We start from the raw sequence: 230686 nt of genomic DNA on the forward strand, positions 1-230686 counted from the left end.
GGAAATCGCCTGATCAAAGTCTAAGTCCACTTCAGTTTTTTCTAAGGCTTCCTTTTTTTCAGGAACAAACTTGCATGCTCGATAGACTAAAAAGCCTATAAAGACTAGAATAAGTATTAATAAAAATTTCCAAAACATAAAATCACCTTAAATTAATCCTTTCTTGTACAAAATTCGAGAAACAACTATAGTAAAGCAGGCGCCTACAGGTACCATTAAGCTTACAGCAGAAGATAGAGAAGGAATAAAAACAAAAAGTAAAATCATTAGCAGGCAGGGAGCGATGGCGATTTTGTAGTTTTTAGAAAAGAAAACTACAGCCAGACCACCAAACAAAGCTGGAAGAATATTATCAAAGGCAGGCTTTAGACTTGGAGATTCTAAAAATGGTCTAATATTAGCAAGCAAAAGCATACCTAAAAAAATTATAAGAATAGTGACAATAGAAGATAGGGCAATGGCCATAGTAGAAACAACTTCGCCTTCTTCAGATTGAGCGTCTACCTTCATAGCTTCCATAGCATTAATAGCAGCAGGCACCTTTAAGCTAGTTACATTTCCAGTAACAAAACCAAGATAGCTGCCAGCAGTTCCAAGCATTGGCGCAAAAGTAAAAACTTCAATAACAGCAACTGTCCAGAAAATAGGGATAACTCCCAAGAGTCCTTTAATAAAAGGTCCAAAACTTGGCCAGGCCTTATAAAAACACGAAAATAAAAGAGGATAGGAAATAAACAAAAGCATGGCTATAGAATTAGTAACTCTGCCATAAAAATGCACCTTGTCCTTGTAGCTTTTCATTTTAAACACCTCCCATAAGATGAGTAATTGGAATTGATAAAAGCATAGAAGATATCATACTAATAGGCAGGGCATAATTTTCAAGCCAAGCCTGGTTTTTAAATTTAATAAAATATCCACAAACTAGCATAATAAGAGAACTAACTACCATAACTACAACAGGAATAAATCCTACCATTCCCAAATGAACATCAGAAAAAATCATGCCCAAGAAGGCAGAGATCATACCTAAAAAGAGAGAATCCATAAAAATATCTCCCCATTTTTGGTCAGTTCCCTTAATTTTAATTAACCCTGACTCAATTTTCCTTAGCCAAAAAGTAATAATAAAGATTCCTGCCATAATTCCCAGGGTCATAACCCAGGCGATAGTAGAATAAACCACCGGATCAGTAATAGTTTCATTAAGACTAACTCCCATAGCATTGGCAGCAGTTGTAGCAGCAGGCAGCTCGTAGGTAAGAGCTCCAACTACAGAAAGTCTCAGCCAAGGCAAAGGCAGACCTAAAAACTTAGAAAGAGAAATTAGGCCGATGAGAATTGAAATCGCAGGAGCAATAGTAAAAATTCCCGTTCCAATAAGAACAGACCTTAGCTTTTTCATATCCATATTAAGCTCTTTGGCCCTTTTAAAAGCAATAAGAAAAAATAGAACAGATTGTCCTAGCACAAATAGGATGACAAGACCTGCTAGGGCAAATAAGATTTTATCATTGACATCAAACATAAAAACAACCCCTTTCTTAATAATATTTTACCATAAAACAAAAAACAAGAGGAATTTTATTATAAGTAAAATAAGAAAAGATTTTATCGGGCAAAAATATTTTTAAATTGAATATTCAAATAAGAAAAGAAAAATTTAGCATAAGTAAAAAATATAGCTTACAATAAAAATAGAAAAATAAAAAATACTTTGTAGGGATTTTGCCTTCTCGTACGATATATATATGAAGGACAAAATCCCAGGGAGATATAATGTTATTTCTATACCTATCAAGTCTTGAAAGAGAAGAAGAAAAAATAAAGATAGAGGCAGTTTATGAAGAGTACATAGATTACTTTATTAGCTATTCGATGACATTTGTTAAAGAACTTACAAAAGCCGAAGAAGCAGTTCACGAGGATTTTCTTTATGTGCTTGAAAAAAGAGGGCCTATCTAAAAGTTGAAGAGGAAGAATTTATAAAGATAATGCTTACAATAATAAGAGGAAAATCTATAGACCAGCTAAGAAGAGAAAGTAAGTTTGTAGATGCAAGTATAGAAGAAGTAGAAAAACATACAGTTCACAAAAATCCAGTAGAAGACCAGTACGAAGAAAAGGAGACCATAGATCTTCTAAAAAAATATGTAAAGACCCTGGACCAAATATCATACCAAACCCTAATCTTTAGATACAAGGACAAGATGACCTATAGAAAAATTGGAGACCTATTAAATATGCAAACAAAAACAGTAGAAATGAGACTCTACAGGGCCAAAGAAAAAATTAGAAATAAAATGAAGGAGGAGGGAATAATTTATGAATAAAATAAGAGAAGAAGACTTAGATAGCTTACTTGCAAAAGCCTTAGAAGAAAACTTTAGAGAAGAAATTAAAAGTGTAAAAATAGAAAAATTCCCCCTATCAAAATCTTTTCAAAAAAAGATGGAAGCCTTAATAAAAAAAGAAGAAAAGAGAAAAATAAATCTCCTAAAAAAGTTGCCATCTACCTATTAATATTTGCAGAAGCCACCAGCCTTTTAGTTAACACCAAACAAGGAGCCCAGGCAGCCTTCCAAAGCCTTTGGGACTGGGCCAATGAATATAGAAAGATAACTTGGATAGACGACCATATTGCCATAGATGTAAAGAGAAAAGATGAGGATCATATTAGAGTAGAATTTAAAGAAGAATTTATACCTGATGAATATAAGGTTGAAAAATTTGAAGCAGTTTTACTATAAATGGAATTACGTAGTAATATGGAAATTGAAGAAGATGGAAAGTCTCGAAGAAAGAGTAAAAAGTATAGTTCGAAAACGAGTAGAAAGGAGAAATTAAATGAATTGTAGAGGACATGAAACAAGACAAAGAATTGTTACTGATTATGAAGTTCAGCCGGAAGTACATATTAAGCTGTTAGCAAATCAACAAAAACATAGTGATGCAGGAGCAACTATTGAAGATGAATATTATGTATTTAGTGCTAAACGTAAAACTGATGGCAAGAAAGAAGTTATTCAGTGTGGCATGGGTGCGGCAAGGGATTTTTTAGAACTAATTAATCACAAAGGGTTACCTCTTTTTAATCCTCTTGTAGGTGATGCTCATGTAAATAATAGAAAAGAATATGACAATACAGGGAGTGGAAATTTACTAACTGAAAAGTGGAATGATACTGCAAAGCAGATTTATAATGCGATAATGTGGTTGATTATTTTGTGGGATGCAAAGCCGGATACACCTTTATTTGAATTTAAAGATGAAGTATGTAGATACAAAAAATTTGAGCCATATGATAATAGAATTAAAAGAGTAAATACTACAATAAAAAATGGTGGGAAAGGAAAAACATTGACTGAGATGATTAATGGATATAGAGTGTATAATGATATTAGAGATGGAATTTGCAACTTTGATATTCTGAAAAATAAAATCCGTGATATGAAAGACCAACAAGGAAATACAATAGAATCTTACTTTTAGTTATTGTTGAATTTGGGAGGTTCTATAAAATAGTTTAATTGAGATTTACATAGTAGACTATGCAATATTATTAAACACCAGTAAAAATAACATTTTTTGATGTGTTGGATATGTTTTGCTAATAATCTCACGTTTAGACGATAGTATTGATGTCAAAAGTAAATGAGTAGAAATAATCTTAAAATCAATAGGTCATGATTATTAGACTTGGTAATGTGATGATGAAACTATTGAAATTTATGTTCAAAAATATTTCAAAAAGGTATAGGCAACACTTTAGATATTTTAGCTGGTCGTGTAAAAGGTATAGATAGAGTTAAAAATAATATAAATTTGAATTTTAGGAAGTGATGAATGTGAGACATCCGGAAAAATGGAGAGATACAATAGACCCTTTTTCCCTACCCTTTAAAAATTTTTATTTGTTAGAGGTAATCGGATATCCTCATGCAGGCAACGATGTTTTTCAAGTTAAAGGAATATATAAAAAAGAGGAGATTGAAGCATATATAAAAGTAGCTCGACAGCCTGGTGCAGATATAGAAAATGAAATAAATACAATAGATTCTATTAAGTGTGAACTTGCTCCTACCATAATCGATTACGACGATGAAAAGAAATATTTTTGTGTTTCTATTGCAAAGAAAGGGGAGCGATTATCTAATATTGTGGGAGATAACTCTAACAGATCCTCAATAGACTATCTTTATGAATACGGTAATACTCTTGCAAAGTTACATGCACAACAAGGAAATTTTCCTGATGTAAAGAGTCGCAAATTCTTTCACATACCAGATAAACAGTATTTTTCAGAATTAGATATAGAATTTGTCTATGATTATTTAATTTCAAATCAGCCTCAAAGAATTAATAGATGCTTTTGTCATGGAGATTTTCATTATGCTAACATTCTTTGGTTAGAAAAGCATTTATCTGCCATATTGGATTTTGAATTATCTGGATGGGGGAATAAAGAATTTGATATTGCTTGGGCATTGATACTTCGTCCCGGTCAAAAATTTATGAACACAGATGAAGAAATTTCTTTGTTTATGGATGGCTACCGGTCAGAAGGCACTTGCAATTGGGATTACGTGAAGTATTATATGATACTTATATATTCATATTTTTACAAAATTGGAAGAACAAATGCAGAGTACCTCTCTTACGTTAAAAAAGTATTCCTTGATTATTGTAAAAAACAATAAGTTTATGTATCACGTTTTTTAGATATGTTAATTTGAAGACGGAACCACCTGACATACTTAGCGAGCACTTATTTATCTTATAAAGCCTCGTGAGACTTAAAAATATACAAGGAGAAAACTATGGAGCATAATTGTGCTATTATTGACGATAAAAAAGCATTTAGATATAGAGCGGCGGCCATCATAATCGAAGATGGATGCGTGCTCTTTGCGAGAAATGAAGTCGACGACTATTATTACTCGGTCGGCGGAGCAGTTCACATGGGCGAGACTTCAGAAGATGCCGTGAAAAGAGAAGTGTTTGAAGAGACAGGAGTGCAATACGAAGTCGATCACCTTGCCGTGATACACGAGAACTTCTTCATCGGCAGCTCCGACTTAAATGGAGTGGACTTCCATGAAGTTACATTCTACTACATGATGAAGCCTATGGGCAAAAGAGATTTTAAGAGCCAAAGTACTACAATGGCAGGCGTTAAAGAGGCAATGCATTGGGTGCCGATTGATGAGCTCGATAAATGCAAGTCGTATCCGACATTTATGAAAGGATTTCTTATGTCGGAGCATAACGGCGTGGAACATATAATTACAGATGAACGGGTAAATGAAACCGGTTAAACTATACGAAAGTTGTTTCCGGAAGCGTAGGAGGTTTTATGAAGACAATATATTTTATTTCAGGTTTAGGAAGTACTGAAGATTCTGTGCAAATACTCAACACTGAGTTAAACAAATATGGATATAAGATAAAATTTTTGGATATTCCGGGGCAATATTCTAATGTTAACGTTAAAATAGTTGATGAGAAAGATTTTGTAAAGTGGTTGAAAAATAGTATTCCTAAAGATTCTGTTGTTATGGCTTTCTCAATTGGTGCTGATTTGGCACTTAAATTTAATAAGGAGATAAATCCCGGCAAATTAATTATTTTGGATGGCGGTATCATCGGTTATGATTTTGAAAACCGAGATTTAAATGAAGAGATACTGGAAACAAGAGAGATTATCATCAAAAATAAGTTTAATATGAATCCGGATACTATCTCAAATTTAATGTCAATTATCGCTGACGATTATAAAGATATTTTTGAAGTTGATTTACATTCCCTTGTGTTGTTTTTCGTTGCGGACAGTCCAAATTATGCTTTTGAATATAAAAAAGTAAAAATTGATAAATACTACAAAACTAATCGTGATGATATTACTATAAAAATTGTTAAAAATACGACCCATGAGATTTATACTCAAAAACCAAGATATGTGGCAGAACAAATTGCCGAATGGCTAAGTAGGAATAAAAACGAAAAAGATTAAGAAAACTTGAGTTTTCGTACTTATGGGACGAGTGGAAGTCTTGCCAAATATATGTAAAGTATTTGGGTGAGTAAAAACATATGAAGAATTAATAATGAAGGATGACACTCTATAAAGCACTGCTAATTCAGTGATTTAGCTAATGTAAAAAGCTTTTTACACAGAAAAATATAAAAATGTAAAGAATCTTTGATAGAAATAATACAAGATCTAAATTATAATTATCATGAAAGGAGGTATGGATTTTATGAAACTTGGCAATCAAATTAAATATTACAGAAGTGAAAAAGAACTATCTCAGGAAGAACTTGCAGAAAGAGTTTATGTTACAAGACAAAGTATTTCGAATTGGGAAAATAATAAAAATTATCCTGATATAAATAGCATTGTATTACTAAGTGAAGTTTTTGAAATATCAATTGATAATTTAATTAAAGGAGATCTTGAAAAAATGAAAAAGGAAATTAATTCTGAAGAAGTTAAAAAATTGAACTTCTATGCATCAATGATGGGAATTTTAATGATAGCAGCATTTATTTCGCTGATGCCACTAATTAAATTCATTGGCTTGTATGGATTTATTCCATACTTTGTATTAGTAGCTTGTGCTATGTTTTTTGCGATTAAAGTTGAGAAGATCAAGAAAGATAATGATATTCAAACATATAAGGAGATTTTAGCATTCACCGAAGGCAAAAGATTAGACGAGATTCAGAAAATTGAAGAAAGAGCAAAAAGGCCATATCAAAAAATTATAGACGGATTTTTATGGGCAGCAATTGCTCTATTGATTTGTGGAATTATGATTTTTTTACTTAGACTATAAGGCTTTTAGTTATTAATAACATGCATTTTAACTTTTTGAGCTAAATGGTTAATAATATGTTATAGTAGGAGAAAAAATAAATTAGATTTAATAGTAATTTTTTAGTGGGAATAAATGAGAGTAATTAGAATCAATACATACGATGACAATCGATTCAGTCAAGAAGCACTATATCAGCACGGTTGCTATATTGCAGATGGAGATGTGCCTGTAGAAATAAAAATCATATCACAGACCGAGGCAATTATAAAAGGCGGAAAAGCATATTTTGACGAGGTAATTGAAGAGTTTCGATTTAATGCAGAGCACATTACAAATTTTTATGATGAAAGTGGTAAGCTTATTAAGAAATTCAAAGACGTGGAGGTCTTTAAGCTTGATATAGATAAAATCCAGCCAATACAGTTCTTTATCGATAGGGATAAATTAGAGGCAGTTAAGAGTTTTGTCAATAGAGAAGAAGATGTGATTGTCCCAGTTGCTATGTGTGAAGGCACATATGCATCCATAGATGGGCACACACGCCTCTACCTTGCATATAACCTTGGATTCAAGCACGTATACGCATATCATAGTGAAGCCTTCGATGGCTTTGACTATTTCTTGGCTGGAGCTAAGAAAAGAAATATACATGTCGCAAAAGATTTGACCTTGCTCACACATGATGAATACACCGTTAAGTGGAATAAGTTTTGCGATGAGTATTACATGGAGAGGGAATGAATAGGTTGGGTGTGTTGTTTAGGTAAATGATATATCGTTCCGATAGCATTGAAATTATTTTGATAAAATGAGAATAATAGAACGTTACTCCTATTAGATAATAATTTCAACTCGCCAAGGGTGATATAAATTATTAATTCAAACAGAAATCTCCTTAATATAAAAAAGCCCTCTCCGTGGTCCGCAAGTAGAAAATCTACATTAAGTGTGGAGAGGGTCTGTTAAATTGATTATAGTGGAAGATGATTGCGTATTGTTTGCAGGAAATGATGTCGATAAATATTACTACTCCATAGGCGGAGGAGTCCATTTAGGGGAAACATCGGAAGAAGCCGTTAGAAAAGAGAAGTATTTGAAGAGACAGGACTTAATTACGGAGTCGACCATCTTGTCGTGATACATGAAAATTTCTTCATCGGCAGCTCTGGATTAAAAGGCGTAGTCTTCCAGGAGCTTACGCTCTATTACATGATGAAACCGAAGGGAAATAAGAATATTAACAGCCAGAGTGTTACTATGGGTGGCGTAAAAGAGACTATGCACTGGATACCGATTGATGAGCTTGATAAATGCAAGGCATATCCGACATTTATGAAAGAATTTCTTAAGTCGTAGCATAGCGGCGTAGAGCATATAATTACAGATGAAAGGGATTAACGAAGCTTACCATTATGTTAAGGGCTTGTTCCATAAATAGTATTTCAAAAAAATTGACAAATACTTTAATGACGTTAAAAATTAATTTTAATGATGTAAAACTAACTTAAAAATATGTCCAATATGGAATTATTTCTAAATAAATTTGAATTTTATGAGTTCACACTTTACAATATACTTAGATTAAGTTCCGAAACGGAAATAATTCTAAATAGATAGAGGTGTAGCTCATGGAAATAAAGCGTGATTATTATTTAGATAAACTAATACGAAAAAAAGGCAATGGGTTCATTAAGATTATTACAGGAATAAGAAGAAGTTGAAAATCTTATTTGCTTAATAATCTATTTTATAATCATTTGACCCAAAGTGGCGTTGATGAAAACCATATTATAAAATTTGCCTTTGATTCAGGTAGGGATTTATTAAAAATCGGCGAAGATTTAATGGATTTAGATGTTTTAAGCGGCGAAAGATTAGTAGATCCTAAAAAGTTTTTAGATTATATAATCAGTAAAACTAATGATAAGGATAAATTTTATATCCTCTTAGATGAAGTTCAATTGCTTAAATCCTTTGAACAAGTATTAAATGGATTTTTGCGTCAAGATAATTTTGATGTTTATGTTACTGGAAGCAACTCTAAATTTTTATCAAAAGATGTCATCACTGAATTTGCAGGTAGGGGTGATGAGATTCATATTATGGCACTTGTATTTTCTGAATTTCTTCAGACCTTTGATGGCGACAAAGAAGACGCTTTTGCTGAGTATCAAGTTTACGGTGGTTTACCAGCTGGAGCTTTATTGAAAAAAGATGAAGATAAGATGAATTATCTAAATGGGCAACTCGAAAATGTATATTTGCGAGATATTGTTCATAGGTATGACATACGCTTAACTTCTGAGATAGAAGACTTACTCAATATTTTAGCATCAGGCATTTCAAGTCTTACAAATCCAAGTAAAATAGCTTCAACCCTTAAGTCAATAAAAAAATCTAAAATTTCTGCTAATACAATCGATAAGTTTATAGGCTACTTTGAAGACTCTTTTATGTTAAAAAGAGTATATAGATATGATGTGAAAGGAAGAAAACATATAGGAACGCCTTATAAAATATACTTTGAAGATGTAGGTCTTAGAAATGCAAGATTAAATTTTAGGCAGATAGAACCAACTCACCTAATGGAAAATATTATTTATAACGAATTAAGGTATCGTGGCTATATGGTTGATGTAGGAATGGTCATAAAAAGGGAAAATGTTAATAATAAAGATATAAAGAAACAGTTAGAGGTTGATTTTATAGCTAACCTTGGAAGTAAAAGATATTATATTCAATCTGCATATAGCCTTCCATCTATAGAAAAAATAAATCAAGAAAAAACTTCCTTGTTAAATATTGATGACTCATTTAAGAAAATTATTATTGTGAAAGATCGAATAAAACCATTTTTAGATGAAAATGGAATACTCACTATTAATTTATTTGACTTCTTATTAGATAAAGATAGTTTAAATTTATAATGAATTACATATAAGCTATGAACATATTCTCGCAGACGAAGCTTTTGAAAAATATCAAATTTTATCCATATTGACCATTTAAACCACGCTGATGCATAGCCCTGCTTTCGTGGGAGTTGTTAGAAATTTAGGGTAAATAAAAATTATGATGCTAAATTCATCTCATAATAAAGGAGTGAAATAATGACTAAATTATATATTGCTTACGGATCAAATTTAAACTTAGAGCAGATGGCAAATAGATGTCCAGGTGCAAAGGTAGTAGGGGCAAGTAAAATTAAGGATTACAAACTCACTTTTAGAGGACCAGACAATGGGTGTTACGCAACGGTTGAACCATGTAAGGGAAGAAGCGTTCCGATACTTGTGTGTAAGATTACAGAAATTGACGAAAAAGAACTTGATATTTATGAAGATTGGCCAAATCTGTATAGAAAAGAAATTATTGAAGTTATAGTTGATAACGAGACTGTAACAGGGATGGTTTACGTTATGAATGAAGGTAGACCTCTAAATAAGCCGAGTGATAAATATTATTTAACTATTTTGGAAGGATACAAGAGCGCCGGGTTTGATGTTGAATACTTACGTAGAGCTGTTGAGAACTCCTTTGAGAATGATGACGTTAATTGAATTAGAGATTTTTACGAATTAATATAATAATCTACTTGGGCACTATTTATAAGTTCAACTTGTATAATGCCCATTTTAATAAAATATATTTATCAGATTTTTATTTAAAAATAGGGAGATAATATGAAATTTGACAAAATAATAAGAAAAATTTATCTTTTTTTAATTTTTTGTGTTTTATCTAACTTACTAAGAATAGAAGAACAATTTTTATATAGGCTTTTATATTCTGTATTGTTAGTATGTACTGCATTTTATTTTTTTGAGAAATCTAAAGAGTGACTTTATAGAATAAGTGTAAGAATAGGTAATATTAAAATAGAAATAGAAAATAATAATTAAGCCTTGGAGATTTAATCTTCGGGGCTTTTTTTATATCTGATCAGAGAAAAATAGAGTTTCTTGGAAGTAAATTAAAATAAAATAAGTTTACTAATAGTTTCTTGATAGTTGATTTAATAAAATGATAAGATATAGAAAAACAAAGGAGAGGTCAAACATGTCAGATATTATTAGAGAATATTTGCCGATACTTATACCTATTATTATTTTGGAAATTGGACTTATGATTTACTCTTTAAGTCATGTTTTAAAACACGATAGATACAAATTTGGCAGTAGAACTATGTGGATCTTAATTGTTATTTTTATTCAAATTATTGGACCTATCTTATACTTAACAATAGGTAGGGTGGAAGAATAATGGAAGCACTAAAAATTAAAAATCTTCATAAATCTTTTGGTAAAAATACGATTATTAATGGGTTATCCATGTCCATTCCTGAAAATACAATCTTTGGGTTTTTAGGGAAAAATGGTGCTGGAAAAACTACGACAATGAAAATGATTCTAGGATTTTTGAAAATTGATGAAGGTTCCATTGAAGTGTTTGGAGAAGAAGTAAGCTTTGGCCAGTCAAAAACCAATCGATTTATCGGGTATCTTCCAGATGTCCCTGAATTTTATGGTTATATGACTGCAAAAGAATATCTCAATTTATGTGGGTCTATAACTGGTCTTAGCAAAAATGAAATTAAAAACAAGAGTGTGGAACTTTTAGAGTTGGTGGGATTAAAAGATGTCAATAAAAGAATTAGTGGCTATTCTAGAGGTATGAAACAGCGCTTGGGTATTGCCCAAGCCTTGTTAAATAGTCCCAAATTATTAATATGTGATGAACCCACTTCCGCCCTTGATCCACTTGGAAGAAAAGAGATACTAGACATCATATTAAAAATAAAAGACTTTACTACTGTCATTTTTTCCACACATATCTTATCGGATGTTGAAGCGATTTGTGATCATGTTGTGGTGCTTGATAAAGGAAAAAATGTACTAGAAGGTTCGATAGATGAACTAAAAAATATAAAGAGGAAAAACACAATTAAAATCAGATTTAAGTCTGACAAAGAACTAAAGGCATTTAAGTCACCAGATAAATTTTCAAATCTGATAACAAATGAAAAAGGAGATACTTTATACTTAACAGACGAAGAGAATCAACTAAAAGATATTGATATTTTATATGAGCTATATAAGTTAAACATATTTCCTGTAGAGTTAAAAATAGAAGAACCTACATTAGAAAATATTTTTATGGAGGTGACGAAAGCATGAGGATATTTTTATCTCTTTTAAAGAAAGAAGCTATTGAAGGTACAAGGACTAAAAAAATGACTTCTACCTTTATCCTGTTCTTGTTTATTGGGTTAATAAGTCCTTTGACAGCTAAATTAACTCCCATGATACTTCAATCAATAGCTACAGGAAATATAGATATTAACGTAGCACCACCATCAGAAATTGATTCTTGGACACAATTCTTTAAAAACATTAGTCAAATAGGCATGTTTGGATTAGCCATTATATTAAGCACTCAAATGGCAAATGAATTTCAAAAGGGAACTTTGATTAATTTGTTATCTAAGGGACTGCCAAGGTATCAAGTCGTGCTATCGAAGATTTTTTATAATTTTATTTTGTGGTTTATTGCTTACTTTTGCTCATTTATACTAACTTATTTCTACACAAAGTACTTTTTCGGGATTTCATTTCCTGTTAGAAATATACTTATGGCAGCCTTGCTTCCTTTTATATTTGGATTATTTTTAATATCGTTAGAGATATTGGCTGGAGTGATTTCAGGAAATGTTATAGGTACATTAATATTAACGACTGCTGGGATTGTGATTCAACTTATATTATCTATTCGAGATGAAATTGTTAAATACATGCCTATTGCATTGATAGGAAAGCCTGTGAACCTTATAAAAGGAATAGGATATGATGACTATTATGTACCGATTATTACGGGCAGTATTTTGCTAATAATCTGTATCGTAATTTCGATTGCTATAATAAACAAAAAACAAATCAGTTAGGAGGTAAAATATCATGCTAAAAATTGGAGAAAATATTCTTCAGAAGCGAAAAGAAAGAGGCATAACTCAGGAAGAATTAGCAGAATTCATGATGGTAACAAAAGCGTCCGTATCAAAATGGGAGACAGGTCAAAGCCATCCAGATATTTTACTTCTCCCAAAACTTGCCACTTTCTTTAATATAAGTGTGGATGAACTAATAGGATATGATCCAGATTTATCTTCAGCTCAAATACAAAAATTTTATATAGACTTAGAGAATAGTGTCCCTGATGCAGGTATGGATAGTATCCTAGAAGATATAAAAATTAAAATTAAACAATACTATTCTTGCTTTGAACTCCTATACTATATGGCTTTGTTTATTTTGAACCATTGTGATTTAGCAACTGACATTACCAAGAAAGAGGAATATCTCGAATACGCAAATAATATATTAAAGAGAGTGTGTGAGGATTCGAAAGATTCTATACTTAAAGATAAATCACTGAGTTTGAGGGCAGCTTGTTTAATTAGTTTAGGAAAATCAGAAGAAGCGTTAAATATTTTACCATCTTCGGACATGCTATCTATATCAAAAGATTGTTTGGTGGCTTCAGCTTATCTAAAAACTAAGAAGGAAAACGAAGTAGATCAGAAGCTACAAGTAATGATTTACAAGAATATAACTGATTTAATTACCCTTCTTATGATGAAGAGTAGTTTGCAAAATGACGATTGGATCGAAACATTGGGGAGAGTAGAGGATTTATTAGAAACTTTTAATCTTACCCAGATAAATGTTTCCATAGTTTTAAATTTCTATTTATCCTTGGCAACTCATTATATTGAAGATAATAACCTGAAACTCGCTAGTCAATATGTAGAAAAATTACTCAACCTACTAATAGAGAGTAAGGAAAAATCGTTTAAGATAAGAGGCGATGAGTATTTTAATCAAATAGATGATTGGCTTGATGAAAATTTATTGTTATCAACAAATCCAAACAGAAGTGACGATATGATTGTTAGCTTTTATATAGATACAATAGCGAATAATGAAAACTTTAGAGGCATTACTTCTGAAGGAAAGTTAATGTTTTTAGTTGATAAGGTTAAAGAAATATATTCTCTATAATTAAATGCTACCATTAAATAAAAGGTTGTAATTTTTTAAAATTACAACCTTTTATGTTTATGTGTACTTTTTTTCATTCTATATTTCTTTTTACATATGTTAGAGATTATAAATTATACTCAAAAACACTGCATTTTTCTAATGTACATAGAAGAAAGAAAACATATAAAACAAAGAGCAATACTTTAGGATTACTTTTTTAAAACTTGATAAATAAAACTTTGTACGGGAAAATAGCTCTAACAAAAAGAGAGTTGAATGTATGAAAAAGATAACAAAAGAAATAGAAAAATATAATAAAATTTTTCTTGTAGAATTTATATTGAAGATAGTCATTCATAGTTAAAAGTTTAAATAATGTTTAAAGTCGAAATCTGAATTTGAGATTAAATAATAGACTACTCTTATCTACATGGCGGTTTTTGTATATAATATTAATTAAGAAATTATTATAGTAGGTATGTTCATGTACATGAGGGTTTTGAAAAAAATGTTATCTTTACTGACCACTCAAGCTATGTGAAAGCTGTTGTATTTATGTCCACAGAAGAAAACAAAAATTCGCCTAAATAATGAAGTAGGGCATAGACAAATGTCACATGTATAGGAGATGATTAAATGAGAAAAATTCACAAAGAAATATCAACGAAACAAAAAATAATAAACACAATGCAAGTAATCCTCTTGGGGATAATATTAGGTGTTTTTTCAAAGTACATTGAAGTTTGGCCAATAAATAAATTTTCGAAATTTTTTGAAACTTTAGATATTCCTAATTTCTTATCTGATTTTCCGATATGGCTTTGCATTGTCATTTTTATTTCGGTTTTTAGTGCCTCACCGAAGAGGGCTGCAGTAAATGTATTTTTATTTTTTGCCGCAATGCTTACAAGCTATTATTTGTATTATGCTTATTATGAATACAATCTTCCAAGATCATACATATTAATATGGGCTGTGTTTACATTTCTTTCACCACTTCTTGCTTATATAACATGGCATTCAAATGGAGAAGGAAAAATGTCTTTTGCAATTTCAACTTTGATAATTTCAGCGATGTTTATTACGTGTTTTGCAATTGGTGCATTTTATATAGACACAAAATCAATCTTACACACAATCACATTTATATTAACTGTAATAGTTTTATGGAGAAAAAAATTATCGGAAAATATTAAAATGATAGGACTTGGCGTTGTCATAGGATTTATTATAGTGCTATTAAAAAACTATATTTAAAAGAGCTCAAGTAACGAAAAAACAAATATTATTTTAGAAATTCTCAACTTGGAGGATTTCTTTTTTTATACAATAATGTTTGGATTTATAGATGAAGGGTAAAATTTATTTAGGAGTTAAAATGTAGTTACTAAGAAATTGAATTTTAATCTTGAAGCTACGAGTGAGATAAAATATTTTATGTAAAGAAGATGAATAATTTATTTTATGAAATGATATAATTATTGATAGGATATTAATTCAAAAACTGCAAAAAACTAAAAAAAATGTTGCTAAAGTAAAATGAATTAAGTAGAATAATGATTTTGTGTTTAGACTTTTGTTTTTTGGATATATATAGATTAAGAATATTTATTACAAACTTGGAGGTGTTGAATGAGAAAGTGGAAGAAATGGTTTAATGCAATATTATCGATTATATTACTTTTAACCTTATTCACGACCTACTTTATGATTTTTGATTATGGGGAAGTTACTAATTATTTAGTAAATTTAAGTTCAAAAACTTGGTTTTTCTACTTTTTAACAACCATAACTATCATAAGTGGATTGATAGGACTTTATATTTTAATAAGGGCTATCGTCAGTCCTACATTAAAAAATTATATTGTAGATAAGGATGAGGCAGGACGAATTCTAATAAGCCAAAATGCTTTGGAATCAAATGTAAAAACTACTTTAGGGAAGTATGGAAAAGTAAGAAATTCACAAGTGGATGTAGTTGTGAATGAATCAAATTCAAATGAAATAACGGCAAATATCCAATGTGGAGTTTATGCTGGAGAAGAGTTGGCACTACTTGGATCTCAGATAAAAAGAGATGTGAAAGATGAACTTGAAAAGTTTTCTGGGTATCCAGTAAAAGAAGTGAAAGTAGAGTTTTATGATATAAAATCAGATAGTGATAAAAGAGTTGTATAGGAGGAAAATATGGATAATAGGTTTAACAATTACCCTGAAAATTTCAATAATCCTCCAAGAAATTTGGAATCTGATAGAAAAGAAACTGTATTTTCCGAACCAGCAAAGAGGATTAAAAATTTTTTTAAATTTCATTGGAATGAATTTAAATATGGTCTTACAGGGTTAATTATAGCGATACTATTTTTAACTTTGGGATTTTGGAGAACAATATTAATAATATTACTTGTACTATTAGGTAAAATGATTGGACAAGTAAAAGATAATAATCCAAGGATATTGTTCTTTTTAAGAAGGATGTTTAATAAATATTAATAAACATATATCAATTTTGAAATTAAATAATTAAAAGGAGATGTAATTATGGCAAGTGAAGAAAAATACAACGAAATAGCAGGAGTAAACAAAAAGGCAGAAGAAAAGAGAGAAGCAAAAGAAAATAGAGAAGAATTTGTTGAAAATCTAAAAGGTGATGTTAAAGATTTTAATAAAAAAGAAGAACCAAGACATGAATCAAAATTAACTTTTGATGATTCTGTAGTTGAAAAGATAGCAGCAATAGCATGTAATGAAGTTCCAGGAGTACTTGATATGAAAGGTGGATTCTTCTCAGGAATTTCTGAACAATTTGGTGGATATAATCTAACAAAAGGTATTAGCGCAGAAGTTGGCGAAAAAGAAGCAGCAATTGATGCAGCTATCATATTAGAATATGGTCATTCAGCACCAAAGGTATTTGAAGAATTAAAGAGAAACATTAGCCAATCAGTTGGTCAAATGACTGGTCTTAAAGTTGTTGAAGTTAATGTAAGAGTTGACGATGTAATGACAAGAAAAGAATATGCTCTTAAAAATAAAAAAGAACAACAAGGAAATGATTATAATCAAGGATCAAATTTAAGATAATAAATTGAAACAAATATAACCTCTATCCAAAACGGGTAGAGGTTTTTACTTTTAAGAGACGGTCGGGTTTGTGGGTATATAAATAATTTTGTGTATTAACCTATCCTGATATAAGGAAAGGGGTGATACATTTATCCTTGACCCAAACTCTTTATAATTAGATTATCGATGAATACTTTAGAATCGTGTTATAAATTTTGCAGTAAATTTTATATTAATTTTTCACTTTTTTTCCTACGCTTTTTAGAGCAGTCCTTGCTAAATTTTTTATATTTTCTATCTCTTTTTTTTCTGCCTCAATTGGATAGAGGTTTTTATTAAGTTTGGGAAAGTTTTCGTCTTTTAAATTCAAATCCGTAATAACGCATTTTCCTATGGTTTTTTCATCTAAGTAACCTCTAATTGTTTTAAATCGAAGAATATAGTTGTAGTCTTTACTAAAGAGACTAAATGTATTAAATTCCAGGTTCATATTTATGAATTCTCCCATATTTAAAAGCAATATATCAAAGTAGTCGCCCTCTTCTTTAAAGCTATATGGTAGTAGTTTTATGTTTTTGTTATAGATTTCAAGTTCTATTTTTTCTTTATTTATTTGACTTTCAACTTCTTTGAAGAGTTTTAATAAATTTTTTATATGGCGTTCACCTTGGGATAAAATTTTTTTGAAATTATTTTCATCATTGGTCTTTTCATAATCTTTTATTAGCTTTACTATCTCTTTTGCTTCAAGCTCACCAGTGTCTTTTGATGTGAAATGTCTATAAACTTCTTTAAATTTATAGCTTTGAAGACCAAGGAGTTTATATGATTTTAAAAATGAATATAGGTCAAAGTTTTCTTCTATACTAATATCATTTGCTTTTAGGAATGGGATGTCAAAGCTATTTCCATTGTAAGTTATTACATTTAAATCCTTGACATCATTTTCAAATTCTTCTTTATTTTCTGGAAATTTATATTGTTTTAACTTTTCTCCGTCGTATAGGTTTAAAAGAAAGATTCTGTTTTTATTTCTATCTATTCCCGTTGTGATTATGCTTAGGAAAGTCTTTTTATCATCACTCCAAATGCGCGCTTTCATTTAATATCACCTCTCTTAGTGTTATAATTATTTTAGCACAGTATGAAGGGATGGTTTAATGATTTATTTTGATAATGCTTCTACTACAAGAGTTAGACAGGAGGCTGTTGATATAATGGTGAAGGCCATGAGGGAAGATTTTGCAAATCCCTCTGCACTTCATAGCTTCGGTCACAGGGTTGAAAAAGAGGTTGAAACAGCAAGGCAAAAGGTCGCGAATGCTCTTGGTGTATCTTCAAATGAAATTTATTTCACATCTTGTGGGACTGAAGGAAATAATATTGCAATTGCAACTTTCCATGGAAGCAAGGGAGAGTTTATTACGACGGAACTTGAACACTCTTCTGTTAAAAGGGCATATGAAAATCATAATATAAAAAACTTAAAGATACTTTCCGTTGATAAACATGGTATGATTAGCCTTGATGAACTTAGGGACTCTATTAATGAAAATACTAAGTTAGTTTCTATTATGCATGTTAACAACGAAATTGGTATTATAAATGATATCGAGTCAATCGGAAAGATTATTAAGGAAAAAAATCCAAACACTCTATTTCATGTGGACGGAATTCAAGGCTTTGGCAAGGTGCCCATTGATTTAAAAAGGTCCATGGTGGATATGTACACAATTTCTGGGCATAAATTCCACGCACCAAAGGGTATTGGAGCCATTTATATTAAGGACGGTGTGAATTTAAAACCGGTATTATATGGTGGTGGACAGGAGAAGGGAATGTCTTCTGGAACGGAAAATGTTCCGGGTATTCTTGCCCTTGGAGAGATGGCAGAAATTATGAGTGAAAACTTGGAAAAAAATAATGAAAATGTTAGTGAGGTTAAAAACTATTTAATTGAAAAGTTAGAAACCTTGGGAGATATAATTATAAACTCAAAGGGAGAGAATCACAGTCCGTATATTTTAAATGTGTCTTTGAAGGACGTTAGGGGAGAAGTTTTACTTCACTACTTGGAGTCAAAGGAAATGTATGTGTCAACTGGCTCTGCATGTAATAAAAATAATGTAAGTCCAATTATTCAAGCCATAAAGGTACCAAAAGAGTATGGCCTTGGCACTGTTAGAATTTCTTTTAGCGATGAGTCTACTGTTGAAGAGGCAAAGGAGTTCTTTGTGGAGTTTGAAAATGCAGTTAATGATATTAGATCAATTGTAGGGAGAAGGTAATGAATTGGTATTTATCTGTAAGCTTTGGAGAGCTTGCACTTAAGGGAAAAAATAGAAAGTCTTTTGAAGACAGAGCCGTTAAAAAAATTATGGATTCTGTTAAGGATTTTGACATTGAAGAATATTATAAGGATCAGGGAAAGCTTTATATAAAGGCAAATGAAGAAGATTTTAATTCCATGATTGACCATATTAAGAAAGTTTTTGGCATTGTATATATTAGCCCAGTAATTAGGGTTGGAAGATCCGTTGAAGAAATTGAAAAAGGTGCACTTCAATTAATTGAAAGTAAAAATATTACAGAAAAAACCTCTTTTAAGGTTGAAGCAAAGAGATCTGACAAGAGCTTTCCTGTTAAGTCACCAGAATTAAATCCAAAAATTGGTGGCGCTATTTTAAAAAAGTTCGGTTCCAAGATGTATGTTGATGTGCATAACCCAGACATTATGGTATATATTGATGTGAAAAATCATATTTATATTTATTCAGACAAGATTAAGGGATATGGTGGACTTCCAATTGGTTCTTCAGGAAGGGGACTACTACTTTTATCTGGTGGTATCGACAGCCCAGTTGCAGGTTTTTTACTTGCAAGGCGTGGTGTTGAAATATCTGCATTACATTTTCACTCATATCCTTTTACAAGCGACCGTGCCTTTGAAAAGGTTCAAAAACTTGCAAAAGAACTTTCATATTACACAGGAAAGATTACGATGTACTCAATAAATCTTCTTCCGATCCAAAGAGAGATTAATGAAAAGTGTAGAGCAAGGGAGATGACGATTCTCTCAAGGCGATTTATGATGAGAATTGGCGAAGAGATTTCTAAAAAGCATGAGTACAATGCCCTTATTACTGGCGAGAGCCTTGGACAAGTTGCAAGTCAAACAATTGAATCTGTTGGTGTTATAAATCAAGTTGTATCCATGCCGATTTTAAGACCGTTAATAGGTATGGACAAGACTGAGATTATAGAAATTGCACGTGATATTGGAACTTATGAAACTTCAATCCTTCCTTTTGAAGATTGTTGTACGGTATTCTTGCCAGACAGACCTGTAACTAAACCGAGACTTTCAGATATTTTAAGAAGTGAAGAGAATCTTGAAGTTGACAAACTTGTAAATGATGCAATAGATAACATGGAAATTTATGAAATTGACTTTGAATAGACGGTGGGTTAGTAAATTAAATTTGGGTAAATATAGTATAGGTATTATACCTATAATATAAATAAAATTATCTTATTAATAAGGAGTGATTAAATGAAAAAAGCTGGAGGAGGAGTAATGGCGATAATAGCAATTGTAGTTATATTAGCTATTGGCGCATTTAGCTCATACAATGGACTTGTAGGACTTGATGAAGAAGTAAATAACTCATATGCAGATTTACAAACAGCTGTTCAAAGAAGGGCAGACCTTATACCAAATCTTGTAAATACTGTTAAGGGTTATGCAACTCATGAACAAGAAACACTAACAAAGATAACTGAAGCAAGATCAAAGGTAAATGATGCAAAGGGACCTAAGGAACTTTCTGAAGCAAACGCAGAACTTACTAAGGCAATTGGTGATATCAATGTGGTTGTTGAAGCTTATCCAGATTTAAAAGCAAATCAAAACTTTATACAACTTCAAGACGAACTTGCAGGAACTGAAAATAGAATTGCTGTAGCAAGAAAAGACTACAATGGCGTTGTTAAAACTTTTAATAGCAAAGTTAGAAGATTTCCTACTAATATTTTTGCGAAGATGTTAGGATTTTCACCAAGGGAATACTTTGAAGCAGACCCTGGTGCTGAAAGTGCACCATCAGTTGACTTTGGTTTTAAAGCTTTAAACGTGATTGGATAATAATATGAAGGATAGAAAGCTTAAAATAATTTTACCTATCCTTATCGTCCTTACATTAATTTTTTCAAGCACATCAAGCTTTGCAAAACTTAATTTACCAAGCCCCACAAAGGAGTTCTACTACTACGATGAAATGGGAGTTATTTCTGATGAACTAAAGAGTGAAATACTAAAGACCAATGTGGAACTTCAAGGCAAGACCAAGGCACAAGTTGTCGTTGCTACTGTAAATGACTTACAGGAGTATCCAATTGAAGAATATGCCCTTGAGATGTTTAGGAAGTGGGGTATAGGAGATAAGACTCTTAATAATGGAGTGCTTATCCTACTGGGAAAAGAACCTACAACTGACAAGTACTCTATCTATATTGCAACGGGGTATGGTCTTGAAGGAAGACTTAACGACGGTAAGGTTGGAAGGATTATAGATGAATTTTTTATTCCCCTCATAAACAGGGATGATCCTACAAGTTTTGACGAAGCTATTAGAGAAACCTTTAGAGCGGTAGTATCTCAAGTCATCTTAGAATATAATGTAGAGCTTGATGGAGACTATGAAAAGTATATGAATAGACTTGACAGTTCTGAAGAAGTGAACGGTTGGGTAATTCTTCTTATAATCATAATACTTATTCTTCTTTCAAGACGAAGAAGGTTTAGAGGACCTGGAGGTAGAGGAGGATATAGAAGAGGATACTCCCCATGGAGCTTTGGAGGATACTCAGGCTCAAGTAGAAGCTCCGGCGGCTTTGGTGGATTTTCCGGTGGAGGAGGCTCCAGCGGCGGCGGAGGAGCAGGAAGAAGTTTTTAAAAATTAACAAAATGATTAAGGAAGCTGAGGCTTCCTTTTTTAATAATTGTTTATTTTAATACTTTCTAAAAAAATTTTTCCCAATTTTGATATACGCAAAATACTTTTAGTTTATCCTGCGAGATACTTTCCTCTTGCCATGCTAAGTATAAAATTATTAAAGCAATTTGGGAGTTTAAAAATTTCCTTTGTTAGACATAAAAAAAGAAAGAACATCTTGATATGATTTTCTTTCTTTTTTATTGATTAAATTTTCAATTCTTTCTTTTAATTTTATTATACAACTCTTCCGTTTCGCTATCTGTTTTTTGATTAAATATATAATTTTTATCAGCTTTTATAAAGATAACTTTTTTACCACTATTGTAGTAATAGAGTTTTACATTTCCGATTCCTTTTACCGAGAAAGAGCCATAACTCTGGCTATCTAAAGAAGTTCCATTTGTTCTTATAACATTTCCTTTAGGAAATTCATCTAACAATTCTATTTCTTTAATGTCCTTGTATTTTATTTCGTCATTATACATCCTTGCAGAGATTAATATTTTATCTTTTCCCACATTGTAATTATAGTTTGATGGAGATAGAAAGTAAGGTAGTGATGCTAATAAAACTATTCCCAGGACAATACTTCCATAAAAAATTGCCTTACCTACTGGTCTACCTCTATTGATGTCCATATTGCCCGGGGATAGTTTTGATGGAACTAAAATTCTTGCGTCATCTTTATTTTTATATCCAAATATATCGTAGTAATCAACTTCATCCACATTTAAATTAACTTCGCCCTTAGAGACTTTGTATTGACCTATTACAATTAAAACTATTCCAAAAGTCATAACCACTGTGTAGACTATAAATGGCCAATATGCATATGGATTTTTGTAAGAAACTATTGTACTAAAAAGGGTCAATACAGATAAAAAAATTGCAAACATAAGTATCATTCTACTGAATTTTCCTTTATTTTTTATATTTAGCCTTACATTTTCTTCTGTGTCCTCTGAGTAAATTATGTTTGGCGATTTTTCTATAGTCATAGCAAAGTAAATTAGACTTAGGTTAGTAATTGCTCCTGTAATTAGCATCATAGTGGAAGTTTTCACATCGAAGTCCAAAAAGAAAAGTCCTGGCAAAAGTATTATTACTGGCATTAGATGCATAAACTTACTTGGCATGTTCTTTTTTATTTCCACATTTGCCTTTAAGTCGGCGTACTTAACTCTTGACTTTACCTTTACAAGCTTTTTGTACTCCCTAAGCTCCTTCATTGACTTGTAGATAAAGATGTTTATTAAAACACAATAAATAATAATCTCAAAGACAAATAAAAGCATTTTAATCAGCTCTGTTTCTGCAAAAAATATCAATAGAGGAATTGGAAGAAAGATTTTTAATATTAGAGAACACTCCTTTTTTAAATCCTCTGTAATTTCTTTTACTCTCTCGTCATCTATTAGGTCATAGGGAAGGGAAGTAGCCAATATATATCCGTTTTTATAATTTGTGATGTAGTTTATTTGAAACTTCATTAAAAAAAGTATTAAAACTAAACAGCCTACTAAGATTAAATTAAATATCATTTTTGCACCTTCTTTATAAGTTCTTCTATATTGTATCCACGAGCTTTGGCTTCAAGTATATTTTTTTTAAAACTTTCTTCAAAACTCTCCTCTTTTAAATTATTTAAAGTTGAAACCCTTGCACCAACTCGCCTGTGAATTTCGATAAAGCCTTCATTTTTTAAAATGTTGTAGGACTTTTGTATGGTCATTGGATTTATTCCAAGGTCTTCAGCGAGGGACCTTACCGTTGGAAGTTCATCTCCTGGCGAAAGGTCGCCTATGCCTATAAGAGATATAATTTCATCTCGCACCTGTTGGTAGATTGGAACTTCACTTGCCATATCAATTTTTAAAATCATATCTTTTCCTTTCTTTCTGTCTTATCTGTATTAATGATTATAATACAAGACAAACAAAAAAACAACTCCAAAATAATTTGGAGCTTATTTTTACTTAAAATAAATTTTTATTTCGTAATCTTTGAAAAGGTCATCAAGTTTAAGCAGTTCCTTAATTGTCTTTTCTGCCTTTTCGTTGGCTTCTGTTAACAAACCATTTTTTATTGCTTTTTCTTCTACAACTTTTTTTTGGTCTTTTGCAAAGTCGTTGTAATCTTCAATCTTTATAGGATTAAAAATTGTATCTTTTTCTAAAAATACCTTTAAAGATTCTTCGTCTATTTCATGTGACAGTATGGTAGAGTTTGGTATTTGAATATCAATTCTATTATTGCCAAAGCCAACCACTGCCTTTTCTAAGTTCACGCCGGCATGAATTGTTCCGTCATATGAAACTATAAAGCTCTTTGTAGTGAAGGGAACCTTCCATCCGTAAAAGTCGTTTTGGTTTTCAAACTGTCCCATATTGGTGTAGTGATATTTCAATGTAGTTAACTCTTTTGCTTCTTCAAGTCGATTATTAATTAAATCAGTAGTCATCTTGGGAGTCATATCTTTTTTCATTTTAAGCATTCCACCAAAGAATAGAGCGCATCCAAGAACTAAAAGAAAAATTATTTTTACAAAAGTAAATTTCTTATTTTTCGTCTTCATAATACCTCCTTATATCATTTATTATAATGTATGATAAAGATAAAAAAAAATCAAGCACTAAGGGAATTGATTAGACAGTTATTTTAATGTTTTGTATAATTGAATAATCGAGGTGAATTATGATAGAAATTTTAAAAGCGATTATATTAGGAATTGTTGAAGGGATTACCGAGTGGCTTCCCATATCTTCAACAGGTCACATTATTTTAGTTGACGAATTAATAAAACTTAATGTTAGTAGTGAATTTATGTCCATGTTTAAAATTGTAATCCAGCTTGGAGCAATTTTAGCGGTAGTGGTTTTATTTTGGAATGATATTTTTCCCTTTGAAAAAAGAGATGGCAAGGTTGTTGCAAATAGAGAAAAGTTTAGTCTATGGGGAAAAATTATTATTGCCTGCATCCCTGCGGCGTTAATCATTCCCTTTGATGATGTATTTGAGGAGAAGTTTCATAAACCAATACCAATTGCACTTGCGCTTATAATCGTTGGTATATTATTTATTATTGTAGAAAACAAAAATAAAGACAAAGTTCCAAAGGTCAAAGACGTAAAGAGCATAAGCTACAGAATTGCATTTTATATAGGTGTTTTTCAACTATTTGCAGGAATATTTCCAGGAGTTTCAAGGTCTGGTTCAACAATACTTGGAGGTATTTTACTTGGACTATCGAGAACGGTTGCTGCTGAGTTTACTTTTTATTTAGCAATCCCTGTAATGTTTGGTGCAAGCTTTTTAAAATTATTAAAATTTGGCTTTTCATTTACATCCTTTGAGCTGATGATACTTTTAATTTCATCAGTAGTTTCATTTGTTGTATCAATACTTACAATTAAATTTTTGCTTTCTTATGTAAAAAGGCACGACTTCAAAGTGTTTGGTTGGTATAGAATAGCGCTTGGAATAATTGTGATTTTATATTTTACATTTTTGAAATAGAAGGGGCTTTGGCTCCTTTTTTTGCATCAAGCTTAAAAAAAATAGTTTAATAATTTAAATTTATAAATTGACATGAAAAAAAATCCATTTTATAATATAGTTATTCAAAAAAAGAGAGTGAAGGTAAATTTTTATGATAATAGGAATACCAAAAGAGATTAAAGATCAAGAGTCAAGGGTAGCAGCTGTTCCAGCGGCAGTTAGTGACCTTGTGAAACATGGAATAGAAGTTTTGATAGAAAAAGGAGCTGGTCTTGGCTCTGGGATTAGCGACAAGGATTATGAAGATGTTGGAGCAAAAATTATAGATTCTGCTAAAGAGGTTTGGGAAAGGGCAGATATGATTTACAAGGTCAAGGAGCCTCTTGAAGAAGAGTATAAATATTTGAGAGAGGGACTTATCATATACGCATATCTTCACTTGGCAGGTAATGAAAAACTTGTTGATGAGTTGATTAAACGCAAGGTGACAGCAATAGGGTTTGAAACTGTGCAAAAGGGAAATAAACTTCCACTTCTTCAACCTATGTCTGAGATTGCTGGCAGAATGGCAGTTCAAGAAGGTGCAAGATATTTAACAAAGCCTGAAGGTGGAAGGGGAATTCTTTTACAGGGTGTGCCTGGAGTTAGACCTGCCAATGTAGTTATAGTTGGAGCAGGTACTGTAGGAACGGCTGCAACGAGAATAGCTGTTGGTATGGGTGCAAGGGTTACTGTTTTAGATATAAATGTGGATGCTCTTACAAAGCTTCACAACATATTCCCAGACAAAATTGAAACACTTTATTCAAATCCAATAAATATAGACGAAGCTGTGAGTGGAGCAGACTTGGTTATATCAACAGTATTGATACCTGGAGCACGTGCTCCACAACTTGTTAGGGAAGACACTGTAAAAAATATGAAAGAAGGTTCGGTGGTCGTTGACGTTGCCATTGACCAAGGTGGTTCAACTGATATAACACAGGGACGTCCAACAAGCCATAGTCATCCAGTTTTCAAAGAGTATGGCGTAACTTTTTATGCAGTTGCAAATATTCCAGGGGCTGTTGCCATGACATCAACCTATGCATTGTCAAATGCAACTACAGTCTATGCAAAAGCCATAGGTGAGGAAGGACTAAAGGGTGCTATTGAAAAATTCCCTGAATTAAAATCTGGAATAAACACATATGATGGCAAGGTTGTTATAAAATCCGTAGCAAAAGACACCAAGCATGAACTTTGCGAATTAAATTTATAGATAAAGAGAGCCTGTGGGCTCTTTTTTATTTTGCTATGTTATAATGAATAAGGGAATGGAATAAATTTTGAAATAGCTAACAGGTCTTTAATATTTATATTTAGACCTTTTTTGATAGGAGAAATAAATGAAGGAATTACTAAAAGGACTTAATGACAGACAGAGGGAAGCGGTGCTTGCAACTCAGGGACCACTTTTGATTCTTGCCGGCGCAGGCAGTGGAAAGACAAGGGTTTTAACTACAAGGATTGCTCACATATTAAATGAAGGACTTGCAAGAAGATGGGAAGTGCTTGCCTTTACCTTTACTAACAAGGCTGCAGGAGAAATGAAGGACAGAGTTGAAAATCTACTGGGTGAAGATGTTTCAAGTATGTGGATTGGAACATTTCACTCCATCTGCGTAAGGATTCTTAGAGCAGAAATAGAAGCTATTGGATATACAAACAACTTTACAATATATGATAGGACGGACCAACAGTCATTAATAAAAGAGATACTTAGGGATAAGAGTATAAGCACAAAAGATTTTCCTGTTTCAGCATGCTTAAATGCAATTTCATCAGCAAAAAACATTGGGGAAGGCGTAAATTATATCAACGATCTCTATGGGTATCATCCAACCTATAAAGTATTTGGAGAAATTTTTGAAGAGTATGAGAGAAAGAAAAAACTTTACAACTCTTTGGACTTTGACGACTTGATACTAAAGACTTTGGAACTTTTCGGAGAACATGACTCTATAAGACAAAAGTACGAAAACAAATTTAAATATGTCTTTGTGGATGAATATCAAGACACCAATAAGCCCCAATATGAGCTTATAAAATACTTTTCAAAGGGATATGGAAATATTTGTGCCGTTGGTGATGGAGACCAGTCCATTTATGGATGGAGAGGTGCAGACATAAGTAATATTTTAAATTTTGAGAAGGACTTTGATAAGGCTAAAGTAATTCTACTTGAACAAAATTATAGATCCACAAAAAATATTTTGGATACTGCCAATAGGGTTATACGAAATAACTTTGAAAGAAAGGAAAAAAATCTTTGGACCGATAATAAAACAGGGGACAAGGTTATTTATAAAGAAGTTGACTCTGACATGGAAGAAGCTATGATTGTAACAAATTACATTGAACAGCTTCGAAACGACGGTTACAAGTTTGAAGATATGGCAATACTTTACAGAACCAATGCCCAGTCTCGAGCTTTTGAAGAGATGCTAATGCGCGAAGGCATCAACTACAGAGTTGTTGGAGGACTGAAGTTCTACGACCGTAAGGAGATTAAGGAATTAGTGGCATATTTGAAGATTTTTGTGAATCCCGATGACGATGTGGCGCTAAAGAGAATTATCAATATACCTAAGAGGGGCATTGGAGATACTACTTTAAACAAACTATCAGACATTGCCCTTGAAAAGAATTCTTCTATATATAGAATACTTTCTGAAACTGCTATTGAAGGAATAACTGGACGTACCAAAGCAAAACTTCAAGAATTTATTTATATGATGGAAAATATAAAAAAAGAGAAGGAAAGTCTATCTGTAACGGATTTTGTAAACCATGTTTTAGAAAAGACTGGATACTTAAAGATGTTAGAGGATTCAAATTTAAGAGAGGACAAAACGAGAATAGAAAATATTTCTTCATTTGTATCGGCGATTTCAGATTATGAAAAAACTACAGAGGAGCCTTCTCTGGAAGACTACCTTGCAACGGTGACTCTACTTTCAGATGTGGACAAGACCGACCAGACAAAAACAGGAGTTAGCCTTATGACCATACATGCAGCAAAGGGCTTGGAATATAAAATTGTATTTCTAACTGGAATGGAAGAGGGGCTTTTTCCTTCTGAAAGGACAATTGTGGAAGACGACGGACTGGAAGAGGAGAGAAGACTTTGTTATGTGGCACTGACAAGAGCGGAAGAAAAATTATATTTAACTTCATGCAGCAGTAGAAGGGTCTTCGGGAAGTTTATGATGCATAAGCCTTCAAGATTTATTGAAGAGATGGGAGATTCTTTGGAAGTTGAAAAGCCAAGGTCATATCAATACACTGACAACTTTAGAGAGACCTTTGCAACTTCAGCACAGACCATGGCAAAGGATTTAAGGGACAGTTTTTTAAAAAAACCTGATCCAAACAAGAAAACCTTGGAAGACGTGGAATTAAAACTTGGCTACAAGGTTAAACATAAGAGTTTTGGTTTTGGAACGATTGTATCGATAACAGAAAAAAGTGGAGGAGATGAGCTTGTAATCGCCTTTGATAAGAAAGGTATAAAGAAGCTCAACAAAAACATGGCACCTTTGGAGTTAATAAATGAATAACGAGAGAATTGAAGAATTAGTAAAACAATTAAACGACTATAACTATCACTACTACACTCTTGACGAGCCAATAGTATCTGATGGTGAATATGATAAATTATATGATGAGCTTGTAAAGCTTGAACATGAAACTGGAATTGTGCTTCCTGAGTCACCGACACAAAGAGTTGGTGGAGAGCTATTAGAGGGATTTGTAAAACATACCCACTTGGCACCCCTCTACAGTTTAGACAAGGCGCAAAGCATTGAAAAAATTCGTGAGTGGGAGAAGAGGGCTGAAAGACTTGTAAAGGCATCCAATGAAAAAGTTTTAGAGCTATTATTTTTAGTTGAACTTAAATTTGACGGCCTTACAATAAACTTAACCTATGATGAAGGAAGACTTGTTATGGCTTCCACCAGAGGAAATGGTGTTGTTGGAGAAGATATTTTAGCCCAAGTAAAAACTATTCCGTCAATACCATTCACAATTCCTTACAAAGGAAGGATTGAAGTGCAGGGAGAGGGGCTAATGCCACTGACAGTACTTAAAGAATATAATAAAAAGTATAGTCCAGCTTTAAAAAATGCAAGAAATGCAGCGGCGGGAGCCTTAAGAAATCTCGACCCAAAGGAGACAAAAAAGAGAAATCTCACTGCATATTTTTATAATGTAGGCTATATTGAAGGAAAAGAGTTTACAAGCCAGGAAGAGATGATGCAGTTTTTAAAAGACAATCACTTTAAAGTGCATCCATTTATAAAAAAAGCCAAGACATTAAAGGAACTTGAAGAGATTCTTTCATATATAGAAGAGTACAGAAAAGAAATAGATATTTTAACTGATGGTGCAGTAATAAAAATAAATGATATGAAGACCAGAGAAGTTCTCGGATACACAAATAAATTTCCGAGATGGGCAATTGCATATAAATTTGAACCAGAAGAGTACAGCACCATTGTGAGAGAAGTTGAATGGAATGTTGGAAGGTCTGGAAAAGTTACACCAACGGCCCTACTTGATCCAGTTGAAATAGGAGATGTATTAGTTAGTCGTGCAACTTTAAACAACATGGACGACATCGAAAGAAAGCAAGTGAAGATAAACTCAAGGGTCTTAATCAGAAGGTCAAATGATGTAATTCCAGAAATTTTAGGAAAGATTGAAGATTATGAAGATTCAAAAGAAATAGTTATGCCACAGGATTGTCCATTTTGTCACACACCACTAATTCGAGACGGAGTACACTATTTTTGTCCAAACTCAATGAACTGTGAACCACAACTGGTTTCAAGACTTGCTCACTTTGCGTCAAGAGACGCTATGAATATAGATGGACTTAGTGAAAAGACTATTGAAAAGATGTTAGAGATATTAAAAGTGCATGAGATATCCCAAATATATTCACTAACAGAAGAAGAGCTATATCAACTTCCAGGATTTAAAGAAAAAAAAGTAAACAATCTTTTAAATGCAATTGAAAATAGCAAAGAAGTGAGGCTTAAAAACTTCATCTACGCAATTGGTATTCCGAATGTGGGAATAAAAACTGCAGAGGACTTGGCGAATAGATTTAAAACCTTTGAAAATCTTAGGGCTGCAACTGCCCAAGAGCTTGTGGAAGTTCCAGATATTGGAGATATAACAGCAAGAGCTATAGAAGAGTTCTTTAATGATGAGAGGGTTGTGGAAGGACTTGACAGACTGCTTGGTGAAGGCGTTGAGATTGTAAATGAAGAGAATAAAGAAGATATTGAGCAAAAGTTTAGCGACATGCGTGTCGTTATTACAGGATCATTTGAAAACTATTCAAGAAAAGAATTGGAAGATATATTTAAATCCATGGGAGCAAAGACATCTTCGTCAGTATCCAAAAACACAGACATGGTTGTAGTTGGAGAAAAACCAGGGTCCAAGTTCGATAAAGCAAGGGAACTTGGCATAAGAATTGTGGAAAAAGATGAGCTTGAAAAAATTATAAAATAAATTTACAGAAGGTGCAAAATGAGTAAAAAAGAGAAAAAGGAACTGGACTCAAGAAAAATATTTTATATAGTCACTGCAGTTTCCATGTTAATCTTTGCAGTGGGAGTTATAATTACTGCTAAAAGTGGAAGATTAGATGGCAGTGTGTTTAATAAAAGATTAGACTTCCTTGCAGATATGACTTTCTTTATACCATTTTGCCTTTGGGCTTGGATAGTTGTGTTTGGACTATTATTCGTTAGAAAAAACTTTTTAGTTATAACCATATGCATACTCTTAGCCATACCACATATAATTTTTATTGCAGTGATGATTGGTTACTCAAACTCTGCGGTAGAAATTCTAAAAAGATATGTTATGATCTTTAGCTTTGGAAGCCTGATGCTATAATTAAATAAAAAAATTACTCATATGAAGGGCGTGCGATAGTGGCATGGCCCTTTTTTGAAAAAATAAATTGTAAAGTTGCAATAGGAAAAGCCTTTCTTTTTTATAGAGGACAGTATAGAATAGAAAAGTAAAGAATAAAATTTCCTTGCAATATTTTAGTAAATGTATTATCATAAGAATGTAGTTATTAGCACTCTAATCCATAGAGTGATAAAAAATATATAGGAGGACAATATGAATCTTAAACCAATAGGAGAAAGAATTGTAGTAAAGATGTTGGAAGTAGAAGAAAAAACTGCTTCAGGCATTGTATTGCCAAGTTCTGCACAAGAAAAACCACAAGTTGCAGAAGTAGTTGCTATATCTAAAGAATTAGCAGGAAAAGATAATTTCAATATAGAAGTTGGAACAAAAGTTATTTATTCAAAGTACGCAGGAACAGAAGTTAAGTTAGAACAAGATGAATATATTATTGTAAAACTTGAAGATGTACTTGCAATTGTTGAAGAATAAAAGGAGGAAATATGGCTAAGGAAATTAAATTTGCAATTGATGCAAGAGAAGGTTTAATAAACGGAGTTAACAAACTTTCCGATACTGTTAAGGTAACTTTGGGACCTAAGGGAAGAAATGTTGTATTAGATAAGAAATTTGGATCACCTCTTATAACTAATGACGGTGTAACTATAGCAAGAGAAATAGAATTAGAAGATAGATTTGAAAACATGGGTGCACAACTTGTAAGAGAAGTTGCAACTAAGACAAACGATATCGCAGGAGATGGAACAACAACTGCAACATTACTCGCTCAAGCGATCGTTAGAGAAGGTGTTAAGAACCTTGCTGCAGGTGCAAACCCTATGATTATGCAAAAGGGAATAAAAAAAGCTGTTGATGTAGCAGTGGAAGAAATAAAGAATATTGCAATTCCTGTAGAAACTTCTGAAGCAATCGCACAAGTTGGTTCAATTTCTGCATCAGATGAACATGTTGGACAAATGATTGCTGAAGCTATGGAAAAAGTTGGTAAGGACGGGGTTATAACTGTTGAAGAGTCAAATTCAATGGGAACAACTTTAGAAGTCGTTGAAGGAATGCAATTCGACAGAGGATATCTATCTCCTTATATGATGACAGATACTGAAAAGATGGAAGCACATCTTGAAGATCCATATGTACTTGTTACAGACAAGAAGATTTCAAATATTCAAGATATATTACCTGTACTTGAACAAGTTGTTAAGTCAGGAAAACCTCTATTTATAATCGCAGAAGATGTAGAAGGAGAAGCTCTTTCAACACTTGTAATCAATAAACTTAGAGGAACTTTCAATGTGGTAGCTGTTAAGGCTCCTGGATTTGGTGACAGAAGAAAAGAAATGTTAAAAGATATTGCAATTCTTACTGGAACTGAAATGATTTCTGAAGATATTGGTAGAGAATTATCATCTGTAACAATTAATGACCTTGGAACTGCAAGAAAAGTTAATGTTTCTAAAGACAATACTGTTATTGTTGACGGTGCAGGAACAAAAGAAGCTATTGAAGAAAGAGTTTCAATGATTAAAAAGAGATTAGAAAATGCAGAATCAGAATTTGATAGAGATAAACTTCAAGAAAGACTTGCAAGACTTTCAGGTGGAGTTGCTGTAATCCAAGTTGGTGCTGCAACTGAAACTGAATTAAAAGAAAGAAAGTTAAGACTTGAAGATGCCTTAGCTGCAACAAGAGCTGCAGTAGAAGAAGGTATCGTATCAGGTGGTGGAACTGCTTATATCAATACTCTTGAAAAAATTTCCGCACTTCTTGAAGAATCTGAAGGTGACGAAAGAACTGGAGTAAATATTATTCTAAAGGCACTTGAAGAACCTATCAAACAAATTGCTAAAAACGCAGGACTTGAAGGATCTGTAATAGTAGAAAAAGTAAAAGCTGAAGAAAAGGGAATCGGTTTTGATGCTTACAACGAAGAGTATGTAAACATGATAAAAGCTGGTATAGTTGACCCTGCAAAGGTTACAAGATCAGCACTTCAAAACGCTGCATCAGTAGCTGCGATGTTATTGACAACAGAAGCTGCAGTAGCAGATGTAGAAGAAGATGAACCAGCACCAATGCCTCCAGCAATGCCAGGTGGAATGGGATTTTAAAAAAATAAAATAGCATGTTGAGATTTTGTTTTCAACATGCTATTTTATTTTTTCTAAAAGTTCTTTCAAATTGGAAAAAAGATTTGACAATGTTTTCTTGTTTTAGTATAATCTAATTTGTTATGTAGGGGCATAGTTCAGCTGGTAGAGCGTTGGTCTCCAAAACCAAATGTCGGGGGTTCAAATCCTCCTGTCCCTGCCAAGACGACCTTTGGGTCGTTTTTTTTATGCCCATTTTGCTGGTATAATATTCCTAAGGAAACTCTTATGGGAGGAAATTATGTTTAAAATAAATAAAGATTTTATAGACGTAGCAATGAAGAGAAAAAAAGCGGATTTAGTTTTAAAGAATGGAAAGATAGTAGATGTGTTTTCAAGAAGTATTATAGAAGAAGACTTGGCAGTGCACCAGGGAGTAATTGTTGGACTTGGTGATTACGAAGGAGTAGAAGAAATTGATTTGAAGGGAAAGTACGTTAGCCCAGGGTTAATTGACGGGCATATTCACATTGAGTCTTCCTACTTAACACCAGAGGAACTTGGATCTCTCCTTGTGAACTTTGGGACTACAACCATAGTTGCAGATCCACACGAAATTGTAAATGTAAAGGGCCTTGAAGGACTTGATTATATGATTGAAGCTTCAAAAAACACTGAGCTTGACATAAAATATGTGTTACCGTCATGCGTTCCAGCTACGCCTTTTGAAAATGCAGGGGCGATTGTAAACTCTGATGATATGCATGAACATATGAACATGGACGAAATTATTGGACTTGGAGAGTTTATGAACTTCCCTGGAGTCATTTATGGTGACGAAGAGTGTTTAAAAAAGATAAATCTTACAAAAGAAAAAAATAAAATAATTGATGGTCACTGTCCTGGACTTAGAGGAATGGAACTAAACGCATATATTGGCGCGGGAATTTCCACAGACCATGAATGTATGACAGAAGAAGAGATGAAAGAAAAAATATCTAAGGGAATGTATATCCAACTTCGTCATGGTTCAGCTTGCCACGACTTGGAGAGGTTGATAAAAGTTGTCGATGAAAAGAATTATCATAGATGTATGTTCTGCTCAGATGACAGACAACCTGAAACTATTTTAAGACAGGGACATATCGATAATCACTTAAGAATAGCTGTAAAAAATGGAATTAATCCTATAATGGCAATACAAATTGCAACAATAAATGCAGCAAACTGCTATAGATTTGATGATAGAGGAGCAATTGCACCAGGAAGAAGAGCGGACTTGTGTGTGTTCGAAGATTTAGAGGACTTTAAAAATATAATGACATTTATAAAAGGTAAAAAAGTTTCGGAGGACGGAAAATATTTATCTGAAGTAGAAAAAGCCAATATGCAAAAAGTTTTAAATTCATTTAATGTGAAAGACTTTAACATAGATAGATTGAAACTAAATTTAAAATCTAAAAAAGTAAATGCAATAGAAATAATTCCAGGAGGGGTTGTAACTAAAAGCGCTGTTGAAGAAGTTGAATTAGATGAAAACGGAGACTTCTTATACAATCCTAATAGAGATATAGTAAAGATAGCAGTTGTAGAAAGACATAATGGGACTGGTAACGTTGCAGTAGGTCTACTGAAGGGATATGGAATTAAAAGTGGTGCCGTTGCAATATCAATAGCCCATGACTCACATAATATAATTGTATCTGGTACTAACAATGAAGACATGGCAAAAGCAGTTAAAGAACTTACCTCCCAAGGTGGCGGAGTAGTGCTTGTTGAAAATGGAAAAGTTATAGGCAGAATGGAACTTGTAATCGGCGGAATCATGAGTGACAAATCCATAGAAGAAGTTAATGGAAAATTAAAAGAAATTCACAACTTAGCAATAGACGAACTTAAAGTTAATACAAATATTGATCCAATAATGACACTTTGCTTCATGTCACTTCCAGTAATTCCAGAGCTAAAAATAACAGATAAAGGATTATTTGATGTAAATAAATTTGAATTTACAAAATTAGAATTTGAATAAATAGAGGTTCTGGAGTGAAAAGGCAAAATTTTTTTAAAAGTTTTGCCTTTTTTTAAAAAAATGCTTGAAAAAAAATTAAAATTATATTACAATGTTATTCGACGTCAAAAAAGACTATTTCTTTTAGACGAAGCGATTGTAAAAAACTTTTAAAAAATATTTGACATTAGTTTTTACATGAGCTATAATATACCAGTAACGTTGAGATGGCGAAAGAAAATAATAATTTTATAATTTATTTATGGCTCTATGGTCAAGCGGTTAAGACATCGCCCTTTCACGGCGGTATCCCGGGTTCGAATCCCGGTAGAGTCACCATTATGGGCGGTTAGCTCAGCTGGGAGAGCATCTGCCTTACAAGCAGGGGGTCACAGGTTCGAGCCCTGTACCGCCCACCATAATGATTTAAAAAATTTAATAAAGTATAAAATTATATGGCCTTGTAGTTCAGTTGGTTAGAATGCCAGCCTGTCACGCTGGAGGTCGTCGGTTCGAACCCGATCAAGGTCGCCAAAATTACTTTATTAAAATGTGACAGATAGGGCAAGCGTGCCAGGCGAGCCTTTACAGACTGTTTCAACCAATCGGCTGACGCCTTTTGGGAAACAGGTTGTATGTGACCTACTAAAGCTCACTAAGTTCGCTAAGTTAGGTCAAGAACGCTGGAGGTCGTCGGTTCGAGCCCGATCAAGGTCGCCATATGCTGATGTAGCTCAATTGGTAGAGCAACTGACTTGTAATCAGTAGGTTGGGGGTTCAAGTCCTCTCATCAGCTCCATTAAAATTAAATATGGAGGAGTTCCCGAGTTGGCCAAAGGGGACGGACTGTAAATCCGTTAGCTGTGCTTTCAGTGGTTCGAATCCACTCTCCTCCACCAATTTTTAAATGGATTTTGAATATAGAGTTAGAATGTGCGGGTGTAGCTCAGTGGTAGAGCCCCAGCCTTCCAAGCTGGTTGCGAGGGTTCGATTCCCTTCACCCGCTCCATATGCACCTATAGCTCAGTTGGATAGAGCAACGGACTTCTAATCCGTGTGTCAGAGGTTCGACTCCTCTTAGGTGCGCCATAATGGGGTGTCGCCAAGTCGGTAAGGCACTAGACTTTGACTCTAGCATTCCACAGGTTCGAGTCCTGTCACCCCAGCCAATATTTACTTTTGAAAATTGGCAACATAAAAAACTAAATTATATGACCCATTAGCTCAGTCGGCATAAGTAAGTGGCCCATTTCCCAAAGGAAATGGAGGCAATGACTTAGTCTTTGCGAAGCAAAAAAGAATGAGCGAGTGGAAGTAAACAAATTTAATGCTTAAAAAATTGGCAAAACGATAAAATATAATACATGACCCATTAGCTCAGTCGGCAGAGCACCTGACTTTTAATCAGGGTGTCCCGCGTTCGAGTCGCGGATGGGTCACCATCAAGGAGAGGTACCGAAGTGGTCATAACGGGGCGGTCTTGAAAACCGTTAGGGTGCAAGCCCACGTGGGTTCGAATCCCACCCTCTCCGCCAATTTTTTTAGATTGGTTTAGGAGAAGTACTCAAGTGGCTGAAGAGGCTCCCCTGCTAAGGGAGTAGATCCTGATAAGGGATGCGAGGGTTCAAATCCCTCCTTCTCCGCCAACTATAGGGGCCTTTAGCTCAGTCGGTTAGAGCGCCCGGCTCATAACCGGTAGGTCCGGGGTTCGAGTCCCTGAAGGCCCACCAACTACGTATTCTGTTTTCGGGATATGTAGATTACATACCCTATAGTTGAGATAATTATGAAATTGGTCGCTTTAGCGGCCAATTATTTTCAAAAAAATATTTAGAATATAGTGCGCCCAAATAGCTCAGTCGGTATAAGTGAGCGGCCCATTTCCCACAGGAAATGGAGGCGATAACTTAGTCTTTGCGAAGCAAAAAAAGAATGAGCAGTTTGGAAATATATAAAATAATTATTTCAAAAAGCTTGTTAACATGAGAAAGTTAATACATATGCCCAGATAGCTCAGTCGGTATAAGTGAGTGGCCCATTTCCCACAGGAAATGGAGGCAATAACTTAGTCTTTGCGAAGCAAAAAAAGAATGAGTGGTTGGGAAATAAATGAAATAATTATTTTAAAAACTTGTTAATACAAAAAAGTATAGTGTGAGCCCAGATAGCTCAGTCGGTAGAGCAGAGGACTGAAAATCCTCGTGTCGCTGGTTCGATTCCGGCTCTGGGCACCAGAGTTTACAAATTGAATAAGAAGTGATATAATTTCACTGTTAGTTAAAATTAAATAGTGTGATATGACTCATTAGCTCAGCTGGTATAAGTAAGTGGCCCATTTCCCACAGGAAATGGAGGCAATGACTTAGTCTTTGCGAAGCAAAAAAAAGATGAGCGATATTGAATAAACAAGTTCAATAATAAAATAATTCTTATACAACAATTAAATATAATAACATGACTCATTAGCTCAGCTGGTAGAGCACCTGACTCTTAATCAGGTTGTCCAGGGTTCGAACCCCTGATGGGTCACCAACTGAAACCTTGGAATTTAAATATTTCAGGGTTCTTTTTATTTTTGTAATATTTTTGTAAAACACCATAAAACATCAATAATTTCTCTTAACTGGTAACAATATGATATCAGTATAGAAGATCTATTAATTCAAATTCTTTTGCTAAATTTAAAAGTGAAACGAAAAAGCTTTTTTATTTGAATTAATAAGCTATTTTTTGTAAAATTTAATAGTGGAAATTATGTTATAATGTTTAATGTAAGAATAAATAAAAGCAAAATCAAAAATTATGCGATTATTTTCAAATAAATGAAAGGTAGGGGTGTTATGAGTAAGATTGAGTTGACCTTTAAAGGTGGAACTCATATGCATGATTTTAAGGAATTGACCAATCAATGTGAAATAGAGAATGGACCAACTCCAAAAAAGGTTTATATCGCTCTTCACCAACACACAGGGGTACCTTGTAGTCCTCTTGTAAAAGTTGGAGATGAAGTTAAGGTGGGACAAAAGATTGGAGAGGCTCCAGGAACTATTACGGCACCAGTTCATGCCAGTGTCTCAGGTACAGTTGTGGAAATAAAAGATTTAACCACAGTTACTGGTGTACATACTAAGGCCGTTGTTATTGAAAACGATGGTTTAGACACTATTGGTTATACTCCTTTTGATGATGACTATGAAAGTTTAGATTCTGCTACTATAGTGGAAAGGGTAAAAGAAGCAGGAATTGTAGGTTTAGGTGGAGCAGGTTTTCCTACTCATGTTAAAATCAGAACAAAACCTGATGATAAAATAGATTACGTTCTTATTAATGGTGCAGAATGTGAACCTTATTTGACCAGCGATCAAAAGACTATGGAAAAATATCCTGAAAAGGTTGTAAATGGTCTAAGAATTGTAATGAAGGCTATGGGTGCTAAAAAGGGATTTATAGGTATTGAGTCTAACAAGCCTAAAGCCATAGAACTTATTGATCAAGCTTGTAAGAAATTTAACGATGTAGAGGTTTCAGTTTTAAAGACTAAATATCCTCAGGGGGATCAAAGAAGGTTAATTGACTCTATATTAAAGATGAAGATGCCTTCTTCTGTAAGAAGTACTACTCAAGGGGTACAAGTTATAAATTCAAGCACAGCTGCTTCTGTATATGAAGCTGTAGTTGAAGGAAAACCTCTTTATGAAAAGGTAGTTACTGTAACAGGTTCTTCTATAAATAAACCATCTAATCTACTTGTTAGAGTTGGTACTCCAATCAACGAGATCTTAGATTTTTGTGGTGGAGTAAAAGAAGATGTAGGTAAAGTTATAATTGGTGGACCTATGATGGGTGAAAGTCAATTTAGAACAGACCTTCCAACTATAAAAGCTGTTGGTGGTATTCTTGTACTAAATAAGGAAGAAGCAAAGCCTCCTGTGGTAACACCATGTATCAAATGCGGTAAATGTGTGGATGTTTGCCCAATAGGATTAATGCCTTTATATATCCAGTTAAATGTTTTAAACAATAGATTTGAAGAAGCCAGAGATCTTTATATCATGGACTGTATTGAATGTGGATCATGCTCATATGTATGTCCTTCAAAGAGACCATTAATTGAGTCTATCAGACATGGTAAGAGAGAACTTAGAGCTCAGTCAAGTAAGAGATAGGAGAGTTATAGTGGAGAAAAAAATAAAAGATCAAGAAGTTATTGATAATCTTGAAGGAAAGCTTGAAGTATCTGCTATTCCTCATTTAAGAGATTCAATAACCAGTTCCAAGGTTATGCTTGATGTAATAATAGCCTTAATGCCAGCTCTTATTGCAGGTGTTTACTTCTTTAGAATGAGAGCTTTGTTATTATGTCTTGTATCCGTTGGTTCATGTGTGCTTTCAGAGTACGCTTTTCAAAAACTTACTAAAAGACCTGTAACCATTGGAGATTTATCAGCGGTTGTAACAGGATTATTACTTGCATTTAACGTACCTGTAACCATGCCTTTTTACATGGTAATATTTGGTGGAATTTTTGCAATAATTATTACAAAACAATTATTTGGTGGAATAGGTGCTAACTTTATGAACCCTGCACTTGCAGCAAGGGCGGCACTAATGGCTTCATGGCCAAAGGAAATGGCAAACTATGTTGCACCAGGTCCAGATGCTGTTTCAATAGCTACACCTCTTGCAGGTGGGGAAGTCAATCTTATGGATGCTTTCCTTGGAAATATGGGAGGATGTATTGGTGAAGTGTCAGCCGTTGCACTTTTAATCGGTGGAATTTATCTGCTTGTGAAAAAAGTAATACACATTAGAATACCTTTGACATATATTTTGACAACAGTAGTTTTTCTATTCATATTCGGAGTGCCTGCAGAAGAATTATTAAATCATGTACTTATTGGTGGACTTTTACTTGGAGCAATCTTTATGGCAACAGATTATGTTACAGCTCCTGTAAGTAAAAAGGGACAAATTATATTTGCCATTGGATGTGGTCTTATAACAGCGGCAATAAGAGTCTTCGGTTCACTTCCTGAAGGGGTATCATACTCAATTTTAGTAATGAACTGTGCTACACCTCTTATTGAAAAGTTAACAACTCCAAAACCTTTTGGAAGGGGAGGTAAGAGATAATGAAAAAGATTTTAACTTTAGCATTAAAACTATTTGTAATCACAGCTGTGGCTACAACTTGCCTAACCATAATAAACGGCTTCACATCTCCAATTGTTGAAAAGAGAGCGAAGGAAGAATATGAAGCATCCATGAAAATGGTTTTTGAAGAAGCAGATAGCTTTAAATCACTTGAAGAAGCGGATAAAGCTCAGTTCGATAAAATCGTTGGAGAAAATGAAAATGTTCAAGATATCGTTATTGCATCAAAGGGCGATGAAGAAATAGGATATGTTATAAAAACCGTTGGTAAAGGTGGTTATGGTGGACCTATTACATTTGTAGTAGGAGTTGATAAAGAAGATAAGATAGTAGGATATCAAGTTCTTGAATCCTCTGAAACAAAGGGATTCGGTTCCCAAGTATCAGAAGAGCCATTCATTTCATCAGTAGTAGGAAAGAGCATGGCAGGGGAAATGACTAAGGCTGACAATCCTTCAGCAGATAACGAAATCCAAGCTATTTCAGGAACTACAATTTCAGTTAAAGCAATATTAAATGGGCTTAACGGTGCAGTTAAAGCTTTGGCGGAACTAAGAGGATAGGGGGAAGATGATGAAGAAAATATTAAAAAATGGAATCATAGATAATAACCCAGTTCTTATTCAACTTGTAGGACTTTGTTCAGTTCTTGGTGTAAGTACAACAGTAATGAATGCCCTTGGAATGGGAGTTGCGGTAATAGTCGTAGCTACATTGTCAAACCTTGTAGTTTCCCTACTTAGAAACTTTATACCAGACGAAGTTAGAATTCCATGCTATATAGTAGTTATAGCATCATTCGTAACAATGGTAGACATGGTTATGAAAGCTTATACTCCAGGACTTTATGGGCAATTAGGTATATTTATACCTCTTATAGTAGTAAACTGTTTAATACTTGCAAGAGCTGAAGGTTTTGCAAACAAAAATAAAATACTACCTTCAATCGTTGATGGTTTTGCAAATGGTGTTGGATATACAATGACAATAGTTATACTTGCTTTTGTAAGAGAGTTATTAGGATCAGGAGCAATCTTTGGACACGAATTACTTTCAGGGGAAGGAATTAAACCAATAGGTATTATTGCACAAGCTCCCGGATCATTTATTGTACTTGGAATAATACTTGCAGTATTTAACCATATAGCAAGCAAAAAAGAAGAAGGCAAGTAGGGGGTAGACTATGTTAAGTAATATTTTTAAAATACTTATTTTATATATTTTTGTAAACAACTACGTACTTGGACAATTTCTTGGAATATGTCCACTTATTGGGGTTTCAAAAAAGACAGAAACAGCGGCAGGTATGGGTATTGCGGTTACCTTCGTAATTACAATTGCATCAGTAGTTACCTATGCAATTCAATACTTAATTTTAGAGCCTTTAAATTTGCAATTTTTACAAACAATAGTTTTCATTTTAGTAATAGCATCACTGGTACAATTTGTTGAAATGGTATTAAAGAAGACTATGCCAGGACTATACAGCGCCTTGGGAGTTTTCCTACCACTAATCACAACAAACTGTGTTGTACTTGGAGTTGCAATTGCAAATATACAACAAGGATATTCACTTATTGAAACTTTAGCTTCAGCAATAGGCTCATCAGTTGGATTCTTAATAGCTATAGTTTTCCTTGCTGCAATTAGAGAAAAAATGGAACTTGCCAATGTACCAAAACCTTTTAGAGGTGTTCCAATTGCGATGATAGCAATTGGTCTTATGGCGATGTCATTCCTTGGTTTTTCAGGATTAGTATAGGGGGAGCAAATGGATATTAATCAAATTCTTATAGCAGTTGGAAGTTTAGGAGCGGTAGCTATAATCTTTGCAGTACTTTTAGGATTTGCATCGAAGGTTTTTCATGTGCCAGTTGACCCTAAAGTACAAGAAGTTAGAGCTGCACTTCCAGGAGCAAACTGCGGTGCCTGTGGATTTCCAGGATGTGATGGACTTGCAGATGCCATAGCAAAGGGCGATGCAAGCATAAACGCATGCCCTGTAGGAGGAGCGGAAGTTGCAGGACATCTTGCAGAGATAATGGGGCAAGTTGCAAACGAAACATCAAAGCAAGTTGCAGTAGTTAGATGCGCAGGAGACAAGACACTTGCAGAAGATAAATTTAAATATGTTGGAATTAGAGATTGTAGAGCAGACCAAGCACTACAAAATGGTCACAAAAAATGTCCTTTTGGATGTTTAGGATGTGGTACATGTGTTGATGTTTGTCAATTCGGTGCAATTCATATAGTTAATGGAGTTGCAAAAGTTGATAAAGAAAAATGTACTGCATGTGAAATGTGTATTAAAATCTGTCCAAGAGATTTAATTACACTTATGCCTTATGACAACCAAACAGAAGTGTTATGTAGCTCTACAGACAAAGGTAAAGATGTAAGAGGATATTGTAAAGTTGGATGTATCGGATGTAAGATCTGTGAAAAGAACTGTCCAGAAGAAGCTATCACAGTAGATAAATTCCTTGCACATATAGATCATGACAAGTGTGTAGATTGTGGAATATGTATAGAAAAATGTCCACAAAATTCAATAAGAGATTACGAAGAAAAAATATTTAAATTACCAAGTTAGAGAAACCGACCGTGTGGTCGGTTTTTTTAGTAATTTAAACTAAAAACACCCAATTAAGAAATTAAAAATTCCACTTAGGTGTTTTTTAGAAGTGCTTGTAAAAAAATTGCCTTTAAAAATCTAAATTATTACCACTATTTTACAAAGACAAATTTTCTTTCTTCAGACATTTTATTTTCATATTTAAATCCATCCATATCAAATTTTTTTATTTCTTCTAAATTGGTTATTTTATTCTTACAAATGTAATTTAGCATTTTTCCTCTTGCTTTTTTTGAAATAGTTGAATGGGATTTTAGTTTACCATTTTTTTTCTCGAAGAACTCAAAGTCATAAATTGTAAATTTTTTTCTATCTAATAGGCTTGAAAATTCATTTGAAGCAAGGTTTAAAATCACTTCCCCTTCATCAAAAGAATTATTGTATTCTTCTTTCCAAAAGTTTTTTAAAGTTTTGCCATCAATTTTTAATTTTGTATTAAAGTCAAGCCTGTAGGGTCTTACTAATTCTTCTGGACATAGTGGACCATAAAATGCAGATAGAATTTTTAAATGATCATCCATATATTTTCGTTCATCTTCTTTTAAACTTGCCACATCAAAAGAACGAAAGGCAATGCCAGTATACATCTCTATTGCCCTATAGCTTTCAATTTTGTCAAAGTTATTAATATAGTTTAAAACTTCTTCTAAGACTTTATCTGAAATTTTGTAGATTTCTTTTATCTCTATAGGTTTTAGTTTTTTTAATTCTTCAATTATGATTTTAATTTTATCATTGAACTCAACTTTTTCTTCTATTGGGTTATCAAAAGTCATCTCTTTGCTCGGAGAAAATATTATTTTCATTGTCCACCTCCGACTATATTATAGCAAAATGATATTATTATTTAGATGTAAATTGAAAAAAATTTTTAATGAAGTGTAGAAAAATAAAATTGGTTGTGGTAGAATAATGATAGTGATTAAGGTTATCAATATCATAAAAGAATTAAATTTTAAGAGGGAGTGTAAATGAACTTATTAATGGCGCCTTTGGAAACTGAGCTTGAAATAATAAAGGTAAGGGAAAAATTTACTGAACGTGAAAATAATGATCGCCATTTGAGCAATCTTGGTTTTGTTGAAGGAGCCAAGTTAATGATTGTATCGGAACATGGAGGCAATTTAATCGTAAAGGTAAAGGGTTCAAGAGTTGCCATCGGAAAAGATATAGCAAAAAAAATTATCGTAGCTTAGGAGGTACATATGACTTTAAGAGAGGCAAAGGTTGGTTCTTATTATGTGGTCAAAAAAATTGAAGGCAAGGGACCACTAAAGAGAAGAATCATGGACATGGGAATTACAAAGGGAACTAAACTTTATGTTAGAAAGGTTGCACCTTTGGGAGATCCTGTTCAAATAAACATAAGAAATTATGAGTTAAGCATCAGACGTGACGATGCAAACATGATTATTGTTGAAGAAACTGTTGAAAATGATTAAGGAGAATTAAAATGAATATAACAATAGCATTAGCCGGTAATCCCAATAGTGGGAAATCAACTCTATTTAATGCTCTAACTGGTTCTCATCAATATGTGGGTAACTGGCCAGGGGTAACTGTAGAGAAGAAAACCGGTATCTACAAAAAGGATAAGGAAGTAAGTATAACTGACCTTCCAGGAATTTATTCTTTATCACCATACACTTTGGAAGAGGTTGTATCTAGAAATTACTTAATGAATGAAAAGGTAGATGTAATCATAGACGTTGTTGATGCAACTAATATTGAGCGTAACTTATACCTTGCAACACAACTTTCTGAACTGGGTATTCCACTTGTTATAGCTTTGAACATGATGGACGTGGTTAGAAGAAATGGCGAAGTGATAGACTCAAAGGAAATCGAAAAGAAATTAAATTGCAAAGTTGTTGAGATATCAGCACTAAGAGAAGAAAACATAGATAACCTGATTTCTACTGCAAAGTCTTATGCAGGCACAAAGCATTCTGAAATTAAGACATTCGATGAAGATGTAGAAAAGTACTTAACTGAAATTGAAGACAATATTGCTTCAATCAAAGATCACCCTTCAAAGAGATGGATAGCAATAAAGTTATTTGAAGAGGATGAAAAAATAACCGAAGAAATTGCAATAACTCTTGATGAAAAAACAAAAGTTGATGAAGTTATTAAGAGAGCCTGTGAAGAGTTTGATGATGATGGTGAAGGTATTATCACCGATGCAAGATATGAATATGTATCTGGCGTTACAAAGCATACTGTAAAGAAGAAAAAGAAAGGCCTTTCAAGGACCGACAAGATAGACAAAATTGTTACTAATAGATTTTTAGCAATACCAATTTTCATAGTTATAATGACATTTATTTATTATATAGCAGTTGAACTTGTAGGTGGTCCCGTAAACGACTGGTGGGCCGATGAACTCCTTGGAGAAACAATTCCAAATGCAGTTAATGGCTTTTTAGAAAACCATGGGGCATCACCAATGGTTTCATCCCTTGTAGGTAATGGTATAATCGGTGGTGTTGGTGCAGTACTAGGTTTCTTACCTGTAATTGCAACAATATTCTTCCTTGTATCCATCTTGGAAGATGTGGGATATATGGCAAGAATTGCATTTATCCTAGACAGAGTATTTAGAAAGTTTGGACTTTCAGGAAAATCTTTCATTCCAATCCTTATAGGAACTGGATGTTCAATTCCAGGAATCATGGGAACAAGGACAATTGAAAATGACAACGACAGAAGAATGACCATAACCGTTGCTTCATTTATGCCATGTGGCGCAAAGACTGAAATCATAGCAATGTTTGGTGCGGTTTTAGGTGGAGTTTGGTGGTATGCACCTCTATGGTACTTTGCGGGAATACTTGCAGTAATAATTTCCGGAGTTATCTTAAAGAAGACAAGCAGATTCCAAGGAGACCCGGCACCATTTGTAATGGAACTTCCAGAATACCATATGCCAAGTATGAAAAATGTATTTAAAGCAACTGGACATAGATGTAAGGCCTTTATTATTAAGGCGGGAACCCTTATCTTACTATCAGCGCTTGTAATTTGGTTATTTACCAACATCTCAATTCATGGAGAGTTTATAAGCTTTGAAGATAATGGAACAGAATCAATCCTTGCATTTATAGGAAGAAAACTTTCATTTATGTTTGCACCTCTTGGATTTGGAGACTGGATGGCGACAGTTGCAACCTTCTTCGGCCTTGCTGCTAAGGAAGTTGTTGTAAGTACCTATGGAGTAGTTTCTGGAATAGGCGCTGAAGCCGGTGGAGATGCTATGAGAAGAGTAATCCTTGAAAACTTCAACACCGTTTCAATGTTCTCATTCATCCTATTTAACCAACTTACCCTACCATGTTTTGGGGCGCTTGGAGCAATAAAAGAAGAGATGGGTTCATCAAAATGGTTTAGATTTGCAATATTTTATCAACTATTTTTCTCCTACTCAATAGCCTTTATAATTTATCAAATTGGATCATATGTATTTTTAAATACAGGATTTAATGTTCAAACGGCGATTGCCTTTGTAATATTAGCTGTATATCTATTCCTAATATTTAGACCAAATAAATATAAGAATGGAGAAGGCGTTATGAATTACTCAGTAAATGAGTATTAAAAGAAAGAAGTGTTAAGATGACAGATTATATTATCATAGCAATAGTAATAGTATTGGTGATACTGGCAGTTAAAAGAGTTATCAAAAATAAAGGCACATGCGACTGTGGATGTGAGTGTAGCAAAAACTGTCCAGGTTGCCATGTGAATCGTGAAAAATAAAATGTATTATAAGAGCGTCTACTTAAGAGTGGACGCTTCTTTATTAAAAAATATTGACTGTATAAAATAAAAAGCTATCGGAAAACCAATAGCTAAAACTTATTTATGAAGTTTTTCTCCTGGTATGATAGCATCAACAGCACCAAATATAATACCACCGATTAGTGCGCCGAGTATGGATACTGTAAATCCAGAAATGAGCTTACCAGTAATAAAAAGAATAAGAGCAGTTACTAAAAATCCAGAACAGCCCTTCGCACTTCTTGAAAGTCCAAAGGCAGAGTCTAAAATTTGTTGAACAATCGCAATTACAATGGCAATAAGTGCAAGGGTTTTAAATCCGCCACTATATTTCATGCCAGGGACAAAAAATGTTGTAATTGCAACCACTGCCATAGATACTACAAGGCGTAACAATAAATCAATAATTAAATTTCTCTCTTTCATATCTTTCTCCTTTAAAATATTTATAATTATATATACCCAGATAACAATTAACAAAAACAATTAAAAAGGCAATTTAAATGATATAATATTAAAAAAAGGAGGCAATATGAAAATAAATTTCAAAAGAGTACTATCACTTGGCTTAATAATTGGAATCATTCTTTTAATTTTACAAATAGTTTTTAAAATTGATTCATCAAAACTTATGTCATATTACTGGAAAATTGGAGTAGCTATAATTTTACTTATAGCAATAACAAATACAATATACTTTGTAGCGTTTTCCGTAATACTAAAGAAGAAACTACAACTCTTTTATGAGGGTAAATATGAACAATATAACAGGGAGATGGAAAAAATTCTTCAAAGAGCAAAGGGAGAAAACCTAAAAAACATTATAAGGATTAACCTTTCAGCAGGATATATAGGAAATAATGAATATGAAAGTGCAAAAGAAGTTTTAGACAAGGTAGAACTTTCAAGACTTAGAGACGAAAGACTAAGACTTGTATACTCTATAAACAGATGTGTGTGCGACTTCAAACTTGAGAATTATGAAAAATTTGAAGAAGACTACAGGGCAAATCAAGAATTATTTAAAAAATATGAAACAGAACAAGGCTATGCCGAGTCCATAGCTCAACTTGAAATAACAAAATGTATAGTAGAAAAAGATTTCTCAAATGCAAGGGAACTACTTTATAAAACAAGAGATAAATACAAAGACTCAAAGATTAAGGAAGATTATAGTGAACTGGAAAAAATAATAAATGAAAGTGAAAAGCATGAGTAGAAGTGAGGGAAGAAAAGTCAGAGAAATAAAAGATTTTTCTTTCCTTTTTTAATTCTATGACTATAACAAATACAAACAGTCTTGAAAAACAAGAAAATCTATTTTGAGAAAAATTTTTGAAAAATTGTAGTGTAATTTGCTTTTTATGATTGTAAAATGAATCTATTTAAATTGAAATATTTTTTTATAATTGTATTGATAATTGCTTTTGATTATGATATACTAATGATAGTCAAAGAAAGTCAAAGTCCAAGGAGGCATTATGGAATATAAAGATTATTATAAAATATTGGGAGTGGACAAGTCTGCTTCTGATAGTGAAATAAAACAAGCATATAGAAAACTTGCAAAGAAGTATCATCCTGACTTGAATCAAGGTGATGAAAAGGCATCTGAAAAGCTAAAGGAAATTAATGAAGCTTATGAGGTGCTTGGGGATAAGGAAAAGAGAAAAAAATATGATACTTTTGGCTCTGGTTATAACTTTACCGGTGGACAAAACTTCGATCCATCTGCCTATGGATTTGATTTTTCAAATTTTGGTAATGGATCATATACCTACACAACAGGTGGCACAGAAGGTTTCTCTGACTTTTTCAATATGATTTTTGGAGGTTTTGGAGGCGGCTCTAAAAGTTCGGGAAAGAGCAAGAGAGATATATTTTCTGGATTCACAGGTCGCTCAAGAAAACAAAGGGAAAGATATGACACGGAAATTTCCATAAGCTTAAAGGAAGCCTATGAAGGAGTTGAAAAGACTCTTGCTTTGAATGTTAATGGTGAAAATAAATCCTTAAATGTAAAAGTTCCTAAAGGTATTCTTCCGGGCAAGAAAATTAGAACCAAGGGCGAAAAGATTGGACTTGATGGGGACATATACATCAAGGTAAATGTCATAGATTCTGAAAATTTAATTGACGGTCTTGACATAACTAAAAAAATAAATGTGTATCCATGGGATGCATATTTTGGCCACAAAGTTGTTGTAGATACTTTGGAAAAGAAAATCAAAGTAAACGTGCCTAAGGGAATTAAGTCAGGACAAAGGATAAAGTTGTCTGGTAAAGGCTTTAGGGATATGAAGGGAAATAAAGGGGATTTATATTTGGAAGTTCAAATTGTAAATCCTGAAAAGTTAAATGAAGAACAAGAAGAATTATATAGAAAATTAAGAGAAATGTAGTAAGGGGGAGTAATATGGATTTAAACAAACTTACTAAAAAATCTATGGAAGCAGTGCAAGATGCTCAAAATATTGCACTAAAGAATAAAAATCCAGAGATTTCTGATTTACATCTTCACTATGCACTGGCTGCAGATGTTGAAGGTATAGTTAATAAGACTTTGGAGAAGATGGGAGTTGACATGGAAAGCTACCTTAAGGACCTAAGCTTCGAGCTTGATAAACTTCCTAAGGTTGACAGTCCGTCAAATATTTATCCTTCACAATTGTTCCAAAGAATTATTTTAATTGCGGAAGATGAAGCAAAGAGAATGAAGGACAGTTTTATTTCTGTTGAACACATCTATCTTGCATTAATAAAAGAAAAGAATATGACTTTTCCTGAAATTTTGAAAAAGTATAACATAACTGCCAAGGGTTTTGAAAAAGCTCTTGCTGAAATTAGAAAGGGTAACAGAGTTGAAACCGATGACCCAGAAAGCTCTATGAATGCTTTGGAAAAATATGGAAGAGACTTAACTGAAGAAGTGAGAAAGGGAAAGATTGACCCTGTTATTGGTAGAGACGAAGAGATTAGAAACTGTGTTCGAATTCTTTCAAGAAGAACCAAGAACAATCCAGTTTTAATTGGTGAACCTGGTGTTGGTAAGACAGCTATCGTTGAAGGACTGGCACAAAGAATTGTGAAGAATGACGTTCCTGAAACACTTAGGGATAAGACCATCTTTGCACTGGATTTGGCGTCTTTAGTTGCTGGAGCTAAATATAGAGGTCAATTTGAAGAAAGACTTAAATCCGTTTTAAAGGAGATTGAAGAGTCTGAAGGCGAAATAATTCTATTCATTGACGAACTTCACACATTAGTTGGTGCAGGAGCGTCTGAAGGGGCAATGGATGCATCAAATATGTTAAAGCCAATGCTTGCAAGGGGAGAAATCCATACAATTGGTGCAACAACCCTTGACGAATATAGAAAGTATATTGAAAAGGACGGTGCTTTAGAAAGAAGATTCCAAAAGGTACTTGTAACTGAGCCAAGCGTTGAAGATACAATTTCAATCTTGAGGGGAATTAAAGAGAAATACGAAATACATCATGGTATTAGAATTTCTGACAATGCAGTTATTGCATGTGCCACACTTTCCAATAGATATATAACTGATAGATTCTTACCGGATAAGGCAATTGACTTAATGGATGAGGCCTCTGCCATGGTTAGAACTGAAATCGACTCAATGCCATCATCCCTTGATGAAAAGAAGAGAAAAGTATTGCAACTTGAAATTGAAAGGGCTGCATTAAAGAGAGAAGACGATTCATTGAGCAAGAAGAGACTTGAAGACTTGGAAAAAGAACTTCAAGATTTAAAGAATGAATATGACTTAGAATATGAGGACTGGAGAAATAAAAAATCTGAAATAGATGAAGTAAAAGAACTTAAGGCTGAAATTGACAGAGTTCGTATTCAAATGGAAGAAGCAGAAAGAAACTACGATTTCGAAAAGCTTTCAAAACTAAGATACTCCACATTGGCAGAACTTGAAACAAAACTTGCACAAGCAACTGAAAATGTAAAAAATAGCGACTCTTCACTAAAAGAAGAAGTAACTGAAGAAGAAATTGCAGAAGTTGTATCAAATTGGACTCATATTCCAGTAAATAAATTGGTAGAGTCCGAAAGAGATAGAATTCTCAATATGGATGAAGTTCTTCACAAGAGAGTTATTGGACAAGATGAAGCTGTTGAAGCTGTAACAGAAGCCATAATCCGTTCAAGATCTGGTATAGGTTCATTTGAAAAGCCAATTGGTTCATTTATATTCCTTGGACCTACAGGAGTTGGTAAGACCGAACTTGCAAAGGCACTTACTGAAGCCATGTTCGATGACGAAAAGAATTTGATTAGAATAGATATGTCTGAGTATATGGAAAAACATTCTGTATCAAGACTTGTAGGTTCACCTCCAGGATACGTTGGTTATGAAGAAGGCGGGCAATTAACAGAAGCTGTAAGAAGAAAACCATATTCAGTGGTGCTATTCGATGAAATTGAAAAGGCACATCCAGATGTATTTAACATCCTACTTCAAGTTTTAGATGACGGAAGATTAACAGATAATCAAGGTAGAACCGTAGACTTTAAAAACACAATTATAATTATGACTTCAAATATTGGTTCAGAAAATCTTCTTGATGGTATCAACCAAGAAGGAGAAATATCTGAATCAGCAAGGAAAGAAGTAATGGATAAGATGAAGTTTACATTTAGACCAGAGTTTTTAAATAGAGTGGACAATATTGTATTGTTTAAACCGTTAACAGAAAATGAAATCTATGATATTTTAGACAAAGATGTTAAAGAAATTGAAGAAAGACTTTCAGAAAGACAAATCACTGTTGAACTTGACAAGGTTGCAAAGGAACTTATCATGGCAAGGGCATATGATGTTCATTATGGTGCAAGACCAATTAAGAGATTCTTACAAAAGTATGTGGAAACAGAACTTGGAAGAAAACTTCTTAAAGGAGAAGTTTCCGATGAAGATAGAGTTGTAATAACAGTTAAAGATGGAGAACTTTTTATAGAAAAGAAATAGATATAGAGACTGCTCTCAGTGAGGGCAGTTTTTTATTATTTTCACTTTATTTTTCCAAACTAAACTTCTCATCAATAGCTATTCACATCTCACTTCTCATTTTCCACTTCAACGTGATATAATATACTAAAGAGGTGATATTATGAAAAAACATAGTATTTTAATTATACTGATTGCCATGTTACTTTTTGTGTCATGTCAAAATAAAAATCATGACTTAAAGGAAATGACGATTAAGCCTTATGAATTTAGTGAAATTGATGGTGGAATTTTTAAATCATTAAATCCTGATTCTGCGGTGGTAAGTTATAAGATAGATGACAAAATCGGAAATATTAAAATAGAGTTTTGGTCTGTGAAAGACTCAAAGTTAACAAAGGAAGATGTGCTTGAAATGGGTGAACTTATGAGTAAGGAAGGAATCATTGCAGTAAGTATGCGTAAGTCAAACCTTGATGTTTCTGTAACAGACATGAAGGGAGGATATACAAGCACATATAAAATGGAAAATCCTTATACAGAGCTTGAAGGTGGTTTTATAACTGAAGGCGCAGAGGAAGATGAAATAAAACCATCTAAGCCCATTGCGATTTTTAAACAATATGAAAGTAATTCCGCAATAGCTTTTCAAGAATTTAATGAAGAAAGTATTGTTGAGAAAGTAAAAAACGGAAATTTTGTAGTTGTTACATTTGAAAACAAATAAAGGCAGCCATGGGGCTGTCTTTTGCTTTATAAAGAACTTCTTTTAGTTTATACTTTAATGTAGGAGGAGTTATGGCTAAAATTGGAATTATTGGAGGGGGAGCCTCCGGAGTTTTTGCATCAATTCAACTTGCTCGACTTGGACATGAGGTTCATATATTTGAACGAAATGACAAGCTTTTAAAAAAGATTTATGCAACGGGCAATGGTAGATGCAACTTCACAAATTCAAACATAAGCATAGAAAACTATCATGGACAAAATGAAAAATTTCCCATGTCAATTATAAATAATTTTACTTATGATGACTGCATAATGTTTTTTAATGGTCTTGGGGTAAAGGAACTTGAACTGGAAGATGGGAAGGTTTATCCAATGAGTCTTCAGGCTAAAACCATCGCTCAGTGTCTAATACAAGAAGCAGAAAATCAAAATGTAGTTGTGCATTTAAACTCTTATATAAAGAAAATAGATTTTAAGAGAAATGTAAGAATTTTAAAGTATGATAACAGTGGATATACTTTTGATTATTTAATCGTTGCAGCTGGGGGCAGGGCTATGGCAAAGTCTGGCTCCGATGGAAATGGATACAGACTTTTAGAAGACCTGGGACATAGCATAACAGAAACTTATCCAGGTATTGTACAGCTTAACACCAAGAAAAAACTTTACAAGACTATTCAGGGAACAAAAGTGCCTGGTGATGTTTACCTTGTTAAGGATGGGAAGAAGATTTTAAAACAGTCTTCAGATATACTCTTTACAGACTATGGAATTTCTGGTCCTGGAATTTTACAGATATCAGGTAGAGCAATTGCTGAAATTAAAAAGGGCGAAAGGGTATTTGTATCTCTTGATTTGTTGTCACATATGGAGAAAGAAGATCTTTTTAACTTCTTAGTTTCATCCATAAGCCAAAATGGATACAAGAGTCCAAAAGATTTATTAAGCTCTATCCTTCATGATAATATTTCTGATTTAATCATCAAAGATTTAGAAATTTATAAAAATCATGTAAGTGAGCTAACAAATGAGGAAATAAAATCTATTTGCGAAAAATGTAAAGATTTACGTTTGGAGGTTACAAGTTATAAGTCGGAGAAGGACGGACAGATAACTTGTGGTGGTGTTGACACAAGAGAAATTGATCCAAAGACGCTAAAATCAAAAATATATGATAAACTTTACTTAATAGGTGAAATACTTGATGTGGATGGTGACTGTGGAGGCTACAATCTACACTGGGCTTGGGCATCTGCATTTGCATGTGCCCAGGGAATAGACGAGGTGGAAAATGTTTAAAATGACAAGAAAGCTACAGGAGCTTACCAATAGAGGAGAAGAATTAAAGATTGCTCTTGTAGGAAGTGGAAAGATGGGTACGGGACTGGTTAATCAAATCAGTAGAATAAAGGGAATGAAGACTTCAATTATAGTTGAAGAAAAACCTGATAAAGCAAAGCACGCCTACCTTTCTTCCGGAGTAAAAGAAGAAGACATTATATTTACAAATAAAAAATCACAGGCAGAACTTGCAATGAAGAAGGGTCAGTTTGTAATTACTGAAAATTATGAACTCTCCTATGGGCTGGACAAGATTCAAGGAGTAGTTGATGCAACTGGCAATCCTCCCTTTGGTGCAAAGCTTGCTTTAGAGTCTATTGATAATTATAAAAATATAATTATGCTCAACGTGGAATGTGATGCAGTGGTTGGGCCGATTATTAATGAAAGGGCAAAGAAGAATAAAGTTGTGTACACTGGCTCTGCTGGCGACGAGCCAGGAGCTATAATGGAACTTGCAAACTTTGCAGTTGGAGCGGGCTTTAAGCTACTTGCAGTTGGAAAGGGAAAGAACAATCCCCTTAACTACTATGCAACGGAAGATGACCTTAGGGAAGAGGCTTTGAAAAAAGGACTTTATCCAAAGATGTTAACCGCTTTTGTAGATGGAACAAATACGATGATTGAACTTACTTCAGTTGCAAACGCCCTTGGATTTACTCCAGACATCCCTGGATGCCATGGACTTACAACTGACATAAAGACAATGGCAAGTCAGTTTACACTAAAGGAACAAGGTGGTATTTTAAATAGCTACCGCATTGTGGACTTTTGCTTCGGAATTGCGCCAGGAGTGTTTGCAGTGGTAACCCATGATGCAGATGAAGTGCATGACCTAATGGGATACTTGTCAATGGGGGACGGGCCAAACTATGTGCTCTATAGGCCATACCACTTAACAAGCCTTGAAACACCAATAACAATTTACAATGCAATTGTAGAAAAAGATCCTACGATAGTTCCTGAAAAAGGTCAAGTGTCAGATACTATTACACTTGCAAAGAGAGACTTGAAGAAGGGACAAACCCTTGAAGGAATTGGTGGAAAAGACGTATATGGACAGATTATAAGCCACATTGACCAGAGAAAGAAAAATCTTCTGCCTATTGGATTAATAACAAAGAAGACAAAGTTAAAGGTAGATGTTAAAAAGGATGAGCCGATAACCTACGACATGGTGGAACTTGAAGAAGACCAAGTGATTATAAAGCTTAGAAAAAAACAGGACGAACTGGGACTATAGGAGATGGAAATGGGAAAATATGATGAAATTTTAGAAACTTTTTTAGATAACTTGCAAAAGCGAAAAACTATAGATGAAAAATTAAAGTGGGTTTCAGAAATACTTTTTAGCAGTATTGAAAATGTTATTTGGGCAGGCTTTTATTTAATGAACAGAGAAGGTGACTTAATACTTGCACCATATGTGGGAGAGCCAGCCTGCATAAAGATACCTGTTGGGGAGGGAGTTTGTGGAACATGTGCACTACTTATGGAAACAAAAAAAGTTTATGACGTGTCAAAGTTTCCAGGCCATATTGTATGTGACGAGTCTGCAAATTCAGAGCTTGTTGTTCCCCTTATAAAGAACGATGTGTGTTATGGTGTTATTGATATTGACTCAGATATTATAAATAATTTTACTGTTGAGGACCAAGACTTTGTAGAGCAAATCAGAACACTTCTTGTAAATTCTATAGACTTTACAGAAAAATAACTTGACAATTACAAATACTAATTATAAAATATAATGCATTAATGACTGAAGAGTACGTTCTTTCATAAAGGCTATAGAGAGATTCGGTTTGGTGGAACGAATTGCTGGAGTGTAAGATAGATCAACTTGGAGTTGGATATTCGATATGTAGAGTGTCCCGTTAAACGCGTTAAGTTTATGAGTGGTGAAGACAATTCACAATTTGGGTGGTACCGCGGAAAATTCGTCCCTAGTTTAGACTAGGGATTTTTTTATACCCAAAATGAACCTAAATTGTAATATAGAATGAAAGGAATAAAGAATGGCAAAATTTAGAGATCTTTCCAATAAGCCTGTAAGAGAAAGAGAAATTGAAACAGCAGAGTATTGGAAAGAAATTGACTTATTACATGAAACTGTAAATCAAAGACCAAAGGATAAGAACTATGTATTTTTTGACGGTCCTCCTACTGCAAATGGTAAACCAGGAATACATCATGTTATATCCAGAACTCTAAAGGATATGAACTGTAGATATAAGACCATGAGAGGCTACAGGGTTAAGAAAAAAGCAGGTTGGGATACACATGGACTTCCTGTAGAGATTGAAGTTGAAAAGAAGTTAAACCTACAAAGTAAAAAAGAAATAGAAGAGTATGGAGTTGAAGCCTTCAACAAAGAATGTAAAAACTCTGTTTTCACTTATGAAAAGGCATGGAGAGAGATGTCTCATAGAATGGCATTTATGGCGGACATGGACAACCCATACATTACATTGGATAATAACTATATCGAAACTGTATGGTGGTTACTTGACAATATGTTCAAAAAAGGACTTGTATATGAAGGTGCAAAAATACTTCCATATTGTCCAAGATGTGGAACTGGTCTTGCATCCCACGAGGTTGCTCAAGGATATAAAAATATTAAAACTGATACAATAATCGTGGCATTCAAAAGAGTTGATCATGATGAATACTTTTTAGCATGGACAACTACACCATGGACACTTCCATCAAATGTTTCACTTACAGTGGGACCAGATGTAGATTATATATTAGCTGAGTCTAATGGAAATAAGTTCTATGTTGCAAAGGCACTTGCAGATAAAGTACTTGGAGAGGACTATGAAGTTATAAAGGAACTTAAGGGCAAGGACATGGAATATATGGAGTATGAACAACTTCTTCCATTTATAAAACCTGACAAGAAAGCTTTCTTTGTAACAGTGGCAGATTATGTATCCACAACTGATGGTACCGGTATTGTACACACAGCTCCGTCTTTTGGAGAAGATGACTATCAAACAGGAAGAAGATATGACCTTCCACTTATAAACCCTGTTAACGAAGAAGGTAAGTTTGATGAAACTCCTTGGAAGGGTATGTTCGTTATGGATGCAGACCCTGAGGTTATAAAATATCTTAAAGAACAGGGCAAAGTGTTTAAAAAGCAAAAGGTTGAACACAACTATCCACATTGCTGGAGATGTAGCACACCACTTATATATTATTCAAAGCCGTCATGGTACATTGAAGTTACAAAACTTAAAGATAAATTTATAGATGAAAATAATAAAGTAAATTGGTTCCCGGAATTTGTTGGAGAAAAGAGATTTGGAAACTGGCTTGAAAATCTAAATGACTGGGCAATTTCAAGATCACGTTACTGGGGAACACCATTCCCTGTATGGAAGTGTCCAAATGGGCACACCACATCTGTAGGTTCAAGAAAGGAACTTAAGGAAAGAGCAATCGAAGACATCTCAGAAGATATAGAACTACACAGACCATATGTTGATGATGTTCACTTGAGATGTGAAGAGTGTGGAGAGATAATGACGAGAGAAAAGGATGTTATCGACGTTTGGTTTGACTCTGGTGCAATGCCTTTTGCACAACATCACTATCCATTTGAAAACAAAGAAAAATTCTTTGAAGAACTCTTCCCTGCAGACTTTATAAATGAAGGTATTGACCAAACCAGAGGATGGTTTTACTCACTACTTGCAATTTCAGTATTAACTACAGGAAAGGCACCTTATAAAAATGTGCTTGTAAATGATCTTATCTTAGATAAAGACGGCAAGAAGATGTCTAAGTCAAGAGGAAATACATTAAATCCAATAGAATTATTTGATGAATATGGTGCAGACGTTGTAAGATTTTATTCACTATACGTATCTCCACCTTGGGTACCAACAAGATTTGACGTGGACGGACTTAGAGAAGTTGAAAGTAAGTTCTTTAGATCTTTTAAAAATACCTACAACTTTTTCAAGCTATATGCAAACACAGATGACATCGACCCAAGAGAGTTCTATATAGAACCAAAGGATAGACCAGAGATAGATAGATGGATACTTTCAAGATATAATAATTTAATTAAAGAATACAAAGAAGATATGGATATCTTTGAAGTTACAAAGGTTGTAAGAAATATATCTGACTTCGTTATAGAAGACCTTTCAAACTGGTATATCAGAAGAAATAGAAGAAGATTCTGGAAGACAGAAGTGGATGACGACAAAAAGGCGGTATATAATACCACATATGAAATCTTACTTGGACTTACAAAACTTATAGCTCCAATAACACCCTTTATGGCTGAAGAGATGTATAGAAATCTTACAGATAAAGTTTCAGTACACCTTGACTTCTTACCAGAAGAAGACGAGTCACTTATTGATATGAAGCTTGAAAAGAAGATGGATATCGTAAGAGAGCTTGTAACCCTGGGAAGAGCTTCAAGAGAAGAAGTGAATATAAAAGTAAGACAACCATTAAAAGAAATTGTAGTTGATGCAAAATATAAAGAGATTATTGAAGATTTAGTTCCACTTATAAAAGAAGAACTTAATATAAAAGAAGTGGAATTTAGAAAAGATCTTTCCGAGTTTATGAACTACGAACTTAAGCCAGACTTCAAAGTGGCAGGAAGAATTCTTGGAGGAAAGATTAAAGACTTCCAAAAATTCCTACAAGAAGTAGACGCTAAGGAATTTGTATCAAAACTAAACGAAACTGTCCAAAAGATTAAGCTTAAAGATGAAGATACAGAAATTAAGAGAGAATACGTTGAAGTTAGAGTTTCAGCAAAAGAAGGCTTTGACGTAACAATGGCAAATAATCTATTCGTAATCTTAGACACTACAATCACACCTGAACTTAAATCAGAAGGATACGCAAGAGAATTTATCTCAAAAGTTCAACAGATGAGAAAGTCAAATGATTATGACATTTTAGACAACATCGTCATAGAGTATACACCAACAGAAGAAGTTGAAGATGCAATTAAAAAATTTGAAGATTTTATCAAAGATGAAACTTTGGCAGTTGAAATAAAAATAAATAAATCTCTTGAAGGAGAAATTGTTGATTTAAATGGTGAAGAGATAAAGATAAAATTGGAAAAGAAATAAAAAATATCCCTTACTGTGAATGCAGTAGGGGATTTTTTTGCGATTAACGCTAATGAATGGTTAATCTTGAAATAGTAATTGTGTGTTGATATAATACAATAGGAAATAAATTATTTAAATCTCAAATATATGGGAGGTGGAAATTGCTGGTAAGATAATTATACATATCTAATCGTTAAAAATAAAAAGGTATTTTTTTAAAGTATAGGGAATTATGGATTAACTCAAGAGTTAGTTTTCGATTAATAATTAGTATTCTTTCAAAAGTAGAAAATAATATAGACATAAAGAGGAATGATAAAAATGAAAAATAATGCTAAAAAAATTTGTAATATTTTAGCAATAGTAGCATCAATAGTTCTTATTATTGGGCTTAAAACTTTTGCTACACCATGTGAAGGGATGATTGAAACTGCAAAGGGAATGGAAGTTCCTATGAAGTGCCATTGGACTGATGTGGCACTATTATACTTAGCGGTTGCAACTATTGTAGTTGGAATTGCAAATATAATTAAGAACTCAAAGTCTATACTTGAACTAATTGGTATTGGTGTTTTATCAATTGCAATAACTATGAACAACGTTGGAATTGGAGTGTGTAAAATGGAAGGCATGGCATGTCACACAATGAAGACATTTGCTATTGTGATTGGTGTAGTATTTATTGTACTTGGAATTTTACAGATGTTTATTAAAAATGAGGTAGAATTATAGTGTTTAAACTGGCATTAAAAAATGTCTTCAGAAGAAAAAATCAAGTTCTTATTGCAATTTTTGTAACTCTTATTTCAACTTTGGTATTTATTGTTGTCTACAACATATATAAAGAAATAGATGATGGAATAAAGTTCAATGAGGATAGAATGGGAGCGGATGTTGTTATCTATCCTGCAGAAGCTGAAAGCAATCCACAGGACTTTTTATTCAGCGGAGTTGCTGAAATGAAATATTTTGAAGAAGACAAACTAATGGAAAGAATTCCTAAGGACAAAATAGAAAAAGTAACAAATCAATTTTTTGTAAAGACTCTACAAGGAGGAGTTTGTTGTGGTACAGACAAAACCTATAGAATTGTAGGAGTAGATGGAGAGTCGGACTTTTTAATTAAGCCATGGCTTGAAAATGAAAATATTGAAAAAATAGAAGATGGAATGATGGTTTTAGGACAAAATATAGGTGGGGAATTTGGCAGAAAGGCATTTCTTTTAAACAATGTCTTTGATGTAAAGGGAAGGCTTTATAGGACTGGAAGCGGATTTGACGAGTCAATCTTTATGGATCTTGATACTGTAAGAGATTTAGGTAAAAAAACTTTCTCAACGGATTACTTTGATGAAAAAGATCCTCAAAAGCTTATAACTACATCCTTTATTAAGCTCAAAGACGGCGTTGATGTAAATGAGTTTATAGACAATTTAAATGTTGAAGGTTTTGGAGCAAAGGTTATTCACGTTTCACAAGTTAGAGACATGGTAAAAGAACAGGCAAATTCATTCCTATTATTGTTTTTAATTTTTGCACTCTTAGTATTTTTAATAACTGCAATAGCAATATCAACTCTATACAACATGATTGCAAAGGAGAGAAAAACAGAAATAGGATATCTTCGTTCAATCGGACTAAGTAAGAAAAAAGTTTTACAGGAAAGCTTCTTAGAAGTTTTAATCCAATCGGGAACAGCAGGACTAATAGGAGCAGTTCTTGGAGGACTATCAACTGTGTTTATAACGGAACGAATAAGAAAACTTATGGCATTACCACTTGGTATAGATGTAAATCAAATAATTATTTCCATGGTACTTAGTTTAGTCTTTGCCATAGTAATTTCACTACTTGCAACAATAAGACCTATACTGAAAAACTCATCCATAGAGCCAAGTCAAGCTATTACAGGGGGGATATAATGTTGGAATTACAAAATATAACAAAGACATTTACAACTGGAGAAGCAGTAACCCCAATAAGAAATATAGACCTAAAAATTGAAAAAGGTAAAATCACAACCATTTCGGGAGAGTCAGGAACTGGAAAATCTACACTATTAATGATAATTGGAGGACTTCTAAAACCAACAGAAGGAAAAGTTTTATTACAGGGCAAAGACCTTTGGAGTTTAAACGACCAAGAGATTTCAAAACTTCGTTCAAAGACCTATGGCTATTTATTTCAGTCTTCGGTAATGATAAAGGCTCTTACAATTGCAGAAAATATAGAATTTGCTGCAAAAGTAGCAGGCAAAGACATTTCAAAAAAAGAAATAGAAGAACTTTTAGATAACATTGGAATAAAAGATAAGAAGAATAGCCTTCCCCATACCCTTAGTGGAGGTCAAAGAAGAAGGGCAATGCTTGTAATAAATCATGCAAGAAATCCAGAAATAATTATTGCAGATGAGCCAACAAATGACTTAGATAAGTATTGGAAAGAAAAAACTTTGGACTTTTTTAAAGAGTGGAGAGATATGGGTAAGACAATTATACTTGCAAGCCATGACCCTGAAGTGGAAGCTCTTGGAGAAATAAAATATAAGATTATTGATAGTGAATTGAAATTAAAATAAGAGACAGGAGATGAAATATTCTCTTTTTTTTAATTATAAATTTTAAAAGATGGTAAAGACTGATTTAATTTAACGTATTAATATGATACAATTATATAAGCGCGACTATTATTTAGTTAAGCTATAACTAAACTTAGGAGGTTTTAATGAGAAAGGTAAGAAACTATTTTATTGCTCTATTGTGCTTTGCATTGTTAATCTTTTCACCTGAAAAAAACTTTGCAAAAGAAATCAATAGAATTGCTGGACCTGACAGATACAAAACTGCAGTAGAGATAAGTAAAAGGTATGTTAAAACAACTGATAGAGTTATAGTTCTATCTGGAGAAAATTATCCTGATGCTATATCTGCGTCTGCAATGTCTTGTGAAAATGAATACCCTATCCTATTAACAAGAAAAAATATGGTGTCAAAGGAAGTTATCGAAGAGATTAAGAGAGTAAAAGCAAAAGAAATTATCTTGGTAGGTGGAGAAAGTACAATTTCAAATTCTGTTGAAAAAGAACTTTCAAAGGTAGCAAAAGTAAACAGAATTGCAGGTATAGACAGATACCAAACTTCAGTAAAGGTATTTGAATATAAGAAAAAATTAAACCCTAATTCTACAAAAGTAGTTTTTGCAAGTGGAAAGAACTTTGCTGATGCACTTGTAGCTGCGCCTTATATCTACAGTGAAGGCTCAATAATACTTTATGATGCTGGATGTGGAATAGATTTAAACAAATATAGTCCTGAACTTATATTTGGTGGTGAAAGTAGTTTACCAGGATTTAAAAATGTAAAAAGAATTTATGGCAAAGATAGATATGAAACTTCATTAAAAGTTGCAAAGGAGTTTAACTCTAATAAAATAGTTTTTGCAAGTGGGGAAGATTTTCCCGATGCTCTTGCAGGTGGACTTGTTGCTAAAAAGAATAATGCTCCAATTGTACTTGTAAGAAGAGATAAAATAGAAGGTAATCTTACAGATTATTTGAAAGAAAAAGATATAGAAAAAGTTATTATTCTTGGTGGAAAGAGTTCTATATCAAAAGGTGTAGAAAACAAAGTAGAAGAATTCTTAAAAGTTGGTAATAAAGATGAAGATAAAAAACCAACTGAGTCTACTAAACCAACAGAACCAACTAAACCAACGGAACCAAGCAAACCGACAGAACCAGCACCAGTATTGGATAAGACAAATTTAGAAAAAGAGATAGAAAAGGCTAAAGAAGTTTTAAAACTTGATATGGCTGATTCTGACAAAGATAAACTTCAAAAGGAAATATCTAACGCAAGTGATGTTTTAAAAAATGCAAAGTCACAAGATGAGATAGATATGGCTGTGGAAAAACTAAAAGAAGCAGTTAAAAATGCAAGAAAAAAAGTTTTTGTTGAGATTGAAGATCCGCTTTTTAGGAAAGTTTTAAATAAAAATATCTCAAGAGATAGAGAAGACTCTGCAGCTATAACCAAGGAGGAAATGGAAAGTTTAAAAGAAATTTCCATATTCTTAGATGCGGATGGTAATCCTACTTTTGGAGAAAGCTTTACTTATTCTATCTTAGGAGAACCGAAGAGTTTATCTGGTACAAAGGACTTTAAGTTTGCAGTTACAAGAGGTATGAAGAGCATAAAGGGGATTGAACATTGTGTTAACCTTGAAAAATTAAAGTTAAACGAAAATGAAATTTCCGATATTACTCCTCTAAAAGATTTAAAGAATTTAAAGTACTTAGAAATTCAAAGAAATAGAATAACAGATGTAAGGCCATTAGAAAATTTAAAGAATTTAGAGTTTTTAAAACTTTACAACAATCTAATCGAAGATGTATCTCCCCTTGCAGGGCTAACCAATTTAACAGGACTTGATTTACATTACAACGTAACTGTGGATGGAGATGAAAACAATAAAATAATTTCTAAGGGAATTACAGATATATCTTCACTAAAAAATCTTACAAAGTTAGAATTTCTTGATGTATCTGCAAATAGAATTGATGATGTATCAATAGTTAAGGATTTTACAAAATTAAATGATGTTGATTTTACTGGTAATAGAGTATATGACTATACAGAATTAGCAGATTTAATTTCTAAACTTCTACCAATGCAAGATATAGGAATGGCAAGCATAGGTTTTTGGGGTCAAAAAGTAGGTGTTCCTGAAAAGTTAACTTTTACTTCAAATCCTTTATCTTTTGATAATCCATATAAGGGTTTTGATAAACTTGAAAAGAAATTGGAAGAAGTTTTTGAAGCTGATGAACTTAATATAATGGAAAATATTGAAGCAGATGTTCCTGGTGTAACTGCCCAATACGATAAAGCAACAAATAAAATTAATCTTGAAATAGATAATGATGTGCTTTATGCAAATAGGGGAAAAGAATTAAAAGTAAATTTAAAAATTACTTTTGCAGTTGCATATATTTGGAACATTGGCGAAATAACTGTAGAAATCCCAGATGATATTAAGTTTATGGACAAAGAAACTGAAGATTTTTATAAGGAACTCTTTAATGAGTATAGTAATTTTTATAAAAAGTACACAAATTTAACAGATGAGGCAAATAAAAAATTTTCAAAGGACAAGAAACCTATAGGTGATAGAGAAATAACTCCGGAAGATTTAAATATGTTAAAGACATTTAAAGTGAAGGGCAGAAATGTAACTGATACACTTGTGAGCCCATTAAAATATGCGAAGAACTTAGAACAGTTCCATGTAACTTTAAATGACGCTTCGTTGAAGAGGGAAGTAACAGATTTTTCTTTTCTAAAAGAAATGCCTAAACTCAAAGAGTTTTGGTATATCAATAATGATTACAAAAACCTTCAAAAGGAGACACTAAGCGCAATAGATTTTTCCACAAATAAAGAGATAGAACATATAAATATACAAAATACGACTCTATCAAATTTATTTGGGCTTAGGGGAACTAATCCTAAATTTTTGAGCTTACAAAATAATAATATAAGTAATATTTCTCAAATTTCAAAGATGACAAATCTTACAAGACTTGACTTAGATAGCAATAAAATAACTTCAATTAAAGGACTTGAAAATTTAAAGAACTTAATTACACTTTATCTTCGCGACAATCCTATTGAAGATATTTCAAGCTTGAAAGGACTTGAAAATTTAGAAGCATTACATTTGAGAAATACAAAAGTAAAAGATATCACAGCTCTAAAAGAACTGAAAAAGCTTCACAGACTTTATGTTGATGAAAATGAATTGAACGAGGATTACTTTGAAACTATTAAATCCTTTAAGACATTAAACACCATATTTATAGATAAAATTAATATGGATGATTTTTCGTGGCTAAAGGAAAATAGTGTAAGACCAGAGGACGACCCACTGGCAACTGAAGGTGAAGACCAGGCGAGAATGGCTACATTTAAAGAGCTAAATGTAGAACTGAAAGCTGATAAAAAAGATATAAAAAATGGAAAATTGACTATTTCAAATCCTATAACCGATTTTAAAAACAATCCAGTTGAACAGACTGATATGGATGAAGTGGGAAATCCAATTGAAACAAATTCCAATTTACAGTTTGTTGGAGATAAAATAGAAATTACTGTTTCAGATGAGGCAATAGAAAAGGGTAATATAAGTGAATCTTACTCAATTTATTTTGAACATCCAGAACTTTTATTTGGAGAGTACGGTGGACAAGCTCCAAGTATTTTCGGTAAAGTGGTATTAAATGTGGGACTTACTGAAAGTGAAAAACCTGCTAAAGAGTTTGAAGAAGACGGAGTAACTCCTGTTAAATATGACCTAAGAGAAAAAGGGTTTGTAACTCCAGTAAAAAATCAATATAAAGATGGTTCATGTCGCTCATTTTCTTCCCTTGCAGCCCTGGAATCATTCTATAAAATGAAAACTGGAAAGGACATTGACCTTTCAGAAAATAACTTTGAAACAAGACAGGGATTAGTATTTAATAATAAATCAAAATATGACCAACCAAGAAGTGGAAGGGATAGAAATTCTGACTTTGGTTATTTGATGTCAGGTAATGGACCGATTCTTGAAAAGGAAGATCCTTACAAACCATTTTCACAACCAGATATGGATATACCTAATTCTATAAGTGAAGATGCTTATAGGGCAGGACTAAGTAATAACGGACCTATCGAAACAAACCCTGCACTAAGTGTAATGGGATTTGAATTTTTAAAGGATATAAGTAAAGCTGAAATAAATAGTCCTGAAGATGAAAATTTAAGACAAATCAAACAAGCGATAGTTAAATATGGTGCAGTTTCTTCAAATGTATACATGTCACATGATGGTCAAAAGAGATTTCCATATCAAAATGAGAACTGTTTCAACAAAGACACTTCAGCATATTTTGTGAAGAAAGAGAAGAATATAATTTCAAACCATGCAATAGCTATAGTTGGATGGGATAACAACTTTTCAAAAGATAACTTTGTTAGCACAAATAGACCTACTATTGATGGAGCTTGGATTGTGAAGGACGCACAAGGAACAGAATTTGGTGATGGTGGATATTTTTATGTATCCTATCAAACTGAAGGAATTGGCGGAGACCCATATGTGTTCACAAGAGTTGAAGATCCAGATACTTATGCGGGAATTTACCAACATGATGAAATGCCATTTACAGACTTTATGAGATCTGACTTTTATTCAGATATAGGTGGAAAAACTATTTTATTAAATGCTTTTAAACCTAATGCAGGTGAAGAATTAAAAGAAATAGGATTTTATACTACAAAGAGAAATGCAGAGTTCGAAATATATTTAATAGAGGATTTTGATAAGTTTGAAGAGGATGCCTCAGATTGCTTTGATGAAGAAGAATATATGGAACTTATAGAAAAGTATAAAATTTATGATAACAAGATGGATACAAAAAGTGAACATGCATATGCAGGTTATCATACTATTAAGTTAAAGGATTTGAATAAAGAATTAGAATTTGCAGATAACAAAACATTTGCACTTGGAATTTGGGTTAGAAATAGTGACAAGGAAGATCCTAATCATGAATGGGATATGGTTGTTGAAAGCAAATCCACACCTACAGGGAAATATGCAGAAGTAAATAAAAATGAGACATTTGCATTTGCCTTTGGTGAATTTTGTGATTTAGGTAACCTTGGGAAAATAAACGCATGTATCAAAGGATATTTCACAAATCAACATTAAAATTAATATGTAGACACATTAAAATAATTAATGTAATATAATATTTGTAAAAATTAAGGAGGAATTTATGCAAAATAAATCGTTGAAAAAATTATTGGTTATGCTTTTAGTCTTTTCATTTGTAGTGGCACCACTTTCTGCCTGCAAAAAGAAAGACAATAACGACGAAACTAACCAAAACGCAAACAGCACTGGTGCTGTAGTTGAAAAAACAGAAGAAAAGAACATGGATGAACTGGTATATGGTATTACATCTTCACCTGAAGGAAATTTTAATCCACTTTTCTCAAACACTCAATATGATGGAAATGTTAATTCATTAGTATATGATTCACTATTGCAATTAAACTCAAAGATAGAAATCGAACCAGCTATGGCTGAAAAGTATGAGATGACAGAAGATGGTAAGAAGATTACCTTTACTTTAAGAGATGGACTAAAGTTTCATGACGGAGAACCTGTTACATCAGCAGATGTTAAATTTACTCTTGAAGCCCTTGCAAACAAGGACTATGAGGGAGACCTTCAATCATATGTAGGATCTATTTCTGGCTTTGAAGCTTTTAACAAAGGGGAAGCTGAAGAACTTACAGGAGTTCAAACTCCAGATGAAAAGACTGTTGAAATAACATTTGATGTTCCTTATTCACCAGTTCTAATAAACATAGGAACTTTGGGAATAATTCCTAAACACATTTGGGGAAATATCAATTTTGCAGATTGGTCAAAATCTGAAAAGGAACTTACAAATCCTATAGGATCAGGTCCATATAAGATGGAAGAGTTCAAACAAGGTGAGTTTGTAAAACTTAGCGCTAACGAAGATTATTACGGTGGAGCACCTAAATTAAACAAATTTACTTTTAAGGTTGTTAACGAAGACACTGTAACTGCAGAACTTATAAATGGAACTGTAGATTTAGCAGATGTTTCTGGTATTAAGTCAGATGACGAAGCAAAATTAAAAGAAGAAAATGTAACTGTTAATAGATACCCTAACTCAAAGATTCAGTACATGGGCTTTAACCTTAGAAAAGATGAATTAAAAGATGCGAAGTTAAGACAAGCTTTTGCATATGCAATTGATAGAGCTTCTATTGTTGAAGGACTCCTTGAAGGGAATGGAGAAGTTATAAACACTCCAATGGTACCGACATTGTGGTCTTACCCTAAAGAAGGATTAGAAGAATATAAATATGATGTTGAAAAGGCTAAATCACTTCTTAAAGAAGCAGGCTATGAAGACACTGACAACAGTGGTTTTGTTGACAAAGAGGGCAAGGACTTAGAACTTACTCTTACTGTTCCAACAGGTGACCAAATTAGAGAACAAACTGGTACAATTCTTCAAAACTTCTTAAAGGAAGCTGGTGTTAAGATAAATCTCGAACCTATGGAATTTAAAGCTGTTATGGATAAGGTTGTAGGAAATCACGATTTTGATTTATATTTAATGGGTAACACCCTTGAAGCAGACCCAGATCCAACTCCAAACTGGAGATCAACTCAAGCTTCTGACGAGCCGGGAGTTTACGGTTGGAACATTGCATCTTTCAAAAATGAAGAAGCAGATAAGCTTATGGACTTAAATAGACAACAAACCAACCTTGATGAAAGAGCAGAAACTCTTAAAGAATTTGGTAAATTATTAAATAAAGAACTTCCATGGATTCCGCTATATGCATCAGACATTGTTAAAGCATATAATCATGGACTAAAGAACTACGAACCAAATACATTTGTAGATTTTTATAATGTTCAAAACTGGGAATTAGTAAAATAATTATTGAGGCTGGCCATAGGGTCAGCCTTTTCTTTAAAGGTGGTAATATGAAAAGAGTTTTAAAAAAACTTATTAGTATAATAGTAATGGTTATGGGGATATCTGTACTAATGTTTATTCTTATGCAGATGATACCAGGAAACCCATATTCAAGTTATATAAAACAGGGGATGACACCTTCGCAAATTGAAAACATGTTACAGTCAAAGGGGTACTATGACCCTTTGCCAGTGAAATTTGCAAAATGGTTCACATCCTTTATTAGACTTGATTTTGGCTACTCAATTCAATATAACAAACCTGTTATAAAACTTATATTGGAAAGGCTACCTAACACTTTGAGATTGACAGTTCCCTCCTTAATCATTGCAATAGTTTTATCTATTTTTATCGGAAGATGGGCTTCATTTAAAGAAGGTTTTAGATATAAAGTGGTTGATGTAATCTCAATGATTGGTATATCTATACCAACATTTTTAATTTCAATCATACTTATAAAATGGCTTGCCTTTGATAACAAAATATTTCCTATATCAGGAACGGGAGAGTTGAGTAAATCAAGTGACATTCCACTATGGCTAAACAGAATATACCATGGTGTTCTTCCAATTATTGTGCTCACATTTATCCAGTTTTCTTCTATTGTTAGATATGTAATAGGTTATATGAAAAATGTGAAAAATGAAGATTATATAAAAACTTACAGAGGTTTTGGAATGACAGAGTACGAAGCCTATAAAAAGATTGGATTTAAAAATATTGTTCCAAAGTTAGTTATTTTGATACTTATGGAAGTACCAGGAATAATTTCAGGAATGTTAATTACAGAAACAGTTTTTGTGTGGCCTGGCATAGGTCGTCTTAACTATGATGCAGCAATGGCGAGGGACTATCCTTTAATCCTTGGAATAATAACTATAATATCTTTTCTTGTGCTAATATCTAATAGACTTGCCGATGCACTTAGTCAAAGACTTGATAAAAGATTGGAGGTAAACCAATGAAAAAAGTATACAAGATAATAATTGCATTACTTTTAATATTTATTTGGCTTGGACCAGTTTTTTATAAAGTTGATCCGACTAAGCAAGATTTAAGAAATATTGAAAGTAAGCCGAGTGTAGAACACCTTTTAGGAACTGATGGACTTGGTAGAGATGTTATGATAAGGCTTATGCACGGTGGACAAAAATCTGTGGTTATTTCATTTACTTCCACAGTAATAAAGGTAGCTTTATCTTTGATTTTAGCCTTCATAGCAAGTAGTGGGAAGAGATTTGAAAAACTAATAATGTCCATAGTCGACATTTTTATGTGCTTTCCCTTCTATGTCCTTGCTCTATGTGTGGCTGCATTTATAGGAGCAAATGTGAAAAACTTAATATTTGTAATAGTCATATTTACCTTTGCACCTACCACAAGGATACTTGTAAACGAGATAAAAGTACTAAAGGAAATGGAGTTTATTCAGCTTTTAAAAATAAATGGAGTTAGAAATACTAAAATATTAACAAGACATATTATTCCGAATATATCACAGACACTTCTTGTTGTCTTTACAAGCTCTATGGCAACTGCCATCCTTATGGAAGCGAGTTTATCTTTTTTAGGATTTGGAATAAAAGAGCCTGAAACGAGTCTTGGAACAATACTTGCGGTTGCACTAAATATATTAAATGTTAAAGACAAGTGGTGGTTGTGGCTTCCAGCAGGAGTTTTAGTTGTTCTTTTAGTATTTTCAATTCAAGGACTGGGTGAAGAATATGCTAAGAGTTAATAATCTAAAAATATCTTCCGATAAAAAGATTTTGGTAAATGAAATAGATTTTGAAATTAAAAAAAATCAAATACTTTCTATAATTGGTCAGTCAGGGTCAGGTAAGTCATTAACGGCAACTGCAATAATGGGACTTTTGCCTGAAACTCTTAACAAGAGTGGAGAAATCATTCTAAATGAAAAAAACATAATGCAATTAAAAGACAAAGAAATTGCGAAGATTAGGATGAAGGAAATGGCCATGATATATCAAAATCCATTTAATTGCCTTGTGCCGGTAATGACAATTGAAAAACAGCTGAAATACATTTATAAAATTCAAGAACTTCCATACGACATAAATAGAATTAGGACTTTGATGGATGAAGTTAGTTTGCCATTAGAGTATTTAAAAAAGTATAGCTTTGAACTTTCAGGAGGAGAACTTCAAAGGATAGTGATTTTGATGTCCATGCTCTTTAAGCCAAATCTCTTAATCTGTGACGAGCCTACAACAGCATTAGACAGTGAAACGGGGCTTAGAATTATAAATTTAATTAAAAATCTTAAAGATGAATATGGAATGTCTGTACTTTTTATTAGCCACGATCTTCAATTAGCAGAAATTATTGCAGATAAAGTCATGATAATGCAAAAAGGAAATATTATTGAGCATGGCGATGCTAAAGACATTTATAATAGCCCTAAAGAGGACTACACAAAAGCATTGCTTGAAGCTTCGAAATTTTAGGAGGATTTTATGACAAATAAATTAATCGTAAAAGACCTTTCTGTAAATTACAACGAGAAGAAGGTTTTAAATAATATTTCATATGAGTTTGAGACAAAGTGCTATGGTCTAATGGGAAAGTCTGGTAGTGGTAAATCAACTTTTTTAAAATCCATACTTGGACTAATTCCATACCAGGGAAATATTTTCTTAAACGATAAATTGATAGAAAAAGATAGAAGAGGATTTCAAGTTGTGTTTCAAAATTCATTTAGATCCTTTGACCCCACAAAAACTATTAAAAAATCCATAGAAGAACTTGAAAAGGAAAACAATACTAATTATGATTTAGAAGAACTTTTTGAAAAATTCGGAATGAACAAGGAGCTTTTAAATAAAAAGCCCAAAGCCCTGTCTGGAGGAGAACTTCAGAGATCTTCCATAATTAGAGCAGTGGCACAAGACCCGAAGGTTTTACTTCTTGACGAACCGACAGCTTCGCTTGATGTAATCAATCAAAAGAAAGTTTTAGAAATGATAAACAAAATAGAGAACACAATTATTATCCTTGTTAGTCATGACTTAAAGACAATAAATTATGCAAGTGATGTAAAACTTAAACTTGGTGAAGATGGTAAAATCAAACTAATAGAATAAAAATAGTCCTCTGCAATTACAGGGGATTATTTTCTTTCTGTTAGATACTTCCAATACCTCTTTGGCATATTATTTCTCATTAGATTTGGGTTTTTTCTCTCGTCGATAGATACAGTGTCATAAAAAGTTTTCCAACATTTTTCAAAGAATTCATCACGAGATTCTTCATTTACCATAAGGGTGTTAAAATTTATAATGTCATTAACTTCCTTGTAAATTAACTTTTCTCCATAATATAGAGATGCTTTTTTTCTATTTTTATCGAGAATAATAAATTTTTCATTAGGCATTCTCTTTTTAAAGTGAATTGAAATTTCTTCAAGCACATCGTTTAAAGGTTCAAACTCTGCATAATAAAATTCGTTAATCTCTTTAAATCTAAGCAAACCCTTATAGGCATGACATTCTCTGTGATAATTTTTTAAGAGCTCATTAAATAGGAATGAATCTTTTGAACTACATGATAGATACTCTTTACCATAAATAAAAGATCCCTTTATAACCCTTGCAATGGCATCGTACTTTTCTACATTATAAGACTTCATTACCGACTTTATATCTATAATTAAGCCATATCCAAAGTATTCCACAATAGAGTCCTTAACCCTCTTATATAAATTCATATCTGTTTTAATTGTCTTTTCATCACTTAAGAAAGAGGTCTGTAAAGAGCTTTCACAAAAATTTATATTTTGGATGTCTTTATAACCTTCAAAAATTGAAGTAAAAAGGCCCTCTAAAGTACCGTCAAAAATATATTTCATAATTAAAATAAGGAAAGCTGAGTTACATCAGTTCCATCTTGCCTCCTGATAATATTTTTCAAATTTTCCTTAGAACTAAATCTTACGCCCATGAATTTTCCACCAACAGTAATAAAATTGATTGCCCTCTTTAGAGAAATTTTAAGGGTACGTAGGTCATCAAAGGTGAGGTTAGAAAATTTTCTTGCGTTTATTATTCTCATTGCATAAACTTTTCCAAAGCCAGGAACACGTATCAGTTCTTCATAACTTGCCTTGTTAATTTCTATCGGAAAGATGTCTAAGTTTTCCACAGCCCAACTACATTTAGGATCCATTGTCAAATCGAGGAATGGATTGTCCTCCTTAACAATTTCTCTTGGGCTAAAGCCATAGAACCGCATAAGCCAGTCTGCTTGATAAAGCCTGTGTTCACGAAGCATGGGAACTTTTTTTATTCCTTGAGTGAATACGGAATTTACAACGGGAACATATCCAGAGTAAAAAACTCTTTTCAAACTAAAATCTTTATAAAGTGACGAAGCCTTGTTGATAATTGTGAAGTCATCTTCTCTATTTGCACCAACGATCATCTGAGTCGATTGACCAGCGGGAAGAAAGAGGGGAGTTCTTTTATATTTTTTCTTATTTTCCTTATATTCAAGAATCGAATTTTTTGCAAAGTTCATTGGTCTAATAATACTTTCGTATTTCTTTTGAGGAGCCAATAGATTAAGAGCCTTCTCAGTTGGAAGTTCAATATTTATACTCATCCTGTCAACAAGAGATCCAAGCTTTTGTACAAGTTCATCAGAAGCACCGGGGATTGCCTTCATATGAATATAACCATTAAAATTTTCTTTGTTTCGCAATAGGTCTGCCACTTCAATAAGTTTTAGCATTGTGTCATCGGGGCTTTTTACTACACCGCTGGACAAGAATAGTCCCTCAATATAATTTCTTTTATAAAAATTGATAACCAAGTCGCAAACTTCTTGAGGAGTAAACTCTGCACGAGGGGTATTGTTTTCCTTTCGATTAACACAGTATTCACAGGAGTAGATACACTTATTTGTAAGTAAAATTTTTAAAAGAGAAATACATCTTCCGTCCTCAGACCAACTGTGACATATTCCGGAACTTGCCCCCTCGCCAAGACCTCCTTTGTTTTTTCTATTTGATCCACTTGACGAACAGGACACATCATATTTTGCTGCATCAGTTAATATTTTTAATTTTTCCAAAACATCCATAGTACCACCTAAAGACATTTTAACAAACAAACGTTCGGGTGTAAACTGAAAAAATAAAGATATAGATATTAAAAAATTGATATACTAAAATAGAGTCAAAATAAAAAAGAGTATTTTATATTGTAACAACAATAATAAAATACTCTTTGGTGCCGGAGGCGGGGGTCGAACCCGCACGATGTTGCCACCACGGGATTTTGAGTCCCGCGCGTCTGCCAATTCCGCCACTCCGGCAGGTCAATTACTTAACTATATTATCATATTTTTTAAAAGCCTTCAACAATTTTTTCGTGTTATAATAGATATATTAAGAATTAGTGGGGAATGTATGAAAAGTTTAGAAAATATTTTTATCAGTTCTAAGGACAATTTGGAAGATCCTAAGATTAGAAACAGATATATAAAGAAATCTGGTTATATTGGTGTAATTTTAAACCTAATACTTTTTGGGATAAAACTTACAGTAGGACTATTTGCAAATTCGATTGCCGTTATATCTGATGCCTTTAACAACTTAATAGATTCTCTTTCTTCAATTGTTACGATTGCAGGAGGATACTTGGCGGGAAAGCCTGCTGATGAAGAACATCCTTTTGGACATGGCAGGTATGAATATGTTGCATCTTTTTTGGTCTCCATACTCATACTTATAACTGGAGGAATGTTATTTAAATCCTCTGTGGAAAAAATAATTGAACCACAGGAGCTTAATACTTCTTTTTTATCTGTGCTTTTGTTGTTTGTTTCTCTTTTTATAAAAGTTTTTTTATATATCTACAACAGAGTTGTAGGGAAAAAAATAAATTCTCTTGGAATGATAGGTGTGGCAGAGGACGCTGTGAATGATGTAATATCGTCAATTGGAATACTCCTTTCGATATGTATATTTATTTTATTTGATAAAAATATAGACGGATATGCTGGGCTCTTTGTTTCTATTATCATATTTAAGTCTGGTATTGAAATACTTAAGCACTCGACATTTTATATTTTAGGCAAAGCTATACCTAAAGATGTTCAAGAAAAGATTATGTATATAGTAAAAAGTGGAAAGCATGTAAAGGGAGCTCATGATTTGGAATTACATGATTATGGTGGGGGTAAGATTGTTGGCTCTATTCATGTAGAGTTTCCAAGCGATTTAATTTTTAAGGAAGTTCATGAGATTGCAGATGATTTAGAAAAGGAGATTTTAAAAGAGACAGGAATACAAATTGTAATTCATATGGATCCGGTGAGTGTAGATGAAGACAAAAATAATTAATGAAAATGAAAAAAATGTGGTCGAAGAGGCTGTAAAATGTATAACGCAAAATGAACTTGTTGCCATACCTACAGAAACGGTGTATGGACTTGGTGGAAATGGATTAAGCGATGAAGCGTGTAAAAAAATTTTTGAGGCAAAGAATAGACCCTCAGATAATCCTTTAATTCTTCATATATCAGAAATTTATGAGCTTTATAGGCTTGTGGAAGAGGTTCCTGAGAAAGTTCGAAAAGCTCTGGAATATTACTGGCCAGGACCTCTTACGATTATTTTAAAAAAATCAGATATTATTCCAAAAACTGTTACTTGTGGTGGAGATACTGTTGCCATAAGAATGCCCAAGAAAGAAATTACAAGAAATATTATAAGAGAATCTAAAGTTCCAATTGCAGCACCTTCTGCTAATCTTTCTGGTAGACCTTCTCCAACTACAGCAATAGACGTGTATGAAGATATGAAAGATAAAATTCCATTAATTGTCGATGGGGGAGCTTGTAATGTGGGAATAGAATCTACGGTACTTGATTGTACTTGTGAACCTAATTTAATTTTAAGACCTGGATTTTATTCTAAAGAGGACTTGGAAATTTATTTTGGATCTGTTGAATATGATAAATCTATATTAAAAGAAGGAGAGATTCCAAAATCCCCTGGACAAAAGTATAAACATTATGCTCCAAAAGGTTTTATGGAGGTAATATTGGGTAATAGATATAAGGTGAGAGATTTTTTTACAGAGAAAGCTGTTGAATTAAAAGGTGAGAAGGTAGCTCTCGTTACTTTTGAAGATAATAGTGATTTAGCAGATTCCTTTTATAAATTTTATTCTCTTGGAAATAGAGATAATCTTCTTCAAATGGCATCTTTAATTTTTCGAATATTACGACAATGTGATGATGAAAATATAACTCACATTATTTGTGAAGGGGTTGAAGAGAAAAATTTAGGAATAGGAATCATGAATAGACTCAAGAAGTCCTGTGGCGGAAATGTAAAAATTATTTAACCTTTTACAAAAGACCTTATTTAGTGTTATTATATTATTATAAGTAGGAGGTAAGGATATGGATAATGTAACAATATTTGAACATCCGGTCATAACACATAAGCTATCAATACTTAGAGATGTAAATACCGGATCAAAACAATTTAGAGACTTGGTTTCTGAAATTTCTATGCTAATGGCATATGAAGTAACAAGAGATTTTTCTATGGAAGAAATTGAAGTTGAAACTCCTTTAGTTAAGACAAAGGGGAAAGTGCTTTCAGGGAAAAAAGTCGCCCTTGTTCCTGTGCTTAGAGCAGGTCTTGGTATGGTTGACGGAATGCTTAGTATTATTCCTGCAGCTAAGGTTGGACATATAGGTCTTTATAGAGATCCTGAAACTTTAGAACCTGTAGAATATTACTGTAAGTTACCTACAGATATTTCAGAGAGAACAGTTCTTGTACTTGACCCAATGCTTGCAACAGGTGGCTCAGCATCAGCAGCGATTCAATATTTAAAAAATAAAGGTGCAAAGAGTATCAAACTTGTAAATATAATTGCAGCACCAGAAGGAGTTAAGGCTATTCACGAACTTCATCCAGATGTGCATATTTACATTGCTGGACTTGATGAAAAATTAAATGAACATGGATATATCCTACCTGGATTAGGAGATGCCGGAGATAGATTATTCGGTACTAAATAGACTAATATTTATTGATTAAAATTTTATAATATGCTAATATTAATTTATGGTTTAGTTTAGCACTTTAAAGCCCCAACAATAAAAATGGCTATTGCCTAACTAAACCAAAAAATATGTATATTGTGAAATCGTTATCTAATATATAGGGGAGGTGAATGTATGACTTCAAATATGGTTGAAAAGATTAGCGAAACAGAATCTAAGGCTGATGAAATGGTTAAAGATGCCAAGACAAAAGCAGATGAGATTTTGGAGCAAATCAAAACCGTAGGAAAGGAAAAGTATGACAGTATTATAAGAGAAGGAAAAGAAGCAAGAAGGGAAATGTTAGAAAAGGCTCAAAAAGAGGGCGAAAAGAAAGAAGCTCCCATTTTGGAAGCCTCCCAAGAAAAGATTAAGAAAATACAAAGCATGGAGGACTCAAAAATCCAAAGTGTTGCAAATTCAATTGTAGAGAGGGTTGTATCAGAATATGTCAATGCTTAAGATGAGTAAGTTTAACTTACTTGCCTTTGATTATGATAGAAGTCGACTTCTTAAAGAATTGCAAGAATTTGAGTATGTTCATTTCAACAATCTGAATGACGAAAAAGTTCAGGAGGTTGAAGAGGTAGCAGAAGATAATCTTTTGAAAAGGGTAGTTCCTGATGCTGAACTTCTTAAGGCACAGGAGGAATCACAAAGAGTTAGTTGGGCTATAGAACTTCTTTCAAAATATGAAGAAAAAAAATCTAAGCTTAAAGCAATGAAAGAAGGAGTTCAAAATTATTCCTATGATGAAATAATTAAAAAAGGTAGTGGTTTTGAATTCAAACCTATTTATACCAAATTACAAAATTCTCAAAAGATTATTGATGATGCAAAACAGGAGATTCAAAATTCTAAACAGAAAATTGAAGATTTAAAACATTGGGATGGTTTAAATATTCCTGTGAAAGATCTTTACAATATTAAAAGAAGCTTTATACAAACTGGATTAGTACCCAATAAATCCATAGAGGAACTTAGAACAGAGCTTAGTTCTTTTGAAGATGTTTCTCTTGATGAAATGTCTCAAGAAAAAGATGTTTACTATGTAATCTTTGCAGGTCTTAAAGAAAATAAAAGACGAGATATGGAAGTTTTGAGAAGACATGGATTTACTCCGGTTACAATAGCTACAAATAATATTGTAAAAGAAGAGATTTCTGAGTTATCAAAGGTAGTACAGGAAAAAGAAAATGAAATAAAAAAAGAAGAGGAAGTTCTAAAAGGTGAGATCGATAAACTCGAAGACTTAAAGGTTTATTATGAATACGTTGAAAACCAAAGACTTAGAGAAGAGGTTCCTGAGAACTTCAAGACAAGTAAAAAGATTAATTTAATACAAGGTTATGTGCCTACAAGACTTTTAAATGAGTTTGAGGATAAATTAAGACAAATCTTGGGTGACAGATATTCTTTGGAAGTTGAAGATGCAAAAAAAGACGATCCAAACGTGCCAATTATTCTTGAAAATGGCAAGTTTACAGGAGCATTCCAAGGTCTTACAGAGATGTATTCTCTTCCAAAGTATAATGAAGTCGATCCAACACCTCTATTTGCACCATTCTATGCATTCTTTGCAGGAATGATGGTAGGTGACTTTGGATATGGTCTACTATTATTTATTCTATGTATAGTAGGACTTAAGTTCTTTAACTTAAGAAAAGACTTTAGAAGAAATGTCAAGTTCTTTATGTTGCTAAGCATTCCGACAATGCTTTGGGGACTTATATATGGCTCATTCTTTGGAATAGCTTTGCCATATAAACCTCTACTTGACCAAACTGAAGATTCCATGCTCATAATAGCCATATCACTTATACTTGGAGGAATTCATATATTCTTCGCACTTGGAATAAAGGCATATATGATGATTAGAGATAAGGATTTAAAAGGAGCAATCTTTGATGTAGGATTTTTATATGTAGTGCTTATAAGCATAATTTTATTTGCTGCATCAGGTCCACTAAATCTTTCCCCAACTGTAAAAAATATTTCAAAGTGGGTTATGATAGCTGGAATAATAGGAATATTTTTAACAGCTGGAAGAGCTTCTAAAAACTGGGGAGTACGACTTGCTGTTGGACTAAATGAAGTCTATGGACTTACTGGATATATAGGAGACTTTGTATCATACTTAAGACTTATGGCCCTTGGACTTGCAGGAGGATTTATTGCACTTGCAATTAACATAATTGTAAAGATGCTTTTCGGTGGAGGAATCGTCGGAATAATTGGAGGAGTTATAATATTTGTTGTCTTCCAACTATTTAACTTATTCTTATCATATCTAAGCGCTTATGTGCATTCAGCAAGACTTATATATGTAGAGATGTTTAACAAATTCTATGAAGGCGGAGGAAAAGCCTTTAAAGGTTTAATAAATAAACCAAAATATTTTGATTTAGAAAAAAACGAAAACAAATAGGAGGAATAGAATGAAGGAGTTTTTTATTGAAAACGGAGGACTTATATTTACCGCATTAGGAGCTGCTTTAGCAGTATTCTTATCAGGTGCAGGATCCGCGAAAGGTGTTGGAATAGCAGGGGAAGCCGCTGCAGGAATTGTTATAGAGGAACCAGAAAAATTTGGTAAGTCACTTGTTATCCAACTTTTACCAGGTACACAAGGATTATACGGATTCGTAATTGGACTTTTAATTCTTTTCAAGATTGAAGCAGGTATTCCATTAGAACATGGTTTATACTATGTTGCAGCTTCACTACCTGTAGGAATTGGAGGATTAGTTTCAGCACAAGCACAAGGTAGAGTAGCGGTAGCTGGTATGAATATTCTTGCAAAGAATGAAGAACAACAAGTTAAAGGTATAGTTTATGCGGTAATGGTTGAGTTATACGCAATATTAGGTTTCGCATTCTCATTCTTAATGCTAACAAGAATATAGTTCTTGAGCTAAAGGATGTGATTAGATGTCAAATTTAGATAATATATTAAATCAAATTTTAAAAGATGCAAAGTCTGAGTCTGACCAAATTATTCAAGAAGCTGAAGAAAAGAAAGATAAAGAGATAGAAAAAATTATTGTCGAAGCAAAAAATGAAAAATCAGCTATAATTCAAAAAGCTGAGACAGAATCACAAAATCTTATAGAAAAAATCATAAATTCCGCAACCCTTAGAGCAAGAGACGAAGAGCTTTCTGCTAAACAAAAAGTGGTTGATAGAGTTATAGAAAAAACTAAAGCAGGATTACAAAATATTGATGAAGAAACATATATATCAATTTTAAAGAATGCTTTAAAAGATTCTAACATATCAGATGAAGCTACAATTTCAGTACAAGAAAACATGGTAGATGCCTTTAATAAATTGGGACTTCCATATAAGTTATCTGAAAAATTTGTAGAAAGTGGATTCAAATTTTATGATGGCAAGTCAATTATAAACAATGACTTTTCAAAGATTGTGGATTCTAAAAGACAGGATTTAGAAAGCTTTATTGTTCAAAACTTATTTGAAGGATAGGAGGTATTATGGATAGACAAGATTTTATCCAATCTTCAGTAACTACAAGAGTTTATGAAAAAGACCTTCTTAATGAAAACTTCTTTGACAGGATGGCAGAAGCTGAAAATTTGGAAAGTGCTATAAGACTTTTAAATGACACTTCTTACCATGAGTACTTTGCAAAAATAGACAGACCTGAAGATTACGAAGTTGCTTTAAAAGAAGCCCTTCAAGATATTTATATTAAATATAACAAAATGCTAAACAAATCAAAAGTAATAAAATTTTTAACTATGAAATATGAATATCACAATTTAAAGGTCATGTTGAAAGAAAAGATTAGCGGCATTGACTACACTCGTATGTTTATTGACGTTGGAAGCTTTGATTACGAAGAACTTAGAAAGGACTTCGAATCAGGAGATAGAGCTAAGATAGACACGAGATATTCAAAAGTTGTAAATAGAGTTTATGATGACTATCTTGAGGAAAGTGATCCTCAAAACATAGATATATATGTTGATGTGGCATATTTTGAAAACTTGAAACAACTTGCAAAGGAAATTGATTCTGAGCTTTTAATTCAATATGCTGAAGACTTGATAGACTTTACAAATGTCAGAACGCTTTTAAGAGTTCAAAGACAAAAGGTGGACTTGCAATTTTTAGAAAAGATTATTATTCCTGGTGGTACAATAGGGGTAGAAAAATTCAAAGAAAATCTATTTAATAAAATAGATGAAAGCAGTACATTTATTAAATCTGCAAGAATTTACTACTACCTAAGAGATAGCATCAAAGAATATAACAATACACAGAGCCTGTCCGCTTTTGAAAAGAGTATGGATGATTATATAGTTAGTCTTACTAAAGAAGCGAAGAAGATAAACTATGGACCTGAAGTTCCATTTGCCTATCTTATGGCAAAGGAAAACGAGATTAAAAATCTTAGAATATTACTTGTGTCTAAGCTTAATAATCTGCCAAAGAATTTCATAAAAGAAAGGTTACGTGAGACATATGCATAAAGTAGCCGTAGTAGGAGATAGAGATTCGGTCTTAGGTTTCAGAGCTTTGGGAGTGAATGTTTTTACAACATTTGAAGCTGACGAAACGAGAAGAATCGTGGACAAGCTGGCAAAGGAAAATTATGGAATTATATTTATAACAGAACAACTTGCCAATTTGATACCAGAAACTATTGAAAGATATAATAACGAAGTTGTGCCGGCGGTTATATTGATTCCATCTAACCAAGGATCCTTAGGAATTGGTATGGACAGAATTAATAAAAATGTTGAAAAAGCCGTTGGATCTAATATTTTATAAAGGAGAGCTTATATTGAAAGAAGGAAAAATAATTAAAGTATCCGGACCTTTAGTTGTTGCCGAAGGTATGGATAATGCCAATGTTTATGACGTTGTTGAAGTTTCAGAAGATAAGCTCATCGGAGAAATCATCGAGATGAGAGGCGACAAGGCCTCTATTCAAGTATATGAGGAGACTACAGGAATAGGCCCTGGGGATAAGGTTGTGACAACAGGTTCACCTTTGTCAATAGAATTGGGTCCTGGACTTATTGAACAGATGTTTGATGGTATTCAAAGACCTCTTCAAGCATTACAAGACGCAGCAGGAGACTTCCTTGTTAGAGGGGTGTCTGTTAAGGCGTTGGACAGAGAAAAGAAGTGGGATTTTGTTCCAACTGTGAAAGCTGGAGATAAAGTTTCATCAGGATTTGTAATAGGTACTGTAGACGAAACTCCAATTGTAAAACATAAGATAATGGTTCCGGTGGGTGTTGAAGGAACAGTTAAAGATATAAAATCAGGTTCTTTTACTGTTGCAGATGTAGTTTGTGTAGTTGAAACTGAAAATGGTGACAAAGAACTTACTATGATGCAAAAGTGGCCAGTAAGAACAGGTCGTCCATATGTTAAGAAGCTTGACCCTACAGAACCTCTTGTAACAGGACAAAGGGTTATAGATACTTTCTTCCCAGTTACAAAAGGTGGAGCTGCAGCAATACCAGGACCTTTCGGTTCAGGTAAGACAGTAGTACAACATCAGCTTGCTAAATGGGCAGATGCTGAAATAGTTGTATATGTAGGTTGTGGAGAACGTGGAAACGAGATGACCGACGTACTTGGTGAATTCCCTGAAATCATTGACCCAAAGACTGGCGAATCACTAATGAAGAGAACCGTTCTTATTGCAAACACTTCAAATATGCCGGTAGCAGCAAGAGAAGCGTCAATTTATACAGGTATAACAATTTCTGAATACTTTAGAGATATGGGATATTCTGTAGCGATGATGGCGGACTCAACATCAAGATGGGCGGAAGCACTTCGTGAAATGTCCGGTAGACTTGAAGAAATGCCTGGTGATGAAGGATATCCTGCATACTTGGCATCAAGAATTGCAGACTACTATGAAAGAGCTGGTAAAGTTATTTGTAAAGGTGAAGATGAAAGAGTTGGAGCCCTTACAGTAATCGGTGCCGTATCACCTCCAGGAGGAGATATTTCAGAACCAGTTTCACAAGCGACACTTAGAATTGTAAAGGTGTTCTGGGGACTTGACTATGCACTTTCATACAAGAGACACTTCCCTGCAATTAACTGGTTAAATTCATATTCACTTTATCAACCAAAAGTTGATAAATATTTAGACGAAAACATCGATTCTGAGTTCTCAAAACTTAGAATGAAGGCAATGGCACTACTACAAGAAGAATCTGGACTTTTGGAAATTGTAAGACTTGTTGGTAGAGATTCACTTTCTGAAACAGATCAACTAAAACTTGAAGTAACAAAGTCTATCAGAGAAGACTTTTTACAACAAAATGCCTTTCATGAAATAGACACATATTGTTCATTAAAGAAACAATATAAGATGCTTGATCTTGTTCTTGAATTCTACGACTTAGGACTTGAAGCTCTTGATAAAGGTGCTTATATGTCAGAAGTTGAAACAATGGATGTAAGAGAAAAAATCGCAAGAGCGAAGAACATTCATGAAGATGAATTAAATAAATTTGAAGAAATTAAAAAGGAAATGGAAGAAGAATTTTCTAAACTTGTAGCTGAAGGAGGGACTATAAATGCTTAAAGAATACAAATCGGTTTCTGAAGTTGTAGGACCTCTAATGGCAGTTGAAGGGGTTGAAGGAGCTAAGTTTGAAGAACTTGTAGATATTGAACTTCAAAATGGAGAAAAGAGGAGAGGTCGTGTTATAGAAATAACTGGAGACCAAGCCATGGTTCAAATCTTCGAAGGTTCTGCAGGAATAAACCTAAAGGAAACAACAGTAAGATTTTTAGGGAAACCTCTTGAATTAGGCGTTTCAGAAGATATGATTGGTAGAGTTTTCGATGGGCTTGGAAATCCTATGGACAATGGTCCAAAATTAATTCCAGAAAAGTCTATTGATATAAATGGTACTCCAATCAATCCTGTTGCAAGGGACTATCCATCTGAGTTTATCCAAACAGGTATCTCAACAATAGATGGACTTAACACTCTTGTTAGAGGACAAAAGCTACCTATATTCTCTGCCTCAGGTCTTCCGCATAATAACGTTGCTGCACAAATCGCAAGACAGGCAAAGGTACTTGGTGGAAAGGATAAATTCGCCGTAGTATTTGCTGCCATGGGTATAACATTTGAAGAAGCTCAATTCTTTATTGATGACTTTACAGAAACAGGCGCAATTGATAGAGCAGTTCTATTTATAAACCTTGCAAATGACCCTGCAATTGAAAGACTTGCAACACCAAAGATGGCACTTACTTGTGCAGAGTATTTGGCCTTTGAAAAGGATATGCACGTTTTAGTTATCCTTACAGACATGACTAACTATGCAGAAGCACTTCGTGAAGTATCTGCAGCGAGAAAGGAAGTTCCTGGTAGAAGAGGTTATCCTGGATATCTATATACAGACCTTTCAACAATATATGAAAGAGCTGGAAGAATTAAAGGAAGAAAGGGTTCTATAACTCAAATTCCTATTCTTACAATGCCAGAAGAAGATATCACTCACCCAATCCCTGACCTTACAGGATATATTACTGAGGGACAAATCATCTTATCAAGAGATTTATACAAATCTGGTATTGAACCACCAATATTTGTAATCCCTTCACTATCACGTTTAAAGGACAAGGGTATTGGAAAGGAAAAGACAAGAGAAGACCACGCAGACACAATGAACCAAATTTATGCAGGCTATGCTTCTGGTAGAGAAGCGAGAGACCTTGCAGTTATACTTGGTGAAACTGCCCTATCAAATGCAGATAAGGCTTTTGCTAAATTTGCGGAAGAGTTTGAAAAAGAATATGTAAATCAAGGTTATTACAACAACAGAACCATCACAGAGACACTTGATCTTGGATGGAAGCTATTAAGAATAATACCAAGAACAGAACTTAAGAGAATTAGAGATGAATATTTAGATAAATACTTGGATGCTCAAGGGGATGATTAGATGGCAAGACTAAATGTTAACCCTACAAGAATGAAATTGTCAGAGTTAAAGGCCAGACTTGAAACATCTACAAGGGGACATAAACTTCTAAAGGATAAACAAGATGAACTTATGCGTCAGTTTATCGGCCTCATCAGAAAAAACAAGCAACTTAGGGAAGATGTAGAGAAAGAATTAAACAAATCCTTTGGAGATTTTTTACTTGCTTCAGCTATAATGAGTCCTGAGTTTTTGGAAGAGGCTGTTTCATTTCCAAAACAAAGTATTGGAGTTGAGATAGAAGAAAAAAATATTATGTCCGTAAATATTCCCGTAATGGAATTTAAAAAGAGCGAGTCTGAAAACTCTACTGGCATCTATCCATATGGTTATGCTCAAACTTCTGCAGAACTTGACAGTGCCATTGATGGTCTCAATAGAGTAATGGATAAATTGTTAGAACTTGCAGAAGTTGAAAAAGCGTGTCAACTTATGGCAGATGAACTTGAAAAGACAAGAAGAAGAGTTAACGCCCTTGAATATAGAACAATTCCTGATTTACAGGAAACTATTAAATACATCAGATCAAAGCTTGATGAAAATGAAAGGGCAACCATAACCAGACTTATGAAGGTTAAGGATATAATCCAAGATAGATAAAAGGGGTGTAATACCCCTTTTTTTATGATATTATTTAGTTAGTTACATTTATTAAGTAAAAAGAGGTGTCTAAATGAAAAAATTAGTATTGGTAAGACATGGGCAAAGCGAATGGAATTTACAAAATAGATTTACAGGCTGGGTTGATGTAGATTTATCAGAAAAAGGATATGAAGAAGCTAAAAAATCCGGAGAGCTTTTAAAAGAAGCTGGCTTTGAATTTGATTTAGCATACACTTCAGTATTAAAGAGAGCAATAAAAACATGTAACATAATCCTTGAAGAGATAGATCAACTTTGGGTTCCTGTTGAAAAATCATGGAGACTTAACGAAAGACATTATGGTGCACTACAAGGACTTAACAAAGCAGAAACTGCAGAAAAATATGGAGATGAACAAGTGCATATTTGGAGAAGATCATATGATACACTGCCTCCACTACTTGAAGAAAGTGATGAAGGTTATCAAGGAAAAGATAGAAAATACCATGACCTTCCAAAGGGCACAGTCCCATTTGGAGAAAATTTAAAAGTTACACTTGAGAGAGTTATACCTTATTGGGAAGACGAAATAGCACCAAAGTTACTTGACGACAAGCAAGTACTAATTGCGGCTCACGGAAACTCACTTAGAGCATTAGTAAAACATATTGAAAAAATTTCCGATGATGAGATAATGGGTCTTGAAATTCCTACGGGACACCCAATGGTGTTGGAACTTGATGACGATTTAAATTTAATAAAGAGATATTATTTATAAGCTAAGGGGACGAAAGTCCCTTTTTATTTTACATAAAATTAATAATTAGTAAATAAAAACTTAACATAAGGGGTATATTTTATAAAGAGGTGAGCTATGAAGTACGGAATAATAGATATAGGGTCAAATACCATAAGACTAAATCTATATTTAGTAGATGAAGATAAAAATATAATTTCGTTAGCAAATAAAAAATATGTAGCAGGTATTGCATCATACGTTAACAAAGGTTACTTAACAAAAAAAGGTGCAGATAAAATTGTAGAAATATTACTTAAATTAAAAAAACTTTGCGAAACATTTGGTATAGAAAAGGTATATCCATTTGCAACAGCATCCATAAGAAATATAAAAAACTCCGAAGAGGTTTTGGAATATATAAGTCAGAAAGTGGGAATGGATATTGATCTTGTTTCAGGTGAGAGGGAAGCAAATCTTGGATATCTTGGAGTAAAAGAGGACTATGATATAACAAATGGCTACATCATAGATATTGGTGGTGGATCGACTGAAGTTACACTTATGGAAAATGGAGAAATAAAATATTCAAACTCCCTTCCAATAGGTTCACTATCACTTCAAAAGAATTACTGTAACAAGATAATTCCAAATCATAATGAAGCGAAGAAGATGGAAAAAGAGATTAAGAAATTATTGAAGAAATCCTCTATACCAAAGATAAAAAATCTTGTCGCCTACGGTTTAGGAGGCACAATAAGAGTTTGTGGAAATGTTTGTATGGAAGTTTACGAACTGCCAAGCTCCATGGAACTTGAAATAGAACTTCTTGAATCACTATATAATAAGATAATTGAACAAAAGAAAAGTGTCTTAAGGAAAGTGTTACAAGTTAACCCTGCAAGAATTCACACCATCACTCCAGGGATGATTATTCTAAAAGAGCTGTTGAACTATTTAAATATAAAAACACTTTATATTAGTAAAAAGGGAGCAAGAGAAGGATATTTGGCAACGGTTTTAAAATAAGGAGACTAAAATGACTTTAAATAATGGAGATGACTTCTCAAAAGATAAAAAAGGAATATATGCTTATTCTAAAAATAGGGAAATATCCTGGCTTGGATTTAATCAAAGAGTACTTAGAGAGGCGTTAGATGACAATAATCCTCTTTATGAGAAGTTGAAGTTTATAAGTATCTTCAATAGCAATTTAGATGAGTTCTATAATGTTCGTGTAGGTTCCCTTAATGACCTGACGCTACTTAAAAATCCTCCTAAAGACAACAAGACTGGAATGACTCCACAGGAGCAACTTAATTTAATCTATGAAGATACAAATTATTTATTAAAAGAAAATGATGAGATTTATTACCATGTAATGGCAGAACTTGAAAAATATGGTATAAAGTCCTATAGATTTGACGAGCTAAATGGGGAACAAGAGCTTTATATAAACAATATTTATGAGGAACAGATAAAACCCATATTGGCACCACAGATAATAGACCAATTCCATCCTTTTCCATTTATAGAAAATAAAAGTATTTACATTATTTGTGAACTTAGTTATAAAGACAAATTCAGCTTAGGACTTTTGCCAGTACCATATTCACTACCAGATTATTATTTATTAAGCGACAAGAAATGGATTAGGACAGAGCTTATTATAAAAGAAAAAGTTAGCGAGATATTTTTAAATTACAATGTGAAGAAAGTCTATATTATGAATCTTCATAGGAATATGGATCTTAACTATGAAGACCATTTGGAAGATGAGGTTGAAGACTATAAAATCCAAATGAAAAAACTTTTAAAAAAACGAAAAAGACTTCAAGCAGTCAGAGTCAATACAGATAGCGAATTAGACGAAAAGACTAAAAGTTTTTTAAAAGAACATCTCGATATAAAGGACTATCAATTTTTCACCCATAGTTCTCCATTTAAAATGGGATATGTATTTGAACTTGAATCAAATTTAAAAACAAAATGTGACCCAAGTATCTTTTATAATTCATTCACACCAAAAATTGGAGAAATGATAGATGAGAACAGATCTATGTTTGAGCAAATTGAAGAAAAAGATAGACTGCTAATCTATCCATATGAAGATATAGGAAGTTTTTTAAGACTACTTGAAGAAGCCGCAGAAAATCCAGATGTAATTTCAATAAAAATAACTATATATAGACTTGCGAAACATTCAAAAGTGGTAAAAAATCTTTTAAAAGCAAGAGAAAATGGAAAAGATGTTACTGTTATGATGGAACTTCGTGCAAGATTTGATGAAGAGTCAAATATAAACTACTCACAAATTTTATATGACGAAGGCTGCACAATACTATATGGAACAGAAGATTATAAAGTTCACTCAAAAGTTTGCTTGATAACCTATAAAGATAAAAGTGGAAATATCAAGTACATCAGTCAGATAGGTACAGGAAACTATAACGAGTCCACTTCTAAGCAATATTCAGATATATCTTTGATGACTTCAAATAGAGAAATAGGGGAAGATTGCTATAACTTTTTTAACCATATAAATTTAGAGAATGTAAATAATAATTACACCCACATATTAGCAGCTCCATATTCATTAAAAGTGACACTTTTACAAAAAATAGAAGAACAGATACAAAAGGGAGAAAAGGGTAAATTATTCTTCAAGTTCAATTCACTAACCGATAAAGATATAATAAGAAAACTTGAAGAGGCTTCAAAAAACAATGTTGACGTTAAACTTATAATAAGAGGAATATCATGTCTTAGACCAAGAGTTCCAGGCCATACCGACAACATCGAAATCAGAAGCATCGTAGGACGTTATCTTGAACATCCAAGGGTTTATATCTTTGGTGATAACGAAGAGATTTACATTGGTTCAGCAGACCTTATGACCAGAAACTTAGACAGAAGAGTTGAAGTAATTGTTCCTATATACGATGAAGACATAAAGAAAAAAATAATAGAGTACATGGACATACAGTGGAAGGATAACACAAAGGCAAGAGTTATGAATAGAGATGGAATTTATGAAAAAATTCCTGTAAGTGAGGGAGAAGAGCTTATAAACTCCCAAGAGAAGATGATGGAACTTGCCACACTAAGGGAAAAAAAGAATATAGAAAAACCAAAAAAAGTAAAAGAACAAGAAAAACTGTCATTTAAAGATAGGATATTAAAATTTTTTGGGAGATAACGGCTCGAATGGGTCGTTTTTTTCTTGTTTATTTCATATTCACTCATGTCGTGGAAAAAAACGAGATGTTTAGACTCGCCATGCTCGCTCAACATGACAAGACGGGGTTATGACTTAATCAAGATAAAAACGAGATTCATCGACTCAAAAATTCCTTTCGAAATTTTTTCGCTCAGAATGAAAGTTATAACATCTTTTGTCTTTGTTCTCTTCTTAACTTATAGTTTAAAAATACCCTTCAATATGATACACTTAATGGAGAAAATGGAAGGATTAGGTCATGACAAAGGGAGATAAAATACTCATTTCAGCCATCGTTATTATATCTTTACTGTCCTATGTGATTATATATATGACAGGCAGTAAGGATAGTGATAAATATATTTCGGTACAGGTTAATGGTGCTGAATTTAAAAGACTTACTTTTACATCTAAAAATGATTCTTATAAATACAAACTCGATACTGATGGGGGTTTAAATATTATAGAGGTAAAGGGCGATAAGGTTCGTATGATTGAAGCGGACTGTCCTGATAAATTATGTGTTCACCAAGGATATATTTCCAGAGTGGGCGAGGTTTTAGTCTGCATTCCAAATAAGGTTGTAGTAGAGATAAAGAGTGACGACAGTGAAAAAGAATTGGATGGTATTAACTATTGAGAAAGACTGTAAAATTAGGAATTTTGATATCATTTGCAATAATAATATCCCTTTTTGAAAGTATGATGCCCATACCGATTCCAGTGCCAGGAGTAAAGCTTGGTCTTTCTAATATAGTTCTGTTGGTTACTTTATTACTTTTTGGACTAAAAGAGGGATTTATTGTTGCCGTATCAAAATCTGTATTAATGGTTTTGGTGTCAGGAAGGCTTGGGGCACTTCCATATAGTCTTGCAGGAACTATGTTTGCAATGATATCCATGTACCTATCTTATAAATATTTAAGCAAGTGGCTAAGTTTAATAGGGATTAGTGAAATAGGATCGTTATTTTTCAATTTAGGTCAACTTCTTGTTGCAAGTTTTATTTTGAACAATATGAAGATTTTGTTATATCTTCCGGCAATGGCTTTAATGGGGGTTGTAACTGGATATATAGTTGGAATTACTTCTAAATTTGTTTTGGAAAGACTTAAAAAAGGAGATATAAATGTCAGATGATAGGATTAGGGAAACACCTATTTTAATCATAGAAAAGGATATGGGTAAGACAAATCTTGACTGTGAAAATGAAGGATTAAAAAGGGACAATTCTACTAAGAAGATGAAGACGATGAAGGAGTTTTCCACTTTTGATAGACCAAGAGAAAAGATGAGGGACTACGGTGCAAAAGCTCTTTCTGAACAGGAACTTATGGCGATTTTACTTGGCACTGGGACAAAGAAATTAAATGCTTTGGAACTTGCGTCAAAGGTTCTTGAAGAGATAGAGAGTCAAAATAATTTTAATGATATTACTCTTGATGAACTGATGAAGATTGAAGGGATAAAGCTTTCAAAGGGTTCAACTGTTATAGCTGCGATAGAACTTGTGAAAAGACTCAACATCAGGCAGTCGACAAAAGATCACTATAAAATTGACAGTCCAGAGTCTTTAGCTAAAATTTTTATGCATAAACTATCTGGAGAACTGAGGGAATATTTTTATGTTATTTTACTTAATACTAAAAATGTAATTATTTCAGCTGAAGAGATTTCAATAGGAACTTTAAGTTCTTCATTAGTTCATCCAAGAGAGGTTTTTAAGCCTGCAATTAAAAAGAGTGCTAAGTCGATTATACTTTTACATAATCATCCAAGTGGCGATATTACACCCAGCAATGAAGATATTAAACTAACTCTAAGGCTTGAGGAGGCTGGTAAGCTTCTTGGGATTGAAGTTTTAGACCATCTTATAATTGGCGATGGAAAATATTTAAGTTTTAAAGAAAAATCATATTTTTAAGGAGTAAATTATGGCAACATTTATAAAGTTTTTTCCAAAGGACATAGGAATAGATTTAGGTAGTTCAAATACCATTATCACCGACATTAACGGAAATATTTTGGTTAAGGAACCTTCTGTAGTTGCCATCGACTTAAAGACTTACGAGGTACTTGCAGTAGGTGTTGAAGCTAAAAATATGATTGGAAAGACTCCAGAAAACATCATGGCGGTAAGACCTCTTGAAAATGGAGTGATTTCAGATTTTGAACTAACAAGGGCAATGCTTGAGTTTTTTATTAAAAAAGCAAACTCTGCTTTTTCAGTTTTTCAACCAAAGGCTGTTGTAACAGTTCCTTCTTTTCTAACTGATATTGAAAAGAGGGCTGTTGAAGACGTTGTAATCTATGCTGGTTGTAGAGATGTGAAACTTCTTGATGAAAATATTGCATCTGCCATTGGAATGGGAATTGATATAAACGAACCAAAGGGAAATCTTATTCTAAATATAGGTGCTGGAACAATTCAAGTGTCTGTGGTTTCTCTTGCAGGTGTAGTTTCTTCAAGCGCAAGAAAGTATGGTGGAGACAATGTTGAGAGAAATATTAAAAAGTATATTAAGAAAAAGTATAACTTTGTCATAGGAGATAGTACAGCAGAATATTTAAAAAATAATATAATTAGTATAAAGATACATGAACAGGATAAATCAGCAACAATAAGTGGAAAGGATTTGGTATCTGGCATGCCAAAGGTAGCAAATATTACTTCAAGTGATTTATTGGACTGTGTTTTACCACTTGTAAATGAAGTTCATACCTGTATCAGAGATGTACTTGAAAAAACTCCACCTGAAATATCGGGAGAGGTTATATATGACGGAGTTAAGATATGTGGTGGAATGGCGGAGCTTTCTGGACTTGTGGAATCGATAAAGGACAACTTGGAGATAAACGCATATGTGGTGGAAAATCCAATGAAGGTGACAGGAGTTGGAATAGGCAAAGCCTTAACTCTTTTAAAGGGAAGAAAGAGGTTTATATTTAGAAAAAATGATGTATAGAGATTTTAGAAACAATAATAAAAAAAGAAAATTAACTGTTTTTATTGTAGTATGTCTATTCTTGATTTCTTTAATAGGAACAAGCAATGGAAACAATAAGGTCATAGATTTTGGTGGAAATGTTCTATCTTCAATAACCACTCCTATTTCTAAAGTGTTTTATTTTACTTCATCAAAGGTAATAGATGGAATTGAATTTATTTTTGGCTCAAGGGCAATGAGAGATGAAAATGAAAGGCTGAGTAAAGAGAACTTGACCTTGAAAGATCAAAATGCAAATATGCAAAAGATTATAGATAATCAAAAATATCTAAAGGATGAGTATGATTTATTATCTAAAAAAGATGAACAACTTGTAAAAGCTTCTATCGTGGGAGTAGATTCATCAAATCTATATGACAGATTTACAATTGATAAAGGGAAAAAGGACAAAATTCAAATAAACGATCCTGTAGTGCAAGGGGTTATAGGAGAGGACTCTTCAATTGTTGAAGGGCTTCTTGGAGTTGTTACTGATGTTGGACATAACTATGCAAAAGTTTCTTCAATAGCAAGTTCGAACAAGGGAACCTCTTTTAAGACCTCAAGAAGTGATGCTGTTGGGGTTATAAAGGGCAGTGAAGACGGCTATCTAAAGGGTATTATGTACAAGACCTCTGCGGATATTGCAGTTGGAGACAAAGTGTACACATCAGGTCTTGGTGGAACATATCCTCCAGATATTTATATCGGACAAGTTAAAGAAATATTTAAAGATGATACCAATACGATAAAAGAAGTAAAGATAGAGTCTGCAGTGAATTTTAATAAAATTTACAGAGTATTGGTTTTGAAAAATTTGAGAGAAGAAGAAAATGAATAGATACAAGATATTTTTAGTGATAATATTAAACACATTATTACAGACGGTGCTATTTAATAGAATAAATATTTTTGGAATTAACCCAAATATTACGATTCCCATAGTGGTTGCACTATCATTGGGCTTTGGAGCCTACACAGGGGGTTTTTCTGGCCTTGTTATAGGGCTGTTGGAAGATATATTATTTGGAAATGTACTTGGAGTTAGGGCTTTAATATACTTTGTAATAGGTTTTTTAATAGGATATTCAGAAATGGGAATTAACAGAGATGACATTAGAACAGGTTTTCTGCTTACAGCTGTTTCTACTGTGGCATCTTTTGTATTGACAATTGTTATAGGAAGAATTATTGGTGACACCTTTAGTTTTAAACTTTCAATCTTTCCTATGATAATAGAACTTATCTTAAACTCTCTATGCTATTTTCCAATATTTTTGTTATTTCAAAGGTTTTTTGAATTTCCAAAGTTTAGAATATAGGTGTTAATATGAAAAAAATATTAAAAAATTTTTTGAATGGAACTGACAAAAAAGATAGATTTTTTATTACGAAAGTCATTCTATGGATTTTAATGATAGTTCTTTTTCTAAAGCTATTTTATTTAACCATAGTAAAAGGCGATTACTATAGAGATATGTCTGAAAACACAAGAATAAGAGACGTTGAAATAGCAGCTCCAAGGGGAAACATCTATGATAGAAATGGAGAAATTCTTGCGACCAATAAAACGGTTTTTACAGCCAGTATATTAAAGAATGAATTTTTGGAACATGATATAGAAGAAAGAAATAAAAACTTGAGGGACTTGAGTAGACTTTTGGAACTTGATGGATCTAATGTAAATCCCGATTATGTACTTTCCTTAAATCTAATAAAATATAAAGACAAGAAGTCATATAGTAGTGAAGAACTCAGTCCAATGGAAAAAATGATAGAGATTATAAAGGACAATGATATTCTTAAAACTTTAATCTACAAAGAAGAAGAACATAAGGGATATAAGTACAGAGTTATAGATACTATTTCAAAGTCAATGAGAAATAAAGGCATTGACTTACCTATTATGTCTAAAAATGGAAAGATAGAATTTGTAAATCCTGAAGGCTCAAAGTTCTTAAATGAAAATTCCTATTATGAGGGAGAGCCAGTCTACGAATTTTTAGGTAGGGTACTTAATAAAGATGAAGGTATTATTAGAAATATACTTAATCATCCCGTTGGACGAAAGCTTGCCTTTGAACAATTAGAGGAGTCAAACCTTGAAGAGAATTTGGAACTTGTACCAATGGGATTTCAAGATGAAATGGCACTTTGGGAAACAAAGTCGAAGCTTGCCAAGGAATATCCTGAAATTACGGAGAAATCATCTGCAAAAGATGACTTTGTAGCCATTGTAAAAAAATCTTCCTTAGATGAGTTAATTTCAAATGTAACTATTAATTCAAAAGAGGAGGAACAGATAAAAGTTCCAGCAAAGTACGCCTTGGAACTACTGGATAAAAATAATATAAAACACAATCTGAAAGTTGTTTTAGATGAACAAGATCCTAATCACCCTGTTGCTAATATGGAATATAGGGATGATGATAAACACGAATTAAACGCAAAAGACATGTTGATATCTTTACTCAATGAAAACAAATTGATGTCTGAATTTATAACAAATGAAGATATTAAGTACATTGCGCAAAGTATCAATACAAATAAAAATATTATTCCATCAATTTCTGTCAAGGATTGGACCTATTCATATGAAAAAAATATTGATGATATGTATGAAAGATTTAAGCTTGATAGAAAAAAAGACAATATAAAAAAACTTTACAAAGAGATTATAGAATACTATGAACTTGAAGACTATGAGCTATATGATCAATACAACATATTAAAACTTTATGATCTCATAAATAAGCATGGAGATTTGAGATATGTTCCCCTTGACTTAACATATAATCTATCGGAAGTGACATTTGCTTCAATTGAAGAGAGATTTCCAATGGGTTCAGGAATAATTGTCGACTCTGAACCTATAAGATATTACCCTGAAGGTTCCCTTGCATCTCATACAATTGGATATATCGGAAAAATTTCTACGGAAGTTGAAAAAAACGAATATCTTTCTGATGAAAATTACAACTTGGCATCACTAATTGGTAAAAATGGAATTGAGGAAAGCCAAGAGCGTCAGTTAAAGGGAGTTAATGGAAGTAGAAGAGTGAAGGTTGATAATCGTGGTAATGTTACAGAGGTCTTAGGAGAGACGAAACCAACACCAGGAAATGACGTATATGTATCACTTGACAAAAACATTCAAAAAGTTGCAGAGGACGCACTTAAAGAAACTATAAATTCACTTCAAACAGACAATGTGTTCAACTCCAAATGGGGAGATGTAAATTTTGTAAACTCAAATACCACAGGGCAATATAAAGATGCAAGTTCAGGCTCAGTTGTAGTATTAAATGCAAAGACTGGGCAGCTTGTTGCCCTTGCAAATGCACCAGATATAAACTTAAATATGTTTTCAACGGGAATATCTGCTTCTGATTGGAAAAATCTATTCCCTAAAGACGAAAGAGATTTACTTGCTCCAAGACCACTTTTAAATATGGCACTTCAATCTGCTATACAGCCTGGTTCAACCTTTAAACTCGCCACATCACTTGCAGGTCTTGAAACGGGACTTAACCCAGACTACACAATAAAATGTCAAGGTTTTATTGAAGTTGGAGGAAGAACATTCCAAGATGCAATTTGGGGACTCAACAGAGGAGTCCATGGAAATGAAGGTACAAGAGAAGCCATTAGAGACTCATGTAACTACTACTTCTACAACTTGGCCCTTGGAGTGGATAAGGGTTCTAAAGAAAATGGACCTTATAAACTAAGCGTAGATGATGTAGCAAAATATGCAAAGATACTTGGACTTGGAGAAAAGACAGGAATAGACATAAATATTCCTAAAGAAACTATGGGAACACTACCAGATAGGAATATAAAGAAGGCAACCTATAGAAATTTATATAAAAGTTTCTTAGAGGAAAATTCGAAAAAATATTTAGTTGAATCCAATATAAAAAAAGAAGAATTAGAAGAAAAAATTCAAACTATGCTAAAGTGGATTGACGAAAAAGAAGTTCCATCTGAAACTGAAATTGTAAGAAGACTTAAAGAACTTGGATTTGATACAGTTAAAGTTGTAGGTGACTCAAAACAAAATTTCCCAGCACAGATAAAGTATATCTATATTGACCAATCAAATTGGCTTGTGGGAGATAGTTTGAACGTAGTAATCGGTCAGGGACAAAATGCCTACAGTCCTATTCAAATGGCAAGATACATGGCGACTATTGCAAATGGAGGAACGAAAAACAAGGTTTCAGTTGTAGACGAGGTAAAAGATCCAATTAGTGGTAGGGTTATTTACAAAAACAGTCCTACTGGCAAGAAAATAGAAATCGAAGACTTTTCAGCCCTACAAGTTATAAAAGAAGGTGCCAATATGGCGGCTAATGAAGGTCATACAGGTAGAGTTTTAGGCAAACTTCCATTTGAAATGGGTGTTAAGTCGGGAACTGCAGAAGTTGGATTTACAAATCCAGTTACCCACAAGCCATATAGCGACTATGGATGGATGATAGGATTTGCACCTTACGATAACCCAGAGTATGTTATCGCTGCAGTAGTAACACAATCAGGTACAAGTATGAACATCAGTCCGATGATAAGAGAGATTATGGGAGCTTGTCTTGAAGCCTCTCCAAAGGAAAACAAATGATAAAATACTTTGTAGAAAATCAAAAAGATGGTCTAATAGTTGGCGCCATAAATGAAAACAAATTACAAAATATTTTAAAAATCACAAATAAAGAGGGTATCTTTATTGCAAGAGTGGAAAGAAAGATGCCAAACTACAATGGATATATAATTTCTCTAAACGACAAGAACAAGGGTCTTCTTGATGAAAATAAAACTACTAAAGATGTAAAGTTAGGAGACTTTGTGATAGTAGGCCTTTATAAAAAGACAACAGAAGATAAATTGGATAAATACACTATGAACTACTCTATTCCTGGGCGTTACATTGTGTATTATCCAAACTCAAACAAGATAAATGTGTCGAAAAAAATACCTGATGTTGAAAGAAAAATCCTCATCGAAAAAACAAAAGTTAATAATATTGAAGGTGTAGATTTAAGGACAAATGCCTATAGAGTAAATTTTTCTAAAATTTTAAAAGAGTACGAAAGGCTTATAAAGGTAAATGAAAAAATTTTACAGGAATCAAACTTTTTACCTATACCACGAAAATTATTTACATCCTACAAAAATCTTTTTTCCATATTGGAAGATAAAGAAAATATCCTTGTAAACGATAGAGAGATTTATAAATTTTTAGAAAAGTATTTGGATGAAAGCCACATTAAGTTTGATGAAAATTATTCATATAAATTTGATGGTGAAATAGAAGAGGATTTGGTGAACTTTAAGAGAGGAATCCTGCCCTTACCAAGTGGTGGAAATATCATAGTTGAAAAGACGAAGGCGATGACAGTTGTAGATGTAAATGGAATTGGAGATAAAAATTTCTTAAATACTAACAAAGAGGCGGTTATCGAAACCCTACGAGTTATTGAAGTCTTAAACCTACATGGAATTATTGTGGTTGATGCCATTACAATGAATTGGGAAGATGAAAAATTACTTTTTAATTTTATTGAAGAAAGATTAAAGATGTATCCAAAAATGAAATTTCATGGAATTACAAAATTAGGTCTTTTAGAATTCACAAAATCTGCAATCACTGTTGACATTTCAAGATAATTGAAATATAATAATCAAGTGTGTAACCGCACGATTCAGGTTTTAAAGCGAAGGCACCTGTGTCGGCGAGTCTTAATATGAGGAGGTGCACTATGTACGCAATAATTGAAACAGGTGGAAAACAATTAAATGTTGAGGTTGGCAAAAGCTACAGAGTTGAAAAACTTAATGTATCTGAAGGAGATACTGTAGAATTTGACAAGGTCCTAATGATTTCTGATGGAGACGAACTTAAAGTAGGTAAACCAGTTGTTGAAGGAGCAAAAGTTAAAGCAACAGTTGAAGCTCAAGGTAAAAACAAGAAGGTTATCGTTTATAAGTTCAAAGCAAAAAAGAACTTCAGAAAGAAAAAAGGTCATCGTCAACCTTACACTCAAGTAAAAATAGAAGCAATAGAAGGTTAATATGATTAAGGCTAAGATTATTATAAACAAAGCTAAAGATATTACAAGCGTTTCAGTAATGGGTCATGCGGACTCAAGTGAATATGGCGAAGATATTATCTGTGCTGCTGTTTCTATATATCTTACCAACACAATAAGCACATTAACTGACATAGTTAAAGTAGAAGACTTTATAGAATATGAGATTGGTGAGGGACATTTTTTATTAAATGTATACTATGACAATCTTTGTTTAGAAAAGAAAAAGGAAACTGCTTTAATATTAGAGAGTTTAAAATTAGCCTTGACTTCAGTTGAGGATTCATACGGGAAATACATTAAAATTGTAACTGAGGAGGTGCAATAATGTTAAAGCTTAATTTGCAATTATTCTCCAGTAAAAAGGGAGTAAGTTCATCTAAGAACGGTCGTGACAGTAACGCTAAGATGCTTGGTACAAAGAGAGCAGATGGACAATTCGTTTTAGCGGGAAATATTCTTGTTAGACAAAGAGGAACAAAAATTCATCCAGGAACTAACGTAGGTAAGGGAAGTGACGACACTTTATTTGCAAAAGTTGACGGAGTTGTAAAATTTGAAAGATTAGGAAAGACAAAGAAAAAAGTTTCTGTTTATCCTAAAGAAAATTTAGCTTAATTAATCACCGTTTATCGGTGATTTTTATTTTCTGGTTATTTTCTGTAAATGTATGATATTATAAGAACAGAAAGAAGAGATTGAAAGGAAAATAATATGTTTATAGATATAGCAAAGATAGAATTAAAAGCAGGAAAGGGCGGCGATGGAGCTGTTGCCTTTAGACGAGAGAAATTTGAACCATCAGGTGGGCCCTTTGGTGGCGACGGTGGAAACGGAGGAAGTATATTCTTTGTTGCAGATGATTCTGTAACAACCCTATTAGATTTTAGATATAAAAAACACTACAAGGCAGAGAATGGTCAAAATGGTAGAACGAAGAAGATGTTTGGAAAGGCTGGAGAAGATTTATATCTTAAAGTTCCAGTAGGAACCCTTATCAAAGACTTTGACACCGACACAGTTATGTTTGACCTAAGAGAAAATGGTCAAGAGGCCCTTGTGTGTAAAGGTGGTAGAGGTGGAAGAGGTAATGCAAGATTTGCCACATCCAAAAGACAGGCACCAAGGTTTGCAGAACCTGGGACAAAAGGTGAAGAAAAGACCATAAAACTTGAGATGAAACTAATTGCAGATGTTGGTCTGGTGGGAATGCCAAATGTTGGAAAGTCTTCACTACTATCAATCATGTCAAAGGCAAGACCGAAGATTGCAAACTATCACTTCACAACACTTGAACCAAATCTTGGGGTTGTGGATGTGGGAAACCATAATTCATTTGTAATAGCGGATATACCTGGACTTATAGAAGGTGCCAGCGAAGGTGTGGGACTTGGTTTTGACTTTTTAAAGCACATTGAAAGAACAAAAGTCTTAGTTCATGTACTTGATGTGTCTGGTTCAGAAGGAAGAGATCCAATCGAGGACTATAATATTATAAGAAAGGAAATGCTTTCTTATAATCTAAAAATCGGCGACAAGAGAGAGATAATTGTTGCAAATAAAATGGATATTCCTGGGGCAGAAGATGGCTTAGAGAAATTAAAAAAAGTATTTTCAGATAGACTCGAAGATATAATTGCAATTTCTGCTGCCACAACAGACAATATTGATGGATTAAAATATAAAATTTATGAAGCTGTACAAGAAGCAAATACAAATCCACAGACATTTGATGAAATTTATATTCCAGTGGAAGAAGAAGCGGAACCGGACTACACAATTACAAAGGAAGATGGTGCATACATCGTCACTGGACCACTAATAGACAACTTAGTATATAGAACGAATTTTGAAGACCATGAAGCACTACGCCATTTCCAAAAGGTTTTAACAGACAAGGGAGTCTTTGAAGAGCTAAAGGAAAAAGGAATCGAAGAAAATGATACAGTAATCGTAGGCGAAATGGAATTTGACTATTTGGGATAGGAGGTAATATGATAAATCCTAAACAGAGATCCTACCTTAAAGGACTTGCTCACAACATGGAGCCACTTTTAAGAATAGGTAAAGACGGTGTAACAAAAAACACCATCACAGAATTAGACGATCTTTTAAACAGCAGAGAACTGGTTAAAATAAAAATTTTGGACAACAACTTGGACAATAGACAAGAGATGATTGAAGAGATAACAGAAGAATTACAATGCGAATTTGTTCAATTTATCGGCTCAAAGCTAACAATTTATAGACAATCAGAGGAAAAGAAAATTGAGTTGCCATAACTTTGGAATTTTTGGAGGGACATTTAACCCTGTGCATATAGGACATCTAATCCTTGCCCAGGAAGTAAAGGAGAAGATGAATTTGGGAAAAATTATCTTTGTCCCTTCTGGAAACCCTCCCCACAAGACTGCAGAAGTGGATAAAGAAGATAGGCTCAAAATGTTAAGACTTGCAGTTGAAGATAACAGTGATTTTTTAATTGAGGATTATGAAATCAAAAAGACATCAAAATCCTATTCCCTTGAGACCGTTGAGTACTTAGAAGAAAAATATAATTGTAAAGATATGTACTTTATTATTGGTGAGGACTCCTTTATGGAAATCGAAGAGTGGTATAGATATGAAGAACTTATTTCAAAGGTTAAGCTCATTGTGGTAAATAGAAAGACCGAGTACAAAGATACCATTGAAGAGAAGATTAAAAGATATGCTAAAAAGGGCATAGAAGTGAAATTTGTAAAGATACCAAATCTTGAAATATCTTCTTCATATATAAGAGAAGAATTTAAAGAAAAAAGAGATCCAAAATATTATATACCAAAGGCTTCCTATGAATATATAAGACAAAGAGGTCTATATGATTAATAAAGATGAAATAATTGAAGACTTAAAGGTTATGCTTTCAAAAAGTCGTTATGAACACACCCTTTCCGTAGCAAAAAAAGCTGTTGAAATTGGAAAGCATTTTGGTCTAAAGGAAGAGACCTGTGAACTTGCAGGTCTTCTTCATGACTGTGCAAAGGGAAATGAAAAATTTTACGAAGAGAAATACAAAAAAGAATTTAACGAACTTTTAAGTCAAAGTGAAAATAGACAGTATGAAAATCCATATTTAAAACACTGCTTATTGGGTATGATAGTAGCGAAGGAAAAATATAAAGTTAGTGACAAAGAAATACTTAATGCTATAAAAGAACATACAACGGGAAGTTTAAATATGACAGAACTTGCGAAGGTTCTCTACTTGGCAGACAAGACTGAAGATAACAGAGATTATGACGGTGTAGAAGCGATTAGAAAAGTTTCTATAACCGATATGGACAAGGCAATTGTGCTAAGTCTAAATAACACGATAAAATACTTAATTGAAAAAAATCGAACCATCGCACCAGAGAGTATAGAACTTAGAAATTTTTTATTAGGAGGTATTGGTGAAAGAAATTGATTTAATAGTAAAGGCATGTGAAGACAAGATTGCAAAAGATGTGGTATCAATAAAATTACAAGAGGGAATGGCAATAGCAGATTATTTTGTAATCGCTACAGGTAATACATCCAGTCAGACTCAGGCAATTGCAGATGAAGTTGAAAAAGTGGCAGAAGAAAATGGTATTAATATCGTAGGAGTCGAAGGCTACAGGGAAGGTAGCTGGATACTTGTAGACCTGGGAGATATAATTGTACATGTTTTTACACCAGAAGCAAGAGAGTACTACAATCTTGAAAGATTGTGGAAATAAATATAAAGGAGATGTACCATGGGATTAGAATTTATAAAAACTCATAAGGCACCAGAAGCAATCGGACCTTATTCACAAGGAACAGTTGGAGAAAAAAATTCAAGAGTATTATTAGTATCAGGACAACTTCCAATTAAAGATGGAGAATTAAAGACAGATATTAAAGAAGCAACACTTGCAAGCCTTGAAAACGTACTTGAAATAGTTGTTGCAGGTGGCGGAAAATTAGAAGACATTGCAAGAGTTGGAGTATTTGTTAAAGATATGGACGACTTTGGCGAAGTGAACAAGGTATATGCAGATTTCTTTAAAGATCACAAACCGGCAAGAGCTTGTGTAGAGGTTGCTAAATTACCAAAGGATGCAGTAATAGAAATTGAAGCAACAGCATTAGTTGAAGACAATCTATAAAATACAAAAACCCTTTTACTACTACCTGTAAGAGGGTTTTCTATTTCAAGAAATTTTTTTTCAATAGGTGTCATTACTAATAAAATTTATTTTGTCTTAAATTTACAAAATAAAAAATCCCGGTTTCCCGGGACTTTTACTTCAAGCCTTGAATTACAACAGCAAGTTCTTTTATGCTCTCCGATAGAACTTCCAACTTAGACTCAATCCTGGTGATTAAAAACCAGGAAAGAACTATTGGAAAGCCTATGTTAGATACATATTCTAATAAATCTGTCATCGTAGCTCCTTTCTATAGTTAAAATCCGGCAACTATGCCGGACTATAACTAAAATATATTAAATTCTCGGTAAGTTGTTTCAACTACCTTTGCTTCCACAGCTTGGTCAAGAATTCCCTTCTTTCCCATTAACACTTTGTTTTCTACAATAGCTGTAACAGCGTTTTTAACCAATTCATCAGTTAAATCGTCTCTTATAAAGTCAAGTCTTACACTGCCTTTGTCGTTATTGGCATTTTTAAACTTCATTGAAAGATACTTTGCCATCTATTTCACCTCCTTTATTTACTTCAATCTCCTACTACTCAATTGTTGATTCTACAACCTTTGTAGTTTCAATGCTGTTGCCGTCTACTAATTGATATAGAATGTTAGCAACTTTTTTTAGGTTTTCATCAGTTGCCTCTTGGGAAATATTTGAGATTGTCTTTGATTTCATTTGAGTTTTTCCACCGTTATCAATCTCAAAACCAAGCTTCATCTTAATGCTCTTTATCATCCTTTTCACCTCCCAATTGTATATTCTAAATTTTAGAAATTTTACTACTCAATAAATATTTTTTTAGTTTTTTTAAAGCCATAGTCTTTGTATTAACCACAGTTCTATACTTAATATCATATTTATTTGCAATTTCAGAAATGGAAAATTTACCTATATAGAAGTCCAAAAGTACCCTTCTTTGCCTTTCAGTCAACTCACCAATAGCTTTATATAAAATTTTATATTCTTCATTTATCTCATACTCTTTTTCTATATTCATAGGATCCATTAACATATCCATCAAAGTTAAATCTTCCTCACCAATAGGAGCGTCAAGAGACAAATCCTCCTTAAATTTATTCTTACTTATATAAAAGAAGTAAAGTCTTGACTTCAAATAGCCTCCAAAAGAATCATTTTTATTAAAATCATAATCCATTAGAGCTTCACAAACTTCAAGCACACCTTCATCATAAAGCTCCTCAAACTCATGAGGCTTGTTATAGTATCTGTTTATGGAAGAAACTATAAGAGGATGATACTTTTCAACAATTAAATGAACATTTGCCATGTCCTTACTTTCAACAATATTTTCAATCTGCAATTTATCAGTTTTCAAAATAGAACCTTTCTTGCAGCTGCATTAAATTCCCGGGTACTTAGATAATAAAATTACTTAGACATTTAACAAAAAATGGAATTGAGTAAAAATAAAAGGAACATTGACTACGAACATATGTTCTGATATACTTTCCCTAAGGAGGTTAAAGATGCTTTATAAAGAAAATATCGTAGCAGTCGAACCAATATATGTAAAAGGTTTTGGAGATGCCACAAAAATATACCTTAAAAATGGAGAGACTAAAGTAGACAAAAGAAAGATAAACACCATACTTAAAGAAATGGCGAAAAGAGAATTAGTAGATATGACACAAGTACATCAGCTTATAAAAAAATATCTTTCAATTAGAAAATCAATTCCATTCGTCTTTAACAAAAATTACATTTACATTGGAATAAAGACAAGAAAACCGATTTGCAAAAATGATGCAACACTCGCTTTTATAAACCTAAATGAAATTAAAGAATACAATAATGGAATTTTGTACTTAAAAAACGGAGCAGAAATAAAAGTTTTAGATAGCAAAACCCTTATCAGAAGAAAGATAAATAACGGAATACTCTGTGGAATTTTAATCGAAGACAGAAAGAGATTTACACAACAGTAGTAGAGATTTAAAAAAATTTTTTCTATTCCTCGACATGATAGCATGGTAAGTTTCTCCTTCGCCGTGTCATTCTGAGCGGAAAAATTCCGAAGGAATTTTGGAGTCGAAGAATCTCGTACTTATCTCACTTAGAAATGTAAATAACCCAATAATGTCATCCTGAGCGGAAATTTTGCAAAGCAAAATTGTAGTCGAAGGATCTCGTTTTTTCCTTCGTCATGAATCAAATTGGTGTACTTTTTGTATAAAAGTTCACACTAAAATTTTATAGTTTATTTTGTAGGGTGTAACCCTACTACCTGGTTTTTTCTAATTATTATCAAGGGGGAAAAGGAACCTTTTCGTACGGTTCCTATCCCCCTTGAGACCCCCTTTACCTCCCAACGACTCGGGGTAAACCCCAAGACCTTTTTAGTAGTAAGGTAGAAAATCTTTCGGATTTTCTACTTTTTTATAGTGTTGTAGTGCGTTTCTCCTTCGACATGTCATTCTGAGCGAAAAAATTCCGAAGGAATTTTGGAGTCGAAGAATCTCGTTTTTTCCTTACGTTCTTTTGAGATCCTTCGAGTCGCTCACGCTCCCTCAGGATGACAGGGGGATGAAGTGAGATGTTTCGACTCGCTTTGCTCGCTCAACATGACAGCATGGTAAGTTTTTTCTTCGCCATGTCATTCTGAACGGAAATTTTTGCGAAGCAGAAATTGAAGTCGAAGAATTCTTGACCTAACAGAAGACGAAGTCTTCGTTGTAGGTCAAATGTCGATCTCGTTTCACTTTTCGTAGAAAAGTGTCAGAAGGCGACCTCCTTTCTAACATTTTAGATTGACCTTACTATGTTTTCAATATAAAAAAATATAGCTACAATTAACTATAGTCTTAAAAAATAAAGTTTATTAACTATTTGTAACAGTTGCAAATATACAAACTTATCAAAATAACAAATGGCTAAAAATTAATATTTACAGCCGGGTATAGGAATTTTAAACTACAACAGTTGTATAAAATTATAAAAACATGAATAAAAAACGATTTTACAAACATTTTTATTCATTTAAAAAATCTTCTATCAGCATTTTCCAACAAAGAATAAACAAATATACTAAATAATATGCTATAATAATTAAAAAGATAGCAGTATTCGGCGAATTAATAAATTTTTTTCAAATTTAAAAACATAGACTTATAAGGTTAATTTTTTTAAAATTCAAATCTAAAAAAGTTGATGAATTTAAATTTTTTTGTATGTCGGAAAACTATCTAAAATAAAGAGGGAGGGATAAGGAAGTAGTTTTATTATTTGCGAAATTTTACTCTTATAATAAAACGATAAACAAAGAAAAGTCTACTCAAATCAAAATAAATCTTATAGTCAAATGATGTAAAGATGAATTTTGAAAATTAAATTTTAAAATCCAATTGAGAAAGGAGAAAATTATGCAAAAATCAAAAAGAAATTATCTGCGAAGAACAACTTCGCTATTAATGGCAATGATTATGATAGCATCGTGTTTTTCGCAAATAGTTTTGGCAGAAGAAGAGCCAAAGATGGGCATGACAAGTGTACAATCTGTGGCAGATAAAGCTTTTTTCGAGTACAAAGATACAAGTAAAGAGCTAAATTGGGAAGACCAAATCAGTAACCAAGATTTTTACTGGCCATTAGATACAGGTCAAACATTGAGGAGAGTAACTTATACTGACCCGGTAAATATCTCAAGTTTAGATTTTAATGGTTACTACATCAATGCAGAAGGTAGAACAGTACTAAGACTTGTCTATAACTTCTATGCAGCAGCTGCATCAGGGGTGTGGAGAACTACTCACTTTAGATTTGACAAGAATCTATATAACAAAATAGATTGGAATAAATCAGGTGTAAAAAAATCAACTGGTGATGAAATTTTACCGTTTTCCGATACAAATAGAGATTATGAGAAGAAGGTCTTAAACCCAGAGGGTGCTAATGGAATAATAAACGATACCTATGCGTCAAGATCCAATTATTTGCCAGTAGAGTTAGTATTAAAAGATGGTATTAATATTGAATCTCTTGGTAAAAACACCTATTTCGTACAATCAAGATTGATATCTGAAAATGATAGATTTGTCTATGCTTATGCGCCAAAGGGTTCAAGTGCAGACTATACAACCTATACATTTACAACACCAGTTGTAGTTGGAAATAGAGATTTTAATTTATTCCTACCTGGTGGTTTAAACGACGACGAATATGTTCGTTCTCAAGTAAGAGGTAGATCTTTTACTGCAGAATATGACCCATCTTTTGATGTTAAGAACAATAGAGGAAAACTTAGTCTTCAATATCTTTTTAGACATTCACTATTGTATACAGAAATGCAAACTGACAGCAGGGGAAAAAGACCATATGCCTTTGTTATAAGTTTTGATAAGCGTATAGCAGATTTATTACCTAAAGATAAAGACAATCCTTCCCAAACTATAGTTGGAAGAACGCAAGCAAAGGATAGTAATAAGAGACCAAAGGGAACTACTTTGGCAATCAAAAGAGAAAATATCTTTGTTAAGGGCAATGTTGCATACATCATGGTAGTAAATGATAAACATTCAAGCTATCAAACATATAACATTGCAAATATTGATAGTCCAACAGAAAACCCAAGTGAAGCTGGTTTTATAAAAGCTAATCCTATAGTTGTTTCAAGTCTTAAAAATACGATTTATGCAAACGTAGCTATGGACTTTGCTACCTTTGATTTATATGTTGACAACAAAAAGGCAAGTGATGTTGTTGGAGAAGATGAAAACCCAATGGACATTACAAACTTTGAAAACTATGTAATTTCTTCAGGTTTAGTAGTACCTAACGCTGAAGGCTGGAATGAATATTCCTATGAATTTACAGAAGATCTTACAATTCCAGATGGAGGAAACTTCCAATTCCTAATGTCAAAAGAAGTTCCAGGAAAATTACACACTGTTCACGCAACAATAGAAAAACCAGATATTAATACTAAGACGATTATGATGGATAGGATTGGTTACCGTCATGATGTATCTTGGTATACATGGGGAGCTGCAGGTGGAAAAACAAAGAGTGGTCACGAAGCCATGTCTGATCCTAAAGATAATGGTGAAATCCAACAATTGAACTTCCTTGGTGGACGTCAAATTAAAAAAGGTGACATCCTAAGAGTACTGGTACAAAACCCAGGATATACTGGTATTCCTCTATTTATTACTGGTATCAACTGGAATACAGTTGGACAAGCAGATGGCGACGGTGGATATGATTTGGCAATACAAAACGACTATAACGTAGATGGTCAATTAGCAAATGCTGCAGCCTCTTGGTCACCACAACAAGTAAAAACAGCAACTTTCACCTATACTCCAGCAGAATATGATGAAACAAAACCAGCTGATGAAAATAATCCACAAACTAAAGTGGTTAACATCACAAAAGAAGGTAAATTCAAATCAAGTGATCTTAGTGTATTTAAATTTAGAAATGACAATATTGCATTAGGTGGATCTAAATTTACTATAGACATGAGAAAGGTAAAACCAGGAACCAAGGCTGTATTAAAGACAGAATTAAATAATGGAACAATTAAAGAAGCTGAAATAGGAACAACAGGAACTGTCTTTAAAGACCATGGAAAAGATTACAGACCATTCTATGTAAATTCATCTAATATTCTAAGTATGATGTCCCTTAGAAAGGCACACTATCTTCCAAAACAAGAAATCTTTACCAACGACTACACAGGTATAGACATGAAGACAAATACTTCTGGACTAATAGAAAAAGCTGGTACAGGAAAAGAAGAAGACGATTCAGGATCAGTTGAATCGACATTTGAATATGAAAAATATAAAAAATTAAAAGAAGAACTTGAAAAGTTTAATCCACTAACAGAAAATTTGGATAAGTTTATGACAAATGCAAAACAACTAAGAGGCTACAGCCGTTACAATGGTGGTACAGTTGTAAATGCACTATTCCCACAAGATGTTGTAAATGAAGCAAATCCAAAACCATCACAAGATGGAAAACAAGTAAGCGACTTGGCTTTAGACCATAAACTAAAAGAAAAGGGAGACAAAGACCATTTAGGTGAAATTGAAATTGACATGTCTTCAAAAGTAAAAGCTAAAGACAAAAATGGCGCAGAACATGAATACGAAGCCTTCATGTACGCCTTAGATACACCTACTGGTGTAACTTTAAAGAAAGATATGCAAGTGTTCTTAACAAACTCAGAAGAATCTTCCCTATATTCAAAGTGGAAAGAAGAAAGAGTTAGAGCAAGAGTGTTGTTCGATAAAAACACAGATCAAAACTTTAAAGTAGAAGCTGCCCCTAAGGACAAAGATGGAAATGTAACTCCTAACGCAGATCATATTGTAAAAATCGTTCCAGATAACGAAAAATATATACAAGATAAAGATTACAAAGCAAATGGATTTAGTGAAAAATCAGGAGCAGTTCTTAAAGATGACTACGGAAAAGAATTAGCAGGAGAAGAACTTGAACTAAGAAAATGGCCTGAAAAACCAGAGGCTATAACAGTTGCCGGAGAAACAAAAGAATTCTTAGGCTGGGCAACAAAACAAGTAACAGCAGAAGAATTCGCTGACCTTGACACTTTAACAGATGTTAAAGAGTGGGCAACAGCTTCCACAACAGGTTATAAAGTAACAGAAGATTCTCCATTCGATTCACATCAAGTGCTATATGCGGTTTATGGAGAAGGTATTTCAGCAATCTACAACCCAGAACAAAAATATGATGAAGCTAAGGATAAACAATATATCGAAGCAATTCTAAAACCTGGTGAAACTGCTCCAACAGATCCTAACACTGAATATAAATTGGTTCAAAAGAATTCTGATGGAACTTATAAGGAAATTGATGTACCTGTTACAAAAGATGGCGATAAGATTACATTCGACGTAAAGAATAAGAATATTGTTCACGATGGAGAATATTATATCGCTGTAACTGAACCAGGAAAGGGAACATCATATTCCGACACAGCAGTTAAAGTTGATAAACAAGGTCCAACATTGGGAACTCCTGGAAATGAAATCACTTTAGTTCAAGACGCTTTTGGTTACCAAGTAAAAATTTCTGCAAATGCAAAGGATGACTCTGGTATTTTAAGAGTTTACGCAGAAGAAGACAAAGATAATGGTTACTATGACAAAGAAGCAAATGAAATTAATGCTAACTTAAATGAATCTATTCAAAAACAAGGTGGAACTCAAAAGAAATTTAAAGTAACTGCAGTAGATAAGTTCGGTAATAAGACCGAAGCTACAAAGGAAGTTAGCCCAAAGGCTAAACCTCTTGTAATCAAAGCAGAAAGACCACTTAGTGGTGATGATTTCATTTATGTAAAAGCAGATAAAGACGTAAATCTTAAAATAAAAGTTATTAATAGAGATAAAAGTGAAGCATTATCTATGAATCACACTCAAAAAAGTGCAACAGATAAAATCGACCTTGTTAACTCAGACGGTTCAGCATTTACTTTGAAAAAAGGACAAAAGGTTAAAATAAATGCAACTAAAGATGGTATGTCAACTAATCTAACGATTAGAGTAAGATAGTGATTAAAAAATTATTTTATTAAGGAGGAAAAAGTTGAAAAAGACAAGGAAAAACAGGTTAACGTCATTACTGCTTGCTTTAGTAATGATATTAGGAACCATAAGTCCAGCATTTGCAGCTGGATTTAGAGGTTTACCTGAATCAAACCAAAAATATGAAAGTGAATTGGTTTCAAAAAATGGTAAACTCCAAGGAAGACTTGTAGCTCCAAAAGAAGCACAAGTTAAAAGAAGCATTGCTGGCTTATTTAGAGCGCCAGCAAAAGCACCAGCAAAGTTTGACGAAACAACTGTAAAAGTAAACATTGTAAAGCACGGAATTGGAACAAATGAATTTGATTTCGATGCTGTGTTTGGAAACACTCCAGATACAAAAGTCACTCTTGTAAATTGGGATACAGATGAAACACAAGAAGCTACTTTTAATAAAGATACGCAAAGTGTTACTTTTGACAATCCTGTTTTAATGAAAGACATGACCAATGATGTTTATGGTATTGAATTTGAAGGAACTAATGTAGCTGGAAAGATTACTTTTGACGAATCTTCTCCAGACTATAGTGGGGGATCCAATATAACTACCTTTACCCTTGACCTTTACCAAGTCAGAAACACAGATGTAGTTGTTATAACAAAAACTGCAGACGGAACAGTAGTAGCAAATCCAACCACTATAACAACAAATGGTAAGATTACATTAACTGCAGGAGCAGTAACTGAAACTATAGACATTCCTACAGGAAATGACGCCACTGAAACCGTAACAAGAATTAATACAGGAAACAAAGATGATATCAACAATGGTTTAAACTTTACAATTGAAGGATTAGAAAATGGCGTATTAGTAGACAAAGCTAATAACAAAGTTTATAAACCAGAAATTAAAGTTGATTCAAATGGAATCGACCCAACAGAAATAAAATTCACAGAAAAACCAATCGTAACAGAAACAGAACCAAAGATTGACGATCCAGAAAATCCTGGAACAGAAATCACAGACCCTGACTATGTAAAAGTAACATTTTCAGCAGGCGAAAACGGAACAATTGCAGAAAACAAAACATATTATGTTTTCAAAGGCGTAGAAATGAATTCTGTTTTAACTGCACCTGATGTTACAGCAAATAAAAACTATGAATTTACTGGTTGGGATCCAGCTTTAGCAACTAAATATGATTCAGCTACAGAACATGTTGCTCAATATAAGAAAGGACTTCCAACAGTAACTACAACAGAACCATCAGCAGATGATTCAGATAAGTACGCTACAATTACCTTTATTCCAGAAACAAAAAAAGTAAACGGTGCACAACAATACGGAACAATTAAAACAACAGACGGAACAGAAGTGACACCAAATGTCGAAAATAATTCTCTAAGATATTGGGTATTAAAGACAGCAACTTGGAAAGATGTAAGAGATTTTGAAGACAATGGACAAAAAGTATTTGTAGAAGTCAAAGCAGATAATGGCACTGATAGTACAGACCACCCATTCATAGGCTGGAAACTTTATACAGACATAGTTAATCCATTTGACAATAACTTTTTTGATGAGCAAGAAGCGACTAAAACATTTGCTGATTTAGGAAATTATACTTTTGTGTCAAAGTTCAAAGCAAATGGTTATATTGTTTCTAATTCAAATTCACCTAAAGGTATACCAACTACTGATAGCGATGGTTATGAAGTAAATCTAAATAATGATTATGCAAGAATAAAATTTACAGTAGAAACAAATAACATAAAGAACGCAAAATTAGATCCAGCGCAAAATCTCGAACAGTATAAAACCGAAAAGTATAAAAATAGCACTGCTGATACTACACAAATTTCAGTTTGGATTGCTAATGATCTTATGAAAGATTCTAATCCAGACAAACCAACATTTGGCGCAATCAAACCAACTGTAACTGTAAAAAATCAAGAATATAAATTCTGGTATTGGGACGAAACCAAGAATAAAAATGTCGCAGTACAAGATAATGCCGCATTGGTAAACAATCAATATTACACAGCACATCTTGTTAAAAATGGACAAGAAATTACAGATGCAGATCCAGATTTACCAAAAGATGAAGCGTTTAAAGTCACATTAAATAGAGATGCTGAAACTGTAAAAGATGTAATTGGAACAGACGGTAAGTCCTTATATGGCAGAACATATGCCATCTTTAAAGACTCAAGCTTAACAGATGCAGGCGTAATTCCTCCTACTCCAGAAGCAATTAAAGACGGTCAAAATGCATTTTGGCATGAATCAGTAGAAGGAAAAGATATAGTAGTAAATGATCCAGCTAATGAAACAATAACTAAGGATAGAACATTTACTGCAAAGGGAATAAATGACATTGTTCCACAAAAACCAGGCGAAGACAAACCAAACGTACCAGATAACTTCGTATTAGTAGAATTCAAACAAGGTGAACATGGAACAATAGCAGAAACAGAAACAACAAAATATTGGGTAAACCCAACTGCAGGAAAGACAGTTGCAGACGTTACAAAACCAGAGTAACACNCAAAATATGATAAAGCTACAGAACATGTTGCTCAATATAACTACACTGGAGACGACGTAGTTCCACAAAAACCAGGCGAAGACAAACCAGATGTTCCAAAAAACTTTGTATTAGTAGAATTTAAACAAGGTGAACATGGAACATTAGAAGAAACAGAAACAACAAAATATTGGGTAAACCCAACTGCAGGAAAGACAGTTGCAGACGTTACAAAACCAGCAGTAACACCAGAAGAAGGATACAAACACACAGGCTGGGATAAAACAGATGACACAGCAATTACAGAAGCATTAGAAGTAACTGCACAATACAAGAAGAAAGTTGTAACAGAAGATCCAAAAGACGAAGACTACGTAAAAGTAGACTTTGCAACAGGCAAGGGAACACTTGACGGAACTTCAGAATACTGGGTACTAAAGAATGAAGAAGTAGAACTAACAGCTCCAACAGTTAATATGGGAACAATTACAGACTACACATTCAAAGCATGGGATCCAGCAGTTAAAACAACTTATACAGAAGACACAACACACAATGCAACATTTAACTACGCAGGAGACGACATTGTTCCACAAAAACCAGGCGAAGACAAACCAGAAGTACCAGATAACTTCGTATTAGTAGAATTCAAACAAGGTGAACATGGAACAATAGCAGAAACAGAAACAACAAAATACTGGGTAAACCCAACTGCAGGAAAGACAGTTGCAGACGTTACAAAACCAGCAGTAGTAGCAGAAAATAATTGGGAACACACAGGCTGGGATAAAGCAGATGCAGAAGAAATCAAAGCTGAAATGGAAATAACAGCACAATATAGTCAAAATTCATCTATTATAGCTAATCCAGTTCAAAAATATGATGAACCTACAGACGATCAATATATTGAAGGTGTTTTACCAGAAGGAAAAACTCTTCCAAAGGATGCAACAGTAGAACTTGTTGTAAAGAATGGGGACAATTATGAAAAGGTAGATGTTCCTGTAACAACTGATGGTGGAGTAATCAAAGTTGATGTTAAGAACGATAACATCAAACATGGTGAAACATATTACTTTGCTATTACAGAAGAAGGTAAGGTAACTTCTTACTCTGATACACCAGTTACTATTGATAAGCAAGGTCCTAATATGGGAAAAGCTGGCGAAGAAATTACTTTAGTTCAAGACGCTTATGGTTACCAAGTTAAAGTTTCTGCAAAAGCAAATGATGACGCTGGTATTTTAAGAGTCTATGCTGAAGAAGACAAAGAAAATGGATATTATGATAAAAACGCAGAAAACATTGAAGCTAATTTAGCTGAGTCTATTCAAAATCAACTTGGAGTAGAAAAAGTATTTAAAGTAACAGCAGTGGATAAATTTGGTAATAAGACTGAAGTAACAAAGACTGCTGAAGCTACAGGAACTCCAATTATGGTAAAAGCAGAAAGACCTCTTGATGGGGACGACTTTATCTATGTTACAACAGATGTAGGAGCAAGTCTTGTAATTACAGTTATTAATAGAGATAAAACAGAAGCCTTTACTATGACTTACGAACAAACAGCAGAATCTGAAGAAATTAAACTTGTTAATGCTGACGGTACTCCATTTAAATTAAGTAAGGGACAAAAAGTAAAGGTAAAAGCAAGTATAGACGGAAAAGAAGACAATACCTTAACAATTAGAGTACGATAAGTTCTTGAAATTCAAGGAGGAACTATGAACAAAAAAATATTGTCGCTTTTCTTGGCAATAGTGATGGTTCTTGGAGCGGTAAGTCCAGCTTTTGCAGCTGGATTTACTCCTCTGAACAATCCAGAAAAAGCCTCTGAAAGCGAATTAATTGAAGAAAATGGAAAGCTTAAGGCAAAACTTAGCCTTCCAAAGACAGAAAAAAGAAAAACGAGATCTATTGCAAGAGCAAAGGCTGGAGCAGAACCACAATTTGGTGAAACAAAAGTCACAGTCAATATTGCAAAGCATGGTATTGGAAGCAAAGAGTTTGCATTCGATACAGTTTTTGGAGTAGGAGCAGAAAAAAAGATAACTTTATACAACGACGCGGATAATTCTTCTCAAGATAAAACTTTCACTAAGGACGATGCGTCAATTACATTTGACACTCCTGTGCCTATGGATGACGTCGTAAATGAAGAAGTTTGGATTGAATTTGAAGGAAAAAATGTGGCAGGAAAACTCACTTGGGAAGAATCTGATCCCGACTACGGTGGAGGTTCTAATATAACAAAATTTACATTGGACCTTTACCAAGTGAGAAATTTAGATGTTATTGTTAAAACAGTTAATAGTAATGGAACTGTTGTAGAAAATCCTACTACAGAAGGAACAAATGGAAAAATTAAACTTGAAAGTTTAAATAAAGAGATTGATATTCCGAAAAAAGATGTAAAAGGTGTCTTTGTTGAAGGTTCTATAAGAGTAAGGGATGTGGATAAGCTAAATGCCGCCATTCAAAACTATTCCATTGAAGGATTGAAAGATGGCCTATTAGTAGACAAAGCTAATAACAAAGTTTACAAACCAGGAGAATTTGTTCTTGATGATGAGGGAATTAAACCTGCAGAAGTTACTCTTACAGAAAAGCCAATCGTAACAGAAACAGAACCAAAGATTGACGATCCAGAGAATCCTGGAACAGAAATCACAGACCCTGACTATGTAGCAGTAACATTCGCAAAAGGTGACCATGGAACAATAGCAGGAAACAAAACCTATTATGTTTTCAAAGGCGTAGAAATGGAATCTGCATTAACTCCACCAGCAGTAACACCAAATAATGGTTGGACACATAGTGGTTGGAATCCAGATTTAGCAACAAAATATGATAAAGCTACAGAACATGTTGCTCAATATAACTACACTGGAGACGACGTAGTTCCACAAAAACCAGGCGAAGACAAACCAGATGTTCCAAAAAACTTTGTATTAGTAGAATTTAAACAAGGTGAACATGGAACATTAGAAGGAACAACAAAATATTGGGTAAATCCAGAAAAAGAAGTAACAGTAACAGCTCCAACAGTAAACCCAGCAGAAGGATTTACATTTACTGGTTGGGATAATGATTTAACTCAAAAATTCACTACTGATACTGAAATTACAGCAGAATATACTAAAAAAGTAGAATTTCAGTGTTTATCAGAAGATGCTCTTAAGAATCAATTTGTAAATGCCGCTGACGGTTTATTCTCAAAGATAAACAGTAAAGAGGGAGTTTATATTGGCTCTTATGATAAGGCAACAAAAACAGTTGAAGTTGCAATAATAGATAAGACTAAGGGCATAGGTGAAATTTCAGGAACTGGCTTAATTTCTAATCTATGGGATTTAAAAGATAATAACTATCTATATTCATTTAAAATTGGTAATCAAGTTGAAAAAGTTATTACACCAACTATGACTATGAATGATGTTAAACAACTCGTTCTTTTTGATATGGCCAATGCTCTAAACAAGCAAAGTCTAAAAGGCTTAGAAGATTTTATAGGTGAAAGTATTACTCTACAAGTTAAGGTTAAACAACCTGGATGTGAAAATGCTGTAACTATTGACTATACAATTAAAGGTAAAGAAGCTATATCATCTATACTAAAAGATAAGCTTGATCCAAAGGATATAATTGTATGGAAAGATACTCCAGCAGATGAAATTAACTGGAAAGATGGAGTAAAACTTAATGATGCAAATAAAGATAATGAAGAATACAAAACTTATCTTAATGATGCCATAGTCGAAGAAGCATCAGAACCAGCAAGAAAGACCGATACAGTCGGAAATATTCCTGGTAAAGTAAAAGTTACTTTCAGTGATGGTTCAAGTTTAATTGTTGATAAACAAAATCTAATTGTTAAAGAAAACATCCTTTCTAACGAAGAAGAAGCACCAAAAGATGCAATAGAAGTTAAATTCTATTTAGGCGAAGGTGTAAAAGTTGTTAAAGAAGGTGTTACTACAGAAGGTAATAAGGATAATCCTGTACTTTATAGAACTTACAAAATAAAACCAGGAACAGACTTAGGTAGTTATAAACACTCACAACTAAATGAAACAATATTTGAATTAATAAATGCTGAAGTAACTGATGGATATAAAGAACCAGTTACTTGGAAGGGAAATATAACAAGTAACCCTGATAACTATGTTGTAAGTAAAGATAATAATGAATTTACAGCAAGTGCTAAAAAAACACCTGCAGTATGTAAACCTATTAACGTTTTAAAAGAAGAATTTGAAAAAGCTGCAAATGAAAAGTTTAATGAAATAAAATCAAAAGATGGAGTTTACTCTGCGGTTTATGATGCTGACAAGCACAAGGTAACTGTAACAATCCTTGATAAAACTCAAAAGTTTAAAGAACTAAGAGGAACTGGTCTTGTAGCAGGACTATTTGAACTAAAAGAAAAGAACCATGTTGTAGCAATTCAAATAGGTGCACAAGATAGAATTAATCTTCGAGATGACCTTACTATGGGTGAATTAGCTCAACTTATATCTTTTGGAATTGGAAATGAGCTTAACGCTCAAGGTGTTCCAAACATACAAACACTTGAAGATTTTGCAGGAAAGACAGTAGCTGTTAAGTTATATGTAAAAGAAGCTGGATGTGATAACGAAGTATCCGTAATTTATTATATAACTGGACAACTAAATGACTCAGACAAGGATATAATTCCTTACGAACCAGCTGATCCTCAAAATCCAACTGATGAAAATGATCCAAATATTCCTAAAAAAGATAAAGATGGAAAAGATATTGTACCAAGTGATTTTGTTAGAGTAGCATTTAAAGTAGATCCAAACCCATCAGGAACACTTACATTCGATGATGTTGTAGAAAAATCTGTAATATCAGCACTTGTAAGAATCACAAAACCACAAAAGAAGTGGGCAGACTTTACAATGCCAACTACTAACGATACAGACACTTATAAATTCTTGAAGTGGGAAATGCCAACTAATACAGTTGTTGCCGATGGCGATGTTGCAGTAGCTAAGTTTATTAAAAACGGCGACAAAATTGACCCTAATGACAATGTTCCACAAGGAGTTCACAAAGTAACTCTAAAACAAGGAATGGGTGTTGAAGATAACGAAAAATATGCAATATATGCAGTATTTGATGGCAAGACACTTGAAGAAGCGGGAATAGTATTTGATCCAGTTGCGCAACAAGGATTTAATAATCCGGCATGGTATGATGATCAAACTAAAGTTGAAAATCTTGGTGAAGTTACTGTAACAGAAGATAAAATTTTCGAAGCAAGAGCAAATGCTTTACAATGTTTAACAGAAGACGGCCTTAAAGAACAATTTGAAAAAGCGGCAAATCCAAAGTTTGACAAAGTAGGTTCAAAAGAAGGCGTATATATAGGTCACTTTGATGAAGCAAAGAAAGAAGTAACCGTTTATATTATCGATAAGACCCAAGGTGCTAAAGAAATTTCTGGCACAGGACTTATTTCTGGCCTTACTGACCTTTATAAGAACAATTATCTAACAAAGATTCAAGTTGGAAATGAAGAAGAAAGAGACCTTAAAGCTTTAGCAAAAGCTGCACCAGATGCAGGTATGACTGTTGAGCAAATATTTAAGACTTTTATAGGCACAGATATTCTTAACGCAGTTCAATCTGAAGGAAATAAAACAGGCACTTTAGAAGACTTTATTGATAAGACTGTAGTATTAAAACTTACTATTGAACAACCTGGATGTAATAAACCAGTTACAGTTGAATATACAGTAAATGGCAAAGAAGCTGCAGCATCTCTATTAAAAGACAAGCTTGACCCACAAGATATTTCAGTATGGTTAAAAGATAAAATTAACTGGAAAGACGGAGTTAAGTTAAAAGAAGGTACAGAAGATGCTGATGGCATGTTACAAGGCTTACTTGATAAAGCTACAGTAACAGATGAATCAGGTAGAAATTCTGATACAGTCGGAAAATATCCAGGAACATTAAAAGTAGTATTTGAAGACGGATCTGAACTTACTGTAGAAAATCAAAATCTATATGTAAGAGAAGAAAAAGAAGAAATTACAGATAATAATAAAGATTGGCCTATTCCAAAGGATGGACTTGAAGTTCAATTTAAAGCAGGAGAAGGCGTAAAGAAAGAAGCTGAAGGAACAGACTTAATAAAGACTGTATTAATGAAGGTAGGAACAGTATTAGAAGCTAAAGACTTCCCAGCAGTTGAATTAGAAACTGGATATACTAAGCCAGCTAAATGGACTGGAAATGGAACTAATGAAGGATTTGTAGTTTCTAAAACAAATAATGTATTTACTGCAAATGCAGAAAAAACTGGAGACATCATCGTTGATGACACACCAGACACAGATGATGATAAACCAGAAGGATATGTAACTGTTAAGTTCTTACCTGGAGATAATGGAAGTTTAGAAGGAGCTACTAAGTTCTATGTAAATCCAAATGCTGGAAAGAAGAATTCTGATTTAACAGAACCTACTATTAAACCTAATGTTGGATATAAAGTAGCAGATCCAAAATGGGATCCAGAATTTGTAACAGATGAAGAAATAAAAGCAGATGCAACTTATACTGCTAAGTATACTAAGTTAGATGACATTATTAATGGTCATGATGATAATGGCGATGAAGTTGAAAAACCTGAAGGATATGTAACTGTAAGATTCTTAGTAGATAAAAATGGAACATTAGATGGGGAAACACTTTACTATGTAAATCCAGAAGCTAAGAAGACTATAATGGAGATTACTCCTCCAACAATAAAAGTTAAAGAAGAATATGTTGCAAAAGGCTATAACGTTGGTGACCCAATGTGGGAACCTGATTTAGCGAATGATGAAACACCAATAACTGCAGATAGATACTATGTTGCAAACTTTGACTGTGATCATCCAGTTCCAACTGAATTTGAAATTAGTTATATTTCAGGAAACCCAGAAGGAGGTAGTGTAACACCAGCATCTGAAACAGTAGTAATTGACGGTGGAGAAATAAAAGGCTCAACTGCAACAGCAAATGAAGGATACAAATTTGTTAAGTGGATTGATGCAGAAGGAAACGAAGTATCAAAAGATGAAAAATTTGTACCAACAAAGAGAGAATCTGCAAAATATATAGCAGTATTTGAAAAAGAAGAAACAGTGACACCAGAGCCAACAGAATTTACTATCAAATATAGATCTGTTGATAAGAACATGGGAACAGTTTCTAAAGAATCAGAAACAGTAGCAATTGATGGTGGAGTAATAGAAGGATCAACTGCAACAGCAAAATCTGGATATAAGTTTGTTAAGTGGATTGATACAGACGGAAATGAAGTATCTACTGATAAGAAATTTGTACCATCAAAGAGAGAATCTGCAACTTATATAGCAGTATTTGAAAAGATTCAAAAACCTAATCCAACTGATCCAACTACACCAACAGAACCATCTACACCTTCAGAACCAACTAAACCAGAAGGCGATAGAATTAATGGAAAAGATAGAATAGAAACAGCTATCGAAATATCCAAGAAGTACTTTGGACAATCAAGCACAGTAATAGTAGTAGATAGAAAAGACTTCCCAGACGCTATGACAGCATCAGTGCTATCAAAGCTATTGAAGGCACCAATACTACTAACAGAAACAAACAAGCTTGACCCAAGAGTAGCTGCAGAAATCGAAAGACTTGGAGCAAGAGACGTAATAATCGTAGGAGGAAACTCATCAGTATCAGAAGCAGTTAAAAAAGAATTAGCTAAATTTGATAAAGACACAGTAGAAAGAATCTACGGAAAAGACAGATACGAAACATCAGCCCAAGTAGCAAGAAGAGTAGTAGGAATAACAGGAAAACTTGGACACGCAGTAGTAGCATCAGGAGAAGTATTTGCAGACGCATTAACAGTAGCACCATACGCATCAAGAGAAGGTTACCCAATACTATTAGTAAAAGCAAATAACTTACCAAAAACAGTAAAAGATGTTATGACAGAATTAGCTATAAACAAAGTAACAATAGCAGGCGGATACACAACAGTAGAAAAATCCTTAGAAACTTCACTACCAACAGTAGTAGAAAGACTAAGAGGAAAATCAAGATACGAAACAGCAATTGATATAGCAAACAAGAAGTTTAGTTCAGCAAAAGAAATATTCCTTGCAAACGGAGAAGAGTGGATGGACGCACTTGTAATAGGACCAGTAGGCGGAATCTTAGACATGCCAATCCTATTAACAGAAGCAAACAGTGCACCAAAATCACTAAGAGACTATATCGCAAAAGCAAACATCGAAAAGATAACAGCAATAGGCGGTAGAAGTATGGTAAGTGACAGAGTTCTAAGCGAACTAAGCAAATAGAAAAAAGAAAAAGAACTTGGGAGAAATCCTGAGTTCTTTTTGTTTAATTGTTCTCAAGGGGGAAAATGAACTGCTTTCTATCGGTTCCTATCCCCCTTGAACCCCCTTTACCTCCAAACGACTCGGGGAAACCCCGAGACCCTTTGGGAAAGAGGAAGAAAATCTTGTTGGATTTTCTACTTGTTTTTATAGTTGTGTTTTGGGGGTTTTTGTCTTACGAAGTTTTTATTTCCCAGTATTGTCATTCTGAGCGGAAATTTTTTTGGAACAAAAAAATTGTAGTCGAAGAATTCTTGACCTAACAGAAGACGAAGTCTTCGTTGTAGGTCAAATGTCGATCTCGTTTCACTTTCCGAAAAAAAGTGTCAGAAGGAGATCTCGTATTTTACTCGTCACTCAAATATCTAACTTTCCACTTTTTGACCCTTTTTAATGAAACCTTTTTTATTTTCAAGTATAATACTGTAGAGGGGGAGCTATGAGACAAAGATATGAAAGATTAAAACAAAAAAAATATTTTTTCTTCACATTGGCTTTTTTGATTCCATTTTTGACTTTTATAATTACATATATTGCAAATGGATACTATCCCATTGGGAGGAATCAAATTTTAATAGTGGATGCATATCATCAATATTATCAATTTTTTCAGGTGTTGAGGGACAAGTTAATTAATGGTGGAGGTTTTTTCTATACTTTTTCCATGGGCCTGGGTTCTGACTTTTTAGGACTGATGGCATATTATTTGATGTCTCCATTCAATATATTTTTAATTGCAATTCCAGAAGATTTTGTAATTGTATTTTTTGAATTCCTTATTGCATTAAAAATTGGATTGGCGGGACTTAGTTTTAGCGTCTTTCTTTATTCCATTTACAATAAGAAGGACTATTCATTGGTTGTGTTCTCTCTAATCTACTCACTAAGTGGATTTATATGTGGATACTACTGGAATATAATGTGGCTTGATGTAATAATTTTATTTCCACTTACAATTCTTGGAATTAAGAAAGTAGTTTTTTCAAACTCATATAAATTTTATTTTTTCAGCTTGCTTGGCTGTTTTATTTGTAATTATTACATGTCTATATTTGTAGTTGTAGCGATTATTTTATTTTATTTTGGCTACAGCTTTGTCAACAGATTAAATATTAGAGATTTTTTAAAAAAAGGATTTAAAACTCTTTATTATTCGGTTGCTGCTGCACTTTGTTCTGCATTCATACTTGTGCCCACTGCAATTGGACTAAGCCGAGTTTATAAAACTCCAGCTGCCTTCAATGAAAAAGTTAAACTTATAAATGATTTTAGGGATTTGATGGCAAATGGACTTGCCTTTAACTCATCGACAGTTAGAGATGGTCTTCCAAATATTTACAGTGGTCTTATTATAATATTTTTTATTTTTGTATATATTTTTGTAAAGGGCATCTCCAAGAGGGAAAAGTTAATTAGTATGCTTTTTATTCTCTTTTTATATCTTAGTACCAATGTCAATGTGCTTGACTATATTTGGCATGGATTTAGATATTCAAATATGCTTCCTTCAAGATTTACATTTATACTCTCTTTTATGATAGGTATAATTTGTTATAAAACTTATGAGAACTTAGAGACTACCAGCATAAAAAGGATATTACCTTTTGCAGTGCTATCTTTATTTATAATTTATTTTGTTGGTCAGGAAAGGGACTGGGAGATTACAGTTGCTAACCTATTTTTGATGTTTGCATATGTTATATGTACCTTTTTAATAATCAGAGAGGAAAACTTTGGAAGGAATATATTTTGCATTTTGCTTTCCATAGAACTTGTAGTTAATGGATGCTTTGGACTTTACTCAGGTGGAAGTACGGATTATTATGACTTTATAAAGGGCAAAGATGAGATTAAAATATTGCAGTCAGAAATAGACCACACGGAATTTAAAAGACAGGAGTCTATGGATCGATTTACGTTCAATGACCCAGCACTTTATGGTTACAATGGATTATCATTATTTTCGTCAACACTCGATAAAAGGGTTTCAACATTTTTAGAAAAGATGGGACATAGTACAAGTCCAATTGGAAATAGAATTTACTACAATTACACTACGCCTGTTATAAATGGATTTTTAAATATTGGATATCTATATGAAAGAGATGACAAAGTCGATGTGTTTGGTTTTAAGGAGATTTCAAGTTGGGGTAATGTCAGGCTCTTAGAAAATGAGTACTGTCTTCCACTGGCATTTGAACCTAAAGGGGACATATCTAAAGATAATTTTAAATATGATAATATTGAAAATCAAGAAGAGCTTTTTAAGCTAATTACAGGAGTGGATAAAAACATTTTTAAGGAAGTCAAAAGGGTTTCAGAGTCTGGTAATGGATTAAAGATAAGAGATTCTCTTGAAGATAAAATATTTTTTGATACCACTGAAGATACTGCAACTCTAACCCTTGAATATGAAGTGCCAGATGACGGATACTATTATTTTGACTCCGATAGCGTTGGTGATGACAAGTTTACTGTAGAATATTATGAAGAAAAAACTTCCTTTGATATTCGAAATAAGAATATAGTTGGAGGCCTTTACTTCAACAAGGGAGACATCTTTAAGGTAAAGGTTGATATTGGAAGTGAAGATAAGGACAGTTTTTTATTTAGAGTGTTTAAGCTTGATGAGGGAAATTTTGTTAAAGGCTTTGAAAATGTTATGGCAAATGGTGCAAAGAATGTGAATATTCATAAAGAAAAAGTAAGTTTTGAAATAGAAAGTGACAGCGGAGAAATACTTACATCAATTCCATATAACGAAGGATGGAAGGCATATGTTAATGGCAAGGCTGCTAAAACAGATGATTTCTATGGAAGCTTCTTGAAGATAAAGGGTGTTAGTGGACAAAATCATGTTGAGTTAAAATATACTCCATCAGGATTTTTAATTGGACTTTTAGTTTCTTTGCTAATGGCTACTGTTCTGGCATTTACAAACAAAGAGAAGTTAAAGAATATAAGAAAGGGAAGAAGATGGAAATAAAAAGGATTAAAACTTTAGAAGATTTTAAAAAATATATTCCTGACATTGAAAAGCTTTGGGAAAGTACAAGGGAAAAAATAGTTTTTTTATCCCCAATATTTTTAAGGGAATATGTAAAAGCAAATGAAGGTGAAAATCTTCTCTATTTATTGATGTACGAAAATAACAATCCAATACTTCTTGCCCCTTTTGAAATAAGAAAAAGGAAAGTTGCGCTTTCTAAATGGACAGAATTACAATTTGGTCTTGAAGGAGATTTTAAAAATATACTTTTAGGAGACTCTGTTGTAAATTACGACACGGCAATTAAAAATCTTTTTAAATACATTGAAAAGCTTTCAGTTGACCGAGTTGTCTTGGATAATATTTTGCCCCAAACAAATCTGAGTAAATATATTTTAAAAAATCAAAAGCTAAATGGACACTTCAGTCAACAAAATATGGTTCCAACTTTAAAGTTTGATGAATATGAAAACTTTGATGAATTTAATAAAACTTTTCCTTCCAATACAAGGAAGTATAAAAACAAGATTTTGAGAGAAAAAAATATAGAGTTTGAAGTTGTGGATAATATGAATGAAAAACTTTACAATGAGATTAAAAAAATTCATATTGAAGAAAAGAAGTTTTTAAAATCCCTTGGACGTAGCGAAAGATATTCCCTATATGAGGATGAGAAGAGAGAAGAGTTTATAAAAAATGTTCAGATAGGTTCAAATTTAGTTAAGAATTTTATCATCCGTGATATTGATAAGAACAAAGTTATAGCCTATAGAAATTGCTATGTAAATGGAGATGAGCTTGTGTCATGGAATACAGGATATGACCCAGACTACAGAGAGTATAGACTTAACAATGCACTATTCTATTTTATATTTGAAGATTTATTTAAAGGTAATGGGTTTAAAAAATTTAACTTCGGCGTGGGAGGATATGCTTGGAAGTTTGGATATGCAAATTCATTTACAAATATATACATTTTAGACTTATTTCTTTCGGATAAGGGAAAGAAGATAAAGAAAATGATTGGCTTTAAAAAAGCCTTGGAGGAATTAAAATAAATGTGGAAAGATACTCTTGCAGAAATTTTATACTATCCCATAAAATGGTTTAATATTTTTAATATTAAGAAGATGTACGGAAGAAAAAGTTTTGAAAATCTAAAGGAGATAGAAATACCCTTAGGCGAGACTTTGGTTATATCTCCCCATGTAGATGACGAAACTATTGGATTGGGTGGATTATTATTAAGAAACAGAACTAACAATGATAAAGTTGATCTTATTTACCTTACGGACTCCTCAGGGTCGAAACCGATAAAAGGAGTTGACATAAAGGCAGAGAGAAAAGCCGAGGCAGAGGTTTTGGTAGAGACCCTTGGTATAAGGTCATTAAAAATATTTGACGCTGAAAATAACAACGTAAACAAATATACTTCACAGACAGCAAAGGAACTGGAAGATTATCTAAGGGATAAAAAATATGAAAATGTCTTTATAGTAACTCCATATGACTCCCACTACGAACATAGATGGTGCAATTATGTGTTTAGAAAGGCATTGGAAGATTTACATTTGGACTTTAATATTTATCAATATGAAGTTAGCAGTTTTCTTCCAGACCACCTTGTAAATTCTTATTTTAAAATTAATGAGAAGGAAAAAGAAAAACTTTTTAAGATCTTTAAGAGTCAAAAGGTGGGAATGGACTTTGATATTTTTCTACAGTTAGAAAAGTATAAAGGAAGGGCATTTAAAGAAAAGTCATATGTTGAATTATTTTCCAATATGAGTACAGCTGAATATAAAGCAATGATGGATGAAATTAACGACAAAAAGATTCAAAAACTTTTACCAAGAAGGATTGCAAACCATAGAACTTTTTATAAGGTGCTTAGAGATAACAGGGAAATAAAATAAAAAATAGTCAAGACTCATACTTTGTCGAGTGCTTGACTATTTTAAATTAATTTCTAAGTTGATATGCTTTTCTAATCCAGAAGTCTTGATGTAGATAACTTCTGTCTTTTGTCCCTTGTCATATGACTTTGAGTAATACATATCTTTTTTTAGGTCCATCTTCTCTTCACAAAGAACTGTTCCTATTTTTTCACCAGCTCTAAATAGCTCTACAGAATTTCCGCCATTTGAAGGGATAGGTTTAATTTCCGGGGCCAAGTGGAAGTAGAGTTCGTAGGTTTTTTCTTTGTCGTCCTTTGGAAAGATAGAGGTCTTAACGTCTATTTTTGTTAAGTCATCATTAAAATCTATTTCTCTATATACTTCTGCCTTTTGAGATCTTTTTGAAATAGAAGCCATTTTATTTTCGCCAAGATTTAGCATTTCGCCATTTAATATACTTGGAGAGATGTCTTCTTCACCGTCTATCACAACGCTATTATGAGCGGGATAAGTTCTAACATATTGAGTTTTAGGGTTTTCCCAGTCATAACCATACTTTCCTACTTCTGTAAAAATATTTCCGTTTTTATATAGCCAAAAGGACAGGTCGTGGTCGTGATGATGATAGGACAAATAAGAAGGACCTATAAAAGCGAGATAGTTTTCGCCATTTTTATAAATATCATAGCCAGAGTTTAAAAATCTATTCCTATTGTTGTTACTATTTTTAATATCGGAAATTTGATAAAAATCTTTTAAGTCAATCTTTAAAGACGCAGTGTCACCGATATTTGGCAAATATCCATTTGGCAAAATAATTGCTTTTGAATAGTTAATGCTCTTTTCATAAATATCTAAAATCTCATCATACTTAGTAAAGTCTTTACTCTGCACAGAATTGAAAAAGTCGTTCAATATGTAGAGCATCTCAAAATGATACTCTGGAGAATTTTCCAAATGGACCCCTTCACTTGAAAAAGAATTTAAGAAATACTCTTGTAGCCTTTTAGTGGAAGCTGAAACAAGTGTAGGTTTTGCAAAGGCCTTTCCGTAGAAGTATAGTGAAAGGTCTTGAAACATTCCATGATTATTAAAACCAGAGTACATTTCAGTATTTAATTTACCTGCAGTAAACTCTAAGTTGTCTCGAATGAGTTTTAATTGGTCTTCATCCAAAAAGTTTTTTGCGACCTTATAAAATCTAACAGTATTAATTTGCCTTTGCGCTGTGGCTTCGTCATGCCATGGCATATTATCAACTGGATCAAAGTCATAGGGACATTGTTCATAAAAATCTTTTAAGTAAGCAAACCCTTTTTTCAAATACTCTATATTTTCTGTTTGATTGTAAGAATTTATTAAATCATTTAACATAAAAAATGAATAAAGATATCTTTGGTCTGATCTATTTTTATCCTTAAACTCATTCATGTCGCCATTATATGTCCAATAATTATTTTTCTTTGAAGGTATTGATATTTTATTGTTTAAAAGATTATCTGATTCTTTCAAATAGTTTTTTGAAAAAGTTTCCCGTCTTAAACCCTTTTCTTTTATATAGATAGGCTTACTGATATATTCTTTTTGAAAAAATCTTGGAACGCCAAATGGAGCTGCAAGTGCTATGAAAATAACAGTGATTATTGACAGGACTATGAGAATCAAATTAATATTTTTTCTATTTTTTCGAAGTATCAAGTTATTCTCCTTTGTCAAATCTTATTTTATTATAATATGTAATGTAAAATTAATAAAGTGTTGAAATATGAACAAAAGAGAAAAAAGAACTTTAATTGGGTATAAATTTAAAAAGAAAGCAGAAACAATTAATGATTTTATTTTACATTACTCTTGTTATATAATGTAATAAAGAACGGAGGTAAAAATGACAAAAGCATATGATAGAGTACAAAAATGTTACGAAAGTTTAAAAGACGAGATTCCATTTGAGCCGAAACTTGCTTTAATATTGGGATCGGGGCTTGGAGACTTTGCAAGTGATTTAGAAATAGAAGGAACTATAAACTATGCAGACATCAAAGACTTTCCAAAGTCAACTGTAATGGGACATAAGGGGAGATTTGTGTTTGCTCATGTGAATGGACTTCCAACTGTAATAATGCAGGGAAGAGTTCACTTTTATGAAGGCTACAAGATGGAAGATGTTGTACTTCCTGTTAGGCTTATGAGAGAGATGGGGGCAAAGGTTTTATTTTTAACCAATGCAGCTGGAGGATGCAATAAGGATTTTGTTCCAGCAGATCTTATGATTATCAAGGACCACATAAGCAGTTTGGTTCCATCACCACTCATTGGAGAAAACGACGATAGATGGGGAACAAGATTTCCAGATATGTCCCATGTCTACGACCCTGAACTGATAGATTTAATAAGAGAAGCGTCAAAGGAAGTTGGGCATGAGATGAAGGAAGGAGTTTATCTTCAAACTACAGGACCAAATTTTGAAACTCCAGCAGAGATAAAGCTTGCTCAAGTTGTAGGTGCTGACGCAGTTGGTATGTCCACCACAGTTGAAGCTATGGTTGCAGTTCATATGGGAATGAGAGTTTGTGGAATATCTTTCATAAGTAACTTAGCTGCAGGAATGAGCGACAACCCACTTACCCATGAAGAGGTAAATGAAAATGCAAAACTTGTGGCACCTAAGTTTAAAGAAATTGTAAAAGTTACCCTTGGAAAGATAAACGAGATAATTTAATGAAGGCGCTATACTTTAATGGAAAGTCTTTAGAATATTTAGAAGACTACGAAAAGCCAGTAAGAGGGGAAGACGAAGCCCTAATAAAAATTTTGTACGCTGGTATCTGTAACACTGACAGAGAGATAATGAAAGGATATAGACCAGACTTCAAAGGCGTACTTGGACACGAATTTGTTGGAGAAGTGGTGGAGTCGGATGATAAAACACTTTTAGGAAAGATTGTCGTTGGTGAAATAAACCGTGGTTGTGGTCACTGTAAGTACTGTTTGAGAGGGGAAGAAAATCACTGTATTAACAGAAAGGTCCTTGGAATTAATGGCCATGACGGTGTGTTTACACAGTTTATAACTTGGAGGAATGACTTGCTTCATGTTGTAGAAAATAATCTTGATCCAAAGAAGGCACTTTTCACAGAACCACTGGCTGCAGCAGTTGAAATATGTGAGAGGGAAGATATAAAACCAACTTCAAGGGTCTTACTAATTGGTGACGGAAGATTATCTTTTATGATTGGCCAGGTTATAGCACTAACTGGAGCGGACCTTACTGTACTTGGCAAACATCAAAACAAGTTAGATAACTTTAAAAGTTTTGCTAATGTTATAATGGATACAGATGAAACTTTTGGAATAGTAATTGATGCAACAGGAAGTCCTTCGGGAATAGAAAGTGCATTAAAACTCGTTGAGAACAGAGGACGAATAATTGTTAAGTCCACCTACACAGAAAATGTAGAGCTTGACCTTTCTGAAATTGTAGTTAGGGAGATTGGAATAAAAGGTTCCAGATGTGGTCCTTTTAAACCTGCATTAAATTTATTGAAGAAGGGTTATGTGGAATTTCCCGATGTGGAATTTTTTGAACTAAAGGATTATGAAAAAGCTTTTTCATCTAAAAGCTTTAAAGTTGGATTTAAATTATGGGAGGATTAATGAGACCTAATAATATTTATTTGAATGATGAAGACAAACTTATTATTCTGGATCAAACAAAACTTCCAGGAGAAGAAGTTTATATTGAATTAAACAAGCGTGAAGAGATTTACGATGCGATATTTTATTTAAAAGTTAGAGGAGCTCCAGCCATTGGAATATGTGGTGGATACGCTATGTATATTTTAGCAAAGGGCTATGATGATGACTTAAAAGCATTTAAAGAAGATTTTTTTAAAGACTCTGAGTATTTAAATTCTTCAAGACCAACTGCTGTAAATCTTTCTTGGGCACTAAAGAGAATGAATAAAGTAGTTGAAGAGTTTAATGGAGATTCAGCTGATGAATTAAGAAAAATTCTCAGAGAAGAGGCAATAAAAATTCAAGATGAAGACATAGAAATGTGCAAGGCCATTTCAAGACATGGTCTGTCACTACTTGAAGATGGAATGGGATTACTTACCCATTGTAACGCAGGACCAATGGCAACGTCACTTTACGGAACAGCCTTGGGACCAATGATACTTGGCAAGGAAGAGGGAATGAACTTCCATGTATTTGCAGACGAGACAAGACCGCTTTTGCAAGGTGCAAGACTTACAGCCTACGAATTACAAAAGGCAGGCCTTGACACAACACTTATATGTGACAACATGGCAAGCATCGTCATGAAGTCTGGCAAGGTTCAAGCAGTCCTTGTAGGTTGTGATAGAATTGCAGCAAATGGCGACGTGGCAAATAAGATTGGTACAAGTGGAGTTGCAATTCTTGCAAAACATTACAACATTCCATTTTATGTACTTGGTCCTACCTCCACACTTGATTTAAATTGCAAGACGGGAGAGGACATTGAAATCGAGCTTAGACCTGAAGAAGAAATCAGTACTAAGTGGTATGAAAAGGCAATGGCACCAAAGGGTGTTAAAGCATATAATCCGGCTTTTGACGTAACTGATCACAGTTTAATCACTGCAATCATTACAGAAAAAGGGATATGTAAACCTCCATATGAGGAGAGTTTAAAAAATTTATTATAGGGGGATAAAAATGAAGAAAAGAAATATAGCGTTATTATCGCTATTACTTGTACTTTCCTTTTGCTTAACTGCATGTAAACCTGCTCCTGAAACAGGATCAACTGGTGCATCAAGTGCAGATGGAGCAGCAGGAAATGAAGAAGGACTTAACATTGCAATAGTTTCAAGCCCTTCAGGTGTTGATGACGGAAGTTTCAACGAAGATAACTACAATGGAGTTTTAGCTTTTATAGAAAACCATCCAAATGCTAAAGTTACTCCTATCAAGGAACCTACTGGGGACCCTGCTGCAGGAGTTAAACAGGTTGCAGATATCGTAGCTGATTACGATGTAATAGTTTGCTGTGGTTTCCAATTTGCTGGAATCGGCGATATAGCTGAAGAAAACCCAGACACTAAATTTATCTTAGTTGACTCTTATCCAACAGTTGGTGGAGAAGAAAAAGTTGTAGACAATGTTTACGCTATGCAATTCGCTGAACAAGAATCAGGATTTTTCGCTGGTATCTCTGCAGCTCTTGAAACTAAGACAGGAAAAGTTGCAGTAGTAAATGGTATTGCATTCCCATCAAATGTAAACTATCAATATGGTTTTGAAGCTGGCGTTAACTATGCAGTTAAGAACATGGGAGCTAAGGCTGAACTTGTAGAACTTCCATCCTATGCTGGTGAAGATGTTACAGGCAAAAACGTTGGTGGTAACTACGTTGGAAACTTCAATGATGAAGCTAAAGGTAAAGTTGTTGGAGAAGCTCTTATTAAAGAAGGCGTAGACATAATGTTAGTTGCTGCTGGTGGATCAGGTAATGGTGTATTTACAGCTGCTAAAGAAGCCGAAAATGTAAAAGTAATAGGCTGTGATGTTGACCAATTTGATGACGGTAAGACAGGTTCAGGAAATGTTATATTAACTTCTGTTCTTAAAGTTATGCATATGAACGTTGAAAAACAATTAAATGCTATAGCTGACGGAAGTTTCAAGGGAGAAAATGCACTTCTTCATGCAGATACAGACTCTACAGGATTTGTAAAGGAAGAAGGAAGACATCAACTATCTGAAGAAACTATAAAGAAGTTAGATGAAGCATATGGCGAAGTTAAAAATGGTAATATAGTACCTCCATCAAACTTCAGTGAAGAAACTCCTGAACAATTTAAAGGACTATAAAATTAAGGTTACCTTCGGGTAACCTCTACATATTAAATAGGAGGGTACAATGGCGGAGTATATTGTAGAGATGCAAAATATTACCAAAAGATTTCCAGGTGTTGTAGCAAATGACGATGTTACGATAAAAGTAAAAAAAGGCGAGATATTTGCACTGCTTGGAGAAAATGGTGCGGGCAAATCCACACTAATGAGTATGCTTTTTGGAATGTATGAGCCTGATGAAGGTCGTATTTTAATAGATGGCAAAGAGGTTAGAATTACATCACCAAATGTCGCTACAGATTTAAGCATAGGGATGGTGCATCAACATTTTAAATTGGTGCCAAACTACACTGTGGCAGAAAATATTATTATGGGAATTGAACCACAAAAGAAATTTTTGGGTCTATTTCCCTACGTTAATATGAAAGAAGCAAATAAAAAGGTTGAAGAGTTTTCAACCAGATATGGACTTGAAGTAAATCCAAAGTCTGTAATAGAAGATTTAAATGTGTCTATTCAGCAGAGAGTAGAAATTTTAAAAATGCTTTACAGAGAGTCAGAAATTTTAATATTTGATGAACCAACTGCTGTTTTAACTCCTCAGGAAATTGATTTTCTTCTTGAAATTATTTTGAATTTAAAAGAAGCGGGCAAGACCATACTTCTTATTACACATAAATTGGACGAAATAAAAAAAGTTGCAGATAGATGTGCAATTCTTCGTAGGGGAAAACTTGTCGATGTAGTGGAAACCAAAGATGTTTCTAAAAAAGAACTATCATCTATGATGGTTGGTAAGGACATCGAGCTTACCCTTGATAAAGAGAAGGCAAATTTTGGAAAAAATGTTCTTGAAGTTAAAAACCTAAATGTTATCAACAAAGACAAGATTAAAGTTGTAAAGGATGTCAGCTTCAACATCAGAGAAGGAGAAATAATGGCGATAGCTGGCGTGTCAGGTAATGGACAGGTGGAACTGGCAGATGCAATTGCTGGAATGATGAAGGTGGAGTCTGGTTCAATAAACTTTTTGGGAAAGGACATAACCGACTGGTCAATTCGTGACAGAAATGATGCAGGGATTTCATATATTCCAGAGGACAGACATTCAGTAGGTCTTATAATGGACTTTAATCTGGAGGAAAATATATCTTCTAAAAACTATTATAAGGAAGGCTTTTCAAAGTCTGGAGTATTAAACTTCTCAAAGATAAAATCTTATGGAGATGAAATAATAGACAAATACGATATTAGATCAGGACAGAGAGGAGACACAATCGTTCGTTCCATGAGTGGTGGTAACCAACAAAAGGCGATAATTGGCCGTGAAATTGAACAGGACTCTCCACTTCAAATCTATGTACAGCCGACAAGGGGACTTGACATAGGTGCTGTGACAAATATTCACAGATATATTTTAGAAGAGAGAAAGAAGGGAAAGGCAATACTTTTAATTTCCCTTGAACTTGAAGAGGTAATGAACCTTGCAGATACCATTGGGGTAATCTACAATGGTGAAATCTTAAAAATTGAAGAGGCGTCTAAGCTTACGAGCACAGAAGTTGGAGCTGCTATGATGGGGGTGAGGGAATGAAAAATAAAACAGAAAAGAATTTCATGAAGAGACAAAATATTTTAATCCCAATACTTTCCATAGCACTGTCACTTGTGGTTGCAGCAATAATTTTACTAATACTTGGTAAGAATCCTCTTTCTGCATTTTATAATCTACTACAAGGTGTGGGACTTGCACCAAAGGCAAGATACGCCGGTGGAAAGTCCATGGTAACAGACTTTGCAGACTTCTTAAACGCTCTTACTCCAATGATATTTGCATCCCTTGCGGTAATGGTTGCGTTAAAGGGTGGTCTTTTCAACATTGGTGTTTCTGGACAGATGCTTGTGGCAGGATTTATAACAACTGTGTTAATAGGATACTCAGATTTAAATGCAGTAATTGCAAAGCCACTTGTTATAATACTTGGATTCATAGTTGGAGCAATTGTCGGTGGACTAATTGGATTTTTAAAATACAAATTCAATATAAACGAAGTTGTTTCATCCATAATGCTAAACTACATTGCCCAATATATAATTGCATTTTTTATTAATACGAAATACGTTGACCCTGTTAGTAGACAGTCTAAAAATATTTCTCAAAGCGCAAGGCTTACACTAATGAATATGCGCATCGGTGGATTTAAAATAAATATTCCACTGGCAATAATTTTAGCGATTATAACAGTAATTGTAATTAAATTCATAATGGATAAGACCGTTATGGGATTTGAAATAAAATCCGTTGGAGCAGGTAAAGAGGCTTCAAGGTACATGGGAATTAACGTTGGTAAAAAGACTTTACAGACCATGTTTATCTCCGGTGGTCTTGCGGGAATTGCCGGGGTAACCTACTTCCTTGGATACTACGGTTCAATAAGACCAAATGTACTTCCAGCTGTGGGATTTGACGCCATTGCAGTTTGTCTACTTGGTAACTCAAACCCTGTGGGAATTGTGTTTGCATCATTCATCATCAACTTGATTAGTGAAGGTGGAAACTACATGAGTTCGCAAGCGGGAGTGGACAGAGAAATATCCGCAGTTATAACAGGACTGATATTACTATTCAGTGCCTGTGGAGCATATTTTAAATATAAACTTAACAATAGAGAAAAAGCAGTAATTAAAGAAAGTGCAAACAAGGAGGAAGAAAATGCTTAATACGATAATAATTGACGGAATGTCCTTTGCACTTCCACTTTTAATAATGGCAATTGGAGGAATCTATTCTGAAAAGTCAGGGATTACAAACTTGGCACTGGAAGGTCTACAAGGCTTTGGAGCATTTGGAGGAGCACTGTTTGCAGTTATGGCAGTGAGCTTTTGGGGAATGGAAGGAAAGTCTGTGTACTATCTATCCCTACTTTTGGCAATGATTGTTGGGATGATTTACTCAATGCTTCACGCCCTACTATGTATAAAGTTTAAAGCAGATCAAGTTATTTCTGGTGTGGTTATAAATATTCTTGCACTGGCACTTACAACATTCTTGACAAAGCAAATAAATAAAGTTGTTTTCAACAACCCTTCAGATAAATTTGTGCTGGATGTATCAGATAGAATCACAATTCCATATCTATCACAGATACCAATAATCGGTGGATTTTTCTCAAAGATATATCCATTTGAAATTATCATCATAGTGATTGCCTTCATTGCATGGTATATACTTTACAAGACAAAGTATGGTCTACATCTAAGAGCCTGTGGAGAAAACCCTAACTCTGCAGATGCTGCGGGAATTGACGTGGCAAAGACAAGATTTATTGCAGTAATGTTCTCAGGAGCCCTTTCAGGACTTGCGGGAATAAGTTTTGCATATTCAATTTCCACAAACTTTTCATCGGCACTTTTTGTTGGATATGGATACTTGTCAATAGCAGCTTTAATATTTGGAAACTGGACTATTATACCTACACTTGGCGCATGTTTATTATTTGGATTTGCAAAATCTGCAGGATTCCAATTTATACAATTATTAAAACTTCCAAGCAGTTACTCTAACTTGATTATGGTTCTACCATATCTATTGACATTACTTTTACTTGTATTCTTCAGTAAGAGCAATAGAGCACCGAGAGCACTTGGAGAAATATACGACAAAGGAAAGAGATAATGAATATAAGATTTTACAATGGAAGAATTTTAACCATGGCAAATGGTTATGAAGTAGAAGAAAAAGAAGTATGGGTACAGGATAATAAAATAAGTTATGTTGGAGACAGCAAAGACAGCGACATAAAATGGGATGAAGAGATTGACCTAAAGGGAAATCTTCTTATGCCAGGATTTAAAAATGCCCACACCCACTCTGCAATGACTTTTTTAAGATCCAATGCAGATGACTATCCACTACAGACTTGGCTTACTGAACATATTTTTCCAAGAGAAGCACAGCTTCAAGGTGACGATGTTTACTGGCTTTCAATTCTTGCAATAATGGAGTATTTAAGTTCAGGTATAACTGCAAACTTTGACATGTACTTCCCAGAAGACATGATAGTGAAGGCGTCAGTTGATACTGGATTTAGAACTGTACTATGTGGAGCGTTAAATAACTTCGTATCTTCAATTGAGAACATGGAAAAGTCCTATATCGAATACAACGACAAAAAATATAATGGATTAATTTCATATAAATTAGGATTTCACGCAGAGTATACCTGTTCAAAAGAGTTATTAGAGGAAATTGGAAAACTTGCTGAAAAATATAAAGCTCCAGTTTGGACTCACAACTCTGAAACAAAAAAGGAAGTTGAAGACTGTATCGAAAGATATGGAGTTACACCTACAAAACTCTTCGACGAACTGGGAATATATAACTATGGTGGTGGCGGATACCACTGTGTTTATTTAAATGATGAAGACATGGATATATTTAAAGACAAGGGACTATATGTAATCACAAACCCTTCTTCAAATATAAAACTTGCTTCGGGAATCGCGCCGATAGAAAAATTTGAGGAAAGAGAAATTCCTGTTGGAATAGGTACAGATGGTCCTGCAAGTAATAACGCACTTGATATGTTTAGAGAGATGTTTTTAGTGTCTGGTTTAACAAAGGTAAATAACTTTGACGCCTCACTAATAGATGGAAATGATGTTATAAAAATGGCTACAGTTAACTCAGCCCATGCCATGGGCCTTGTTGACTGCGATGTAATTGCAGAAGGTAAGAAAGCGGACCTAATTGTAATTGACCTTGACAGACCAAACATGAGACCTATCAATAACATTACAAAAAATATCGTGTACAGTGGAAGCAAAGAAAATATTAAGCTAACCATGGTTGACGGAAAGATTTTATATAGGAACGGAAAGTTCAATATAGGATTTAGCGAAGAAGAAATATATAATAAGGCTCAGGAGATTGCCGAAAGAATAAAATAAATTAAAAAAGATTAACAAATTAAAAAAATGTAACAATTTAATAAAAAATACTAAAAAATACCCAGGAAAATGTTTTAAAATATTTTCTTGGGTATAAATATAATAACAAGGAAGACAGCATAGACGAAATTGATGGTAGAGTTCAATAATATAAATGAGGTCACTTGTTAAAGAAATTCTTTTCGAGTCTGATAAAAAATTAAAATAGTTGATTAAAAGACTTTAGAAGGCAAAGAGAACTAAATACCATGTATATTAAAAGATTAATATGTGTGGAAAGTATGGTTTATTAAAACTAAATATGGACAATTGAATATAAGAAAATGATATTCTAAAAAGAATAATTGGGGATATTAAAGATATCTTATCGAAGATAACATGAGTAAAGTTATCTGAGAGCTAACAAAAAGAAAAAATAACCATTATTAGATGAAAGGATTTGATAATAGGTGATAGAACCAAAAAGTTCATTCAGACTCGAAAAAGAATTCATTTAAAAGGATAAGTTCAAAAAAGTAAAAGAACTTATCCTTTTTTATGTATAGATTCTTTATAGATGTCTTTTGTAGAATAGTCAAGACTTAAAACAATAAAAAGGTATAATTAAGGAAAAGTAATCAAGGAGATAAATATGGATAGAAAAAAAGAACTTCAAGAAGCAAGAGATGCTGCCGACATTGTTATAGAAAAAATAGACAGAGCAATGGACTCTTTAGACAGTGCAGAATTTTGGGGAATGTGGGACATCTTTGGAGGAGATTTTTTCTCAAGCTTGAAAAAGAGAAATAAAATAGAAGAAGCTAATGAATATATAAATGACATCACAGATTCAGTAAAAGTATTGGATAAAGAACTAAAAGATGTGGACATGGTCCTACCAGAAGAAATCAGCAATACCATGAGCGATAGAACCTTCGACATTTGGCTTGACAATATCTTTACCGACCTGAGAGTCCAGGATGAAATAAAAGAAGCAATGAGCGAGCTAAGAGAATTTAGAAATGGAATAGAGGATTTGGTAATAAGACTGGATAACGAGATTGAAGAGCTGGAGAAGTAAGAAGAGAGAGAAGAGAGATAGAATTTAGCGTTTAGAGAAGACTGTTATTATTGCAACAAAACTTGCCAGTTGAAATCTTTAAATCGTGAGTTATTGGGAAAAATAAAAAAAAGTTGTTGAAAGGTCTTAATAATTGTACTGAGTTCATCAATTTTTTCTATTTAAGTATTTTAATATGTCCCTGTAGTTAATAAGCACCAGAAGTATGATAAAATAGAATTGTATCAAATTTTTTATGACGCTTCGATTGATTTATAAATTAATACATTACAATATTTAATAATCAGATATATATTTACTAACAATTGGAAAAGTAAAATTTGTTAGGGAGGATTTAGATGGATCAAAATACAAAGACAGCTTTAAGGGCGGCAAGTCCATATAGTGCAGTTATAACAAGAGAACATTTTTTATTTTACGAGGTTCGGACTACTGCAGAGTTACTTAATGAAGGATTGAGTTCTGAAGAAGTGGTAGAACGTATCGTTTCAGAAAACTTATTTCAATATCCAACAGAAAAGTCTTTACGAAGAATGGCTAATGCTTGTTTAAAAAGACTTAGTTCTCTGGAAGATGATTCTTTGATAGAAGCAATTGCAACTGAACCATCTAATGTGGCAAAACAAATTTGTTTGTATGCAATGATGAAACAGTATCGACTAATTTGGGATTTTATGATTACTGTTATTGGTGAAAAGTATAGGTCCTCTGACGATACATATGGAAAGATAGATTTGAATAGCTTTTTTCTACGTTTACAAGAACAAGATGATGGAGTAGCAACTTGGAGTGATTCAACAATTGTAAAATTAAAGCAGGTTATCACAAAAACCCTTGTAGAAAATGAATATTTAGATAATAATAGAGCAACAAAATTAAATCCTGTAACAATTAATTCGTTATTAGAAAATTCAATTAGAGAAAATGGAGACGATGTTGCTCTTGTTGCCTTTAATTGCTTTTCATAAGGAGGACATAATTGGCAGATTTAAAAGAAAGATTAGACAAACTTAGGGCCTTAATGCAAGAATCAGAGTTCCTTGAAAGCAAAGGACTTAGTAACGAAGTAAATATAAGAATATTCTGTTACGACCCTTCCGATGAAATGGTAATAAGGCATTTTATGGAACAAGTTAAGGCTGACCAATCCATGAACTGCAATGTGATTGAGTATAACTTATATGAAGTTTTTTTATCAATATGCGAAGATAAAAGAATTGCAAATGCTATACCATCAATGGAAGAAAAAAAGGGTACAGAATTTATTAGAGTTCAAATGAGCCGAATGGCAAATAATACGGCTTTTGTAAATAAGATGAAGTATGAATCACATGAATTAGGTGATGTAATAGTTATAACAGGAGTTGGAGATGTATTTCCATTTATCAGAGTTCATGATTTATTAAATGCCATGCAGCCAGAATTTCCTGATGTTCCAATTCTGGTATTCTATCCAGGCAATTACGATGGACGAGATGTACAACTTTTTAATCGCCTCAAGAAGAATTCTTATTACAGGGCTTTTAATGTGATTTAGGGAGGATATTCATGATTATTGAACAACTATTTCAAGATGATATTAATCGTAAAATAAATGGCGTTGTTAAAGTAGATCAAGACGCCACTAATGTTCTTGTGCAAGAGCTGGATGAGTATGTTATTACAAAAGATTTAAAGAAACATTTTTTCAACTTTTTCAATAATTACAAAACATCTTTTGATGAGAATACTTCTGATATTGGTGTATGGATTTCTGGTTTTTTTGGAAGTGGTAAATCACATTTCCTTAAGATACTTTCATATATTTTAGCAAATCCAGAAGTTCAGGGAGTTAGCACTGTAGAAAGATTTCGAAAAAAATTTGAAGATGATCCAGAAACCTTTGAACTGATTGAATACGTTACAAAGGGAAATACAGATACTATTCTATTCAACATTGATATTGAAGGACCTATAGAAAAAGACAAAACAGCTGTTCTACGTGTTTTTGCCAAGATGTTCTACAACTACCTTGGATTCTATGGAGAAAATCTTAAAATTGCAAAGCTTGAACAGTTTATTGAAAAAAGTGGAAAGACAGAAGAATTTCATCGTGTCTTTGAAGAAAAGAATGGTGGATCATGGATTGAATCAAGAGATGCATTTGCTTTTTTTGAAGATGATATTGTAGATACATTAAAAGAAGTTCTTGGCATGAGCGAAGATGCCGCAAGAAACTGGTTTAATGGAACTGAAAAAGTTGAGACTAGCATAGCGCAACTTGTATCAGAAATGAAAGAATATGTTGACAATAAACCAGAAGATTTCCGTCTTTTATTTATGGTGGATGAAGTTGGTCAATATGTTGGTGGAGATACAGATCTCCTTATAAATCTACAGTCTCTAATTGAGAAAATTGGTAGTGAGTGTGGAGGTAAGATTTGGGTTGTTTGTACAGGTCAAGAAGCAATAGATGAGATAATTAAGGCCCGTGAAAACGAATTTTCTCGTATTCAAGCCCGTTTTAAAACTAGACTTTCTTTGACTTCTTCTTCAGCAGATGAAGTTATCCAAAAGCGTATTTTGAAGAAAAAGTTAGAAGTAAAACCTTTGTTGGAAGAAGTATATAACAAGAATGAATCCGTTCTAAGAAACCTTTTTAGTTTTACTGATGCATTACTTGATATTAAGGGATATACAGATTCACAAGACTTTAGCCGAAATTTTCCATTTGTCCCTTACCAATTTATCATTATGCAAAAAGTATTTGCTGAGATCCGTAAACATGGAAACTCCGGAAAACATCTTTCTGGAGGAGAACGTTCAATGCTTTCAGGTTTCCAGGAAGCGGCTCAAAAGATAAAAGAAAAAGATGAATACGCATTAGCACCATTTTATCTATTCTACGATACTGTTCACACATTTCTTGACAGCTCCATTCGTAGAGCTATAGAACGTTGTCAAAAAGCAGCAGACAATGGGGATGGTATTGAAGACTTAGATGTCGATGTTTTAAAATTACTTTATCTTATACGATATGTTGATGATATTCCGGCAAACCTTGATAATATAGTAATTCTTATGGCAGATGATATTAGAATAGATAAGATTACAATGAGAGAAACTGTAAGAGAAAGCTTAGATAGATTATTTAACCAGAACTACATTGGAAGAACTGGAGAAACATATAACTTTTTGACTGATGAAGAACAAGACATACAAAGAGAAATTTACAAGAATACTCAAGTTGATACATCTGCAATCGTAGAACGTATTGGTCAGATGATATTTGCAGATATATATACAACAAAAAAATATCGTCATGGGAATTATGATTTTCCATTTGATCAACAGGTAGACAACACCAATATTGGTTCAGTCACCGGTGCAATGAAACTAAGAATAATGACAGTAGCAATGGACCCTATTGAGAAAGGCGACCTTCGTCTTATGACAGAGTCTATTAAACAGGCAATAGTTGTTCTTTCTGAGACTCCTTACTACGAGTCCTTAGAAAAAGCTATGAAAGTTCGTAAATATGTTAAACAGAGAAATGTAGCGCAACTTCCAAAGTCTGTACAAGACATCATACGTCATCATCAAGACGAAGCTACAAAATATGAGTCATCAGCAAAAGAAGAATTAAAGAAGGCCATTATTGACGCTCAGTTTTATGTACATGGAGAGCGTATTGAAATTACAAGTGGAGACGCAAAGAACAAACTTGACCAAGCGCTGGAATACCTTGTTACCAATGTTTACGACAAACTTGGACTTATTACTAAGAACGCCGATACAGACGCTGATATAATAGAAGTTTTACAAGGCGAACATAAAAATGGTGTATTTGAAGGATATGAAGTAAACCATGATGCAGCAGTTGAAATGGAAAACTATTTAGAAATACAGAACCAAAATAAACTTCCTACATCAATGGCAGATGTTCAAAGTCGATATCAAGCTATCCCTTTTGGTTGGAAGGAAATAGACATTGCAGTCGTAGTTGCCATGTTAATCTATGACCAGAAGGTTACTATAAAGCATGGTGGAGAAACCATTCAGCCAGATAATCCTAAGCTTCCAGACATGCTTCGAAAAAAGAGCCTGATAGGAAAGACTTCAATCTCCAAACGTCAAGTTATAAGGGCAAAAACAATAAACGATGTTAAAAATATACTTCGTGATTACTTTGATGTTATGGATGTTCCCGATGATGAAGATGGGCTTGTAAGATTTATTACTGAAAAGTTTGAACAAGAAAAGGTTCACTATGAAGATTTAGATAGGAGATATGATGGTCATAAATATCCTAATCGTAAGCTTGTGAAAGAGTCAATTAAGTTAATAGAAGATATACTTTCACAGCGCAAGGACAATATAGCTCTAATTGAAAAAGTCCTTAAAGAAGAACATAATCTTTTCGACAATAAAGATGATATGCAAAATGTAGAGGGTTTCTTTAAAAATCAAGTACAAGTATTTGATGAAGCCGTTCGCATGGAGAACGAACTTAAAAATGATCAATCCTATCTTATGGCGGAAGAAGAGGCAAATAACGCACTGAATGAGATTCGAAGAATTACCATGTTTGATGTAGGTAAAAATAGTATCTATACAAGCATTCCTAAGTTAAATGGGCTTATGGATATAGTAAATGAAGGTCATGGAAGGCTGCTTAAACAAAAGCAAGATGAAGTCCTTGAAATTATTCGCCAATGTTTAGGAGAGATTCACTCACAATCTCTTGATAAATACCAAGATAAAGTGATTCCTAAAGAAGCTGATAGGTACTATGAAGAACAAAGAACACAAGTAAAAGAACTTCGAAGTATATTATCAATAGATGGGCTTAAATCAAATATTTGGTCATATAAGGATAAAGCAATTCAAAGAATGGCGGAAAAGAAAAAACCTTCGCAACCTTCGAAACCTTCAAAACCAGCTAAAAATCATGAAGATAGCAAAGTAAAACCACCATCTACTAAGAAGTCAATAAACAATGTGTATCGACAAATGCTTTTTGCTTCAACTACCTTAGAAAGTCAAGAAGATATAGATGCTTATGTTGAGAATATAAGAAAAAGACTTACCAGCTATATGGAGGGCTTTGACGGCATCGAATTAATTTAAGGAGACCGTTATGAATAAAAATGCAATAAAAAAATTTGCCACAGAAGCTCGCCGGGAGCTAATCTCCCGCGTGAGCCAGAGGGCACTTAAATATGGGATTTCTAATGAAGAGATAGGAAATCCAAATGACGACACTGTAAATGGATATGTACTCTCCACAATAGAAAAAAAACAGAGAGCCGATTTAATTAAACAGATTAAAGACAAAGGCTATGAACAGGTTATAGAAGAAGTTTCATATACATGGTTCAATCGTTTCTGTGCACTTCGCTTTATGGAAGTTAACGGATATCTTCCTACAAGAGTGCGTGTTTTTACCGATGAGAATAATAACTTCAAGCCACAAATTATGACAGAGGCAATCCACATGGATTTTGATGGTCTAGATAAGGATAAAGTTTTTTTATACAAACAAGCAAACGAAAACGATGAACTCTATAAATATCTTTTGATTACCCAATGTAATGCACTTAATAGTATTTTACCAGGAATGTTTCAAAAGATTTCAGACTATACAGAGCTTCTATTCCCAGACAATCTTCTACGTGACGGAAGTATTATCTCCCAAATGATTGAATTGATTCCGGAAGAGGACTGGGAAGATGAAGTAGAGATTATAGGTTGGCTATATCAGTACTATAACAGTGAAAAAAAAGATGAAGTATTTCTAGATCTTAAGAAAAATATAAAAATTACAAAAGAAAATATTCCTGCTGCAACCCAGTTATTTACACCAGACTGGATTGTTCGCTATATGGTTGAAAACTCACTGGGACGTTTGTGGTTAGAAGATCATCCAAATGAAGAATTAAAATCTAAGTGGAGATACTATCTTGATGAAGCAGAACAGGAAAAAGAAGTTCAAGAACAAATAGACTTAATTCGTGAAGAGTATAAAAAATTAAGCCCTGAAGATATTAAATGTTATGAGCCATGCTCAGGTAGTGGACATATATTGGCATACATGTTTGATGTTCTTGTTGATATTTATATGTCACAGGGCTACAACACGAGAACAGCAGTAAGAAGCATTGTAGAGAATAACCTCTATGGTCTTGATATAGATGATAGAGCAGCTCAACTTGCATATTTTTCTGTAATGATGAAAGGTCGTCAATACGATCGTGGATTTTTCAGACGTGGAATAAGTCCTAATGTATATGCTATAGCAGAAAGTAATCACGTTGACAACTTTACATTAGAATATTTTAGTAAAGGTGACGAAAAATTAAAAGAGGCAATGGATACAATTATTAAAGAGCTATATGATGCAAAAGAATATGGCTCATTAGTAGAAGTAACTACACAGGACTTTGATAAACTTTATTCTCGTTTTGATGAAATCATAGATGATATTGATTTTAATAGAGATGTTGCATTAAAAGAACTGTTGCCATTAGTAAGAACTGCAGAAATACTTTCGAAAAAATATGATGTAGTAGTTACCAACCCACCATATATGGGAAGTTCTAATATGAACTCAAAGCTATCTGATTATGTTAAAAAGAATTTCAAAGATAGTAAGAGTGATTTGTTTGCCGTGTTTATTGAAAAATGTGGACAAATGACAAAATTAAATGGATATCAAGCAATGATAACACAGCATGCTTGGATGTTTTTATCAAGTTTTGAAAAATTGCGTATTAAAATTCTTAATACGAATATTTTAAATATGGCACACCTTGGGGCACGAGCCTTTGAAGAAATTGGTGGCGAAGTCGTACAAACTACGAGTTTTGTAATAAGAAAAAGTCATATTGAAAATTTTAAGGGTAGGTATTGTAGACTTATTGAACCAACGAGTCAGCAAGGAAAAGAAGAGATGTTACTCGCAGGTAAGAATCGCTATTCAGCAGACCAGTCCAACTTCTCCAAAATCCCCGGCTCTCCTCTGGCGTATTGGGTGAGTGATAGTGTTCTTTCGGATTTTCAGCACATGTCATTGGGAACCGTCGCACCTACGAAAAAGGGATTAGATACTGGAGAAAATGATAAATTTTTACGCTATTGGCACGAACCTGCTTTTTATCGCCTTGGTATCGGTTATGATTCGAGCGACTCTTTTACCAAAGAAAAGAAAAAGTGGGCTCCACATGATAAAGGTGGCGATTTCCGTAGATGGTACGGAAATAAAGAATGGATTATTAACTGGGAGAATAATGGGTTCGAGTTACACCATTCAAAAGCAAATTTGCGTAGCGAAAGATTTTATTTTCATAAGGCTATAACATGGGGAAGTCTTTCTTCTGGGAATATTAGCTTTAGGTATAGCGATTATGGTGCTCTTTCAAATACAGCGGGTTCATCTATATATCCAGAAGAAAATGTTTTTTCTATACTTGGATTTCTCAACACGAAGGTTACTCAATACTTATTAGACATTATCAGCCCAACTCTGAACTACAGTGCTGGACCTATATCTCAAATTCCTGTTATTGATGCTTGCAATACTGATGTAGCTACTATATCCAGTCAATGTGTAGACTTAGCTAAAGCCGATTGGGATTCCTTTGAAACATCATGGGACTTTAAACATCATTCTATTGCACGAGAAGTTCCTACCATCACCGAAGCCTTTTACCAGTGGCAGAGTGAATGTGACGATCGTTTCAATCAGCTAAAAGCCAATGAAGAAGAACTGAACCGAATATTTATCGATATCTATGGCCTTCAGGATGAGCTTACACCGGAGGTGGCTGATAAGGATATTACAGTGTACCGGATATTCGACAGCAAGGAGGATGTGCCGGAGAGCATGAAGGGTAGCAGGTATATCCGCATGAAAGAGGACGAGGTTGTTTCCTTTATTTCCTATGCGGTTGGCTGTATGTTTGGCCGTTATTCCCTTGATGTTGATGGCCTTGCCTATGCTGGTGGAGATTGGGATGCTTCCAAGTATTCTTCATTCGCTGCGGATAAGGATAATATTATTCCCATTAGTGACGATGAATATTTTGAGGATGATATAGTCGGTCGCTTCGTAAAATTCGTGGAAGTAGTATATGGAAAAGACACGCTGGAAGAAAATCTGAACTTCATTGCTGATGCTCTTGGTGGTAATGGTCAGCCAAAAGATGTTATCAGAAAGTATTTCTTAAACGGCTTCTATAAAGACCATTGCAAGATGTATCAGAAGCGCCCGATTTACTGGATGTTTGATTCTGGAAAGGAAAATGGATTTAAATGTTTGATTTATATGCATCGTTATGAGCCTGATATTATTGCTCGTATTCGTACTGATTATGTACATGAACAACAGTCCCGTTATCGTACGGCTATTTTAGATTTAGAAAATCGTATTGAAAGTGCAAGTACAAGTGAAAGGGTTAAGCTAAGTAAAAAGCTTAAGACATTAAATGAGCAAGCTGAGGAAATTCTTAATTATGAAGAAAAAATTCATCATCTGGCTGATCAAATGATATCCATAGACCTTGATGATGGAGTTAAGAATAATTATGCTATTTTTAAAGATGTTTTAGCGAAGATTAGATAAGGAGGTTGAAGCATGGCAAGAATGGATTTAGATACAATAATCCAAGATTTAAATAATAGATTTGCTGAGCCTCTACCGGAATTTTATAAGCGTCGTATAATCTTTTGGCATGACGAAGATAGAGAGTTTGAGGATAGCCTTGATGAGATTTCTCTTGATAATGCTAAGTTGTTGGTGCTTAATGGCTCTAATAATTTCATAGCAAAGAAGCTTTTGAATGTGGATGATAAGACTAACAACTATTTAGTCTATAATCCAATTTCTTATGAGTCACAAGAGGATAATTGGCTTTTAAATATTGAACTCTATAGTGAGCAGTTTAGGGCAGATTTAATTTCTATTTGGATAAATGAAATGGATCTTCCTGCAAATCCAACATTTCGTAAGCTTGTAAAGTTCTTTAAGAAGTTTTTTGGCGCTCAAAACAGAAGAAAGGCTTTTAAAAAGCTTTCTGATGGAATAACTACTGCATCACAAATGCATCTTGCAGTTATGGCTACTATTTGTGGTTGCAATGATATCAAACCCAACAGTATTATAAAAAATGTGATTATTGCAGGTATGGATATGGAAACGAACCAGATATACAAAAATCTTGTAAATTATGGTGCTGATGAAGCTTTTTGGGAAATGGTTAAGCAGGGTAGTGGTTACTTTGAAGGAGAAGACTCGACAATTGAGAAATTGGTAACTCATATATTGCTTACAGCTACCTCAAGAACACTTAGAATAGATTATTTATCTGATATTGATAGTTTTATTTCTATTCCTCATCAGGCTTGGTGCTATGAATTTGTATCTGAATGGATTGTAGGGGATAGGAGTGATGAACTTTTTGAAATTCTAAGGATTGTTGAACAAGAGATTGTGCTTAGTAATAGGTTCAAGAAGATACCTCTGAATGACTTGAAGGACACTGAAATATTTCCTTGCATTAATGAATGTATTCTTTTGAAGCTTATGACAGACATCAATAATGACGTTATTGATGTGGATATGATTACTGATATGGTGGAAAAACGTCGTACTTTAGCGTGGTTCGATGAAGTTCGATGCTACTATGAAGGAATTTTTAAGTTAGCAAAGATGCAGAAATTTTTTGTTGATCACTCTTCAGGTTTTCATACTGTGGATCCAAGAAAAATTTGGGAAGAGTATAGGGAAGTGTATTACAAAATGGATACTTATTATCGTGAGTATCATTTAGAGTTTTTAAAGAGCTTGAGTGTAGGAAATGAAAACTTAGATGATCTTTTTAAGCAGGTAACTGAAAAGGTAGAGGGACTTTACACTCACTGGTTCCTTGGTGAGCTTGGGAATAATTGGTCTAATGCTTGCGCAGAGGAGCTCAATGAATATGGGCATATTTTAGAAATACCACAACAGGTGGATTTTTATAGACAAAATGTAGAAAACGAGGATAATCGTGTATTTGTTATTATATCAGACGCACTTCGTTATGAAGTTGCAGCATCTCTTGCTGAACAGCTTCGTAGAGAAACTCAGAGTAAAGTTAATCTAAAATCATGTGAGGGGATTTTTCCTACTGTTACAAAATTTGGGATGGCAGCTTTACTACCCCACAAAGAGTTATCTATTACCGAACGTAACAATGGTATGTTGCAAATATTGGCAGATGGCATGTCTACAGATGCAGGTAATAGAGAAAAAGTGCTGAAGGCTACAAATAACAAAAGTGTAGCATTAAAATATAAAGATATTTTGCCGATGAAACGTGCAGAACGTAGTGAATTGGTTAAGGGAATGGAAGTTGTTTACATTTATCATGATAGGATAGATGAAGCTAGTCATACTTCTGATAGAATGGTGTTCTCTGCATGTGATGATGCAATTGAAGAAATTAAAAATATGGTAAGAATAATCCGTAATGAATTTGGTGGGACTCGTGTTTATATTACTGCAGACCATGGATTTCTTTATACCTACAGCCCTCTATCTGAGGAATCTAAAGTTGATAAGACAACACCAAATGAAAAAGATGTAGAGATTGATCGCCGTTACTTGATTACTCACAAGGGAGAAAACCCTGAATTTTTATTGCCAGTAAAATTTATGGACGATAAATATGATGTATTTGCACCGAGGGAAAGTGTTCGTATTAAGAAAAAAGGTGGGGGATTGAACTTTGTTCATGGTGGCATAAGCCTTCAAGAGAAGGTAGTTCCTGTTATAGAGTATTATTATCTACGTAATGACTCTAAAACCTTTATAAGGAATAAGGGGAAATATGAGACGAAACCAGTTGAGGTTGGGCTTCTTTCATCAAGTCGTAAGATTAGCAATATGATATTTTCTCTAAACTTTTACCAAAAGGAAGCAGTAGGTGATAATCGAAGAGCTTCTAACTATTTATTGTATTTCATCGATTCAAATGGGAAAAAGATAAGTGATATAGTAAAGATTATTGCAGATAAAACCAGTGATGATGGTCAAGAGAGGGTGTTCCGGTGTGGTTTCAATTTAAAATCACAAAATTATGATAATAGAGAAATTTATTATTTAATCATTGCAGATGAAACAGGTGAACAAATACCTCAAAAAGAAGAGTTTCAAATAGATATAGCATCTTCAATAGATGATATTGACTTTTTTAGTTAAAGCAAGGCGCATATTAAGCACAACTTAGTATGCGTTTTTTTATTCAGTATCACAGTAAAGTATGGTAGAATATATTTAATTTATTTTATGACATCAGGAATTGGAGTTTATCTGGTGCTTTAAGAGGCGGTTATGTTTGGAGTTCACTTGTAGAAAAAGAATATGATTTTAAGTATTATATTGGGAACGACTTTGTATATGGTGTTAATACGAGTGATATAAGTGATTAGAAATGAGATGTTGGAAGTGGGAAGTAAGGAACAAAAAAGCTTTGTTTTTTTAAAAAATTTTGTCTAAGTGCCTTAAAATGTTATTAAGGTATAGCCTCGCTTCGCTCGGAGATGTTTCGACTCGCTGTCGCTCGCTCAACATGACAATACTAGGCTTTACATTTCTAGTAAGGAAAAAGACGGGTCGCCTTCTGACACTTTTCTGTCGAAAAGTGAAACGAGATCGACATCTGACTGAAGAGAAGCGTGAAATGAGAAGTTGGAGGAGAGGAGTAAAATTGCTAAAAATAATTATTTTACTAATTTTTATTACAATATCCATAATAAATTATCGTCACAAGAGAAAAAATATCGTAACCGTAAAGAAACAGCCGATTATACTTTTTGGCATAGCTTTGTTTACAGTTATAACAAGCTACATTTGCTATAGATTTGACAATTCAGTTTTAGGATATCTTATTGTTCTGTCGGCTGTGGTTTTAGCTTGGACTGTTGCTTTTTATCCTGGAATCACAAAAGATGGAGTTAATATTTTTATGGGAAGTACACCAATTATTACATTTGCCAAATTTTCAGAGATTAAAAAAATTGATATTGTAGAAAATAAAGATAATGTTAAATTAAAAATAAATGTTTTTGGGAGTATATTTAGTCAGGTTTATAGATTAGAAGATAGAGATAAAGTAATTGAGAAAATAGAAAAGAAGAAATAGAGATTAGATGTTTTTATAAAATCAGAATTTGACAATTTGGAGGAACGAAATGTTAAAAGGAATAGGTTATCTATTATTTGGTATAGGTTTAGGTTTTATGTCTCCTAAATTTATCAAGCAATATAAAAAAGACAAAAACATTGAAAATACACTTGAAGTTATTGGAGTTTTATTATTAGCAGCTTCAAGCATTCTTTTAGGTGTTTTGGAATTTATGTAGAATTATAAATCCCAGTTTGCCAGATTAACAACTAAATAAAAATTAACAGAGTAACAGTAAATCAAAAATGGTTTACTGTTTTTTCTTTGCTCAAAAATAGAAAGAGAGGAACACAGAAAATGAAAAGCATAGAAGAAAAATCCATCAAGAGAAGTTAAGAAAATACAAAGAGTTACTTTTATATGGAGGTGGAATAGATGATTAATGAAGAAGTATCCAGGTCAAGTCTTAATCTTGAAGTAAGACTTGCAAAAGCAACAAGTAAAGCAATTCTTGATGCCTTAAAGAAAGTACACAAGCAAATAGAAGAACAAGGAGGTTTGAAAAATGTAATAAAAAATAACGGAGAAGAGGTAAAACTAAAAGATATGGTTAAAAAGGGACAGTTAGAAGAAATTAATCTAAAAGATCCTGAGTTAAAAGAACTAAAGAAAATTTTAAATAAACACGGAGTGAAGTTTTCTGTTATGAAAGATAAGGAAACTGGTAACCACTCTGTGTTTTTTCAATCTAAGGATATAAAGGTAATGGAACACGCCTTTTAAAAAGCAGTTAAGGCTTCTGAAAGAAAGGCCGATAGGAAAGATTCAATAACGAAGACTATAAATAAATTTAAGGATATGTCTAAGGACACCATCAGTAAAGATAAAGTTAAAAACAAACATAAGGAGCAAAGCTTATGATAAGTAATTTAAAAACATTTGAAAATAAGAATTTTGGAAAACTCACTGTTATAGAAAAAGACGGTGAGTTTTTCTTTATAGCAAATGAAGTAGCAACTATGCTAGGATATGTCAATCCAAGAAAAGCTGTTTATGACCATGTAGATGAGTAAGATAAGGGTGTAACGAAATGGAACACCCCTGGAGGAATACAGAATATTTCAATAATTAACGAATCAGGATTGTATTCACTTATCCTTTCATCAAAACTACCACAAGCAAAAATATTCAAAGCTTGGGTAACTAGAGAAGTCTTACCAAGTATTAGAAAAAATGGAGGATATATAGCTGGTCAAGAAAAGAAAACTAACGAAGAGCTACTTGCAGATGCAATTCTTGTAGCCAATAGAATTATTGCTGAAAGAGAGGAAGAAATTGAGGAATTAAGACCAAAGGCAGATTATTATGACAAATTAGTAGATTATAACCTACTTACAAACTTTAGAAATACTGCTGGTGACACTTTCCTGACGGAAAGAGAGATTCTTCGACTACAATTTTTACTTCGTAAAAATTTCCGCTCAGAATGACATGATGTGGGTAGAATCGCTATATTAGAAGTAAAATATGCTGTCGCTGTCATTGTGAATGGAAAAATCTTGGACACTTCCTTGTAGAAAGAAACTATCCGATATGGACAAAGTAATTCAAAATTTAAAATTATAAAAGCATTGGATATCCTCTGCTTTTTTTATTTAAAAAACAAAAACTTGCCAGCAAGTTAATGCCGGCAAGAAGAAATTTATTTTTTCAAAATCTTTTTAATGTTCTCGTCGTTTAGGTTTTCAATTACCTTTATTGCCAGGTCAACTGCAGCTTCAAAGTCTGAAAGTCTGGCAAAGTTGTAGTGGCTGTGCACAAAGCGAGATGGAACGCCTAAAACTAAAACTGGAACTCCTTCATTTGAAAGGTGGATGGCTCCTGCATTTGTTGATCCTGCTCGTCTAATGGCTGATTGGTAGATAATATTATTTTCTTCCGCTAGGTCCTTGGCAAGTTTTATATATTCTGGATTTCCAATATAGGATTTGTCAAAGTGGCGAATTTGAACGCCCGCTCCCAGAACTCCTTGAGCTTGTTTTTTTGCAAAGTACAAGTCGTCAGCTGGGGAACCTTCAAAGACTATGGCAAGGTCTGGTTTAACTTTTTGACTTGTGACTTTGGCTCCTCTCATGCCAACTTCTTCTTGGGCAGCAAAGGCTCCAACTAAGTTTACATTTAAGTTGTCATTATCTTTAAGTCTATTCATTGTTTCCACTATGCATGCACAGCCCAGTCTATTGTCAAAGGCTTTACCGCGAATTAGGTCGTGGGTCTTGTCGTATCTAAAGTCTACTATGGGAGCTACCGGTGCTCCTGGTTCAATTTTAAAGTCTTCTATAACTTCTTCATAGGACATGGCTCCAATATCTATAAATATTTTTTCTATGTCTAAGGGACGGTCTCTTTCCTCTTTAGTCATAAAGTGGGGAGGGGTTGATCCGGTTATCCCTTCAATTATTTTTCCATCTCTATTTCTAATTCCAACAAGGTGGGCAGGAACATTTGTAAGTACCCAGCCTCCTAAAGGAACGATGGCTAAAGTTCCATTGTCTAAAACACTTTGAACCATAAATCCAACTTCGTCAGTATGGGCGTCAAGTTGCACTGTAAAATTTTTCTTTTCAGGGTTTTTATACTTTGCATAGACATTGTTCATTGAATCATTTTCTACGTCAAGGTTTTTTAAGTACTTTTTTAAAATTTCTAATAGGTCTTCTTCAAAGCCTGAAGGCCCAAAGGCTGTTGTCAATTCTTCTATTAATTTAATTTTGTCCATAAGTCCCTCCAATTTATAAATTCATTATAGCTTATTGGTGGTTTGCTCTCAATAGAGAAGATATTTCATGATGTAGTGGTTGTCACCTTTGGTGACACTTTCCTGACGGAAAGATAGGTCGCCTTCTGACATTTTCTTTCAGAAAGTGAAACGAGATCGACATTTGACCTACAACGAAGACTTCGTCTTCTGTTAGGTCAAGAATTCTTCGACTCCCATTTTTACTTTGTAAAAATTTTCGCTCAGAATGACAGTACGGAGTGTTTTTCTTCGTCTGAGAAGAAGTATAATGAAGCCTTTTGACAAAAGGGAAGAGTTTTGAGTAGAAGTGAGAAATGAGAGATTTGCATGATGTGGTAGTTGTCACCTTTGGTGACACTTTCCTGACGGAAAGAGAGGTCGCCTTCTGACACTTTTCTTTCAGAAAGTGAAACGAGATCGACATTTGACCTACAACGAAGACTTCGTCTTCTGTTAGGTCAAGAATTCTTCGACTCGCTTACGCTCGCTCAGAATGACAGAATGGAGAGTAACGACTTCGAACTGAAAGAATCTCTCGTAACTGTCATCTTGAGCGGAAAAATTCCAGAGGAATTTTGGAGTCGAAAGATCTCGTCTTTTCTTCTATTGCTTTTACTCTTTAATTGACAACTTTGCCAAATGGTTGTATAATCGAAAAAATTACTTTTATTATTTTATATAAAATTATACGATTTTTTTATTTCACAATAGAGGGGAAAGATATGAAAGTTGTAAAGTTTGGTGGAAGTTCACTATCTGATGCTATTCAGCTTAAAAAAGTTAGAGATATTATACTTGAAGATGATGATAGGAAGTACATCGTCGTTTCTGCGCCTGGAAAAGGTGTAAAAAATAATCACAAGGTTACTGACCTTCTTGCAATGTGTCATGAATTAAGTGACCATGATTTAAATTTTAATGAAGTTTACAAGATCATCGAGAATGTTTATAAAAATATTGTTGATGATCTTGTTTTGCATATTGACATTGACAGTATTCTTAAAGAGGTCAAGGAAGAAATTGAAGGTGGCGAAAGCTATGACTTTGTTATTAGTCGTGGAGAGTTTATTAGCGCTCAAGTTCTCGCTTCCTATTTAGGATATGATTTTGTGGATGCAAAGGACTTAATTGTATTTACTGATGGCGTGTTGGACCTTCGCAAGTCCCAGGAAAATATTAAAAGTATTTTATCTAAACATGATAGGGCAGTGGTGCCAGGTTTTTATGGTGTTGATGAAGAGGGAAGGGTAAAAACTTTTACTCGTGGCGGCTCTGACGTGACAGGTTCTGTTATTGCTTCTGCCCTTGATGCTGAAATGTACGAGAACTTCACCGACGTGTCAGGCTTTTTGGTAGTGGATCCAAAGATTGTAAAAAATCCTCATCCCATGGGAACCATCACTTACAATGAGCTTCGCGAGCTTTCCTATATGGGTGCTAAGGTGCTTCATGAAGAGGCGATTTTTCCTCTTAGGGACAAAAACATTCCAATTAACATTAAAAACACAAATGCACCAAATGAAGATGGCACTTTAATTTTATCGAAATGTGATACAAAGAATAAAAATATTTTGACAGGAATATCTGGAAAAAAAGATTTTATTGTTATAAATCTTGAAAAGGTAAATATGAATTCTGAGAAGGACTTTTTTAGAAAACTCACTACGGTCTTTGAGTCAAATGACATTTCCATTGAGCATATGCCTTCAAGTATTGATTCCGTTTCAGTTCTTGTGGCAGATTCATATATTGCGCCAAAGTTAAACAAGGTGATTGAAGAATTAAAAATTTATTTAAATGTGGATAGTATTTCTTGGGAGAGGGACATTTCCCTTATCGCCGTTGTTGGTCGTGGCATGATAAATGAAAAGGGTGTGTCATCGAGAATCTTTACTGCACTTGCAAGGGAAGGTGTAAATATTAAGATGATTAGCCAGGGCTCAAGTGAAATAAATATTATTATTGGCGTTGAAACAAAGGATTTTGAAAAGGCGATTCGTTCCATATACGAAGAATTTTATAAGGAGGACTAACATGAAGGTTAATTTAGCGGTTGTAGGTGCAACTGGTCTTGTTGGTGGCATGATGTTACAGGTTTTAAGTGAAGAAAATTTTCCAATAGATAAACTATATTTATTTGGTTCAAAAAATTCCCATGGTGAAAAGATAAATTACTGTGGCAAGGAATATGAAGTTGGAGAATTAAAAGAAGATTCTTTTGATGGAAGGGATATAAAGATTGCGTTATTTGCTGCAGGAGGAGCGGTAAGTGAAAAGTATGCACCTATTGCGGCGAAGGCGGGAGTAACTGTAATTGACAATAGCTCTTGCTTTAGAATGGACAAGGACGTTCCACTGGTTGTTCCAGAAATAAATGCAGAGGACATTAAAAAGAATAAGGGCATTATTGCAAACCCAAATTGTTCTACAATCCAATCGGTGTTGCCACTTAAGCCAATCCACGACAAATACAAAATTAAAAGAGTTATCTATTCAACCTATCAATCAGTATCTGGATCGGGATTAAATGGAATTTCCGATTTAGAAAAGGGAACTCAATTAGCTTACAAGTATCCGATTAACAACAACTGTATTCCACAAATAGATGTGTTTTTAGACAATGGCTATACAAAGGAAGAGATGAAGATGATTGACGAAACTAAAAAAATTCTTCATGACGACTCTATTCTTGTAACTGCCACAACAGTTCGTGTGCCAGTAAAATCTTCCCACTGTGTCTCCATTAACATCGAAACAGAAAGAGCTTTTGAAGTGGAAGATGTGAAGAAAATTATTTCAGAGTATCCTGGAATGGTTCTTGAAGATGACCTTGCAGAAGAAAAATATCCAATGCCAATTACTTCAACTGGCAAAAATGAAGTCTTTGTTGGTAGAGTTAGACGTGACTTCACAGTGGAAAATGGATTAAATCTTTGGTGCTGTGCAGACAACATAAGGAAGGGAGCTGCCACTAACGCAGTTCAGATTGCGAAAAAAGTCTTGGAGGTTTAATTTGAAAATTGCAATAATGGGCTTTGGCACTGTGGGAACAGGTGTTGAAGAAATATTATATAAGAAGAAGGAGTCCCTATTAAAAAATTGTTTTGATATAGAAATTGACAGGGTTTTAATAAGGGACAAAGATAAAAAGAGGTCGCCACTAAAAAGTGACATAGTGTTTACGGATGATTTTGACGAAATTTTAAATTCCCAGGTGGATACGGTAATTGACGTTACTTCAAGCCTTGAAGAAACTTACGAAAGAATTGTTTTATTAATGAAAGCGGGCAAGAACATCGTTACTGCAAATAAGGCGGTTGTTTCAAAATACTTTGAAGAATTAAATGCCTTGGCAAGGGAAAATAAAGTATATTTTTCCTATGAAGCTTCCGTTGCTGGAGCAATTCCGGTAATCCATCCAATAATGGAAGAGAGTTTCTTCAGCGACATGAATAAAATCCATGGGATTTTAAATGGGACTTCAAACTATATTTTGTCCAAGATGGAAGTGGAAGGCTCGTCTTACGCCGATGTACTGAAGGAGGCTCAAGACCTTGGTTATGCAGAGGCAGATCCAACTGCGGATGTTGGTGGCTTTGACGCAATGAGAAAAATTAGAATTTTATCCTCCCTTATATATAATGCGAAGATTGATGAAGGGGACATTTTCACATTTGGAATTTCAAATATAAAAAAATCCGACTTTGACTATGCAAAGGAGCTTGGTTATTCAATTAGGCTTATTGCAAAGTCAGTACTGTCCCAGGGAAAGATAAATATTTCAGTTATTCCAACTTTTTTAAAGGACAACTTCTTTGCAAAGACCTTTGATGGAACCAATGCAGTAAAGGTTTGGGGAGAAAACTTTTCTTGTTATGAATTTAAAGGACCAGGAGCAGGGCGTCTTGAAACTGCTGATGCAATTATGCGAGACCTTTTAAGAATCCTTTCCCGTAGAGAAATAAATACTTTTTATGATGCATCAAATTCATATGAAGTAGAAAATAATTTGAAGAGCAAGTTCTATGTAAGAACTTCAAAAGTTAATCCTGGATTAAAAGAGCTAATTGAAGAAGAAAGAGTTTTAGGACAGGACCACCATATTATTACGAGAGAAATTAATCTTGATGAATTAAAAACGGTGCTTGATGACGAAATGTTTATTGTAGAAATAGAGGGGACAATATGAAATTTTTATCCACAAGAAATTCCAATTTAAAAATTTCAAGTAGAGAGGCCATTATAAATGGAATCTCTGAAGATGGAGGGCTTTATGTACCTGAAAGCTTTCCATCTTTCGATATAATGGAGAATTTAAATCTTTCTTATAAAGAATTGGCTCATAAAATCCTTTCACTATACTTAATGGATTTTGATAGTGACGACCTGCTTGATATTATAGAAAAATCATATGAAAGCTTTGAAGATGGAATTGCTAAAATTTCCTATAATAAAGATTTTTATTTGGAACTTTATCATGGGAGGACTTCTGCATTTAAGGACTTTGCCCTATGTCTTCTTCCAAACCTATTGTCATATGCAAAAAAATCCCTTGGTATTAATGAAAAGACTTTAATTTTAACAGCCACTTCCGGGGACACTGGCAAGGCTGCCCTTGAAGGCTTTTATAATACTGAAGACATCGACATCTTGGTGCTATATCCAACGGAAGGTGTAAGTTCCATCCAAAAGGCACAAATGGACACAACTGGGTCACTAAACTCCAAAGTTATTTCCATTGACGGAAACTTCGACGATGCACAAAATGGAGTAAAAAGTATTTTTAGTGATGAAGAAGTGAAAGAGAAATTAAAGAAGCAAAATATAAATCTCTCTTCAGCAAACTCCATTAACATTGGTAGACTGATTCCACAAATAGTTTATTATTTTTACGCCTATGCTGACTTGGTGAATAATAAAAAAATATCTGCGGGAGAAAAAATTTCCTTCTGTGTGCCAACGGGAAACTTTGGGGACATCTTGGCAGGGTATTATGCAAAGGAGATGGGACTTCCAGTAGATAAACTGGTAATTGCATCAAATGAAAACAATGTTTTGACTGACTTTTTTAAAACGGGAACCTATGATGCAAATAGAGAACTTGTTAAGACAATCTCTCCATCCATGGACATTTTAGTTTCATCAAACCTTGAGAGACTTCTTTATCACAAGTCTTCCGACAAAGTTGTAAGAGAGAAGATGGAAGATCTAAAAAATGAAGGTGTTTTTCAATTTGATGGCGACTTCCATGAATTTTTATTTGGATACACCACTGAGGAAGACACGAAAAAGACCATTGCAAAAGTCTTTAGGGAAGAGGGATATTTAATTGACCCTCACACTGGCGTTGCAAAAAATATTGTAGATAAGCTCGGTCTTCACAACACTGTGATTTTATCAACTGCAAGTCCATATAAGTTTTCATCTTCCGTTCTTGAAGCCCTTGGAGAAGAAGTTTCACATGAGGAGTTTGAAAATATAAATTTGCTTCATAAAGTAACTGGAGTTAAAATTCCAAGTGAAATTAAAAAGCTAAGGGATAAAAAAATTATTCACAACACAAAGATTTCTAAAGATGAAATTGAACGGGAAGTTTTAAAATTTGCCAACAGGGGAAAGAGGATTTCTGTTCCAGCAACCTCTGCAAATTTAGGTCCTGGATTTGATGCGCTGGGTATTGCTCTTAATTTAGCAAATACCTGCGAATTTAAAATCACAGAGACGGTAGAAAATTTTGAAAAAAATGTAAAAGAAAATCTAATATACAGTTCCTACAAATATTCTTTTGATTTTTACAATGAAGAAGTTGTTCCCATTGAGATAGACCTTGAAACAAATATCCCACTGTCAAGGGGGCTGGGCTCTTCTGCAGCTTGCATAGTTATGGGAGTGTTGGCTGCCTTTTCCGTAATGAAAAGAGATTTTGATAAAAAGGAAATTTTAAAAATCACAACGGAAGTGGAAGGACACCCGGACAATGTATCGCCAGCAATTTATGGTGGAGCAAATGTCTCAATATTAAATGATGATGTTTTTGTAGAGCGATTTGAAATTTCAAACAAGTTTAAATTCCTGGCAATTATTCCAGACTTTGAACTTTCAACAAGGGATGCAAGAGAGGCACTTCCTAAAGAATACTCAAAGGAAGACGCAGTGTTTAATATCTCAAGGGTTTCCATGCTGATTTTATCTTTGATATCAGGAGATGAAGACAATTTAAAAGCTTCCCTTGAAGATAAGATTCATGAGCCTTATAGATATAAACTGATTCCTGAAATAGAGGAGATAGAAAAAATTATTAAAGAGTCCAATGCTATTGGTCACTACCTAAGTGGCGCTGGCTCGACAATAATGGTGATTTTAAATTCTGAAGACGAAACAACAGAAAGTGAAATAAGAAAAAAATTAGAGTGCTTATCAAATTCATATTCGGTCATGCCACTTGAAATTGATAAAAGAGGAGCATTTTTAATTTAAAATGTATAAAGGGTCGCATAGTTGGCTCTTTTTTGCTTTCTAAAATCATTTAGAAAAATATGATATTTATTACATCAAAACCTGAGAGTTAAAAAAGTCAAAACCTGGGAGTTAAAAAAGTCGAAATCCGGGAGTTGGAAAATTTAAAAGTTGGGAGTTATTAAAAAAATAACTAATCAACATTGTCTGTTTGGGGAAAATAAGCATCATAATATTTTTGTGTTTTTTAATATTACCTATAAATTTTTATTGGGGTGGTATAATATTACATATATAACAGCTACTTTTCAGGAAAAGTAGTTTGCTATTTAATAAAAGAAATAAAAAATAGTTAAAAATTTTGAATCATAGATGAATTTCTGATATTTCGCTTTTACTTAAAATTAAAATTGAGAGAGGGGTATGGTCATGGGGAAAATTATAGAGTTTCCTGATGAAAAAAAGTTAAAAGAGAAAGTTAAAGAACTTAAAAGCAATTTGGAAGATCTTATTTTTGAAAATAATAATCTTCAATTTGTGATTTGTGAAAATATAAAAATGGAATATATGATTATTTTTGGTAGCCTTGAATATGAAATTTATGAAGCTTATTGTAAATATCTTCGTTTACGCAGAAAAAAAGAAATGGTTCAGGCGAAAAAGAATCGCCAAGAAAGCATAAAAATAAAAAATATTGAGAAAGAGTTAGATGGGGAGTTTCTTGAATATAAGAAGAAGCTTGATGAAAAGATTGAAGAAATAAATGAAGCTATTAATCGATCAAAGTCCGATTTTTTATCTGATGAAGAAAATATTTTAATTAAAAAACTATACAAAAATATTGTTAAGAAGTTACATCCTGATTTAAATCCAGAAATTACAGATGCACAACAGGAACTATTTTATATTGCTACAGAATCTTATAAAGATGGTGATATCATAACTTTACAGTTAATTTTCGACATAGTTAATAGTGAGGAAATGGAGGATGATGTTTCCTTATTTGGAAAATCATTGCAAGATGAGGTGAAAAGGTTACAAGATTTAGTAAATCAAGTACAGGATGAAGTTAATCTAATCAAATCCACGCCACCTTATACTTGGTGTATTTATGTGGAAGATGAGAATAAAAAAATTGAAAAGTTAAATGAATTAAAGCAAGAGCTTAAAAGTTTTAAAGATGCTATACGAACACAAGAAGAATATATTAACGATTTAATGAGGGACAATATATGAATAATTTAGTAAAAAAAGATCAAAGTGAGCTAATTCAATATCTTTTGAAGAATGAAGTAGGACTTGATTTACCAAAACCCTTTGAGAGGGATATTTATCTTTTCGATACATATGTTGCTGGAACAACACATATTGATGATATTGAAAATATTGGAATAAAAATTAAAGAAGAGGATCGATTAGTTTTTTATCGGGAACCAGAAAATCCACATGATCCACAAGCTATTCGCATAGAAACTTTGGGAAAAGAAAAAATTGGATATGTACCTCGTCAAGATAATATTATTTTTTCAAGACTTATGGATGCTGGCAAAGTTCTTTTTGCTAAAGTTATAGAAAAAGAGATGCGAGGAAGCTGGCTAAAGATAAAAATTAAAATTTACCTTCATGAAAGTTAGGAGTAATCATGTACTATAATGGAGAATTTCTTTGGGACAATATATGTGTAATTGATAGTCATAATATGAATTTTGATCCTCTTTTAGGAGAAAATTGCTTTATTATTGGGCATCATATAAAGAAGAAATACATATTAGAAGAATCTGTCAATAAACTTTTAATGGCTGGCTTTAAATTTTTTAATATTTTTGGAGAACAAGCATATCTATGGGCGGAAACCATCCATAAAAAAACAAACCTTAATAGTCAAATCCAAGTAGAAGCAAGCAAAGTTGATAGACTGAGAATGTCTTATAATCTTGCTATGTTAGCTACCTTGAAACCAAAATCTATAAATTTCGTAATTTCGGATGATGAGTATTTTACAGAATACCTTATTGAAGATTTACATGATATATTTTGTGGGGAATTTCAATTTACTCCTCATGACTGGGGAAAATTTAGGGATGGATTTGAATTCAACTATCATAGTAAGGATGCTATTATAAGTGTTTCCAAGAAGGATGTTTTGATTGGGTTTCTTGGAGAAGAAAGATATTTCTCTACATTTGACGAAGCAATTAGATACAAGCTATTTGATGCTAAGAGCTTTAGCGAAATTTGGTGCGATATATCGAAAAATTATTAGCAAAAATTTGTTTTTAGTAATGCAGATTTTTTAATATCTGTTCTAATTTCATGTGAAATACTTAGTTATAGTATTTTTGGGTTAAAAGAAAATCTAATGGCATATGAAAAGATAATATTTAAAAATAAAAATACGTGGATTAATGATATGTACCCTCTTTACTGGACAAACCAGTAAGGAGGGTATTTTTATGAAATATAGTTATGAATTCAAAAAAGAATGCGTACAATTGTATAGAGAAGGTAAATGGCCTGATACACCTGAAGGAGTTGAAGAAAAAAACTTTCATGATTCAATTAGAAAGTGGTTTAGGTTAGAAGAACTTCATGGACCAGAAATTTTAAAACATGGAAGTAATATTAATTGGACACCTGATGAGAAATTAGAAATTGTATCTAAAGTGATAGCTGGAAAATCAATAAAGTCTACTGCAATAGAAAAAGGAATTAATGAGGGACAACTTTATTCATGGGTTAACAATTACAAAATTTATGGATATAATGGTCTTGTAAATAAGAAGAAAGGTCGTAAATCTAAAAATACAACCATGAAAAAGACAAATATCCATAAACCAAAAGAACTTAATGAATCTGAAAGAGAAGAGTTAATAAGACTTAGAGCAGAAAATGAATATATAAAGGCTGAAAACGAAATAATAAAAAAAGAGATCGCCTTGAGAGAAAAACGTTACGCTGCGCAACTCAAGGCGAAAAAGCAGCGATTGTCAAACAACTCAAAGACAAAGGATACAAACTAAAATATCTTTTAATAGCTATTGATTTGCCAAGGTCAACATACTATTTTGAAATGAAAAAAGTTGATGTTGTTAGTATTAGGAATAAGCATATAGAAAATAAGATATCTGAGATATTCACCTATCATAAAGGAAGATACGGTGTCAGAAGAGTATATAGAGAATTATTGAATCAAGGATATACAATAAATCATAAAAGAGTTCAAAGGATAATGCATGAACTAAAACTATTTGGAAAAAGACCTAAAGAAAAATATCACTCATATAAGGGAAAAACAGGTAAAGTAGCTGATAATATAATAAATAGAGATTTCAATGCAGATAGACCTCTACAAAAATGGACCACTGATGTATCTCAATTTAACTTCTCATGGGGTAAATGCTACATTTCTCCAATACTTGATATGTATACCAACGAGATTATCTCTTACGATTTATCCTTAAGTCCTAATTTAAAACAAATATCTAATATGTTAACAAAAGCATTTAGCAAATTTCCAAAACTAAATGACTTGATACTTCATTCAGATCAAGGTTGGCAATACCAACATAATTATTACGTAAATGAACTAAAAAAACATGGCATAAAACAATCAATGTCAAGGAAAGGCAATTGTTATGATAACTCTATCATGGAAACATTTTTTGGCAGGTTAAAAAATGAAGTTTTTTATGGTTATGAAAAGAGCTATAGTTCTTTTGAAGAATTTTCAAGAACAATTGAGGAATATATATATTATTACAATAACGAAAGAATTCAATCAAAAACAAAATGGATGCCACCTATAAAATATAGGATAGCATCCTCTTGCAAATAATTAATTTAATAATGTGTCCAGTTTTATGGGTACACATCATAAGCATAGGAATTTAACAGTTTTTTAGTGAAAAATTGCACTTAATCTTAAAATCATCTAAAATATATTCAACCAATTAATATTGGTCAACTATAAGATAGCAATGTATTTTTTAAGTATATTGATTAAAGATAGTGATATGAAAAACTAAGAAGATTCAATGAACTATAAAACTATGGAGAACTATACAAGATCTTGGGGTGATTTTTTGAAAGTTTATTCTACTAAACAAGAACTGAAAACTGAAATAAGTAAATCCTATGAGAAATATATTTCAGAATTCGATGATATTCCTGAAACTTTAAAGGATAAAAGGGTTGATGGGGTTGATAGGACTCCAGCTGAAAACTTAGCTTATCAAGTGGGATGGACCACGTTAGTTCTTAAGTGGGAAGAGGATGAAAAAAATGGATTAGATGTGAAGACTCCAACTGAAGAATTTAAGTGGAATCAGCTTGGGGAGTTATATAAATGGTTTACAGATACCTATGCAAATTTATCGATAGAGGAGTTGAGACATAGATTAGGTGATAATATTGATTCCATTTATGATATGATTGATTCTTTAAGTGAGGAAGAATTATTTAAGCCACATATGAGAAAATGGGCTGACGAATCGACTAAAACTGCAGTATGGGAAGTATACAAATTTATTCATGTGAACACTGTTGCTCCATTTAAAACTTTTAGGACGAAAATAAGAAAATGGAAAAAAATTGTGCTATAGAGTGATGCTTGCTTAAAAGATATTTTAGGTTGATTTTTTATAAGGAATGAAAATGACGTTTTTTTGAATTTTAAATTTATTTTAGCATCTGTAATCAGGTGCTTTTTTTATTTTTAAGTGATTAAAGTAGTTTAACATTTTAAAAATATATATTGTGACGGAAAGAGAGTGATATATTTTTTAAAATAATTGTGAAAGTTATTGTTTTTGAGCTATAAAAAAGGTATAATTATGCTAAATAAAATGATTATAAAAATAACTATTAAGTTTACTGTAGAAAGAAAGATTTAATAATTTATAAATAGGAATGTTGCTATATTGATGTGAGACTTTATATAACTGAAAAAGGCAATTTAATTAAATTAAAACAAAGGAGGACAGAAGTAAAATAAATTTATTAAAATACTGTTATTAGTTAGTGTTTAAAATGCTTATGTAAAAGTCACAAAATAACTATCATATTTAAGGAGTAAACTATGAAAAAAGTAAAATTAATTGTGGTGAATTTGATATTTGTTTTAATTTTATTCGCTTTTCCAGTTAGGGCTATAGCAAATTCAGTACCAGATGCACCAAAAGATTTCTATCTTGATAATTTAAATATGTTGGATCAAGCTACAAAGGATAATATTACAAATACCAATAAAGAATTAGAAAAAAAGACAGGATCTCAAGTAGTTGTTGCGACTATTAAAAATAAGGATTCTTTACCTATCGCCGATATTGCTGTTGAAATTTTTAATAAATGGAAGATAGGTGATGAAAAAAAGAATAATGGTGCTTTGATTTTGATTACAGAAGATGATGCTACAGGAAAAAGGGAAGTCTATATCTCAACAGGGTATGGGATTGAAGGACGGTTGAACGACGGAAAAGTTGGGAGAATAATAGATAGTTTTATGCTGGAAAGTTTAAAAGCTGGTGACTACTCAAAGGCTTTAAATGAAGGCTTTAATGCGGTTGTAGCAGAAATTGCTGATGAGTATGAAGTTAAATTAGATGGAAATTATGAAAATTATCTGACTGAAAACACAGGTTCACAAGGAGGAGCAGCTCTTTTAATAATGGCGATTATATTTGTTTTCTTCTTAATTTTCATAAATTCATTTTTGAAAACTGTTTTTGATACAAGTCTTTTAGGTCTTTTTAGTAGGGACAAAAGACATTCAAAAAAATCCTATAGATCTACATATAAAAATTCCTACGACAATGGATTTGATGATGACGATGACGACTATAGTTCTTCATCTTATGATAACGATTCATTTGGAGGTTTTTCAGGCGGTGGAGGAAGTACCGGCGGAGGTGGAGCTGGAAGAAGTTTTTAGAAATAGAAATTTTATTAGTCATATTGCAATTTATTACCTATTGGTATTGAATTTTACTAAAATTTTTAATTTAAAGTTATATCAGATGTAGGAGGTAATTATGAGTAACAAGAAATTTAATGTACTAATTATATTCTGTATTTTGACTGTATTTTGTTTAGTATCCTGTAAATCACCTGAAGTAAAAAATGATACTAAAGATTCAAATCCACATGTGACAACTGAAGAAAAAAAAGAGACCACTAATAAAAAAGCTCAAACATTGAAAATTGTAGAAGGAGCTAAAGAGGGTTCGCTATCAAATCTTGTCGTAGATAGAGAAATTTGGAATGAATTTATAGATGAAAAATATTTTGATGAAGCAAAGGGACCTATAAATGGGGTTCATCTTCCTAAGATTCTTTTAGATTCAGAGGATGCAAAAAAAGCGAATGAAGAAATAGATAAAATTAAAAATGGATTGAAAAGTTCATACGAAAAGTTTCAAGATGATGATTCTACTGAACAACTGGGTATATCTTCTGAGTTTTCAGTATACCAAGATGAAGATATATTGAGCCTTCATATAGGATATAGCAATGTTTTTGAAGAAGAAATAGAACAAAATAAAATATACAATTTTTCAATTTCTGATGGGAAACTACTTAGTGATGATGAAGTTTTAGAAAAATTTGGAGTTAAAAGTGAAGAGAAACTTTCACTAATGGAAGATTGTATTTCAAGGGACTACAAATTATATAGAGAGGCTTTCGACAGGAATGTAGCTGACAGTTCATTCATATATAATATTGGAAACTTGGAAGGCTTAACTTTAAATAATCTTTGGGATACAGTTAAAGATAAAGATAGTAAAATTTTTGTAGATGAAGTTGGAAGACTTATGTTTTTATATCAACAATATACTACTGCAGGACCAGGAATGTACGAAGCTATTTCAGAGCTTAAAGAAAAATCCATAAGAGATAGTATATATCAAAGGCAATACTTAAAAATGGCAAGGAAGATGGGAGTTGATATTAAAGATAAAAATAATAAGGGTTTCTTGATATTTTTAGGATATTCACAAGACGAGTACACTCTAAAAGAGATTTTATCAAAGCTATATGTTTGGCAAGACGTTTATAATGAATGTGAAGATCCATCCCTATTGTTGAATATAAAAGAGAACGAAGAGGATTTCAAACCAGAAATTATAGGTCAGGAGTATTATCTTTTTGTACCTAAATTAAAAAACACTACGATTTCTTTAAAAGAACTTGAGGTGTCAGAAGAAGGAAAACTAAAAGAAGTACCAAATTACTATTTGGAACAAATTTCTTTGACTGGACCGACATTGATATGCCAAAACATTAGTGAGATAGCACCAAATGGAAAAATAATTATGCGATATAGAGATGACAAGTTTGAGTTTTCTCCAAGCATTAGTTTAAAAGATGGAAGCCTTGGTAATATAGATGGCATAATAGATGCTGAAAAAATATTAGATTGGGAAAAGTTAATTCGAGAAGAAACATATTCAGCTATACTTTTTGAAAAGATAGTTTCACTTATGGGACGAGGATAAAACAAAAAATACGGACTGACTTCTTAGAGAAGCTCAGTCCTTTTTTGTTGACAAGACAACCATAACAGTCTTAAATTTTAAAACTTTATCACAGAAATGTATTGATATTGGTTATCAACGGGAGTATAATTAACTCAAAGAGAGAATCATTATCAATGGATATTGCTTGTACTTAGAAATTAAAAAAGGAAGGGAGTTTTATGATTAAGGTTTCAAATTTACATAAGTGTTATGGCTCGGGACAGGGAAGGATTGAAGTTCTAAAGGGAATTGATTTAGAGTTTGATGATAAAAAAATAATTTGTGTTCTTGGGCCATCGGGGTCCGGAAAATCAACTCTTTTAAATATTTTAGGCGGCATAGAAAATATTGATGGTGGAGAGGTTGATGTATTAGGTAATAAATTGAGTAAGATGTCGAAAAGAGAAATAGAAAATTATAGGCGTGAGTACTTGGGCTTTATTTTTCAATTTTACAACTTAATAAGCGACCTAAATGTATTTGAAAACATCGAGGTTGGAAAATTTTTATCTAATAATCCAGTGGATATAGATAATTTAATTGATGAGCTTGGGCTTACTGAGCATAAATATAAATATCCAAATGAAATTTCAGGAGGGCAGGCACAAAGGACATCAATAGCAAGGGCAATTATAAAAAGGCCAAGGCTTTTAATTTGTGACGAACCTACCGGTGCCTTGGACTATGACAGCGCTAAAGATGTTTTAAGGATAATAGAACAACTTAACAGGGATTACGAATCAACTATTATTATTGCCACTCACAACGTTCAAATTGCAAAAATGTGTGATTTGATTTTATCTTTGCATAATGGAAAAATAAAGAGCTTTGAAGTTAATACAAACAAGCTTTCCGCAAAGGAAGTGGTATGGTAAATGAAAAATCCTATTAACAAGAGAGTTTATAGACAGATAAAATCAAAGCCTTTCAAAGTTATTCCAATTTTTATTTCACTGGTATTTATAGTGGTGTTTGCATCTTCATTTTTCATATCTCAAGAGTCTGTTAAGAATCTATATTACAGTCAAATTGAAAAGGGCAAGGTTGAAGACGGAAACTTCACTACTATTTACGAATTGTCAGATGATTTGAAGGAGAAAATAGAAAATCTGTCTTTAAAACTATATGATAATTTTTATTTTGAAGCTGATGTTAAAGGACATAAGAGCTTAAGAGTTTTTAAAAACAGAAAAAAAATAAACGAAGCGCAAATTTATGAAGGTCGACTTGCAGACACTGAAGACGAAATTGCAATTTCTGCAAACTATGCCAGGGCAAACGACTTAACAGTAAATGATAGTTTAAAAATAGGAAGTAAAAAATTTAAAATTACAGGTCTATTTTCATTACCAGACTATTCATCACTGCTAAAAAACAGAGATGATTTAGTTATGGATACTGGATATTTCGGAGTTTGCCTTTTAAGCGATTCTGGATTTAAAAATTTTTCCAATGAAAAGATAACATATAATTACTCTTATCACACTAAAGACGATTTAAACGAAAGAGAAGCAAAGGAAAAGCTAAAGGAGATTTCAAAGGTTGTAAACAAAGAAAACTTGATGATTGATGGCGTTACAAGGTTTGATAACAAATGTATAACCTATATTATTGATGATATGGGTGGGGATGTTCCAACTATGACCTTGACATCGGTATTACTGTTTATTGCAATTGCATTTATAAGTGCGGTGCAAATAAAGAGCTTGATTGAAGAAGAAGCTCCAATAATCGGGACTCTACTTGCATCTGGATATAGAAAAAAAGAGCTTTTACTTAATTACATGGCAATGCCGCTTTTCATTGCCCTTATATCATCCATAGTGGGAAATATAATTTCATATACTTATCTGTATAAAAAATATGCATCCCTTTACTATGCATCCTTTGACCTACCGAAATTTAAAGTGACTTTCACTGCCCGCTCATTCGTCATTACATCTTTATTACCAATGATAATCTATTTGGTAATAAACTATGTTGTGATTAGCAGATGTTTACAATTTAGTCCTGTGAATTTTTTGAGAAAAAATTTAAAAAAGACGAAGAGGAATACAAGACTAAAACTAAAAAACATTTCATTTTTAAGGAAATTTAAAACGAGAATTATATTTTCTAACAAATTAAATTTCATAGCTCTTTTATTCGGGGTATTTTTAGCAAATTTAATTTTAGTATTTTCACTTTCTGCAAAGCCTGTATTTAAAAATTATGCTAAAAATATGCAAACTGAGATGAAGTATAATCACATCTATTTTGTAAAGCAAAAGAAAAACAAAGATGTGAATGCGGATGTTGCAACAGTGGTTAAAGCAGAATTGGTTGATAGTGAAAACAAAGAGATTCAGTTTTATGGTGTGGACAAAAATAGCAAATATAAAAATCTGAAAGTAGAAGATTTGAAAGAAGATGAAGTTATAGTTTCATCTGGGTTTTCAAAAAGATTTAATTTAGAAAAATCAGATACATTTAGAATAAGGGATAGCTACAACAGCAAGATAAAAAAATTAAAAATAAAAGACATAGACAGAAAAAATAGTTTGTTTCAAATTTTTACAAGTAGAGAGGCATTAAATAAAATAATTGAAAAAGACAAAGATTATTTTAATAGTTATATGTCAGATAAAAAGTTGGAAATTTCAAAGGACAATCTAATTACTGAATTAAATAAAAATGAAATGTCAAAATTCATGGACCATTTCTTAGACTCTTTTGGAGTTGTGTTTGCCATGTTGATAGTAGTCTCCTTAACATTTTATTTTATACTAACCTCAATGATTTCATCATTAATAATTGATAAGTCAAAGGTTAATATAACATATCTTAAAATTTTTGGATTTAGGGACAGCGAAATTTCAAAAGTTTATATAAATATCATATTTTTAATCCTAATAGTGTATCAGATAATTTTAATACCTATTTTGGACAGGCTCATAAAATATATGCTATTTATATCCATGGAAAAATTTGATGCCTATTTTGATATGCCAATACCAAAATCAATATTTATTTTGGCCTATGTACTTAGCATAATGACATTTGTTTTGGTTAATATAGTGGAGAAGATTAAAATATCAAGGCTTAACATGGTTAAGGAATTAAAAATAATAAATGGATAAAAAAATGGACTGACTTTGTAAAGAAGCTCAGTCCTTTTGGTTTTATTTAGGATAAAAGACAATTTTAATTTATATCCATGAATTTATTTTTTAAATATTATTTATTGACAAAAGCATATTGGCGTGCTAAAATTTAAAAAATGATTTTATAAGGAGGGATTATGGAACTAAATAAACGATTTGAAAATGAAAAACTTAAAAAAATACAAGTTTTAAATGGAGCACAGCTTAAGTATATAGCATTTTTATCTATGCTTATTGACCATGTTAACAACGCGATAATTGCACCTTTACTTAATGGAAAGGGATTTTTATTACATCTATCTAATCTATTTTCAATTTTGGGTAGAATTGCTTTTCCAATTTTCGTGTTTTTTATAGTAGAAGGCTTTTTTAGAACGAGAAATAGAAAAAAATATCTTTTAACCCTTTTAATCTTCGGTGTTATATCGGAAGTGCCTTTTGATATGTTTACTTCAAAGACCTACTTTGACCCATATTGGAATAATATTATGTTCACATTGGCTTTATGTCTTATCACGATTTGGGTAATCGACGTTATAAAAGAAAAATTTGAAAATAAAATTTTATGGTATGTGATTTCAATTGTCATTGTAGCTGTTTCCAGTGCTCTATCAATGGCTTTGAGTCTTGACTATGACTACCATGCCATAGTTGTTGCATATTTATTCTACATCTTTTATGATAAGCCTTTACTTGGAGCGGGACTTGGATATCTTTCAATCATTAAAGAGCTCTATTCATTTTTAGGATTTGGTATGACCTTGACCTACAATGGAGAAAGAGGTAAACAAAACAAGTGGGTAAATTATCTTTTTTATCCTGTCCACATCTTGATACTTGGACTGTTGCGTTTTTATTTAAATATTTAAAATTAATCACCCTAACTAAGGGTGATTTTTTAGTAGAGTTAATTGTGATAAAATCAAATTTAAAATAATTTTTTTGGGTATATTCTGGATATATAAAGGGTGATAGTATGTTAGAAGAGAGAAATGAAGAGCTTATTTTTAAAGAGGGCTTGGAAGAAACTGTAAATAGTTTTGGCAAGGGAAGTCAAGAGGGAGCAAAGGTTGCGATTAGAAATTGCCAAGGTGACTTTGGATATGTGTCGATTAGTCATCAAAGGCAAATTGCAGATGCCTTTGGGCTTGATGAAAAAATTATTAAAACAATAATCAAGTTTATGCCATCAATTAAGGAATCTAAAGTTGAGTACGAAATAGTTTGTTGTACTGGACCAAGATGTGCAAAGAATGGTTCTATGGAGGTTTTAAAAACTGTTAAAAGCATACTTGGAATGGATTTTAATGAGACTTCAAAGGATGGACGTATTAGACTTAGGGCACAAAATTGTTTTAAAAAATGTAAAGATGGGCCGAATATAATGATAAATGGAAAGTTCTATCATCATATGGATGTAGAAAAGACAAGACAGATACTCGACCAGATTAAATAGAAAATTATTATTTTTCTTATACGATTAAGAGAGAAAGCCGAGACCTTCTCTCTTAATAATCAACTTTTTACTTTTCATTTTTCATTTCAATGTAATTTTTGCTTGCGATTTTAAGTAATTCTGTCACTTTGTCAATGACGATTTTTCTATGATCTGAAGGTAAATCTTTTAAGGAGAGGGTAAGTTTACCTAAGGTTTTTATAAAGTCGCCATTAGTTATAATTAAATTAAATTCCGTTTTACCAATCTGGTTAAATAATTCATAAACTGATTCAAAGAAGAGTTCTCTGTTTTCGTTGGAAATTTTTGAAATCCATTGTTTCAGTGTAAATTCTGCAAATTTACTTTCTTTTGAAAGAACGTCAAGGTATACAAAATCTCTTCCTGAAATCTGCCACTGGAACATATCGTGTTGCTTAATAAATTCTTCTTTTGATGAAACTATCTTAACATTTCCTTCACGTTCAAGCAGTGTACCTACGATTGAACCTTGAGGAATATAGTTTGTCATTTTTTCATTTGCTCTATTTCTTGATTCTTCTGTTAAACTCTCTTCTGTAAGTCCAGGTCCATCAAAATTAAATGCTTTTATAATCTTATTGTAAACTTGTTTATCGCATTTTGTTAGGCTATAGAGGGAGAGGTTTCCTCCCTTTGAGTGGCCATTTAAAATTATTTTGTCAAACACTTTTGAAATTTTTTCTAAGTAATTTAATGCTTGAATTTGTGATGGAACAGAATCTAAAAAGCTCATATTAAAGTCTTCTTTCCATCCGACAAGTTCTCTGCCAGTTCCTCTAAAGGTAACAAGTGCAACTGAGTCTGGAAGAATAAATGTCATTGCTGCAAATTGTTTTTGAATCTCTTTGTCAGTTTCGCTTTCAAAGCTTGTGATTTTAATGTTTCTAAAACGTTCTGTCTTAATAACTTCTTGTAGAAGGATTTTATCTTCTGACATTATTAAATGTTTTTCCAAATCATCTCGCTTAAACAACAACTTTCCCAGTTTTTCTATAGAAAACTCAGTTGACACATCTTTTACAAGCTCTACTGGAAGATATGAAAGTCTTGCAAAGATTGATGCGTCTACTGGACTTAGTCCATCCACGTCAATTGCAAGATCTCCTCTAAAATTTAAATAGTCGTAGACATCATATGTCATTATTCATCCTCCTGAGATTTTATTTTTCTTTTAACTGCAAAGTACACTCCAAATATTACTATGGCAAAACATATCAAAGCATAAATGCTATTATAAAAAATTTGATTTGAAGTCTTTGAATCTATATTTATTTTGATGTCATCATCATCTTTTGATATGTCGTAGGTGATGTGATTCCTGTTGTTATCCTGATGTACTTTATAGTGATTCAATTTTTCAATATTGTAATAGACAGAGTCCCTTGTGTAAAGATTAAAAAGCAGGCTCTTATTATAGGTTACTGCAGTGTAGGTATCCCCAGTTTTAAAAACCAATAGATGTGATGATTTTGTTTTTTTATCTACCATAAGTTTTGTATCAGACTGGTCTTCAGGGACATATTTTAATAGAAAATCAACTGCGTCACTCTCCAAGTTCTTTTTTGAAACTGTATAGAGTTTGCTTCCGTCCAGGATAAAAATAAATAAAAAAATGGAAAGAACTATAAGAAGTACAATTTGTAATCTATCTTTATTCTTCATTAAATCGCTCCTTTAATGATATAATCAAAACAGGTGATTAATATGTTAAAAATTTTAATTGTTTTGTTTATGATTGTTCTTGTTAGAGAAATCATCGAAACTTTAAGAAGTAAAAAGATTCCCTTCCCACTAAATAAAATACTGAAGAATGATAGCCTATATATTTTATACACAGCTACTTTAACTGTCATACTTGCAGTCCTTTTATTAATTTACTTTAAGGGAAATCTTCCTACAGTTTAAGTTTATGATTATCTCGCCACACTTCGTCAATAATGGCACATCCAAGGCAGATGTCTTCTCTATATAGCACTGCCGCTTGTCCTGGGGTTACTGACTTAACATGGTCGTAGGTTATTTCAACATGGCTTTCGTCTAAAAATTTCACATGAACAGGGATATCTTTTTGTCTATACCTAAACTTTGCTGTACAATCAAACTCCTTTGGAAGTTTTTCAACAAGTGCAGTTGAAAACTGTGAAGCCAGTAGTCTATTTGAAAATAGATGTTCATTTTCTTTTCCTTGGCACACGATTAGTTCATTTTTTTCGATGTCTTTTCCACATACAAACCAGGCTTCCCCGTCGCCACCGATTCCAAGACCACGTCTTTGTCCGATAGTGTGAAACATCAGCCCTTCGTGTTCTCCCATAACTTCGCCGTCAACTGAAACCATTTTTCCCCTTTGTGCTGGAAGGTAATTTGATAGGAACTCATTGAAGTTTCTTTCGCCGATAAAACAGATTCCAGTGGAGTCTTTTTTCTCAGCTGTAGCAAGTTTATGTTTCCTTGCAATTTCTCTAACTTCAGATTTTTCCATATCTCCAATGGGAAAGATTACATTTTTTATTTGTTCTTGTGAAAGCATACTTAAGAAGTATGACTGGTCCTTGTTGTTATCAACACCTCTAAGAAGTAGTTTTGATGAGTCTTTCCCTTGCCCAATTCTTGCGTAATGTCCCGTTGCAACTAAGTCAAACCCAAGGTCGTAGGCAAAGTTTAAAAAGGCTTTAAACTTTATTTCCTTATTGCACATAATGTCTGGGTTTGGAGTACGCCCCTTTTTATATTCGTCTAAAAAGTAAGTGAATACTCTGTCGTAGTATTCCTTTTCAAAGTTTATAGAGTAGTAGGGGATTTCAAGTTGATTACATACCTTTATAACATCTTCGTAGTCTCTTTCTGCGGTACAAAATCCGTTCTCGTCAGTATCGTCCCAGTTTTTCATAAAAATTCCTGTAACGTCGAAGCCCTGTTCTTTAAGCACCACCGCTGCAACAGAGGAGTCAACGCCGCCGCTTATTCCTAAAACAACTCTCTTTTTAATTTGAATCACCTTTTCTAATGTATATTTCTTTTATCTTTTCTACTGTATATCTTACGTCTTCAATATTATTAGTAAATCCAAAACTAAATCTAATTGACTTTTTTGCACGTTCCTCTCCATAAATCGCCTTTATAACATGGCTTTCCTCAAGGGACCCTGCAGAACATGCAGACCCTGCAGATGCACAAATGCCATTCATGTCAAGGTAAGTCAAGAGAAGGTCCGACTTTATAAATGGAAAGTATAAATTTAGTATGTGATCACTGGAATTTTCTAAATCGCCATTAATTTCAAATGGAATGTTTTGAGATTTTAATTCGTGAATAAAGTTTAATTTAATATCTCTAATTAAATCCCTTTCCAAAACTATTTTATCATAGGACTGTGCCATGGAGTAGGCGCCAATAGTAAAAGAAGTTCCACCGCGGCGTTTCTTTTCCTGTTCTCCTGCATAGACTAAGTTGTGAAGATTTTTTTTAGAATATAGTATTCCAAATCCATTTATACCACCAAGTTTATGTCCAGAAAGACTTATGGAGTCAGCTCTTTCAAAGTCAAAGTCAATATGACCATAGCCCTGTACGTTGTCGATGTGAAGGTGAACATCTTTATCCGTTAAAATGGTTGAGATTTTATCAAGCTCTTGGTAAACTGCAGTTTCATTATTCACAAGAGTTATTATAAGTACAGTTTTTTCATCAAGCTTTTTCTCCAAATCATCTAAAATAATTCGACCATGTTTATCGAGATTTAGATATTCAAAATCCGAATTCAAGTTCCTAAGTGAATTTAAAACAGAAGGATGATCCGTTTCACAGCATAAAAATTTATATCCACAATCGGTGAAGTGTCTGATAATGGTGTTGTTGCCTTCAGAGGCTCCAGAATTAAATATTATATTATCCTTTTGAACACCAAGAGAATTTGCGATTTTTTCTCTGGAATCTTCAAGAATTTCATGAGACTTTCTCCCCATGCCATGAATAGAGTGAGGATTGGCGTCAAAATTTTCAAAATTATTTAAAACATCTTCAAATATTTCTCTTCTCTTTATTGAAGTTGCTGCGTAGTCAAAGTAAATCATAATACCTCCATAAATATTTATTTTATCACATTTAAGTAAGGAACTTCCATAGGTTAAAAGCTTTTATAAGGGGTATATGATAATAGAGGTGATATTAATGAAATTTAAACCAATACATTCATGTATTAGAGTTGTTAATTTAGAAAAATCTGTAGATTTTTATAAAAACGCATTTGGATTTATTGAAACAAGAAGAAAGGACTATCCAGAGGACAAGTTCACCCTTGTGTATATGGCGCCAGAAAAAGGAGAATTTGAAATAGAATTAACCTATAACTATGGGCATGAAGCATATGACATAGGTAATGGCTACTCCCATATTGCATTAGAAGTAGAAGATCTTGAAAAGCATCATGAAGAACATAAGAATAAGGGCTATAAAGTAACAGACCTTGGAGGACTTTCCGACGCGAAGAGACCAAGCTTTTACTTTATAACAGACCCAGATGGATATGATATAGAAATAATAAGAGCGTAGGGGAAAGTTTTTTTGAAAAAACTTTTATTAAAAATTTTTAGAATACTCGAAGTTTTTTGAAATTTTGAGTATTCTTATTTTATTTATTGTATTTTTTCTAATCTTAGGGGCAGGATGAAGGGGATTGCGATTTCCCCTCATATCCTGCCCCTAAAACCCCATCCTTTTACACCCTTAAAACGCTTGGGGACACCCCAAACCCCTTGGTAGAGAGGAAGAAAATCTTGCTGGATTTTCTTCTATATTTAAAATGGGGTCTCGGGGCTTGCCCCGAGTCGTTGGGAGGTAAAGGGGGTACAAGGGGGATAGGAACCGTACGAAACGGTTCCTTTTCCCACTTTATTGTTTTTATGGAAAGTTTTTAAAACTTTCCTCCCTTAACATTATGGCATGCAACTTTATGTCCAGGACTTATTTCGATAAGTTTAGGACACTCTTTTGAACATATTTCTGTCTTGTAAGGGCAACGTCCTTGGAAGACACATCCTTCTGGAAGGTCTATTGGACTTGGGATTTCTCTATTACTTTGACTTAATATTTTTTCTCCTGTAACTTCTGGTTTTAAAACCGAATTCAAAAGTTCTTTTGTATATGGATGAAGTGGATTTTCATATATGTCATCACCACTTCCAACTTCCACCATATTGCCAAGGTATAGAACTCCGATTCTGTGGGAGATATGTTGTACCATGGCTAAGTCGTGGGCAATAAAAAGATAGGTTAGCCCAAGTTCCTTTTGTAAGTCTTCAAGTAGATTTACAATTTGTGCCTGAATCGAAACGTCAAGGGCTGAGATTGGTTCATCACATAGTATAAACTCTGGGTTTGTTGAGATGGCTCTTGCTATTGAAATCCTCTGTCTTTGTCCACCACTAAACTGTCCTGGTTTTTTGTTCATAATCTCTTCTGATAATCCAACTTTTTCTAAAAGCTTTACAATTTTCTTTTTAGTTTCTTCATCACTAAGTTTAAGTCTTGTTTTGATTGGCTCTGCAATGATTTCATACACTGTTAGTGTTGGGTTTAGTGAAGAGTATGGATCTTGAAAAATTGCCTGAATTTCATTTTGCATAGTCTTCTTTGTAGATTTGTCTTCTATATCTTTGCCTTTGTAATAAATTTTGCCTTCTGTAATATCATGAATTCCAGTAATACATTTCCCTAAGGTTGACTTTCCAGAGCCAGATTCACCAACGAGACCAAATGTTTCGCCTTTGTATATTTCAAGGTCAATTCCATCAAGTGCCTTTAAAAACTTTTGCTCTTCAAATACCTTTTCTTTTTTTACAGGGAAGTATTTTTTTAAATTTTTAATTTCAAAAATCTTTTCCATATCTACACCTCTACCATGTGACAGTAAACCCTATGAGTAGGGGAAACTTGTTTTTTAGGTAATTCTTTATTTTTGCACACATCCTGTCTTAAACTACATCTATCATAAAATGGACATCCTTTTGGATTTTCAGTTATAACAGGTGGATTTCCTGGAATTGGGACAAGTCTTTCTTTTTCCCCAATCTTAGGTAAGGATGCCAATAATCCATTAGTATATGGATGTAGTCCATCTGTGAAAAGCTCCTTAGTTGTAGCTTCTTCCATTACTTTTCCACCATATAACACAATAACTCTGTCGCAGGTATTAGCTACTACTCCAAGATCATGAGTTATAAGTAGGGTTGACTGTGAAGAATTTTCGTTTATATTATTTAAAAGCGTTAATACTTGTGCCTGAATTGTAACGTCAAGGGCAGTTGTAGGTTCGTCTGCAATAACGAGCTTTGGATTTAGACAAAGACTCATTGCAATCATGACCCTCTGTTTCATTCCACCTGAAAACTCATGAGGATATGATTTTATTCTATTTTTTGCATCGGGAATTCCAACCATATCCAAATATTTTATTGACAAATCTTTTATTTCCTTTGAGCTTAGATTTTTTCTGTGTCTCTTTATGAGTCTATACATCTGCTTTTCGATTGTAAAAAGTGGATTTAAAGAGGTCATAGGGTCTTGAAATATCATTGATATTTCAGAACCTCTAATATGTCTTAAAGTCTTATCATCAGCTTTTAGCATATCAATTCCATTATAAATAATCTCACCGCTATAGTTGGACTTGTTCTTCAATAGATTTAGTATGGACTTTGCAGTTACAGATTTTCCTGATCCCGATTCTCCTACAAGTCCAAGAGTCTCATTTTCGTTTATATCAAAACTTACATTATTAACAGCATAAGTTGTGTATTCCTTTCCAGGAAATTCTACATTTAAGTTTTTTATCTCTACTAATTTCATTGTATCTCCTGTCTATAATAGTCTCCGATTACATTAAAACAAAGTACGGTTAAAAGAATTAATAATCCTGGGAATAGTGCTAAATATGGAGATGTGCCAAGGTATTGTTGAGCATCCTTTAGCATTGAACCCCAAGATGAATCAGGTTGTCTTACTCCAAGTCCAAGGAAGGATAGGGAAGACTCTGTAAGTATGGCAGATGCCACATTTACAGTTGCCGCAACCGTTAGTGTCGGAACTATATTTCTAAGAATGTGTTTTGTCATAATTTTCTTATGGCTAACGCCAATTAGCTTTGAATAAGTTACATAATCTCTTTCCTTTACAGTCAAGGTCTCTGCACGAACAAGTCTTGCAACTCCCATCCAGTTAAATAGACCTATTATTATAATGATGTTTTGTATACCTGGTTTTAATGCAGCATTTAGTATCAGTATTAAAAAGAATGAAGGTATACTCATCAAGATATCAACCATTCTCATAAGTATCATGTCAACCTTGCCACCAAAGTATCCAGAGATAATTCCAACGAAAGATCCAAGTATGGTTGATATAACTACAGATAGAACACCCACTGTAAGAGAAGCTCTTGCACCATGCAGAGCTCTTGCAAAATAGTCTCTACCTAAGTCGTCAGTTCCAAATAGATTTTCTCCGTTTGGTGGAACTAATGCATTGGTTATATCTGTATCAATACCATTTTTAGGGTAGAGGTCTGCAAGTATTGCAGCAAGTATAAAGATTAGTAGCACAACAATTGAAAGTTTTACCCTAAGGGGGCTATATTTTATTTTTTTAAAAAGATTTTTCATTAATTCATCTCCTTTATTCTTGGGTCTACAAGTCCATAAAGGATGTCTGAAATTAAGTTTCCAAGGATTAAAAGCACAGAAGCAAACATTGTTGTTGCCATTATTAATGGATAGTCAGCTGTAAATATGGCATTCATGCCAAGCTGTCCAAGTCCAGGCCATCCGAAGATACTTTCAGTTATAAAGGCACCTGAAACAAGTCTTGGTAAACTCATTCCAACTAATGTAATAAGTGGAAGTAAAGAATTTTTTAGAATACTCTTAAAGAAAAGTTCTCCCTTTGAGCTACCTTGAGCAAGCTCTGTCATAACATAATCCTCTCTTAGTTGGTCTGTTACTCTTGCCCTAACATATCTACTTATTACGGCAGTGTCACCAATACTAAGTGTAATAACTGGAAGTATAGAGTGCTTTATAAGGTCTGCTGTGGTTTCGACACCAAGGGTTCTCATTCCTATTGAAGGAAGAAGTCCAAGCTTTAGTGAAAATAAATGCACAAGCATCATAGCAAACCAAAAAGAAGGTATTGATATTCCTATGTAGGAAAGTAGAGTAAAAATCTTATCTACAATACCTCCATGATTCATTCCTGAGATTATACCTATAATTGTTCCTAAGATGATTGAAAGTAGAAATGCACTTCCCATAAGACCAAGTGTTGCTGGAAGTCTTTCAGTGACCTGATCGAGTACAGGTCTATGATTTGAAAAAGAATAACCAAAGTCTCCTCTTAAAATATCTCCAGCCCATCTCTTATATTGAACAAAGTAGCTATCATTAAGCCCCATGTTCTCTCTGATTCTCTCTATGTCTTCAACTGTAGACTCAGGTGTTATCTGAGCTCTTACTGGGTCAGAGGGAGCGATTCTTACAAGCAAGAAGGAAACTATGGATATTGTTATTATCATAGGAATTGTTTGTAAAAGTCGTTTTAATATAAGTCTTGTCATAATATCTCCTAAATAAATGAACAATCCCAAAAAGGGACTGTTCATTAGTTAATTATTTTGATTCAATCTTGTTGAAGTAATCAAACATGTGAATAGGTGCAGGGTTCGCTTCGTCAAAGTTTGTAAAGTCTTTACGAACTGCAAGTATAGATTTTACATTTGCAATAGGATATTCTACTGCATCATCAGCAAGAACTTGTTGGATTTCTTTATATATTTCTCCACGCTTAGCTTCGTCAGTTTCTGTCTTAGCTTGTTCGAATAACTCATCCATCTTTGGATTGTTGTAGTTACTAAAGTTTTCTGATGAAGTACTCTTGAAAATTGATGCATAAGAGTCAGGGTTGTCACCCATAACATAACCATTTAAAGCCATGTCAAAATCATGATTTGAATGGTCTAATAACTTTTCAATAAAAGTTGCCCTTTCCATTGGAAGAAGTTCTACGTTTATACCAACTTCTTTAAGCATTTCTTGCATTAGTAGACATTCTTTTTCTTGTGAAGGACTTCCTGAAGTGTACATTAACTTAAGTTCTAAGTTTTCTTTGCCAGCTTCTTTTAAAAGTTCCTTTGCCTTTTCTACATTGTAATCATACTTTTCAACATCATCACTGAAGAATCCAGTGTTAGTTGAGAAAGCTGAATATGCAGGATCTGCAAAGTCTTCACTTAAATAAGTTCCTTGAATAAGCTTAGTCTTGTCAATTGCATAGGAGATAGCTTGACGAACTTTTACATCTTTTAAGTTTTCAGAGTCAACTCTAAAGAATAGATTATCAACCATTCCTTCAGGGAATGTAACAATTTCAAAGTTGTCATTCTTTTCAAACTTAGCTACATCCTTTGGCTTGATATATGAAACAGATATTTCTCCATTTTCAAGTGCAACCATTGATGCATTTGCATCAGGAATAACCTTGTAAGCTATGCCGTCAAGTTTTGCAACATCCCCATGGTAGTCTTCAAATCTTTCAACTTGGTATAGTTCGCCTGTCTTGTGTTCTTTGAACTTAAAAGGACCACTACCAATTGGTTCAGCGTTCTTTGGACTCTTGGCAATGTCTGATTCTCCATCAAATACATGCTTTGGAACTGGTGCGATACTTGCAATACCATCAACAAAAGTCATGTCAACCTTAGGTAACTTATACTCAACAGTAGTGTCGTCAACTTTTTTGTATTCAACTACACCATCTTCTGACTTTAGAACATTTTGACCCTTAGCATTTTGTTTATCATCTAATATACTGTCATAGGTAAAGATGACATCGTCAGCTGTTATGGCTTCACCATCATGCCATTTGATATTGTCCTTTAACTTAAGTGTATAAGTTAAATGATCATCTGATGGAGTCATAGATTCAGCTAAACCATCATATACAACTTCGCCAGACTTAACATGATATAGGTTGTCATATAACACATTTGAAATAGTTAATGAAACTCTGTCGTTAGCATATAGAGGGTTAACAGATGTAGGATCTGATCCAATACCTAAAACCATCAAGCCACCTTCTTTAGAAGAACCTGTTTCAGTTCCTTCAACAGCCGGTGCGTTAGGAGCATCGGTTCCTTTTTTGTCTGCAGGTTTTCCACATGCAGTTAACATAAAAGTAAATGCAAGTAGAACTGCTAATAATTTTCTCTTTTTCATTTTTGCCTCCTGAAAAAAATTTTTTGCAAATTATAATTTAACATAATTACTTTTATATAGCAAACTTAAAGTTAAATTATATTTTCCAATCTGAAAAATAAAAATTTTTGTAAATTTAAAAATAGTTACTCAAACTTTTTCAAATTTACAATAGCTTTACATTTATACCCCTTTAATAAAAATTAAACTATCTTAGTAAAAAATAAAAAAAGACATCCCAATTGGAATGTCTATGGAGCTCACTGCCGGAATTGAACCGGCGACCTCTTCCTTACCATGGAAGCGCTCTACCGACTGAGCTAAGAGAGCAGGTAATGATTATTATATATTAGCACTTTTCTTTTGTCAACGAGATATGAACATGGGATTGACAAAAATAAAATAGAGTAAAATTATAAGGTTTTCCTTGTACTTAATCCAAATTTAAGGTAATATTAAGGAGAAGAAATTTTAAGAAAGGATGTGCATTTTTTGAAAACTCATTTTAAAAGAGTGACATCTTATATTCTTGCATTTGCAATGATATTTTCAACATTTGCAGGAACAGTAAGTTTCGCTCAAAAGGATGAAAAGGATTTCGGCAGAAGATTTAGTGAAACAAAAAAAGCTGAAGAACCTGCCGAAAGAAAGATTGACTCGGACATTAAGAAAACTAAAGATGAAGAAAAAGTTAGAGTCATTGTTGAACTAAAGTCTGATTCAGTATTAGACAAAGCTATTAAAGAAAAGAAGTCAGTTTCTACCATGTCTACAAAGAGAATTGGTAAGATGGCAAAGGCTTTAAATTCTGAACAGGAAAAGGTTACAGAAAAAGCTAAAGATGACGGCGTTGAAATGAAAAAGCTGGACAGCTTTACAATTGCCCTTAACGGATTTTCTGCAGAACTTAAAGCTAAAGATGTAGAAAAACTTGCTAAACAGGAAGAAGTAGCAAGAGTTTACATCGCAAGAGAATATGAAAAACCTAAAGTACTTATGAACACTTCTAAAGATCTTGTAAACATTGTTCAAGATGTTTGGGGTGGAGAATTGGGATTCAAGGGTGAAGGCTCTGTTATTTCAATCATCGACTCTGGTTTTGATATCAATCATAAAGATTTTAACATAACTGATGAGTCAAAAGTTGCACTTAGTGAAGCAAAGGTTAATGAAATAATACAAGCTTCTCAAAGCAGACCAAGACCTCTTGAAGGTATTTATGGAAATGCTAAGTTCCCATATATCTATGACTATCAAGATCTTGACACAAATGTTAAAGAACATAAAGATGGTGGACAACACGGACAACACGTTGCAGGTACTGTAGCTGCAAATGCAAAAATTGATGATGTTAGTGTTAAAGATGGAGGAATCAAAGGGGTTGCACCTGAAGCTCAAATTCTTGGAATGAAAGTCTTTGGAGACGACCTTAACAACAGCACTGTTTTTTCTGATACTTATATTAAAGCAATTGAAGATTCCATTTTACTTGGAGCAGATGCTATTAACATGTCACTTGGATGGCCTGTAAGACCTTATGATAAGGGATCTTATGCTGTAGAAGAAGAAGCTCTAATAAAAGCGGAAGAAGGAGGAATCCTTGTTTGTCTTGCTGGTGGTAATGACGCTAACTCAGCTGCAGGTACAGGATTTAACAAAACTACAAACCCAGACCTTGGAGTACTTGGTACACCTGCACTTTACGAAAATCCACTTACTGTAGCTTCTTTTGAAAACACTAATAAAATTGGATCAAAAGTAGTTTTTAATGGTGAAGACATGGCTGGGTCCATCTTTGATACAGATGCAAATAAAAAACTTCCTTTAAATGAAGAATATGTATATGTTGGACTTGGAAAAAGTGATACAGATTACGAAGGTAAAGACGCAGAAGGTAAAATTGTTCTTGTACAAAGAGGAGATAACTCTTTTACTGAAAAGAAAAACTTAGCTGTGGCACATGGAGCTAAAGGTATTATCATCTTTAATCATGAAAATGGTGGAGATGAGTTAATGAATATGCTCATCGACCTTCCAGTAGATATTCCAGTTATCTTTATAGGACATACTAATGGTATGAAGTTAGTTGAAGCTTTAGAAAGCGGAAAGCAAACTGTTGAAATAGCTGCAATAGGAAAGGTAGATAATATTAGTGCAAAGAGAATGAGTACTTTCTCAACCTGGGGACCAACTTCTGACCTAAGATTAAAACCAGAAATAACAGCTCCTGGTGGACAAATCTACTCAACTCAAAATGATAACCAGTACACAACAATGAGTGGTACATCAATGGCAACACCTCATGTTGCTGGTGCAGTAGGACTTGTAAAGCAAGCTCTTATGAATCCTGAAAAAGCTGGTTTAAATGCAAGCGCAATGTATAACAGAGCAACATTTGCTCAAATTGCTAAGACAAGACTTATGAACGCTGCAGTTCCTCAAAAGTCTCCAGAAGGAGATTATTACTCTGTAAACAGACAAGGTGCAGGTATGATGAACGTAGGTAATGCCATAAAGACACCTGTAAGAGTATATGCAACAGGAACAAATGACGAATTAGTAGATGCAAAATTAAATCTACAAGAAGTTAATGGTTCATTTAAAGCAAAATTAGAATTAAAGAACGACAGCAATAGAGAAGTAACTTATAATATTTCAGTTGTCGGACTTAAAGAAGGTGTAGTTCAAGATCCTAAGACAGGAATTAACTACCTTAACGAAACCACAGAAGAAATAAATGTAAATGTTAGTGGTGATAAGAGTGTTACAGTACCAGCAAGTGGAAATAAAACTGTAGAACTTAGTGTATCTTATAATCCAGCAGACGTTGGAGAAAACCAATTTGTAACTGGATACATCACTCTTAAAGATGCTAAAGCTGTAGAACCAACATTATCAGTTCCATATATGGGCTTTAATGGAGATTGGACTGCTCTTGACGCACAAGACGGTTTCTTCCAATATGACGAACCATGGGAAATTGGTATGGCTGGATTTGGTTTTAACAACTTTGAAGTAAATGGATGGAATAGTGGACCATATCTTCCATCAGGTGTTGAAAAGATAGACGCTAACGGTATGGTAACTGATGGTGAAGGCGAAGAAACAAAAGTTGTATACTTTGGACCTGAAACAGGAGTTGTTCCAGTGCTTTCTCCAATAAGAAACTTAAATGGTCTTGATATATTTGTAGCAGATCATAATGAAAATGAAATCTTTAAGCTACTAAGTGTAGGACTTTTCTCAAAGATAAGTAGAGTTGACCAAAATAACGATCCTTTAAGAGCCTTCGATCCATGGGATGGAAAGCTTAATGGAGAACTTGTTCCAGAAGGTCAAGTATACAACATGATTATCAAGAGTAAGTTAAATTACAAAGACAAAGTACAAACCAAGTCATATCCTGTAGTGGGAGACTATCATTGGCCAGAAATTACAGATGTTAAAGTAGATGAAAATACTGGAAAGGTAACTGCAAAGATTACTGACAATCTTTCAGGAGTTTATCATATTTGGTTAAGAACTCCAGGACCTGAAAAAGATCAAAATATAGATTATGGTATCTTTAGCTGGGGCGAACTTACAAAAGATGGAATGAAGATTGGTGCACAATATAATCCAGAAACAGGAGAAATTTCATTTACAATTCCTGAAGAATTTAAAGGAAAAGATGTTTCACTATGTGCAGAAGACGGCGTTTGGAACTATGCATGGTATGAAATTCAAAAAGGTGAAACAGAACCGACAGAACCGACAGAACCAACTGACCCAACAGAACCAACTGAACCTGAAGAACCAGGAAGCGAAGGCGAAATGAGAATTGTCTTTACAGAACCAGGAGTTTTAGGTTACACAAGAGGAGATGTTGAACTTAAAGGATTGGTTTTAAATGTACCAAAAGATCAAGATCCTACAGTTATGGTTCAAGAATATGATCCTGAAACTGACAAACCTATTGGAAAGCCTATTAAGGCAGCAGTTTTCTGGGATGAAGTTAATAAGAGATTTGAATTTAAGGCAAACTTTGACATAGTTACACTTGGACATGCTAAGATAAAAGCAACAGTAACAACAAAGGACGGACAAACTCACGGTGCTGTATTAGACCTATTAAATGATACTGAAAAACCTACAATTGAAATCTTAAAGACAGAATGTCTTGAAGGAAACAAGGTTAAATTTACAATTAAGGTAACAGATAATTACTGGTACACAAACACAGTTCTTTTCAGAGATGGAAATAACACTGTAGAAGCTGTAAAGCAAATTGATAACTCTTGGGGAACACTTAAGGGTAGACCAGTTAATGAAACATTTGAAGTTGTTTACAACCTTCATGAAGGAGACAATGTATTTAGATTTGTAGTAAATGATGACCATGGATTTGAAGCAGAAGTAACAAAAACTGTAAATCCATTAAAATGTGAAGTTACTGATCCTACAGATCCTACAAAACCAACTGATCCATCTGTACCAGGAACACCTGATAAGCCATCAGATGAAAAACCAAAAAAAGAATTTGTAAAAACTACAGAAGTATTTGGCAAGGACAGATATCAAACATCAGTTGAAGTAAGCAAGAACACATTTGAAAAAGCTGACACTGTAATACTTGCATCAGGAAAGAACTTCCCAGATGCACTTGCAGCATCAACTTATGCAGGACTTGCTAAGGCACCAATACTATTAACTTCAGACAACGCAATAACTCCAGAAGTTTTAAAAGAAATTGAAAGACTTGGAGCAGAAAATGTAGTTGTAGTTGGTGGTACTTCACTTATTCCTGAAAGCGTACTAAAAGTATTAAAGGATAAGGGATTAAAAGTTGAAAGAATATCAGGTAAGACCAGATATGAAACAGCAATCAAGCTATTCAATGAAAAGATAAAAGATAAGGAAAATATTATCATTGCAAATGGAGAAAACTTTGCAGACGCACTTTCAATAGCACCATATGCAGGAATAAAAGGATATGGTATTATCCTTACAACTGGTAATACTATTGATAAGTCAGTATTAAAAGATGCAAAGAATGTTATTATCGTTGGTGGAACATCATCAGTTTCAGAAAAACTTGAAAAAGAATTAAAGGATATGAAACTTGATGTTACAAGAGTAAAAGGTTCTGACAGATATGACACATCCTTAGAAATTGCAAAGAAATTCTTTAATGATACTAAGTTTGCAGTAGTTTCAAATGGACAAGATTTCCCAGACTCATTAACAGGCGCAGTTATTGGAATCAATAAAAAAGCTCCAATGATACTTGTTAAGAGCAATGAAATCAAGAGAGATGCTGTAAAATTCTTAGAAGAAAAAGAATTAGAAGAAATAACAATAGTTGGTGGTTCAACATCAGTTGGACAAAGTGTAAGAAACACTTTAAAATCAATAGAAAAGTAGAGAAAAAGGAATCTTCGGATTCCTTTTTTGAATTCTATTTTTTAAGTCTAAAGGAGCTGTGGCTAAAGTCCTAAAATCTTGATATGGGAAAGATAAATTCTTTTTGTTTTTTTGATTTCGATTTTTTTATAAATGTTCTTTTTGTTATTTTAGTTTTCATAAAAATAAAAATCCTTTATAATTCGAGAAATTTTAAAGTTACAAATTCTAAATCAATTGTAATGTGAAATATTATCTGTTGATGTAATCTTTGGATGGTAATTTTTGTAATGTAAAAATATAAGTAAAAAGATTTCATTTAATTGTTGATTTAAAATCTTTATGCATAGCTTTTATTGGGTATATTTATTACAAACTATCTTAAGAAATAAAAACTCCTTAGACTTGGTCTATGTAAATGTAATCAGATATAACGATAGACTGTCTACAAGTTAAAGTTTTAAAATATAACGTAGTTAATTATTAAAGGAAGTGCTAAAGATATGGCAAAAGCTTATACCAAGAATTTAATACGTAAAGAATTTATAAATCTCTTAAATAAAAAATCTCTTCATAATGTAACAGTAACTGAACTGGCTAAAAAGTGTAATATAGAAAGAAAGACTTTTTACTATCATTACGAAAACTTGACAGAATTAATTAAAGAAATATTTGACGAAGAACTTACAGTTGTAATTGAAGAATTTAATGAAACTTTGTCATGGGAGGACAGTTTTATTTTGGCGGCTAAATTTATACTTGAAAACAAGAAAGCTATAAAGCATATGTATCAGTCAGATTATAAAGATGATGTGGAAAAATATGTTTTTTCCATGGCAGGAGAGATAATGAATAAATATGTAAATCGTGTAGCTAAAAGTACAGATGCAAAAGAGATTGATATAAAACTAATAGCTTATTTTTACCAGTGTGCGTTAAGTAGCTCCTTAATACAATGGGTAGCTACAGATATGAAGACTGATCCTGTAGAAATGACCAATAGGATTGGTAAGTTGATGGACGGAAATATTTTATTGTCTTTAGAGAGAAGTGAAAAATTAGAAAACGTTACTCAAAATTTAAAAATTGAGTAAAAATAACCCAGATGTCCTCATTTGATAGATGAAATCACCTTTGAACAGTGTTTTAATTAATATTGTAAGGAAGTAATTGAACTATCAAGGAGGAAAAAATGGAATTAAAAACTTATGACAAAAGATTAAAACTTACTAACGGAGATTTTCAAAGACTTGTTAAAGCGAGAAAACCTCAAGGAATTGAAGAAAAATCAGCATACCTTGTTGGAACTGGTATTGCATCTTTAACAGCTGCTTGTTTTTTAATTAGAGATGCTCATATGGAAGGAAAGAAGATTACCTTCTTAGAACAAATGGATATTCCGGGTGGATCCTTAGACGGAGAATATATGGATACAAGAGGATATGTTGCACGTGGAGGAAGAGAAACAGGTGCTCACTTCGAATGTCTATGGGATATTTGGAGTTCAATTCCAAGTCTTGAAGATCCAGAAATGAGTATATTAGACTCATATTTCTATACAAATTATGATGATCCAAACTACAGTAATTGTCGTATTACCCACAAACAAGGAGAACGTTATGATGATGGAAAATTTAATTTAACTCAAAGTCAAGTTAAAGAGATTGCAACTCTTTGTATGACAAGCGACGAAAGTCTTGAAGATAAAGCAATCGAAGATATTTTTTCAGATGGACTTTTAAACTCAGACTTCTGGACTTATTGGAGAACGATGTTTGCATTTGAAAATTGGCATTCAGCTTTGGAAATGAAACTTTATTTAAATCGTTTTATTCACCATGTTGGAGGTCTTACAAATTTATCTGCTTTGAGATTTACAAGATATGATCAATATAATTCAATTGTAAAACCTATGGTTAAATATCTTGAAAATCACGGATGTAAATTCCAATATAATTTTAAGGTAACTGATGTTGACTTTGATATTTCAGAAAATAAGAAAGTTGCAACAAAAATTATTGCTGAAGATAAAAATGGAAATGATAAGTCAATTGATTTAACAGAAAATGACCTATTGTTTATTACAAATGGCTCTATGACTGAAAACTCAAGTTATGGTGATGATAATACTCCGGCTGAACTTAGTGATGAACAAACTGGTTGCTGGGAAATGTGGAAAAACATTGCTAAAAAATCTGATGACTTTGGTAACCCTGAAGTATTCTGCTCAGATGTAGAGAAAAGTAACTGGGAGTCTTGTACAGTAACTTGTCACGATGAATCAGTTCCAAAATATATTGAAAAAATAACAAAGAGAAGTCCTTATGGTGGAAAGACTGTAACAGGTGGTATAGTAACTTGTGTAGATTCAAGCTGGCTTATGTCTTGGACAATAAATAGACAAGGACAATATCCTGAACAACCTGAAAATGATGTTTGTGTTTGGGTTTATGGTCTATTTACAGATATTGAAGGTGACTATATCAAAAAGAAAATGAGAGATTGTACAGGAAAAGAAATCACTAAGGAATGGCTATATCACATAGGTGTACCTGTAAATGAAATTGATTCACTTGCTGAAACATGTACAGCTGTACCAGTTATGATGCCATATATTACTTCTCAATTTATGCCAAGAAAGGCTGGAGACAGACCTTTTGTTGTTCCTAAAGGTGGAGTAAACTTTGCATTCTTAGGTCAATTTGCTGAAACTCTTGATAAACCAGGTAGAGATACAGTATTTACTACTGAATACTCTGGTAGAACAGCCATGGAAGCAGTTTATGTACTTTGTGGTGTAGAAAAAGCAGTTCCAGAGGTTTTTGCATCAAGATATGATTTGAGATATCTTTTAAATGGAATGGTAGCTTTATCAGATGGTAAAAAACCAGATCTTCCTCTTAGCCCACTACAAAAGATGAAATTAGCAAAGGTTATAAAAGGAACAGATGTAGAAGAGATGTTGAAAGAATTTAATATAATTTAACTATTGATATTAGTTATAAAATATTGGGACGGTTGAATTATCGCCCCAATATTTTTTAATCTCGATAAAGGGGGACTGTCATAATGAAAAAGAATTTGAATAATGAAGCCATACCTTCTTTAGAAGAAATTCAAGAGCTATATGAAGATGCTTTGAGAGTTGAAACTTTAGAAAATGAAAATAAAATGGGTCAATCAAGAGAATTTTTTAATACTTTTCGAAAAGACAAAACCAGGGAAAAAATTACAACAAAAGATAAATCCATAATAAAAAAATATGAAAATTATCTAAAAGTAGAACAAAACAAACAAAGAAAGATTATTGAAGAATTAGAAAATCTGATTGATTATGAAAAGTTTTTTTTAGAATTTGAAAGAAATCAAAGTCGAAACAATTATAATAGTAATTCTTATACAAGTAATTATCAAACAAGGTATAGAATAAGTAAAATTGAAGAGTATTATAGAAAATTAAATGAAATAATCAAAAGTTCTCCGGATGCTTGGGAATTTTATTATCACCGACAACTTATTAAAGACATTCAAACTGGTTACAACAATGGTTTGGTAAATGTAAAATATGTTTTAGATTCAAAGAAAAGAATTGTAGAATCTTTAAAAAAAGGAACCCCTGTATATATAATAGGTCATTTAGGCAGTGGCAAAACACAAATAGCAAGAGAGGCTGCAATACAATTTACATTGGGAAATATAATTCAAAGAGAAATAGAAGACGAAATAGAAAAGTGGTTTTTAAAAAACAAAGGTGCAAGTGAAGAGGAAGCTATACAAAAGTTTAAAGAGTTAAATGAAGATAGGAAAAATTATTATAAAAAAGCACTGAAAGATGTGAGTCAAAATGAGGTTGAAAACATCTATCCATATTTTATATCAGGTTCGTATAATTTAACTTATGAAGATATGTTTGTGGAAAAAACATTATCTTTAGAAAAAGCCTCTGTTAATAAAACTGATGTGGAGTTAATAGATAAAGTAGTAGATCAGTATTTAACTTGGATAAAATTTCATGAAAAAGAATTAAAAGTTTTAGATAAGCAAAAACAGGAATTGGTAAAAAGCAAAGTTTGGGACAGTATATCAGAAATATTTATTGCAAGAAATAGTGTATACGGAACTGTTGTGAAAAAAATCGAAAGAGAATTATTACTGGCTGTAAAACGTGGAAGACCAGTAATAATAGATGAGATAAATACAATTGCGATGCAAAATTTAATAGGTCTAAACGATATTTTACAAAGTAAAATTGGGTCTATGGCATATGTTACAGGAGTGGGACCTGTAAAAATCGAAAAAGGATTTGGTCTTATAGGTACTGGCAACTTATCAACGGAATCTGTAAATTATGAAGGAACAAATGAACTTAATCCTGCATTTAAATCTCGTTTTCTAACTATTGAATATAATTATGTAAATCAAAATACAGTAGGATCTTTAAAAAATCAAACAAATCCTGAAGAAAATGAACTCTTTAGAATAATCATAGTTAGATTAGCGGATGATAATGGAAGTTTAAATATACCGACTCCAAGAAGAACTTTAGAAGAACTATTCAGGTTGGCTCAATTATCCAAAGTAACTCAAAATGTATTTATGGAAAAGTTAATTTCTGATAATGATGAAAATTCATCTCAAGATGTTCCAGAACTAAAAGAGTCAGTTCTATCTTTAAGAAATATTTTAAGAATAATAGACAACTGGAATTTGGGTGAAGAAAAAGATCTAAGTATGGCTTTATGGGATGGGTTTATAAGTTCGATTACAAATCCAAAAGATCAAGCATATATTCTGTCACAAGCTGTAAGATTTGGTTTTTTTAAAGAATCTGAAGGATGGGATATAAATAATAAAAATATTAAAAATTCAGTTCAAGAGTATGACGAGTTAAGAATTAGACCATATGTATACAACAGAGCAGAAATTGAAACTTTAAGCTATTTAGATGTCATAAAAATTATATTTGGGCCAATGCCAGATAGAAAGAAATTTCCTGATTTTTTAGAAAAAATTAATAGCAAAGAAGATAAAATTTCAATAGAAGAATATGAAGAATTGGACGAAAGATTGAATCGCCTTGAACATTCAAAATATCTTTTGGACTATTTAACGGATATGGAAAATAATAAGAAATGAAATTCTCAGTAAATATAAAAAAATTCAATGACAATTTAATAAAGTTACGAAAAGATTTAAATAATACTTTAAAAGAAGGATATCTTAAAGACGATTTTAAAGAAAAATTATTAGACTTAGAAGAGGATGAAAAATTAATTCTTAATCAGCTTTTAATATATTATAGGATTTATGCTTATGACATTTATGACACAAAAATAAATTTGAATCCTATAAAGCTAAATGGAACTTACAAAATGGATACGTATCTTAAAGCTTATGCAAGAATTTCTGAAGATACATTTATCATTCCAGATTATAATCAAAATGTTATGTTTTTAAGAATTGCAAAAGAGGATAAGCATGAATTGGAGATTAGTCATCCTGTTAAAAACTTTTATAAATTTATAGTTTTTATGCATCCATTCGATGAAGAAAAAATATTGGCATTTACTGCAACAGGCGATATATTTGTGTTTATGTATAAAGATATTAACGATTTATTTGAAGATATCAATAATCTTAAAATCACTAAAATTGAAACATCTTTTGAAGGGTTTGAAAATGTTATTAATTTAAATGATAATAGATTTTTATGTCAAGTTGGGAAGAGTGAAATTATTTTATTGGAAATTGAAAAAGAAAGTTATAGTTTAGAAATAAAGTCTTATACTAATTTATTAGAAGGATATAGTGAAATAAATTCACTTGAAAAGATTTCTGAATTAGAATTTGTGGCAGGGACAAGTAGTGGAGAACTAATTTTATCAAAGCTTGAAGATGGTAAAATTAATATAGAAGAAAAAGTTAAAGTTTTAAACGTGCCAATTAAGAAAGTATCTTTACTGGAAAATGAAAATCTTGATAAAAATATCTGTGTAGCTTTAGGTAACGAAGGAAGCTTTTCCTTATACAACTTAAAACAAAGAAAGACAGTAAATTTAGAAAACAAAGACTTTAAAGGAAATTTATTTGATATTGAAAGTAAAAATGGTACTTGTGTAGTTTTAAGTGAAGATGGTTTTGTATATCTTCTTGAAGAAAATTTGGGAAATTGGAGTTTAAATAAAAAAGTTACATTATCCGAAAAGTTTTTTGTAAATTTACTGGCAACTAAACACTCAAATTATTTAGCAGTAGATTTATATGGAAATTTTTATGTTGTAGATGTGGATAGATTAGATTCAATTGAAAAACTTCATAATCTAAATCTATATAGATAATGGGGGCGAATCATGTTTAAATTTAACGAGAAATCTTTTGATGAAAATATTTTAAAAGAAGAAGCTCAAAAAAATCTTAAAATGTTTTTAGATAGACAGAAAGAATCCCTTTCAACTTTTACAAGAGATCCAAGCATTAGATATATAGGATCAAAAAGTTTAGAAAAATTTTTGTTTAAGCCAAAAGAAGGTGTTTTATATTTACCTCTGTCAACCTTTCTTGAATCAAATTTAGATTATAATGAAATTTTATGGCATATTTACTATGAAATGGCACTTTATCCTGATTGGAAAGAAAACGCTATAACCTATTTGAATAGAGAAAAAGACTGGGGCTTAGAAATAGATGAAATAACTTTTTATATTTCAAAAAAGATAGATGAAATTTCTAAAGGCAGTAAACCAGATGAGAAATTTATTAGAGGATATGTAAAAAAAGAGATTTTAGATTTTTTATTTCAAATAGACAAGTACACAAGCGTATTAAGGGTATTTGAAACATGTCCCGTATATAGAGATGAGGAAGAGATAAAAAAAATAAAAGACTATATGAAGAAAACAAAATTATTGAACGAAATATTTTTCTCTTTTCCTCATCATGGATTTACTAAGAGTTTTTTTGCTTTAACTCTTTATTCAGATGATGAAAAAATAAGTAATAAGATTAAGCAAAAATTTGATGAAAAAATTCTATCCAAATCAATATATACTTTTTTTAACTCTGAACTTTTAAAGCAAATCAATCAAGATGAGGGAATAAATAAGAGAGATCCCTTTGTAAAAGCATTTATTTATCCATCCTTTAAAAAGTATTGGTTAAGAGAGATAGACGGTATGGATGCAAGTGAAAATAGTGATGAGGAAGGCAAGCTATTTGAAGAAGAAAAAAAGCAAGACACCAAGAACAAATTGGAATCCAATAGAGAAGATGTGGAAAAAACTTTGGGAGAGATTCTAAAACAAGAACTTAATATTGCACCTTCACAAGAAGAGTTTAAAAATAAGATTGTAGATTCTCATGGATTAAGTAAAGAAGAAATAGAACTATTTAAATTTTATGTAGATAAAACAAAAAATCAAAGAGAAGAAATGAAGGAATTTTGGAAAAAACTAATAGGATATTCAAAAAAAGAAATTAATGTAGAAAAGGGAGGGCAGCCAAAGGGCAAACTAAATGTAAGTGATTTGATATATAATTATACTGAATTTAAAGAGGATGAAAAAAAAGGTAATTACAAAACACTTAAAATATTTGATAAAAATATTCTTGAATCACAAAACAAATTATTGCCAGAAAAAATAGAAATTTCTTTTTTATTAGACAATTCTGGTTCTATGGATAAAGAGAAAATTGATGCTACAAGAAGGACGTTGGTAGCGATTCTGTTATCAATAGAGGATTTCAACGAATATTTACAAGTTGAAGCTAATAAAACTAATCAAAATATAGAACTTTTAACTGAAACTTGGTTTTTCGGAAAGTCACATTACAAATTAAAAAGATTTGATGACACTAATGAAAAAGCAAGAAGTGAAATAATATCCTCCATTACAAAATTAGATGCAAGTGATGGAACAACAGACGATGCAGCATGTCTTAGAAATATATACAAAGACATAAGTCCATATCAAAAGCAGAGAATTGTAGATAAGAAAGAATATAAAATAATATTTGAAATTACCGACGGAGCATCTACATTTCCTGGAGCAACTAAAGATATAGTAAAAAAGTTAATAGAAGCTGAAGTTGAAATCTATGCGTTTCAAATTGGTAAAATAAAAACTATAGATACAAAAACATTTAACTATATCTGGAATGACAGCTTTAAATATCCTCATGGTTTAATACTTGGAGAAGATATTCAAAGATTGACTCAGGAGCTACTTAAAACTGTCAAAATGAACTTTGAGTCAATCTTCAGAAGTTGAAGAATACATTTTTATATTTTGATAAAGCTTATACTTAAATCAAAACTTTCGATTTAAGTATAAGTTTTTCTTTTAAATCAAAAGGAATCATACTTTTTAAATACATGTATATTTTTAGATGTTTTAAGCTTTTCAAATAAAAAAGATAATAATGAATTTGGGTATCATTTATATGATATAATTAAAAATACATTAGCAAGGCGGGATAAAAAATGAAAGATATTTTTGAATTAAATCCTGAACCAAATTCAAATTGGGAAGAGATTTATTTTTATATAAAAAACAACTGGCCAAGACCTGGAATGGATTTGTCCTTGGATAGAATTAAAAGTTACTTAGAATTTTTGAAAAATCCACAGGACGACTTAAAAGTAATTCACATTGCAGGGACAAATGGGAAGGGTTCTACGGGAACTTTTATAAAATCTATTTTAGAAGAGGAAAATCTAAATATAGGTTTTTTTTCAAGTCCATCGATAATATCAGATACTGAATCAATAAAAACCTCAAGGGGATATATAAGTTATAGAGAATATGCAGAAAGGCTTTTAAATATTTTAAAAAATTGGAAGAACAAATTTGATAACGAAAATTTTCTTTCATTTTTTGAAGCTTCAACTATTGTCGCTATTGAACATTTCAAATCTATTAAAGTGGACATGGCAATTTTTGAAGTTGGTCTTGGTGGCACTTTAGACAGTACCAATGTCTTTAAGAAGAAAGTCTTAGATGTAATAACTCATATAGGACTTGATCACTTAGGGGTACTTGGTAATTCCATTGAAGAGATTGCAGAGCAAAAGGCGGGGATTATTCAAGTGGGAGACCGAGTACTGGCATATCCTATTCCAATAAATGCAGTTAAAATTATAAATCAAAAAGCAATGGCACTAAAGGCAAAGGTAACTTCTCCTAATTTTAGTGACATCAAAAATTTAAATATCGATAGGGTTTGTTCAAGCTACTCCTATAAGAATTTAGATAATATTTATATTAAGATGGCTGGAGAAAATCAAATTTATAATTCTATTATGGCTATTGAAGCAATAGAGATTTTAAATGAAGAATTTGGGTATAGTATTAAAAGTGCTTCTATTATAAATGGTCTTTCAAAAGCGTTTGTACCTGGTAGACTTGAGTGGATTAAATATAAAGATGTTGATATCTTGTTGGATGGTGCACACAACGAAGACGGAGTAGATGGATTTGTTTCTTTTGTTGAAAAAAACATATCTGAGAAATTCAATTTAGTTGTCGGGGTATTAAAGGACAAGGAATATAAAAAGATTTATAAGAAATTGGCAAAATTAAACTGCGATTTTTATTTGACTGAAGTTCCTTTCGAAGGAAGAAAACTTCCGGTAGATGATGCAGTAGAAACTTTAAAGGACTTTGGGGTTTCAAATGTATTAGGTTTTGAAGATCCTATTGAAGCAATTAAAATGGCAATTGAAGATGGAGAAGGAAATCCGGTTATATTAACAGGTTCTCTTTATTTAATTTCCAAAATTAGGAATTTTTTGGTAAAATAAAAATTATTGTTTGATAATTTCGATTTACACCTTTTTTATTTTTGAGAAATGTAATATAATTGAAATTGAGGTATTTAACGTATAACTTTGACGATATAGCCTACTAAAGTGGTAGGATAAGGAGGTTTTTTATGACAGAACTACTGAAAGTAAAAAATTTAAATGCTAAGGTAGAAGACAATCATATTCTTAAGGGAATTGATTTAACTATAAATAAGGGAGAGATACATGTCTTCATGGGTCCTAATGGTGCAGGTAAGACAACTTTTGCAAACTGCATAATGGGAAATCCTAAATATGAAATAACTGATGGTGAAATTTATTACAATGGAAAGAGAATTAATGACCTTGCAGTAGATGAAAGAGCAAGGGAAGGAATCTTTATGTCTTTCCAAGCGCCTATTGAAGTTCCTGGGATTTCAGTTGAAAACTTTTTAAAGACTGCAAAGACTGAAATAACAGGAGAAAAGCAAAAGATTTTGGCTTTTAATAAAGAACTTAAAAAACAAATGGAAAGTCTTGAAATAGATCCAAGTTATGCACAAAGATATTTAAATGTAGGTTTTTCCGGTGGAGAGAGAAAGAAAAATGAAATTCTTCAACTAAAAGTTCTAAATCCGACCCTTGCATTTTTAGATGAGACTGATTCAGGTCTTGATGTTGATGCAATAAGAATAGTTTCTCAAGGAATTAATGACTTCCACAATGAAGAAAATGCAATTGTAATAATAACACATCAAATCAGACTTTTAGAAAAGATTTCTCCGGATTTTGTTCACGTATTTGTGGATGGAGAAATAGTTAAGTCTGGGGACATGTCGATTGCCCACGACATAGATAAAAATGGATTTGACGCATACAAGAAGGACGTGATTTAATGCCTAAAAGGGAAAGAACTCAGATTGATGATTTCAATAGAGAGTTATTAGACAGAAAGAACGACTTTAATTATAGATATAAGACAAGGGCTGGACTTACAGAAGAAATTATTCGTGAAATCTCTGCTCAAAAGAATGAACCAGAGTGGATGCTCGAGTTTAGATTGAAATCACTTGAAATCTATAAAAAACTTGAAAACCCACCATGGGGTGCGGACATTTCCGATTTAAATGTAGAGGATATTATAACCTATGTAAGACCTGATTCTGACTTGAGTTATTCTTGGGATGATGTTCCTGATGATATAAAAAATACTTTTGATGAACTTGGTCTTGTTGAAGCTGACCAAAAATCACTTGCGGGAGTTGGAGCACAATACGACTCTGAAGTTGTTTTTCACAGTATTCAAAAGAATTTAACTGACCAAGGTGTTATCTATACAGATTTTGATACAGCTGTAAAAGAGTATCCAGAAATTGTAAAAGAATATTTTATGAAGCTTATACCACCAACTGATCACAAATACGCTGCCCTACATGGAGCTGTGTGGTCTGGGGGTTCATTTGTGTACGTTCCTGAAGGAGTTCATGTGGATATTCCAATCCAATCATACTTTAGACAAAACGCTCCTGGAACAGGACAGTTTGAACACACGCTTATAATAGTTGAAAAAGGTGCATGGTGTCACTTTATCGAAGGTTGCTCTGCGCCTAAGTACAATGTAAATAACCTTCATGCAGGAGCTGTAGAGCTTCATGTTAAAGAAGGTGCATATTTAAGATATTCAACAATTGAAAACTGGTCAAAGAACATGTACAACTTAAACACTAAGAGAGCAGTTGTTGACAAAGACGGTACCATCGAATGGGTTAGTGGTTCATTTGGTTCCAGAGTATCCTATCTATACCCAATGAGTATATTGAGAGGAGAACACGCTCATAGTGAATTTACTGGAGTTACATTTGCTTCAGGCAAGCAAGACCTTGACACAGGAACTAAGGTTGTTCATGCAGCACCAAATACAACTTCAAACACTAATACTAAGTCCATTTCTAAAGGTGGAGGTAACGCCATCTACAGAGGGCTTCTTCACATTGCAAAAAATGCACATGGATCAAAGGCAACAACAAACTGTGAGTCACTAATGCTTGACAATGAATCCAGAGCAGATACCATCCCTGCAATCATAATAGAAAATGACGATGTAGACATAGGACATGAGGCAAAGATTGGTAGAATTTCTGACGAAACAATCTTCTACTTAATGAGTAGGGGGATTTCTGAAGAGGAAGCCAATGCCATGGTTGTTAGAGGCTTCGTTGAACCAGTATCAAAGGCATTGCCTCTTGAATACTCTGTTGAAATGAATAATTTAATTAACCTTGAATTAAAAGGAACTATAGGTTAGGAGGGAAATATGACAATTTATAATGAACTTCCAGTCTTAACTTTTAGATGGACAAAGGCAAACTCCGTAACTCTTGAAGACTTAAACAAAGACATAAGAGAATATAAATTAAATCCTATTAAGAAAGGCGAAGAATTTTTAAGAGATTCAACTGAAAATGAAATTAAAATTCCAGAAACCTTTGTAGGCGCAAGCAAAGAGTCTTTAAAGGAGGCTATGGAGAAGGCGAACTTTAAGAAATATATCCTTGCAAAACCAAATGAAGTTGTGGATGTGTATTTAGATTTTGCAATGGACAAAGATAATAAAAATATTATTTCAGACCTTTCTATATATGCAAAAGAGGGAAGTACAATTAACTTAACTCTTGACTTTAGAGGAGAAGAAGACGGATACACAAATTTACTAACAAGGGTTTATGGAGAACGTAACTCTAAAATAAATATTGTTAAAGTTCAAAGACAAAAGGCTAAAAGACATATTGAACATAGATATACAGAACTTTCAGAAGATGCATATTTGAATTACCTTATTGTAAACCTTGAGGGAGAAGAAACTCTTTATCACTATGTTTCAGAACTTAAGGGAGACGAGTCCCATGCAGATATTAACTGTATCTACATCGGCGAAGGAAATTCTTTAACAGATCTTTACAACGACATCAAATTCATTGGTAAGAATACAAATGGAGACTATCAAGTAAAAGGTGCGTTAAAGGACAATGCAAAAAAATACTTTAGAGGAACTTTGGACTTCGTTAAAGGATGCAAGGGCGCTGAAGGTGACGAAGCTGAAAATGTAATCCTTCTAAATGACAAGGTAAAGTCATTTGCTATACCAATTCTTCTTGCAGGAGAAGATGACGTTGCAGGAAACCACGCCGCATCAGCAGGACAGGTTGACGAAGATATTCTATTCTACATTATGAGTAGAGGCTTTACTGAAATAGAAGCTAAGAAGATGATAGTAGAAGGTTCATTCTCAAGTGTTATTGACAGAATAGAAGATGAAGAACTTAGAAACTTTATAATCTCCTCGTTAGATGCAAAGTTGGAGATGATTTAATGAATAGATACAAAAAAGATTTTCCGATTTTAAATAGAGAGGTTAAGGGAAGACCTATTATATACTTTGACAATGGGGCAACTTCTCAAAGACCTTTACAGGTTATGAAAGCTGTTGAAGAGTATGATACAAAATATAACGGCAACCCTCATAGGGCGGCCCATGTGCTTTCAATTGATTCTACGAGAGAATATGAAGAATCAAAAGAGGCAGTAGCAAAGTTTATTGGCGCAAAGTCAAGTGATGAAATTGTGTATACAAAAAATGGTTCGGAAGCACTAAACCTTGTTGCAAGGTCATATGGGGAAAATTTCCTTAAAGAGGGAGACAAAATTGTAATAACAATTGCAGAACATCATTCAAATATCGTTCCATGGCAAAGAGTTTGCCAAAAGACTGGAGCAAAACTTGAATATATCTATATAGATAGAGAAACTGGAGAGTACTTGGAAGAGGACTTTAAAAAGATTGACGAAGACACAAAGATTGTCGCATTCAATCATGTTTCAAATGTGCTTGGTACAGTTTCACCAGTTGAAAAGTTTATGAAACTTGCAAAAGAAGTGGGAGCAGTTACTGTAATAGACGGAGCCCAAGCAGTGCCACATATTCCTGTGGACGTTACTAAGCTTGACTGTGACTTCTATACATTTTCAGGTCACAAGATGCTTTCAGCAATGGGTATTGGCGTTTTATATGCAAAGTCAGAGTTACTTGAAAAGATGGAACCATTCTTATTAGGTGGGGACATGATAGAATATGTTGAAGAACAAACAACCACATTTGCATCAGGGGCAACCAAGTTTGAAGCGGGAACTCAAAATGTTGAAGGAGCTGTTTCACTAAAGGCTGCCGTAGACTATTTAAATGATGTGGGATTTGATTATATAGAAGAACACAATGGTGAAATGATGGAGTACCTGGTGGAAGAGATAAAAAAAGTTCCACATATAAATATAGTTGGAACTAAGGACCCAAGTAAGAGACAGGGGGTTATTACATTTACAGTTGACGATGTACATCCCCATGATGTTGCAACGATTTTAGATTCATATGGCATTGCCATAAGATCAGGACATCACTGTGCTCAACCACTGGGAAAATATTTGGGAATACCCGCATCAAATAGAGTAAGTCCATACTTCTATAACGATTTGGAAGAGGCAAAATACTTTATAGAAAAACTTAAAACCGTAAGGGGGGTAATGGGATTTGGATCTTAATGAACTTTATTCACAAGTAATACTTGAGCATAGCCAAGACAAGAGCAATAAGAGGGTGTTAGATCCCTACACCATGGAAGAGAGGGGACATAACCCAAGCTGTGGTGATGACATAACCCTTAGAGTGGACATAGAAGACGGTGTGGTAAAGGACATTGCATACACTGGAATAGGTTGTGCCATAAGCCAAGCCTCCACATCAATTATGTGTGACCAAATAAGAGGACTTAAAGTTGAAGAAGCCTATGAAAAGCTTGATCTTTTCCTTAAGATGATTAGAGGAGAAGAGACAGACGACGAAAAGTTAGAAGAAGAACTTGAAGAGGGCTATGTATTTAAAAACATTTCAACAATGCCTGCAAGGGTAAAATGTGCAGTGCTTGCATGGCACACACTTAAAAATGCAATAGACGAACAAGGAGAGATATCTTAGAGGTATCTCTTTTTTAATTATTACAAAATCATTACAAAATTATTACAAAATTATTAAGATTGATTTAAGCTATATCATTTTAATTATTAGTGATGTAAAATAAAGATGAGGGTGGTAGAAAGGTTAAAAATGAAAAAAAGTTTAGCTGTTTTGTTAGCAATATGCTTAATAATTCCACTGGGATATATGGCATATGCAAAGCAAAGTGAAGAGATTGACAAATTAACTGAGTCTGAAGTGTTAAGTTTTGCAAAGAAATTTGCAGATGAAACCTATCAATCACTTAGACCAATGGATTACAAAGACATTGAAGAAAATTATTTAAAACCAGGAAACGAGCTTTTTAATACTGAAATGGAAGTTAGAAATGCAGTAGACCATTCCATCGTTAGAGATTTCAAAAATAATGGACTTGAGATAACTATTTTTGAACATGAGTTTAATAATGTGGAGCTAAAGGAAAAATATAAAAACCTTTACAGAGTTCAAGTTGACTTTGATGAGATTTGGGATACAAGTGAACATAAATTTGATTCAGATGATCCTGAAAGAAGTCCACAAGGAACTAAGTACAGCATAATTATTACGGTAGAAAATGATAATGGAAAGCTCTATGTAACAGATTTATATGGTCTTAATGATGGAATATCCTTTAGATTAAATAAAGAAATGGAAATGATAAAGCCACTTAAAGAAAGTCTAAAGCCATCAGAAAAATTAAGCTCAAAGACAACATCTTACTTAAATGGATCTGAGCCTAAGGGCATATCTCCGGTTAAGTCAGATGATGAAACGGAAGAAGAACCAGAAGAAACAATCTATAATTCTTTAGAAGAATTAAGAAAAGCACAACTTCAAAACCTTGCAAATATAAGAGAAGGATTTACAGCTCCACCTGCAATGAGCTTAGATGAAGATTGTGAGACACCTTAAACATAATCCACCCTCTTTAATATTAAGGAGAATAAAATGAAAAAACTTTCAAAAGTATTAGTGTTATTCATGGTCGTAATTATTTTATTTGGATGTAATAAAAATACTGAGATAACAGATGAAGAGGTAGAAGAGTTTGCATATAATTTTGTGAAAAGCTATATCCTAACCGATAAATCTTATGATTATAAAGAAATGTATGATAAGTATTTAGATCCAGACAATGAAATGTTTAATAAGGAAATGTATATAAGGCAAAGTTCAATTGAAAAACACTCAAAATTAGGTTTAGTAGGGGGTAAATCTCATATTGAAATTGTAAATGAAAAAGTTAGTAAAATAAATGGAGAATTTATTTATGATGCAGATTTAAAGATATTTAATAATGAAGAAGATCCCCAAAAAATAAGACTTGTAATGAAAGATGATAAAGATTCATTAAAAGTAATAAATTATTATGGAAGTTCATATGAAAATTTAAGTTTGTTTCTGAGTAAGGTAGCAGGAGACGATGTGAATAACGATGGACCTGAGTACTATGGACAAGCAACTTCTGCAACTGGAGAAGAGCTCAAAGAACTCCAAAGAGCTAATCTGTTAGATTTATTAGAGGATGAAACAAGACAAGAAGTGCATGAATTTCCTGAATATTTAGAGAAGTAAGCCCTAAGTCTAACTTAGGGTCTTTTTATTTCCTATGTTTTCTATATGCTAACATGGGTATTATTAATTTGGGAGGTAAATATGAAGAATAATAAAACAATGAAGATAATACTTCCTATTGTAATAGTGCTTGCACTTGTAGGAATGTACTTTGTTAAGAATAAGGAGAGTTTAAAAACATCTTCTGATGTTGAAACAAATGTTAATTCAACTGAAATGGCGAATGAAGATTCAGAGGGAGACTTTTCACTTGACATAGAAAGTGGACTTCCAAAGCTTGAAGAGTATGCAAATGCAGGTCTTCCTGCGGTAATTGACTATGGATCAGACACCTGTCAACCATGTAGATTGATGGAGCCTGAGTATAAAAAGTTTCATGAGAAGATGGTGGGAAAGGCATTTGTAAAGTATGTTGATATTGACGACAACCCAGATGCGGCAAAGGAAGCGCCAATTCAAGTTATTCCAACTCAAATATTTTACAACGCCGATGGAACTCCTTTTGAACCAAGTAAGGAATTAAGGGAGAAGTATCAACTTCAAATGTACAATCACAAGGTAACAAAAAAACCTATGTTTACAATTCATCAAGGCTTCTTAAATGAAGAACAGCTACTTGAAATTGTAAAGGAAATGGGAGTTGAACAGTAATGATTCAAAATTGGCTTAGTCAAATTGCACAGGTCATAGGGGACAATGTGTGGATAGCGCCAGTACTTGCAATTGTGGCAGGGATTTTGACTTCCCTTACACCATGTAGCCTTTCCATGGTTCCCCTTATAATTTCCTATGTTTCAGGCCTTGAGGAGAGGGACACTAAGAGGGCTTTCAAATATTCGGTGCTATTTGCAATTGGAATGGCACTGACCTTTGTAAGTCTTTCAGTTGTTGCCATGTTGGCGGGAAAATTAATTGGAAACACTTCGAGAACATGGTATATCATCCTTGGAGTACTAATGATTTTAATGGCCCTTCAAACCTGGGGCATCTATAATTTTATCCCGTCAAAAAAACTTATGATGAAGGACAAGAAGAGAGGAAGTATCGGTGCATTCCTTGCGGGAATTGTTGGAGGGTTTTTTTCGTCCCCATGTTCAACTCCAGTACTTGTTGCACTTCTTGGAATCCTTTCGGGCACGGGAAATATTCTTTGGGGAATATTTTTAATGCTTATGTATTCACTGGGACATAGCTTTTTAATAATTCTTTCAGGAACTTCAGTTGGATATGTAAAAAAGATGAAAAATAGTGAAACCTATTCAAAGATAGGAAATGTTTTAAATAATATTTTAGGATTTTTAGTACTACTAATAGGTTTTTATATGTTTTGGAATGCATTTTAAAAGGGACAGCTTCTGCCATCCCTTTTTTTAGTCTATATTGATATAGTCATCTTCACTTTTTGAGTTTGTCTTTGGAACTTTTACTTCAAGTATTCCGTCATTTAACTTTGCTTTTAGCCCTTCTTTTTCAACATTTTCAAAGTAGAGTGTTCTTGTCATTGAACTGTATTTCATCTCTCTGTGAACATAGTTTTTATCCTTAGAAGTCTCTTCAGTTTCTTCTCTCTTTTCAGCGTCAATTGTAAGTTCGCCATTTTTAAATGAAATTTTTACTTCGTCTTTTTTAAATCCAGGCAATTCTGCTTCTACTAAATATGAATCTTCTAACTCTCTTACATCTACTTTAAAATTTGTGTTACCTGATAAATTTATATTTTCAGTGAAAAAATCATCCATCATACCATATAGATCTTTAAATTGACCTTGTAATGCGCTTGTCTTTCTTGGTGAAATTTTTTTAAACATAATATCATCTCCTTTGTAGAAGTCTTATCACCTATGATTATTATAGCAAATAGGTCAAAGAAAGTCAAAATTTTTTGTATTTTCTTAATGCAACTTTTAACGGAGGAATAAGTAATACATATAAAACTGCATTTCCAACTCCATGCATAATATCAAAGTATAGTCCATTTAAGTAGTAAACAAAAAAGTTTGATGTCTTTGAAAACATGGTAGCTGTAAATATTGAAATAACAAATCCGTAAAGAATTCCACAAAAAACTGCAAAGATAGTTTGAAGTAGCATCGAATTTTTAAATTTTTTTATTTTAGAAAGGAAAAAGGAAAGAAATATTATTATGCTGTAGGATAGGATTTGATAAAAGGTCCATGGACCAAATCCAAGATACATATTTGAAATAAAGATTACAAGTGCATTAACTATTAGGGCATCTGTAAGACCCATGTAGATGGATAAAAAAATTAAGATTACAGTTACCGGCTGCACATTTGGCACGGGAGCCATTACAATCCGTCCAAGTACGGTAGCTCCCGTTAAAATTGCCAACAGTGCAATTCTTTTATTACTCATTTTTTAATTCTTCCAATGTAAAAACAACTTCATCTTTGTCCCGAAGTTCAAACTGATTTGCTCCAACTTCTGCCATTTCACCGTTAACGGTGTATAACCAATACTTGTTTGAGTCTTCGTCTTGGGTGTGACCGTCAATTGATGTAATAAATCCGTCTTTTTCTTCCAGTTCTAAATTTCTTTTCATAACATCAAGGAGTTTTTCGCCTTCGTTAAAGCTCAAAGTTTCTTTTTTGAAACTCTCTCCATCTTCAATGAGTTCAATGGTAGCTTGGAGTTTGTACTCATTTGAAGTTGAATCGGTGTTAGAGTTGTTTTTACATCCTACAAATGTAAGCACCACAGTTAATAGTAAAGCTATGCTTAATAATCTTTTTTTCATTTTATCTTCCTTTCTTTTAGTTAAAATAATTTTATCATATTCAAAGGGATATCGAAATAATCCTCATTCATGTGATAAAATAAAATGTAGAAATGTAACGAAAAAATTTGTTTAAAGTAAATGAAATTATAATTGTTTTCCTATTGGAAAAATAAAAAAACTATAGTATAATAAGAAAAATTTACTTAGAGGAGAAAAAATGAAAAAATCTTTTAAAAACTACTTGGCAATAGGCTCCATGCTATTTGGACTTTTCTTTGGAGCTGGAAATTTAATATTTCCTGTTTTGATGGGGCAACTATCAGGAAAAAATTATGTTCCTGCACTTATTGGATTTTTGATAACTGCAGTAGGAATGCCCTTTTTAGGAGTTCTTGCAGTTGGATATAGCAAGTCTGAAGACTTACTTGATATGACGAAGAAGATAGGTAGGGGCTATGGATACTTTTTTACAATTTGTCTATATCTTACTATTGGACCTTTCTTTGCACTGCCAAGACTTAGCACAACATCTTTTGAAGTAGGACTTAGCAGCAATATTTCAGCTGATAAGATGCGAATTGCATTGCTTTTATTTACATTTATTTTTTATTTAGTCGCACTTATTTTAGCTTTGAAACCAAATAAAATTATGACTTATGTCGGTAAGGTTTTAAATCCAATTTTCTTGGTAGTTTTATCAATACTTTTGATTTTTGCATTTATAAAGCCAATGGGAGTTGCAAGTTTACAATCGGTTACAGAAAGCTATACAGCTTCTCCTTTTTCAAAGGGATTTGTTGAAGGTTATAACACCATGGACGTGTTGGCAGCCCTTGCCTTTTCAGTAATAGTTATAAATTCAATAAGGAATATTGGAGTTGATGAACCTAAGGAGATTGTAAAATATACTATAAAGTCTGGTGTGGTTACAGTTATACTTATGTCTGTTATCTATGGATCACTTGTATATATGGGAGCTACAAGCTTAGGAGTGTTAAAACCTGCAGAAAACGGTGGAATTGCCCTATATGATATCTCAAGACATTTTCTTGGAAATATGGGACAGATATTACTTGCAACTATAGTTACTGTTGCCTGTTTAAAGACGGCAGTAGGACTTATAACTGCTTGTTCTGAAGTGTTCAATAAAATATTTCCAAAGGTTAGTTATAAAAAATTTGCAGTTGCTATAGCTTTAGTATCATTTGTGATTTCAAATTTTGGGCTTAGTCAAATAATAAAACTTTCATTGCCTGTACTAATTTTTTTGTATCCTCTTTCAATAGTGATGATATTTTTGGAGCTTTCCTCAAAAGTATTTAAAAATGACATGACGGTGTTTAGAATAACTTTGGTATTTACTGCCATTGCGTCAATGTTTGATGTGTTTGGCGTGTTACCAGATGGATTAAAAAATACAAAATTTGTCCAAGGTGGGTTGGAGTTTGCAAGTAAGAACATCCCTCTATATGAAGTATCATTTGGTTGGGTTGTTATAACACTTATAGGATTTATATTTGCATTAATTGTAAGACAACTTAAAAATAAAAATTTACATCTTCTTAGAAATTTAAGTTTGGTTCTTCAAGTTATTGCAACTATAATACTGTTCCAGGGAATTTATGATTACTTTGTAAATAGGAAAGATTTATTTATTCCGATATTTGGACTGTTCATATTAATTATATCCATCGGTTTTAGATATATTATTTTAAAGAACAACTTCTATGTTCAAAAATTGCAAAAATCGAAGGCTGCAATGACCATAATTCGATTTGGAACATTACTTGGTTTTTTAGCCCTATACTTTTTGCCAAACATTTATTTTATAAATTCAATTATCGGAGGGATTTTATTTAATTTAGGTGTTTTATTAAACGATAGATATTTGAATTACTACACCGAAGTGGAATATAATGAGTATATGAAGAATAAATAAGAATTAAAAGGATGGTATATGCCATCTTTTTTTGGTGGTGAATTATGGAAATAGTAATACTTAATATGTGTATGATTTATAATCCCAAGACAAAAGAGGTTTTGGTTTTAGACAAACCGATTAAAGAGGGGTGGGAAGGTTTAACTTTTCCTGGAGGTCATGTTGAACCAGTTGAGTCAATTCATGACTCAGTTATAAGGGAGATTAAGGAAGAGACCAATCTTGACATAAAAAATATTGAACTAAAAGGTATTGTTCAGTGGTATGATAAGAGCATAGACCAAAGGCTTTTGTCCCATCTCTATTACACCGAGTGCTTTGAAGGAGAACTTATAGAAGACTCTCCAGAGGGAAAACTTTTTTGGATGGATTTACAAGAATTTATAGAAATGGAAAACAAATCTGCCTCAATGGATGAAATGTTAACGCTATATATGGGTAAATGTAAAGAGATAGTTTTTTATTTTAATGGAAAAGAGCTGGAGGAAGTAAAGTACTATTAGGAGGTATTTATGACTTCAAATAATATTGATGAATTAAAAGAAAAAATAAAAAAGTCTAATAACATAGTATTTTTTGGTGGTGCTGGAGTTTCAACAGCATCTGGTATACCAGATTTTCGTTCTGCTACAGGCCTTTACAATGAAAAGAACAACAAGGGATATAGCCCTGAGTATATGTTAAGCCATGAGTTTTTTCATGAACACCCAAGGGAGTTTATGGACTATGTTAGAAATAATTTAATTTATGAAAAGGCAAAGCCAAACAATTGCCATTTGGCATTAAAAAAACTTGAAGACATGGGTAAGCTAAAGGGAATTGTAACACAAAATATTGACTCACTTCACCAACTTGCGGGAAGTAAAAATGTAATCGAAATTCATGGAAACCTTCGTGACTACCACTGTGTTAATTGTGGAAAGTATTTGAATTTTGGGGATATGAAGGAGAGAGATTTTTCAATTAAATGTCCAAACTGTGGAGGGGTTTTAAGACCAGATGTAGTTTTATATGGAGAGGCACTTGATTTAGAAAATATAAATAATGCCATAAATTTAATTGAAAACGCAGAAATTTTAATTGTAGGTGGATCATCATTAATGGTTTATCCTGCAGCAGGTTTTATAGATATTTCAGAGGAGATACTTTGGTTTTAATCAATAAAACAAAAACAAACTACGACAGCAGAGCCGACTTCGTGTTTTACGAAGACATTGGAAACACTATGTCACAGCTTGTTAATATCCAGCTATAAATAATAGGTATAACCAAAACACGGGTATTTCATTGACAATACTCGTGTTTTTTTCTATACTCAAATCATTAATTTCATAGACCTTTAGGGAGGACGAAATGATAGAGGTAAAAAATCTTACTAAGGAGTTTTCTTTAGAAGACAAAAAATTTAAAGCGGTAGATGATGTTTCATTTAAAGTAGCTGGTGGTGAGATTTATGGAATCATCGGTTTGAGTGGAGCAGGGAAATCTACTCTTGTAAGATGTTTAAATAGACTTGAAGAACCAACATCGGGAACTATATTGATAGATGACAAGGACATCACTTCTATGGCAAAAGAGGAGTTGTTGAAAGAACGTAAAGATATTTCAATGATATTTCAGTCATTTAATCTATTCAACCAAAAGACTGTTTTTGAAAACATAGCATATCCCCTTGAGATATCTAATGTATCTAAGTCCGAAATAGAAAGCAGAGTAAATAAACTTTTAGAATTTGTAGATTTAACAGAAAAGAGAAATTCATATCCTTCAGAAATATCTGGTGGACAAAAGCAAAGAGTTGCCATAGCAAGGGCAATTGCAACAAGACCAAAAGTACTACTTAGTGATGAAGGAACATCAGCTCTTGACCCGGCAAACACAAAACAAATTCTTGAGCTATTTAGAAAAATTGTAAAAGAACTTAATACCACAATAATAATGATTACCCATCAAATGGAAGTGGCAAAGGACATTTGTGACAGAATTGCAGTAATGGAAAATGGAAAGATAATTGAAGAAAATACTGTAAAGGGTATTTTTGCTAAGCCAAAGAACAAGAGGACATTGTCCTTTATAGAGAACTTAATTGAACCGGATGAGTCCTTTTCATGGAAGAACCTTGAAACGAAAGGTAAACTACTTAGACTATCTTATGACGAAGAAAATTCTAAACAGCCAGTACTTTCAAATTTAATAAAAAACTTTGATGTACCAATTAATCTAATTCAAGGGAAGATAAATTCAGTTATTGGGGACTCTCTCGGATACATGATTGTAGAAGTCTTAGGTGACAACGAAGAAGTTGGAAAGGTACTTGACTACCTTGAAGAAAATAATGTGAAAGTGGAGGTGTTGTAATGAGTTTTAAAGAGATATTAGATTTAGTAGTACCAGAGACCTTCACTACATTATACATGGTTTTTGCAACAGCACTTATATCCATAGCAATAGGACTACCACTTGGAATAGTACTTATGATAAGTAGGCCAGGAGGAATTAAAGAGATGCCAAAGCTCTACAAAGTGCTTGATGTAATTATAAATATTTTTAGATCAATTCCATTTGTAATACTAATACTTCTTGTAATACCACTTGCAAGACTACTAATTGGTAGATCAACAGGAACACAAGCATCAATCCTATCACTTTCAATAGCTACTATTCCATTTGTAGCAAGGCTAATGGAAGGATACTTCTTATCCATAGACAAAGGTTTAATAGAAGCAGCACAGGCAATGGGATCAACAAATGGACAGATTGTGAAGAAGGTAATCATACCAGAGTCAATGCCCTTGGTTATTTCTGGAATCACAATGACAATCATAAATATAGTTGGTTATTCAGCAATGGTTGGTATCCTTGGTGGAGGAGGCCTTGGACAACTTGCATATAGATATGGCTACCAAAGAAGAATGTACAATGTATTATTAGCATCAGTCTTTGTAATTATAGTTATTGTTCAAATCGTACAGCTTTTAGGTAGTTTCATAAGTAAAAAAATAGATAAAAAATAAAGGAGAGAAATATGAAAAAGAAAATTTTATTAGGGGCATTAGTGCTTTCACTATTTGCCTTCACAGGATGTAAAGATGGAAGTGGAAATACTACATCAACAGGAGCAGATGCAGACTCAGGAGCAGAAAAAGAAGTAGTAAAAGTTGGTGCGTCAGCTGTACCACATGCAGAAATACTTGAAGGATTAAATGAAGAGTTTGAAAAAGAGGGAATAACAGTGGAAATTGTTCCATTTGATGACTATATTATGCCAAATACTGCCCTTGAAGAAAAGACAATTGATGCAAACTTCTTCCAACACAAACAATATTTGGAACAACAAAAGGACGAGTTTGGATATGACTTTGTAGTGGCTGGAGAAATTCACTCAGAGCCAATGGGAATATACTCAACAAAATACGAATCTTTAGATGAAATTCCAGATGGAGCAGAAGTAATCATTCCAGATGATGTTTCAAACGGAGCAAGAGCACTACAACTTTTAGAAAAACAAGGTCTTATTAAATTAAAAGACAGCAACGACATTAAAGCAACTGAAAAAGATATTGTAGAAAATCCTAAGAACTTAAAGTTCACAATCGTAGAAGCTGCAAACATTGCAAACACATACCAAGACGTGGACCTTGGAGTTATAAATTCAAATTACGCTCTACAAGTAAAACTAAATCCAGTAGAAGATTCACTTGCAATTGAAGGAAATGACACTCCTTTCGTAAACTGTATCGTTGTTAGAAATGGTGATGAAAACTCTGAAAAGATTAAGAAACTTGTAAAGGTATTAACTTCAAAAGAATGTGCTGACTTTATAAAAGAAAAGTATAATGGAGCTGTTGTTCCTGCATTTGAAACAAAATAAAAATTCATTCTCCTCAATGAATTAAAAATAAGTAAGATGATAAAGAAAAAAATTGTGTATCAACCTAAATCCTGATATAGGGTAAGGGTTGATACATTTTTTTGTTGGGAAATAAATAACATAAAAACATTGACAACTATCGATATGAGGTGTATAATAAATATGAAATCGAAATTAATCGATATCATTGAAGTATATCGATATATCAAATAAAGAAAGGAGAGAATTATGAAAAGATCATACGCAGAGTTCACGCCTATATTCAAGGTTTTGTCCGATGAAACCAGGCTAAAAATAATTGATATGCTCTCATGTGGAGAGATTTGTGCCTGTGATATTTTGGATGGTTTGAGTATTTCTCAATCAACCCTAAGCTATCACATGAAAAACTTAACAGACTCAGGCCTTGTTAACGGAAGAAGGGATGGGGCTTGGATGAGATATACTCTAAACCTTGAAAGAATAGGAGAGGTTAAAGACTTCATAGATTATATTACTGAAGATAAAGAAGACTGTATTTGTAAAAAATGTAAGAAAAAGTAAATGATAAAGGAGTGTTAGAATGAAACAAATGGTAATTTATGACCCAGCAATGTGCTGTCCAACAGGTTTATGTGGACCATCAATAGACAAGAACTTATTAAGGGTATCCACAGTGATTAGTAGGTTAAGCAAAAAGAATATAGAAGTAATAAGACATAACCTAAATGACGAACCACAGCTTTACGCTGAAAATGATAAAATAAGCAAGCTGTTAAATGAAGAAGGGGTAGAAGTACTTCCTATAACAATGGTTGACGATGAAGTAGTCAAAACAAGAGAATACCCTACAAATGATGAATTTGTTGAATTTTTAGATATACCTAAAGAATATATAATGTCTGGTTTAGAAATTCGAAGAATGAAAAAGAATAAAGAAAACAAATAGATAGGATAGGAGGTCAATGTGTATACAAGATTCAACCCAGAAAATATTAAGCTAAATAAGTATCTTTTCTTTACAGGCAAGGGTGGTGTAGGTAAAACTTCTATAGCCTCAAGTCTTGCTATAAATCTAGCAGACCAAGGTAAAAAAGTTATCCTTGTAAGTACAGACCCAGCCTCAAACTTACAGGATATTTTTCATACAGACTTAGATAATAAAGTAAGAGATATAGATAAGGTAAAGAATTTAAAACTAGCTAACTTTGAACCAGAGAAAGCCCTAGAAGACTATAAAGAAAGCGTAGTTGGGCCCCAAAGAGGCAAGTTGCCGGATGAGGTTATAAAAGCCATGGAAGAGCAGCTTTCGGGAACATGTACAACTGAAGTGGCAGCTTTTAAGGAATTCACAAGCTTTATAGCTGATGAAGAGCTTGCAGAAGAGTATGACCATATAATATTTGATACTGCTCCAACAGGTCATACACTAAGAATGCTAGAATTACCTTCAGCGTGGACAAACTTTTTAGATAACAACAAGTATGGAGCATCTTGCTTAGGTCAGCTATCAGGGTTAGATGAAGAAAGAGGTATTTATAAAAAAGCTGTTGAAAACCTAGCTGACAGTGACCTAACTAGCCTTATACTAGTTTCTAGACCTATAGAAACAGCACTAAAGGAAGCGGCAAGGACCTCAAATGAACTTCACGAAATTGGTATAGACAACCAAGTTCACATAATTAATGGTATGTTAGATTCCTATGATGATGATCTTTCAACAGCTATACACAATATGCAAAAAAAAGACGTGGAAGCAATGCCAGAAGGGCTAAAAGAGCTTGAAACTTATTATATTCCACTTAAACCATACAATACATCAAGTATTGAAAATCTTAGAAAATTTTTCTCAGATGATATAGAAGAAAAAATGGAGTCTTCAGTTACCATAGATACTAGCAAGATATCTAGGCTACAAGATGTTGTTGACGACCTATATAACAACGATAAAAAAGTTATCCTTACCATGGGTAAGGGTGGGGTAGGAAAAACAACTATAGCAGCTGCTATTGCCTTAGGCCTTAATGATAAGGGGAAAAAGGTTCATCTTGCAACAACAGACCCAGCCGACCATCTAAAATATATAATAACTGAAAGAGAAAATTTGAGTATTTCCTATATAGATGAAGATAAGGAGCTTGAATCTTATAGAGAGGAAGTCATAGGGAAAGCAAAAGAAGAAGGGGCAAGTGAGGAAGACATTGACTATATCGAAGAAGATTTAAGAAGTCCATGTACTCAAGAAATTGCAGTCTTTCGTGCCTTTGCTGAAATAGTAGACAAGTCAGAAGATGAAATAGTAGTAATAGACACAGCACCAACTGGTCATACTATCCTTCTTTTAGAATCAACCGAAAGCTATAATAAGGAAATTTCAAGAAGCCAGGGAGATGTACCTGAATCAGCAAAGAAGCTACTACCAAGGCTTAAGGACAAAGGTTATACAGAGGTTCTAATTATAGCCTTAGCAGAAGCAACTCCTTACTATGAAGCGAAAAGACTTAAGGAAGACCTAGATAGGGCAGGAATCTTTAATAAATGGTGGATCATCAACTCAAGTTACTTTGCAAGCGGCAGCCAAAACGAGATTTTAAAAGCTAGAGCCGAGCAAGAAAAAGAGTGGATCAAGACAATAGATGAAACATCTCAATCTAACACAGCCATTGTTGAGTGGATTCCAAAGGATTTAAAAGAAGATAATTTAAAAGATCTGTTATAAGAATAGGCAGATAAAGAAAGAGGTGAAATTGTTGAAAGAAACAAAGGATAAAATTAGTTTTTTTGAAAGATATTTAAGTATATGGGTTTTACTCTGTATGGCTGCAGGTATTTTGATTGCTAAATTTATGCCATCTGTCCAATCTTTCTTACAGTCATTGGAATTTAAGGGTCAAAACATAATCTTAACAGTTTTAATGTGGCTTATGATATACCCTATGATGGTTAGAATAGACTTTAAATCACTAAAAAATGTAGGAAAACATCCCCAAGGTATAATTATTTCTACAATAGCAAGCTGGGCAATCAAACCATTTTTAATGTTTGGTCTGGCTACACTTTTCTTCCATTATGTATTTAGCCTGTTAATACCCACTAATCTTGCCAATGATTTTGTCATAGGTGCAGTACTCTTAGGTACAGCCCCATGTACAGCCATGGTCTTTGTGTGGAGCAGTCTTACTAATGGAGACCCAGCGCAAACCCTTGTACAGATATCGATAAATGACATCTTGATACTCTTCCTATTTGTACCACTTGTACAGCTCCTTTTAGGTTTAAAGGGAATAACTCTACCCATGGATGTTCTCATTATGTCATTAGTACTTTTTGTTGTAATTCCTTTAGTGGGTGGGTTTTTATCAAGGTGCTTTATAATAAAAAATAAGGGAAAAGATTACCTGGAAAATAACTTTATAAAAAAGTTTGACGGAGTAACTACCATAGGACTTCTTCTTACCCTCATTATTATATTTACTTTCCAAGGAGATATGATAGTAGAACACCCTCTTTATGTAGTTTTAATAGCAGTTCCACTAATACTGCAAAATGTGATTTCATTCTCTCTAACATATTTTGTAAGTAAAGTAAGCAAGCTACCTCATGAGATAGCAGCGCCAGCTTCTTTAATAGCAGCATCTGACTTTTTTGAACTTTCAGTTGCTGTAGGCATAGCCCTATTTGGTGTAGATTCTCCTGTTGTGCTTGCATCAACTGTAGGGGTTCTTACAGAAGTTCCCGTAATGCTACTCTTAGTAAGGATAGTTAATAATACAAAAAGCTCCTTCCCAAGCCTTGAAAGAGCTCAATAAAGTTAAGAAATTAGAAAAGGTACTGTTGCAAAATAGAACAAATAAAAAACGGCTCGAATATGTGATATTTACCCTCTTTACTGGACAATCCAATAAGGAGGGTATTTTTATGAAATATAGTTATGAATTCAAAAAAAGAGTGAATAGAGTCGTACAGAGAAGGTAAATGGCCTGATACAACTGAAGGAGTTGACGAAAGATTAAATAAATCGATTTAGGATGAAGGAATCTTTTCAAAAATGAAAGAGGGTCTTGAGCACGATAGATTTAGATATTGAGGACTAAAAGGAGAGCTTTGCGATATTAATTTGTTAGTTCTTGGAATTAATTTAAACAAGTTACATAAAAAACTATTGAATAATCAATACGAAATAATCAAGTATAAAAAAAGCCGCTTAAGAATCAATCTTCATCAAAATTATAAGGAATTACGAAAAAAAAAGAGAGTGTATCAGAATTTAATCATTCTGACACAACCTCTTTTTTTGCAGACTTTATTGAATTTAAAAGTGCACTCATTGCCATTTTAATTTCATCTATTGGTATAACTGAAAAACCAAGAAGCATTGTGGGGTTTTTCAATTTTTTATTATAGTAGTAGTTGTCAAGCATTTCTATCTTAATTTTATTTTCATTCAAATTCTCTTTAAGTTTAACTGTGTCAACGTCTTCATTAATTTCTAAAATCATATGAAGCCCCGAGTTCATACCATACACCTTTAGATTCATATCACTATTTTCGATGCATTTTATAATAAGTTCCATCTTCTGTTTGTAATGGGTTCTTGTTTTATTTAAATGCTTATAAAACTCTCCCTTTGCCATCCACTTTGCAAAGGCTTCTTGAGTGAAGTTTGAAACGGGACATGGATATATATTTTTTATCTTTTCGTATTTTGAAATTAAATCTTCAGGAAGTATCATATAGGATATTCTAAGCCCTGGAGAAAATGACTTTGAAAAAGATCCCATATAGATAACCCTTTGGTTAATGTCCACAGACTTTAGTGCAGGGATTGGCTTACCACGATATCTAAATTCTGAGTCGTAGTCGTCTTCAATAATAAAACCGTTATAATCTTTAGCCCACTTCAATAACTCGAGACGTTTTTTCATTGGGTAGATTATACCACTTGGAAATTGATGTGAGGGTGTTATGGTTACAAGATCTACTTTTTTATTAATAAGTTCATCTATATTTATTCCGTCTTCATCCAATGAAATGGGAATGTATTTGAAGTCCGTTTGTCCAATGTACTTTGCAATTCTTTGGTAGCCTGGGTCTTCAAGTCCAAATACGGAAGAACTTTTTACAAGATTAAAGAGCAGTTGATATAAGTATTCTGTTCCAGAAGAGATTATCATTTGGTTAATTGAACAGGAAAAGCCCCTTGAAGAGAAAAGATAGTCTCTAATTGATTGTCTAAGATTTAGTGAACCTTCAGGTAAACTTCTCTCAGTGAATACTGAAATATTTTTTGAAACCTCTTTGAAGGTCTGTTCAAAACTTGCTGTATCAAACATTTCTCTGTCCACACCCGCATATGAAAAATCATATTTATATTCTTTCTTTGTGACTTTTTCTTCGGATTTATATAAGGTTTTAACAGGTCTAATGGGAAGTTGTAATTTTTCTACAAAGTGTCCACTTCTCTCCACAGAATAGATGTACCCTTCCACTAAGAGCTGTGCATATGCCTTGTCCACAGTGTTTTCGGAAATATTTAAATGTTTTGCAAGTTTCTTTTTTGACGGCAATCTGCTTCCAGGTTTTAGCGTCTTGTCATAAATTTTTTCAACAATGTATTCATAGAGTTGTTCATATAGAAAGCTGTCGTTGTTAAAATGTATTGTAAATAATTTCATTGTAACCTCCAAGAGTTAATATAACTGACCCCATTGAAAAAGTCAATTCTGCTACTACAAAAGGGTACAAATTGCTGGTAAGATTTTATTTGGCGAGGAAAATAAATAATAAAGGGTGATAATGATGAAAAGTACAAAAAGTACAAAAAAATTAGTTTACACAGCACTTATGATAGCACTTGTAACAGTTGGGACAATGTTTATTAGAGTTCCGTCGCCAAGGTCTGGTGGCTATTTAAATTTAGGAGATGCCTTTATACATCTAAGTTCATTTTTCTTTGGACCATATGTTGGGATGCTTGCAGGAGGACTTGGTTCTGCACTGGCAGATGTAATAGGAGGCTATTCTCACTATGCAATCTTCACGTTGATTATAAAGGGTATGATGGGATATTGTGTTGGTTATGCACAAAGCAAGAGAAAAGGAATAAATAAAACTACAATTTTAGCGCTTATCATAGCGGAACTTATTATGGTAATTGGATATTACTTTACAAATATGTTCTTTTCAAAAACTATCTTTGTAGGAATTGCATCTATTCCTTCTGATATGCTTCAAGGTGCCTTTGGAATAATTTTATTTTTAATTATGGCAAAGAGTTTGTCCTTTGCAGGAATTGACAAGATAATAGAAAAAGAAAAATAAACTCTCCTTTTGCAAATTGCTTGAAAAAACTAATACCATATAGTAAAATTAAAGCAATTGAATAAAACGTTGAACAGAAGAAACCTTTGATTCGAGATTAGAGAGCCGTCGCTTGGTGAAAGACGGAGGAGATAGAAGGGGAAATGGCCTGGGAGTTTAAAAAAATGAGGACTGGAAACAGTTGAATTAGAGTGGTACCACGAATAACTTCGTCTCTATGCAGATGAAGTTTTTTTATTGTTTAAATGGAGGAGAAAATGAGCAAAAAATCATATTATTTAACTACACCAATATATTATCCAAGTGATAATCTTCATGTTGGTCATACTTACACAACAATTATTGCAGATACTTTGAAGAAGATTAAGAAGATGCAAGGTTATGATGTATTCTTTACGACAGGAACAGATGAACACGGTCAAAAATTACTTGAAAAGGCAACTGAGTCTGGAGTTACTCCACTTGAGTACATTGACCCAATTGTTGAGTCTGCAAAAAAACTTTGGGAAAAACTTGGAATAGATTATGATGCATTCGTTAGATCAAGCTCAAAGGAACATGAAAAAAATGTTCAAGAGATTTTCCAAAAGCTTTATGATAAGGGCGAGATTTATAAATCGGTTTATAAAGGAAATTACTGTGTTCCATGCGAGGCATTTTGGACAGAGTCTCAACTTGTTGATGGAAAATGTCCTGACTGTGGAAGGCCTGTTGAATATCATGAAGAAGAAACTTATTTCTTTAGACTTTCAAAGTACACAGACAGAATTATAAAATTATATGAAGACAATCCTGAGTTTTTACAACCGGACTCAAGAAGAAAAGAGATGATAAATAATTTCTTGAAAGATGGCTTAGAAGATTTATCCGTTACAAGAACTTCTTTTGACTGGGGAGTTCCAGTTCCATTTGACGACAAGCATGTCATATATGTGTGGATAGATGCGCTTTCATGTTACCTAACAGGGATTGGCTATGGACAAGATGAAGAAAAGTTTAAAAAGTATTGGCCGGCAAATGTTCATCTTGTAGGTAAGGAGATAGTTAGATTTCATGCTATCATATGGCCAGCACTTCTTATGGCTCTTGACTTGGAACTTCCGAAGTCAATTATGGCACATGGATGGATTTTATTCGATGAAGACAAGATGTCTAAGTCAAAGGGAAATATTGTTTATCCTGAACCTATAATCGACCTATATGGCAAAGATGCATTAAAGTACTTTATACTCAGAGAATTTGTTTTCGGAAATGATGGTAACTATACAAATGAAAAATTCTTACAAAGAATAAATTCAGACTTAACCAACGACCTTGGAAATCTTGTTTCAAGAACTGTAACCATGGTTGAAAAGTATTTTGGTGGAGAGATTCCAGCTCCTTCAAAGACAGAAGCAATTGACGAAGAGCTTATTGATGTGGCAAAGAGTACAATAGGTGAAGTTGAAAAATATATTGACGAAATGGCATTTAGCTCTGCCCTTGAATCTATTTGGAAGCTAATAAGAAGAACAAACAAATATATTGATGAAACAGAACCATGGGTTCTTGGAAAAAATGATGATAAGGAAAGACTTTCAACTGTACTTTATAATTTGATGGAATCACTAAGAATTGTAAATATTTTAATCTATCCATTTATTACAGACACAGCCCTAAAGATTAAAGAACAAATCGGTCAAGATGAAATAAACTGGGAAGATGCAAGAAAATTTGGTTTAACAAAGTCAGGAACAAAAGTTAAAAAGACTGAAAATCTATTTCCAAGACTTGACGTAAAAAAGGAAGTTCTGAGACTTACTGAAGAAAATAAAAAGCTGATTGAAAAGAGAAAACAAGAAAAGATGGCAAAAGAAGTTGTAAAGGGAAAACCTGAAATAACTATTGATGACTTCGACAAGGTGGAATTAAAGGTAGCGAAGATAATAGAAGCAAAAAAACATCCTGATGCAGATAAATTGCTTGTATTAAAAGTGAAAATTGGTGAAGAGGAAAGACAAATCGTGTCAGGAATAAAAAAATGGTATGAGCCAAGTGACTTAATTGGTAAAAAAGTTGTGGTATGTACAAACTTAAAACCAGTTAAGCTAAGAGGTGTTGAGTCAAAAGGCATGATACTTGCTGCAGCAAATGATGACGAATTTACAATAGTTTCAACACTACAAGATATAGATGACGGAGCTGTGATATCATAATGAAGCAGATGATTGATAGCCATGCTCACTTGGACGAAGAGAGATTTGATGAAGACAGAGACGAGCTTATAAAGTCTCTAAAGGAAAATGGAGTAAGTTATGTTATTAATCCAAGTTCAGATATGGCGACAAGTAGAAGAGTTGTAGAACTTTCAAATAAATATGAAAATATATTTGCAGCCATAGGAATTCATCCCCATGATGCAGAAATCTTTAAAGAAGAAGACTTAGATGAACTAAGAGAGCTTTCAAATAATGAAAAAGTTGTAGCCATAGGTGAGATTGGACTGGACTACTACTATGACAACAGCCCAAGGGAAATTCAAAAGGAAGTCTTTAGAAAGCAGTTGGAGTTAAGCCATGAGTTAGACCTACCTGTGATTATTCACACGAGAGATGCCATGGGTGACACCTATGATATATTAAAGGAATTTGAGGGCAAGGTTAGAGGCGTTATGCACTGTTACACAGGGTCAATTGAAATGGCAGAAAATTTTATGAAAATGGGATTTTATATTTCAATTGCAGGGCCGGTAACTTTTAAAAATGCTGTAAATGTTAGGGAAATGGCAAAACAGATTCCCCTTGAAAGGCTTTTAATTGAAACCGACTCGCCATACCTTGCGCCTGTGCCAAATAGGGGAAAGAGAAACGACCCTACTAATGTAAGATATGTTGCAGATATGCTTTCGAATTTAAAAGAAATTCAAATTGATAAGATAATAGAAAATTCAAGAGAAAATACGGTAAAACTATTTTCACTAAAAGGTGTAGTATTTGATGATTAAAGAAGTAATTGTGGTTGAGGGAAAGGATGACGTAGCTGCTGTTAAAAGAGCAGTGGACTGTGAAATTATAACTACAGACGGACATCACTTTCCCAAAGATCTTTTTAAGAGAATAAAAAAAGCCCAAGAGGAAAAGGGAGTTATAGTCTTAACAGACCCAGACTATGCTGGAGAAAAAATTCGAAAGACCATAAATAAAGCTGTACCTGGTGTTAAAAATGCTTTTCTTCCCAGGGATCTTTCAATAAAAAATGACGACATTGGAATTGAAAATGCAAAGCCAGAAGATATAATAGAAGCACTTAAAAACGCAAAGGCAGTTTATGAAAGTCCACGAAGCGAGTTTACATTTCAAGACTTGGTTGAATATGGAATTGTAGGCCCAGGTTCAAAGGACCTAAGAATATTTTTAGGCAAGGAACTATCCATAGGATACGCAAATGGAAAGCAGTTTTTGAAAAGATTAAATAATTACAATATTGAGAGAGAACAATTGGAGGAGAAAATTTTAAAGTATCATGGAAAATAGACTATATCAAAGTTCATACTTAGCCGAAATTCTAAAAAAATTTAACTTCAGCTTCTCCAAGAGTCTTGGTCAAAACTTTTTGATTGATGGAAATATTGTAAAAAATATTGTGGAGAAGTCTGGAATAACAGATGAGGACATCGTTCTTGAAATCGGTCCGGGATTTGGAACTCTTACGGAGGAACTTGCACTGAATGCAAAAAAAGTTATTGCCATAGAAAAGGACAACAGACTTATGGAGGTATTGGACTATACACTTCAAAACTATGACAATGTAAAGATAATCAACGAAGACTTTTTAAAAATTGACTTAGAAAAAATATTTATCGAAGAAGCACAAGGGCAAAAACTAAAAGTGGTAGCAAACTTACCATATTACATTACGACTCCCATTCTTGAAAGGATAATAGAAAATAAAAATTATTTTTCAACAGTTTCTGTAATGGTGCAAGAAGAGGTTGCAAGAAGGGTTGTAGCTTCGCCAAACAACAAGGACTATGGTTCACTGACTCTGTATTTAGAATACAATTGTGAAAAGGAAATACTTATGAAAGTTCCAAGAACTGTATTTATGCCTAGTCCAAAGGTTGATTCTGCCATCCTCTATCTTAAACTTGTTCACAGGGATTTGGATGTGGATGAAGATTATCTATTCAAATTTATTAGATCTGGATTTACCAAAAGAAGAAAAAATATTATGAACTCTTTGAGTAAAGGTTTTGTAAATATATCAAAGGAGGAATTAAAAGAGATATTTTCAAGTTTAGAGTTGTCAGGCAACCTTCGAGCAGAAAATCTTTCGCTACAAGATTATATAAACATTACAAAAAAATACACTGAAATGATTAAATAAAAATCCTATGGGTATAATTGTTTTGAAAGGAGTGTATTAAAATGAAAAATGTAGTAGTATATTCAAGTAACACTTGCCCTTATTGTGTTGCTGCAAAAGATTTTTTAAAGAGTAATAATATAGAGTTTGAAGAAAAAAATATTTCTACTGATACAGACGCAAGAATGGAACTTATGAAAATGGGGCATATGGGAGTTCCTGTAATCATAGTTGACGAAGAAGAAATAGTTGGATTTGACGAACCAAAATTAAAGCAATTATTGGAAATAGAATAGAGATGAGGAGATAGTTCTCCCTTCTCTTTATTATGTATAGGGAATTTAAGCATTTAATTCCCTAATTAATTTGTCAATATCCAAGCCGTGAACAAGTGCCGCTTCTTCTAAGGTCTCTTTGATACTTGAAGGGCATTCTATACAAGGCATACCATTATCAACAAGAATTTTAACGGCATCAGGATAGGACTTAATCAAATCTGTGATTAGAATATCCTTTGTTATCATAATTACGACCTCCTAATCATATGATAATACAATTAAAACATAAATTCAAACATACATAGGAGGAGATAAAATGAAAGTTAATGTAACAGATTCTGCCGTATCATATTTAAATAAAATACTTGAGAATACAGGAAAGGAATATTTAAGATTTGACATTGGTACAAGTACCTGCTGTGACTATGTATTTACAATTTCACCAAGTGAAAAAACCGATAAAGATGTTGTAATCGAAAGTCAAGGTTTTAAATTTTTGATTCGAGATGAAATAAAAAATGTTTATGAAAATGCAAAAGTAGATTATGTTTCAGAAGGTTTTTCAATGGGGCTCAAAGTGGTTTTAAGTTAGTACCAAACTTTCTTATTGTTTGACTTTCCTTGGTAAATATAATATAATAATGGAGTATAGTTGACTTTATTTACAGAAACTTAACGCATTATTTTTAGATATGCCGTAGGAGGGATATTATTGTCTAAGTACATGAGTTTGGAAGTCTTGAGGAATCAAGTTGAAGAAAATATCGGTAAGAAGGTTGTAATCAAAGCCGATAAGGGACGTAATAAGATTATTACAAAAACCGGAGTTATTGAGAATGTGTTTCCAAGTTTATTCACAATAAAAATAACTAATGAATTTGAGCAAGAAAGGACAATTTCATTTACTTATTCAGATTTGCTCACATCAACAGTAGAATTACAACTATGCTAATACAAAAACGACTTAAAGGTCGTTTTTTTTTACCATAAGTTAATATGGAGATAACAATGAAAATAAAATCATATGGAAAAATCAATCTCTCTTTAGAAGTTTTAAGTAAGAGGGATGACGGATTTCATAATATAGATACGATAATGCAATTTGTAGATGTATATGATGAAGTAGAAATAGAGTCTACAAATTCAAATACAATTGAAATAGTATGTGACGAGGAAGGCTTTCCGAAGGATGAAACCAATCTCATATATAAGGGATGGGATGCATTAAAAGTTTTTTATGATGGTAATCCAGGTGTAAGGGTTAAAGTTTTAAAAAATATGCCTATTGCTGCGGGAATGGGAGGAGGAAGCTCCAACTGTGCCTGCGTTATGGAAGCTTTAAATAAAATTTGGAAACTTAGTTTCAGTAAAGAAAAACTTCAAGAAATTTCTAAGAACATCGGTTCAGATGTTCCATATTTTTTTGAAAATAAAACTTTGAGGGCAAAGGGAAGAGGATTTGACTTCTATGATATGATAGAAATAGAAGACATACCAATACTCATTATCAATAATGGATGTAAAGTTTCCACTCCCTATGTCTATTCGAAAGTTGAATTATCAAAAGAGGAGAAGATGGACAAGTTGATAGATTCTTTAAATAGAGGAGAAATCAAAAAAGAATTTTTCTTTAACAGCATGACCAAGGTTTCTTCAGAAGTCTGCCCAGAAATTTTAGATATCATAAAAGATATGTATGATTTGAATGCAAAAGTTTCATTGATGTCAGGGTCAGGTTCTACGGTTTTTGGAATATTTGGTTCATACAGTGATTGTAATAACGCATACAATCTACTAAAAGATAAGTATAGATATGTTTTTAATACGAAAGCGATTAGGAGAGAATATGAAGGGTAGAGCTATTGGAATATATGATTCTGGTTATGGGGGACTTACTGTACTAAAGGAAATGCTAAAGCTTGCTCCAAATGGAAATTATATTTATTTTGGTGACAATAAACGAGTTCCCTATGGAGATAAAACTAAACAGGAGCTTGTTGATATTTCTAAAAATGTTATAAAATTCTTTGAGGAAAAAAGTGTAAAGGCTGTAGTCATAGCTTGTAACACCATATGTGCGCAATCTCTTGAAGAGCTTAAAAAAATTACTGATATTCCACTTATTGGCATTGGAGATATGGGTGCAAAGGGAATTTTACGAGAAACTGAAAATAAAAAAGTTTTAGTCCTTGCTACTAAGAGCACTGTTCAAGCTGGACTCTATAATAAATGTGTTAGTAAACTGGATTCTGAAGTAGAAGTTAGAGGGGTGGGTTGTTCACAGCTTGTTCCAATTATTGAATCAGAAGAAGATTTTGATGGGAAGAGAGAAAAGATTTTAGATGCTTTAAATAAATATAAATTGGAAGTGGAAGATTTTCCATTTGACACAGTAGTTTTAGGATGCACCCACTACCCATATATTAAAGACGAGATTAGAGAAGTTTTTGGAATGGATAAAAAAATTGTCAATCCATCCTTTGAACAGGCAAAGGAAGTGGTTCGAATATTTTCAGAAGAGTTAAATCGAGCTGATGGCGAACTTGAGTTTTTTACTACAGGAGATGTAAATTCTTTTAAAGGTTTTGCTACAGAATATCTTGATGAATCAGATATAGAAGTACATAAATTTGATTTTTAGGAGGAAATATGAAGAAGATATTAGCAATATTTTTAAGTATACTAATGCTTACTTCCTGTGCCACTAAGCCAGAAAATAAAGAAAACAAAGAAGGCACATCAACAAAAGAAGAAGGCAAAAAGGTAGTTTATACATCTTTTTATCCAATAGAATTTGCAACAAAGGAAATTGTAAAGGACAAGATGGAAGTTAAATCCATAATTCCTGGAGGGGTTGAAGTTCACGACTGGGAACCATCTCTTAAGGACATGGAAAATCTAAAGGAATCAAAACTTGTGCTTATTAATGGACTTGAGCTTGAATCTTGGATAGAAGATGCAAAAAAGGTTGTTGACAACGATAAGATTGTAGACCTTAGTGATGGAATTGATTTAATAAAAGCGGATGAAGATGACCATGATCATGCCCATGATGACGACCATGATCATGATAATGAAGATGGACATCACCATCATCATGGAGAATTTGATCCCCATGTATGGCTTTCACTTAGAAATTTCCAAATCGTTTCAAAAAACATCTGTGAAGCTGTTTCAAATGCGGACCCAGAAAACAAAGAATTCTATGAAAAAAACTACGAAGAATTTAAAAATAAACTGGATGAACTTGATAAGAAATACGCAGGTGAATTTGAAAAGAATAAGGGAAAACATATAATTGTTCCCCACGAAGCCTTTGGATACATGGCAAGAGACTATGGTCTTGTTCAAATTCCGATTGAAAACTTAACTTCAGACTCTGAACCAGATTTAAAGACAATTGCAAGTATCGTTGACACTGCAAAGAGCGAAGGTATAAAAACGGTGTTTTACGAAGGGGAAGGCTCTGGTAAAGTTCCTCAAACCATAGCAAAAGAAATTGGTGGCAAGGCAATGCCGATTCACACCTTAGAGTTTATTACCGATGAGCAAGAAAAAAATGGAGAAAATTATTTAACTATGATGGAAGAAAACTTTAATAACATTTTGGAGTCCTTTAAATAATGAATAAGATTATAGAATTAAAAGATCTCTCTTTTGGATATAAGAGCGATCTTTTATCAAATGTAAACCTTAGTATAAACGAAGGGGAATTTGTAGGAATAACTGGAGATAATGGAGAGGGAAAGACTACTCTACTAAAACTTATTCTTGGACAACTTAAACCAAACCAGGGAGATATTGTACTTGCTAAAGATAGTGACGGTAAAAAAATTACCGTTGGATATTTAGAGCAGAGGCTTTCAGAAAAAAATCTTTCTTTTTCAATTACGCCAATGGAAATAATCTCTTTAAATATATATGATGAAATGGGATTTTTTAAGATTCCGAATAAGAAAATAAAAAGCAAAGTTGAAAATGCCCTTTCAATGGTTAAGATGACAGATAAAAAAGAGTATGATTTTAACAAAATGTCCGGTGGAGAAAAGCAGAGGATTTTAATAGCGAAAGAACTTGTTTCAAATCCCAAAATTTTAATTTTTGACGAGCCAACTGCGGGCATTGATGTAGACAGCAAAAAAATACTTTTTTCCATATTGGAACATTTAAACAAAATGCATAAGATAACTATAATTGTGGTGACCCACGAAATGGATTTTTGCAGGCCCTACTTTTCAAGGGTTCTAAGAGTTAAAGATAAAAAGGTGGTGGAGGAATAGTGAGTATATTTAAATACGATTTTATAATGAAGTCCTTCGCCGCAGGGATTTTGATTGCACTTTCAATACCACTAATAGGAACGATTATGGTTTGTAGAAAGTCTTCAAACCTTGGAGATGCTCTGTCCCATAGTGCATTGGCGGGAGTTGCCTTTGGACTGATTATAAGTATAAACCCAGTTGTAGGGTCTATAATATCATGCTTAATAGCATCGCTCTTTATAGATTTTTTAAGAAAGAAATTTCCTAAAAATGCCGACATGGCAATTGCAATTGTGACAAGTCTTGGCGTTGGACTTGCTGCGGTGCTTTCAGATTTCACACCAGGGTCAAAAAACTTAAACTCATTTCTATTCGGTTCCATTGCTGCAATTAGCAATATGGAACTTGCAATAGTGGGAGTAATAACATTTTTTGTAATATTTTTATACTTAAAGTATTACACAGGCATTGTTTATATAATCTTTGATGAAAAAATTGCAGAGCTTACAGATCTTCCAGTGAGAAGACTGGACTTTATGATAACAATATTAACTGCACTTTCAATTGGGATGGGATCAAGAATAGTTGGGGTATTAACAATTTCGTCACTTATGATACTTCCAGTTGCAGGAGCTATAAAGCTTTCCAATTCATTCAAAAAAACAGTAATACTTTCCGTAGTACTGGGAGTGTTATATGTAGTGCTTGGACTTTTAACTTCATTTTACTTGAGCTTAAAGCCTGGAGGAAGCATTGCTATAATTGGTGTTATAGCGCTGCTTTTAATATTGATAATAAAAAAAGATAATAATTAAGAATACTCATGGAGTATTCTTTTTTATGCAAACAATTATTTTAAATCATAATAATTGGGTAAAGTTTAAATAGAAGAAGGTGTTACCATTGAATTTAAGATATGAATTTTTAAGACAGACTGATCAAGCCTCTGGTGGTATATTGGCAATGAGATAATTAGAAAAACAGGAGTAAACATGAACTTAATAATAATTCAAATAGTAGTATTAATTATTGGTGTATATGTAGTTTTTAGAAAGGGCAGAGGAATAAAGAAAACAAAAGATATTGACAAAAAGTTAGACGAAGTTGTTACTTTAGTAAATATCTCATTAGTTTTTGTTATATTGTCTATTATAATATCACAGATAGTAGTTCCTTATATACATTACTTTATTCATAAAGCATAATGTTGAAAGTTTATTTCTACTAAAGAACAGATTTGAAAAATCATACACAGTAAAATATTGAAAAGGTAGTATGTTAAGAATATTAACATACTACCTTCTTTTATTAATTAGAAGCTAAGTTGTCGAAGTAGCCTTGTATTAAAACTACAGGAGTACCTTTATCTCCGGAACCTGAAACAAGGTCTGATAGTGAACCTAAAAGGTCAGTCAACTGTCTTGGAGTAGTACCAAGAGATGCGTTGGAGCCTACAAGGTTAGACTTCTTATGGGATATTTTATCTTTTAGTGCATCAAGAGCTTCTTCCCCTTGCATGTCTTTTAAATCGGTATCCGCAATATATTTTATTTTTAATTCATTTGGAGTTCCTTCAAGATCCTTTGTGTACCCTGGAGATACTACTGGGTCTGCAAGCTCCCAAATCTTTCCTATAGGATCTTTAAATGCGCCGTCACCGTAAATCATCACTTGCATGTTGACTCCGTATTTTTCGTTAATTTCCTTTTGTAATTTTTCAACAAATTCTTGAGAATTTCTTGGGAATAATTTAATTGAATTTTCAGTTGAAAGGTTTGAACCGTAAACTCCATAAAGTTCGTTGTATCCACTTCCATCAACGGATTCGTTTAAAATATTATCCATACTTAAAACATTTTTAACTCCAAGTTTCTTGAAAGTCTCTTTGTAATAAACTCTGTCATGGATATTGCAGATTAACAATTCGTCTGAAAGCTTTGCGATTTCTTCGGGATTATTAGTGAAGTAAACTTCAATGTCACCATCTTTTCTGTAACTCTTATAAAGTTTTACATAGTCAATTCCTGTAAAGATGTGACGGTTATCTTCTCCTACTAAATCCCTATATTCTTTTTCGTTAAGGATGTCTGTGTAAGTATTTATATCCTTGCCGATTAAAAGAGATTTATCAAATAATGCATTACCTACTTCATCAGAAGGGAAATTGAAAAATATTTTAATCTTCTTATCGGTTTGAGCAATAGCATTCATTATTGTAGAAAATCTATTCCTGCTGGTAATAGGGAACACTACTCCAATTTCGTTTTCAAATTTATTATCAAGATCTTTTTTTATTTGCTCAATAGTAGCATAATTTCCTTGAGAACGAGCTAAAATTGATTCGGTTATTGCCAGTACATCCATATCCTTGAACTCAATATTATCTTCTTTATGAACCTTTTCCAGAGTTTCTACTATAATCTCATGTAGATTATCTCCGCTTTTAATGATTGGAGTTCTTAAACCTCTCGCTACAACACCTAAATTTCTCATGTTTCCTCCTGTTATTTTATGATTTTCTTTTCTGTAATAATCATATCCACTGGGACATCAAAACTTTCTGTTGGCAAGCTCTCTAAAATTTGAAAGTCATATGCCAATGCAACTATAAAAGGTCTTTGTTTTAGACTTGAATAAAAGCGATCATAATATCCGCCACCATATCCTGTCCTGTCCTTTTTAGTTGTGAAAGCAACTCCTGGTGAAATGACACAATCTATAATATCACTATTTACTGGTTTTCGTAAATTTTTTTTTGGTTCCAATATTCCATAGTGGCCTTTCTCAAGATCAGTAGACAAATCTGTAATCTGACAAAGGTACATTTGTTTTGATTTTACATCAACATAGGGAACAAATAAATTTTTACCTTTTTCAAGAATTGTTGAAAGAATTTTTCCAACATCAATTTCAGAACCAAAATTTACGTAAGAAAAAATATTATCATATTTATCTATAAAACCAAGTTCTAAAAATTTATTTACAATCAATTCATCTTTTGCCTGTTTGACATCAAAATCCATTTCGTCTCTTTCGGCAATGATTTTTTTTCTTATGGTTTTTTTATCCATTTTACCACCTCATGATAATTATACCATTAACTAAAGGAACATAAACAAGGAACATAGACAAATTATTAAAAAAATGTAAGAATTTAGAAAGAAATTTGCTGATTTTTGTAACCATTTTGTAACTAATAGCAATTACTGTGGTATAATAGATAGGAGATAAGAGGTGATGCTTTGATAAAATTAAAAGATATTAGTAAAGTTTACAAGAAAAATATTGTTGCACTTGACAATATAAATCTTCAAATAGATCAAGGCGAATTTGTTTTTATAATCGGTGAAAGTGGAGCGGGAAAATCAACTCTTTTAAAATTGATGTTAAAAGAAGAAAATCCTACTAAGGGACACATCTTTATGTTTGATGAAGATGTTACAAAGATTAGAGCAAGACGAATTCCGATTCTTAGAAAACAAATTGGAGTTG

At 33.1% G+C, this 230686-nt stretch carries 206 protein-coding genes, 17 tRNA genes, 3 pseudogenes and 2 other annotated features (2 of these 228 cut by a window edge); of the genes and pseudogenes, 191 read left to right on the forward strand and 35 right to left on the reverse strand.

The window, feature by feature from the left end; all coding sequences use genetic code 11:
- The 3 genes in view from BN2746_RS01995 to BN2746_RS02005 are tightly spaced (at most 9 nt apart) and all read right to left on the reverse strand, a layout consistent with a single transcriptional unit that may run on beyond the window.
- Nucleotides 1-138, reverse strand: the start of a protein-coding gene (locus BN2746_RS01995) for a M20/M25/M40 family metallo-hydrolase (protein WP_055078192.1). Its footprint begins 1296 nt before the window's first position; 138 of the gene's 1434 nt are visible here — the first part of the coding sequence; its start codon is at nucleotides 136-138; its stop codon lies off the left edge, out of view.
- A 9-nt stretch (nucleotides 139-147) separates the two neighbouring features.
- The gene (locus BN2746_RS02000) at nucleotides 148-801 is read right to left on the reverse strand and encodes a hypothetical protein (RefSeq protein WP_055078193.1); all 654 of its coding nucleotides are present in this window, start codon (nucleotides 799-801) and stop codon (nucleotides 148-150) included.
- Between the two features lies 1 nt (nucleotide 802).
- Complete coding sequence (locus BN2746_RS02005; RefSeq protein WP_055078194.1) at nucleotides 803-1528, reverse strand: DUF5058 family protein; 726 nt, start codon at nucleotides 1526-1528, stop codon at nucleotides 803-805.
- 251 nt (nucleotides 1529-1779) lie between these two features.
- Here BN2746_RS02005 and BN2746_RS02010 point away from each other — a divergent pair, with 251 nt between their 5' ends.
- From BN2746_RS02010 to BN2746_RS02105, 20 genes are all read left to right on the forward strand, one after another.
- A complete protein-coding gene (locus tag BN2746_RS02010; RefSeq protein ID WP_055078195.1) occupies nucleotides 1780-1965 on the forward strand; it encodes a hypothetical protein in 186 nt (61 codons plus the stop codon).
- A gap of 20 nt (nucleotides 1966-1985) precedes the next feature.
- The gene (locus BN2746_RS02015) at nucleotides 1986-2333 is read left to right on the forward strand and encodes an RNA polymerase sigma factor (RefSeq protein WP_268909008.1); all 348 of its coding nucleotides are present in this window, start codon (nucleotides 1986-1988) and stop codon (nucleotides 2331-2333) included.
- Nucleotides 2326-2523 (forward strand): hypothetical protein, encoded by a 198-nt coding sequence (locus tag BN2746_RS02020; protein ID WP_055078197.1) that lies wholly within the window; start codon nucleotides 2326-2328, stop codon nucleotides 2521-2523. The genes BN2746_RS02015 and BN2746_RS02020 overlap by 8 nt, the downstream gene beginning before the upstream one ends.
- 324 nt (nucleotides 2524-2847) lie before the next feature.
- Entirely contained in the window at nucleotides 2848-3492 is a 645-nt protein-coding gene (locus BN2746_RS02025; protein ID WP_148445318.1) for a hypothetical protein, read from the forward strand.
- Nucleotides 3493-3848: 356 nt separating this feature from the next.
- Nucleotides 3849-4700 (forward strand): aminoglycoside phosphotransferase family protein, encoded by an 852-nt coding sequence (locus BN2746_RS02030; protein ID WP_055078198.1) that lies wholly within the window; start codon nucleotides 3849-3851, stop codon nucleotides 4698-4700.
- 120 nt (nucleotides 4701-4820) lie between these two features.
- Entirely contained in the window at nucleotides 4821-5318 is a 498-nt protein-coding gene (locus BN2746_RS02035) for an NUDIX hydrolase (protein ID WP_055078199.1), read from the forward strand.
- Between the two features lie 38 nt (nucleotides 5319-5356).
- Nucleotides 5357-6013 carry a hypothetical protein gene (locus tag BN2746_RS02040; RefSeq protein WP_055078200.1) on the forward strand — a complete coding sequence of 219 codons (657 nt, stop codon included), beginning with the start codon at nucleotides 5357-5359 and terminating at the stop codon, nucleotides 6011-6013.
- 238 nt (nucleotides 6014-6251) lie between these two features.
- Nucleotides 6252-6839 carry a helix-turn-helix domain-containing protein gene (locus BN2746_RS02045; protein WP_197273079.1) on the forward strand — a complete coding sequence of 196 codons (588 nt, stop codon included), beginning with the start codon at nucleotides 6252-6254 and terminating at the stop codon, nucleotides 6837-6839.
- Nucleotides 6840-6953: 114 nt separating this feature from the next.
- Nucleotides 6954-7562, forward strand: a complete 609-nt coding sequence (locus tag BN2746_RS02050; RefSeq protein ID WP_055078202.1) for a hypothetical protein — start codon at nucleotides 6954-6956, stop codon at nucleotides 7560-7562.
- Nucleotides 7563-8030: 468 nt separating this feature from the next.
- Nucleotides 8031-8177 carry an NUDIX hydrolase gene (locus tag BN2746_RS09115; protein ID WP_231718305.1) on the forward strand — a complete coding sequence of 49 codons (147 nt, stop codon included), beginning with the start codon at nucleotides 8031-8033 and terminating at the stop codon, nucleotides 8175-8177.
- 374 nt (nucleotides 8178-8551) lie between these two features.
- Nucleotides 8552-9748 carry an ATP-binding protein gene (locus BN2746_RS02060; RefSeq protein WP_231718306.1) on the forward strand — a complete coding sequence of 399 codons (1197 nt, stop codon included), beginning with the start codon at nucleotides 8552-8554 and terminating at the stop codon, nucleotides 9746-9748.
- Between the two features lie 183 nt (nucleotides 9749-9931).
- The gene (locus BN2746_RS02065) at nucleotides 9932-10381 is read left to right on the forward strand and encodes a gamma-glutamylcyclotransferase family protein (RefSeq protein ID WP_055078203.1); all 450 of its coding nucleotides are present in this window, start codon (nucleotides 9932-9934) and stop codon (nucleotides 10379-10381) included.
- Nucleotides 10382-10880: 499 nt separating this feature from the next.
- The gene (locus BN2746_RS02070; protein ID WP_055078204.1) at nucleotides 10881-11084 is read left to right on the forward strand and encodes a PLDc N-terminal domain-containing protein; all 204 of its coding nucleotides are present in this window, start codon (nucleotides 10881-10883) and stop codon (nucleotides 11082-11084) included.
- Entirely contained in the window at nucleotides 11084-11998 is a 915-nt protein-coding gene (locus BN2746_RS02075; RefSeq protein ID WP_055078205.1) for an ABC transporter ATP-binding protein, read from the forward strand. The genes BN2746_RS02070 and BN2746_RS02075 overlap by 1 nt, the downstream gene beginning before the upstream one ends.
- The gene (locus BN2746_RS02080; protein ID WP_055078206.1) at nucleotides 11995-12762 is read left to right on the forward strand and encodes an ABC transporter permease; all 768 of its coding nucleotides are present in this window, start codon (nucleotides 11995-11997) and stop codon (nucleotides 12760-12762) included. The genes BN2746_RS02075 and BN2746_RS02080 overlap by 4 nt, the downstream gene beginning before the upstream one ends.
- A gap of 13 nt (nucleotides 12763-12775) precedes the next feature.
- Nucleotides 12776-13879 (forward strand): helix-turn-helix domain-containing protein, encoded by a 1104-nt coding sequence (locus BN2746_RS02085; RefSeq protein ID WP_055078207.1) that lies wholly within the window; start codon nucleotides 12776-12778, stop codon nucleotides 13877-13879.
- Nucleotides 13880-14497: 618 nt separating this feature from the next.
- Nucleotides 14498-15118, forward strand: coding sequence for a hypothetical protein (locus BN2746_RS02090; RefSeq protein WP_055078208.1), 621 nt, complete (start codon nucleotides 14498-14500; stop codon nucleotides 15116-15118).
- A 375-nt stretch (nucleotides 15119-15493) separates the two neighbouring features.
- Nucleotides 15494-16039, forward strand: a complete 546-nt coding sequence (amaP, locus tag BN2746_RS02095; protein WP_055078209.1) for an alkaline shock response membrane anchor protein AmaP — start codon at nucleotides 15494-15496, stop codon at nucleotides 16037-16039.
- A gap of 9 nt (nucleotides 16040-16048) precedes the next feature.
- On the forward strand, nucleotides 16049-16354 hold the full coding sequence (locus BN2746_RS09220; RefSeq protein ID WP_082420173.1) for a DUF2273 domain-containing protein: 306 nt from the start codon (nucleotides 16049-16051) through the stop codon (nucleotides 16352-16354).
- A gap of 48 nt (nucleotides 16355-16402) precedes the next feature.
- Entirely contained in the window at nucleotides 16403-16945 is a 543-nt protein-coding gene (locus BN2746_RS02105; protein ID WP_055078210.1) for an Asp23/Gls24 family envelope stress response protein, read from the forward strand.
- 214 nt (nucleotides 16946-17159) lie between these two features.
- On the opposite strand, the gene BN2746_RS02110 is transcribed toward BN2746_RS02105, so the two are convergent.
- Nucleotides 17160-18029, reverse strand: coding sequence for a ribonuclease H-like domain-containing protein (locus BN2746_RS02110; protein WP_055078211.1), 870 nt, complete (start codon nucleotides 18027-18029; stop codon nucleotides 17160-17162).
- Nucleotides 18030-18087: 58 nt separating this feature from the next.
- On the opposite strand from BN2746_RS02110, the gene BN2746_RS02115 reads away from it, so the two are divergent.
- From BN2746_RS02115 to BN2746_RS02130, 4 genes are all read left to right on the forward strand, one after another.
- Nucleotides 18088-19215 (forward strand): cysteine desulfurase family protein, encoded by a 1128-nt coding sequence (locus tag BN2746_RS02115; RefSeq protein ID WP_055078212.1) that lies wholly within the window; start codon nucleotides 18088-18090, stop codon nucleotides 19213-19215.
- A complete protein-coding gene (gene thiI / locus BN2746_RS02120; protein WP_055078213.1) occupies nucleotides 19215-20387 on the forward strand; it encodes a tRNA uracil 4-sulfurtransferase ThiI in 1173 nt (390 codons plus the stop codon). Before BN2746_RS02115 ends, thiI begins: the two co-directional genes overlap by 1 nt.
- A 93-nt stretch (nucleotides 20388-20480) precedes the next feature.
- On the forward strand, nucleotides 20481-21071 hold the full coding sequence (locus BN2746_RS02125; protein WP_055078214.1) for a LemA family protein: 591 nt from the start codon (nucleotides 20481-20483) through the stop codon (nucleotides 21069-21071).
- Nucleotides 21072-21075: 4 nt separating this feature from the next.
- Nucleotides 21076-21882, forward strand: coding sequence for a TPM domain-containing protein (locus BN2746_RS02130; protein WP_055078215.1), 807 nt, complete (start codon nucleotides 21076-21078; stop codon nucleotides 21880-21882).
- Nucleotides 21883-22136: 254 nt separating this feature from the next.
- On the opposite strand, the gene BN2746_RS02135 is transcribed toward BN2746_RS02130, so the two are convergent.
- The 3 genes from BN2746_RS02135 to BN2746_RS02145 form a co-directional block, all read right to left on the reverse strand.
- Complete coding sequence (locus tag BN2746_RS02135) at nucleotides 22137-23465, reverse strand: PH domain-containing protein (protein WP_055078216.1); 1329 nt, start codon at nucleotides 23463-23465, stop codon at nucleotides 22137-22139.
- Nucleotides 23462-23806, reverse strand: coding sequence for a GntR family transcriptional regulator (locus BN2746_RS02140; RefSeq protein WP_077064901.1), 345 nt, complete (start codon nucleotides 23804-23806; stop codon nucleotides 23462-23464). Before BN2746_RS02140 ends, BN2746_RS02135 begins: the two co-directional genes overlap by 4 nt.
- Nucleotides 23807-23896: 90 nt before the next feature.
- Nucleotides 23897-24499, reverse strand: coding sequence for a DUF4230 domain-containing protein (locus tag BN2746_RS02145; RefSeq protein ID WP_055078217.1), 603 nt, complete (start codon nucleotides 24497-24499; stop codon nucleotides 23897-23899).
- Between the two features lie 116 nt (nucleotides 24500-24615).
- Here BN2746_RS02145 and BN2746_RS02150 point away from each other — a divergent pair, with 116 nt between their 5' ends.
- From BN2746_RS02150 to BN2746_RS02290, 29 genes are all read left to right on the forward strand, one after another.
- Complete coding sequence (locus BN2746_RS02150) at nucleotides 24616-25440, forward strand: undecaprenyl-diphosphate phosphatase (RefSeq protein ID WP_455428443.1); 825 nt, start codon at nucleotides 24616-24618, stop codon at nucleotides 25438-25440.
- Between the two features lie 133 nt (nucleotides 25441-25573).
- The gene (gene ald / locus BN2746_RS02155; protein ID WP_055078219.1) at nucleotides 25574-26683 is read left to right on the forward strand and encodes an alanine dehydrogenase; all 1110 of its coding nucleotides are present in this window, start codon (nucleotides 25574-25576) and stop codon (nucleotides 26681-26683) included.
- Between the two features lie 127 nt (nucleotides 26684-26810).
- Nucleotides 26811-29024, forward strand: a complete 2214-nt coding sequence (locus BN2746_RS02160) for an ATP-dependent helicase (RefSeq protein ID WP_055078220.1) — start codon at nucleotides 26811-26813, stop codon at nucleotides 29022-29024.
- Entirely contained in the window at nucleotides 29017-30990 is a 1974-nt protein-coding gene (ligA, locus tag BN2746_RS02165) for an NAD-dependent DNA ligase LigA (protein WP_055078221.1), read from the forward strand. The genes BN2746_RS02160 and ligA overlap by 8 nt, the downstream gene beginning before the upstream one ends.
- An 18-nt stretch (nucleotides 30991-31008) precedes the next feature.
- A complete protein-coding gene (locus BN2746_RS02170) occupies nucleotides 31009-31380 on the forward strand; it encodes a hypothetical protein (RefSeq protein WP_055078222.1) in 372 nt (123 codons plus the stop codon).
- A 234-nt stretch (nucleotides 31381-31614) separates the two neighbouring features.
- Nucleotides 31615-31893 carry a co-chaperone GroES gene (locus BN2746_RS02175; protein WP_055078223.1) on the forward strand — a complete coding sequence of 93 codons (279 nt, stop codon included), beginning with the start codon at nucleotides 31615-31617 and terminating at the stop codon, nucleotides 31891-31893.
- Nucleotides 31894-31904: 11 nt separating this feature from the next.
- Nucleotides 31905-33530, forward strand: coding sequence for a chaperonin GroEL (groL, locus tag BN2746_RS02180; protein ID WP_055078224.1), 1626 nt, complete (start codon nucleotides 31905-31907; stop codon nucleotides 33528-33530).
- A 126-nt stretch (nucleotides 33531-33656) separates the two neighbouring features.
- Nucleotides 33657-33732: transfer RNA gene (locus BN2746_RS02185), tRNA-Trp, on the forward strand.
- Between the two features lie 78 nt (nucleotides 33733-33810).
- Nucleotides 33811-35541, forward strand: coding sequence for an adenine deaminase (gene ade / locus BN2746_RS02190; protein WP_055078225.1), 1731 nt, complete (start codon nucleotides 33811-33813; stop codon nucleotides 35539-35541).
- A gap of 243 nt (nucleotides 35542-35784) precedes the next feature.
- Nucleotides 35785-35859, forward strand: a tRNA-Glu gene (locus BN2746_RS02195).
- 4 nt (nucleotides 35860-35863) lie between these two features.
- Nucleotides 35864-35939, forward strand: a tRNA-Val gene (locus BN2746_RS02200).
- Between the two features lie 38 nt (nucleotides 35940-35977).
- Nucleotides 35978-36054 (forward strand) — tRNA-Asp (locus BN2746_RS02205).
- Nucleotides 36055-36243: 189 nt separating this feature from the next.
- Nucleotides 36244-36319, forward strand: a tRNA-Thr gene (locus BN2746_RS02210).
- 14 nt (nucleotides 36320-36333) lie between these two features.
- Nucleotides 36334-36419, forward strand: a tRNA-Tyr gene (locus BN2746_RS02215).
- 36 nt (nucleotides 36420-36455) lie between these two features.
- Nucleotides 36456-36529: transfer RNA gene (locus tag BN2746_RS02220), tRNA-Gly, on the forward strand.
- 3 nt (nucleotides 36530-36532) lie between these two features.
- A tRNA-Arg gene (locus BN2746_RS02225) sits at nucleotides 36533-36609 on the forward strand.
- Between the two features lie 3 nt (nucleotides 36610-36612).
- A tRNA-Gln gene (locus BN2746_RS02230) sits at nucleotides 36613-36689 on the forward strand.
- A gap of 197 nt (nucleotides 36690-36886) precedes the next feature.
- A tRNA-Lys gene (locus BN2746_RS02235) sits at nucleotides 36887-36962 on the forward strand.
- A gap of 4 nt (nucleotides 36963-36966) precedes the next feature.
- Nucleotides 36967-37055: transfer RNA gene (locus tag BN2746_RS02240), tRNA-Ser, on the forward strand.
- Between the two features lie 19 nt (nucleotides 37056-37074).
- Nucleotides 37075-37166 (forward strand) — tRNA-Ser (locus BN2746_RS02245).
- A gap of 7 nt (nucleotides 37167-37173) precedes the next feature.
- A tRNA-Ile gene (locus BN2746_RS02250) sits at nucleotides 37174-37250 on the forward strand.
- Nucleotides 37251-37678: 428 nt separating this feature from the next.
- Nucleotides 37679-37754, forward strand: a tRNA-Phe gene (locus BN2746_RS02255).
- Nucleotides 37755-37976: 222 nt separating this feature from the next.
- Nucleotides 37977-38052 (forward strand) — tRNA-Lys (locus BN2746_RS02260).
- 308 nt (nucleotides 38053-38360) lie between these two features.
- Nucleotides 38361-39686, forward strand: a complete 1326-nt coding sequence (gene rsxC / locus BN2746_RS02265; protein WP_055078226.1) for an electron transport complex subunit RsxC — start codon at nucleotides 38361-38363, stop codon at nucleotides 39684-39686.
- A gap of 10 nt (nucleotides 39687-39696) precedes the next feature.
- Complete coding sequence (locus tag BN2746_RS02270; protein ID WP_231718307.1) at nucleotides 39697-40653, forward strand: RnfABCDGE type electron transport complex subunit D; 957 nt, start codon at nucleotides 39697-39699, stop codon at nucleotides 40651-40653.
- Nucleotides 40653-41237 (forward strand): FMN-binding protein, encoded by a 585-nt coding sequence (locus tag BN2746_RS02275; protein WP_055078227.1) that lies wholly within the window; start codon nucleotides 40653-40655, stop codon nucleotides 41235-41237. The genes BN2746_RS02270 and BN2746_RS02275 overlap by 1 nt, the downstream gene beginning before the upstream one ends.
- A gap of 10 nt (nucleotides 41238-41247) precedes the next feature.
- Nucleotides 41248-41847, forward strand: a complete 600-nt coding sequence (gene rsxE / locus BN2746_RS02280) for an electron transport complex subunit RsxE (RefSeq protein WP_082420175.1) — start codon at nucleotides 41248-41250, stop codon at nucleotides 41845-41847.
- A 10-nt stretch (nucleotides 41848-41857) separates the two neighbouring features.
- Complete coding sequence (locus BN2746_RS02285) at nucleotides 41858-42436, forward strand: electron transport complex protein RnfA (RefSeq protein WP_055078229.1); 579 nt, start codon at nucleotides 41858-41860, stop codon at nucleotides 42434-42436.
- Between the two features lie 9 nt (nucleotides 42437-42445).
- The gene (locus tag BN2746_RS02290; protein WP_231718308.1) at nucleotides 42446-43267 is read left to right on the forward strand and encodes an RnfABCDGE type electron transport complex subunit B; all 822 of its coding nucleotides are present in this window, start codon (nucleotides 42446-42448) and stop codon (nucleotides 43265-43267) included.
- 134 nt (nucleotides 43268-43401) lie between these two features.
- Here the strand turns inward: BN2746_RS02290 and yaaA are convergent, their stop codons facing one another.
- Complete coding sequence (gene yaaA, locus BN2746_RS02295; protein ID WP_055078230.1) at nucleotides 43402-44115, reverse strand: peroxide stress protein YaaA; 714 nt, start codon at nucleotides 44113-44115, stop codon at nucleotides 43402-43404.
- A gap of 165 nt (nucleotides 44116-44280) precedes the next feature.
- On the opposite strand from yaaA, the gene BN2746_RS02300 reads away from it, so the two are divergent.
- From BN2746_RS02300 to BN2746_RS08775, 4 genes are read left to right on the forward strand one after another with little or no spacing between them, the layout of a single operon-like run.
- Complete coding sequence (locus BN2746_RS02300; protein WP_055078231.1) at nucleotides 44281-44505, forward strand: FeoA family protein; 225 nt, start codon at nucleotides 44281-44283, stop codon at nucleotides 44503-44505.
- Between the two features lie 9 nt (nucleotides 44506-44514).
- Entirely contained in the window at nucleotides 44515-44751 is a 237-nt protein-coding gene (locus tag BN2746_RS02305; protein WP_055078232.1) for a FeoA family protein, read from the forward strand.
- Nucleotides 44752-44762: 11 nt separating this feature from the next.
- Nucleotides 44763-46907: a ferrous iron transport protein B gene (feoB, locus tag BN2746_RS02310; protein ID WP_055078233.1), complete on the forward strand. Its 2145-nt coding sequence runs from the start codon at nucleotides 44763-44765 to the stop codon at nucleotides 46905-46907.
- A gap of 17 nt (nucleotides 46908-46924) precedes the next feature.
- Nucleotides 46925-47068, forward strand: a complete 144-nt coding sequence (locus BN2746_RS08775; RefSeq protein ID WP_077064902.1) for a FeoB-associated Cys-rich membrane protein — start codon at nucleotides 46925-46927, stop codon at nucleotides 47066-47068.
- Nucleotides 47069-47167: 99 nt separating this feature from the next.
- Here the strand turns inward: BN2746_RS08775 and BN2746_RS02315 are convergent, their stop codons facing one another.
- Nucleotides 47168-47515, reverse strand: a complete 348-nt coding sequence (locus BN2746_RS02315; protein WP_055078234.1) for a phage holin family protein — start codon at nucleotides 47513-47515, stop codon at nucleotides 47168-47170.
- 106 nt (nucleotides 47516-47621) lie between these two features.
- Here BN2746_RS02315 and BN2746_RS02320 point away from each other — a divergent pair, with 106 nt between their 5' ends.
- From BN2746_RS02320 to BN2746_RS02400, 17 genes are all read left to right on the forward strand, one after another.
- Entirely contained in the window at nucleotides 47622-48308 is a 687-nt protein-coding gene (locus tag BN2746_RS02320) for a hypothetical protein (protein ID WP_055078235.1), read from the forward strand.
- Nucleotides 48309-48570: 262 nt separating this feature from the next.
- The gene (locus BN2746_RS02325; RefSeq protein ID WP_055078236.1) at nucleotides 48571-49491 is read left to right on the forward strand and encodes a DnaJ C-terminal domain-containing protein; all 921 of its coding nucleotides are present in this window, start codon (nucleotides 48571-48573) and stop codon (nucleotides 49489-49491) included.
- Nucleotides 49492-49505: 14 nt separating this feature from the next.
- Entirely contained in the window at nucleotides 49506-52088 is a 2583-nt protein-coding gene (clpB, locus tag BN2746_RS02330; RefSeq protein WP_055078237.1) for an ATP-dependent chaperone ClpB, read from the forward strand.
- Nucleotides 52089-52230: 142 nt separating this feature from the next.
- Entirely contained in the window at nucleotides 52231-52794 is a 564-nt protein-coding gene (locus tag BN2746_RS02335) for a hypothetical protein (protein ID WP_055078238.1), read from the forward strand.
- Nucleotides 52795-52865: 71 nt separating this feature from the next.
- Entirely contained in the window at nucleotides 52866-54095 is a 1230-nt protein-coding gene (locus tag BN2746_RS02340) for a BaiN/RdsA family NAD(P)/FAD-dependent oxidoreductase (protein ID WP_055078239.1), read from the forward strand.
- Complete coding sequence (locus tag BN2746_RS02345) at nucleotides 54088-55380, forward strand: NAD(P)H-dependent oxidoreductase (protein ID WP_055078240.1); 1293 nt, start codon at nucleotides 54088-54090, stop codon at nucleotides 55378-55380. The genes BN2746_RS02340 and BN2746_RS02345 overlap by 8 nt, the downstream gene beginning before the upstream one ends.
- A gap of 9 nt (nucleotides 55381-55389) precedes the next feature.
- Nucleotides 55390-55854, forward strand: coding sequence for a GAF domain-containing protein (locus BN2746_RS02350; RefSeq protein WP_055078241.1), 465 nt, complete (start codon nucleotides 55390-55392; stop codon nucleotides 55852-55854).
- Between the two features lie 29 nt (nucleotides 55855-55883).
- Nucleotides 55884-56088: a binding site (T-box leader), on the forward strand.
- A gap of 67 nt (nucleotides 56089-56155) precedes the next feature.
- Nucleotides 56156-59254: an isoleucine--tRNA ligase gene (ileS, locus tag BN2746_RS02355; protein WP_055078242.1), complete on the forward strand. Its 3099-nt coding sequence runs from the start codon at nucleotides 56156-56158 to the stop codon at nucleotides 59252-59254.
- Between the two features lie 294 nt (nucleotides 59255-59548).
- Complete coding sequence (locus BN2746_RS02360) at nucleotides 59549-59968, forward strand: DUF4418 family protein (protein WP_082420176.1); 420 nt, start codon at nucleotides 59549-59551, stop codon at nucleotides 59966-59968.
- Complete coding sequence (locus BN2746_RS02365) at nucleotides 59968-61158, forward strand: ABC transporter permease (RefSeq protein WP_055078244.1); 1191 nt, start codon at nucleotides 59968-59970, stop codon at nucleotides 61156-61158. Before BN2746_RS02360 ends, BN2746_RS02365 begins: the two co-directional genes overlap by 1 nt.
- Nucleotides 61158-61814 (forward strand): ABC transporter ATP-binding protein, encoded by a 657-nt coding sequence (locus BN2746_RS02370; protein ID WP_055078245.1) that lies wholly within the window; start codon nucleotides 61158-61160, stop codon nucleotides 61812-61814. Before BN2746_RS02365 ends, BN2746_RS02370 begins: the two co-directional genes overlap by 1 nt.
- A 146-nt stretch (nucleotides 61815-61960) precedes the next feature.
- Nucleotides 61961-66988 carry a cell wall-binding repeat-containing protein gene (locus BN2746_RS02375; RefSeq protein ID WP_055078246.1) on the forward strand — a complete coding sequence of 1676 codons (5028 nt, stop codon included), beginning with the start codon at nucleotides 61961-61963 and terminating at the stop codon, nucleotides 66986-66988.
- A 67-nt stretch (nucleotides 66989-67055) separates the two neighbouring features.
- Nucleotides 67056-68771, forward strand: coding sequence for a peptide-binding protein (locus tag BN2746_RS02380; protein ID WP_055078247.1), 1716 nt, complete (start codon nucleotides 67056-67058; stop codon nucleotides 68769-68771).
- Nucleotides 68772-68818: 47 nt separating this feature from the next.
- Entirely contained in the window at nucleotides 68819-69775 is a 957-nt protein-coding gene (locus tag BN2746_RS02385) for an ABC transporter permease (RefSeq protein WP_055078248.1), read from the forward strand.
- Nucleotides 69772-70548, forward strand: a complete 777-nt coding sequence (locus BN2746_RS02390) for an ABC transporter permease (RefSeq protein WP_055078249.1) — start codon at nucleotides 69772-69774, stop codon at nucleotides 70546-70548. Before BN2746_RS02385 ends, BN2746_RS02390 begins: the two co-directional genes overlap by 4 nt.
- Nucleotides 70535-71278: an ABC transporter ATP-binding protein gene (locus BN2746_RS02395; RefSeq protein WP_055078250.1), complete on the forward strand. Its 744-nt coding sequence runs from the start codon at nucleotides 70535-70537 to the stop codon at nucleotides 71276-71278. Before BN2746_RS02390 ends, BN2746_RS02395 begins: the two co-directional genes overlap by 14 nt.
- 9 nt (nucleotides 71279-71287) lie before the next feature.
- Complete coding sequence (locus BN2746_RS02400; protein ID WP_055078251.1) at nucleotides 71288-71914, forward strand: ABC transporter ATP-binding protein; 627 nt, start codon at nucleotides 71288-71290, stop codon at nucleotides 71912-71914.
- Nucleotides 71915-71940: 26 nt separating this feature from the next.
- Here the strand turns inward: BN2746_RS02400 and BN2746_RS02405 are convergent, their stop codons facing one another.
- The 3 genes from BN2746_RS02405 to BN2746_RS02415 form a co-directional block, all read right to left on the reverse strand.
- On the reverse strand, nucleotides 71941-72678 hold the full coding sequence (locus BN2746_RS02405) for a TIGR03915 family putative DNA repair protein (RefSeq protein ID WP_055078252.1): 738 nt from the start codon (nucleotides 72676-72678) through the stop codon (nucleotides 71941-71943).
- A gap of 2 nt (nucleotides 72679-72680) precedes the next feature.
- Nucleotides 72681-73910 carry a putative DNA modification/repair radical SAM protein gene (locus BN2746_RS02410; protein ID WP_055078253.1) on the reverse strand — a complete coding sequence of 410 codons (1230 nt, stop codon included), beginning with the start codon at nucleotides 73908-73910 and terminating at the stop codon, nucleotides 72681-72683.
- A gap of 147 nt (nucleotides 73911-74057) precedes the next feature.
- A tRNA-Leu gene (locus tag BN2746_RS02415) sits at nucleotides 74058-74144 on the reverse strand.
- Nucleotides 74145-74238: 94 nt separating this feature from the next.
- On the opposite strand from BN2746_RS02415, the gene BN2746_RS02420 reads away from it, so the two are divergent.
- The 32 genes from BN2746_RS02420 to BN2746_RS02575 all read left to right on the forward strand — a co-directional run bounded on the left by BN2746_RS02420 (nucleotide 74239) and on the right by BN2746_RS02575 (nucleotide 102660).
- Nucleotides 74239-75174, forward strand: coding sequence for a cation diffusion facilitator family transporter (locus BN2746_RS02420; RefSeq protein WP_055078254.1), 936 nt, complete (start codon nucleotides 74239-74241; stop codon nucleotides 75172-75174).
- Nucleotides 75155-76183, forward strand: coding sequence for an L-threonylcarbamoyladenylate synthase (locus BN2746_RS02425; protein WP_055078255.1), 1029 nt, complete (start codon nucleotides 75155-75157; stop codon nucleotides 76181-76183). Before BN2746_RS02420 ends, BN2746_RS02425 begins: the two co-directional genes overlap by 20 nt.
- Nucleotides 76184-76241: 58 nt before the next feature.
- Nucleotides 76242-76871 (forward strand): uracil phosphoribosyltransferase, encoded by a 630-nt coding sequence (gene upp / locus BN2746_RS02430; protein WP_055078256.1) that lies wholly within the window; start codon nucleotides 76242-76244, stop codon nucleotides 76869-76871.
- A gap of 159 nt (nucleotides 76872-77030) precedes the next feature.
- Nucleotides 77031-77357 (forward strand): hypothetical protein, encoded by a 327-nt coding sequence (locus tag BN2746_RS02435; protein WP_055078257.1) that lies wholly within the window; start codon nucleotides 77031-77033, stop codon nucleotides 77355-77357.
- Complete coding sequence (locus BN2746_RS02440; RefSeq protein WP_055078258.1) at nucleotides 77344-79323, forward strand: V-type ATP synthase subunit I; 1980 nt, start codon at nucleotides 77344-77346, stop codon at nucleotides 79321-79323. The genes BN2746_RS02435 and BN2746_RS02440 overlap by 14 nt, the downstream gene beginning before the upstream one ends.
- Before the next feature lie 10 nt (nucleotides 79324-79333).
- On the forward strand, nucleotides 79334-79801 hold the full coding sequence (locus BN2746_RS02445) for a V-type ATP synthase subunit K (RefSeq protein WP_055078259.1): 468 nt from the start codon (nucleotides 79334-79336) through the stop codon (nucleotides 79799-79801).
- Nucleotides 79802-79826: 25 nt separating this feature from the next.
- Nucleotides 79827-80381 carry a V-type ATP synthase subunit E gene (locus BN2746_RS02450; RefSeq protein ID WP_055078260.1) on the forward strand — a complete coding sequence of 185 codons (555 nt, stop codon included), beginning with the start codon at nucleotides 79827-79829 and terminating at the stop codon, nucleotides 80379-80381.
- An 8-nt stretch (nucleotides 80382-80389) separates the two neighbouring features.
- Nucleotides 80390-81391 carry a V-type ATP synthase subunit C gene (locus BN2746_RS02455; protein ID WP_055078261.1) on the forward strand — a complete coding sequence of 334 codons (1002 nt, stop codon included), beginning with the start codon at nucleotides 80390-80392 and terminating at the stop codon, nucleotides 81389-81391.
- The gene (locus BN2746_RS02460; protein WP_055078262.1) at nucleotides 81384-81692 is read left to right on the forward strand and encodes a V-type ATP synthase subunit F; all 309 of its coding nucleotides are present in this window, start codon (nucleotides 81384-81386) and stop codon (nucleotides 81690-81692) included. Before BN2746_RS02455 ends, BN2746_RS02460 begins: the two co-directional genes overlap by 8 nt.
- Before the next feature lie 13 nt (nucleotides 81693-81705).
- Nucleotides 81706-83478: a V-type ATP synthase subunit A gene (locus BN2746_RS02465; protein ID WP_055078263.1), complete on the forward strand. Its 1773-nt coding sequence runs from the start codon at nucleotides 81706-81708 to the stop codon at nucleotides 83476-83478.
- Nucleotides 83471-84853: a V-type ATP synthase subunit B gene (locus BN2746_RS02470; RefSeq protein ID WP_055078264.1), complete on the forward strand. Its 1383-nt coding sequence runs from the start codon at nucleotides 83471-83473 to the stop codon at nucleotides 84851-84853. Before BN2746_RS02465 ends, BN2746_RS02470 begins: the two co-directional genes overlap by 8 nt.
- Entirely contained in the window at nucleotides 84854-85492 is a 639-nt protein-coding gene (locus BN2746_RS02475; protein ID WP_055078265.1) for a V-type ATP synthase subunit D, read from the forward strand.
- 73 nt (nucleotides 85493-85565) lie between these two features.
- Nucleotides 85566-86252 (forward strand): 2,3-diphosphoglycerate-dependent phosphoglycerate mutase, encoded by a 687-nt coding sequence (gene gpmA / locus BN2746_RS02480; protein ID WP_055078266.1) that lies wholly within the window; start codon nucleotides 85566-85568, stop codon nucleotides 86250-86252.
- 96 nt (nucleotides 86253-86348) lie between these two features.
- Entirely contained in the window at nucleotides 86349-87239 is an 891-nt protein-coding gene (locus BN2746_RS02485) for a Ppx/GppA phosphatase family protein (protein WP_055078267.1), read from the forward strand.
- A 10-nt stretch (nucleotides 87240-87249) separates the two neighbouring features.
- Nucleotides 87250-89409, forward strand: coding sequence for a polyphosphate kinase 1 (gene ppk1 / locus BN2746_RS02490; protein WP_055078268.1), 2160 nt, complete (start codon nucleotides 87250-87252; stop codon nucleotides 89407-89409).
- Between the two features lie 280 nt (nucleotides 89410-89689).
- Entirely contained in the window at nucleotides 89690-90070 is a 381-nt protein-coding gene (locus tag BN2746_RS02495; protein ID WP_055078269.1) for a NusG domain II-containing protein, read from the forward strand.
- Nucleotides 90067-90570 carry a Gx transporter family protein gene (locus BN2746_RS02500; protein ID WP_055078270.1) on the forward strand — a complete coding sequence of 168 codons (504 nt, stop codon included), beginning with the start codon at nucleotides 90067-90069 and terminating at the stop codon, nucleotides 90568-90570. Before BN2746_RS02495 ends, BN2746_RS02500 begins: the two co-directional genes overlap by 4 nt.
- A complete protein-coding gene (radC, locus tag BN2746_RS02505) occupies nucleotides 90560-91354 on the forward strand; it encodes a RadC family protein (RefSeq protein WP_231718309.1) in 795 nt (264 codons plus the stop codon). Before BN2746_RS02500 ends, radC begins: the two co-directional genes overlap by 11 nt.
- Nucleotides 91355-91364: 10 nt before the next feature.
- Nucleotides 91365-92396, forward strand: coding sequence for a rod shape-determining protein (gene mreB / locus BN2746_RS02510; RefSeq protein WP_055078271.1), 1032 nt, complete (start codon nucleotides 91365-91367; stop codon nucleotides 92394-92396).
- Nucleotides 92389-93258, forward strand: a complete 870-nt coding sequence (gene mreC, locus BN2746_RS02515) for a rod shape-determining protein MreC (RefSeq protein WP_077064918.1) — start codon at nucleotides 92389-92391, stop codon at nucleotides 93256-93258. The genes mreB and mreC overlap by 8 nt, the downstream gene beginning before the upstream one ends.
- The gene (gene mreD / locus BN2746_RS02520) at nucleotides 93251-93739 is read left to right on the forward strand and encodes a rod shape-determining protein MreD (protein WP_055078273.1); all 489 of its coding nucleotides are present in this window, start codon (nucleotides 93251-93253) and stop codon (nucleotides 93737-93739) included. The genes mreC and mreD overlap by 8 nt, the downstream gene beginning before the upstream one ends.
- 8 nt (nucleotides 93740-93747) lie before the next feature.
- A complete protein-coding gene (locus BN2746_RS02525) occupies nucleotides 93748-97038 on the forward strand; it encodes a penicillin-binding transpeptidase domain-containing protein (protein ID WP_055078274.1) in 3291 nt (1096 codons plus the stop codon).
- Nucleotides 97035-98084 carry a ribonuclease E/G gene (locus BN2746_RS02530; protein WP_055078275.1) on the forward strand — a complete coding sequence of 350 codons (1050 nt, stop codon included), beginning with the start codon at nucleotides 97035-97037 and terminating at the stop codon, nucleotides 98082-98084. Before BN2746_RS02525 ends, BN2746_RS02530 begins: the two co-directional genes overlap by 4 nt.
- A gap of 14 nt (nucleotides 98085-98098) precedes the next feature.
- Nucleotides 98099-98167 (forward strand) — a sequence feature (ribosomal protein L21 leader region).
- Between the two features lie 9 nt (nucleotides 98168-98176).
- A complete protein-coding gene (gene rplU, locus BN2746_RS02535; protein WP_055078276.1) occupies nucleotides 98177-98488 on the forward strand; it encodes a 50S ribosomal protein L21 in 312 nt (103 codons plus the stop codon).
- Between the two features lies 1 nt (nucleotide 98489).
- Nucleotides 98490-98834 (forward strand): ribosomal-processing cysteine protease Prp, encoded by a 345-nt coding sequence (locus tag BN2746_RS02540; protein WP_055078277.1) that lies wholly within the window; start codon nucleotides 98490-98492, stop codon nucleotides 98832-98834.
- Entirely contained in the window at nucleotides 98834-99124 is a 291-nt protein-coding gene (rpmA, locus tag BN2746_RS02545; protein ID WP_055078278.1) for a 50S ribosomal protein L27, read from the forward strand. Before BN2746_RS02540 ends, rpmA begins: the two co-directional genes overlap by 1 nt.
- 96 nt (nucleotides 99125-99220) lie before the next feature.
- On the forward strand, nucleotides 99221-100492 hold the full coding sequence (obgE, locus tag BN2746_RS02550) for a GTPase ObgE (protein ID WP_055078279.1): 1272 nt from the start codon (nucleotides 99221-99223) through the stop codon (nucleotides 100490-100492).
- An 8-nt stretch (nucleotides 100493-100500) separates the two neighbouring features.
- Entirely contained in the window at nucleotides 100501-100788 is a 288-nt protein-coding gene (yhbY, locus tag BN2746_RS02555) for a ribosome assembly RNA-binding protein YhbY (RefSeq protein ID WP_055078280.1), read from the forward strand.
- A complete protein-coding gene (gene nadD, locus BN2746_RS02560; protein WP_055078281.1) occupies nucleotides 100775-101374 on the forward strand; it encodes a nicotinate (nicotinamide) nucleotide adenylyltransferase in 600 nt (199 codons plus the stop codon). Before yhbY ends, nadD begins: the two co-directional genes overlap by 14 nt.
- On the forward strand, nucleotides 101367-101954 hold the full coding sequence (gene yqeK, locus BN2746_RS02565) for a bis(5'-nucleosyl)-tetraphosphatase (symmetrical) YqeK (protein ID WP_055078282.1): 588 nt from the start codon (nucleotides 101367-101369) through the stop codon (nucleotides 101952-101954). The genes nadD and yqeK overlap by 8 nt, the downstream gene beginning before the upstream one ends.
- A complete protein-coding gene (gene rsfS, locus BN2746_RS02570; protein ID WP_055078283.1) occupies nucleotides 101941-102249 on the forward strand; it encodes a ribosome silencing factor in 309 nt (102 codons plus the stop codon). Before yqeK ends, rsfS begins: the two co-directional genes overlap by 14 nt.
- Nucleotides 102250-102267: 18 nt before the next feature.
- Nucleotides 102268-102660, forward strand: coding sequence for a Rid family detoxifying hydrolase (locus BN2746_RS02575; RefSeq protein ID WP_055078284.1), 393 nt, complete (start codon nucleotides 102268-102270; stop codon nucleotides 102658-102660).
- A gap of 136 nt (nucleotides 102661-102796) precedes the next feature.
- Here BN2746_RS02575 and BN2746_RS08780 read toward each other — a convergent pair whose 3' ends face one another.
- Genes BN2746_RS08780 through BN2746_RS02590 form a run of 4 tightly spaced genes read right to left on the reverse strand, consistent with a single transcriptional unit; the run spans nucleotide 102797 to nucleotide 104040 of the window.
- Nucleotides 102797-102940, reverse strand: coding sequence for a YvrJ family protein (locus BN2746_RS08780; protein WP_077064905.1), 144 nt, complete (start codon nucleotides 102938-102940; stop codon nucleotides 102797-102799).
- A 48-nt stretch (nucleotides 102941-102988) separates the two neighbouring features.
- Nucleotides 102989-103207, reverse strand: a complete 219-nt coding sequence (locus BN2746_RS02580) for a DUF2922 domain-containing protein (protein ID WP_055078285.1) — start codon at nucleotides 103205-103207, stop codon at nucleotides 102989-102991.
- A 34-nt stretch (nucleotides 103208-103241) separates the two neighbouring features.
- Nucleotides 103242-103439 (reverse strand): DUF1659 domain-containing protein, encoded by a 198-nt coding sequence (locus tag BN2746_RS02585; RefSeq protein WP_055078286.1) that lies wholly within the window; start codon nucleotides 103437-103439, stop codon nucleotides 103242-103244.
- Nucleotides 103440-103464: 25 nt separating this feature from the next.
- Nucleotides 103465-104040 carry a sigma-70 family RNA polymerase sigma factor gene (locus tag BN2746_RS02590; RefSeq protein WP_055078287.1) on the reverse strand — a complete coding sequence of 192 codons (576 nt, stop codon included), beginning with the start codon at nucleotides 104038-104040 and terminating at the stop codon, nucleotides 103465-103467.
- A gap of 151 nt (nucleotides 104041-104191) precedes the next feature.
- On the opposite strand from BN2746_RS02590, the gene BN2746_RS02595 reads away from it, so the two are divergent.
- The 8 genes from BN2746_RS02595 (at nucleotide 104192) to BN2746_RS02635 (ending at nucleotide 126059) form a co-directional block, all read left to right on the forward strand.
- Nucleotides 104192-104650 (forward strand): hypothetical protein, encoded by a 459-nt coding sequence (locus tag BN2746_RS02595; protein WP_055078288.1) that lies wholly within the window; start codon nucleotides 104192-104194, stop codon nucleotides 104648-104650.
- A gap of 1434 nt (nucleotides 104651-106084) precedes the next feature.
- Entirely contained in the window at nucleotides 106085-110248 is a 4164-nt protein-coding gene (locus tag BN2746_RS02600; RefSeq protein WP_055078289.1) for a hypothetical protein, read from the forward strand.
- 34 nt (nucleotides 110249-110282) lie between these two features.
- A complete protein-coding gene (locus tag BN2746_RS02605; protein ID WP_055078290.1) occupies nucleotides 110283-112766 on the forward strand; it encodes a hypothetical protein in 2484 nt (827 codons plus the stop codon).
- Nucleotides 112767-113225: 459 nt separating this feature from the next.
- Nucleotides 113226-114449, forward strand: coding sequence for a hypothetical protein (locus BN2746_RS02610; RefSeq protein ID WP_055078291.1), 1224 nt, complete (start codon nucleotides 113226-113228; stop codon nucleotides 114447-114449).
- A 24-nt stretch (nucleotides 114450-114473) separates the two neighbouring features.
- A complete protein-coding gene (locus tag BN2746_RS09085; RefSeq protein ID WP_055078292.1) occupies nucleotides 114474-121115 on the forward strand; it encodes a cell wall-binding repeat-containing protein in 6642 nt (2213 codons plus the stop codon).
- Nucleotides 121116-121593: 478 nt separating this feature from the next.
- Nucleotides 121594-124140 carry a YfhO family protein gene (locus BN2746_RS02625; protein WP_055078294.1) on the forward strand — a complete coding sequence of 849 codons (2547 nt, stop codon included), beginning with the start codon at nucleotides 121594-121596 and terminating at the stop codon, nucleotides 124138-124140.
- Nucleotides 124131-125201, forward strand: coding sequence for a GNAT family N-acetyltransferase (locus tag BN2746_RS02630; protein ID WP_055078295.1), 1071 nt, complete (start codon nucleotides 124131-124133; stop codon nucleotides 125199-125201). The genes BN2746_RS02625 and BN2746_RS02630 overlap by 10 nt, the downstream gene beginning before the upstream one ends.
- Nucleotides 125202-126059, forward strand: coding sequence for a PIG-L deacetylase family protein (locus BN2746_RS02635; protein ID WP_055078296.1), 858 nt, complete (start codon nucleotides 125202-125204; stop codon nucleotides 126057-126059).
- Nucleotides 126060-126095: 36 nt separating this feature from the next.
- Here BN2746_RS02635 and BN2746_RS02640 read toward each other — a convergent pair whose 3' ends face one another.
- Nucleotides 126096-127739: a heparinase II/III domain-containing protein gene (locus tag BN2746_RS02640; protein ID WP_055078297.1), complete on the reverse strand. Its 1644-nt coding sequence runs from the start codon at nucleotides 127737-127739 to the stop codon at nucleotides 126096-126098.
- Nucleotides 127740-127926: 187 nt separating this feature from the next.
- On the opposite strand from BN2746_RS02640, the gene BN2746_RS02645 reads away from it, so the two are divergent.
- The 18 genes and pseudogenes from BN2746_RS02645 to BN2746_RS02725 form a co-directional block, all read left to right on the forward strand.
- Nucleotides 127927-128760 (forward strand): purine-nucleoside phosphorylase, encoded by an 834-nt coding sequence (locus BN2746_RS02645; protein WP_055078298.1) that lies wholly within the window; start codon nucleotides 127927-127929, stop codon nucleotides 128758-128760.
- On the forward strand, nucleotides 128760-129695 hold the full coding sequence (locus BN2746_RS02650) for an alcohol dehydrogenase catalytic domain-containing protein (RefSeq protein ID WP_055078299.1): 936 nt from the start codon (nucleotides 128760-128762) through the stop codon (nucleotides 129693-129695). The genes BN2746_RS02645 and BN2746_RS02650 overlap by 1 nt, the downstream gene beginning before the upstream one ends.
- Nucleotides 129695-130732, forward strand: a complete 1038-nt coding sequence (gene mtnA, locus BN2746_RS02655; protein WP_197273080.1) for an S-methyl-5-thioribose-1-phosphate isomerase — start codon at nucleotides 129695-129697, stop codon at nucleotides 130730-130732. The genes BN2746_RS02650 and mtnA overlap by 1 nt, the downstream gene beginning before the upstream one ends.
- A 10-nt stretch (nucleotides 130733-130742) precedes the next feature.
- A complete protein-coding gene (locus tag BN2746_RS02660) occupies nucleotides 130743-131900 on the forward strand; it encodes a BMP family lipoprotein (RefSeq protein ID WP_082420177.1) in 1158 nt (385 codons plus the stop codon).
- Nucleotides 131901-131949: 49 nt separating this feature from the next.
- Complete coding sequence (locus BN2746_RS02665) at nucleotides 131950-133479, forward strand: ABC transporter ATP-binding protein (protein WP_055078301.1); 1530 nt, start codon at nucleotides 131950-131952, stop codon at nucleotides 133477-133479.
- Entirely contained in the window at nucleotides 133476-134606 is a 1131-nt protein-coding gene (locus BN2746_RS02670; RefSeq protein WP_055078302.1) for an ABC transporter permease, read from the forward strand. The genes BN2746_RS02665 and BN2746_RS02670 overlap by 4 nt, the downstream gene beginning before the upstream one ends.
- Nucleotides 134599-135561, forward strand: a complete 963-nt coding sequence (locus tag BN2746_RS02675) for an ABC transporter permease (protein ID WP_055078303.1) — start codon at nucleotides 134599-134601, stop codon at nucleotides 135559-135561. The genes BN2746_RS02670 and BN2746_RS02675 overlap by 8 nt, the downstream gene beginning before the upstream one ends.
- Nucleotides 135561-136835, forward strand: coding sequence for an amidohydrolase (locus tag BN2746_RS02680; protein WP_055078304.1), 1275 nt, complete (start codon nucleotides 135561-135563; stop codon nucleotides 136833-136835). Before BN2746_RS02675 ends, BN2746_RS02680 begins: the two co-directional genes overlap by 1 nt.
- A gap of 631 nt (nucleotides 136836-137466) precedes the next feature.
- On the forward strand, nucleotides 137467-137895 hold the full coding sequence (locus BN2746_RS02685) for a hypothetical protein (protein ID WP_055078305.1): 429 nt from the start codon (nucleotides 137467-137469) through the stop codon (nucleotides 137893-137895).
- 338 nt (nucleotides 137896-138233) lie between these two features.
- Nucleotides 138234-138863, forward strand: a complete 630-nt coding sequence (locus BN2746_RS02690; RefSeq protein WP_055078306.1) for a DUF1819 family protein — start codon at nucleotides 138234-138236, stop codon at nucleotides 138861-138863.
- Nucleotides 138864-138874: 11 nt separating this feature from the next.
- On the forward strand, nucleotides 138875-139432 hold the full coding sequence (locus tag BN2746_RS02695; protein WP_055078307.1) for a DUF1788 domain-containing protein: 558 nt from the start codon (nucleotides 138875-138877) through the stop codon (nucleotides 139430-139432).
- A gap of 11 nt (nucleotides 139433-139443) precedes the next feature.
- Nucleotides 139444-143004, forward strand: coding sequence for a BREX system P-loop protein BrxC (gene brxC, locus BN2746_RS02700; protein WP_055078308.1), 3561 nt, complete (start codon nucleotides 139444-139446; stop codon nucleotides 143002-143004).
- A gap of 10 nt (nucleotides 143005-143014) precedes the next feature.
- A complete protein-coding gene (gene pglX / locus BN2746_RS02705; protein WP_055078309.1) occupies nucleotides 143015-146497 on the forward strand; it encodes a BREX-1 system adenine-specific DNA-methyltransferase PglX in 3483 nt (1160 codons plus the stop codon).
- Nucleotides 146498-146509: 12 nt separating this feature from the next.
- A complete protein-coding gene (gene pglZ / locus BN2746_RS02710; RefSeq protein ID WP_197273081.1) occupies nucleotides 146510-149116 on the forward strand; it encodes a BREX-1 system phosphatase PglZ type A in 2607 nt (868 codons plus the stop codon).
- A gap of 508 nt (nucleotides 149117-149624) precedes the next feature.
- Nucleotides 149625-150059 (forward strand): hypothetical protein, encoded by a 435-nt coding sequence (locus tag BN2746_RS02715; protein ID WP_148445324.1) that lies wholly within the window; start codon nucleotides 149625-149627, stop codon nucleotides 150057-150059.
- A gap of 49 nt (nucleotides 150060-150108) precedes the next feature.
- Entirely contained in the window at nucleotides 150109-150279 is a 171-nt protein-coding gene (locus BN2746_RS09090) for a hypothetical protein (RefSeq protein WP_004829918.1), read from the forward strand.
- A gap of 197 nt (nucleotides 150280-150476) precedes the next feature.
- A pseudogene (locus tag BN2746_RS02720) lies at nucleotides 150477-150962 on the forward strand (PcfB family protein).
- Nucleotides 150959-151513 (forward strand): annotated as a pseudogene (locus BN2746_RS02725) (BRO-N domain-containing protein); the annotation flags it as partial. The pseudogenes BN2746_RS02720 and BN2746_RS02725, both read left to right, overlap by 4 nt.
- A gap of 230 nt (nucleotides 151514-151743) precedes the next feature.
- Here BN2746_RS02725 and BN2746_RS02730 read toward each other — a convergent pair.
- Nucleotides 151744-152820, reverse strand: coding sequence for a M42 family metallopeptidase (locus BN2746_RS02730; RefSeq protein WP_055078311.1), 1077 nt, complete (start codon nucleotides 152818-152820; stop codon nucleotides 151744-151746).
- A 743-nt stretch (nucleotides 152821-153563) separates the two neighbouring features.
- Between BN2746_RS02730 and BN2746_RS02735 the strand changes: the two genes are divergently transcribed.
- The 16 genes from BN2746_RS02735 to BN2746_RS02810 all read left to right on the forward strand — a co-directional run bounded on the left by BN2746_RS02735 (nucleotide 153564) and on the right by BN2746_RS02810 (nucleotide 171410).
- Entirely contained in the window at nucleotides 153564-154874 is a 1311-nt protein-coding gene (locus tag BN2746_RS02735) for an aspartate kinase (RefSeq protein WP_055078312.1), read from the forward strand.
- A gap of 1 nt (nucleotide 154875) precedes the next feature.
- Entirely contained in the window at nucleotides 154876-155853 is a 978-nt protein-coding gene (locus BN2746_RS02740) for an aspartate-semialdehyde dehydrogenase (RefSeq protein WP_055078313.1), read from the forward strand.
- Nucleotide 155854: 1 nt separating this feature from the next.
- Nucleotides 155855-157030: a homoserine dehydrogenase gene (locus BN2746_RS02745; RefSeq protein WP_055078314.1), complete on the forward strand. Its 1176-nt coding sequence runs from the start codon at nucleotides 155855-155857 to the stop codon at nucleotides 157028-157030.
- Nucleotides 157027-159318 carry a homoserine kinase gene (gene thrB / locus BN2746_RS02750; protein ID WP_055078315.1) on the forward strand — a complete coding sequence of 764 codons (2292 nt, stop codon included), beginning with the start codon at nucleotides 157027-157029 and terminating at the stop codon, nucleotides 159316-159318. Before BN2746_RS02745 ends, thrB begins: the two co-directional genes overlap by 4 nt.
- A gap of 408 nt (nucleotides 159319-159726) precedes the next feature.
- Complete coding sequence (locus BN2746_RS02755) at nucleotides 159727-160533, forward strand: coiled-coil domain-containing protein (protein WP_055078316.1); 807 nt, start codon at nucleotides 159727-159729, stop codon at nucleotides 160531-160533.
- Nucleotides 160530-160931 (forward strand): HIRAN domain-containing protein, encoded by a 402-nt coding sequence (locus tag BN2746_RS02760; RefSeq protein ID WP_055078317.1) that lies wholly within the window; start codon nucleotides 160530-160532, stop codon nucleotides 160929-160931. Before BN2746_RS02755 ends, BN2746_RS02760 begins: the two co-directional genes overlap by 4 nt.
- A gap of 8 nt (nucleotides 160932-160939) precedes the next feature.
- Nucleotides 160940-161560, forward strand: coding sequence for a hypothetical protein (locus BN2746_RS02765; RefSeq protein WP_055078318.1), 621 nt, complete (start codon nucleotides 160940-160942; stop codon nucleotides 161558-161560).
- Between the two features lie 190 nt (nucleotides 161561-161750).
- Nucleotides 161751-162317 (forward strand): helix-turn-helix domain-containing protein, encoded by a 567-nt coding sequence (locus BN2746_RS02770; RefSeq protein ID WP_055078319.1) that lies wholly within the window; start codon nucleotides 161751-161753, stop codon nucleotides 162315-162317.
- Nucleotides 162281-163132: an IS3 family transposase gene (locus tag BN2746_RS02775; protein ID WP_077064906.1), complete on the forward strand. Its 852-nt coding sequence runs from the start codon at nucleotides 162281-162283 to the stop codon at nucleotides 163130-163132. The genes BN2746_RS02770 and BN2746_RS02775 overlap by 37 nt, the downstream gene beginning before the upstream one ends.
- A gap of 214 nt (nucleotides 163133-163346) precedes the next feature.
- Complete coding sequence (locus BN2746_RS02780; protein ID WP_404803075.1) at nucleotides 163347-163898, forward strand: ClbS/DfsB family four-helix bundle protein; 552 nt, start codon at nucleotides 163347-163349, stop codon at nucleotides 163896-163898.
- A gap of 476 nt (nucleotides 163899-164374) precedes the next feature.
- The gene (locus BN2746_RS02785; protein ID WP_055078321.1) at nucleotides 164375-165226 is read left to right on the forward strand and encodes a TPM domain-containing protein; all 852 of its coding nucleotides are present in this window, start codon (nucleotides 164375-164377) and stop codon (nucleotides 165224-165226) included.
- A 100-nt stretch (nucleotides 165227-165326) separates the two neighbouring features.
- A complete protein-coding gene (locus tag BN2746_RS02790; protein ID WP_055078322.1) occupies nucleotides 165327-166790 on the forward strand; it encodes a hypothetical protein in 1464 nt (487 codons plus the stop codon).
- A 200-nt stretch (nucleotides 166791-166990) separates the two neighbouring features.
- Complete coding sequence (locus BN2746_RS02795; RefSeq protein WP_055078323.1) at nucleotides 166991-167686, forward strand: ABC transporter ATP-binding protein; 696 nt, start codon at nucleotides 166991-166993, stop codon at nucleotides 167684-167686.
- Nucleotides 167687-169930: an FtsX-like permease family protein gene (locus tag BN2746_RS02800; protein WP_055078324.1), complete on the forward strand. Its 2244-nt coding sequence runs from the start codon at nucleotides 167687-167689 to the stop codon at nucleotides 169928-169930.
- Nucleotides 169931-170091: 161 nt separating this feature from the next.
- Nucleotides 170092-170823 (forward strand): TraX family protein, encoded by a 732-nt coding sequence (locus BN2746_RS02805; RefSeq protein WP_055078325.1) that lies wholly within the window; start codon nucleotides 170092-170094, stop codon nucleotides 170821-170823.
- Nucleotides 170824-170930: 107 nt separating this feature from the next.
- On the forward strand, nucleotides 170931-171410 hold the full coding sequence (locus tag BN2746_RS02810) for an NADH-quinone oxidoreductase subunit NuoE family protein (RefSeq protein WP_055078326.1): 480 nt from the start codon (nucleotides 170931-170933) through the stop codon (nucleotides 171408-171410).
- Between the two features lie 67 nt (nucleotides 171411-171477).
- Here the strand turns inward: BN2746_RS02810 and BN2746_RS02815 are convergent, their stop codons facing one another.
- Complete coding sequence (locus BN2746_RS02815; RefSeq protein ID WP_055078327.1) at nucleotides 171478-172572, reverse strand: Mbeg1-like protein; 1095 nt, start codon at nucleotides 172570-172572, stop codon at nucleotides 171478-171480.
- Nucleotides 172572-173093, reverse strand: a complete 522-nt coding sequence (locus BN2746_RS02820) for a hypothetical protein (RefSeq protein ID WP_055078328.1) — start codon at nucleotides 173091-173093, stop codon at nucleotides 172572-172574. The genes BN2746_RS02815 and BN2746_RS02820 overlap by 1 nt, the downstream gene beginning before the upstream one ends.
- Nucleotides 173094-173135: 42 nt before the next feature.
- Here BN2746_RS02820 and BN2746_RS02825 point away from each other — a divergent pair, with 42 nt between their 5' ends.
- Nucleotides 173136-173336 carry a hypothetical protein gene (locus tag BN2746_RS02825; protein ID WP_055078329.1) on the forward strand — a complete coding sequence of 67 codons (201 nt, stop codon included), beginning with the start codon at nucleotides 173136-173138 and terminating at the stop codon, nucleotides 173334-173336.
- Here the strand turns inward: BN2746_RS02825 and mnmA are convergent.
- Entirely contained in the window at nucleotides 173326-174426 is a 1101-nt protein-coding gene (gene mnmA, locus BN2746_RS02830; protein ID WP_055078482.1) for a tRNA 2-thiouridine(34) synthase MnmA, read from the reverse strand. The two genes, BN2746_RS02825 and mnmA, sit on opposite strands and share 11 nt — an antisense overlap.
- The gene (locus BN2746_RS02835; RefSeq protein WP_055078330.1) at nucleotides 174416-175504 is read right to left on the reverse strand and encodes a cysteine desulfurase family protein; all 1089 of its coding nucleotides are present in this window, start codon (nucleotides 175502-175504) and stop codon (nucleotides 174416-174418) included. The genes mnmA and BN2746_RS02835 overlap by 11 nt, the downstream gene beginning before the upstream one ends.
- A gap of 97 nt (nucleotides 175505-175601) precedes the next feature.
- Here BN2746_RS02835 and gloA point away from each other — a divergent pair, with 97 nt between their 5' ends.
- A complete protein-coding gene (gene gloA, locus BN2746_RS02840) occupies nucleotides 175602-175982 on the forward strand; it encodes a lactoylglutathione lyase (RefSeq protein WP_055078331.1) in 381 nt (126 codons plus the stop codon).
- A 361-nt stretch (nucleotides 175983-176343) separates the two neighbouring features.
- On the opposite strand, the gene BN2746_RS02845 is transcribed toward gloA, so the two are convergent.
- From BN2746_RS02845 to BN2746_RS02870, 6 genes are all read right to left on the reverse strand, one after another.
- Nucleotides 176344-177315 carry an ABC transporter ATP-binding protein gene (locus tag BN2746_RS02845; protein WP_055078332.1) on the reverse strand — a complete coding sequence of 324 codons (972 nt, stop codon included), beginning with the start codon at nucleotides 177313-177315 and terminating at the stop codon, nucleotides 176344-176346.
- A 2-nt stretch (nucleotides 177316-177317) separates the two neighbouring features.
- A complete protein-coding gene (locus tag BN2746_RS02850) occupies nucleotides 177318-178277 on the reverse strand; it encodes an ABC transporter ATP-binding protein (RefSeq protein WP_055078333.1) in 960 nt (319 codons plus the stop codon).
- The gene (locus BN2746_RS02855) at nucleotides 178274-179089 is read right to left on the reverse strand and encodes an ABC transporter permease (RefSeq protein WP_055078334.1); all 816 of its coding nucleotides are present in this window, start codon (nucleotides 179087-179089) and stop codon (nucleotides 178274-178276) included. Before BN2746_RS02855 ends, BN2746_RS02850 begins: the two co-directional genes overlap by 4 nt.
- Nucleotides 179089-180039, reverse strand: coding sequence for an ABC transporter permease (locus tag BN2746_RS02860; protein ID WP_055078335.1), 951 nt, complete (start codon nucleotides 180037-180039; stop codon nucleotides 179089-179091). The genes BN2746_RS02855 and BN2746_RS02860 overlap by 1 nt, the downstream gene beginning before the upstream one ends.
- 52 nt (nucleotides 180040-180091) lie before the next feature.
- Nucleotides 180092-181696, reverse strand: a complete 1605-nt coding sequence (locus BN2746_RS02865; RefSeq protein WP_055078336.1) for an ABC transporter substrate-binding protein — start codon at nucleotides 181694-181696, stop codon at nucleotides 180092-180094.
- Nucleotides 181697-181929: 233 nt separating this feature from the next.
- A tRNA-Thr gene (locus BN2746_RS02870) sits at nucleotides 181930-182005 on the reverse strand.
- A 162-nt stretch (nucleotides 182006-182167) separates the two neighbouring features.
- Here BN2746_RS02870 and BN2746_RS09225 point away from each other — a divergent pair.
- The 16 genes from BN2746_RS09225 to BN2746_RS02950 all read left to right on the forward strand — a co-directional run bounded on the left by BN2746_RS09225 (nucleotide 182168) and on the right by BN2746_RS02950 (nucleotide 204803).
- Complete coding sequence (locus BN2746_RS09225; RefSeq protein ID WP_055078337.1) at nucleotides 182168-187078, forward strand: cell wall-binding repeat-containing protein; 4911 nt, start codon at nucleotides 182168-182170, stop codon at nucleotides 187076-187078.
- A gap of 482 nt (nucleotides 187079-187560) precedes the next feature.
- Nucleotides 187561-188151, forward strand: a complete 591-nt coding sequence (locus BN2746_RS02880) for a TetR/AcrR family transcriptional regulator (protein ID WP_055078338.1) — start codon at nucleotides 187561-187563, stop codon at nucleotides 188149-188151.
- 98 nt (nucleotides 188152-188249) lie between these two features.
- Entirely contained in the window at nucleotides 188250-190043 is a 1794-nt protein-coding gene (locus BN2746_RS02885) for an oleate hydratase (RefSeq protein WP_055078339.1), read from the forward strand.
- Nucleotides 190044-190126: 83 nt separating this feature from the next.
- A complete protein-coding gene (locus BN2746_RS02890; RefSeq protein ID WP_055078340.1) occupies nucleotides 190127-192193 on the forward strand; it encodes a P-loop NTPase family protein in 2067 nt (688 codons plus the stop codon).
- Nucleotides 192190-193395 carry a hypothetical protein gene (locus BN2746_RS02895; RefSeq protein WP_055078341.1) on the forward strand — a complete coding sequence of 402 codons (1206 nt, stop codon included), beginning with the start codon at nucleotides 192190-192192 and terminating at the stop codon, nucleotides 193393-193395. The genes BN2746_RS02890 and BN2746_RS02895 overlap by 4 nt, the downstream gene beginning before the upstream one ends.
- Nucleotides 193396-193407: 12 nt before the next feature.
- The gene (locus BN2746_RS02900; protein WP_055078342.1) at nucleotides 193408-195324 is read left to right on the forward strand and encodes a vWA domain-containing protein; all 1917 of its coding nucleotides are present in this window, start codon (nucleotides 193408-193410) and stop codon (nucleotides 195322-195324) included.
- A 212-nt stretch (nucleotides 195325-195536) separates the two neighbouring features.
- Complete coding sequence (locus BN2746_RS02905; protein ID WP_055078343.1) at nucleotides 195537-196856, forward strand: bifunctional folylpolyglutamate synthase/dihydrofolate synthase; 1320 nt, start codon at nucleotides 195537-195539, stop codon at nucleotides 196854-196856.
- Nucleotides 196857-196987: 131 nt separating this feature from the next.
- Nucleotides 196988-197734, forward strand: a complete 747-nt coding sequence (gene sufC / locus BN2746_RS02910; RefSeq protein WP_055078344.1) for a Fe-S cluster assembly ATPase SufC — start codon at nucleotides 196988-196990, stop codon at nucleotides 197732-197734.
- A complete protein-coding gene (sufB, locus tag BN2746_RS02915; RefSeq protein WP_055078345.1) occupies nucleotides 197734-199143 on the forward strand; it encodes a Fe-S cluster assembly protein SufB in 1410 nt (469 codons plus the stop codon). The genes sufC and sufB overlap by 1 nt, the downstream gene beginning before the upstream one ends.
- A 9-nt stretch (nucleotides 199144-199152) precedes the next feature.
- Nucleotides 199153-200208 (forward strand): SufD family Fe-S cluster assembly protein, encoded by a 1056-nt coding sequence (locus tag BN2746_RS02920; RefSeq protein WP_055078346.1) that lies wholly within the window; start codon nucleotides 199153-199155, stop codon nucleotides 200206-200208.
- The gene (locus tag BN2746_RS02925; RefSeq protein ID WP_055078347.1) at nucleotides 200208-201431 is read left to right on the forward strand and encodes a SufS family cysteine desulfurase; all 1224 of its coding nucleotides are present in this window, start codon (nucleotides 200208-200210) and stop codon (nucleotides 201429-201431) included. Before BN2746_RS02920 ends, BN2746_RS02925 begins: the two co-directional genes overlap by 1 nt.
- The gene (gene sufU, locus BN2746_RS02930) at nucleotides 201421-201864 is read left to right on the forward strand and encodes a Fe-S cluster assembly sulfur transfer protein SufU (RefSeq protein WP_055078348.1); all 444 of its coding nucleotides are present in this window, start codon (nucleotides 201421-201423) and stop codon (nucleotides 201862-201864) included. Before BN2746_RS02925 ends, sufU begins: the two co-directional genes overlap by 11 nt.
- A gap of 129 nt (nucleotides 201865-201993) precedes the next feature.
- Nucleotides 201994-202797, forward strand: coding sequence for a hypothetical protein (locus BN2746_RS02935; protein WP_055078349.1), 804 nt, complete (start codon nucleotides 201994-201996; stop codon nucleotides 202795-202797).
- 36 nt (nucleotides 202798-202833) lie between these two features.
- Complete coding sequence (locus tag BN2746_RS02940; RefSeq protein ID WP_055078350.1) at nucleotides 202834-203460, forward strand: hypothetical protein; 627 nt, start codon at nucleotides 202834-202836, stop codon at nucleotides 203458-203460.
- Between the two features lie 81 nt (nucleotides 203461-203541).
- The gene (locus BN2746_RS02945) at nucleotides 203542-204111 is read left to right on the forward strand and encodes a thioredoxin family protein (protein WP_055078351.1); all 570 of its coding nucleotides are present in this window, start codon (nucleotides 203542-203544) and stop codon (nucleotides 204109-204111) included.
- Nucleotides 204111-204803 carry a cytochrome c biogenesis CcdA family protein gene (locus BN2746_RS02950; protein ID WP_055078352.1) on the forward strand — a complete coding sequence of 231 codons (693 nt, stop codon included), beginning with the start codon at nucleotides 204111-204113 and terminating at the stop codon, nucleotides 204801-204803. The genes BN2746_RS02945 and BN2746_RS02950 overlap by 1 nt, the downstream gene beginning before the upstream one ends.
- Nucleotides 204804-204830: 27 nt before the next feature.
- Here BN2746_RS02950 and BN2746_RS02955 read toward each other — a convergent pair whose 3' ends face one another.
- The 3 genes from BN2746_RS02955 to BN2746_RS02965 all read right to left on the reverse strand — a co-directional run bounded on the left by BN2746_RS02955 (nucleotide 204831) and on the right by BN2746_RS02965 (nucleotide 206218).
- Nucleotides 204831-205268 carry an Hsp20/alpha crystallin family protein gene (locus BN2746_RS02955; RefSeq protein ID WP_055078353.1) on the reverse strand — a complete coding sequence of 146 codons (438 nt, stop codon included), beginning with the start codon at nucleotides 205266-205268 and terminating at the stop codon, nucleotides 204831-204833.
- 64 nt (nucleotides 205269-205332) lie between these two features.
- Nucleotides 205333-205836: a hypothetical protein gene (locus BN2746_RS02960; RefSeq protein ID WP_055078354.1), complete on the reverse strand. Its 504-nt coding sequence runs from the start codon at nucleotides 205834-205836 to the stop codon at nucleotides 205333-205335.
- Nucleotides 205829-206218, reverse strand: a complete 390-nt coding sequence (locus tag BN2746_RS02965) for a DUF4430 domain-containing protein (RefSeq protein WP_055078355.1) — start codon at nucleotides 206216-206218, stop codon at nucleotides 205829-205831. Before BN2746_RS02965 ends, BN2746_RS02960 begins: the two co-directional genes overlap by 8 nt.
- 199 nt (nucleotides 206219-206417) lie before the next feature.
- Here BN2746_RS02965 and brnQ point away from each other — a divergent pair, with 199 nt between their 5' ends.
- The 10 genes and pseudogenes from brnQ (at nucleotide 206418) to arsB (ending at nucleotide 215798) form a co-directional block, all read left to right on the forward strand.
- The gene (brnQ, locus tag BN2746_RS02970; RefSeq protein WP_077064907.1) at nucleotides 206418-208139 is read left to right on the forward strand and encodes a branched-chain amino acid transport system II carrier protein; all 1722 of its coding nucleotides are present in this window, start codon (nucleotides 206418-206420) and stop codon (nucleotides 208137-208139) included.
- A 44-nt stretch (nucleotides 208140-208183) separates the two neighbouring features.
- A complete protein-coding gene (locus BN2746_RS02975; protein WP_055078356.1) occupies nucleotides 208184-208642 on the forward strand; it encodes an 8-oxo-dGTP diphosphatase in 459 nt (152 codons plus the stop codon).
- Between the two features lie 9 nt (nucleotides 208643-208651).
- Nucleotides 208652-209394, forward strand: a pseudogene (locus BN2746_RS02980) (NAD-dependent protein deacylase).
- A 98-nt stretch (nucleotides 209395-209492) separates the two neighbouring features.
- Nucleotides 209493-210497 carry a methionine ABC transporter ATP-binding protein gene (locus BN2746_RS02985; protein ID WP_055078357.1) on the forward strand — a complete coding sequence of 335 codons (1005 nt, stop codon included), beginning with the start codon at nucleotides 209493-209495 and terminating at the stop codon, nucleotides 210495-210497.
- Nucleotides 210497-211153: a methionine ABC transporter permease gene (locus BN2746_RS02990; RefSeq protein ID WP_055078358.1), complete on the forward strand. Its 657-nt coding sequence runs from the start codon at nucleotides 210497-210499 to the stop codon at nucleotides 211151-211153. Before BN2746_RS02985 ends, BN2746_RS02990 begins: the two co-directional genes overlap by 1 nt.
- Nucleotides 211154-211164: 11 nt before the next feature.
- Nucleotides 211165-212010, forward strand: coding sequence for a MetQ/NlpA family ABC transporter substrate-binding protein (locus BN2746_RS02995; protein ID WP_055078359.1), 846 nt, complete (start codon nucleotides 211165-211167; stop codon nucleotides 212008-212010).
- Between the two features lie 228 nt (nucleotides 212011-212238).
- Nucleotides 212239-212553, forward strand: a complete 315-nt coding sequence (locus BN2746_RS03000; RefSeq protein WP_055078360.1) for an ArsR/SmtB family transcription factor — start codon at nucleotides 212239-212241, stop codon at nucleotides 212551-212553.
- A gap of 19 nt (nucleotides 212554-212572) precedes the next feature.
- Nucleotides 212573-212938 carry an arsenite efflux transporter metallochaperone ArsD gene (arsD, locus tag BN2746_RS03005; RefSeq protein WP_055078361.1) on the forward strand — a complete coding sequence of 122 codons (366 nt, stop codon included), beginning with the start codon at nucleotides 212573-212575 and terminating at the stop codon, nucleotides 212936-212938.
- A gap of 18 nt (nucleotides 212939-212956) precedes the next feature.
- Entirely contained in the window at nucleotides 212957-214708 is a 1752-nt protein-coding gene (gene arsA, locus BN2746_RS03010; protein WP_055078362.1) for an arsenical pump-driving ATPase, read from the forward strand.
- Nucleotides 214709-214739: 31 nt separating this feature from the next.
- Nucleotides 214740-215798: an ACR3 family arsenite efflux transporter gene (gene arsB, locus BN2746_RS03015; RefSeq protein WP_055078363.1), complete on the forward strand. Its 1059-nt coding sequence runs from the start codon at nucleotides 214740-214742 to the stop codon at nucleotides 215796-215798.
- Nucleotides 215799-216260: 462 nt separating this feature from the next.
- Here the strand turns inward: arsB and pdxR are convergent, their stop codons facing one another.
- Nucleotides 216261-217664 carry a MocR-like pyridoxine biosynthesis transcription factor PdxR gene (gene pdxR, locus BN2746_RS03020; RefSeq protein WP_055078364.1) on the reverse strand — a complete coding sequence of 468 codons (1404 nt, stop codon included), beginning with the start codon at nucleotides 217662-217664 and terminating at the stop codon, nucleotides 216261-216263.
- Between the two features lie 124 nt (nucleotides 217665-217788).
- Here pdxR and BN2746_RS03025 point away from each other — a divergent pair, with 124 nt between their 5' ends.
- The 6 genes from BN2746_RS03025 to BN2746_RS03050 all read left to right on the forward strand — a co-directional run bounded on the left by BN2746_RS03025 (nucleotide 217789) and on the right by BN2746_RS03050 (nucleotide 222950).
- Nucleotides 217789-218310, forward strand: a complete 522-nt coding sequence (locus tag BN2746_RS03025; RefSeq protein ID WP_077064908.1) for an ECF transporter S component — start codon at nucleotides 217789-217791, stop codon at nucleotides 218308-218310.
- A gap of 257 nt (nucleotides 218311-218567) precedes the next feature.
- Entirely contained in the window at nucleotides 218568-220505 is a 1938-nt protein-coding gene (gene metG, locus BN2746_RS03030) for a methionine--tRNA ligase (protein ID WP_231718310.1), read from the forward strand.
- Nucleotides 220505-221293 carry a TatD family hydrolase gene (locus tag BN2746_RS03035; RefSeq protein WP_055078367.1) on the forward strand — a complete coding sequence of 263 codons (789 nt, stop codon included), beginning with the start codon at nucleotides 220505-220507 and terminating at the stop codon, nucleotides 221291-221293. Before metG ends, BN2746_RS03035 begins: the two co-directional genes overlap by 1 nt.
- Nucleotides 221286-221822: a ribonuclease M5 gene (gene rnmV / locus BN2746_RS03040; RefSeq protein ID WP_055078368.1), complete on the forward strand. Its 537-nt coding sequence runs from the start codon at nucleotides 221286-221288 to the stop codon at nucleotides 221820-221822. Before BN2746_RS03035 ends, rnmV begins: the two co-directional genes overlap by 8 nt.
- The gene (gene rsmA / locus BN2746_RS03045; RefSeq protein WP_055078369.1) at nucleotides 221812-222675 is read left to right on the forward strand and encodes a 16S rRNA (adenine(1518)-N(6)/adenine(1519)-N(6))-dimethyltransferase RsmA; all 864 of its coding nucleotides are present in this window, start codon (nucleotides 221812-221814) and stop codon (nucleotides 222673-222675) included. The genes rnmV and rsmA overlap by 11 nt, the downstream gene beginning before the upstream one ends.
- A gap of 41 nt (nucleotides 222676-222716) precedes the next feature.
- Entirely contained in the window at nucleotides 222717-222950 is a 234-nt protein-coding gene (locus BN2746_RS03050; protein WP_055078370.1) for a glutaredoxin family protein, read from the forward strand.
- Nucleotides 222951-222995: 45 nt separating this feature from the next.
- Here BN2746_RS03050 and BN2746_RS03055 read toward each other — a convergent pair whose 3' ends face one another.
- Nucleotides 222996-223178: a DUF1858 domain-containing protein gene (locus BN2746_RS03055; protein WP_197273082.1), complete on the reverse strand. Its 183-nt coding sequence runs from the start codon at nucleotides 223176-223178 to the stop codon at nucleotides 222996-222998.
- 70 nt (nucleotides 223179-223248) lie between these two features.
- Here BN2746_RS03055 and BN2746_RS03060 point away from each other — a divergent pair, with 70 nt between their 5' ends.
- The 8 genes from BN2746_RS03060 (at nucleotide 223249) to BN2746_RS03095 (ending at nucleotide 228399) form a co-directional block, all read left to right on the forward strand.
- The gene (locus tag BN2746_RS03060) at nucleotides 223249-223524 is read left to right on the forward strand and encodes an iron-sulfur cluster biosynthesis family protein (RefSeq protein ID WP_055078372.1); all 276 of its coding nucleotides are present in this window, start codon (nucleotides 223249-223251) and stop codon (nucleotides 223522-223524) included.
- Nucleotides 223525-223656: 132 nt separating this feature from the next.
- Entirely contained in the window at nucleotides 223657-223884 is a 228-nt protein-coding gene (locus BN2746_RS03065; RefSeq protein WP_055078483.1) for a Veg family protein, read from the forward strand.
- 56 nt (nucleotides 223885-223940) lie between these two features.
- Nucleotides 223941-224789 (forward strand): 4-(cytidine 5'-diphospho)-2-C-methyl-D-erythritol kinase, encoded by an 849-nt coding sequence (ispE, locus tag BN2746_RS03070; protein ID WP_055078373.1) that lies wholly within the window; start codon nucleotides 223941-223943, stop codon nucleotides 224787-224789.
- Nucleotides 224779-225573 carry a glutamate racemase gene (gene murI, locus BN2746_RS03075; protein WP_055078374.1) on the forward strand — a complete coding sequence of 265 codons (795 nt, stop codon included), beginning with the start codon at nucleotides 224779-224781 and terminating at the stop codon, nucleotides 225571-225573. The genes ispE and murI overlap by 11 nt, the downstream gene beginning before the upstream one ends.
- Before the next feature lie 8 nt (nucleotides 225574-225581).
- Entirely contained in the window at nucleotides 225582-226556 is a 975-nt protein-coding gene (locus BN2746_RS03080; protein ID WP_055078375.1) for a metal ABC transporter substrate-binding protein, read from the forward strand.
- Complete coding sequence (locus tag BN2746_RS03085) at nucleotides 226556-227212, forward strand: metal ABC transporter ATP-binding protein (RefSeq protein WP_055078376.1); 657 nt, start codon at nucleotides 226556-226558, stop codon at nucleotides 227210-227212. Before BN2746_RS03080 ends, BN2746_RS03085 begins: the two co-directional genes overlap by 1 nt.
- Nucleotides 227212-228009 (forward strand): metal ABC transporter permease, encoded by a 798-nt coding sequence (locus BN2746_RS03090; RefSeq protein WP_055078377.1) that lies wholly within the window; start codon nucleotides 227212-227214, stop codon nucleotides 228007-228009. Before BN2746_RS03085 ends, BN2746_RS03090 begins: the two co-directional genes overlap by 1 nt.
- A gap of 177 nt (nucleotides 228010-228186) precedes the next feature.
- The gene (locus BN2746_RS03095; RefSeq protein WP_055078378.1) at nucleotides 228187-228399 is read left to right on the forward strand and encodes a hypothetical protein; all 213 of its coding nucleotides are present in this window, start codon (nucleotides 228187-228189) and stop codon (nucleotides 228397-228399) included.
- Nucleotides 228400-228502: 103 nt separating this feature from the next.
- Here BN2746_RS03095 and BN2746_RS03100 read toward each other — a convergent pair whose 3' ends face one another.
- Both BN2746_RS03100 and BN2746_RS03105 read right to left on the reverse strand, forming a co-directional pair.
- On the reverse strand, nucleotides 228503-229687 hold the full coding sequence (locus BN2746_RS03100; protein ID WP_055078379.1) for a coenzyme F420-0:L-glutamate ligase: 1185 nt from the start codon (nucleotides 229685-229687) through the stop codon (nucleotides 228503-228505).
- Nucleotides 229688-229698: 11 nt separating this feature from the next.
- Complete coding sequence (locus BN2746_RS03105) at nucleotides 229699-230265, reverse strand: 5-formyltetrahydrofolate cyclo-ligase (RefSeq protein WP_055078380.1); 567 nt, start codon at nucleotides 230263-230265, stop codon at nucleotides 229699-229701.
- A gap of 171 nt (nucleotides 230266-230436) precedes the next feature.
- On the opposite strand from BN2746_RS03105, the gene ftsE reads away from it, so the two are divergent.
- Nucleotides 230437-230686 carry the 5' end (the start) of a cell division ATP-binding protein FtsE gene (gene ftsE, locus BN2746_RS03110; protein WP_055078381.1) on the forward strand. 434 nt of this gene lie beyond the right edge of the window, so the window shows 250 of its 684 coding nt (coding positions 1-250); its start codon is at nucleotides 230437-230439; the stop codon falls past the right edge of the window.

Source organism: Lagierella massiliensis (genome assembly GCF_001407835.1).
Classification (GTDB): Bacteria; Bacillota; Clostridia; order Tissierellales; family Peptoniphilaceae; genus Mediannikoviicoccus; species Mediannikoviicoccus massiliensis.

Coding starts and splice junctions, on each gene's coding strand:
- BN2746_RS02000 (WP_055078193.1), bottom strand. CDS start 801: ATGAAAAGCTACAAGGACAAGGTGCATTTTTATGGCAGAGTTACTAAT.
- BN2746_RS02005 (WP_055078194.1), bottom strand. CDS start 1,528: ATGTTTGATGTCAATGATAAAATCTTATTTGCCCTAGCAGGTCTTGTC.
- BN2746_RS02010 (WP_055078195.1), top strand. CDS start 1,780: ATGTTATTTCTATACCTATCAAGTCTTGAAAGAGAAGAAGAAAAAATA.
- BN2746_RS02020 (WP_055078197.1), top strand. CDS start 2,326: ATGAATAAAATAAGAGAAGAAGACTTAGATAGCTTACTTGCAAAAGCC.
- BN2746_RS02025 (WP_148445318.1), top strand. CDS start 2,848: ATGAATTGTAGAGGACATGAAACAAGACAAAGAATTGTTACTGATTAT.
- BN2746_RS02035 (WP_055078199.1), top strand. CDS start 4,821: ATGGAGCATAATTGTGCTATTATTGACGATAAAAAAGCATTTAGATAT.
- BN2746_RS02040 (WP_055078200.1), top strand. CDS start 5,357: ATGAAGACAATATATTTTATTTCAGGTTTAGGAAGTACTGAAGATTCT.
- BN2746_RS02045 (WP_197273079.1), top strand. CDS start 6,252: ATGGATTTTATGAAACTTGGCAATCAAATTAAATATTACAGAAGTGAA.
- BN2746_RS02050 (WP_055078202.1), top strand. CDS start 6,954: ATGAGAGTAATTAGAATCAATACATACGATGACAATCGATTCAGTCAA.
- BN2746_RS09115 (WP_231718305.1), top strand. CDS start 8,031: ATGATGAAACCGAAGGGAAATAAGAATATTAACAGCCAGAGTGTTACT.
- BN2746_RS02065 (WP_055078203.1), top strand. CDS start 9,932: ATGACTAAATTATATATTGCTTACGGATCAAATTTAAACTTAGAGCAG.
- BN2746_RS02070 (WP_055078204.1), top strand. CDS start 10,881: ATGTCAGATATTATTAGAGAATATTTGCCGATACTTATACCTATTATT.
- BN2746_RS02075 (WP_055078205.1), top strand. CDS start 11,084: ATGGAAGCACTAAAAATTAAAAATCTTCATAAATCTTTTGGTAAAAAT.
- BN2746_RS02080 (WP_055078206.1), top strand. CDS start 11,995: ATGAGGATATTTTTATCTCTTTTAAAGAAAGAAGCTATTGAAGGTACA.
- BN2746_RS02085 (WP_055078207.1), top strand. CDS start 12,776: ATGCTAAAAATTGGAGAAAATATTCTTCAGAAGCGAAAAGAAAGAGGC.
- BN2746_RS02090 (WP_055078208.1), top strand. CDS start 14,498: ATGAGAAAAATTCACAAAGAAATATCAACGAAACAAAAAATAATAAAC.
- amaP (WP_055078209.1), top strand. CDS start 15,494: ATGAGAAAGTGGAAGAAATGGTTTAATGCAATATTATCGATTATATTA.
- BN2746_RS09220 (WP_082420173.1), top strand. CDS start 16,049: ATGGATAATAGGTTTAACAATTACCCTGAAAATTTCAATAATCCTCCA.
- BN2746_RS02105 (WP_055078210.1), top strand. CDS start 16,403: ATGGCAAGTGAAGAAAAATACAACGAAATAGCAGGAGTAAACAAAAAG.
- BN2746_RS02110 (WP_055078211.1), bottom strand. CDS start 18,029: ATGAAAGCGCGCATTTGGAGTGATGATAAAAAGACTTTCCTAAGCATA.
- BN2746_RS02115 (WP_055078212.1), top strand. CDS start 18,088: ATGATTTATTTTGATAATGCTTCTACTACAAGAGTTAGACAGGAGGCT.
- thiI (WP_055078213.1), top strand. CDS start 19,215: ATGAATTGGTATTTATCTGTAAGCTTTGGAGAGCTTGCACTTAAGGGA.
- BN2746_RS02125 (WP_055078214.1), top strand. CDS start 20,481: ATGAAAAAAGCTGGAGGAGGAGTAATGGCGATAATAGCAATTGTAGTT.
- BN2746_RS02130 (WP_055078215.1), top strand. CDS start 21,076: ATGAAGGATAGAAAGCTTAAAATAATTTTACCTATCCTTATCGTCCTT.
- BN2746_RS02135 (WP_055078216.1), bottom strand. CDS start 23,465: ATGATATTTAATTTAATCTTAGTAGGCTGTTTAGTTTTAATACTTTTT.
- BN2746_RS02140 (WP_077064901.1), bottom strand. CDS start 23,806: ATGATTTTAAAAATTGATATGGCAAGTGAAGTTCCAATCTACCAACAG.
- BN2746_RS02145 (WP_055078217.1), bottom strand. CDS start 24,499: ATGAAGACGAAAAATAAGAAATTTACTTTTGTAAAAATAATTTTTCTT.
- ald (WP_055078219.1), top strand. CDS start 25,574: ATGATAATAGGAATACCAAAAGAGATTAAAGATCAAGAGTCAAGGGTA.
- BN2746_RS02160 (WP_055078220.1), top strand. CDS start 26,811: ATGAAGGAATTACTAAAAGGACTTAATGACAGACAGAGGGAAGCGGTG.
- ligA (WP_055078221.1), top strand. CDS start 29,017: ATGAATAACGAGAGAATTGAAGAATTAGTAAAACAATTAAACGACTAT.
- BN2746_RS02170 (WP_055078222.1), top strand. CDS start 31,009: ATGAGTAAAAAAGAGAAAAAGGAACTGGACTCAAGAAAAATATTTTAT.
- BN2746_RS02175 (WP_055078223.1), top strand. CDS start 31,615: ATGAATCTTAAACCAATAGGAGAAAGAATTGTAGTAAAGATGTTGGAA.
- groL (WP_055078224.1), top strand. CDS start 31,905: ATGGCTAAGGAAATTAAATTTGCAATTGATGCAAGAGAAGGTTTAATA.
- ade (WP_055078225.1), top strand. CDS start 33,811: ATGTTTAAAATAAATAAAGATTTTATAGACGTAGCAATGAAGAGAAAA.
- rsxC (WP_055078226.1), top strand. CDS start 38,361: ATGAGTAAGATTGAGTTGACCTTTAAAGGTGGAACTCATATGCATGAT.
- BN2746_RS02275 (WP_055078227.1), top strand. CDS start 40,653: ATGAAAAAGATTTTAACTTTAGCATTAAAACTATTTGTAATCACAGCT.
- rsxE (WP_082420175.1), top strand. CDS start 41,248: ATGAAGAAAATATTAAAAAATGGAATCATAGATAATAACCCAGTTCTT.
- BN2746_RS02285 (WP_055078229.1), top strand. CDS start 41,858: ATGTTAAGTAATATTTTTAAAATACTTATTTTATATATTTTTGTAAAC.
- BN2746_RS02290 (WP_231718308.1), top strand. CDS start 42,446: ATGGATATTAATCAAATTCTTATAGCAGTTGGAAGTTTAGGAGCGGTA.
- yaaA (WP_055078230.1), bottom strand. CDS start 44,115: ATGAAAATAATATTTTCTCCGAGCAAAGAGATGACTTTTGATAACCCA.
- BN2746_RS02300 (WP_055078231.1), top strand. CDS start 44,281: ATGAACTTATTAATGGCGCCTTTGGAAACTGAGCTTGAAATAATAAAG.
- BN2746_RS02305 (WP_055078232.1), top strand. CDS start 44,515: ATGACTTTAAGAGAGGCAAAGGTTGGTTCTTATTATGTGGTCAAAAAA.
- feoB (WP_055078233.1), top strand. CDS start 44,763: ATGAATATAACAATAGCATTAGCCGGTAATCCCAATAGTGGGAAATCA.
- BN2746_RS08775 (WP_077064902.1), top strand. CDS start 46,925: ATGACAGATTATATTATCATAGCAATAGTAATAGTATTGGTGATACTG.
- BN2746_RS02315 (WP_055078234.1), bottom strand. CDS start 47,515: ATGAAAGAGAGAAATTTAATTATTGATTTATTGTTACGCCTTGTAGTA.
- BN2746_RS02320 (WP_055078235.1), top strand. CDS start 47,622: ATGAAAATAAATTTCAAAAGAGTACTATCACTTGGCTTAATAATTGGA.
- BN2746_RS02325 (WP_055078236.1), top strand. CDS start 48,571: ATGGAATATAAAGATTATTATAAAATATTGGGAGTGGACAAGTCTGCT.
- clpB (WP_055078237.1), top strand. CDS start 49,506: ATGGATTTAAACAAACTTACTAAAAAATCTATGGAAGCAGTGCAAGAT.
- BN2746_RS02335 (WP_055078238.1), top strand. CDS start 52,231: ATGAAAAAACATAGTATTTTAATTATACTGATTGCCATGTTACTTTTT.
- BN2746_RS02340 (WP_055078239.1), top strand. CDS start 52,866: ATGGCTAAAATTGGAATTATTGGAGGGGGAGCCTCCGGAGTTTTTGCA.
- BN2746_RS02345 (WP_055078240.1), top strand. CDS start 54,088: ATGTTTAAAATGACAAGAAAGCTACAGGAGCTTACCAATAGAGGAGAA.
- BN2746_RS02350 (WP_055078241.1), top strand. CDS start 55,390: ATGGGAAAATATGATGAAATTTTAGAAACTTTTTTAGATAACTTGCAA.
- ileS (WP_055078242.1), top strand. CDS start 56,156: ATGGCAAAATTTAGAGATCTTTCCAATAAGCCTGTAAGAGAAAGAGAA.
- BN2746_RS02360 (WP_082420176.1), top strand. CDS start 59,549: ATGATAAAAATGAAAAATAATGCTAAAAAAATTTGTAATATTTTAGCA.
- BN2746_RS02370 (WP_055078245.1), top strand. CDS start 61,158: ATGTTGGAATTACAAAATATAACAAAGACATTTACAACTGGAGAAGCA.
- BN2746_RS02375 (WP_055078246.1), top strand. CDS start 61,961: ATGAGAAAGGTAAGAAACTATTTTATTGCTCTATTGTGCTTTGCATTG.
- BN2746_RS02380 (WP_055078247.1), top strand. CDS start 67,056: ATGCAAAATAAATCGTTGAAAAAATTATTGGTTATGCTTTTAGTCTTT.
- BN2746_RS02385 (WP_055078248.1), top strand. CDS start 68,819: ATGAAAAGAGTTTTAAAAAAACTTATTAGTATAATAGTAATGGTTATG.
- BN2746_RS02390 (WP_055078249.1), top strand. CDS start 69,772: ATGAAAAAAGTATACAAGATAATAATTGCATTACTTTTAATATTTATT.
- BN2746_RS02395 (WP_055078250.1), top strand. CDS start 70,535: ATGCTAAGAGTTAATAATCTAAAAATATCTTCCGATAAAAAGATTTTG.
- BN2746_RS02400 (WP_055078251.1), top strand. CDS start 71,288: ATGACAAATAAATTAATCGTAAAAGACCTTTCTGTAAATTACAACGAG.
- BN2746_RS02405 (WP_055078252.1), bottom strand. CDS start 72,678: ATGAAATATATTTTTGACGGTACTTTAGAGGGCCTTTTTACTTCAATT.
- BN2746_RS02410 (WP_055078253.1), bottom strand. CDS start 73,910: ATGGATGTTTTGGAAAAATTAAAAATATTAACTGATGCAGCAAAATAT.
- BN2746_RS02420 (WP_055078254.1), top strand. CDS start 74,239: ATGAAAAGTTTAGAAAATATTTTTATCAGTTCTAAGGACAATTTGGAA.
- BN2746_RS02425 (WP_055078255.1), top strand. CDS start 75,155: ATGAAGACAAAAATAATTAATGAAAATGAAAAAAATGTGGTCGAAGAG.
- upp (WP_055078256.1), top strand. CDS start 76,242: ATGGATAATGTAACAATATTTGAACATCCGGTCATAACACATAAGCTA.
- BN2746_RS02435 (WP_055078257.1), top strand. CDS start 77,031: ATGACTTCAAATATGGTTGAAAAGATTAGCGAAACAGAATCTAAGGCT.
- BN2746_RS02440 (WP_055078258.1), top strand. CDS start 77,344: ATGTCAATGCTTAAGATGAGTAAGTTTAACTTACTTGCCTTTGATTAT.
- BN2746_RS02445 (WP_055078259.1), top strand. CDS start 79,334: ATGAAGGAGTTTTTTATTGAAAACGGAGGACTTATATTTACCGCATTA.
- BN2746_RS02450 (WP_055078260.1), top strand. CDS start 79,827: ATGTCAAATTTAGATAATATATTAAATCAAATTTTAAAAGATGCAAAG.
- BN2746_RS02455 (WP_055078261.1), top strand. CDS start 80,390: ATGGATAGACAAGATTTTATCCAATCTTCAGTAACTACAAGAGTTTAT.
- BN2746_RS02460 (WP_055078262.1), top strand. CDS start 81,384: ATGCATAAAGTAGCCGTAGTAGGAGATAGAGATTCGGTCTTAGGTTTC.
- BN2746_RS02470 (WP_055078264.1), top strand. CDS start 83,471: ATGCTTAAAGAATACAAATCGGTTTCTGAAGTTGTAGGACCTCTAATG.
- BN2746_RS02475 (WP_055078265.1), top strand. CDS start 84,854: ATGGCAAGACTAAATGTTAACCCTACAAGAATGAAATTGTCAGAGTTA.
- gpmA (WP_055078266.1), top strand. CDS start 85,566: ATGAAAAAATTAGTATTGGTAAGACATGGGCAAAGCGAATGGAATTTA.
- BN2746_RS02485 (WP_055078267.1), top strand. CDS start 86,349: ATGAAGTACGGAATAATAGATATAGGGTCAAATACCATAAGACTAAAT.
- ppk1 (WP_055078268.1), top strand. CDS start 87,250: ATGACTTTAAATAATGGAGATGACTTCTCAAAAGATAAAAAAGGAATA.
- BN2746_RS02495 (WP_055078269.1), top strand. CDS start 89,690: ATGACAAAGGGAGATAAAATACTCATTTCAGCCATCGTTATTATATCT.
- radC (WP_231718309.1), top strand. CDS start 90,560: ATGTCAGATGATAGGATTAGGGAAACACCTATTTTAATCATAGAAAAG.
- mreB (WP_055078271.1), top strand. CDS start 91,365: ATGGCAACATTTATAAAGTTTTTTCCAAAGGACATAGGAATAGATTTA.
- mreC (WP_077064918.1), top strand. CDS start 92,389: ATGTATAGAGATTTTAGAAACAATAATAAAAAAAGAAAATTAACTGTT.
- mreD (WP_055078273.1), top strand. CDS start 93,251: ATGAATAGATACAAGATATTTTTAGTGATAATATTAAACACATTATTA.
- BN2746_RS02525 (WP_055078274.1), top strand. CDS start 93,748: ATGAAAAAAATATTAAAAAATTTTTTGAATGGAACTGACAAAAAAGAT.
- BN2746_RS02530 (WP_055078275.1), top strand. CDS start 97,035: ATGATAAAATACTTTGTAGAAAATCAAAAAGATGGTCTAATAGTTGGC.
- rplU (WP_055078276.1), top strand. CDS start 98,177: ATGTACGCAATAATTGAAACAGGTGGAAAACAATTAAATGTTGAGGTT.
- BN2746_RS02540 (WP_055078277.1), top strand. CDS start 98,490: ATGATTAAGGCTAAGATTATTATAAACAAAGCTAAAGATATTACAAGC.
- rpmA (WP_055078278.1), top strand. CDS start 98,834: ATGTTAAAGCTTAATTTGCAATTATTCTCCAGTAAAAAGGGAGTAAGT.
- obgE (WP_055078279.1), top strand. CDS start 99,221: ATGTTTATAGATATAGCAAAGATAGAATTAAAAGCAGGAAAGGGCGGC.
- yhbY (WP_055078280.1), top strand. CDS start 100,501: ATGATAAATCCTAAACAGAGATCCTACCTTAAAGGACTTGCTCACAAC.
- yqeK (WP_055078282.1), top strand. CDS start 101,367: ATGATTAATAAAGATGAAATAATTGAAGACTTAAAGGTTATGCTTTCA.
- BN2746_RS02575 (WP_055078284.1), top strand. CDS start 102,268: ATGGGATTAGAATTTATAAAAACTCATAAGGCACCAGAAGCAATCGGA.
- BN2746_RS08780 (WP_077064905.1), bottom strand. CDS start 102,940: ATGACAGATTTATTAGAATATGTATCTAACATAGGCTTTCCAATAGTT.
- BN2746_RS02580 (WP_055078285.1), bottom strand. CDS start 103,207: ATGGCAAAGTATCTTTCAATGAAGTTTAAAAATGCCAATAACGACAAA.
- BN2746_RS02585 (WP_055078286.1), bottom strand. CDS start 103,439: ATGATAAAGAGCATTAAGATGAAGCTTGGTTTTGAGATTGATAACGGT.
- BN2746_RS02595 (WP_055078288.1), top strand. CDS start 104,192: ATGCTTTATAAAGAAAATATCGTAGCAGTCGAACCAATATATGTAAAA.
- BN2746_RS02600 (WP_055078289.1), top strand. CDS start 106,085: ATGCAAAAATCAAAAAGAAATTATCTGCGAAGAACAACTTCGCTATTA.
- BN2746_RS02610 (WP_055078291.1), top strand. CDS start 113,226: ATGGGAACAATTACAGACTACACATTCAAAGCATGGGATCCAGCAGTT.
- BN2746_RS09085 (WP_055078292.1), top strand. CDS start 114,474: ATGAACAAAAAAATATTGTCGCTTTTCTTGGCAATAGTGATGGTTCTT.
- BN2746_RS02625 (WP_055078294.1), top strand. CDS start 121,594: ATGAGACAAAGATATGAAAGATTAAAACAAAAAAAATATTTTTTCTTC.
- BN2746_RS02630 (WP_055078295.1), top strand. CDS start 124,131: ATGGAAATAAAAAGGATTAAAACTTTAGAAGATTTTAAAAAATATATT.
- BN2746_RS02635 (WP_055078296.1), top strand. CDS start 125,202: ATGTGGAAAGATACTCTTGCAGAAATTTTATACTATCCCATAAAATGG.
- BN2746_RS02645 (WP_055078298.1), top strand. CDS start 127,927: ATGACAAAAGCATATGATAGAGTACAAAAATGTTACGAAAGTTTAAAA.
- BN2746_RS02650 (WP_055078299.1), top strand. CDS start 128,760: ATGAAGGCGCTATACTTTAATGGAAAGTCTTTAGAATATTTAGAAGAC.
- mtnA (WP_197273080.1), top strand. CDS start 129,695: ATGAGACCTAATAATATTTATTTGAATGATGAAGACAAACTTATTATT.
- BN2746_RS02660 (WP_082420177.1), top strand. CDS start 130,743: ATGAAGAAAAGAAATATAGCGTTATTATCGCTATTACTTGTACTTTCC.
- BN2746_RS02665 (WP_055078301.1), top strand. CDS start 131,950: ATGGCGGAGTATATTGTAGAGATGCAAAATATTACCAAAAGATTTCCA.
- BN2746_RS02670 (WP_055078302.1), top strand. CDS start 133,476: ATGAAAAATAAAACAGAAAAGAATTTCATGAAGAGACAAAATATTTTA.
- BN2746_RS02675 (WP_055078303.1), top strand. CDS start 134,599: ATGCTTAATACGATAATAATTGACGGAATGTCCTTTGCACTTCCACTT.
- BN2746_RS02680 (WP_055078304.1), top strand. CDS start 135,561: ATGAATATAAGATTTTACAATGGAAGAATTTTAACCATGGCAAATGGT.
- BN2746_RS02685 (WP_055078305.1), top strand. CDS start 137,467: ATGGATAGAAAAAAAGAACTTCAAGAAGCAAGAGATGCTGCCGACATT.
- BN2746_RS02690 (WP_055078306.1), top strand. CDS start 138,234: ATGGATCAAAATACAAAGACAGCTTTAAGGGCGGCAAGTCCATATAGT.
- brxC (WP_055078308.1), top strand. CDS start 139,444: ATGATTATTGAACAACTATTTCAAGATGATATTAATCGTAAAATAAAT.
- pglX (WP_055078309.1), top strand. CDS start 143,015: ATGAATAAAAATGCAATAAAAAAATTTGCCACAGAAGCTCGCCGGGAG.
- pglZ (WP_197273081.1), top strand. CDS start 146,510: ATGGCAAGAATGGATTTAGATACAATAATCCAAGATTTAAATAATAGA.
- BN2746_RS09090 (WP_004829918.1), top strand. CDS start 150,109: ATGTTAAAAGGAATAGGTTATCTATTATTTGGTATAGGTTTAGGTTTT.
- BN2746_RS02730 (WP_055078311.1), bottom strand. CDS start 152,820: ATGGACAAAATTAAATTAATAGAAGAATTGACAACAGCCTTTGGGCCT.
- BN2746_RS02735 (WP_055078312.1), top strand. CDS start 153,564: ATGAAAGTTGTAAAGTTTGGTGGAAGTTCACTATCTGATGCTATTCAG.
- BN2746_RS02740 (WP_055078313.1), top strand. CDS start 154,876: ATGAAGGTTAATTTAGCGGTTGTAGGTGCAACTGGTCTTGTTGGTGGC.
- thrB (WP_055078315.1), top strand. CDS start 157,027: ATGAAATTTTTATCCACAAGAAATTCCAATTTAAAAATTTCAAGTAGA.
- BN2746_RS02755 (WP_055078316.1), top strand. CDS start 159,727: ATGGGGAAAATTATAGAGTTTCCTGATGAAAAAAAGTTAAAAGAGAAA.
- BN2746_RS02760 (WP_055078317.1), top strand. CDS start 160,530: ATGAATAATTTAGTAAAAAAAGATCAAAGTGAGCTAATTCAATATCTT.
- BN2746_RS02765 (WP_055078318.1), top strand. CDS start 160,940: ATGTACTATAATGGAGAATTTCTTTGGGACAATATATGTGTAATTGAT.
- BN2746_RS02770 (WP_055078319.1), top strand. CDS start 161,751: ATGAAATATAGTTATGAATTCAAAAAAGAATGCGTACAATTGTATAGA.
- BN2746_RS02780 (WP_404803075.1), top strand. CDS start 163,347: ATGGAGAACTATACAAGATCTTGGGGTGATTTTTTGAAAGTTTATTCT.
- BN2746_RS02785 (WP_055078321.1), top strand. CDS start 164,375: ATGAAAAAAGTAAAATTAATTGTGGTGAATTTGATATTTGTTTTAATT.
- BN2746_RS02790 (WP_055078322.1), top strand. CDS start 165,327: ATGAGTAACAAGAAATTTAATGTACTAATTATATTCTGTATTTTGACT.
- BN2746_RS02795 (WP_055078323.1), top strand. CDS start 166,991: ATGATTAAGGTTTCAAATTTACATAAGTGTTATGGCTCGGGACAGGGA.
- BN2746_RS02800 (WP_055078324.1), top strand. CDS start 167,687: ATGAAAAATCCTATTAACAAGAGAGTTTATAGACAGATAAAATCAAAG.
- BN2746_RS02805 (WP_055078325.1), top strand. CDS start 170,092: ATGGAACTAAATAAACGATTTGAAAATGAAAAACTTAAAAAAATACAA.
- BN2746_RS02810 (WP_055078326.1), top strand. CDS start 170,931: ATGTTAGAAGAGAGAAATGAAGAGCTTATTTTTAAAGAGGGCTTGGAA.
- BN2746_RS02815 (WP_055078327.1), bottom strand. CDS start 172,572: ATGACATATGATGTCTACGACTATTTAAATTTTAGAGGAGATCTTGCA.
- BN2746_RS02820 (WP_055078328.1), bottom strand. CDS start 173,093: ATGAAGAATAAAGATAGATTACAAATTGTACTTCTTATAGTTCTTTCC.
- BN2746_RS02825 (WP_055078329.1), top strand. CDS start 173,136: ATGTTAAAAATTTTAATTGTTTTGTTTATGATTGTTCTTGTTAGAGAA.
- BN2746_RS02835 (WP_055078330.1), bottom strand. CDS start 175,504: ATGATTTACTTTGACTACGCAGCAACTTCAATAAAGAGAAGAGAAATA.
- gloA (WP_055078331.1), top strand. CDS start 175,602: ATGAAATTTAAACCAATACATTCATGTATTAGAGTTGTTAATTTAGAA.
- BN2746_RS02845 (WP_055078332.1), bottom strand. CDS start 177,315: ATGGAAAAGATTTTTGAAATTAAAAATTTAAAAAAATACTTCCCTGTA.
- BN2746_RS02850 (WP_055078333.1), bottom strand. CDS start 178,277: ATGAAATTAGTAGAGATAAAAAACTTAAATGTAGAATTTCCTGGAAAG.
- BN2746_RS02855 (WP_055078334.1), bottom strand. CDS start 179,089: ATGAAAAATCTTTTTAAAAAAATAAAATATAGCCCCCTTAGGGTAAAA.
- BN2746_RS02860 (WP_055078335.1), bottom strand. CDS start 180,039: ATGACAAGACTTATATTAAAACGACTTTTACAAACAATTCCTATGATA.
- BN2746_RS02865 (WP_055078336.1), bottom strand. CDS start 181,696: ATGAAAAAGAGAAAATTATTAGCAGTTCTACTTGCATTTACTTTTATG.
- BN2746_RS02880 (WP_055078338.1), top strand. CDS start 187,561: ATGGCAAAAGCTTATACCAAGAATTTAATACGTAAAGAATTTATAAAT.
- BN2746_RS02885 (WP_055078339.1), top strand. CDS start 188,250: ATGGAATTAAAAACTTATGACAAAAGATTAAAACTTACTAACGGAGAT.
- BN2746_RS02890 (WP_055078340.1), top strand. CDS start 190,127: ATGAAAAAGAATTTGAATAATGAAGCCATACCTTCTTTAGAAGAAATT.
- BN2746_RS02895 (WP_055078341.1), top strand. CDS start 192,190: ATGAAATTCTCAGTAAATATAAAAAAATTCAATGACAATTTAATAAAG.
- BN2746_RS02900 (WP_055078342.1), top strand. CDS start 193,408: ATGTTTAAATTTAACGAGAAATCTTTTGATGAAAATATTTTAAAAGAA.
- BN2746_RS02905 (WP_055078343.1), top strand. CDS start 195,537: ATGAAAGATATTTTTGAATTAAATCCTGAACCAAATTCAAATTGGGAA.
- sufC (WP_055078344.1), top strand. CDS start 196,988: ATGACAGAACTACTGAAAGTAAAAAATTTAAATGCTAAGGTAGAAGAC.
- sufB (WP_055078345.1), top strand. CDS start 197,734: ATGCCTAAAAGGGAAAGAACTCAGATTGATGATTTCAATAGAGAGTTA.
- BN2746_RS02920 (WP_055078346.1), top strand. CDS start 199,153: ATGACAATTTATAATGAACTTCCAGTCTTAACTTTTAGATGGACAAAG.
- BN2746_RS02925 (WP_055078347.1), top strand. CDS start 200,208: ATGAATAGATACAAAAAAGATTTTCCGATTTTAAATAGAGAGGTTAAG.
- BN2746_RS02935 (WP_055078349.1), top strand. CDS start 201,994: ATGAAAAAAAGTTTAGCTGTTTTGTTAGCAATATGCTTAATAATTCCA.
- BN2746_RS02940 (WP_055078350.1), top strand. CDS start 202,834: ATGAAAAAACTTTCAAAAGTATTAGTGTTATTCATGGTCGTAATTATT.
- BN2746_RS02945 (WP_055078351.1), top strand. CDS start 203,542: ATGAAGAATAATAAAACAATGAAGATAATACTTCCTATTGTAATAGTG.
- BN2746_RS02950 (WP_055078352.1), top strand. CDS start 204,111: ATGATTCAAAATTGGCTTAGTCAAATTGCACAGGTCATAGGGGACAAT.
- BN2746_RS02955 (WP_055078353.1), bottom strand. CDS start 205,268: ATGTTTAAAAAAATTTCACCAAGAAAGACAAGCGCATTACAAGGTCAA.
- BN2746_RS02960 (WP_055078354.1), bottom strand. CDS start 205,836: ATGAGTAATAAAAGAATTGCACTGTTGGCAATTTTAACGGGAGCTACC.
- BN2746_RS02965 (WP_055078355.1), bottom strand. CDS start 206,218: ATGAAAAAAAGATTATTAAGCATAGCTTTACTATTAACTGTGGTGCTT.
- brnQ (WP_077064907.1), top strand. CDS start 206,418: ATGAAAAAATCTTTTAAAAACTACTTGGCAATAGGCTCCATGCTATTT.
- BN2746_RS02975 (WP_055078356.1), top strand. CDS start 208,184: ATGGAAATAGTAATACTTAATATGTGTATGATTTATAATCCCAAGACA.
- BN2746_RS02985 (WP_055078357.1), top strand. CDS start 209,493: ATGATAGAGGTAAAAAATCTTACTAAGGAGTTTTCTTTAGAAGACAAA.
- BN2746_RS02990 (WP_055078358.1), top strand. CDS start 210,497: ATGAGTTTTAAAGAGATATTAGATTTAGTAGTACCAGAGACCTTCACT.
- BN2746_RS02995 (WP_055078359.1), top strand. CDS start 211,165: ATGAAAAAGAAAATTTTATTAGGGGCATTAGTGCTTTCACTATTTGCC.
- BN2746_RS03000 (WP_055078360.1), top strand. CDS start 212,239: ATGAAAAGATCATACGCAGAGTTCACGCCTATATTCAAGGTTTTGTCC.
- arsD (WP_055078361.1), top strand. CDS start 212,573: ATGAAACAAATGGTAATTTATGACCCAGCAATGTGCTGTCCAACAGGT.
- pdxR (WP_055078364.1), bottom strand. CDS start 217,664: ATGAAATTATTTACAATACATTTTAACAACGACAGCTTTCTATATGAA.
- BN2746_RS03025 (WP_077064908.1), top strand. CDS start 217,789: ATGAAAAGTACAAAAAGTACAAAAAAATTAGTTTACACAGCACTTATG.
- metG (WP_231718310.1), top strand. CDS start 218,568: ATGAGCAAAAAATCATATTATTTAACTACACCAATATATTATCCAAGT.
- BN2746_RS03035 (WP_055078367.1), top strand. CDS start 220,505: ATGAAGCAGATGATTGATAGCCATGCTCACTTGGACGAAGAGAGATTT.
- rnmV (WP_055078368.1), top strand. CDS start 221,286: ATGATTAAAGAAGTAATTGTGGTTGAGGGAAAGGATGACGTAGCTGCT.
- rsmA (WP_055078369.1), top strand. CDS start 221,812: ATGGAAAATAGACTATATCAAAGTTCATACTTAGCCGAAATTCTAAAA.
- BN2746_RS03050 (WP_055078370.1), top strand. CDS start 222,717: ATGAAAAATGTAGTAGTATATTCAAGTAACACTTGCCCTTATTGTGTT.
- BN2746_RS03055 (WP_197273082.1), bottom strand. CDS start 223,178: ATGATAACAAAGGATATTCTAATCACAGATTTGATTAAGTCCTATCCT.
- BN2746_RS03060 (WP_055078372.1), top strand. CDS start 223,249: ATGAAAGTTAATGTAACAGATTCTGCCGTATCATATTTAAATAAAATA.
- BN2746_RS03065 (WP_055078483.1), top strand. CDS start 223,657: ATGAGTTTGGAAGTCTTGAGGAATCAAGTTGAAGAAAATATCGGTAAG.
- ispE (WP_055078373.1), top strand. CDS start 223,941: ATGAAAATAAAATCATATGGAAAAATCAATCTCTCTTTAGAAGTTTTA.
- murI (WP_055078374.1), top strand. CDS start 224,779: ATGAAGGGTAGAGCTATTGGAATATATGATTCTGGTTATGGGGGACTT.
- BN2746_RS03080 (WP_055078375.1), top strand. CDS start 225,582: ATGAAGAAGATATTAGCAATATTTTTAAGTATACTAATGCTTACTTCC.
- BN2746_RS03085 (WP_055078376.1), top strand. CDS start 226,556: ATGAATAAGATTATAGAATTAAAAGATCTCTCTTTTGGATATAAGAGC.
- BN2746_RS03095 (WP_055078378.1), top strand. CDS start 228,187: ATGAACTTAATAATAATTCAAATAGTAGTATTAATTATTGGTGTATAT.
- BN2746_RS03100 (WP_055078379.1), bottom strand. CDS start 229,687: ATGAGAAATTTAGGTGTTGTAGCGAGAGGTTTAAGAACTCCAATCATT.
- BN2746_RS03105 (WP_055078380.1), bottom strand. CDS start 230,265: ATGGATAAAAAAACCATAAGAAAAAAAATCATTGCCGAAAGAGACGAA.